Here is a 223,800-nt window from a genome sequence, read left to right as displayed (position 1 = left end):
CGTCGAAGTTCGCGTCGGTCACGTTCTTCAGGTCGGCCACAGCGGCCTCCTTCTCATGCAGGTGGGGTGTGGGAAAGCGGGTCAGACGGTCGCGGCCGCGTGCTCCGAGTCGGAGAGGGCCGCGAGGAAGCGCTCCGCGTCGAGGGCGGCGGAGCAGCCGGTACCGGCGGCCGTGATGGCCTGGCGGTAGGTGTGGTCCACGACGTCGCCGGCGCCGAAGACACCGGTGATGTTGGTACGGGTCGAGGGGGCGTCCACCTTCAGGTAGCCCTCCGCGTCCAGGTCCAGCTGGCCCTTGAAGAGCTCGGTGCGCGGGTCGTGGCCGACGGCGATGAAGAGGCCCGTGACGGGGAGCTCCGAGGTCTCACCGGTCTTGGTGTTGCGCAGGGTCAGACCGGAGAGCTTCTGCTCGCCGTGGATCTCGGCGACCTCGCTGTCCCAGGCGAACTTGATCTTCGGGTCGGCGAAAGCGCGCTCCTGCATCGCCTTGGAGGCCCGCAGGCTGTCGCGGCGGTGGACGATCGTGACGGACTTGGCGAAGCGCGAGAGGAAGGTCGCCTCCTCCATGGCCGTGTCACCGCCGCCGATGACGGCGATGTCCTGGTCCTTGAAGAAGAAGCCGTCGCAGGTGGCGCACCACGAGACGCCGCGGCCGGAGAGGGCGTCCTCGTTGGGCAGGCCGAGCTTGCGGTGCTGGGAGCCGGTGGTCACGATCACGGCCTTGGCGCGGTGCACGGTGCCGGCGGTGTCCGTCACGGTCTTGATCTCACCGGTCAGGTCGACGGCGACGACGTCGTCCGGGACCAGCTCGGCGCCGAAGCGCTCGGCCTGGGCCCGCATGTTGTCCATGAGGTCGGGGCCCATGATGCCGTCGCGGAACCCGGGGAAGTTCTCCACCTCGGTGGTGTTCATGAGCGCGCCACCGGCGGTGACGGCACCCTCGAAGACCAGGGGCTTGAGCGATGCGCGCGCCGTGTACAGGGCGGCGGTGTAGCCGGCCGGCCCAGAGCCGATGATGATCACGTTACGAACGTCGCTCACGGGTACTTTCCTCGTTTCTGCGGACTGCCTGCTGACAACCGGGGGCCGGTGGCCTCACCCCACCCAACGGATCCTATGGCGCGCGCATTCCCGGCCCGTCACCCGCGAGGTCGGGGCCGGTCAGCTCCGCGGGTAGGTACCGGACAGCAGAACCGTTCCGCGTCCCGTCGGATCGGCGCTCTCGCACGCGGCGTCGACCACGTAGGCGTCGGCCCGGGCGGCGTTCCCGTTGTGCGGGAGCACGACCAGGTACGCGTCGTGGCCTTCGAAGATCCCTCGTTCGGCGGCCAGCGGGGCCTCCGTGCGGCCGGTGCCGCCCTTCACGCAGGCGGGCACGGTGACGCCGGTGAGTCGCCCGTTCGCCGTCTGGGGGGACGCCTCGCTGCTGTAGGTGTCAGCGCCGGGCATCTCCGCGGGGGGTCGGGCGCTCTTGGCCGCGGCTTCCGGTCCGTCCCCGAGCAGGCGCTGGACGTCGCCACCCAGGCCGGCGGCCGTGAAGGCCTCGGCGCTGGTCGCCATGTCCGACGCCCGGGTGCTGCCCGCCTTGTCCGTGCCGTCCACCGTGAGTGTCTGGACGAGGAAGATGCTCACGGCGAAGGCGGCGGCCGCGCCCATGGCGGTGAGGACCCCCAGCCTGCGGCGGCTTCGGGCCCGGCCGGGTCCGGTGCCGCCCTGGGGACGGCCGGTGGGGCGGTCGGAACGCGGCGTCCTGGGCCGGACGGGCGATGTTTCACGTGAAACATCGCCCGTCCTCGTGGCAGGTGTCTCCGCGACGGGCCGCTCCGGTGCGGTGCCCTCGGGGGAGGTCGCGCTCAGCAGGGCCTCGGCCGCGAGGGCGGCGTCGATGCGCCCGGCGATGTCGGAGGGCATGCGCTGCGGGCCGGGGAGCGTGCCGAGGAGTCCGCGGATCTCGTCCAGCGACGCCCTCACGTCGGCACACAGGGGGCACTCGGCCAGATGGGTGCGCACCTCGGCGGTGCGCGCCGGGGAGAGGAGGCCTTCGGTGAGATCGGAGATCTCCGAGACATCCGGGTGCCGGATCGTGCCGGTCGTGGAAGTCACGCTCGCCCACCTCCGCCCTTCACCGCATCGGGGTCCCTGGATTCTGCTGCTGGTGGGACGGCTGTCCCCTGCGACCGGTTCCTTCCCCGGTCCACCTCGGTGTTATCCCCGGGATCCCCGCGCAGATGAGTGAGCATCGGGAGGAGTTTCGCCCGCCCCCGGGCGCACCGGCTCTTCACCGTACCCGTGGGCACGTCCAGGATCTTGGCGACCTCGGCGACGGGATAGCCCTGCATGTCGACGAGCACCAGGGCGGCCCGCTGCTCGGCCGGCAGGGTGCGCAGCGCCGCCAGCAGCTCGCGGTGGAGGTCCTGCCGCTCCGCGGGCGCCTCGGCGGACTCGTGGGGCTCCAGGAGCCGCTCGAAGTCCTCCGGGTCGTCGACGGCCGAGGTCCGGCGTGAGGCGGCCTTGCGGGCCCGGTCCAGGCAGGCGTTCACCGTGATGCGGTGCAGCCAGGTCGTGACGGCGGACTGGCCCCGGAAGGTGTGGGCGGCGCGGTAGGCCGACACGAGGGCGTCCTGGACCGCGTCCGCCGCCTCCTCCCGGTCGCCGAGGGTGCGCAGGGCCACGGCCCACAGCCGGTCGCGGTGGCGCCGGACGAGCTCACCGAACGCGTCGGGGTCGCCCGCGACGTGCCGTGCCAGGAGTTCCTGGTCGGTCATGCCCCCGGGTGCGTCAGCGTCCAACGGTGAGCCCCTCCCCTGCTGTCCGGTCAGCCGGTGAATTTCACGTTCGTGATGCCCTGCTTGTATCCGGCGCGGCTGAACTCGTCCCGGCCGGACTTGGGCATCTCGGTGAGCCACAGGACCACGTAGCGGGTCTTCACGGGCTTCTTGGCCGTGAGGACCAGATTGTTGCTCTGTGTGGTTCCCGAGGCGATCCGCTTCATGTCGGTCACCTTGGTGGACGAGTCCATCGAGTCGGCGGCGTAGATCGCTGCCGTGGTGTGGTCGCCCGAGTCGCGCAGGCTTATCGCGGCGGCGCTGACCTCGTGCTCGGAGCCGAGGTCGAACACGAGGCCCACGCCGTCCTTGATGATCAGCTTCGGGCCCTCGTCGAAGCTCTTCGAGCGCCAGTAGGTGGAGGAGTCGCCGTCGTGGGCCTGCGGGACGCCGTCGAGGTTCTGCGGGAGGCCGTCCGGGTAGTACTCGGCCGCGTCCTTGATCGACAGCACCACAGGGGTCTTCTTCTTCGGCGGCGGGGCCTCGTTGCCCTCGGAGGTCTGCGACTGGTTGGTGTCGCTGCCCGAGTCGCGCAGCAGGGTGTCGGCCAGCTGCCAGCTGCCCAGCCCCAGGGCGGCGATCAGCAGGGCGGCCACGCCCCACTTCAGGGCCCGGCCGGTACGGCTCTGCAGGGGCGCCGGGAGCGGCGGTGCCACCAGCGTCGGCGGGGACGCGGCGCCGGGGATCGCGCTGGGGCGCCCGTACGTGCCCTGCTGGTAGGTGGTGTGCTGGTACTCGGCGGGGGCCGGGAAGACCGGCTCCGGCGGTCGGATCCGCGGCATCGCGGAGACGGCCTTGGCGAGTTCCTCGGGCGTCGTGCAGGGCGGCTCCTGGCGCGACGCGGTGGCCCCGTCGTTGGCGAGGGCGCGCATCGCGATCTCGGAGAGGCCGCGGTGGACGCCCGCGCGGACCTGGTCCGGCGGGAGCAGCCCGACGCCCTTGGGCAGGCCGGACAGGCCGTAGGCGTCGTTCTCGTACGGCCAGCGCCGGGTGAGGGCGGCGTACAGGAGCGCGCCGATCGCCTCCGTGTCGGAGCGCTGCGGGGTGTCGCTGGTGATGCCGCGCAGCGCGGCGTTCACGGCAAGGCCGCGGATGCGGTACTGGCCCGTGGAGGTGCGGAGTATGGCGCTGGGGGTCAGCCGCAGGTGTGCCAGTCCCTCGCGGTGCGCGGCGGCCATGGCCTGCGCGACCTGGTGGACGAGTTGGTAGGCCTCGTGCGCCTCCAGCGGGCCGGCCGCCAGCAGCGCGGTCAGCTCGGTCGCGTCCGGGAGCCACTCGTGGACCACGTAGACGAGGTCGTTCTCCTCGACGGCGTCGAGGACCTGGACGAAGCGGGGGTCGCCGAGCAGGGCGGCGGAGCGCGCGGCGGCGAGCACGGACCGCGCCCGCGGGTGGTCGGCGGGCAGCAGGTGGACGCCCACGGCGCGCCGGAGCTTCTCGTCCATCGCACGCCACGAGCTGAATCCGTCCAGACGGGTGACGCACTCCTCGAGGCGGTAGCGTCTGGCGAGCTTGTGGCCGCTGTGCAGGTCGGGAGCGGAGGACCGGCCGCGGTCGGCCTCCGGGTCGGTCGTGGACGTGTTCGTCGGCCTGGATTCCTGGGTCTGTGCCGCCCCGTCGGCCGTGGCTTTCCCCGCCTTGGCGGTCAGCGGCTCGTCACCGCTGTTGTCGGCCACGTCGACGGCAGCCGTGCTACGTTCCGCCACCGTCGTTCCTGCCTCCCCATCCGTTGCGCGCTGTCGGCCAGTCTGCAAAGCCATGCCAATTGTGCCCACAGTCCGCCGCTGTGCACGACACGCGGAAACTGCGGATGGTTGTGCGGGTCAGCGTCCCAGTCGCCCCCGGACCATCCCGACCATCGCGTTGAGTTCCTCGATCCGCATGCGCTTGGCAGCGGTGAAGAAGACGCCCATGAGGACGAGTCCGCCGGCCACCAGGGCGGCGAGGGACGCGAGCGCTCCGCTGCCCAGCAGGGCCATGACGGCGTAGGCGGTGCCGCCGCCGAGGACGGCCGCCGGGACGCACGCACCGGCGAGCCGGGCGTACGTGCGCACCACGTGGGCGCCGTCGAGGTCGCCGCCGAGGCGGGTGCGCAGCCGCCGCCACGCGACGCCCACACCGGCCGCGTAGGCCAGGCCGTAGGCGGCGCCCATGCCGACGACGGCCCAGCGGGCCGGCAGCACGAAGAAGGCGAGGGCCGAGGCCGCCGCGTTGACCGAGGCGACGATGACCGTGTTGTAGAAGGGGGTTCGGGTGTCCTCGTAGGCGTAGAAGCCGCGGAGCACGACGTACTGCACGGAGTACGGGATGAGCCCGAGGCCGAACGCCATCAGGATGAAACCGATGTTGCGGGCGCCGCTGCCGGAGCCGGCGTAGAGCAGGGTCGCCATCGGGACGCCGAGCGCGAGGAACGCGAAGGCGCAGGGCACGATGGCGACGGCCGAGGTGCGCAGGCCGTACGAGATGTCGTCGCGGACCGCGGCCGCGTCGCCGTCGTGCGCGGAGCGGGAGATGCGCGGCAGCACGGCCGTCATGACGGAGACGGTGATGATGGCCTGCGGCATCTGCCACAGGTTCAGGGCGTAGTTGTACGCGGTGATGCCGGTGCCGGAATAGCCCTGCTTGTCGGCGACGGAACCCGCCCACGTGGCGAGCTGGGTGACGACGACGAGGCCGATCTGGTTGGCGAGGACGAAGAAGAAGGTCCACTTGGCCAGGCCGACGGCCTTGCCCAGGCCGTGGCCCCGCCAGTCGAAGCGCAGCCGCGGCTTGAAGCCCGCGTCGCGCAGGTACGGGACCATCGCCAGGGCCTGGACCGTCAGGCCCAGCAGGGTGCCGATGCCCAGCAGTCGCACGCCCTCGGGGGTGACCGTGGCGGCGCTGACGTGGGTGCTGGTGAAACCGCCGAAGGCCCAGATGAAGGCGCCGAACGTGGCGATCACGACGATGTTGTTGAGGACCGGGGTCCACATCATCGCGCCGAACCGGCCGCGGGCGTTGAGGATCTGACCCATGACCACGTGCACGCCCATGAAGAACATGGTCGGCAGGCAGTAGCGGGCGAAGGCCACCGCGACGTCCCGCTGCTGCGGGTCCGAGGCGATCTTCGGGGACATCATGGTGATGAAGAGCGGGGCCGCCAGCACGCAGACGGTGGTGACACCGGCCAGCAGCACCACGACCAGGGTCAGCAGCCGGTTGGCGTACGCCTCGCCGCCGTCGTCGTCGTTCTTCATCGCGCGGACGAGCTGCGGGATGAACACGGCGTTGAGCGCGCCGCCGCCGACCAGGATGTAGATCATCGTCGGCAGCGTGTTGGCGATCTGGTACGTGTCGTTGAACGTGCCGACGCCGATCGCGGTGGCCATCACGAGCGTGCGCATGAAGCCGGTGATGCGGGAGACGATCGTGCCGGCCGCCATCAGCGCGCTGGACTTGAGCAGGCTCGCCGCGCGGCCGGCCGGCTTGTTCGGCGCGGGGGCGGCCACCGGGGCCTCCTCGACCGGGGCCTGCGGCTGCGGTGCGGCCTGCTGGTCGCGGTACAGGTGCGCGAAGGCGTCCGGCTCGGCCGCCTCGTCGGAGGCGCTGGTCACGAGCGCGTCCACGCCCACGAACTCGGTGGTCGTGGCGTGGTCCCCGTACGGCAGGTGGCGGGAGGGGCCGTCGGGCTCGGGCGGGGGCGTCTGGGCCCACACCCGCGGGTCGGGGGAGTACGGGGACGCGGCCGGCCGGTCGTACAGGGGGCCGGGCTCCTGGAAGGTGCCGGGCGGCGGCGGGGGGTGCGCGGCGCGGTCGTACAGGGCCTCGGTCACCGGGTCCTGGGCCGCGAGGTCATGGGAACGGTACGGGTCCTGCTCGTACGCCTCCTGGACGTACGGGTCCTGGGCAGGGGAGGCGGGCGGCGGGACCTGCCCCGGTACCGGGGCGCCCTCGCCGCCTTCTCTGGAAGGCGCGGTACCGCTCGCTCCCTGCGCGCGGTCACCGTCGTACGGCGCGTTCATCGAAACCCCACCTCATCGTCCCCAGGCCCGGCCGGCCACGGTGTCGCTCAACGGTCCACTGTCTCACCCGGGCCGGAGGAGCTGTCGCTTTCTCCTCCGGTGTCCGGCGTCGGGTCACTCGGCTGCGTGCTCTCCTCGGCGGCCCGGGCTGCGACCCTCTTGCGGCTCGCGTACATCTTCACCCCGGCCAGGACCAGCAGGAGCACGCCGGCCGCGATGACGAGCAGCACGGTCGAGGTGATCTCGGTGGCCTGGACGGTGAACCTGCGCTCCTGGCCGTAGGGGACGCCGTCCTTGGTGTAGAGCTGCGCGGTGACCTCGACGGGACCGCTCGCGGTGGCGTTGGCGGTGAACTTGACGGACTGGCTGTGGCCGCCCTGGACGTCGATCTGCTGCTCGGCCTCGCCGTCGTCGCCGAACATCAGGCGGGTCGGGTTCGCCGACTTCAGGCGCAGCACCAGGCCGTGGACGTCCTGCACGAGGCCGTTCTGCACGGTCACGGGGATCGTGGCGCTGCGGCCCGAGAGGTGCGCCTTCGACTTGGGGATCAGCTTGACCTGTTCGGTCAGCCCCTCGAGGTACTCCCGTACCCCGTCCCGGTAGGCCTCGGCCTCCTCGGGGTGGCCGCGCCAGGACGTGGACATCATGCGGTTGAAGGTGTTGCCGAAGGGGATCTCGACCCGGTCGGGATGGGAGAGGATCACCTTGAAGTGGTCGAGCATGGTCTGCGTGGTGCGGATCGTCTCGAAGGCCGGCTGCGGCAGCTCCGTCCGGCGCAGCGAGACCGGGTACTGCCCGGCGCCCGGGACGAGCGTGGTGGCGCCCGGGTCGGGCTTGGCCCTGGCGGCGGCCTCCAGGTCGACCGGCTGGGTCCAGCGACCGGACTGGAGGGCCTGCAGCGCGTCGGCCATCGTCTGTGCCTGGCTGGTCGTGGGCATCCGCTGCGGGGTGACCACGATGCTGCGCGGGGCGTCGGTGTCCTGGAGGTTCAGCGCGAGGCTCTGCGCCAGGAACCGCTGGACGGCGAGGGTGGCGTTCTCGGCGGACAGCATGTCGCCCTGGAAGGCCTTGGAGAGCCGGGCGTCGGCGACCACGGCCGTGGTGCCGGCGCCGATCGGCCGGGGCGCCGACGGCGTGTGGGCCAGGTTCCCGGTCTCCTGGAAGCTGTCGCTGCGGGCGAGGACGTTGTGGGCGCCCGCCGAGGTGGCGACGTTGACGATCGCCGGGTCGACGGCGCCCTCCACCGGCCAGGAGAAGTCGGTGGACGGTTCGACGTGCAGCACGGTCTCGACGACCTGGCGGGCCTTCTCGGTGGCCGGTCGCAGGTGGGCGAGGGAGCCGGAGACGTTCTTGCCCTGGTGCGCCAGGGAGGCGAGGTCGGGGTCCGCGAACGGCAGGGCCACGACCTTCTTGCCCTGCACGGCCCGCTCCAGGTCGGCCAGCCAGCGCTTGGCGACGGCCTGGTTGCGACCCGGCACGATCTGCCCGTCCGGCGTCCTGACCATGTACGCGTTGGCCATCGCGGCCACGCTGGCCAGCAGGTCCGGGTCCATCAGCCAGGTGACGGGCAGCTCCCGGCCGAGGGAGACCATCTGCTCCAGGCGCCCGCCGGGGCGGAGCTCGGCGGCCAGGTCGTCGTTCTCGAAGACGGGGGTCTGCAGCTCGTCGGAGCCGGTCTGGGCCGTCAGGTGCGTGGTGGAGATCAGCGGCCAGACGTAGCTGAGCTGGGTGCGCTTGGCGGCGGCGTCCGGCTGCCACGGCAGGAAGGTCCGCTGGATCCCGAGGACCTGCTCGTACCCCCGGTTCTCGGTCTCCCCGGAGAGCGAGACCCCGAGCTGGTAGACCCCGTCCTCGTCCAGCCCGAGCTTGCTCACGGGGATCTTTATCGTGAAGGGCTGGGAGACCTCGGGGGCCAGCGCGGAGACCTTCACCGAGGCGCCCGGCACCTCGGCGGGCTCGCTGCCGGGACGGAACCCGCTGCGCCCGGCGGCGTCGTCGACCGCGCCGCGGTCGGTGATCTGCGGTCCGACCCGCAGGCCGACGTGGGCGTCGGTGACGGTGTCCTTGCCACGGTTGGTGACCGTGCCGGTGAGCGTCAGGGTGTCGCCCTTGAGCGGTGCGCTGGGCGTCAAGGAGTCCAGGGAGACGTCCACGCTGGACGGCCCGGCCGCCGTGGGCGCCGCCTGCGCGGAGCCCGCGGGAACGTAGATGAGGCCGGCCAGGACCGGAGTACCGGCGAGCATGACGACGGCCCGCCGCAGCCATCGGCGGGCAGGGGCGGGGGTGTCCCCGTGGATGTCTGCCGCCTCGGCCACGCGCTCGCCCGTCCTCGTCGTGTCAGTGGTCGTCGGTTGTGCGTCCACGCATGGTAACGAGGGCCGCTGTGCCGGAGTGCCGCGGACTGCTCCACACGGTCCGCCGGGGCGGACCGGTGCCTCGGGGCGGGCCGTGGTCGCGGGGCGGGCCCGGGCCGCGGGAAACCCGGCGGCCGGGGGCGGGCGGGCCACGTACCCTTTTCTGTTGTGCCGAACGCCAACGAAGACAATCCCAGCGCCCTGAACCAGGTGCAGCACCGTGCCGTGAGCGAGCTCCTGCGCGTGGCTCCGGTAGCCGACGACCTCGCGCGCCGCTTCCAGGCGGCGGGCTTCCGCCTCGCCCTGGTCGGCGGCTCCGTGCGCGACGCCCTGCTGGGCCGGCTCGGCAACGACCTGGACTTCACCACGGACGCCCGTCCCGCGGACGTACTGAAGATCGTCCGACCGTGGGCGGACACCACGTGGGACGTCGGCATCGCGTTCGGCACCGTGGGCGCGCAGAAGGCCGGCTACCAGATCGAGGTCACGACCTACCGGTCCGAGGCCTACGACCGGACCTCCCGCAAGCCCGAGGTCTCCTACGGCGACTCGATCGAAGCCGACCTCGTCCGGCGCGACTTCACCGTCAACGCCATGGCCGTGGCGCTGCCGGAGAACGAGTTCATCGACCCGCACGGCGGACTCCAGGACCTCGCGGCCCGCGTCCTGCGGACCCCCGGCACCCCCGAGGACTCCTTCTCCGACGACCCGCTGCGGATGCTCCGGGCCGCCCGCTTCGCGGCCCAGCTCGACTTCGAGGTGGCCCCCGAGGTCCTCGCCGCGATGAAGGCGATGGCCGACCGCATCGAGATCGTCTCGGCCGAGCGCGTCCAGGGCGAGATCAACAAGCTGCTGCTCTCCTCCCGCCCCCGCACGGGCCTGGGCCTGCTCGTGGACACCGGCCTGGCCGACCACGTGCTGCCCGAGCTCCCGGCCCTGCGGCTGGAGAGTGACGAGCACCACCGGCACAAGGACGTCTACGAGCACTCCCTCACGGTGCTGGAGCAGGCGATCGACCTGGAGGAGGACGGCCCGGACCTCGTGCTCCGGCTGGCGGCCCTCCTGCACGACATCGGCAAGCCCCGTACCCGCCGCTTCGAGAAGGACGGCCGGGTCTCCTTCCACCACCACGAGGTGGTGGGCGCCAAGATGTCGAAGAAGCGGCTGACGGCGCTGAAGTACTCCAACGAGATCATCAAGGACGTCTCGCGCCTGGTGGAGCTCCACCTCCGCTTCCACGGGTACGGCTCCGGGGAGTGGACCGATTCCGCGGTGCGCCGTTACGTGCGCGACGCCGGCCCGCTGCTGGAGCGGCTCCACAAGCTGACCCGCTCCGACTGCACCACCCGCAACAAGCGCAAGGCCAACGCGCTCTCCCGGACCTATGACGGCCTGGAGGCGCGGATCTCCGAGCTGAAGGAGCAGGAGGAGCTGGACGCGATCCGGCCCGACCTGGACGGCAACGAGATCATGGACGTGCTCAGCGTGGGGCCCGGTCCGGTGATCGGCCAGGCCTACACGTTCCTGTTGGAGCTGCGCCTGGAGAACGGTCCGATGGAGCGCGACGCGGCCGTCGCCGCACTCAAGGAGTGGTGGGCCGCCCAGAACTGACCGGGCCCGGCCGTCGATGTTTCACGTGAAACGTCGACGGCCGGAGCGCGGCGGTCACGCCCGAGGGCCGATGTTTCACGTGAAACATCGGCTCTTGCGCATCAGGAAGAGCGCCACACCCGCGTAGATCGCGGACACGGCGAGGAGCAGCAGCACCGACCGCCCGTCCGGCGGGAGCATCAGCGCCGAGACCGCGGCGGCGCCGACGAAGGCCACGTTGAAGAGCACGTCGTACACGGAGAAGACCCGGCCGCGGTAGGCGTCGTCCACCCGGAACTGCACCTCGGTGTCCGTGGAGATCTTCGCCCCCTGCGTCACCACGCCCAGCAGGAACGCGGCGACCAGCATGGGCCCGGGGGCGAACGGCAGCCCCAGCGCCGGGACCAGCAGGGCGGCCGACCCCGCCAGTACGGTGATCCAGCCCAGGGTGCCGAGCCGGCTGACGGCCCACGGGGTGACGACGGCGGCCGCGAAGAAGCCCCCGCCCGAGACGCCGACCGCCACCCCCAGCAGGGCCAGCCCCTCGGACTCCGTGTCCGACCAGGCGTACCGGCACAGCATCAGCAGCGTCACCGTGAGGGCGCCGTAGGCGAACCGCATGAGGGTCATCGCGGTCAGGGCCCGGGCCGCCTCTCGGCGCTGCGCCAGGTGCCGGAGGCCCGCAGCCATCCCCCGGGCGGTGAGCACCACGGCCTCGCCCAGCGACGGGTGGCGGTGGTCGGGGTCCCGGTCGGGGCCGAGCAGCCCGACGGGCAGCCGCAGCGAGGCCAGGCCCGCCCCGAGGTAGAGCACCGCGCCCAGCAGGACCACCACGGCGTTGGAGTCCGACGCCAGCAGCCGTACCGCGAAGGCCAGGCCACCGCCCGCGACCGCGGCCAGGGTCCCGGCGGTCGGCGAGAGGGCGTTGGCCATCACGAGCCGCTCCGCGTCCACGACCCGGGGCAGGGAGGCCGAGAGGCCGGCCAGTACGAACCGGTTCACGGCCGTCACCGACAGCGCGGAGACGTAGAACAGCCAGTCGGGTACCTCGGCCAGGACCAGGACGGCGGTCCCGCAGGCCAGTACGGCGCGCAGCAGGTTGCCGTAGAGGAAGACCTGGCGCCTCCGCCAGCGGTCGAGCAGGACTCCGGTGAACGGCCCGATCACCGAGTAGGGGAGCAGCAGGACCGCCATGGCGGAGGCGATGGCCCCGGGCGAGGTCTGCTTCTCCGGTGAGAAGACCACGTAGGTGGCGAGCGCCACCTGGTACACGCCGTCGGCGGCTTGGGAGAGCAGCCGTACGGCGAGCAGGCGGCGGAAGTCCCTCAGGCGCAGGAGTACGCGCAGATCACGTACGGCAGGCATGAGGGCAAGGGTCACATACGCGGAGGGTCCTCGGGCATATTGCCCGAGGACCCTCCGCGGAAGAACAGGTGACGAGGGCTCGCGGCCCGCTTCCCGCTCCTGGGTGGTTCCGGCGCGTGCTTAGCGCTCGACCTCGCCCTTGATGAACTTCTCGACGTTGGCCAGGGCCTCGTCGTCGAAGTACTGGACCGGCGGGGACTTCATGAAGTACGAGGACGCGGAGAGGATCGGGCCACCGATGCCCCGGTCCTTGGCGATCTTCGCGGCGCGCAGGGCGTCGATGATGACACCGGCGGAGTTCGGGGAGTCCCAGACCTCGAGCTTGTACTCGAGGTTCAGCGGAACGTCACCGAAGGCACGGCCCTCGAGGCGGACGTACGCCCACTTGCGGTCGTCGAGCCACGCGACGTAGTCGGACGGGCCGATGTGGACGTTCTTGTCGCCCAGCTCGCGGTCGGGGATCTGCGAGGTGACGGCCTGGGTCTTCGAGATCTTCTTCGACTCGAGGCGGTCGCGCTCGAGCATGTTCTTGAAGTCCATGTTGCCGCCGACGTTGAGCTGCATGGTGCGCTCGAGGCGGACGCCGCGGTCCTCGAACAGCTTGGCCATCACGCGGTGCGTGATGGTCGCGCCGACCTGGGACTTGATGTCGTCACCGACGATCGGCACGCCGGCCTCGGTGAACTTGTCCGCCCACTCCTTGGTGCCGGCGATGAAGACCGGGAGGGCGTTGACGAAGGCGACCTTGGCGTCGATGGCGCACTGGGCGTAGAACTTCGCCGCGTCCTCGGAGCCGACGGGCAGGTAGCAGACCAGGACGTCGACCTGGCGGTCCTTGAGGACCTGGACCACGTCGACCGGGGCCTCGGCGGACTCCTCGATGGTCTCGCGGTAGTACTTGCCCAGGCCGTCGAAGGTGTGGCCGCGCTGCACGGTCACGCCCTTGCTCGGGACGTCGCAGATCTTGATGGTGTTGTTCTCGCTGGCGCCGATGGCGTCGGACAGGTCGAGACCGACCTTCTTCGCGTCCACGTCGAACGCGGCGACGAACTCGACGTCACGGACGTGGTAGTCGCCGAACTGCACGTGCATCAGGCCGGGGACCTTGGTCGCCGGGTCGGCGTCCTTGTAGTACTCCACGCCCTGGACCAGCGAGGCGGCGCAGTTGCCCACGCCGACGATGGCTACGCGAACCGAACCCATTCCGGTTGCTCCCTGTTTGTTCTCGGATGAGGCCTGCGCGGAGCAGGGCCTCACTTTGCAGTGTCGTCGGACGGTCCGGGGCGCCTCTGGTCCCGGCCCGCCCGCTCGCTCTCGATGAGCTCGTTCAGCCAGCGCACTTCGCGCTCGACGGACTCCATCCCGTGCCGCTGCAGCTCGAGGGTGTAGTCGTCGAGCCGCTCACGCGTCCTGGCCAGAGAGGCGCGCATCTTCTCCAAGCGCTCCTCGAGCCGGCTCCGGCGGCCTTCGAGCACCCGCATGCGAACATCGCGTTCGGTCTGACCGAAGAACGCGAAGCGGGCGGCGAAGGACTCGTCCTCCCAGGTGTCGGGGCCGGTGTGGGAGAGCAGCTCCTCGAAGTGCTCCTTACCTGCCGCCGTCAACCGGTAGACGATCTTGGCGCGGCGCCCTGCGAGTGATGCGGCGAGAGCGTCTTCCGGGGCGTTCCCCGGTTCTTCGATCAACCAGCCGTTGGCGACCAGCGTCTTGAGGCAGGGATAGAGCGTTCCGTAACTGAACGCCCGGAAGACCCCCAGCGAGGTGTTGAGCCGCTTGCGGAGCTCGTACCCGTGCATGGGGGATTCACGAAGCAGACCGAGGACGGCGAACTCAAGGATGCCGGAGCGTCTGCTCACCCGCCGAACCTCCTCCGCCCCTGGTTCCGTATGTCGTGCCGATGTATCGACTCGATACATCCAGACGATAGATCCGAGTGATCCGGTCGGCAAGCGGGGACATAGTGACCGGCGTCACATCACCAATTCGTGGGAGGCAAGTTGCCTGATTTGGGGTGAACTTCGGTACTGCGAGGGTTTTGGCCGTGCGTAGTCTGTGCGGTGACTCCGGTGGAACCGGAATTCACCTGCCGCTTCCAGGCGCACTCGCCTGTCCGAGGAGTAGTCGTTCGATGAGCGAGCACCGTCGCAAACCCCCGCATTCCCAGGGCGGTGGCCCTTCCGGCGGCCACCGAGGGGTCCCGCAGGGCCCCGGGGGCCAGCCGGGCCAGCAGTACGGACAGCCGCAGTACGGCCAGCAGCGCCCCGCGTACGGACAGCCCCAGGGCGGGCAGCAGTACGGTCGGCAGGGCGCGCCGGGCCGGCCCGGGGGCCAGTACGGCCAGCAGCCGCCCGGCCCCCCGCCGCGGCAGCAGCCCCCGCAGGGACGCACCCCGTACGGGCAGGAGTCGCGCAGCGAGGAGCAGCCGGTCTACGGCGGCCGCGCCGAGGCCCGACGGGCCGCGCAGCGCGGAAGCGGAAGCCGTCGCAGGGGTGCCGAGCCGGCCGGTGGACGCGGCGGGCGCGGTGGCCGGGGCGTACCCGACAAGCGCTTCATCAACTACCCCCGCTCCGACAAGGACGGGTGGAAGCGCTTCGTCCCCTCGTGGAAGCTGGTCGGCGGAACGGCACTGGGCTGCTTCGCGGTGCTGACGGCGGCCACCGGCATAGCGCTGGCGTTCGTCGACACCCCAAACCCGAACGACATGGCGACGGCCCAGAACAACGTCTACCTGTGGTCCGACGGCTCGCAGATGGCAGCGGTCGGCGGTGAACGCAACCGGCAGATCCTCCAGTACGGCGACATCCCCAAGGCCATGAGGGACGCCGTGATCGCGGCGGAGAACGAGTCCTTCGAGACGGACCACGGCGTCGCCCCGATGGGTATCGCGCGGGCCGCGTGGAACATGGCGAAGGGCGGCTCGGTCCAGGGCGGCTCGACCATCACCCAGCAGTACGTCAAGAACACGTTCCTGGACTCCGACCAGACCATGACCCGCAAGCTCAACGAGCTCCTGATCTCGGTTAAGCTCGGGTGGACGGGTGACAAGCAAGACGTCATGGCCGGGTACCTGAACACGGCCTACTTCGGGCGCGGCGCATACGGCATCCAGGCGGCGGCCCAGGCGTACTTCAAGAAGGACGCGAGCAAGCTCGACCCCTCCGACTGCGCCTTCCTGGCGCAGATCCTCAAGGGCCCGAACCTCTACAACCCCGACGGCGGCATCGGCTCGATGGCCAGCCCCGAGGCGAACACGAAGCGGGCCAAGCTCCGCTGGGAATGGGTGCTGAACCGCGAGGTCGAGGTCAAGCGGATGTCGCAGGAGGAGCGGGCCAAGTACACGACGTTCCCCAAACTCCAGCCGCTCTCGGCTTCCCAGTCCTTGACTGGCCAGACCGGCTACCTGGTGGAGATCGCCAAGCAGTACGTGCTCAAGAAGGGGCATATCGAGCAGCGCGACCTCGACATGGGCGGCTACCGGATCTACACGACCTTCGACAAGAGGAAGGTCGACGCCCTGGCCAAGGCGGTCGACAAGACCCGCAAGGAGTTCCTGGACGAGAAGGAGCGCCCGGAGACGGACAGGTACGTCCAGTTCGGTGGCGCTTCGGTGGAGCCGAAGACCGGGAAGATCGCCGCCATATACGGCGGCGCCGGCATGGACAAGAACCACTTCACCAACAACGCCAACACCTCCGGTGTCCCGGTCGGCTCGACCTGGAAGCCGTTCGTGCTGGCCGCGGCGATGGAGTACGGCACCAAGAACTCCGATGGCCGGGGCATCTCGCCGATGAGCAAGTACAACGGCAATGACCTGCTCGCCATCCGGAACCGTGACGGCGATCCCGTGATGGGCAACAACGGTCGCCCGTTCCGCCAGAAGAACGAGAGCCCGACCGCCTACGGCTACGTCACCCTCGACGTGGCCATGCAGAAGTCCATCAACACGCCGTTCGTGCAGCTCGGCTTCGACGTCGGCCACAGCAAGATCCGCGATGTCGCCGAGTCCACGGGGATCCTCCCGGACTCGATGAACCCGAACAACGACGCCTCGTTCATGCTCGGCACCTCGACGCCCAGCGCCATCCGCATGGCCGACTCGTACGCCACCTTCGCCGCCTCCGGTACGCACCGGGAGCCCTACTCGGTGACCAAGGTCGAGAAGACGAAGGACGGCGCGCGCACCGAACTGGAGGGCTTCGACGAGCTCGAGTCCAAGCGCGCCATGGACAACTCCATCGCCGACAACATCACCAAGGTGCTGGAGCACGTGGTGCAGAAGGGCACCGGTACCAAGGTCCTCAAGCTCGGCCGGCCGGCGGCCGGCAAGACCGGTACCACCGACAAGAACAAGTCCGCGTGGTTCGTCGGCTACACCCCGCAGCTCTCCACGGCCGTGACGCTGTTCCGCACCGACCCGACGAGCGAGAGCAAGGAGCTGCTGTCGATGAACGGCACCGGCGGCATCTCCTCGATCCACGGTGGTGACATCCCGGCCGAGATCTGGACCGAGTACATGAAGGCGGCTCTGGCCGACCAGCCGAAGCTGGACTTCCCCGACCCCGAGGACATCGGCGTCGAGGCCGACAGCGACGGTGCCCCCACCGCCAGCCCGAGCATCTCCACCAGCCCCTCGGCCTCGCCCAGCGACGAGGTGTCCGAGTCGCCCTCGCCCACGCCGTCGAAGACGCGCAAGCCGCGCCCGTCCTGCGGCCCGCTGGACTGGGACTGCCCCGGCAAGTCCGACGGCGGCAAGTCCGATGGAGGGAAGTCCGACGGAGGCACGGACGCCGGAACGGACGCCGGTACGGATGCCGGCGCGGACGGCGGCTCGACGGCCGACCCGAGCCCGACACCCACCAGGAGCGGCAGACCCGGCCGCTCGAACGGTGGCGGAGGCCTCTTCGGCTAGCCCGCCCCGTCCCCACCGCACCACCGAGCCCCGAGGGCCGTCGCACGCGCTGCGACGGCCCTCGGGCGTTGGAAGCCACACGGCTGAGCGGGCCCCAACGATTCCTTGAGCGCTGGCGCCGCTGATCCTCCATGGGGCACAGGCCGCGGGTCGTCGCACAAGCCGTCCTGGCCCAGCGCGGTGCAGTCGCCAGGTGCGGACCGTCACGAGCGATCCGCAGCCGACCGGACACCTCCATGAGCGAGTGGTCTTGGCACACTCCAGCACGATCCCCGATCGCTGGGCCAGCACCTGTGCGGTTGCGAGACGAGGCAGCCAGCGCTCGGCCACCGCCAGCTGGGCGTCAGCGACCGACAACAGTGGAACCTTTGATACGGGCGATGCATGGCGAATCAACGACGAATCTCCGGCTCGGGCACTTGGCGGTTAACCGTGCCGTTGTCGATGTAGATCCGGAGCGTAGGGGCCGACAGGCTCTCCTGTCCGAAGCGGAATGTTCAACCTCTATTTGTTGTGTCTTTGTGGCCCGGCGTAACTAATCGTTGATCTTGCTTTATAATCAAACCCTGCTCGGCGTTGATCATTTCTAATGGTCGGGCTGTTCAGAGTTCACAGTATCCGTAACTGCGGATTCGGGCGTGACTAAAAAATTAAGGGGGGCCGTGAAGGGCTTCAAGAGGTTGGCGGCTATAGGGGTCAGCGTGATCGCGGTATTCGCGTCGACTCCCGCCATGGCCTACGATTTCTGGTCCGCGACGGACGAGACTCAGGCTTGGAGTAGGGGAACAAATTACCAAGTTGCTGTCCGCGACAACAGCGCGGATGGCGATGAGGCCTACGCTGAGTGGTACAAGCGGACGGACCCGTGGCATCACGAAACTCGGAACACCACTGGGGGTGGGACGACTAAGTACAGCCCGATGCAAACATGGCCGATTGACAAGATGCGGGCCTGCGACGAGGAGGACTTTATTCCAGATCCCTGTGCCTCGTGGGTGTCGAGGCCTGCTGGTAGTTGAGTAATGTGGGGCGGACGCCTTCGGGTGTTACGCCCCGCATTATTTTTATGTCGTTCATGGTGTGCCCCTTGGGAAGTCATATGTATTTCGATTGGAGCGTCGTGGACTGGGAGGCGGAATCCGCAGTGAGAGAGACGTGCGGCGCTGGAGGGGACTCGTCATGAGTGCAGTCCATGTTCTTCGAATGTTGAACCTGAAGCATGAGCACCCCGGGCGGGCGCTATTTCAGGATGTGAATCTAAGCCTCAAGTCGGGGGAGTCGGTAGCCATCATGGGGGCGAGCGGGTCGGGTAAATCGACTTTGCTTTCCTGTGCGTTGGGGTTGATCAGGCCGCTTAGAGGGTGCGTGGAAGTGGCGGGCATAGATTTGGCAAGGTTGAAAGGCGCCAGTTTGGCTGCACATCGAGCCAATCATATCGGCATGGTGTTTCAGTCCGGTGAGCTATTGTCGGAATTGTCACCCGTCGACAATGTTGCTCTGCCAGCGCTATTGGCTGGCGATTCCCGCGCTGATGCTTATGCGAGGGCGCGCGATCTGTTGGGGCGCTTTGGTGTTCCAGACTCAGAGACTAGTGCGGAACTGTCGGGCGGAGAGCGTCAGCGTACTGCTGTCGCCCGGTCTATGATCAACTCGCCAAGCCTAATCCTGGCGGACGAACCCACCGGGGCACTTGACGAATCCGCCCGAGAAGTGGTGACGGATGCACTGTTCGCTCTGCCCGGTCAGCAGGGCTGTGGCTTGCTTGTCGTTACGCACGACCCGCTTGTAGCACAGCGCGCAGATCGAATGCTCGTTCTGAACGAAGGAGTACTGCGGGATGCGGACGTCGTCTCGACTGTACCGTGGGAGCAGAGCGAGGCATGAGTCGCGGGACCATATCCACAGCACGTTTGCTCAGGCTGGGAGCCGCAGCCGCTCAGCGCAGTGAAGCCCGGCAACTGCGGTTTGCCGCAGTCTTTCTGGCTACGCTCATTCTCGCTCTGTCGCTCATCGCATTGGTCGCAGCTCAGGCCACGTACGAGGGGCAACGCCAGCGAGGGCTTGATCGGAGTCCGGTCTTCATCGATGGCGTCGGGGCTGGCAAGCCCAGCAAGGTTCTCTATGCCGAAGTTGGGGACGTTCTTCCGGGGGTCCGGCCTTACACAGTTGTCTTCCTTACTCCACTGGTTTCTGATGCCCCACTGCCTCCAGGTCTTGCAGCCTGGCCTTCGCCGGGACAGGCGGCGTTGTCCCCCGCACTGCTGTCGCAAGCTTCCAACCTTGACGTAAGACGTCGCTACGGCACTGTTGTGAGAACGCTCGGTGAAGAGGGGCTTCAATCCCCGGACGAACTGTTCGCATACGTTGTGCCGCTGAAGCCGTTGAAGGAAAATATAACGGCTAGACCCATCATCGGCTTCGGCCCCATGGCTGGGCCTGTCTATAGGTTCAGCGGGCAGACCGACTACGACAAACCGTTGTGGTTGTTTATTGGGATGGTCACCTGCCTCGTGGTTGCACCGGCAGCCGTGCTGGCGATCGTCGCCGTTCGGACTGGCTCGCATCGCAGGGACCGACGAGTTGGCCTTATCGCAGCCCTGGGAGGCACTCCCCGTCAGAGGGCTCTGATCACGCTCGGTGAGGCAGTAGTACCCGTCGCCGCTGGTTCTCTCACTGCCGCTGGCATTGCCGGCACCGCGTCTCTAACGGACGTGGTAGTCCCGTGGACCGGACACGTCTTGGTGGCATCCGACCTACGCCTACGGTGGTGGGCATGGGTGATAGCGATTCTGGCTGCTGTGGCCAGCATTGTGGTTGCTCTGCTTATCACGAATAAGGCCCGGCTGGCCGATGGTGCGCAACATCGTGGGACAGGTCTCCAGGACACTTCTCACGGGGTCAGTCGCTGGGCAATGGCATTCCCGCTGATGTTGCTGCTCGCTACTCGTGGTCCCGACGTTTTTGAGCCAGGCACGTCGATGTTTGTGCTGATGAATTGGTCAGGTGTCATTGGCTGTGTGGCAACCTTGCCTGCTGCCGTCGCGATGTCCATGAGGGGCATAGGGCGAACGCTAGCTAAAAGCGGTCGTCGCCATGGTGCGCCCAGCATCCTAGTGGCTGGGTGCCGCCTAGCATTTCACCCTGGCCCCGTTGCCCGTATGACGAGTGGTGTAGCTGTGGCCATTGTTGTGGTATTGCAGGTGGCTGCCTGGCAGGGGCAAGTAGGAGGTCCGGCCAGGGCCGCAGAACAAACCGCTCACCGCATCGGCTCGTCCATGTTGCTCGTTGCTCCGCGCGGAGCTGACGCCGACACCACCGCTAGGTTCTTCGAAAGCTTGCCTCCAACGATGGTCCATTTGGTGGCCGAACTATCACCAGAGAGGCAGAGCGTAACGCTCTCGGGCGATTGTGTCAGCCTTGCAGTGGTGCATATTGAATGCTCAAAAGTCAAAGTGCTCGTGACTGAGCGCCCTGGTGATCCTCGTATGCAGGCAGTTGTCGGCTTGAATCGCCTGTATGTCGAGACCGTCGAGTCGCTTGCATTCACGGAAAATGGGATGGTCACGCATCTGCTGGTCTCAGGGGACGGATCCGACTTGCCCGAATCGGAAATAGCGCGTCTGGCTTATCGGGAATTCTCGCTGGGTGCGGACGTTGGAGTAGTGGGTGCGTCTTGGCTGGGAGGCGCCATGGTTAATCAGCTCCAGGGAGAATGGTTGACACTGTTCGGTACGCTTGGTGTCGGCACCCTCGGCGTAGCCGTGCTGCTCTCAGGGCTAGCTGAATTCCTCCGTCTAGGCCGCTCCATTGCCCCCTTGGCGGTCCTCGCCGGAAACCGATCAATATATTGGCTCGTAAGCGTCTTTGCCTTGTTCCTTCCGATCTTGATAGCTGGTATCGCCGGTAGTGTGGTCGGCCTCTGGGTCGCCCTGCCCCAAACCAAGGGGGGCCAAGGACTCATCTCCGATCAGACTGTCCTCGCCTGTGGCACAGCGGCCCTAACCGTCGCTCTAGTGGGATGGATTTGGGGGGCCATCACGGCAGTTAAACAGGCGGATGCTTGGAGGTCGCGTGACGAATAGAGCGTCACACGCATTCGTCGTGGTCGATCGCCTGGCTGGGCCACTCATGTAGACCTGAAGGAAGGCTGTCCATCTCGGCGAGCAACACTCGCTCGAAGCTGGGTACAACGTCGATCCTGCGGTGCGAATCACCTCACAACTAGCAGTAGTTCGAGGGCCGTCGGCATCAGGAGTTTGCGACGGCCCTCCGTGTCCATGGATCGGTACGGCAGGATGACCCCCATGACGAAGGTGCACGGGGACAGCCCCGTACCGCCCACCCAGCAGGACGAGGTCGCCGCGGCCGGCAGCGAGCTGATCGGCGGGCCCCTCGGCCGCCGCGCCCTGCTCGGCGGGCACTGGCTGACCCCGGTCCGCGTTCTCGTCATCGTCGCGCTGGGCATGTTCGCGCTCGGCATGGCCCAGAAGGTGCCCTGCTACGACTGGGCCTGGTTCCGCGGAGCCACCTCGCAGTACACGCACGCCTGCTACTCGGACATCCCGCACCTGTACCGGGTCCGCGGCTTCGCCGACGGGCTCACCCCGTACGTCGACCGGCTGCCCGGCGACATGGAGTACCTGGAGTACCCGGTACTGACCGGCCTCTTCATGGAGGCGGCCTCCTGGCTGACGCCGACCGGCGGCGCGATGGAGCACCGCCAGCAGGTCTACTGGATGGTCAACGCGGGCATGCTCATGGTCTGCGCCGCCGTGCTCGTGGTCTGCGTGGCCCGCACGCACCGGCGCCGGCCCTGGGACGCGCTGCTGGTGGCCCTGGCACCGGCCCTCGCGCTCACCGCCACCGTCAACTGGGACCTGCTGGCCGTGGCCCTGACCGCGGCCGCGATGCTGATGTGGTCGCGCGGCCGGGCGCTCGCCTTCGGTGTCCTGCTGGGCCTGGCCACCGCCGCCAAGCTCTACCCGGTGCTGCTGCTCGGGCCGCTGCTGGTGCTGTGCTGGCGGGCCGCGAAGTGGCGCACGTACGGGCTGGCGGTGTCGGGCGCGGTCGGCTCCTGGCTCCTGGTGAACGTGCCGGTCATGCTGTTCGCGCCGGAGGGCTGGAAGAAGTTCTACACCTTCAGCCAGGAGCGGCCCATCGACTTCGGCTCGCTCTGGCTGCTCGTCTCCCAGCGCACCGGGAACCCCCTGGACGCCGCCAACACGTACGCGGTCCTGCTCATGCTCGGCCTCTGCGGCGGCCTCGCGGTGCTGGCGCTGACCGCCCCGCGCCGGCCCCGCTTCGCCCAGCTGGCCTTCCTCGTCGTCGCGGCCTTCGTCCTCACCAACAAGGTGTACTCACCGCAGTACGTGCTGTGGCTCGTCCCGCTCGCTGCCCTGGCCCGGCCGCGCTGGCGCGACTTCCTGATCTGGCAGGCCGGCGAGGTCCTCTACTTCCTGGGCATCTGGTTCTACCTGGCCTACTCGACCAACGGGGACAAGCACCAGGGCCTGCCCCTGGAGGGCTACCAGCTCGCGATCGCCGCCCACCTGCTGGCGACGCTGTACCTGTGCGCCGTCGTGGTGCGCGACATCCTGCGGCCCGATCGGGACGTCGTCCGCCGGGACGGCTCGGACGACCCCTCGGGCGGGGTGCTCGACGGGGCGCCGGACGTGTTCGTGCTCGGAGACGCCGCGAGGGCACCGCAGTACGCGGCGCCCTCGGCGGGTCAGCGGGTGGACTGGGGGTCCTGACCCCCGCGCCGGGGGTCAGGACCCCCGGCCCGCCGTGCGTCAGCGGTCGACCATGCGGTCGAACTGCGTCGTGGTGTGCCGCAGGTGGGCCACCAGCTCGTCGCCGACCTTCGGTTCGTCGGCGTCGGACGGCACGAAGAGGATCGAGACCTGCATGTGCGGGGGCTCGGCGAACCAGCGCTGCTTGCCCGCCCAGACGAACGGAGAAAGGTTCCGGTTGACGGTGGCCAGGCCGGCCCGCGCCACGCCCTTGGCCCGCGGCATCACACCGTGCAGCGCCTTCGGCGCCTCCAGGCCCACGCCGTGCGAGGTGCCGCCGGCGACCACGACCAGCCAGCCGTCCGAGGCGGCCTTCTGCTGGCGGTAGCCGAAGCGGTCGCCCTTGCTGACGCGCGTGACGTCCAGGACCGCGCCGCGGTACTCCGTCGCGTCGTGGTCGCCCAGCCACAACCGCGTACCGATCCGGGCGCGGAAGCGGGTCTGCGGGAACTGCTGCTGGAGCCGGGCCTGCTCCTCGGCCCGCAGGTGGCTGACGAACATCGTGTGCAGCGGCAGCCGGGCCGCGCGCAGCCGGTCCATCCAGGCGATGACCTCCTCGACGGCGTCGGAGCCGTCGGGGCGGTCGAGCGGCAGGTGGATCGCGAAGCCCTCGAGGCGGATGTCGTCGACGGCCCCCGCCAGCAGGCCGAGCTCGTCCTCGGCGATGCCGTGCCGCTTCATCGAGCTCATGACCTCGATGACCACGCGGACGCCGACCAGGGCGCGGACGCCGTCCACGGAGGAGACCGAGCGGATCACACGGTCCGGCAGCGGGACCGGCTCCTCGCCCCGGCGGTACGGGGTGAGGACCAGCAGGTCGCCGCTGAACATGTCCTTGATGCGGGCGGCCTCGTACGTCGTGCCGACCGCCAGCACGTCGGCGCCGAGCCGGGTCGCCTCGTCGGCGAGCCGATCGTGGCCGAAGCCGTATCCGTTGCCCTTGCAGACCGGGATCAGACCGGGGAACTGGTCCAGCACCTGCTTGTGGTGCGCACGCCAGCGCGCGGTGTCGACGTAGAGCGTGAGCGCCATCGCCCGTCCGGAGCCTTTCTCGAAAGTGGGGGGTCTCGCCTGGATTCCCGGCGGCCGCGTCAGCGGTCCGCCGGACCGATCGTCAGCGGCGGGACATGTAGATGTCGAGAGCCTTGTGCAGCAGCTTGTTGAGCGGGAAGTCCCACTCGCCGACGTACTCCACGGCCTCGCCGCCGGTGCCGACCTTGAACTGGATCAGGCCGAACAGGTGGTCCGTCTCGTCGAGCGAGTCGCTGATGCCGCGCAGGTCGTAGACGCTCGCGCCGAGCGCGTACGCGTCCCGCAGCATGCGCCACTGCATCGCGTTCGACGGGCGGACCTCGCGCTTGTGGTTCGCGGAGGCGCCGTAGGAGTACCAGACATGCTGGCCCACCGTCAGCATCGTGGCGGCGGCCAGGGCTTCGCCCTCGTGCTTGGCGAGGTACAGGCGCATCCGGTTCGGGTCCTCGGAGTTGAGGGCCGTCCACTGGCGCTGGAAGTAACTGAGCGGGCGCGGGCGGAACTTGTCGCGCTCGGCGGTGATCTCGTACAGGCGCTGCCACTCGGCCAGGTCCTCGTATCCGCCCTGGACGACCTCGACGCCGGCCTTCTCGGCCTTCTTGATGTTGCGGCGCCACAGCTGGTTGAAGCCCTTGAGGACGTCGTCCAGCGAGCGGTTGGCGAGCGGCACCTGGAAGACGTAGCGCGGCTGGACGTCGCCGAACCCGGCACCGCCGTCCTCGCCCTGCTGCCATCCCATGCGGCGCAGCTTGTCGGAGACCTCGAAGGCGCGCGGCTCGATGAAGGTGGCCTCGACGTCGCGCAGGCGCTTGACCTCGGGGTCCTGGATGCCGGCCTTGATCGCGTTCGCGTTCCAACGGCGGATGACGACCGGCGGGCCCATCTTCACCGTGAAGGCGCCCTGCTGCTTGAGGTGGGCCAGCATCGGCTGGAGCCAGTCCTCGAGGTTGGGGGCGTACCAGTTGATGACCGGGCCCTCGGGCAGGTACGCGAGGTACCGCTTCACCTTGGGCAGCTGGCGGTACAGGACCAGGGCCGCGCCGACGAGCTCGCCGGACTTGTCGAACCAGCCGAGGTTCTCGGACCGCCACTCGTTCTTGACGTCGGCCCACGCCGGGACCTGGCAGTGGCTCGCCGAGGGCAGGCTCTGGATGTAAGCCAGATGCTGCTCTCGGCTGATGGTCCTCAGGGACAGGCTCATGCGGGGCGTCTCCTCCGGCGGCTTCGCTGGGTATGCCGCGAAGCCTACTGCGACAAGGGCGCCACCCTTCTGGGGGACGGCCCGGCCGTCGTGCCCGGACCGCCCCTCCACGTGCGCAGGTGTCCGTCGCGGGGGAGGCGTCCCTCAGCTCACCACGCCGCCGAACAGGCCGCCGTGGGCCATGCCGAGATAGAACCCGATGCCGGACGCGCCAAGGCCGATGATCAGTGCGAAGCGCTCGCGTGTCGTCTCCGAGATGAACTGGCCGTAGGCCCCCGTGAGGATCCCGATGAGGCCGGTCCACGAGGTCAGCAGGTGCAGGTTGTAGAACCACGCGGTGATGAACGACACGGCGCCGAGGATCAGCGTGACCGCCATCAGGGTGTCCTGGAGCGGGTGCGGCTTGCCGTCGGTGGAGAGGAGGGAGATCTCGGACTGGGGTCGGATTGCCTGTGCCATGAGGGGCACCTCCCGGCGCTGGAGTGTGGTGCCGCGGGTCCGCCGCCCGGCTCCCCGGCGGGCTCGCGCCCGTCCGGCGGGCATAGCACCGCGCACACCCGTTGTGTACAGATTGTGGCCCCTCCTCGCCGGATTTCAACCGGAAGGAGGTGAGCAGGTACTCTGTACGGTCTGCGCGGTCTCTGCTCTCTGGAGATCCGTGCGGCACGCATCACGACCCTCCTGCCACGGAACGACCGTGGCCGCTGAGTCCAAAGGAGGTGGGTTCCACATGCGTCACTACGAGGTGATGGTCATCCTCGACCCCGATCTTGAGGAGCGCGCTGTCGCCCCCCTGATCGAGAACTTCCTCTCCGTCGTCCGTGAGGGCAACGGCAAGGTCGAAAAGGTCGACACCTGGGGCCGTCGTCGTCTCGCTTACGAGATCAAGAAGAAGCCCGAGGGCATCTACTCGGTCATCGACCTGCAGGCCGAGCCTGCGGTCGTCAAGGAGCTCGACCGCCAGATGAACCTGAACGAGTCGGTCCTCCGGACCAAGGTCCTCCGCCCCGAGACCCACTGAGCTTCCGCTCAGAGGTAATCGGGTTCGAGTAGCACAAGCAGCCAGCAGCAATCCCCGCCGAGAGGTTCATCCATGGCAGGCGAGACCGTCATCACGGTAGTCGGCAACCTTGTCGACGACCCCGAGCTGCGCTTCACCCCGTCCGGGGCGGCAGTCGCGAAGTTCCGTGTCGCGTCCACCCCCCGCACCTTCGATCGCCAGACCAATGAGTGGAAGGACGGCGAGAGCCTGTTCCTGACCTGCTCGGTGTGGCGCCAGGCGGCGGAGAACGTCGCCGAGTCGCTCCAGCGAGGCATGCGTGTCGTCGTGCAGGGCCGGCTGAAGCAGCGGTCGTACGACGACCGCGACGGTGTCAAGCGCACGGTCTTCGAGCTCGAGGTCGACGAGGTCGGCCCGAGCCTGCGCAACGCCACGGCCAAGGTCACCAAGACCACCGGTCGCGGCGGCCAGGGTGGTTACGGCGGCGGTGGCGGCGGCCAGCAGGGCGGCGGCGGTGGCGGTTGGGGCGGAGCCCCCAGCGGTGGCCAGCAGGGCGGCGGAGCTCCCTCCGACGACCCGTGGGCTTCCAGCGCACCGTCCGGCGGCCAGCAGGGCGGCGGCGGTGGCGGCTGGGGCGGCAGCTCCGGCGGCAACGGCGGCGGCTACTCGGACGAGCCTCCCTTCTAGGGCAGCTCGTACCCAAACTTCTTGATCACACAGGAGAAACACCATGGCGAAGCCGCCTGTGCGCAAGCCTAAGAAGAAGGTCTGCGCGTTCTGCAAGGACAAGACCGCGTACGTGGACTACAAGGACACGAACATGCTGCGGAAGTTCATTTCCGACCGCGGCAAGATCCGTGCCCGTCGCGTGACCGGCAACTGCACGCAGCACCAGCGTGACGTCGCCACGGCCGTCAAGAACAGCCGTGAGATGGCGCTGCTGCCCTACACGTCCACCGCGCGCTAAGGAAGGGGTGACCGAATCATGAAGATCATCCTGACCCACGAGGTGTCCGGCCTCGGTGCCGCTGGCGACGTCGTCGACGTCAAGGACGGCTACGCTCGCAACTACCTGGTTCCGCGTGGTTTCGCGATCCGCTGGACCAAGGGTGGCGAGAAGGACGTGGCGCAGATCCGCCGCGCCCGCAAGATCCACGAGATCGCGACCATCGAGCAGGCCAACGAGGTCAAGGCTGCGCTCGAGGGTCTGAAGGTTCGCCTGGCCGTCCGTTCGGGCGACGCCGGCCGTCTCTTCGGCTCCGTGACCCAGGCCGACGTCGCCACGGCGATCGAGGCTGCGGGTGGCCCGAAGACCGACAAGCGTCGTGTCGAGCTGGGTGCCCCGATCAAGACCCTCGGCTCGCACCAGGTCTCCGTGCGTCTGCACGCTGACGTGGTCGCGAAGCTGGGCGTCGAGGTCGTCGCCGCCTGAGTGCTGCGCTGAAGGGCCGCACCCCCCGGGGTGCGGCCCTTCGTCGTTCCTGGGTCCCGTCCCGGGCCGGCTTCCGTTTCACGTGAAACATTGCGCCGCGTGCGGCGCCGGTGGGGACGGCGGTGGTGCCGGTGGCGGCGGTCGACGTTTCACGTGAAACATCGACCGCGGCTCAGCGGGTGGCGCCGGTGACCAGCCAGCGGCCGGAGCGGGCCCGCAGCTGGAGGGTGACCATCCTGATCAGCATCATCAGCGTCATGGCCCACCAGAGCGTGGTGAGCCCGCCGCCGATCACGGGGACCAGCAGGGCGAAGGGGGCGAAGACCGCCAGCGTCACCAGCATGGCCCCGGCCAGGTAGGGGCCGTCGCCCGCACCCATCAGCACGCCGTCCAGCACGAACACGATGCCGGAGACCGGCTGCGAGAGGGCCATCACCAGGAGCGCGGGCAGCAGCGCCGCCTCGACGCTCGGATCGCTCGTGAAGAGCGGGACGAACAGGGGCCGGGTCACGATCACCAGGAGACCGAGGACCAGGCCGGAGACGACGCCCCACCGGACCATCCGGCGACAGACGGCCCCGGCCCCCTCCGCGTCGTCCGCCCCGAGGTAGCGGCCGATGATCGCCTGTCCGGCGATGGCGATGGCGTCCAGGGCGAAGGCGAGCAGGCTCCACAGCGACAGCAGGATCTGGTGGGCCGCGATCTCGGCGTCCCCGAGGCGGGCCGCGACCATGGTGGCGATCATCAGGATCGCGCGCAGCGACAGGGTCCGCACCAGCAGCGGGGCGCCGGCCTGGGCGCAGGCCCGGATGCCGGCCGCGTCGGGGCGCAGCGAGGCGCCGTGCCGGCGGGCTCCGCGGACGACCACGACGAGGTACGCGCCGGCCATCGCGCACTGGGCGATCACCGTGCCCCAGGCGGATCCGGCGATGCCGAGCCCGGCGCCGTAGACGAGGCCGAGGTTGAGGGCGGCGTTGGCGGCGAACCCGCCGATGGCGACGTACAGCGGGGTGCGGGTGTCCTGGAGACCGCGCAGTACGCCGGTGGCGGCCAGGACGACGAGCATGGCGGGGATGCCGAGCGCGGAGACGCGCAGGTACGTGACGGCGTACGGGGTCGCGGTGTCCGAGGCGCCGAACAGCGAGACCAGCCCCGGGGCGGTCGTCAGGAAGACGGCGATGACGGCGGCGCCGAGGAGCAGGGCGAGCCAGATGCCGTCCATGCCCTGGCGGATCGCGGCCTGGAGGTCGCCCGCGCCGACGCGGCGGGCGACCGCCGCGGTGGTGGCGTAGGCGAGGAAGACGAAGACGCTCACCGCGGTCGTCAGGAGAGCGGCGGCGACACCGAGCCCGGCGAGCTGCGGGGTGCCGAGGTGGCCCACGATGGCGCTGTCGGCCAGGACGAAGAGCGGCTCGGCGACGAGGGCGCCGAACGCGGGCACGGCCAGGGCGAGGATCTCGCGGTCGTGGCGTCCGGGGGCGTCCTTCGACGGCGCGGGGGCTTGTGTCATGTGCTCAATCTAATCTTCCACAGGTAATGGACGCAAAGGCATTGAGACTCTTACTTTCGAGGGGATCGGGAGCCTGTTCGTGCACTGTTCGCGGCGATCTTGAAACCCTCGTCCAAGTTTTTGTCCCCCACAGGGTCTGGATGGGGAAAATGCAGGTCAAGTGGTGTGAGCTAGCCCTGTGCGTGAGTTTGTCCACAGTGCCGTCCCCCGGTCCGTACACAGGTTCCGCGGAGTTACCCACAGACTTCGGGCACTCATCCACACAGCCTGTGGATAACCAGATTGGCTGACGGTGCCCGCAGGCCTACCGTTGACCGTCGTCCCGTCTTCCCCGGCAGCCGCCGGAGCCGCCGCAGTGCGCGATTCGGGCACGTGAAATGTCAGAGCCGTGGCGTACAAAGAGTGGCACGGGTAGGTCCGCACGGCGGACGGGAGGAGACGGCCCGGTGAGCATCCCCGAGCCCATGGAGGACCCCTGGGCCGTCGACGGCAGCCCCAGCGACCGCCTTCCGGTCTCCCGACCGCGTCGCGGTGAGGGCGGACCCGGTCGGCGCGGCGAGGAGCAGCCCGAGCGCGGCCGCGAGGGCGGTGCCTGGGACGACGGCGGTGGCGGCTTCGAACGCGTCCCGCCGCAGGACCTGGACGCCGAGCAGTCGGTGCTGGGCGGCATGCTGCTGTCCAAGGACGCCATCGCGGACGTCGTCGAGATCCTCAAGGGACCCGACTTCTACCGGCCCTCCCACGAGACGATCTACCAGGCGATCCTCGACCTCTACGCCAAGGGCGAGCCGGCCGACCCGATCACGGTCGGCGCCGAGCTGACCAAGCGCGGCGAGATCACCAAGATCGGCGGCGCGGCCTACCTGCACACCCTCGTGCAGTCCGTGCCCACCGCCGCCAACGCCGAGTACTACGCGGAGATCGTCCACGAGCGGGCCGTGCTGCGCCGCCTGGTCTCGGCCGGCACCAAGATCACGCAGATGGGGTACGCCGCCGACGGCGACGTCGACGAGATCGTCAACAAGGCCCAGGCCGAGATCTACGCCGTCACCGAGCAGCGGACCTCCGAGGACTACCTGCCGCTGGGCGACATCATGGAGGGCGCGCTCGACGAGATCGAGGCGATCGGCTCCCGCAGCGGTCAGATGTCCGGTGTCCCCACGGGCTTCACCGACCTCGACTCCCTCACCAACGGCCTGCACCCCGGTCAGATGATCGTCATCGCGGCCCGTCCCGCCATGGGTAAGTCGACGCTCGCGCTGGACTTCGCCCGGGCCGCGTCCATCAAGAACAACCTGCCCAGCGTCATCTTCTCCCTCGAGATGGGGCGCAACGAGATCGCGATGCGCCTGCTGTCCGCAGAGGCCCGGGTGGCCCTGCACCACATGCGCTCCGGCACGATGACGGACGACGACTGGACCCGGCTGGCCCGCCGCATGCCGGACGTCTCCGCGGCGCCGCTCTACATCGACGACTCCCCGAACCTGTCGATGATGGAGATCCGCGCGAAGTGCCGCCGCCTCAAGCAGCGCCAGGACCTCTCGCTCGTCGTGATCGACTACCTCCAGCTGATGCAGTCCGGCGGCGCGCGGCGCCCCGAGAGCCGTCAGCAGGAGGTCTCGGACATGTCCCGTAACCTCAAGCTCCTGGCCAAGGAGCTCGAGGTCCCGGTGATCGCGCTCTCCCAGCTGAACCGAGGCCCCGAGCAGCGTACGGACAAGAAGCCGATGGTCAGCGACCTGCGTGAGTCCGGCTCCATCGAGCAGGACGCCGACATGGTCATCCTGCTGCACCGTGAGGACGCGTACGAGAAGGAGTCGCCGCGCGCGGGCGAGGCGGACCTGATCGTCGCCAAGCACCGTAACGGCCCCACGGCCACGATCACCGTCGCCTTCCAGGGCCACTACTCCCGCTTCGTGGACATGGCCAACACCTGAGCCTGCTCAGCGCCTCGTCTCGTACCTGGTCACGACCACGCCGCCGGGAAACGTCCGCGTCTCCAGCAGGTTCAGGTTCACCCAGCTGTCCGGCGCGGTGAAGAACGGCGTGCCGCCGCCCACCAGGACCGGATGGGCGGCGATCACGTACTCGTCGATCAGCCCGGCGCGCATGGCCGCCCCGGCGAGCGTTGCGCCGCCGATGTTCATCGGGCCGCCGTCCTCGGCCTTGAGCCGGGTGATCTCGGCGATCGCGTCGCCGGTGACCAGGCGGGTGTTCCAGTCGACCTCGTCGATCGTCGAGGAGAACACCACCTTCGGCGTGTCCCGCCAGTTCCGCGCGAACTCGATCTCCGCCGGGGTCGCGTCGGGCCGCTGGTCGCCGGTCGGCCAGTAGGAGCTCATCGTCTCCCACAGCTTGCGCCCGTACAGCGACAGGCCGCTCGCCCGCTCCTGGTCGAGCCACCACCGGAACAACTCGTCGCTCGGCGGTCCGCTCCAGCCGATGTCGTCGCCGGCCGCGGCGATGTAGCCGTCCAGGGTCAGGTTCATGCCGTAGACCAGTTTCCGCATGGCCCAGCCTTCCGTCCGTGGGTGTGCGGCGTGTGTATACCAGCGCTCACGAGCGGCGAGACCCCACAGGGCCGACCGGCGGCGCCCGGTCGGGGCGGTCACTCCGCGGGGGACTCCTTTAGGGAGTCCGCGTACAGGGACAGGGCGACGCCGACCACGACGTACACGATGTTCGCGTACAGCTCGTAGCCGTCCGGGGCGAGGTGGCGCAGGAAGCCGAACAGGCGGAAGCCGTCGAACCACTCGTGGACCAGGCCGCTGATGCCGCCCGCGACGAGGACGAAGCCGAGGAAACCGAGGATCTTCTTCATGGCTCCGACGCTAGGGACCGCCCCGTCGGCCCGGTATCGGGCGCCGGGCGCGGCCGTGTCGACCGAAGTCGCGCATCCGCGCCGCCGCTGTCGTCCCGAAGTATCGATCGCGGTCCCGAAGGGCGCGGTCGCGCCGCGGACCGGCCGCGCCGCGCCGCCCGGACCGTAGATTGCGGACATGAGCCGCCCCACCGCCCGCGACCGCCTGGCCGACCTCGGATGCTTCCTGTTCGCGGCGACGTTCTCCGTCGCCACCTCGGACGTCGTGGTCGCGGGCCGCGACCTGTCCGACGCGACGGTGTTCTACGAGCAACTGGTCGGCGGACTCGCCTGCGCGGCGCTGTTCCTCCGGCGCCGGTGGTCCGTGCAGCTGGCGCTGGTGCTGCTGGTCGCCGGCAAGCTCTCGCACTTCGTCACCGGACCCACCCTCGTGGCCCTGTTCACCGTCGCCGCCCACCGGTCGCCGCGCACCACGCGGTGGGTCGCGGCGGCCGCCGCCGTCCCGCTGGCGGTGTTCGTCGTCCAGCGCCCCGACCCCGACCTGCCCGCCACCACTTCGGGCATCGTCTACTTCGCACTCGTGGCGGCCGCCTTCGGCTGGGGTCTGTTCGTCCGCTCCCGGCGCCGCCTGGTCGAGGAGCTCCGCGACCGCGCCGTACGGGCCGAGGCGGAGGCCCAGCGCGCCGCGCGCGAGGACATCGCCCGCGAGATGCACGACGTCCTCGCCCACCGGCTGTCGCTGCTCAGCGTCCACGCGGGCGCGTTGGAGTACCACCCCGACGCCCCGCCGGACGAGGTGCGGCGGGCCGCGGGGGTGATCCGGGACAGCGCGCACCAGGCCCTGGAGGACCTGCGGGAGATCATCGGGGTGCTGCGCGCCCCGGTACCGGCGGACGGCGCCGACCGTCCCCAGCCCACCCTCGCCGACCTGCCACGGCTGGCCGCCGAGTCCCGGGGCACGGGTACGCCCGTCACGCTCGACCAGGCCGTCGCCGAACCGGCCGCCCTGCCCGCCCCGACCGGTCGCACCGCCTACCGGATCGTCCAGGAAGGGCTCACCAACGCGCGCAAACACGCGCCGGAGCAGCCGGTGGCCGTGACCGTCAGCGGCGGGCCGGGCGAGGGGCTGGCCGTCGAGGTGCGCAACCCGCTGCCCGCCGCCGACCGCGACCGCTCCATCCCCGGGGCCGGGCACGGCCTGGTCGGCCTGGCGGAGCGGGTCCGGCTCGCGGGTGGAGGGCTGGAACACGGCCCCACCGGGGCGGAGTTCCGGCTCCGCGCCTGGCTACCGTGGAGCGGGCCGCGCCGACCGGCGGAGCCCGACCCGACCCCGTGAGGAACCCCCGGTGAACGAGCCCGCGACCGTCCGCGTCCTCCTCGTCGACGACGACGCGCTGGTCCGCTCGGGTCTGCGCCTGATGCTCGGCGGAGCCCCCGACATCGAGGTCGTGGGTGAGGCCGCCGACGGCGCGGAGGTGGCCGACCGGGTCGCCGAACTCGCCCCCGACGTGGTGCTCATGGACATCCGCATGCCGGGGGTGGACGGGCTGACCGCCACCGAGGCGCTGCGCGCCGCGCCCCACCCGCCCGAGGTCATCGTGCTGACCACCTTCAACACCGACGAGCACGTACTGCGCGCCCTGCGCGCGGGCGCGGCCGGCTTCCTGCTCAAGCACACCCCGCCGCCGCGGATCGTCGCGGCGGTCCGGGCCGTGGCGGCGGGCGAGCCGGTGCTCTCCCCCGACGTCACGCGCCAGCTGATCGCCCAGGTCGCCGGCGGTACGCCGGCCGGGCGGACCGCGCGGGCCCGTGAGCGGCTGACGGCCCTCGGGCCGCGCGAGCGGGAGGTGGCCGTCGCGGTGGGGGAAGGCAAGGCGAACGCGGAGATCGCCGCCGAGCTGTACATGAGCGTCCCCACCGTCAAGACCAACGTCTCGCGCATCATGGCGAAGCTGGGCCTGACCAACCGGGTCCAGATCGCGCTGCTGGTCAACGACGCGGGCGAGTTCTGACCCGGCGCGGGCGCCGGCGCCCGAGGCCGTCCGGAGCCACCGGGCGACATGCGTGCCGGCCCGCGCCGCCCGGGGTGCGAAGCTGCCGCCATGACTTCCGCACCCGAAGAACTGCTCCCGGGGACCCGCCGGGCCCTGCTGCACCGCATCGCCGCCGCCCAGAGCGAGGGCCGCTCCCCCTCCCTCGTCGCCGCCGTGGTGCGCGGCGGGCACACCGTCTGGGACGGCGCCCGCTCCAGCGTGGACGGCCACGCCCCTGACGGGAACGTGCAGTACCGGATCGGTTCGATCAGCAAGACCTTCACGGCGGTGCTCGTCATGCGGCTGCGCGACGAGGGCCTGCTGGACCTGAACGACCCGCTGGAGAAGCACCTGCCCGGGACCGGTGCCGGTGAGGTGTCGATCGCCCAACTGCTGTGCCACGCGGGCGGGCTGGCCGCCGAGACGCCCGGTGAGTGGTGGGAGCGCTCGCCCGGCGGTCTGCGGCCGGCGCTGTCCGACGTCCTCGGCGCGGAGCCCTTCAGGCACGCTCCGGGCCGCCGCCACCACTACTCCAACCCCGGCTACACGCTGCTGGGCGCCCTCGTCGAGGCCCTGCGCGGCCGGCCCTGGGCGGAGGTGCTGCGGGACGAGGTCCTCGAGCCGCTGGGCCTGCACCGCACCAGCGCCCTGCCGCAGGCGCCGCACGCGGGCGGCTGGGCCGTGCACCCGTGGGCCGACGCGATGCTGCCGGAGCCTTTGGAGGACCTGGGGCTGATGGCCCCGGCGGGCGCGCTGTGGTCGACCACGGCGGACCTGGCGCGGTTCGCGGCCTTCCTGCTGGCCGGCGACGACCGGGTGCTGCGCGCGGAGACGGTGCGCGAGATGCGCGCGCCCGCCTCGCCGCCCGAGCCGGGCATGGCCGACGGCGGGTACGGGCTCGGGCTGCAGCTCACGAAGGTGGCGGACCGGGCACTGGCCGGGCACAGCGGCTCGTTGCCCGGGTTCGTGGCGGGGCTGTGGTTCAGCAAGGCGGACGACGTGGCGGCCGTGGTGCTGGCCAACTGCACCTCCGGCGTCCCCGCCGCGACGGTCGCGGCGGACCTCGTACGGATCGTCGCCGAGGCCGAGCCGCGCATCCCGGAGCCGTGGCGGCCGATGCCGTCGGTCGACCCGGCGCTGCTGGAGCTGACCGGCCCCTGGTACTGGGGCACGGCCCCGCACCTGCTGCGGCTCACCCGGGACGGCGGCCTGGAACTGGGCCCCGTCGGCGCCATGGGCCGGTCCTCGCGGCTGCGGGCGGAGCGGGACGGCACCTGGACCGGGCTGAACGGCTACTACGCCGGCGAGACCCTGCGCCCCGTACGGCGGTCCGACGGCACCCTGAGCCACCTGGACCTGGCGTCGTTCGTGTTCACCAGGACGCCGTACGACCCGACCGCGCCCATCCCCGGCGGGCTCGACCCCCGCGGCTGGCGGGGTTCCGACCAGGGCCTGTGAGGCCCCGGCCGGTGTGACGCCGCTTCCTAGGCGGTCAGTTCGCGTTCGAGCGGGGTCCGGAACCGCGGGGTGATCCGGGCCTCGCCGAGCCACGCGGAGAGCCGGGCCGCCTCGTCCTCGACGAGCCGGCCCGTCTCCGTCCCGTGGTCGGCGAACAGCCGCCAGACGACCTCGCCGTCGCCCCGGTGGGCCCAACCCCCGACGATCTCGCCGTTCCACCACACCGTGGGCCCGACGTTGCCCGCGCGGTCGAAGAGCGCCGGCCGGTGGTCCGGGTCGAGGTGGAACCCGCGGTCGGCCCAGCCCATCGCGCTGGGGTCGAGGCCGGGCAGCAGCGCCACCCACGGCTCGGGTTCCGGAACCGGCTCGGTGTCGCCGGGGGAGACCAGCGCGGTGCTCCCGTCGTCGAGCAGCACCTCGTCCGGCCCCGCGGCCGCGAGGGCCTTGCGGGTTTCGGTCAGCGTCCAGCCGGTCCACCACTTCAGGTCGGCCTCGGTGGCCGGGCCGTACGCGCGCAGCCAGCGGCGGGCGAGTTCGGCCCGGGCCTCGGGCGGGGGGAGCTGCGGCCAGGGATCGGTGTGGATCCAGCGGAACTGGCTGGAGGTCCAGCTGCCCCGGGGCCGGTCGCGCCGGATCCGGCCGTCGGCGGCCAGCTGGCGGATGACCCGGGTGGCCACACCCTGGACGGTCTCCCACTTCTGGCCCGGGAACACGGTGATCTTGTGGCGGAGCTGCGGGACGGCTGCGGAGAGCTGGGTGCCGGTCGAGGGGCCGCGCTCGTCGAGGGCGGCGAGGGTCGCGGTCTCCGCCTCGGCCAGCCAGGCCGCGTCCAGCCCCTGACCGTCCTCCTCCAGGTGCTTGAGGAGCGTGGTGCGCTCCTTGGCGGCGATCGCCCGGGCCGCCCCGGAGTCCACGTACGGCGCCATCTCCCGGGAGACGGCGAACAGGGTGCGGCGCATGCTCAGGAACCTGACCACCGCGTGCTCGTCGTAGAACTCCGCCTCCATCGACGCCACGTCGAGGCCCGCGGTCCGGGCGCGGGCGGAGAGGTAGACCGTCGCCGCGTCGGTCGCGTGCAGGGCGACCACGGCGTCCGCGGCTTCGGCGGCGGTGCGCGCGTGCGCCGAGGGGGCCAGCCGGTGCCGCAGCGCCAGCCGGTTGCGTCGGTCGGCCGTGGTGAGGGTGGGACGGCTCTTGGTCATGTCCCGGATCGTAGGCTCAGCCGGCGGCCACCGTCAGCGGTGCGAACCGGCGCGTCCAGTCGCCCGGCAGGTCGGGGATGCCGCGGGTCATCACGGTGTTCGAGAAGACGACGTCCAGGCCGCGACCGGTGAGCCAGGTCCGCAACTCCTCGTGGCGGACGTCGACATCGGTGCGCAGCGGCCGGTCGCTACGGGCGGCGAGTGCGGTGACCAGTGCCTTGGCCGTCGCGGTGTCCCGGGCGATGAGCGGGCCGACGACATGGGTGTGCATGTTGGGCCAGGCCGCGGCGTAACCGATGAGTCGGCCGTCCGGGTCGTGGGCGACCAGCAGGTGGTCGGCGAAGGCGGGCAGGCGGGCGATCATGTGCGTCCGGGCGGTGCCGAACACCTCGTGGTCCAGTTCGAGGACGGCCCGCAGGTCGTCGGCCACGGCGGGCCGTACGCCTTCGGTGCTGTCGTCCCCGACGGGCCGGAACGTGCCCACCAGCATCTCCGCCCGTCCCGGCGCCGTGAAACCGAGCTCTTCGTAGAGCGGGCGGCCGTTCGGGGTGGCGTGCAGCGTGAGCGGGACCGGGTGCAGCTCCTCGCAGACGAACGTCATCAGCCGGCGGCCCAGCCCCTGGCGGGCGTAGCGCCGGGCGACCAGCACCATGCCGATCGCGGCCAGCTCCGGGGCTTCGGCGGAGTCCCCGTACCGGGTGACCACGCAGGCGGCGGCCAGTCCCCGGCCGTCGGGGGCGTCGATGCCGTACCCCGTGCCCGCGGCCAGCAGCAGCCCCCACTTGTGTTCTTCGCGGGGCCAGTCCCGGTCTTGGGAGAGGTCGGCGCAGCGCGCGAGGTCCTCCACGGTCAGCGGGCGGATCGTCAGCGTGGAGAGGGGTGAGGTCGGCACGCGCGACAGCTTGGCCGAGGTCCCGACCCCCGTCCAGCGGATTTCGGCGATCGGGGGCCGGGACACCGGAACGCCGATGTTTCACGTGAAACGTCCGCTCCGGGAGGGACGTGATCCGGTCAGGCGCGGCGATGTTTCACGTGAAACACGGTGTTTCACGTGAAACCGAGCGTCTAGCCTCGACTGTCATGACCGCCCTCCACCTCTTCGATCTCGACGGAACCCTGATGCACGGCTCCGCCGCGCCCGTCGAGATCTCCCGTCAGCTCGGCCTGTCCGCCGAGACCACGGCACTGGAGCGGGAGTTCAGCGAGCGGCGGATCGGACCGCCCGAGTTCGCGATGCGGCTGCACGCGCTGTGGTCCGAGCTCACCCCCGCCCATGTCCGGGCGGCCTTCGACGGAGCTCCGTGGCTGGTGGGGATCAAGGAGGTCTGGCAGGAGATCCGCGAGCGGGGCGACTACTGCGCCGTCATCTCCCTCTCCCCGTCGTTCTTCGTGGAGCTGCTCCTGGAATGGGGCGCGCACGCGGCCCACGGTTCGGTGTTCCCCGCCGTTCCCTTCACCCGACCCGTGGACGTCAGCGGCATCCTGACCCCCGCCGGCAAGGTGGAGGTCGCCGACCGGCTCTGTGCCCGATTCGGGGTGAGCCGCGGCGACTGCGTGGCCTACGGGGACTCGGTGACGGATGAGGCGCTTTTCGCCGCCGTGCCGGTCTCGGTCGCGGTCAACGCCCGGCCCTTTCTGGCCGCCTCGGCCACGCACGTCTACGAGGGACGGGACCTCCGGGAGGCGTACGGGCTGACCCGGCCGACCCTGCCGCAGAACGCCGGATCCTAGCCAGAAAGCCCGTGCGAAACGCGGAGTTTCCGTGTTTTGCCCCAGCTGCGGTACAGGGCCTGCCATGCTGCGAAAGCCCGGAACCGCGGATTCGACCCCCAGGCGCGCGCAGACCACCGAGATGCTCTAAGCGAGGCACCGCATGGACGCACCGCCCACCAGACCCGCCAGGGGCATGACCCAGATACGTTTGGTGGGCCGCCCCACGCCGAGCCCCGCCCCCGCCCCACCGGCCTTCCCCGCCCCGCGTGCGGAGCCGGACCCGGCCGGCGGGCTCTTCCCGGTCGACGGCGCCGAGCCCTCGGCCGACGCGGTCGTCATCCGCCGCACGCTGGCGGAGATCGCCCCGATCGCCGACAACGTCACCTCGTACTTCTACGCCCTGGTCTTCACCGGCCACCCCGAACTCCGAGAGCTGTTCCCGGCCGCCATGGACGTCCAGCGCGACCGGCTCCTGAAGGCCCTGCTGACCGCCGCCGAGCACATCGACGACCCGCAGGTGCTCACCCCGTACCTGCGCCGCCTGGGCAGCGGCCACCGCAAGTACGGCACCCTGCCCCAGCACTACCCGGCCGTCGGCGAGGCCCTCATCGGGGCGCTCTCCCGGTACGCGGCCGACACCTGGGGGCCCGAGGCCGAGGCCGCGTGGGTGCGGGCGTACACCACGATCTCGCAGGTCATGATCGACGCGGCCGCGGAGGACCAGCAGGTCCGGCCCGCCTGGTGGCACGCCGAGGTCGTCTCCCACGACCTGCGCACCCCGGACATCGCCGTCGTCACGGTCCGCCCCGACCAGCCGTACCCGTTCCTGGCCGGGCAGTACACCAGCCTGGAGACCCCCTGGTGGCCCCGGGTCTGGCGGCACTACTCCTTCGCCTCCGCCCCGCGCTCCGACGGGCTGCTGTCCTTCCACGTGAAGGCCGTGCCCGCGGGCTGGGTCTCCACCGCCCTCGTCCGGCACGCCCGCCCGGGGGACGTCCTGCGCCTGGGCCCGCCGGCCGGCTCGATGGTCGTCGACCACAGCACGGACAACGGCATGCTGTGCCTGGGCGGCGGCACGGGCATCGCCCCGATCAAGGCCATGATCGAAGACGTCGCCGAGCACGGCGAGCGGCGCCCGGTCGAGGTGTTCTACGGGGCGCGCAGGGACGGCGACCTGTACGACATCGACACCCTGCTCGGACTCCAGCAGTCGCACCCGTGGCTCTCGGTCCGCCCGGTGGTCTCCGACGGGCTCACCGGCCAGCTGCCGGACGCCGTCGGCGAACACGGGCCGTGGAGCTCGTACGACGCGTTCATCTCGGGGCCGCCCGCCATGATCCGCAGCGGGGTCGCGGCGCTGAAACGGATCGGCATCCCGGGGGAGCGGATCCGGCACGACGCCGTGGAGGAGCTGGTGGCCGCGGGCTGAGCCGGGCGGGCCCGGTCCGCCCAGCCCGGCCGACCGCAGGCCGTGGAGACCACGGGGCCGCGGCGACCGCGCCGGCCGCGCGGGCCGGCCGGCCGGTCAGCCCAGGTCGGGCGCGTGCATCGCGCGCAGGCCCTCGATGTTCCCGTCCAGGTAGTGCCGCAGGGACAGCGGTACGAGATGGACCGCAGCGATCCCGACCCGGCTGAAGGGCACCCGGACGATCTCGTACTCCCCCTGCGGCTCGTCGACCTCGGGGCCGTGCCGCTGGCGCGGGTCCATGGACTCGAGGCGGCAGACGAAGAAGTGCTGCACCTTCACCCCGGTCACCCCGCCCTCGGCGATGTGTTCCACGGTGTCGACGAAGCAGGGCACCACGTCGGTGATCTTCGCGCCGAGCTCCTCGTGCACCTCGCGGTGCAGGGCGTCGACGACGGTCGCGTCATCGGGCTCCACTCCCCCGCCGGGGGTGAGCCAGTAGGGATCGACTCCGGGCTTCGTGCGCTTGATGAGGATCAGGTCGTCACCGTCGAGCAGGATGGCGCGGGCGGTGCGTTTGACCACGGGACGTTCGGTCATGGGAAGAGAGTGGCCCGGTACCGGGCGTCTGAAACGCCCCGCCGGGCGATCCGGGCCGGGCCGGCGCCCCGCACCGGTCCCGCGGACCCCACCGGTCCGGCGGGCCCGCACCGTCGCAGGCCCTCACCAGTCGGCCGCGGCCGCCAGCAGCAGCTGATGGGCGCGGGCCAGGTGCGGCAACCCCAAGGTCCCGGTCCGGACGACGAGGAAGTACGTCCGCAGCGGGGGCACCGGGGGATCCAGCAGGGCCACCACCCGGTCGCCGGCGAGGGCCTCCTCGCACAGGTAGCGCGGCAGCACCGCGAGCCCCGCCCCCGCGGCGGCGCACTCCAGGACCGCGCGCAGGTCCGGTACCACCATGGTGGCCGGCCCGTCCGGCAGCGTGTCGAACACCGCGGCCCAGTACCGGGAGACCAGCGGCAGCGACTCGTGCACGTCCACCAGCGGCAGGCCCGCCAGTGCGGCCGGGCCCTTGTCGCGCACGGCGACCGGGTCGACGGCGCAGGCCCGGGAGGGGGCGGCCACCAGGACGTGTTCCTCGTCCCACAGCGCGGTCGCGCTGAACAGGCCGCCGCGCGGCCGGGCCGTGGTCACGGCCAGGTCGTGGTGTCCGGCGGCCAGCCCGTCCAGTGCGTCCTGCGTCCCGGCCGGCAGGGAGACCCGTACGGCCGGGGCCGCGCCCGACCCGGCACCGGCCGGCGGCACGAGGGCCGGCAGCACGCGCATCGAGAGGAACTCCGGCGGTCCGGCCAGGTGCAAGGAACGCAGCCCCGGCCCGGAGTCCGCGCCGCTCCCGGTGATCTCCAGCAGGGCGTCCAGGTGCGGGGCGGCCCGGTGCGCGAGCTCGTCCCCCACCGCGGTCGGTGTCACGCCGCGGGCCCGGCGCAGGAACAACGGCCGGCCCAACTGCCGTTCGAGCGTGCGGATCTGGGACGTCACGGCGGGTTGGGAGAGGCCCAGCAGGGCGGCGGCCCTGGTGAACGACCCGGCCCGGTGCACCGCGACGAAGGTGCGCAGCAGGACCAGATCCATGGCTGCCCCTCTCCGGTGGCCTCGCCCCCAGCGGACTCCCCACTATAAATATGTCGATAGGTCTCTGTCGCTACGGTGATTGGACTCTGACACAGAGTCAACTAGCCTTGTCCGCGTGGTTCTTCGCGCGGAGACCGAGGCGGAGCGCGGGGACCAGGGACGCTCCGAGCCATGAGGGGGGAGGCTCGGAGCGTCCGCCCGCATCCGAAGGCACCGCGGGGACGGGCGCCGGGTGCCCCGGACCTCAGGCTCCGGAGGCCGCGGCGTCCAGGGCCCTCAGCACGTCGGCCACCAGGTCCACGGTGTCCTCCACGCCCGCGGAGAAGCGGACGAAGCCCTCGGGCACCGCGTCGCCGCCCCACCGCCCGCGCCGCTCGGCGGTCGACCGTACGCCGCCGAAGCTCGTGGCGTCCTCGACCAGCCGCAGCGCGGTCAGGAACCGCTCGGCGAACGCCCGGTCCGGGAGCGTGAACGACACCACCCCGCCGAACCCGCTCATCTGCCGGGCCGCGACCTTGTGGGAGGGGTCGGACGGCAGTCCCGGGTAACGCAGCCCGGCCACCTCGGACCGGTCGGCCAGGGCTTCGGCCACGGCCAGCGCGTTGGTCCACTGGCGCTGGTTGCGCAGCTGGATCGTGGCCAACGAGCGGTGCGCCAGCCAGGCCTCCATGGGGCCGGGGATGGCACCCACGACCTTGCGCCACCTGCGCACCCGCTCCGCGAGCCCGGCGTCGCGGCAGGCGACGTAGCCGAGCAGCAGGTCGCCGTGGCCGGTCAGCCCCTTGGTGCCGCTGGCCACCGAGAAGTCGGCACCCAACTCCAGCGGGCGCTGGCCGAGCGGGGTGGCGAGGGTGTTGTCCACCGCGACCAGGGCTCCCGCCGCGTGCCCCGCCTCGACGAGCCGGCGTACGTCGCACACGTCGAGCCCCGGGTTCGAGGGGGTCTCCAGCCACAGCAGGCGGGCGCCGTCGACCAGCGCGGCCTGGGCGTCGTCGGCCGTCGGTGCGGTGCGCACCCGCACGCCGTAGTCCTCCAGCTGGGCCCGCACCAGCGGCAGCACCTGGTAGCCGTCGGACGGCAGGACGACCAGGTCGCCGGCCCGTACCTGGGACAGGACGACGGCCGAGATCGCCGCCATGCCGGAGGCGAACACGACGGTGTGCACACCGTCCGGGCCCGGGGCCTCCAGCTCGCCGATGGCCCGCTCCAGCAGCGTCCACGTGGGATTGGTGTCGCGGCCGTACGTATAGGGGCCCTCGACGTCGCCCGGCAGGTGGAAGTGCGCCGCGAACGCCGGGCCGGGCAGGACCGGCTCGTTCTTGACCGGGTCGGGCAGTCCGGCCCGTACCGCGCGCGTGCCGTCGCCGTACGCCGCCGCGTCCGCGTCCGCGTCCGTACCGCTCCGCGCGCCCCGCTCGGGGTCGCCGCTCATGCCGCCGTCCTTTCCAGTGCGGCCCGGATCTCCGCGAGGAGACCGGGGCCCGCCGCCTCGACCATCTCCAGGCACTCCTCGAAGCCGTCCCGTCCCCCGTAGTACGGGTCCGGTACGTCCGGGCCGTCGGCGGCCGGGTCGTACGAGCGCAGCAGCCGCACCTTCGCGGCGGCCTCCGCGCCCGGTGCCAGCCGGCGCAGGTCGCGCGCGTGCCCGGCGTCCAGGGCCAGGACCAGGTCGAGCCGGTCGAACCAGGACGCGCGGAACCGGCGCGCCCGGTGGTCCAGTTCGTATCCGGCGGCCGCCAGCACGTCGAGCGTTCGGGGATCGGCCCCGTCGCCCTCGTGCCAGCCGCCGGTGCCGGCGCTGCTGACCTCGACCACGCCGTCGAGTCCGGCCGCGCGGACCCGGGCGCGGAAGACCGCCTCGGCCATCGGCGAGCGGCAGATGTTCCCCGTACAGACGAAGCACACGCGGTACATGGGGCCGCCGCTCAGTCGTTGTCGGGCAGGGCCAGGTTCACGGCCCAGGACACGACACTGATGATCAGGCCGCCGACGACGGCCGTCCAGAAGCCCTCCACGTGGAAGCTGAGGTCGAGCTTGTCGCAGAGCCACGAGGTGAGCAGCAGCATGAGGGCGTTGACGACCAGGGTGAACAGCCCCAGCGTCAGGACGAACAGCGGGAAGGACAGCAGCTTCACCACCGGCTTGACGATGATGTTCACCAGACCGAACACCAAGGCGACCAGAATGAGGGTCAGGGCCTTGCGGCCCGTGCTGTCACCGGTCAGCGTGATGTCGGCGACCAGCCAGATGGCCACGGCCAGGGCCGCCGCGTTGGCGAGCGTCTTGACTAGGAAATTCGTCATGGGTCTGATCGTGGCAGAGATGATCCGTGGCGGATATAAGCAGTAGAGCGGATCCGGGAAACGGTAGGGGAACAGGGACGATGAAGGCTTTCCGGCTGGACGAGCTCGAAGCGGAACGGGCCGCCAACGAGGGGGCGTACTTGCAGTTCCTGCGCGAGCGGAACATGTCGGTGGGGCTGTACGCGCTCGACGCCGGGCAGACCGACCCGCAGCAGCCGCACGGCCAGGACGAGGTGTACTTCGTGGTCAGCGGCCGTGGCGCGATCACCGTGGGGGAGGAGACGACGGCCGTCGCGCGCGGCAGCGTCGTGTACGTACCGGCAGGGGTGCCGCACAAGTTCCACCACATCTCGGAGGACCTGCGGGTGATGGTGGTCTTCTCTCCCCCTGAGAGCTGAGGCCGCCGCCGGGGTCCGACCCCTAGGGGGCGGATCAGGGGAGTCCAAGGGCTTTCCCCGCCTCCGTTCTTCCTTTCCGCCTCCTAGCATCGAAGGCAGGAAGCGACAAGACAGGAAGAGGTTGAGGAAATGGACGGCATCCGGGAGATATTCGCAGGCATGCCCTGGTGGGTTAAGTGGGTGGCGGTCCCGCTGCTCGCACTCATGGTCTTCGGCGGGGTCATCACGGCCTTCCTGGGCGCCCTCATCTCCTTCGTCTTCAAGGCCCTGCTGTTCGTCGCCCTGGTGGGCGGTCTGATCTTCGTGGTCCGCAAGTTCACCGGCGCGGGTACGAAGTCGTCCCACGGCGACTGGTAGAGCGGCACGGGTCCGGTCGAGGCGGGTGAAAGGCGCGCGAGGGGCGCACGAGCGGCGCTCACCCCGTGCGGCGGTTAGCCCGCATGAGGGAAGAAGGAGCGCTCGACCACCCGTGTCCCAGGAATCGGTGGATACAGTGGCAATCTATGCCGTCCCTGGGACCGCGTGGCCGGTATCACCGCTCTGACCAGGGTTTTCCAGGACCACGCCACCGCGTGGAGGCCCCCAGGAGTGCGGCCGCTGCGGGGGCGGCCCCCGCAGGCGGGCCCCCACCGCCCGCCGCCACGCCTGGGGGTGAGTCTTGTCTTCGGTGCACAACACCGTCGTTCCGACGCTGATCGGCTCGGTGCAGAGGGCGCTGAGACTGCTGGAGGCCGCGGGGTCCCACAGTGACGGCGCTCCGGCGAAGCAGCTGGCGCGCGAAGCCGGCCTGCCGCTCCCCACGGCCTACCACCTGCTGCGCACCCTGACCCACGAGGGCTACCTCCGCCGGGAGGGCGGGGTGTTCGTCCTGGGTGCCGCGGCGGGACGCCTGGCCGGTGGGGGGTTGCAGCAGAAACGTCGCAGCATGATCCTCGACTCCCTCGCGCACTTCCGGGACGTGGTCGGGGCGCCCATCTATTTCGCGGTGTTCCGCGAGGGCGAGATCGAGGTCGTGGGCGTGTCCGACAGCCCGGCGCTCCCCGCCGTCGAGGAATGGGCCGACTTCCGTGCGACCGGCCACGCGCACGCCATCGGCCAGTGCCTGCTCGGCCAGCTCGACGCCGAGACCCGGCGCGCGTACTACGCGAGCCACCCCGTCGAGGCCGTCACGCCGTATACGGTGCGTGACCAACGCGCCCTCGAACAACGGATCGCTTCCATGGGGCGAATGGAACCCGCGATCGAGCGTCAGGAGTACGCGCTGGGCACGGTCTGCGCCGCGATCCCCATCACCGCAGGTGACGCGGCTGCGACCATGGCGATTTCACTCCCCTTGCACCAACAGGACCGGTTGCTCTATGTGGTTGATCGGCTACGGAGTGAAGTAGGCGCGCTGTTGAGCTCGCTCTCGTTCTCTATCAGTATCTGAAAACTCACTCCTTGTGATCTGCAAGCGGGTGCACCACCCTTGTCAAGGGGGTCCTGGGGGGTCATTCCTGGCCACTTCCACAACAGCGGGGTAGGCAATGCGCGAGTCGGTACAGGCAGAGGTCATGATGAGCTTCCTCGTTTCCGAGGAGCTCTCGTTCCGGATCCCGGTGGAGCTCCGGTACGACGCACGCGATCCGTACGCGGTCCGTCTGACCTTCCACCTCCCCGGAGACGCGCCCGTGACCTGGGCGTTCGGCCGGGAGCTCCTGCTCGACGGGATCAACAAGCCGTGCGGCGACGGCGATGTGCACATCGCGCCCACCGACCCGGACGAGCTGTCCGACGTCCACATCCGGCTCCAGGTCGGTGCTGACCGCGCCCTGTTCCGGGCGAGCGCCGCTCCCCTGGTGGCGTTCCTCGACCGGACCGACCGGCTGGTGCCGCTCGGTCAGGAGCGCAACCTCGGCGACTTCGAGGAGAACCTCGACGAGGCCCTCGGCCGGATCCTCGCCGAGGCGCAGACCCAGCAGAACCAGCGGAACGCGGGCTGACCCGAGCCCCGCCGCCGCGCGGCCCGCGGAGAACTCCGAGCCTCCGTGCGCCCGCGCCGCTCGTCCCGCGGACGCGCCCGCCGGCCCTGACGGCCGGCCGCCGCCCGCTAGCGCTTGCGCCGGCGTCCCCGCCCGCCGCGCCCCGGCCTCCCGGCCGGCGCGGCGGCCGGGGATCCCGGCCGGTCGGCGGAGACCACCAGCGCGGCCAGTGCCGTGGTCACCGGCACCGAGGCGACCAGTCCGATCGAGCCGACCAGGGTGCGGACGATCTCCTCGGCGACCAGTTCGCTGTTGGCCACCGCTCCCATGCTGCTCTGCGCCACCGAGAACAGCAGGAGCAGCGGGAGGGCCGCACCCGCGTACGCCAGCACGAGGGTGTTGACCACCGAGGCGATGTGGTCCCGGCCGATCCGGATGGCGGCCCGGTACAGCGCCCGCGGCCCCATCCGCGGGTCGGCCTGGTGCAGTTCCCACACGGCCGAGGTCTGGGTGACCGTCACGTCGTCGAGCACGCCCAGGGATCCGATGAGCACGCCGGCCAGCAGTAGGCCGCTCATGTCGATGTCCGGGTACAGGCCGTGGATCAGGCCGGTGTTGTCGTCCGTGTTGCCGCTCAGGAACGCCCAGTCGATGAACACCGAGCCGAGCAGCCCGATCAGCAGCAGCGAGACCAGCGTGCCGAGCACCGCCACGGAGGTGCGGGCGGTCAGCCCGTGGCACATGTACAACGCGATCAGCATGATCGCGCTCGCCCCGACCACCGCGACGACCAGCGGGTTCGAACCCTGCAGGATGGCGGGCAGGATGAACAGCGTCAGCACGCCGAAGCTCACCACCAGCGCGACGAGGGCGGTGACGCCCCGCATCCGCCCGACCAGCACCACGGCCGCCGCGAAGATGCCCGCCAACAGGGCGAGCGGCAGCTTCCGGTTCACGTCGACCACCGAGTACTGCAGGTCGCGGGGGGCGTCCGGGGCGTACGCGACGACGACCTCCTGACCGTCCTCCAACTGGCGCGGTGCGCCGGGCTGGACGACCTCCACGAACTTCCGGCCCTTGTCGGGGCCGGTCCGCACCTCCACCGTCGCCTTCGCGCACTGCCCCGTCCGCGACCGCGCCGCACCGCTGCCCGGCCGGCCGGCGGTGTCCCCGCCCACCGGGACCTGGGCGGCGTTGACCTCCTTGCAGTCCACCCGCTGGAACGCGACCACCCGGCCCTGCTGCGTCTGCCGGTCGAAGCCGACGCCGGTGCGCTCGTGGGCGGGGGTGCCGCCCGGCCACAGGACGACCAGCCCGGCGACCACCGCCACGGCGAACGGGATCAGCACGGCGGCGATCACCTTGCGCAGGTGCAGCGAGCCCGGGGCGGCCGGGCCGTGCCCGTGTGCATGCCCGTGCCCGTGCCCGTGCGCATGCTCGTGGTCGCGCCCGGACGCCTGCCCGTGACCGTCGTCCCCATGGGTGCGGCCGGGGCCGGGGACGTACCCGTGGCCGCCGTGGGGGGCGGCACGGTCGTGCTCTGCGGGGTGCTGGGGCGAGGTCGTCACCGGCAGATCATCGCAAGAGATGGAGGGGGCCCACTGTTCAGCGCGCCACGGATGACGCTAGCGTGGGGGCACCTTTGCACAACGCGGGAGCTCGGAGCACCGGGCTGAGAGGGCGCTGATCACCGTACGCGCGTCGATGTGGACGCACGACACGTACGGGAGGAGGCTGCGCCGACCGCCGAACCTGTTACCGGGTAATGCCGGCGTAGGGAGATAGGTCTCATGACCATTCAGGATGCACGCACGCCTGCCACCAGCCAGGACGGCGGGAGCGAGCGCCAGCCGGGCTGGCACAAGGGTTACGTCGCGGGCTCCCGCCCCGACCTCCGTGTGCCCGTCCGCCAGGTCCACCTCACCAACGGCAAGGACGTCACGCTCTACGACACGTCCGGTCCGTACACCGACCCCACCATCGACACCGACGTCCGCCGCGGCCTGGCCCCGCTCCGCGAGAACTGGATCATCGGCCGCGGCGACACCGAGGAGTACGCGGGCCGCCCCGTGCGCCCCGAGGACGACGGCATCAAGCACACCTCGCCGCGCGGTGGCCTCAAGAACCTCGACGCCGTCTTCCCCGGCCGCCCGCGGCTGCCGCGCCGCGGGCGTGACGGCCAGGCCGTCACGCAGCTCGCGTACGCCCGCCGCGGCGAGATCACCCCGGAGATGGAGTACGTCGCGATCCGCGAGAACGTCTCCCCCGAGGTGGTGCGCGAGGAGATCGCCGCGGGCCGCGCGGTACTCCCGGCGAACGTCAACCACCCGGAGATCGAGCCGATGATCATCGGCAAGAAGTTCCTGGTGAAGGTGAACGCCAACATCGGCAACTCCGCCGTCACCTCCTCCATCGAGGAGGAGGTGGAGAAGATGACGTGGGCTACCCGCTGGGGCGCCGACACCGTCATGGACCTCTCCACCGGCCGCAACATCCACACCACCCGCGAGTGGGTGCTGCGCAACTCCCCCGTCCCGATCGGCACGGTGCCCCTGTACCAGGCCCTGGAGAAGGTCGACGGCAGGGCCGAGGACCTGACCTGGGAGATCTACAAGGACACCGTCATCGAGCAGGCCGAGCAGGGCGTCGACTACATGACGGTGCACGCCGGCGTGCTGCTCCGGTACGTGCCGCTCACCGCCCGCCGCAAGACCGGCATCGTCTCGCGCGGCGGCTCGATCATGGCGGCCTGGTGCCTGGCGCACCACGAGGAGAACTTCCTCTACACGAACTTCGAGGAGCTCTGCGAGATCCTCGCCGCGTACGACGTCACGTACTCGCTGGGCGACGGCCTGCGGCCGGGCTCCATCGCGGACGCCAACGACGACGCGCAGTTCGCCGAGCTGCGGACCCTGGGCGAGCTGAACACCATCGCCAAGCGGCACAACGTGCAGACCATGATCGAGGGCCCGGGCCACGTCCCGATGCACAAGATCAAGGAGAACATCGACCTCCAGCAGGAGATCTGCGAGGAGGCGCCGTTCTACACGCTCGGCCCGCTGACCACGGACGTCGCCCCGGCGTACGACCACATCACCTCGGGCATCGGCGCCGCCATGATCGCCTGGTGGGGCACGGCGATGCTCTGCTACGTGACGCCCAAGGAGCACCTGGGCCTGCCCAACCGCGACGACGTCAAGACCGGCGTCATCACGTACAAGATCGCGGCGCACGCGGCGGACCTGGCCAAGGGCCACCCGGGGGCGCAGGAGTGGGACGACGCGCTGTCGGACGCGCGCTTCGAGTTCCGCTGGGAGGACCAGTTCAACCTGGCCCTGGACCCCGACACGGCGCGCGAGTTCCACGACGAGACGCTGCCCGCCGAGCCGGCCAAGACCGCGCACTTCTGCTCCATGTGCGGTCCGAAGTTCTGCTCGATGAAGATCAGCAGAAGCATCACTGAGCAGTTCGGCGGCGACGAGCCTGCCGCGTCGGATGACGAGATCGCCGACGGCATGCTCAAGAAGTCGGCGGAGTTCGCCGCCTCCGGTGGCCGGATCTATCTGCCGCTGGCCGACTGACCCCGTACCGGGAACAACGGGAGGGGCCCGCGACCCGTGGGGGGAGTTGCGGGTCCCTCCCGTTCCCCCATTCGCCGAAGTTCGGCTTCAGCGAATGGGGGAGATCCGGTCGTAGGACTTATTCGGCGGAGCTAGTCCATACCGGCGTGAGGAGTTCCACGTCGAACTTCGCCCGACCGGTCTTGCCGCCGGGCTTTGCGATGACCGTGGTCAGGGTCTTCTTGACGAGCGCCCGCTTCTGGGTGAGCGTGCGGGACTCCCACGCCGTGGCCACGTCGTCCGTCGCCTCCTCGGCAGCGGCCTTCAGGGCCAGGTGCTTGGCCTGCTCCGCTCGCAGCTCCTTGACCCGGACGTCCAGGCCCGGGAGGTTGCGGTAGAAGATGTCGTCCTCGACCTCGCCGGCCTGCCAGCGGCGCTCCAGTTCGCGGCGGCGCTTCAGGGCTTGCTCCAGTTCATCAGCGCGGCCCCACTCCGGTATGTCCTTCGCGGCTGCGGCGGCCTGGCGTTCCAGCTTGGCGATGACCAGCTTTTCGATGTGCTTGTCGGTCTCGTCTCCGCGCTTGTACGTCTTGTTGCAGCCGCCGTCCACATTCTTCTTGCACATGTAAGCGTGCTTGTAGGTGAGCCAGCCGTTCGCCTTGATGCCGATCATCTTGTTGTTGCAGATCGAGCCGTTGTCCAGCGTGGCACCGCAACGCAGGATTCCTGTGAGCAGGTACTTGTGGACCGTACCTCCGGTGGGAATTCCACTTCCCCGGCCGCGCTCCTTGATGGTGGCCTTCACCGCATACCACTGCTTCGGGGTGATGACGGCTTCCCATTCGCCCACAACCGGCTGGTCATCGCCGTCCCGGACGAGCTCGCCCTTGATCTCCCGGTAGCCGCAGAGGCGGGCGCTTGTGAGCACCTGCTTCACGGTGTTGTACTGGAACGCGTTGCCCCGGGCTGTGATGAACCCGGCTTCCTTCCACCGCGCGGTGATCTCCCCGACCGACGCACCGCTGATGACGTCGTGGACGGCGGTCCGGATGGCGTCGGCTTCCGGCGGGCGCAGGGTCATCTTGTCGTCGTCCCAGCCGAATGGGCGCCAGGCGGACACGGACTCGCCACGCATGGCACGGCTGCGGTGGCTCTGCTTGGCGCGGCGCTGCTTCTTCCGGGTCTCGGCCAGGGACATCGCCACGCCCACGAGCCCCTTGATCTCGAAGCCCTCCGCGTACAGGTCCTGGACGCCGTTGGAGTCGTGATAGACGCGTCCCTCGTGGGAGGTGAACGCCTTCAGGTAGCGCTCCCAGTCGGCAGGACGCCGGTACAAGCGGTCGTCGTTCGCCGCCATCACGCCGTGGATCGGGTAGCCCTCCGGAGTCTGCCCGGCGCGCAGGTCGTTGAGCAGTTGCTCGAAGTCGTCGCGTACGACGTCCTCGCGGCTCGCGCTCCTGTCGTTGTCCGTGTAGCGGTACACGAGCAACCAGCCGAACGAGCGGGCGGCGGTGTCCATCTCGCGGTGCTGGTCCTCGATGCCGTGCGCGTCCTTCTTGCGGCCGTCGAAGGAGATACGGGCGTAGGCCGCCATGCACTTGAGGGTGGGGTCCGCGGCGAGCTTGGCCCGTACCTCCGCAGGTGTCGGCAGGCCGTCCGGCACTCCCCGGTGCTGGCCGACGATCGTTTCCCGGTCGCTCAACTCTGCTCCCCCTGAGTGGTTCCGATGCGGTGGGAGCAGGGCAGCCTATCCAATTTGTGACTGCTCTGATGGTGTTTTGCTTGATGAACATCTCCCAGGACATCCGCCGCGAGCACGGCGGTGACCTGAAGTCCGACGAGATCGAGGCGGGCATGGCGGAGAAGTCCGCCGAGTTCGCGGCCTCGGGCAACCGGGTCTACCTGCCGTTGGCCGACTGACCCGCCCGGGGCCCGCACCCGCGCACGGACCGGCCCGCGACCTCATGGGGGGAGTCGCGGGCCGGTCCGTGGGGCGGTCGGGTCAGGCGACCGTGGTGTACTTCCCGCCCAGCCCCCGCCGCGCGAAGTCCAGGTTCGCGGAGACCCGTTCGCGCTGTTCGGCGGGCAGTCGGCCCTCGCCCAGCAGGCGCTCGCAGCACTCCAGCGACTCCCGGTACTCGCCGGTCCAGTAGGCGGCGATGGCGAGTTCGTCGAGGGCCCGCCACTCGTGCCAGCCGTACTCGACGAACAGCACGTCGTCCGGGTACGGGATCCGGGCGGCCTCCTTGGCGAACACGTACGCCAGCGGCCAGCGCTTGGCGACGCGGCACAGGGCGGCGAGGTCGCCCATCGCCTCGGCCCGGCAGGGGCGGCTCTCGTGGGCGCGCAGGTAGCGGTCGATCAGCTCCGGCATCGGCCGGCCGAGGCCCGCGGCGGCCCGGGCGGCGTACACCTGGGCGAGGTACGTCTCCTCGTAGAAGCCGATCATCTGCGCGCGGCGGTCGTACGCGGCCATGGACTTCTCCGGCTCGCCCGCGTCGCGCCAGCTCTGCCCCAGGTAGAACATGTAGCGCGCGTTGTCCGGTTCCTTGACCAGGCCCTCCTCCAGGACGGCGGCGTCGCGCAGGTACTTGGCGCGCTGGCCGTTCTCCCGGAGCCGGGCGCCGCCGCCGATGCTGAGGATGTTGATGCCCTCCAGGACGGCGCGGCTGTACTGGGGGGTGCCGCAGTCGATGTACTCGTGGAGCACGCCGACGTACCGCCACGGCAGCCGGGTGGCCACCAGCGCCGGCCGGTAGTGGATGAGCGGCCCGTCGTGCAGGGCGATCTGGTACGCGTCCAGGGAGAGGTCCGGCATCCGGAAGTCCGGCCGGATCTCCATGGCGTCGTCGGCGTCGATGAACAGCAGGTAGTCCGCGGTGTCGCGGGCGAGCTCGACGGCCTCGGTGCGGCTGCCGTCGAAGCCCTTCCAAGGACGCTCGTACAGGGTCCCGGGCAGGTCGTGGAAGTAGTCGCGGACGACGTCCTGGGTGCCGTCCGTCGAGCCCGTGTCCACGATGACCCAGGTGTCGATCAGGGGGCGCACGGACTCGAGGCACTTGACGATGGTGGGCGCCTCGTCCTTGACGATCATGTTCAGACAGACAGTTGGTTTCACGGTCCCCGTCCCCGTCCGCAGTAGTGGGCGTGCGTTCCGGAGTCGTCCCGGCGGGCGTTCCGGCGGTCGGTGACTCTAGGGAGCCGGGGTGTGCGGCCGGGGGTGGCGCGCCGAGCGGCGCCCGAAATTCGCCGTCCGACGGGTCGGATTCGCGGTCGGCAATGTTCGGGGGACGGCCCGGCGGGACCGTGGACGCGGGGCGGCGGGTGGCCGGAAAGGGTCGGTCGAGGGGCGTGGAGCCCGTGAGGCCACGCTCGCGGTGGAGCAACTCGGGTGCCCCGATTGGCGGGCACCGGGTAGGCCGATGTGTTGATAACCGACCGCCTTCAGAGAGGCGTTGCACACGCGATTCATGATCATCGGGGGAAGCTCGACCCCGCGACCGGGGCGCCGATGGCCCCGGTCCGACGTACCTTCCCAAAGGAGCGCTCTATGAGTCGTGAGCACCGGACCAAGGCCCCCCTCGGCCCCCTGCCCCGGAGCAGGGCCTGGCTGGCGGGCGGTGCCCTGGCCTCGCTCTCCCTCGTGCTGGCCGGCGTCGTCACCCCCGTCGTCGCGACCGCGGCGCAGCAGGCCCGGTCGGAGGTGACCGCGGCCCGTCCGGCCGGCGGCGGTGGCGGCGACGACTGCAAGGAGAAGGAGAACCCGCGCGAGCACGAGGAGGGTCCGCGCCACCACGAGGGCAAGCCGCTGCACGCGCAGCTGCTGGACGAGTACCTCGGCGGCGGTGACGGCGACGACCACGGCGGTGGCGGGGGCAAGGACGACCACGACAAGTGCAAGGGCGCGACCGGCCCGACCGGTCCCACCGGCCCGACGGGTCCGACGGGCCCCGCCGGGGGCGGCGGCACCGGTGCGACCGGCCCGGCCGGTGCCACGGGTGCGACCGGTGCCACGGGCGCCACGGGTGCGACCGGCGTGGGCGCCACCGGTGCCACGGGTCCGACGGGCCCGGCCGGCAGCGGCGGTACCGGTACGACGGGTCCGACCGGTCCGGCGGGTGCGACCGGTGCGACGGGTGCCCCGGGCGCCACCGGTGCGACGGGTGCCACGGGCCCCGGCGGCGAGGGCTCGGTGGGCCCGACGGGTGCGACCGGCCCGACGGGTCCGACCGGTCCGACGGGTGAGACCGGTGCGACGGGTGCGACCGGCCCCGGCGGCGAGGGCTCGGTGGGTCCGACCGGTGCCACGGGTGCGACGGGTGAGACGGGTCCGACCGGCCCGACCGGCCCGACGGGTCCGACCGGCGCCACGGGTGCCACGGGCGAGGGTGCGACGGGCGCCACCGGTGACACCGGCGCCACGGGCGCCACGGGTCCGACGGGCCCCGGCGGCGAGGGCTCGGTGGGTCCGACCGGTGCGACGGGTGCGACGGGTGACACGGGTCCGACCGGCCCGACCGGCCCGACCGGCCCGACGGGTCCGACCGGCGCCACGGGCGACACCGGTGCGACGGGTGCGACGGGTGACACCGGCGCGACCGGTGCTACGGGTGTGACGGGTGCCACCGGCGACACGGGCCCGACCGGCCCGACGGGTCCGACCGGTCCGACGGGCGCGACCGGCGTGACGGGTGCGACGGGTGACACCGGCGCGACGGGTGCCACCGGAGCCACGGGTGCGACCGGGGCCACCGGAGCGACCGGCGTCACGGGTGCGACCGGTGCCACGGGTGCGACCGGCGCGACCGGCGCGCAGGGCGCCACGGGTGCGACGGGCGGCTGCACGGGCGTCTCCGTGTACAAGCCCAGCGCCTCGCAGGAGGTCAAGGGTGTCATCGTCGACGGCAACGCGTGGGCCGGTATCCGCAGTCTGACGCCGGCTCCGCCGTCGAACTTCGAGTGGAACAACCTGTCCGACAACACCGGCTACCCCGCCGGGGCGTGCGGCATCGCGATCAGCGACCACAACAACAACGCCCACGTCGAGGTCGTGGCTCCCGACCCGGACACGGGCCTCACCACGGTCTTCGAGACCGAGTGCACGGTGAACTCGGGCAACCCGCCGACCCTGACGTGCAACCAGGGCTGGACCAAGGTCAACGACCTGGTCGACAACCCGCCGCTGCAGCGTCGGGCCGCTCCCAAGCTCCCGGCGGCCAAGAAGCCGGCAGCGGTCAAGGCCCAGCCGGCCAAGAAGCAGATGCGGAAGGTGGTGGCCAAGCCGGTCGCCCACCACGCCACCAAGCCCAACAAGTTCCGTCCCGCGCAGCACAAGGGCTGACCGAGCAGTAGCAACGCGGTGAACCGGCAGGACAGCCGGCAGGACCCGCGGTAGCAGCACCACCCACGCGGCCCGGGCCGCCCCCGGACATCAGTCCGGGAGGCGGTCCGGGCTGCCGACGTCGGGGCTCGTGAAGTCCGGGCTCGTGTAGCCGGGCCGCCGCACCGGATCGTCCGCGGCCGGCCCCGGACTGGTGAAGTCCGGCCGCGTGTACCCCAGATGGGGGATCCGGCCGCCGCCCGTGGGCCGCCGCGGAGTGCTCGCGGCCGGGTCGGCGCCGGGATCGGCGAGCGCCTCGCGCAGGAAGGGCAGGATGCCCCGCTCCAGCAGCGCGTTGCGCCAGGCCTCGCGGGCGCGCGAGACCTCCGCGGGTATCGCCTCCGGGTCCTCGGCCACCACCTCGGTCGCGCTGTTGCGCACGGCCGTGACCAGGAGTCCGACCGCGGCGAAGAGGATCGCGACCACGGTCAGCCCGCCGAACAGCCAGCCGGCCGTGAGCATGGTGTCCGCGAACGCCGGTGCCGGGTCGAGCAGTTTGAGGACGTAGCCGACCAGGAGGAAGATCAGCATGGCGGTGACGGCCAGGACCGGGGCGAGGACGAGCACCACCGCGCTCGCGCCCGCGCCGCCCGTGTCGTCGTCCGCCGCCGCCGGATCCCGCGCCCCGGCCGGCTCGCGCAGTTCCTCGCGGACCTTCACGTAGTGGTCGTACTCCGGTGCCGCGGCCGTCGTCAGGATGACGCTGGCGTTGAGCGCCATCGTGCGCAGTTGCTCCGCGTTGAGCCGCTCGCCGACCGCGGCCAGGTCCGGTCGCTCGTGCGCGGTGCGCAAGGCCTCGTCGAGGAGGCGCAGGAACTCCGGGCGGTCCTCGGTCAGCAGGTTGCCAGCGCTGGTCATGTGCGTCCCCCGATGCTCCGTGGGCGCCGGTATGCCCGCGTAGACCGGGCGTCCGGCGGAAACGGAGGAGAGCCTGCTACGGACAGTGCGATGGTAGAGCGCCCGTGCCGTGCCGTGACAGGGGCTTTGGTGAAATACCCCGGACGGTGAACGCTCAGTCGCTCAACGGAAGTTGTACGACCAGGAGCTTTCCGGCCATGGTCACCCCGCCGTCCATGGCGATGGCGAGTCCGTCGGCGTACACGTGCGGGCCCTCGATGACCGGGCGGCTCTCCTCGTCGCCGTCCTCGGAGCCGACCTCGCCCAGCAGGTACGGGATCGGGCTGTGGCCGTGCACGAGGCGGCCGCCGCCGTAGGTGCCGAGCAGTTCGCGCACCGCGCCCGGGCCCGCCTCCTCGTCGCGGAAGCTGAAGCGCTTGGTGAACTTGCGGAAGAGGTCCCAGCACTCGTCGGCGTCGTTGCGGTTGATGACCTCTTTGACGGTGTCGTTGACCTCCTCGACGGAGTTGCCGAAGTCGAGGTAGGCGGTGGTGTCCGAGTGGACCAGGAGGTGGCCGTCGACGACGGCGGCCGAGTCCAGCCGGGACATCCACTGGAGGTGGACGTCCTCCAGACGTTCCATGTCGACGCGCTGGCCGCCGTTCAGCAGCCAGGCGGCCTGGAAGGTGGCGGTGCCGGCGCCGGAGCTGACGGGGGTGTCGCCGAAGCGCTTGGCGCCGAGGAGCAGCAGCTCGTGGTTGCCCATCAGCGCCTTGCAGTAGCCGCCGGCCGCGGCGGCCTCGGCGGACAGCCGCATGACGAGATCGATCACGCCGATGCCGTCGGGGCCGCGGTCGGTGAAGTCGCCGAGGAACCAGAGGCGGGAGTTGCCGGCGGCCCAGCTGCCCTCGGCGTCGATGAGGCCCTGCGCGCGCAGCTCGGCGACGAGCTCGTCCAGGTAGCCGTGGACGTCGCCGACGACCCAGAGCGGGCCCTGGCCGGGCTTGGGCTCCTCCGGGACGTACTGGAGCTGGACGGTGTCGCCGGGGCCGCCCGCGGCGGCCTGCCGGCCGATGACCGGCAGGTCGCGCCGGGTCGGCGTGTAGCCCTCGGCGTCCTCGGTGCCGTACGGCGGGGCAGCGGGGGTGGCCTCGGCGCCGTACGGTGCGGCGGGCGCGGTGCCGGGCTCGTAGCCGGCGCGTGCGGCGCCCTCGTACGGGGGGACGGCGCCGGACTCGTACGCGGCGGCCGGCGCCGTGCCGTACCCGGTGCCGCCCTCGTACCCGGCGGGGGTGCCGGGGGCGGGGGCGGGGGCGGAGCCGTACGGGCCGTACTCGACCGCGGGAACGCGGAAATCCCGGAGCGTCTCCGTCCGCATCGCGGGTCCCTGACCGGCCCCCTGAGTCATCGACCCCTCCACCACCTCGCGCTGCCGTGCACCCGCGGACCCTCCTGACGGAGGGTCCGTGATGTCGTGCGCCCATCATAGGAATGCGGCTCGCGCTGTGTGACGCACCAGGGGTGGTGAATCCTGGACGAACACGGCCGGTCTGGCAGTTTCTCCCGGTTTGGGGGGTCTGAACGGGTGGTCTTCTCGCGACGGGGCCCGTCGTCAGTCCTTGGCCGGCGAGCGCGGCGGGCTGATCGTGGTACGCGGCTTCCGGCGCTGCGACGAGGTCCTGATGATGAGTTCGGTCGGTATCACCTGCTCGACCGGCCGTCCGTCGTCGACTCCTTCGATGGCGTCGATGAGGAGCTGGACGACCGCGGTGCCGATGCGCCGGGGCTTGAGCGAGAGGGTCGTGATCGGCGGCTCGGTGTTCGCGTAGACGGTCGACTCGCTGCAGCAGACCAGCAGCAGGTCGTCCGGGACGCGCAGCCCGTAGCGGCGGGCGGCGGCGAGCAGGTCGGTGCCGTTGGGGTCGAAGAGCCCGTACACCGCGTCCGGCCGGTCGGGCCGGGCGAGCAGCCGGTCGGCGGCGACCGCGCCCGCGCACGGGTCGTGGGCGGGGTAGGACTCGTACACCGGGTCCTGGCCGACGCGCGCGCACCAGTTCAGGTAGGCGGTGGTCGAGAGCCGGGTGTACGTGTCCGTGGTCGTGCCGGTCAGGAGCCCGATGCGGCGCGCGCCGGCGGCGGCGAGGTGGTCGAGCAGGTCGAGTACGGCGGCCTCGTGGTCGTTGTCGACCCAGGCGGTGACCGGGAGCGAGCCCGCCGGCCGGCCGTCGGAGACCACCGGCAGGCCCTGACGGACCAGCTCGGTGACGACCGGGTCGTGGTCGGAGGGGTCGATCACCACGGTCCCGTCGAGGGCGACGTTCGACCACACGTCGTGGCGCGAGGTCGCCGGGAGGATGACGAGGGCGTACCCGCGGGCGAGCGCGGCGGAGGTGGCGGCCCGCGCCATCTCCGCGAAGTACGCGAATTCGGTGAAGGTGAAAGGTTCATCCCCGTACGTGGTCACGGTCAGGCCGATGAGGCCCGATTTGCCCGTACGGAGCGTTCGGGCCGCGGCGGAGGGGCGATAGCCCAGCCGGTCTGCGACCTCGCGGACGTGGCGGCGGGTGGCGTCCGGCAGCCGGCCCTTGCCATTGAGCGCGTCCGAGACAGTTGTGATCGAGACGCCGGCCGCGGCGGCCACGTCCCTGATGCCTGCCCGTCCTTGCCGGGCGGCCCGCCGGGGGGTCTCCGTCCGGCTCACCTGATGCTTCCCTGCTGCTGTCATGGCGAGCCGATAGTAGGGCTCGGGTGCCTGGCTGGTCCGGATGCATATGCAGTCGTTGACAGGCACGTTTCTGCAAGGTTCGCCACCCCCAATGACCTTGGAAATAAAGGAAGTTATGGGGAGTGGGGCGGTGCTGGCACCTGTCGGCCGGTACGGGCATGCCAAAGTGCGGATGTTTCGAAGTGGTCTCAACTCACCTTCACGAGGGATGCGCGCCACGGCGCAAGCCACCGGCGCACGCATATATGCATGCGCTCCCCTCATTCCTTCTGCCAGCCATTCTCCGTACGGCGGAATCCTCATAAGGTGAGCAGTATTGAGTTGTACGGGAAGGTCGAGGAGGACCTGCGGTGAGCGAGAAGAGCCCGAAGCTGCGCGCCGAGCTGGACGGCATCCCCACGTACAAGCCGGGGAAGCCGGCGGCGGCCGGGGGGCCCGTGGCGTACAAGCTGTCCTCCAACGAGAACCCGTATCCGCCGCTCCCGGGCGTGCTGGAGAGCGCGGTCGCGGCGGCGGGGAGCTTCAACCGGTACCCCGACATGGCCTGCACCGGACTGGTCACGGAGCTGGCGCAGCGCTTCGGCGTGCCCGTCGAGCACGTGGCCACCGGCACCGGCTCGGTGGGTGTCGCGCAGTCGCTGATCCAGTCGACGGCGGGCCCGGGCGACGAGGTCATGTACGCGTGGCGATCTTTTGAGGCTTATCCGATCATCACGCGGATCTCGGGTGCGACCCCCGTGCAGGTCCCGCTCACGCCGGGCGACGTGCACGACCTGGACGCCATGGCCGACGCGATCACCGAGCGCACCCGGCTGATCTTCGTCTGCAACCCGAACAACCCGACCGGCACCGTCGTGCGCCGGGCCGAGCTGGAGCGGTTCCTGGACCGGGTTCCGGCGGACTGCCTGGTGGTGCTCGACGAGGCGTACCGCGAGTTCATCCGGGACGCGGAGGTGCCGGACGGCATCGAGCTCTACCGTGAGCGGCCGAACGTCGCGGTGCTGCGCACGTTCTCCAAGGCGTACGGGCTGGCCGGCCTGCGCGTCGGCTTCGCGGTCGCGCACGAGCCGGTGGCGGCCGCGCTGCGCAAGACCGCGGTGCCGTTCGGCGTGAGCCAGCTGGCGCAGGACGCGGCCGTGGCCTCGCTGCGGGCCGAGGACGAGCTGCTGGGCCGGGTCGGGTCGCTGGTGGGCGAGCGCAAGCGGGTCTACGAGACGCTGGTCGGCCAAGGCTGGACGGTGCCCGAGACCCAGGCGAACTTCGTGTGGATGCGGCTGGGCGAGGCCACCGCGCGGTTCGCGGCGGCCTGCGAGCAGGCCGGTGTGGTGGTCCGGCCGTTCGCGGGCGAGGGCCTGCGGGTCACGATCGGCGAGCCGGAGGCGAACGACCTCTTCCTGCACGCGGCGGAGGCGTTCCGCAAGGAGCTGTAGGAGTCGCGGTCGCGGGAGGCGGTGGTGTTACGCCGCTTCCACGCGGACGGGGTCGCCGTCGCGGACGGTGGCCAGGAGGCGGGGGTCGCCGTCGAACGAGCCGAGCACGTTGCACGGGCTCGCCAGGCGGCTCTCGCCCCCGCGCGAGATCGGGGTCGCGCCGTAGGGGAGGGCGAGGGCGTTGCCCTCGGTCCAGAAGGCGACGGTGCCGGGGTCGACCACCTGCTCGGCGTCGTGCTCGAGGGCGACCGAGACGCCGGTGTCGAAGTAGACCTCCTCGCCCCACGTGTTCGCGGACGCGTGGATCGGGAGTGCCGCGGCGAGGGCCTGGGTGGTCGGGGTGTCGTCGAGCGTGGCCGTGAGCTGGCCGGCGGGCCAGGAGATTCGAATCTGCATGGGCAAATTCAACAAGATGTTGAATTCCTTGGCTAGAGGTGTACCCCCCGGATGAAACCGCCGGAAGCCTGTGCGACATAATGCTTGTGAATGTGAACGCGTTCACAAGCGTGCGTGTTTCCTCCCGGTCCGGCCGGGTTCACGTGCGCTCGCTGCCGCCCACGGCGACGTAAGGAGAGACGACGTGGACCTGGCTTTGGCGCCGGAGACTCTGGCGCGATGGCAGTTCGGCATCACCACCGTCTACCACTTCCTCTTCGTCCCCCTGACGATCTCGCTCGCCGCGCTCACCGCCGGCCTGCAGACCGCCTGGGTGCGGACCGAGAAGGAGAAGTACCTCAGGGCCACCAAGTTCTGGGGCAAGCTCTTCCTGATCAACATCGCGATGGGTGTCGTCACCGGCATCGTCCAGGAGTTCCAGTTCGGCATGAACTGGTCCGACTACTCGCGGTTCGTCGGCGACGTCTTCGGTGCCCCGCTCGCCTTCGAGGCCCTGATCGCGTTCTTCTTCGAATCCACCTTCATCGGGCTGTGGATCTTCGGTTGGGACAAGCTCCCCAAGAAGATCCACCTGGCCTGCATATGGATGGTCTCGATCGGCACCGTCCTGTCCGCCTACTTCATCCTGGCGGCCAACTCCTGGATGCAGCACCCGGTCGGCTACCGGATCAACAAGGCCACGGGCCGCGCCGAGCTGACCGACTTCTGGGCGGTGCTCAGCCAGAACACCACGCTCACCCAGGTCTTCCACACGCTGTCCGCGGCCTTCCTCACCGGCGGCGCGTTCATGGTCGGCATCGCCGCCTACCACCTGGCCCGCAGGAAGCACGTCCCGGTGATGCGCACCTCGCTGCGGCTGGGCCTGGTCACCGTCGTGATCGCCGGCCTGCTCACCGCGCTCAGCGGCGACTTCCTCGGCAAGGTCATGTTCAAGCAGCAGCCGATGAAGATGGCCGCGGCCGAGGCGCTGTGGGACGGCGAGGCGCCGGCGCCGTTCTCCGTCTTCGCGTACGGGGACGTGGACAAGGGCCACAACAAGGTCGCCGTCGAGATCCCGGGCCTGCTGTCCTTCCTCGCCAACGACGACTTCGACTCCTTCGTCCCCGGCATCAACGACGTCAACAAGTCCGAGCAGGAGAAGTTCGGGCCCGGCGACTACCGGCCCAACATCCCGGTCGCGTACTGGGGCTTCCGCTGGATGATCGGCTTCGGCATGGCCTCCCTCGCCCTGGGCGCGGCGGGGCTGTGGCTGACGCGCCGGAAGTTCATGCTGCCGGTGGCCCTGCGGACCGGTGAGGACGAGGTGCCGCACCTGGTGCTCTTCAGGCGGCCGCTCGGCGCCCGGCTCACGAAGTGGTACTGGCTGGCCGCCGTCTGGATGCTCGGCTTCCCGCTGATCGCCAACTCCTGGGGCTGGATCTTCACCGAGATGGGCCGGCAGCCGTGGGTGGTCTACGGCGTCCTGCGCACCCGGGACGCGGTCTCCCCCGGCGTCTCCCAGGGCGAGGTGATCACCTCGATGGCCGTCTTCACCCTGCTGTACGCCGTCCTCGCGGTCATCGAGGTCAGGCTGCTCGTGAAGTACGTCAAGGCCGGCCCGCCGGAGCTGACCGAGTCCGATCTGAACCCGCCCACCAAGATCGGCGGCGACGCCGATGCCGACCGGCCGATGGCCTTCTCGTACTGAGGCCGAGGGGATCGCGCTATGGAACTCCACGACGTCTGGTTCGTACTCATCGCCGTCCTGTGGACCGGCTACTTCTTCCTGGAGGGCTTCGACTTCGGAGTCGGCGTCCTGACCAAGCTGCTGGCCCGGGACCGGGCCGAGAAGCGGGTGCTGATCAACACCATCGGCCCGGTCTGGGACGGCAACGAGGTGTGGCTGCTCACCGCCGGCGGCGCCACCTTCGCCGCCTTCCCCGACTGGTACGCCACCCTCTTCTCCGGCTTCTACCTGCCGCTGCTGGTCATCCTGGTCTGCCTCATAGTCCGCGGCGTCGCCTTCGAGTACCGCGCCAAGCGGCCCGAGGAGAACTGGCAGACCAACTGGGAGCACGCGATCTTCTGGACCTCGCTGATCCCGGCCTTCCTGTGGGGCGTGGCCTTCGGGAACATCGTGCGCGGAGTGAAGATCGACGCCACCAAGGAGTACGTCGGCACCCTCGGGGACCTGCTGAACGCCTACTCGATCCTCGGCGGCCTGGTCACGCTCACCCTGTTCACCTTCCACGGCGCTGTCTTCACCTCGCTGAAGACGGTGGGCGACATCCGGGAGCGCTCGCGCACGCTGGCGCTGCGGCTGGGAGCCGTCACTGCGGTGCTCGCGCCGGCCTTCCTGATCTGGACCCAGGTCTCGAAGGGGGACGCCAAGAGCCTGGCCGCCCTCATCGTGGCCGTGCTCGCCCTGGTCGGCGCCCTCGCCGCCCTCGCGGCGGGCCGGGAGGGCTGGTCGTTCGCGCTGTCCGGGATCACCATCGCCGCCGCGGTGGCGATGCTCTTCCTGACGCTCTTCCCGAACGTCATGCCGTCCTCGCTGAACGACGCGTGGAGCCTCACGGTCACCAACGCCTCGTCGAGCCCGTACACGCTGAAGATCATGACCTGGTGCGCGGCGGTGGCCACGCCCGTGGTGCTGCTCTACCAGGGCTGGACCTACTGGGTCTTCCGCAAGCGGATCGGTACGCAGCACATCGCCGAGCCCGCCCACTGAGTCGAGCGGGGGGATGTTTCACGTGAAACATCCCCCCGGCTCCCTCGGGTTCCATCCGGCCCTTCCTGCCGAGAGGGATGTTTCACGTGAAACCGATCGACTCGCGCCTGCTCCGCCATGCCCGGTCCACGCGGCGGTTCCTCGCGGCGGTGGTGGCCCTCGGTCTCGCCGGGGCGGGACTGGTCGTCGGTCAGGCGATGCTGATCGCCGAGATCGTGACGGGCGCCTTCCGTCACGGGCTGGACGTGCCGGCCCTCCGGACGCCGCTGGTGCTGCTCGCGGCGGTGGCCGTGGGGCGGGCGCTGGTGTCGTGGCTGACCGAGCTCGCCGCGCACCGGGCGAGTGCTGCCGTGAAGTCGGAGCTGCGCGCGCGGCTGCTGGCCCGGGCCACGGAACGGGGACCGGCCTGGCTCAGTGGCCGGCGCACCGGATCGCTGGTGGCACTGGCCACTCGGGGCGTGGACGCCCTCGACGACTACTTCGCGCGCTACCTGCCCCAGCTGGGGCTCGCGGTGGTGGTGCCGGTGGCGGTGCTCGCCCGGATCGTCACCGAGGACTGGGTGTCGGCGGCCATCATCGTGGTGACCCTGCCGCTGATCCCGGTCTTCATGGTGCTGATCGGCTGGGCCACGCAGGCCCGGATGGACCGTCAGTGGCGGCTGCTGTCCCGGCTGTCGGGCCACTTCCTGGACGTGGTGGCGGGCCTGCCGACGCTGAAGGTGTTCGGCCGGGCCAAGGCGCAGGCCGAGTCGATCCGCAAGATCACCGACGAGTACCGGCGGGCGACCCTGCGGACCCTGCGGATCGCCTTCCTGTCCTCGTTCGCGCTGGAGCTGCTGGCGACGCTGTCGGTGGCTCTGGTGGCCGTCACGATCGGCATGCGGCTGGTCCACGGTGACCTGGACCTCTACACGGGTCTGGTCATCCTGATCCTCGCCCCGGAGGCGTACCTGCCGCTGCGTCAGGTCGGCGCCCAGTACCACGCGGCCGCCGAGGGACTGGCGGCGGCCGAGGAGATCTTCGAGGTGCTGGAGGCCGGGGCGGCGTCCTCCGCGGGTGCGGCGCCGGTCCCGGACGGGGCGGAGCTGCGGGTCGAGGGCGTCTCGGTCCGGTACCCGGGGCGGGACGAGGACGCGCTGGCGCCGCTGTCGCTGACGGTCGGCCTGGGCGAGACGGTGGCCCTCACGGGGCCGAGCGGTGCGGGCAAGTCCACGCTGCTGAACGTGCTGCTGGGGTTCGTACGGCCGACCGGCGGCCGGGTCCGGATCGGCGGCGCCGATCTCACGGAGCTCTCGCCCGAGCAGTGGCGGTCGCGGATCGCGTGGGTGCCGCAGCGGCCGTACCTGTTCGCGGGGACGATCGCGTCGAACGTGAGGCTGGCACGGCCGGACGCGCCGTCCGCCGCGGTGGAGGCGGCGCTGCGGGACGCCGGGGCCTGGGAGTTCGTGGCCGCGCTGCCGGACGGGGCGGAGACGGTGCTCGGCGAGGGCGGCCTGGGGCTGTCCGCCGGGCAGCGGCAGCGGCTCGCGCTGGCCCGGGCGTTCCTGGCCGACCGGCCGGTGCTGCTGCTGGACGAGCCGACGGCCGCGCTGGACGGGGAGACGGAGGCGGGGGTCGTCGAGGCGGTCCGCCGTCTCGCTGCGGGGCGCACCGTGCTGCTGGTCGTGCACCGGCCGGCCCTGCTCGCCGTCGCCGACCGCGTCGTGCGCGTCGGCGGTGCGGGTGGTCCGGTAGCGGGTGCGGGTGCGGGTGCGGGGGCTGGTTCGGTAGCGGGTGCGGGTCTGGCTGCGGGTGCTGGTTCGGGTTCCCCTGCGGGCGCGGGCTTGGGCGCGGGCGAGGGCGAGGGTTTGGGCGCGGGTGCCGGTTCGGGTTCGGGTGACGGCGCGGGTGCCGGTTCGGGCTCGGGTTCGGGCGCGGGTGCCGGCGAAGTCCCGGTCAGCGGCTCCGCCGCGGGCGACGTGCTCGCGCGGGTCCGGACGGAGTCCCGGGCACGCTGGGGGCGGTTCGGGGCGGCGCTCGGGCTCGGGAGTCTGGCCACCGGCTCGGCGGTCGGGCTCATGGCCGTGTCCGGGTGGCTGATCTCGAGGGCCTCGGAGCAGCCCCCCGTGCTCTACCTGATGGTCGCGGTCACCGCCACGCGCGCCTTCGGCATCGGCCGGGCCGTCTTCCGCTACGCGGAGCGGCTGGTCTCCCACGACGCCGTCCTGCGCATGCTCGCCGACCTGCGCGTCTGCGTGTACCGCCGGCTGGAGCGCATCGCGCCCGCCGGACTGCGCGCCACCCGCCGCGGCGACCTGCTCTCCCGGCTGGTGGCCGACGTGGACGCCCTCCAGGACTACTGGCTGCGCTGGCTGCTCCCGCTGGGCACAGCGGTGCTCGTCGGCGCCGCGTCCGTCGGCTTCACCGCGTGGCTGCTGCCCGCGGCCGGCGCCGTGCTGGCCGCCGGGCTGCTGCTCGCCGGAGTCGGCGTGCCCCTGGTCGGCGGCGCGCTCGCCCGTCGGGCGGAGCGCCGGCTGGCCCCCGCCCGGGGCGAACTCGCCACCCAGGTGGCCGACCTCCTCGCCGGCACCGCCGAGCTCACCGTCGCCGGCGCCCTGGAGGAGCGGAAGGCGGGCGTGCGCGGTGCCGACGCGGCACTGACCGGCATCGCCCGGCGGGGCGCCGCCGCCACCGGCCTGGGGGCGGGCCTGTCCGCCCTCGTGTGCGGGCTGACCGTGGTCTGCGCGGCCCTCGTCGGCGTCGGCGCGGTCCGTGCCGGGAGCCTGTCCGGTGTGGCCCTCGCGGTCGTGGTGCTCACTCCGCTGGCCGCCTTCGAGGCGGTCGCCGGGCTGCCCCTCGCCGTGCAGTACCGGCAGCGGGTGGGGCGCAGTGCGGAGCGGGTGTTCGAGGTGCTCGACGCCCCCGCGCCGGTGCGTACGGACTCCCCCGTCCCGCCGCCGGCCTCGCCCTTCCCGGTCCGCCTCACCGGCCTGACCGCCCGCCACCCCGGGCAGGAGGCCGACGCCCTGCGCGGTGTCGACCTCGTCCTCGAACGCGGCCGCCGCGTCGCCGTCGTCGGTGCCTCGGGAGCCGGCAAGACCACCCTCGCCCAGGTCCTGCTCCGCTTCGTGGACGCCGGCGCGGGCGCGTACACCCTCGGCGGCACGGACGTGCGGGACCTCGACGACGACGCGGTGCGGCGGTTCGTGGGCCTGTGCGCCCAGGACGCCCACATCTTCGACAGTTCCGTGCGCGAGAACCTCCGGCTGGCCAGGACTGGCGCCACCGACGCCGAACTGCGCGCGGCCCTGGCCGCCGGCCGGCTCCCCCTCGACCTCGACACCCTCGTCGGTGAGCACGGCGAGCGGATCTCCGGTGGTCAGCGACAGCGGCTCGCGCTCGCCCGGGCGCTGCTCGCCGACTTCCCCGTACTCGTCCTCGACGAGCCGGCCGAACACCTCGACCTCGCCACGGCGGACGCCCTGACGGCCGACCTGCTGGCCGCGACCGAGGGCCGTACGACGGTGCTGATCACCCACCGGCTGGCCGGCCTCGACGCCGTCGACGAGGTGCTCGTCCTCGACGGCGGGCGGATCGTGCAGCGCGGACCGTACGGGGCGCTCGCCGCGGCGGCCGGTCCGCTGCGCCGGATGCTGGAGCGCGAGCGCCGGACCGAGGCCTTGCTGGCCGGCAGCGGGGCGGAAGCGCCTGCACTGGTCTAGTCGAGGTGCGGGAGGCCTGCCCTGTGCTGGTCGAGGCGCGAGCGTGCCTGCCCTGGTCCAGTCGACTTTCCCCGGCAAAGCGGACTAACTACTCTCAAGGTCATGTCAGTGCAGGAGCCACAGGAGTCCCCCGATCCGCTCGAGGCCGCAGCGCAGGCGACGCGGGGTCTCCAGGGCCTGTCGACCGAGCTCACCGCGCGGGTGCCGCAGCTGCTGGAGGCCATGCGCTCGGTCGGGACCGGACTCGAACTGCACTCCACGCTCGACCGGATCTGCGAGACCGCGGCCGAGCTGGCCGGCGCCCGGTACGCGGCCATCGGGGTGGTGGACGTCGAGGGCCCGGGCCTGTCGGACTTCGTCACGTACGGCATCGACGAGGAGCGCGCCCGACTCATCGGCCACCGGCCCGACGGCCGGCGCGGCCTGCTCGGCGCCCTGATCACGCACCCGGAGCCGGTCCGACTGGCGGACCTGACCACCGACCCGCGCTCGGCCGGGTTCCCGCCCCACCACCCGCCGATGCGCACCTTCCTCGGCGTCCCCATCCGGGTCCAGGGCGAGATCTTCGGCAACCTCTACCTGGCCGAGAAGCACGGCGGCGAGCAGTTCAACGACTACGACCTGCACATGGTCCGGGTGCTGGCCACCGAGGCCGGGATCGCCATCGGCAACGCGCGCCTCTACGAGGCCGCGACCCAGCGCGAGCGGTGGATCGACGGGTCGGTGGCGGTCACCACGGCCCTGCTGTCGGGCGGCGACGCCGACGACGCCCTGGCCGTGGTCGCCGAGCAGGCCCGCCACCTGGCCGATTCGGCGGCCGGGATCGTGATGCTGCCCGCCGAGGAGGGCGGGATGGAGATCGTCGCGGTCTCCTCCGAGCGGCCCTCCTCGGCGTTGGGCGTGCTCGTCCCGGACGAGAGCGCGGTGGTGCGCGCCCTGCTGGAGGGCGAGCCGGTGCTGGTCGAGGACGCGGCCAGCGACCCCCGCATGATCACCAAGCTGGCCAGTGGGTACGGGCCCTGCATGATGCTGCCGCTGCAGAGCGGCGGCCGCGTGCTCGGTGCCCTGGTCACCCCGCGGGCCCGCGGCCGGCGGCCCTTCACGGAGGCGGAGCGCACGCTGGCCACGCAGTTCGCCTCGCAGGCGGCGCTGGCGCTGATGATGGCCGAGGCGCAGCGGGACCGGGAGCGGCTGGCGGTCCTCGAGGACCGCGACCGGATCGCGCGGGACCTGCACGACCTCGTGATCCAGCGGCTGTTCGCCACCGGGATGATGCTGGAGGGCGCCCAGCGCCGGTCGGTCGTCCCGGAGGTGCAGGAGGGGGTCGGCAAGGCCGTCGACGAGCTGGACGTGACGATCCAGGAGATCCGCACCGCGATCTTCGCGCTCCAGCAGGGGCCGGCCGAGGCCCCCTCGGGGCTGCGGACCCGCGTGTTGCGGGAGATCAACATGGCGGCCGTACCGCTCGGGTTCAAGCCCTCGCACCGCTTCCTCGGCGCGGTCGACGCGGTGGTCGGCGAGCTGGTCGGCAAGAACCTCGTCGCGGCGCTGCGCGAGGCGCTGTCGAACGCCTTCCGGCACGCCGGGGCGGGGCGGATCGAGGTCGTGGTGGACGCTGCGGCCAGGCTGGCGGACGGGCGGCCGGCGGTCCGCCTGGAGGTGGCCGACGACGGGGTGGGGATCCCGGAGGGCGGGCGCCGCAGCGGGCTGCGCAACCTGCGCCGGCGGGCCGAGTCGCTGGGCGGGAGCAGCTGGTACGGGCCGGGCATCGGGGCGGACGGCGGGGGGACGCGGGTGGTGTGGGAGGTGCCGGTTTAGGGAGGGGGCGGCTGGTGTGTGGGTGCCGGTTCTGGTGTGTGGGTGCCGGTTTACCGGAGGGTTCTGCGGGTGGGCATCTCGTGGGGCGGAGCGGCTGCTGCCCCACCGGTGTCGGGGTGGGCTCGCTTCGGGGGCGGGTCCCGTGGTGTGTGGGTCCCCTCGCTTCGGGGGCGGGTCCCGTGGTGTGTGGGTCCCCTCGCCTCTTGACCCGTCATGGCCTGCAGGCCCTGCGGCAGGCCCACCCCTGGGGCTTCGGGGCCTTCGGCCCTGGCCTTCGGCCACCCCAGGCCCGGGCCTGCCTCCGGACCAGCCTGCCATGACGCCTCAAGAGGCTCCCCCACACACCACGGGACCCACCGGCACTGCCAAGGATCCGGTGGCCGGGATCGGGGTCCCGAAGAGGGGCCGCCCGGGGTCAGGCTCCCTTGGCCCGGGCGACGATCCGCTCGATGACGACCGCCACGCCGTCCTCCTCGTTGGCCAGGGTCTGCCCGGAGGCGGCCTCGACGACGTCGGGGTGCGCGTTGCCCATGGCGTACGAGGTGCCGGCCCAGCTGAGCATCTCGATGTCGTTCGGCATGTCCCCGAAGGCCACGACCTCCTCGGGGCGGATCCCGCGCTCGGCGCAGCACAGTGCGAGGGTGCTCGCCTTGGAGACGCCCAGGCCGCTGACCTCCAGCAGGGCGGTCGGGCTGGAGCGCGTGATGGAGGCGTGCTGTCCGGCGGCGCCGCGGGCCACGGCGAGGAAGTCGTCGGGGGCCAGCTCGGTGTGGTGGGCGAGCAGCTTGAGCACCGGGGCCTCGCTGTGGTCGGTGCGCAGGAGCTTCTCGGCGGTGGCCACGGTGGCGCCCGGGTCGAGGAAGAAGGGCGGGTAGTGCGGCTCGTAGTGGATGCCGGTGGCCAGTTCCACGGCGAACGAGGTGCCGGGGGCGGCGGCGCGCAGGGCGTGCACCACGTCCAGGGCGGTCGGGCGGGGCAGTTCCCGTACCTCGATGATCCTTCCGCCGGCGTGCAGGTCCACGACGGCGGCACCGTTCGCGCAGATGGCCAGGCCGTGGCCGTGGACGTGGGCGCTGACGACGTCCATCCAGCGGGCCGGCCGGCCGGTGACGAAGAAGACCTCGATGCCGGCCGCCTCGGCGGCGGCGAGGGCGGCGATCGTGCGCTCGGAGACGGACTTGTCGTCGCGGAGCAGGGTGCCGTCGAGGTCGGTGGCGATCAGCCGGGGGGCCGTGGGGTGCTGGGGGGCTGCGGTCACGGTCCCATCTTCGCCCATGGCGGTGGGTGGCCGGGCGGGCGGCCCGGGATCGGCGGCTGCCGACCGCGCGGGCGGGGGGACGGAGGCCGGCCCCCCGGCCGCGCGGGGTGCGGTCAGGCGTCGAGCTGGGCCAGGGCCTCGGTGGCGATCCGCTCGAAGACCTGCTGGTCGGCGGCGAAGGGGGTGTCCGCGATCGGCCAGTGGATCACGAGCTCGGTGAAGCCGAGGTCCCGCTGCCGGCCGGCGAAGTCGACGAACGCGTCCACCGACTCCAGCGGGCGGGAGCGGTCCGGGGTGAACCCGGTCAGCAGGATCCGGTCGAGCTCCCGGGGGTCCCGGCCGACGTCGGCGCAGGCCTTCTCCAGCTTCTCCGCCTGGCCGCGCAGGGCCTCGTCCGACTGCTCGGGGGTGCCGTCCTCGAACAGCTTCGGGTCCCCGGTGGTCACCCAGGCCTGGCCGTGGCGGGCGGCGAGCCGCAGTCCGCGCGGGCCGGTCGCGGCCACGGCGAAGGGCAGTCGCGGGCGCTGTACGCAGCCGGGGACGTTGCGGGCCTCCACGGCGGAGTAGTGCGTGCCCTCGTGGCTGACCGCACCCTCGGTGAGCAGCCGGTCGAGCAGGGGCAGGAACTCGCCGAAGCGGTCGGCGCGCTCGCGCGGGGTCCAGGGCTCCTGGCCGAGGGCGGTGGCGTCGAACCCGTTGCCGCCGGCGCCGATGCCGAGGGTGACCCGGCCGCCGGAGACGTCGTCGAGGGAGATGAGCTCCTTGGCGAGGGTCACCGGGTGGCGGAAGTTGGGCGAGGTCACCAGGGTGCCCAGGCGGAGCCGGGAGGTGGCGGCCGCGGCGGCCGTCAGGGTCGGGATCGCGCCGAACCACGGTCCGTCCCGGAACGGCACGCGCCAGGAGAGGTGGTCGTAGGTGTAGGCGGCGTGGAAGCCGAGGGCCTCGGCGTGCTGCCACTTTTCGCGGCCACCCGCGTGCCAGCGCTGGACGGGAAGGATCACGGTACTCAAACGCATGCCTTCGAGCGTACGTGGTCGGTGGCTCGATCCTTTCGGTTGCCGCGGCGCCCGGGGCCGTACCGCCGGGCCGGACGTCCGGTGCCGGACGTCTACCGGACGGCTACGGGAAGCGCAGGAACTGCGGCGGTACCGCGTCCACCAGCCACACCCCGTTGGCGCTGATCCGGAAGACGTGCCCGGCCGCCCGCATGGCCCCGGCGTCGACGCTCAGCACCACCGGGCGGCCCCGGCGGGCGCCCACGCGCGTCGCGGTCTCGCGGTCCGCGGAGAGGTGCACGTGGTGGCGGGCCATGGGCCGCAGGCCCTCCGTACGGATCGCGGTCAGCACCGCGGGCACCGTGCCGTGGTAGAGGTACGCCGGCGGCTCGGCCTCCGGAAGGCCGAGGTCCACCGCGACCGTGTGGCCCTGGTTGGCGCGGATGCGGGTGCCCTCGACGGCGAAGCGCTGCTTGTCGTTGGCGGCGACGACGTGGTCGAGCTCGGCCCGGCTGACGGGGAAGCCGTGCGCGGCGGCGGCCGCCAGGAGGTCCTCGATCTCCACCCAGCCCTGCGGGTCGAGCACCAGTCCGATGCGTTCCGGCTGGTGGCGCAGGTGTTTCGAGACGTATTTCGAGACCTTGACCGTGCGGCGTTCGTCCATGGGCCCAGCGTGCCGGGCCGAAGGGCCTCTCGGCACGTCCTTTTCGCCGGTCCCCTCCGTGGGGACCCCCCTCTAGTCGACTTCCAAGATACGAAATATATTTTCCGTTGCCGCTCGGCTCCGTCGACCCTCTCCGGTCCTGACGGCGCGTCCCCGGTTGCGCCGAGGACGCGCCTCGGCATCCCGCACTCCGATCCACCGTGATCCGCCGCGTCCCGACGCGGTCCCGCCGCCCGAAGGGGGAACACCCATGTCCGCAACCGCTCCGCTGCCACGTCGGATCGCCGCCGAGTTCACGGGGACCGCCGCCCTGGTGGCGGTCGTGATCGGCTCCGGCATCCAGGCCTCCGCCCTCAGCCGCGACACCGCGGTGGCCCTGCTGGCCAACTCGCTCGCCTCGGCGATCGGCCTGGGCCTGCTCATCACCCTGCTGGGGCCACTGTCGGGGGCCCATCTCAACCCCGTGGTCACGCTCGTCGCCTGGTGGGACGGGCGCTCCCGCAGCGCCGGGATCGGCTGGCGGGAGGGGCTGGCGTACGTGGTCGCGCAGACGGCCGGCGCGATCTCCGGCGCGGTGGTGGCGGAGGCCATGTTCGGCCGGGAGCCCGGCGTGTTCGCGACCCAGGTGCGGGCGGGCGGTCACCTGCTGGTCGGCGAGGTCGTGGCCACGGCCGGGCTGGTGCTGGTGATCCAGGGGCTCGGACGCATCGGTCGCGCCCGGCTGGTGCCGGCGGCGGTGGCCGCGTACATCGCCGCGGCGATCTGGTTCACGTCCTCCGGCTCGTTCGCCAACCCGGCGGGCACGGTGGGCCGGGCGTTCAGCGACTCCTTCGCCGGGATCGCGCCCGTCTCGCTGCCGGGGTTCGTCGCGGCGCAGCTGGCCGGCGGCGTGCTCGGGATCGTGCTGTCCGTGGTGCTGTACGGGCGGACCCGGGCCCGGGAGGCGCAGGTCACGCCCATCAACACCCCGTTCCGCGCTGTGAGTTGACGTCGGCCCTGGTGGTCTTCGGTCGTTCTCCACAGCGAGGGAGTGCTTTTCCACAGCCTATTTGGCGGTAATTGTCGTCGAATGCTCAAGCAATCACGGCATCCCCTGTGGGTAAACCTGTGAGTTTGTCATTCACCCGTACGGGTGGTCGTCGCGTCCCCCTCGGGGGCCCGGACGGCCCGTGACGCCAGCTCGTTCATCGTCCGGGCCTGTAGCTCCCGCTCGGTCGCGGCCCGGACGAACGCCGCCACGTGACCCGGCCCCACCAGTTCCTGCACCGCCCGTACCGTCGCCCCCGGCAGCGCCACCGGCACCGGTCCGGCCGGCACCACCGCCGTCCCGGCGGCCGTCAGGTGCTGCTGGAGGTGCCGGGTGGCCTGCAGCCGCATCGCCCGGGCCAGTTCCGCGTCCACGGTCTGCTGGGCCAGCGGCCGCAGTCGCCGGACCAGCGCCGCCGCCTCGGCCGCGTCCGCGTCGGTGGGCGGGGTCGAGCCGAGGTAGCGGGCGAAGACGTGCTCGGTGGTGAACTCCAGGAACCGGGCGGCGATCGACTCCACCTGCGCCCGCAGCTCCCGCAGGTGCCCGGTGATGGCGTCCAGCGGTACCCCGGCCGCGTACAGCTCGGCCGCCACCGCCAGCTCCTGCGGGCTGGGGACGAGGAACTCGTCCTCGCGCCCCGGCAACCGCTCGAGCACCCCGAGCTCCACGGCCTCGTCCACCGCCCGCTCGTCGGGCCGCCCGCCGAACCGCGCGTTCAGCTCCGCGCGCGAGATCCGGGCGGCCTCCTCGTCCGTCCAGGGGCCGTGCACCTCGGCGACCAGGCCGAGGACGCCGCCCAGCCCGCGCCCCGCGTCCCAGGCCTCCAGCAGCTCCTTGATGGAGGCCAGGGTGTAGCCGCGGTCGAGCAGGTCGGCGATCTGCCGCAGCCGGGCCAGGTGCGTGTCGCGGTACACGTTGGAGCGCCCGCGCCGCTCCGGCTTCGGCAGCAGACCGCGGTCCTGGTACGCCCGGATCGTGCGCACCGTCGCGCCGCTGTGGTGGGCCAGATCCTCGATCCGGTACTCGGCCACCGCCTGCTCGGACACAACGCACTCCCTACGACATCGCCGCCCGGCCGGCCGCGCCGGCCTCGTCCGCCGCGGTCCGGGCGGCCGGTGGGGCCGCCAGGTACTCGACCGCTGCGCGCGGCGAGCCCTCCTGCGAGGGATGGTACGACCGGCGGATTGAGGCGGGTATGGCCGTGCCGCGCTCGGTGCGCGCGGCCGGCCGTTCCGGCCGGGGCCGGCGCCCGGCCGCGCCCGGCCGACCGGCCCCGGCCCGGCTCACAGCCTCGGCTCCCAGCGGGCGAGGGCGCGCAGGGCCCGGGGCGTGAACCGGGACATCCACAGCGCGCCGCGGGACTCGGGCGTCACCGGCACCACGGCCCGGTTCTTCACGACGGCCTCCAGGATCGCGTCGGCGACCTTCTCCGGAGGGAAGTTGCGCAGCCCGTACAGGCGCTGGGACTTCTGCTGGCGGCGCTTCTCCTCCGCGGCGTCGACGCCGGCGAACCGCGCGGTGGCGGTGATGTTCGTGTTGACGATGCCGGGGCATATCGCGGACACGCCGATGGACTTCGAGGCGAGCTCGGCCCGCAGGCATTCGCTGAGCATCAGCACCGCCGCCTTCGACGTGCTGTACGCGGGCAGCGTCTTCGAGGGCAGGTAGGCGGCGGCCGAGGCGGTGTTGACGATGTGTCCGCCCTGGCCGCGTTCGGCCATCTGCCTGCCGAAGATCCGGCAGCCGTGGATGACGCCCCACAGGTTGACGTCGAGGACCTTCTTCCAGTCCGCGGACGTGGTGTCGAGGAAGGAGCCCGACAGCCCGATGCCCGCGTTGTTCACGAGCACGTCCACGATCCCGTACTCGGCGGCGACCTTGGCGGCGAGCTTCTCCATCGCCGGCTCGTCGCTGACGTCCACGGCCTCGGCCCAGGCCTGCGGGGCACCGACCAGCCGGGCCAGCTCGGCGGTGCGCGCCGCGCCGTCGGCGTCCCGGTCCACGGCCACCACGCGCGCCCCGGCCTCGGCGAACGCGAAGGCCGTGGCCCGTCCGATGCCGCTGGCCGCGCCGGTCACCAGGACGAGCCGGCCGCCGAACCGGTCGGCGTACCGCCCGGCGCCGGCCGGCGCGGGCGCGGTGGCCGGCCCGCGGTCCTCCTGGGCGGCGGCGAACTCGCCGATCCACGCGGCCAGCTGGTCCGGGCGGGTGCGCGGGATCCAGTGCTTGGCCGGGAGCGTGCGGCGCAGCAGGCTCGGTGCCCACAGCTCCAGGTCGTCGTACAGCCGCTCCGACAGGAAGGCGTCCCCGGTCGGGGTGATCAGCTGGACCGGGGCGTGCGCGTACGCGTCGGCGCGGGGGCGGCGCAGCCGCGCCCGGACGTTGTCCCGGTACAGCCACGCGCCGTGCGCGGCGTCGGACGGGAGCGAGGCGGTCGGGTAGCCGTCGGCCGGCACCTTCTCCATGCGCTGGAGGACCTTCGGCCACCGCTTGCCGAGCGGACCGCGCCAGGCGAGCTCCGGCAGCACGGGGGTGTGGAGCATGTAGACGTACCAGGACTTGGCGCCCTGACCGAGCAGCTGGGCGGCCCGGCGCGGGGTGGGACGGGACATCCGCTTCTTGATCCAGTGCCCGAAGTGGTCCAGGGAGGGGCCGGACATCGAGGTGAAGGAGGCGATCCGGCCCTCGGTCCGCTTGACGGTGGCGAACTCCCAGGCCTGTACGGAGCCCCAGTCGTGCCCCACCAGGTGCACCGGCCGGTCCGGGCTGACCGCGTCGACGACGGCGAGGAAGTCGTCCGTCAGCTTCTCCAGCGTGAACCCGCCGCGCAGCGGCACCGGTGCGCTGGAGCGGCCGTGCCCGCGCACGTCGTACAGCACCACGTGGTAGCGGTCGGCCAGCCGCCCGGCGACCTCCGACCACACCTCCTTGCTGTCCGGGTACCCGTGGACCAGCACCACCGTGGGCCGTGCGGCGTCGCCGAGCTCCGCGACGCACAGCTCGACCCCGCCGGTGTGCACCCGGCGCTCGCGCGCGCCCTTGAGAACCGTCATGCTCACGCCGCCTTCTCCTCTGCCCAGCGCCGCACGTGCGGCAGGTCGTCGTCCAGCCAGAACGCACTCTCCTCGGGGTCCCTGGAGTCGGTGACGACCAGGAGCTCCTCGAACTTCGCGCCGGTGCCCCGGAAGCCCAGGTGCGGCTCGACCGCCCACAGCCCGGGCCGGGGCGGGTGGTCGGAGAACCGGTACGGGCTCCACAGCGGCGACCAGCCCTCGCGGTGCCCGTGCAGCGCGTCCGAGGCGAGCCCCCTGAGGGACCGGGTGCCGAACCCGAACGCGGTCGGGGCCCAGCGGCGCTCCTTGACCCGGTCCACCTTGTGCGCGATCACGCCGAAGGGGTAGGCCCGGTGCCGGTTCGCGTACCCCTGCTTCACCATGAGCCGGTCGACGTCCTCGTAGATCGCGCGCAGCGGCCGGCGCTCGCGCACCTCGGCGAGGATCAGCTCGCGGTGTGCCCGCAGGTCGTCCATGAGGCGGTCCTGCACGGGGTTGAGGCCGAGCGAGCCCGAGTAGCCGATGTCCGCGGTGTGGCCCTTGTAGACCGGGGCCATGTCGAGGATGAAGGGCATCCCCGGCTCCAGCCGCCGGTCGGTCGGGAAGAACTGCAGGGGGATCCTGAAGCCGGTGAACGCCGTGCGGTCGCCGAACCAGGCGAAGGGCAGGTGGAACCAGTCGGTGACCCCGCGGGCCCGCAGCCACGCGCGCTGCATGCGCGCGGCCTCCCGCTCCGTGACGCCCGGCTTCAGCTGTGCCGCCACCGCCTCGGCGCACTCGTACGCGAGCCGCTGGACTTCCCTGAACCCGCGAAGATCGTCCCCTGCCATGCCAGCCCCGTCCCGGTAGCCGTAACGTGCCCGAAAGTTGACATTGATGAATGTGACAATGCCTGGAGATCACGTCAAGGCCCCCGCACGGACCTGTGGAAAACCTTTCGGTGGGGGCGCCTGCGCGTTCGGGGTAGCCCTTACGTCCCGGATGACCGCGTTCGGTGTACGACCCAAGGTTGAGACGGGGACCGCGCTCCAGAGTGACGACGGCGACATCGCCCCGCCACTACCTTCGAAACCGTGACTGTCATCGCGACCGAAAGCCTGAGCAAGCGGTACACCGGAGTGACCGCCCTTGACCGGCTCTCCCTGGACATCGGCCCCGGCGTAACCGGCCTGGTCGGTGCGAACGGGGCCGGCAAGTCCACGCTGATCAAGATTCTCCTCGGCCTCTCCCCGGCCACCGAGGGCCGTGCCGCCGTGCTCGGACTGGACGTCGCCACTCAGGGCGGCGCCATCCGTGAACGCGTCGGATACATGCCCGAGCACGACTGCCTGCCGCCCGACGTCTCGGCCACCGAGTTCGTCGTGCACATGGCGCGCATGTCCGGGCTCCCCCCGACCGCAGCGCGCGAGCGCACCGCGGACACCCTGCGCCACGTCGGGCTGTACGAGGAGCGCTACCGCCCCATCGGCGGCTACTCCACCGGCATGAAGCAGCGCGTCAAGCTCGCCCAGGCGCTGGTCCACGACCCGAAGCTGGTGCTCCTCGACGAGCCCACCAACGGCCTGGACCCGGTCGGCCGCGACGAGATGCTGGGCCTGATCCGCCGGGTCTACACCGACTTCGGCATCTCGGTCCTGGTCACCTCGCACCTCCTCGGCGAACTGGAGCGCACCTGCGACCACGTCGTGGTCGTCGACGGCGGCCGCCTGCTGCGCTCCAGCTCCACCAGCGACTTCACGCAGACCACCACCACCCTCGCCGTCGAGGTCACCGACTCCGACGCGCACCCCGACGGCACCCGCGCCCTGCGCGAGGCCCTGGCCGCCGCCGGCGCCACCCTCCACGAGGGCGAGGAGCAGGGCCTGCCGGGCGCCGGCCACATCCTCCTCGTCGAGGCCACCGGCGACGCGACGTACGACCTGGTCCGCGACACCGTCGCCGGCCTGGGCCTGGGCCTGGTCCGCATGGAGCAGCGCCGCCACCAGATCGCCGAGGTCTTCCAGCAGCAGCCCCAGCAGTACCCCCAGCAGCAGCCCCCGCAGCACCCGGGCTTCGCCCAGCCGCAGCAGGGCTTCGTCCAGAAGGGAGCCGGGAGCCATGGCGCCTGAGACCGCCACCCAGATCCACAACATCGGCTACCGCTCCTACGAGGGAGCCCGCCTCGGCCGCGCGTACGCCCGCCGCTCGCTCTACGCGCAGTCGCTGCGCGGGGCGTACGGGCTGGGCCGCTCGGCCAAGTCCAAGGTGCTGCCGATGCTGCTGTTCGGCATCATGTGCGTCCCCGCGGCCATCATCGTCGCGGTCGCCATCGCGGTTCCGGGATCGACCGACCTGCCGATCAAGTACCCGAACTACGCCATGCTCCTGCAGATGGTCATCGGCCTCTACCTGGCCTCGCAGGCGCCCCAGACGGTCTCCCGGGACCTGCGCTTCCGGACCGTGCCGCTGTATTTCTCGCGGCCCATCGAGCGGGTCGACTACGTCCTGGCCAAGTACGGGGCGATGGCGTCGGCGCTGTTCATCCTCACGGCGGCGCCGCTGCTGATCATGTACATCGGCTCCCTGCTGGCCAAATTCGACTTCGCGACCCAGACCAAGGGGTTCGCACAGGGACTGGTCTCGGTGCTGCTGCTCTCCCTCCTCTTCGCGGGCATCGGCCTGGTGATGGCCGCCCTGACGCCCCGCCGCGGGTTCGGCGTCGCCGCCGTCATCGCGGTGCTGGTCATCCCCTTCGGCGCGGTCTCGACCGTGCAGGTCATCGCCAACGAGACCGGCGCCAACGGCGCGATCGAGTGGCTCGGTCTGTTCTCCCCGATGACCCTGGTCAGCGGCTTCCAGTCGGCCTTCCTGGGCGCCAAGTCGACCTTCCCGGGCGAGGTGGTCCCCTCCACGGGCGTCGGCTTCGTCTACCTGCTCGCCGCACTCGCCGTGATCGCCGGCTCCTACGGCGTCCTGATGGCCCGCTACCGGAAGGCCGGACTGTGACCACCATCGACATCGACCACGCCTCGCGCTGGTTCGGCAACGTCGTGGCCGTCAACGACGTCACGATGAGCATCGGCCCCGGCGTGACCGGCCTGCTCGGCCCCAACGGCGCCGGCAAGTCCACCCTGATCAACATGATGGGCGGTTTCCTGGCGCCCTCCACCGGCACGGTCACCCTCGACGGCACCCCGATCTGGGGCAACGAGCAGGTCTACAAGCACATCGGCGTCGTGCCCGAGCGCGAGGCGATGTACGACTTCCTGACCGGCCGCGAGTTCGTCGTCGCCAACGCCGAGCTGCACGGGCTCGACGAGCGCGCCGCGCAGCGGGCCCTGGCCACCGTCGAGATGGAGTACGCCCAGGACCGCAAGATCGGTACGTACTCCAAGGGCATGCGCCAGCGCGTCAAGATGGCCTCCGCCCTGGTCCACGACCCGTCGGTGCTGCTGCTCGACGAGCCGTTCAACGGCATGGACCCGCGCCAGCGCATGCAGCTGATGGAGCTGCTGCGGCGGATGGGCGCCGAGGGCCGCACCGTCCTGTTCTCCTCCCACATCCTGGAGGAGGTCGAGCAGCTCGCCTCGCACATCGAGGTGATCGTGGCCGGCCGGCACGCGGCCTCCGGCGACTTCCGACGGATCCGCCGCCTCATGACCGACCGCCCGCACCGCTACCTGGTGCGCTCGTCGGACGACCGCGCGCTCGCCGCCGCCCTGATCGCCGACCCCTCCACGGCCGGCATCGAGGTCGACCACAAGGAGGGCGCGCTGCGCATCCAGGCCGTCGACTTCGGCCGGTTCACCGCGCTGCTGCCGCAGGTGGCGCGTGCGCACGGCATCCGACTGCTGACGGTCTCGCCCTCCGACGAGTCCCTCGAGTCGGTCTTCTCCTACCTCGTAGCGGCCTGAAGGAGCTGGCACCGATGTACAACCCCACCGTCGCCCGGCTCACCTACCGGGCCCTGCTCGGCCGCCGCCGCGCACTGATCCTCTTCGCGCTGCCGGCCCTGCTGGTCGTCCTCGCGGTCGCCGTCCGGCTGCTCAACGGGGCCGACGACGCCACCGCCTCCGGCCTGCTCGGCGGCTTCGCCCTGGCCACGATGGTCCCGCTGATCGGCGTCATCGCCGGCACCGGCGCCATCGGCCCCGAGATCGACGACGGCTCGATCGTCTACCTGCTCGCCAAGCCGGTGAAGCGCCCGACGATCATCGTCACCAAGCTGTTCGTCGCCGTCGCCGTCACGATGGTCTTCTCCGCCGTCCCCACCCTGATCGCCGGCTACATCCTGAACGGCAACGGGCAGCAGATCGCGGTCGCCTACACCATCGCCGCCCTGGTCGCCTCGATCGCGTACAGCGCGCTGTTCCTGCTGTTCGGCACCGTCAGCCGGCACGCGGTGGTGTTCGGCCTGGTCTACGCCCTCGTCTGGGAGTCCCTCTTCGGGTCGCTGGTGGACGGGGCCAAGACCCTGAGCGTCCAGCAGTGGTCGCTGGCCCTGGCCGAGAAGGTCACCGGGCCCGGCGTGGTGGACTCCGCCGTCGGCCTGCCCACGGCGACCGTCCTGCTGGCCGCGGTCACGGTCGTCGCCACCTGGTACGCCGGCCAGAAGCTGCGCCGGCTGACCCTCGCCGGCGAGGAGTGAGACGCCGGAACCGATGAGGAGGGGCCCGCCGGTGCGGCGGGCCCCTCTTCGCGTCGCGGTGGGCCCCGGTGGGGAGGGGGCGTCGGGCGGCGGACAGGATCCGGAGTGATGATCGGATCATGACGCTCGACTCCGGACCCGAACCGTCCCGGCCCGTGCGGTCGTGGATCCGGTCCTCGCCCGGCACGCACGTGTGGCTGGTGATCATCGCGGTCACCAGCCTCGTCGTGGTGATCGTCCCCGACCGGACCGAGCACCTGCTGCTCCACCGCAACAGCAGCAACATCCACGAGCTGGTCCAGCACCCGGTCCGCTCGCTGGTGGCCAGTGCCTTCTGGATCGAGAGCCCGGCGTCCCTGCTGCTCTACGCGGCCCTCTTCGAGGTCTTCCACGCCCCGGTGGAGCGCTGGCTGGGCACCGTGCGCTGGTTCGTCGTCGTGGCCACGGCGCACGTCGTGGCGACCCTGGCGAGCCAGAACGCCGTCCTCATGGCGATCCGGGACCACCGCGCCCCGCGCAGCATGGTGCACGTCGTCGACATCGGCGTGAGCTACGGACTCGCCGCCGCCGTCGGCGTCCTGACGTACCGCCTGCCGGGCCCCTGGCGCTGGCTCTACCTGGCGGGCGCGGTCGCGTTCTTCGGCGTCCCGCTCGCCACCGGCGCCACCTTCACCGACCTCGGCCATGCCATCGCCCTGGCCATCGGCCTGCTGTCCTGGCCGCTCACCCGACACCCCGAGCACCCGCACCCGGACCGCAACTGACCCGCGTCCGTGCGTGTGTTCGAGGAAATTCGATGGTGCCCGGACGGGGCGGGGGGCACAGTGGAGGCGCGGAGAGTTCCACCGGTCCGGGGCGGCCGCTTCGAGCGCGCCTCGCGGCGCGGGCCGTCCCGGACCGTTCTCCCGGCAGGTGCTCAGGCCGCGCCGAGCAGTCGTTCCAGGACCACCGCGATGCCGTCCGCCTCGTTCGAGGTGGTCACCTCGTCGGCCACGGCCTTCAGTTCCCGATGGGCGTTGGCCATGGCCACCCCGTGCGCGGCCCAGCCGAACATCGGGATGTCGTTCGGCATGTCGCCGAACGCGATGGCCTCGTGCTTCTTCACGCCGAGGCGCCGCGCGGCCAGCGACAGCCCGGTGGCCTTGCTGAGCCCCAGCGGGAGGATCTCCACCACGCCCGGACCCGCCATGACCACGTCGACCAGTGCGCCGACGGCCTGCCGGGCCACGGTCGCCAGGGCGTCGTCGTCGAGGTCCGGGTGCTGGATGTAGAGCTTGGTGAGCGGGGCCGCCCACACCTCCGCCGTGTCCTTCAGGAACACGTACGGCAGCGGCCCCTCCTGCACCTGGTAGCCGGGGCCGACCAGCACCTCGCCGTCCAGGCCGTCGCGGCTGGCGGCCACGAACACCGGACCGAGCTCCGCCTCGATCTTGTTGAGCGCGAGCCCGGCGAGCTGCCGGTCCAGCGTCACCGAGGTGAGCAGCCGGTGCGCGCCGGCGTCGTACAGCTGCGCGCCCTGGCCGCACACCGCGAGACCCCTGTAATCGAGGTCGTCGAGGATGTGGCGGGTCCAGGGCACCGCACGGCCGGTGACCACGATGTGCGCCGCGCCCGCCGCGGTGGCCGCGGCGAGCGCTTCGCGCGTCCGCTCGGAGATCGATTCGTCGGCCCGCAGCAGCGTGCCGTCGAGGTCGGTCGCGATCAGCCGGTACGGGAAGCTCACTTGGAGACCGGCTCCAGGAACTCACGGCCGCCGAGGTAGGGGCGCAGCACCTCGGGCACCCGCACCGAGCCGTCGGCCTGCTGGTGGTTCTCCAGCAGCGCGACGATCGTGCGCGGGACGGCGCACAGGGTGCCGTTGAGGGTGGCCAGCGGCTGCACCTTCTTGCCGTCGCGCATGCGCACCGACAGGCGGCGGGCCTGGAAGCCGTCGCAGTTGGAGGCGGAGGTCAGCTCGCGGTACTTGCCCTGGGTCGGGATCCACGCCTCGCAGTCGAACTTGCGGGAGGCGGAGGAGCCGAGGTCGCCGGTGGCGACGTCGATGACCTGGAAGGGCAGCTCGAGGGAGTTGAGCCACTGCTTCTCCCAGGCGAGCAGGCGGGCGTGCTCGGCCTCGGCGTCCTCCGGCGCGACGTACGAGAACATCTCGACCTTGTCGAACTGGTGGACGCGGAAGATGCCGCGGGTGTCCTTGCCGTACGTGCCGGCCTCGCGGCGGAAGCACGGGGAGAAGCCGGCGTAGCGCAGCGGCAGCTTCTCGGCCTCGATGATCTCGTCCATGTGGTACGCGGCGAGCGGGACCTCGGAGGTGCCGACCAGGTAGTAGTCGTCCTTCTCCAGGTGGTACACGTTCTCCGCGGCCTGGCCGAGGAAGCCGGTGCCCTCCATGGCGCGCGGGCGGACCAGCGCGGGGGTCAGCATCGGGATGAAGCCGGCCTCGGTGGCCTGCGCGATCGCCGCGTTGACCAGGGCCAGCTCGAGCAGTGCGCCGACGCCGGTGAGGTAGTAGAAGCGCGAGCCGGAGACCTTGGCGCCGCGCTCGACGTCGATGGCGCCGAGGAGCTCGCCGAGCTCCAGGTGGTCCTTGGGCTCGAAGCCCTCGGCCGCGAAGTCGCGGACGGTGCCGTGGGTCTCGAGGACGGTGAAGTCCTCCTCGCCGCCGACCGGCACGTCCGAGTGGACGATGTTGCCGAGCTGGAGCAGCAGCTGCTTCGCGGCCTCGTCGGCCTCGTTCTGCTCCGCCTCGGCGGCCTTGACGTCGGCCTTCAGCTGCTCGGCGCGCTTGAGGAGCTCCGCGCGCTCCTCCGGGGAGGCCTTGGGGATCAGCTTGCCGAGAGACTTCTGCTCGTTGCGCAGGTCGTCGAAGCGGACACCGGACGACCGGCGGCGCTCGTCGGCGGAGAGGAGCCTGTCGACGAGTTCGACGTCCTCTCCACGGGCGCGCTGCGAGGCGCGGACACGGTCAGGGTCTTCACGGAGCAGCCGGAGGTCAATCACCCCTCCAGGCTACCGGCCTGGGCTTCCTCGCCTCACACCGATATCACGCTGCGTGTCGCTATGTCCTGATTGCCGTAAATGCAAAACTGATCGATGGTGGCCGGAACCGGTTCGCCGCCCGGAAGTCGATAAAGAGGTGTCTTTCCCCGAAAGGGGCGCATCGGGGCGTTCCGTGGGCGGCGCGGGGGCGGCCGGAGGCCGTGTGGGAGGCGGCCGGCGGCGTCCTGGTTGTCCACAGGGATGTGCGGCAGGGGTTCGTTATCCACAGGCCGGATCGATCGGCTGTGGACATGAATGGCGCTCCTTGTGCATCGCTTCGCGCGCCGAAGGAATCCTGGTTCAAACCCCCACCACACACTCATTCGGGTGGGAAATGCTCGCTCCAAAGAGTTGATCAATGGTGTGCGGGTGACGTCGTTCATCTCCAGGGGGGTGGGACGCCACCTGGTCGACCGGGGAGATTTGTCGACCTTGCCCACCCCGCGTGTCGACTTGTCCCCAGGTAGAGAACCGCGCCTGTGGATAACTCTGTGGACAACCTTGTGGACAGCTCTGTGGGCGGGACGGCCGGCCGGGGCCCGCTCCGTCCCGCCTCGCTACGCGATCTACGCCCGCCCGTCCAGGCAGCGAGTCAGCCAGTCCGACGCCGCGGTGAAGTCACCGTCCGACGTCCCCGGCCGGGGCGCCCGCACCTCGGCCGCGGAGACCCCCGCGCGCGGGTACGAGCCGAGGAACCGCACGTTCGGGCAGACCCGCTTCAGACCCATGAGCGCCTCGCCCACGCGCCGGTCGGAGATGTGGCCCTCGGCGTCCACGGCGAAGCAGTAGTTGCCGATGCCCTCGCCCGTCGGCCGGGACTGGATCAGCATGAGGTTCACCCCGCGGACTGCGAACTCCTGCAGCAGCTCGAGCAGCGCGCCCGGGTGGTCGTCGCCGAGCCAGATCACGACCGAGGTCTTGTCCGCCCCGGTGGGCGCCGCCGGCCGGGCCGGCCGGCCCACCAGCACGAACCGGGTCTCGGCGTTCTCCGCGTCGTGGATCTCGGTGACCAGCGGCACCAGCCCGTACGTGGCCGCCGCGAACTCGCCGGCGAAGGCGGCGTCGTACCGGCCCTCCTGGACCAGCCGCGCGCCGTCCGCGTTCGAGGCCGCCGACTCCCAGACCGCGTCGGGCAGGTTCGCCCGCAGCCAGTTGCGCACCTGGGGCTGGGCCACCGGGTGCCCGGTCACCGTCTTGATCTCCGACATCTTCGTGCCCGGCCGCACCAGCAGCGCGAACGCGATCCGCAGCCGGACCTCGCGGTAGATCATCAGCGGCTCGCCCGAGGCCAGCTCGTCGAGCGTGGCGGTCACCCCGCCCTCCACCGAGTTCTCGATCGGCACCAGGGCCGCCGCGGCCTCGCCGTTGCGCACCGCGTCGAGTGCGGCGGGCACCGACACCATGGGGACGAGCTCGCGGGTGGCGGCTTCCGGGAGCGTGCGCAGGGCGGCCTCCGTGAAGGTGCCCTCGGGACCGAGATAGGTGTAGCGGGTGGCCGACATGCGATCAGCCTAGTGCGCCGGAGGGTCCGGCCGCCGTGCCGTTCACACAACGAGAAGCGATCACGCTTCCAACAGGTGCTGGCCGACGTACTCCCCGGCGCGCGGGCCGGGCGGCACCGCGTACAGCCCGCTCGCCTCGTGCCGGACGAACGCCGAGAGCGCGTCCCCGCGGTCGAGCTTGCGCTGGACCGGCACGAAGCCCCGCAGCGGGTCCGCCTGCCAGCAGACGAACAACAGGCCCGCGTCCGGCGTCCCGTCCGGGCCGATCCCGTCGTGGTACGAGAACGGCCGGCGCAGCATCGCCGCCCCGCCGTTCTGCTCCGGGGCCGAGATCCGGGCGTGCGCGTTCGCGGGGATGACCGGCTTGCCGTCCGCCCCGAGCGCGTTCAGGTCCATCTCGGTGGTCTCGGAGCCGCCCGTCAGCGGGGCGCCGTCGGACTTCCGCCGCCCGATCACCTGCTCCTGCTTGCCGGGAGCGAGCCTGTCCCAGTCGTCGAGCAGCATCCGGATGCGACGCACGACGGCGTACGAGCCGCCGCCCATCCACGCGTGTTCGGTCGGGCCCGGCCCGGTGCCGGGGACGAACACCCGGCGGTCGAAGTCGGGCTCGGAGGGCTTGGGGTTGCCTGTGCCGTCGATCTGGCCCATCAGGTTGCGCGCCGTCATCGGCTTGCCCGTCGCGCCGGGCGAGCGGTTGAAGCCGTTCATCTGCCAGCGGACCGCGGCCGCGTCCCCGGCGTCCTTCTGGAGGGTGCGCAGCGCGTGGAAGGCGACGAGCCCGTCGTTCGCGCCGATCTGCACCCACAGGTCGCCGTTGCTGCGCCGGGGGTCGAGGGCGTCTGCGGAGAAGTCAGGCAGCGGGTCCAGGGCCGTGGGGCGGCGGGCGGCCAGCCCCGTGCGGTCGAAGAAGGTCCGGCCGAAGCCGAAGGTGACCGTCAGGGAGCAGGGCCCGGCGTCCAGGGCGATCCCGGTGTCCCCGGAGCCCGCCGGCTCCCCGGCCATCAGCCGCCGTGCGGTCTCCGACCAGCGGCGCAGCAGGGCGGCGGCCTCCTTGCGGCCGGCGCCCGGCTTCAGGTCGAAGGCGACCAGGTGCCCCTTGGCCTGCATCGGGGAGGTGATCCCGGCCTGGTGCTCGCCGTGGAAGGCCGCCTCGGTGGCACCCAACGACGCCAGCGCTCCGGCGGCGGGCCCGCCCGCGGGGTCCTCGCCCCCGGACAGTGCCTGACCCGCCAGCGCGCCGCCGGCCGCGCCCACCACCAGCCCCGCCGCGCCCGCGGCGCCGACGGTGCCCAGCAGCCGTCGCCGGGAGATCTCGATGTCGGTCATGCTCTCGGTCACGCTGGTCAGCCGATCTTCACGTTCTTCTGCACGGTCACTTGGTCGATGTCGGAGGTGCGCACGGTCAGGTCGATGCGCCACTGGCCGGCGAGCGGGAGCTGGACCCCGGACGCCGTCCAGTGTCCGCTGGCGGCGTGGTCGGGCACGAGCGGGAGCGGCCCGATGTCCTTGGCGGGCAGGGTGAAGGCCACCTTCACCTCGGGGGCGTCCAGCGCGCGGCCGTTGGGCCGCTCCAGCCACAGGTGCAGGGTGTTGACCCCGGTCCGGCCCGGGTCCAGGGACAGGCGGGCGGTGCCCCGGCCGTCCTCGCCGCCGGTGTCGAAGGGCAGCGAGAACTTGATGGGGCGGTTGGGCACGGCCGTGGCGCCGGTGCCGCCGGCGGCGGCCTCCAGCTCGGCGGCCCGGCCCGGCTCGGTGCTGGTCAGGATGGTGGTCACGGCCAGCAGGACGACCGCCACCGCGGTCTCCGCCAGGACCGAGCGGCGCAGTCCGGCGCGGTGCGGGTCCGCGTCCCGGCGCTTCTTCTCGCGGGCGGTCGCCAGGACGGCCCGCTGGCGGGCGAGCTGGGCGGCCCGCTCGGGGTCGGCGGGCACCGTCACCGGCTCGGGCTCCGGCGCGGTGTGCTCGGGCAGGTCCGCGGACGTTTCACGTGAAACATCGTCCGCGTCCGCTGCGTCCGCCGTGTCCGCCGGTCCCTCCGCCAGCCGGCCGGTCCACCGCCGGGAGATCGAGGCGATGCCCACCAGCAGCGCCACCAGGCCGACCTTCACGATCAGCAGCTGCCCGTACGACGTTCCGGTCAGGGCCGACCAGCTGCCGAGCTGCCGCCAGGACTGGTACACGCCGGTGGTGGCCAGCACCAGCACGCTGACGAAGGCCACCCGGGAGAACCGCCGTACCGCGGCCCGCTCGAGGTCCGGCACCCGGTACAGGGCCACGACCAGCGTCACGAGCCCGCCCAGCCAGGCGGCCACGGCCAGCAGGTGGGCGATGTCGACGGGCATCGCGATCCCGGGCTGGATCCCGGTGGAGGCGTGCTCGGCCAGCGCCCAGGTGGCCGCGATGCCGCCCGCGACCACGGCGCCGCCGACCGAGAGACCGAAGGTGAGGTCGCTCGTCTCCTTGGCGTGCTGCTCCGCCTCCGGCCCGTCGGGCGCCACCGGTGCGGCGGCCTGCCGGCGTGCGAAGACCCCGAAGAGGACGGCGAGGAACAGCGCTGCCGCGCCCAGCAGCAGCAGCCGCGAGACCAGCGAGGCGCCGGTCTTGGTCTCCAGGACGGCCTTCAGCCCGGCCAGGTCGAAGGCGTCGGCGAACTCGCCCGAGCCCGTGTACGGGTTCCGCAGCGCCAGCATCGCCAGTGTGGCCGCCGTGAGGGTCAGCCAGCCGGTCAGCACGACCCGCTGCACCGGACGCAGCCCGGCCCCGCGCCGCCAGCACAGCAGCACGAACGCCGATCCGCCCACGAGCAGCACGAAGCCCGCGTAGGCGGCGTACCGGGCGATGCCGTAGGCCACGCCCACGGGCCCGCCGCCGGCCTCCTGCTCGGGCAGTGCCACCGAGGTCGTGGACGGTGCGCCGATGGAAAAGGTGAAGGCGCCCGCGACGGGGTGGCTGTCGGCGGAGACCGCCTGCCAGGCCACGGTGTACGTGCCGTTCGGCAGCCCGGAGTGGAGCACGACGCCGTGCTTGATGACGGATCCGTCGCACAGGTTGCGCAGTTCGCCGGTGTCGGCGCGCCTCCCGCTGGGGTCCATGACGCGGATCGAGTCCTCGCCCAGGGCCACCTCCTCGGAGAAGGTGAGGGTGACCTGGGCGGGGGCCGTGGCGACCACCGCCCCGTCCTTCGGGTCGCTGCCGGTCAGCGCGGCGTGCGCCGTCGCCGGGCCGGCGGTGGCGAACAGCGAGCCCAGCAGCGCCACTGCGACGAGCAGCAGCCGGAGCAGCACGGGCCGCCGGAGCCGGCGGAGCTGCCCGAGCCGGTGGAGCTGCCGGGCGGGAACGGGGGCGGTGGCCGTCATGGCGTGGGTTCCTCAGTCCGTCAGTGGTGCGAGGAGGCGGCGGAGTTGTAGGTCCGTTCCTTCACGTCCAGCTCGACCTTGACCGGGTCGGCCTTCTCGAAGTGCAGTTCGACGGTGACCTTGTCGCCGACCTTCGGCTTGCTCTTCAGACCCATGAACATGATGTGGCTGCCGCCGCGCTCCAGCCGGAGCACGCCGTTCGCCGGCACGTCCAGGGACGTGACCTGCTGCATCTTCTGGTTCTTGGTCTCGTGGATCGTGATGTCCCCGGAGAGGGCGCTGGTGACCGAGGTCAGCTTGTCGGCGCTGCCCGAGCCGTTCTTGACGACCAGGAACCCGCCCGCCATGTCGGCGGTGACCGGCTCCGGCATGAACGCGTCGCTCACCGACAGGGCCGGCTTGCCGTCCTTCGCGGTGTCCGACGCGTCGGAGGAGCAGGCGGATATCGCGAACGAGGCGGTCAGCGCGGTGGCGGCGAGGAGAGCGGTACGGAGGGTGGTGCGGCGGTTCACGGGTTCTCCCCCTTGATGAGCTTCGGCAGGTCCTTGGTGTAGTCGTCGGCGGTGGTGTCCTCGCCGTACAGGACGTAGCCCTCGTCGGTCTTGGGGGAGAAGGCGATGACCTGGGCGCCGTGCATCGAGACGATGCTGCCGTCCTTCTCCTTCTTCGGCGGGTCGATGCCGATGCCCATCGAGCGGGCGCCGGCCTGGATCGCCTTGAAGTCGCCGGTCAGGCCGATGAAGCCCGGGTCCTGCGCCTTGAGCCACTTACCCAGCGAGTCGGGGGTGTCCCGCTCGGGGTCCGTGGTGACGAAGACGACCTGGACGGTGTCCTGGTCGGCCTTCGGGAGCGCCTTCTTCGCGATGGCGATGTTGCTCATCGTCAGCGGGCAGACGTCGGGACAGTTGGTGTAGCCGAAGTAGATGAGCGTCGGCTTGCCCTTGGTCCGCGCGCGCAGGTCGAACGACTGGCCGTGGGTGTCCGTCAGGACCAGGTCCGGCTTCTCGAACGGCCGGTCGAGGACGGTGGCGGCCTTCGTCTTCGTCGGCGCGTTCACCTCCGCGACCGGGTTCTTCTCGGTGCCGCCGCCGCAGGCGGACAGCGTGAGTGCGGCCGCCATCGCGAGAGCGGCGGCCGTCACACGTGTGGTGCGCATGGGAGTTTCCCTGGGATCGGGGTGCCCCGGGGGCGGGGCGTCTTGGACGTACGGACGGGCGTACGCGGGGCCGGGGCGGCCGGGCGCACGCCAGGCGTACCGGATCAGCTGGTGCGGCGGCGGGCCAGCACGCCGAAGGCCACGCCGACGACGCCGACGAGGATGCCGGCGATGCCGAGGGCGCGGGCCGTGGTGTCGGAGGCGGACGCGGCCTCGGTGTGCTCGTCCTCGCCCGACTCGTCGTGGGCGTCGGCACCCTTCGCGTCGTCCTTGCCGCCGGTGGTGCCGCCGTGGTGGCCCTCGCCAGTGCCGGTGGCCAGCTTCAGGACGGGGGCGGGGTTCTGCGGCTCGGCCGCGCCTTCCTTGGCCTCCTCGATCCAGCGGACGACCTCGTTGTTGTCGTACGTCTGGACGGCCTTGAAGACGAGCTGGTCGGCGTCCTCGGGCAGCTGGCCCACGGAGAGCGGGAACTGCTGGAAGCGGCCGGCGTTGATCTTGCCGCCGGTCCAGGTGACCTTGGTGACCGCCTCGTTGATCTGCTTGCCGTGGAGGGTCAGCGGCTTGGCGAGCTTGCTCTTGGTGACCTGGACCTGCCAGCCCGGGACGTCCTGCGGCATGACCGAGGCGAGCGGGTGGTCGGCGGGGAAGGTGACCTCGAGCTTGACGGTCGAGGCGTTGTCGCGCTCGTTCGGCACCTTGAAGTTGATGGTGGCGTACGAGCCCTTCTCCGCGGTCCCGGGCTGCACGCTGACGTGCGCGAAGGCGGGGCCGGACAGGAGCAGGACGGAGCCGGCGGCGAGGGCGGCGACGACGGAGGCGCGAGAGGTCTTCATGAAAGGAATCTCCACAGGCAGGGAACGGTGGCCCCGCGCGGACACGCGGGTACGCCGCGGCACCGCCGCTTCCGTGGGGTTCCCCGGGTGCGGGTGCCGCGTCAGGCTGCGAGGGCGTACGCCGCCGGCGGCCCGCGCCTGATCACCGCGTGCAGGAGTGCCTCCGGTACGCCGGCCGGCGCATCGGAGCGGTCCGCGGCCGGGATCCGCCGCGCGGACCCGGGCGCGCCGGGCAGTCCGCGGCGCAGTGCGCGTACGAGGGCCAGCGCGTCCCGCAGGGACCGCACCGGGCCGCACTCGGCGGACAGCCGCACCAGTCGGAACAGGGCCTCGTCGCCGCGCCCGAGCAGCCAGCCCGCGGCGAGCGCGGCCAGCAGGTGCCCGAGGAGCATGGGCAGCGTGAACAGTCCGGCGGACGGCACGGCGGCCGCGCCCTCCGTCATCCGCCCGGCGTCCCACAAGTGCCCGGCGCCCATGACGTGACCGGCGTGCACGTGCACCTGTCCGGCGGCCGACGCCGGGTCGATCCCGGCCGTGTACAGCACCTGCCGTGCCTGGGCCGCACTGAGCGGGACGGTGTTGCCGCCGCAGATCAGCCGGGCCGCGAGGGCGGCGAGGTCGGTGTCGGTGCCGGTCGCCGGCCGCGCTGCGGCGGTGTGCTGGCCGAGGCCGAAGAGGCCGTGCAGGACGAGCTGGCCGCCGGCCAGGGCGCCCGCGATCGCCGGCAGCGACCGGCGCCGCCCGGCGAGCGGCGCCGCGCACGCGAACACCGCCAGGAAGCCCGCGCACAGCGCCCACCAGGGCACCGTCGCGCAGGAGGCCAGCACGTGTCCCACCGCGGACAGCACGACGCAGACCGCGGTGAACACCGCGGCCCGGATGAGCCGCAGACCGGCTCCGGCGCGCATCGGGCGGGGGGTAGGCATGGCCGGGCCATCATCGCACTGCGCCCCGGGCCTGCCTACGGCAGGGGCGTGCCCGGTCCGTCGCACATGCGCACGTTCGTGCCCGTACCTCCGGGCCGTTCGTCCTTTTACCTCGCGACCGGGGGTGTGCGCATCGGCCAAATGAGCGTTCTCGGACCCTCGAGGGGCTTACCTCTGAGTGAGGGGGGCAATACGTAACGGTATGTCGAGCCGCGGCCAGGAGGCAGGAGCATGAGCATCTGGTGGTCCCTCCATCTGCGGCGTGAGGCCGCGAGCGTGCCGCTCGCCCGGCGCCTGCTGCTGGGGACGATGGAGACCGCGGGGGTGGATCCGGATGTCTCGTACGACCTGTCCGTGGCCCTCACCGAAGCCTGTGCCAACGCCGTGGAGCACGGCGGGGGCCGGGGCGCCCACGGGATCTCCGAGGCCTACCGGGTCACCGCGTACCTGGACGGGGACACCTGCCGGATCGAGGTGACCGACTCCGGCCCGGGCTTCCCCGCCCACCTGGGACGCAGAACCGGTGACCGGGTCGGGGCCGCCGGCGCCGTCGGGCCGGCCGGGCCCGCGGAGACCGCCGAGCACGGTCGGGGCCTCGGGTTGATCGAGGAGCTCGCCGACCACGTCCGGTTCCGCAACCGGCCGGGCTGCGGCGCGGTGGTCAGCTTCGACAAGATCCTCAAGTGGCGCGAGGGCGCACTGCTGAAGGTCTCCTGAGGGGCCGGTCCCCCGGGGAGTCCGGACGTTTCACGTGAAACGCCGGTGGGCGGGGACCAAGAGGTCCCCGCCCACCGGCGTCTGCACGGTCCGGGCCGCGGATCAGCCCTTCAGGCGGGCCATCCACGCCTCGACCTCGTCGGACCGGCGCGGCAGGCCGGCCGACAGGTTCCGGTTGCCGTCCTCGGTGACGAGGATGTCGTCCTCGATCCGGACGCCGATGCCGCGGTACTCCTCCGGCACGGTCAGGTCGTCGGCCTGGAAGTACAGGCCCGGCTCCACGGTCAGGCACATGCCCGGCTCCAGGGTGCCGTCGACGTAGGCCTCGGTACGGGCGGCGGCGCAGTCGTGCACGTCCATGCCGAGCATGTGGCCGGTGCCGTGCAGGGTCCAGCGGCGCTGCAGGCCCAGCTCCAGGACGCGCTCGACCGGGCCCTCCAGCAGGCCCCACTCGACGAGCTTCTCGGCCAGCACGTGCTGCGAGGCGTCGTGGAAGTCGCGGAACTTGGCGCCCGGCTTCACGGCCGCGATGCCGGCCTCCTGGGACTCGTACACGGCGTCGTAGATCTTGCGCTGGATGTCGGTGTACGTGCCGTTGATCGGCAGCGTGCGGGTGACGTCCGCGGTGTAGAGCGAGTGCGTCTCCACGCCGGCGTCGAGCAGCAGCAGGTCGCCGGAGCGGACCGCGCCGTCGTTGCGGACCCAGTGCAGGGTGCAGGCGTGGGCGCCGGCCGCGCAGATGGAGCCGTAGCCGACGTCGTTGCCCTCGACGCGGGCGCGCAGGAAGAAGGTGCCCTCGATGTAGCGCTCGCTGGTGGCCTCGGCCTTGTCGAGGACCTTCACCACGTCCTCGAAGCCGCGGACGGTGGAGTCGACGGCCTTCTGCAGCTCGCCGATCTCGAACTCGTCCTTCACGGCACGCGCCTCGGACAGGTAGACCCGCAGCTCCTCGTCGCGCTCGGCGGTGACCTTGTCGGTCAGCGCCTCCTCGATGACGGAGTCGTGGCCGCGGACGTTGCGCACCGGGCCGGTGGCTTCCTTCAGGGCGTCGGCGACGGTGCGCACGTCCTTCACCGGGATGCCCAGCAGCTGCTCGGCCTCGGTGAGGGAGTGGCGGCGGCCGACCCACAGCTCGCCCTGGCCGGAGAGCCAGAACTCGCCGTTCTCGCGGTCGGAGCGGGGCAGCAGGTACAGCGTGGCGGTGTGGCCCGTCTCGCCGGCGGGCTCCAGGACCAGGACGCCGTTCTCGGTCTGGTCGCCGGTGAGGTACGCGTACTCGGTCGACGCGCGGAAGGGGTACTCGGTGTCGTTCGACCGGGTCTTCAGGCGGCCGGCGGCGATCACCAGGCGGTCGCCCGGGAAGCGCTGGGAGAGGGCCTCGCGGCGCGCGGCGGTGTGCCCGGCCTGCGCGATCGGCTCCAGGCCGTGCAGCTCGGTGTCCGCCCAGCCGGTGCGCATGCTCTCGGCGAGCTCGTCGGAGACGCCCGGGTACAGACCGTTCTTCCGCTGCTTGATCTTCTTCGGCTGCTCTTCTTCCGGGGTCTCCGGGGTGAGCTCGTCAGCCACGTCTTCTCCTCAGCTGCTACGACACGGACCGGGTGCGGACCTCGTCCATCGTATGTGCGAGAGGAAGACGACCGGCAAGGCTGTGACAAACCAGTCAAATCTGGACACGGGTCGACCCCGGGCGCGGGGGCGCCCGGGGTCGGGTCCGGAGCGGCGCACGGGTGCGGCGCGGGGTGGGGCGCGGTCGGGTCGGCGTGGGTGCGGGCACCCGGCCGGGGGCGGGCCTCAGTCGAAGCAGGCGGCGAGCAGCACGATGTCCTCGGCCGAGTCCGCCTCGTCCGCCCCGTCCGGCAGCACGGTCCGCAGCACGTGGTCGCAGATGCCGGCCGGGTCGTCCCGGACGGCCCGCGGCACGCTCGCGGCCGCCGCGTGCAGCCGGGCGAAGGCCCGGTCCATGGAGTCGCCGGTGCGCTGCAGCAGTCCGTCGGTGTAGAGAAGCACCGTTTCTCCGGGGCCCGGCTCCAGCTCGACGCTGGGCGCCTCCCAGCACGAGAGCATCCCCAGCGGCGCGGAGAGGGAGGTCTCGATGAACTCGGTCCGGCGGTCCCCGATCAGCAGGGGCGGTGTGTGCCCGGCCCCGGCCAGCACGATCTTGCGGCGGGCGGGCTCGCAGTAGGCGAAGAGCGCGGTGGCCGAGCGGGCCGGCTCGGTCAGCCGCAGCAGCAGCTCCAGGTCGGACAGGACGGCGACCGGGTCCTCGCCCTCCATCACCGCGTACGCGCGCAGCGAGGCCCGCAGCCGGCCCATCGCCGCGACCGCACTGGGCCCGGAGCCGGTGACCGAGCCGACGGCCAGGCCCAGGGCGCCCTCGGGCAGCGGCAGTGCGTCGTACCAGTCGCCGCCGCCGCGCGGTCCGGTGCGGTGCCGGGCGGCCAGCCGCACGCCGGAGACCCTGGGCAGCCGGCTGGGCAGCAGCTCCTCCGCGATGGTGCGCAGGCGGGTCCGGGAGCGCTCGACCTCCAGCAGCCGGGCCGTGTGCTCGGCGGCGTGGCGGACGTAGAGGCCGACGAGGTGGCGCTGGCGCTCGACGGGCTCGGCGTGCTCGTCGTAGAGCCAGACGACGGCGCCGAGGCGGCCCGCGGTCTCGGTGGCGAGGGGGAGGGCGTAGCTGGCGGCGTAGCCCAGCCGGGCGGCCACCTCGCGGTACCGGGGGTCGACGGGCGGGGCGTATCCGCCCTGCCCCGCGGCCGGTTCGGAGTCGGGGAGCTGCTCGGCGCCGCCCTGGGCGTCGGGCAGCCCGTCGAGGATGCGCCCGTACGAGGTGGCGCTGCGCGGCACCGTCTCGATGTGCCCGAGGTCGGCGTGGCCCAGGCCCAGGCCGATGGTGGTGGTGGGGCCCTGCCCGTCGGCGGGTTCGAGGACGACGAGGCCGCGGCGGGCGCCGACCAGGGCGGCGCCGGCGCGCAGCAGCTCCTGGAGGGCGGCGTCGAGGTCACCGGTGCGCGTGAGGCGTTCGGTGAGCTCGTGCAGCGTGGTGAGGTCCGAAACCCAGCCGGCGAGGCGGTCCTGGATGACCGTGCCGGGGGCGGCCGCGGGGGGTGTGGCGGGGGCGGGGCGGGCGGACGCGGGCGCGACAGTGTGCGGGGCGGCCGGAACGGCAGGATCGATTCCAGCCACTTTCGGTGGATGCGGGGCGCTCATGGCAGCCGCCTTTCCACCTGGTGCGATTCGCCATAAAACATCGCGACCCCCAGATCAATCTGCGCCGCCATCAATGGGTCCACATCTACACGCAGATGTGGACGGATGTCCAGCATTGCCCAGGTGGGAATCCTGGTGTCCGAGGGGCGACAACTCACTGTCGGGTCAAGGCTCAAACTTGGCCGAAAAATACCCGGAGGGGACGTCTTTTGCGGTCGACTGAACTGGGTCAGCAGAGCGTCATATCGTGCGTGACGGGTACGTAAACGGTGATGGCCCAGGGCAGTTGACGAGTCCCTGGAACCAGACGGCGCGAGTCGCGCGTCGGCCACACCGGGCGTTGTACGGACCCCGTAAGCCAGCAGGAAAACTGCACGAACCGCGTAATCCTCATCAAGCGGACAAGTGGCACGAAACGTGTACGTGTGGTGAAACACCGGATACATGGTGTGATGTGGCCCTCGGCGTTCAACGGAAAGGAACGAGCGCTCATGCGCGAGATCCTCGGAAGGCGTCTCCAGCGACTCCGGCTCGTTCGGCGCGGCGGACCGTCCGTCCTCCTCGACGCGGCGCTCACCTGCGCCACCGCGTGGCAGTGGCCCGTGCTCCCGGGCGTGGGCCTGGCCCCCGGCGGCCCGGCCGCCCGCGGCGTACGGTGCGCCTGCCCCGACCCCGACTGCGTGGTGCCCGGCGCCCACCCCCTCGACCCCGGCCTGCTCGCGGCCACCACCGACGCGCGGATGGTGCGCTGGTGGTGGACCAACCGCCCGGCCGCTCCGCTGCTCCTCGCGACCGGCGGCCGCGCGCCGTGCGCGGTCAGCCTGCCGCTGGGCGCCGGCGCCGGGGCCCTGACCCGGCTCGACCGCATGGGCATGCGCCTGGGCCCGGTGGTCGCCACCCCCACCCGGATGGCGCTGCTCGTCGCCCCGTACTCGATGGAACGGCTCGGTGAGCTGCTCTACGTCAAGGACCGGGTCCCGAGCTCGCTGCGCTTCCACGGCGAGGGCGGCTACCTGCCGCTGCCGCCGACCACGGCCGGGAACGGCCCGGTGCGGTGGGAGCGGGCGCCGCTGGCCGGCTCGGCGCGACCCTGGCTGCCGGACGTCGAGGCGGTGGTCGACGCGCTGGTGGAGGCCAGCACCTCGGCCCCCGGCGGCGGCAGCCGACTGGCGTACTGACACGGCCCGCAGCCGCTCACTCGAACGGGTGTGAGCGGGGGCCAGTTCCAAGGGAATCGGGCGCGCGGCCGTCCGGCGGCGCGCCCCGCGTCGCTATGTTCGCCGGATGAACCTCCGCCTGGTCGGCATCAGCGCCGGCGTGCTGGTCGCCCTGGCCCTCCCGCTCGCCGCGGCGACGGCCGGACCGCTGTCGGACGGCGGCGGCGGACTGCTCACCTCGCTCGGGCTGCGGGGCCCCGCCGGGGGCGGTGACGCGGAGCGGACCGGGGGCGCCGGGCACCCCGCGGGCCGGGGCGGGTCGGCGCGCGACGCGGACGGCCGCGCACCCGGGCATCCGGGCGGTGCCCCCGCCGGTCGGGGCGACGGTGCCCCGCGTCGGGCGGCGGAGCCCGGACCGGACGGAGTGCCCGTCGCGAGGACCCGGTGCGGTCCCGAGCTGTCCTCCCCCGAGGGGGTGGAGGGGCAGACGTGCGTCCTGGCCGACTCCGGCGACACGTGGGGGCGAACGTACTACCGCAACGCCACCGGACGTCCGCTGGACGCGGTGCTCACGCTCATGGCCCCCGGCGGACGGACCGTGCAGATCCGCTGTGCGGTGGCGGCAGGGGACGAACCGGGGATCTGCGAGACCCCGCGGGAGGTCTCCGCGGGCGGGTCCGACGCGTACTCGGCCGTAGCGGAATTCGCGGTACCGGAGGAGGATGGTCCGCTTCTTCTGCGGGCCGGAAGCAACTCCGGAGCGGCGCCGGAGGGTTAAATGAAAGGCCCGGTCGCTGGCGACGGGGGATGCACCAGCGACCGGGCTACAAGAACCGTAACAAGAGATCGCTCGTTCGCAAATTCGATCTCGGATATTCGGACAGTCGATTTGCCTCCGATTAGCGGGAGTTGTGACCCGAGTCACCAAACCGGGCGGTCGGGAACACCACCCCCGCCGACGACCTCCGCGCCGTCCGGGTCAGCTCAGGGTGACCTGGCGGTTCGTCAGGCCGCCGCGCGCCCGGCGCTCTTCCGCCGTGAGCGGCTCGTCCGAGGCCAGGGCCTGCGCGAGCCGCTCCGCGAACTGCGCCGCGGGCTTCTCGACGTCGGCCGCGGTGGTCCCGGTGGGCAGGTCCCAGACCGGCACCATGAGGCCGTGGGCACGGAAGGAGCCGACCAGGCGGGTGCCCTCGCCGAGCGAGGTCTCGCCCGCCGCGTGCAGCCTGGCCAATGCGTCGAGGAGCTTCTCCTCGGCGTGCGGCATGACCCAGCGCAGGTGGTTCTTCTCGGGGGTCTCGCACCAGTACGCGGCGTCGACGCCGGTGAGCTTCACGGTCGGGATGGCCGCCGCGTTGGCCCGCTCGAGGGAGGCGGCGATCTCCGGGGAGGCGGTCTGGGAGGCCTCGGATTCCGGAATCCAGAATTCGAATCCGGTATGCACAACCGGCTCGAAAACGCCGTCCTGGTCCAGGAGATCCTGAAGTCGGGGGCCGTCCTGGGGGACTCGTCGCGGGGCGACCGGAGTTCCCGGTTCCGCCACGAGGGCGCGCTCCAGGGTGTCCGCGAGATCGCGGCCGAGGTCGCCCGAAGACGTGTCGTTCTGCAAACCGAGCAGCACCGAGCCGTCCTCGCGGCGCAGCGCCGGCCACGCCATCGGCAGGACGGTCGCGAGCGTCACGGCGGGTACGCCGTCGGGGAGTCCGCCCTTGAGGGGGAGCTCCACCGTGGCGGCCGGGACCAGTTCGCGCAGCGCGACCCAGTCGCACTCGGCGGGCAGGCCCTCGAACGGGCGACGGACCAGCTCGGTCACGGCGTGCGCGGCGGCACGGCCGTGACAGGCCTTGTAGCGGCGGCCGGAGCCGCAGGGGCACGGCTCGCGGGCGCCCACCACCGGGATCTCCCCATCCGTGAGCTGCGGCTTTCCGCCCTTGGGCTGGGACCCCCCGGTCTGGGGACGCTTCTTGGCCATCGTGGGTGTCTCCCGGTTGTGGCAGTCGTGCTGAGGCTCTGTCGGCGCGAGCCTAGCCGTTCGTACCGGGAACCCGGCGCGGGCGAGGACCGGAACGCGAAATTCGGCGTTCGGGTGTCGCCCGCCTCCGGCGGGGGCGTGTCACGGTCCGTCAGCGCCGGCGCGCGGGCGGCGCCTGCCATCGGTCCGGCGCCAACGGGCAGGACTCCAGCCCGTCGAAGGCGGTGATGGCCGTGACGGCCGTGACGAACCCGAGAGGGGGCGCGGTGACGCGCGTAGCGAGATCGTCATGAGGGTGCCCGGCGTCGATCGTCACCCACACCGTGACCTCGCCGGCCGCTCCGTCGCGCACGCCCCAGTCCTGGGCGAGCGCGCCGATGATGTTCAGCCCGCGGCCGCCCCGCGCGGTGACCGAGGGCGTCGAGGGGACCGGCCGGGTCGGCCCGCCCCCGTCCGTCACCTCGACGGTCAGACCGCCGAACGCGTCGACCCGCCAGGCCGCGCGCACGTCTCCGTCGCCCACGTCGTTCGAGCCCAGCGGCCTGCCGTGTCGGCAGGCGTTGCTGAGCAGCTCGGAAAGGATCAGAACCGCATCGTCGACGACCGATTCCGACACCCCGCTCAGACGCAGCTGCTCGCGCATCCGGTGTCTTGCCGTCCCCACGCCCGCCGGGCCATGGGGTACGGCCATGCTCGACGACGTGGGCACTTCCTGTGCCACCACCAGCGCCACCCCCGCAACCTCCTTAGCCCCACGCCAAGGTCTGGATGCCCCAATGGCCTGGACCGGAAACCGGGCGATCGGGGCCCCCTGACGCATTCATGACCATCGAATGCGGAGCGGATGCGCCGGAGCACGCCCTGTCACGGGTGGGGAGGGGGCAACTGGTGTGATTAGCGACCGAGTTGGGACAGAACCTGTCGGGGTCGGTTGGTAATGATGGCTTCCACACCCAGATCCGCGCAGAGCTGAACATCTTCGGGCTCGTTCACGGTCCACACGTGGACCCGGTGTCCCTGGGCCTGGAGCTTCTTGACGAACCCGGGGTGGTTGCGGACGATCCGCATCCCCGGACCGGCGATCCGCACCCCGGCCGGCAGCCGCCCGTCGCGCATCCGCGGCGAGATGAACTGCATCAGGTAGACGGTCGGGATCGTCGGCGCCGCCGCCCGCACCCGGTGCAGCGAGCGGGCCGAGAAGCTCATGATCCGCACCGGCGAGGGGCCGTCGGCCGGCGGGGCGTCCAGCCCGAAGCGCTTGAGCAGCAGGAGCAGCCGCTCCTCCACCTGTCCGGCCCAGCGCGTGGGGTGCTTCGTCTCGATGGCCAGGTCGACCGGCCGCCCGGCGTCCGAGACCAGCTCCAGCAGCCGCTCCAGGGTGAGCACCGAGGTGCGCTCCGGGTCGGGCTCCCCCGTGCCGTCCGCGTCCCAGTCGGGCGACTCGTCGCGGTCCTTCCACGATCCGAAGTCGAGCGCCGCCAGTTCGGCCAGCTCCAGCGCGGACACCGCTCCGCGCCCGTTCGACGTACGGTTGACCCGCCGGTCGTGGACCAGGACGAGGTGGCCGTCGGCGGTCAGCCGCACATCGCACTCCAGCGCGTCGGCGCCGTGCTCGATGGCCTTGCGGTAGGCGGCCAGCGTGTGCTCGGGGGCCTCCTCGGAAGCGCCGCGGTGGGCGACGACCTGGATGGGCCGGAGTGCGGTCTGCTGCGGTGCGTGGGTCACGGCGTCATGGTGCCACCCGGCAGGGGTGCGGTGCCGCCCCGCGCATGGACGGCGGGTGTCCGGGGGCCGTCGGCGAGGTGCCGGTGGACGCCTGGAGATGCGCCGGAAATGTCGGAGATAAAGGATGGCGGCGGGACGCACAGCTCCGGCTTACAGTGCTCTGACAGTGCCTGGGAAAAGCTGTTCCCCGGGATCGTGCGAGCCCGATCGCCGTCGCGGCAGCCGTCGCGGCGCCCCGACCGTACCTGCCTGACCGTGTGTGACGAGGAGAGAGCCGTGAGCACCGAGAACGAGGGCACCGCGTCCCCGACGCCCCAGAATGCCCCGTCCGCGCCCCCCGCGCCGGTGGACCCTCCCGCCTCCGGCCCCGCTCCCGAGGCCCCCACGCAGCAGCTGCCCCCGACCCCGGAGTCCTCGACCCAGCAGCTGCCCCCGACCCCCGAGCACCCGACCCGGCAGCTGCCCCCGGCCCCGGCCGGGCAGCCCGCGGACGCGACCGTGCCGCCCGTACCGCCGACCGGCCCGCAGCCCGCCGCGGCCGGTTCCCCGTACGCCCACCAGGGCGCCCAGGGCGGCGGCGACTGGCCCCCCGCCCCGCCGGCCGTGCCCGGGTACACGGGCGGCGCCGGCGGCGGCGACGTCTGGGGCGCGCCGCACGCGGCGCCGGCCCCCAAGGGCAAGGGCCGCGGCGGCCTGGTCGCCGCCGTGCTGGCCGCGGCCCTGATCGCCGGCGGCGTCGGCGGCACGCTCGGTTACCTGCTCGCCGGGGGCAGCGGCTCCGCCACCGGCTCGACCACCGTCAGCGCCAGCGAGGTGCCCCAGGCGCTCCGGCGCGCCCCCAACTCGGTCGCGGGCCTGGCGGCCCACGCCCTGCCGAGCGTCGTCACCATCGAGGCGCAGGGCGGCGACGGCGAGGGCGGCACCGGCACCGGGTTCGTCTACGACCAGCAGGGCCACATCCTGACCAATAACCACGTGGTCGCCTCCGCGGCCGACGGCGGCAAGCTCTCGGCGACGTTCTCGAACGGCCGGAAGTACGAGGCCGAGGTCATCGGCCGGGCCCAGGGCTACGACGTGGCCGTCCTGAAGCTGAAGAACCCGCCCTCCGGGCTGGTCCCGCTGCCGCTGGGCGACTCGGACAAGGTGGCGGTCGGCGACCCGACCATCGCCATCGGCGCCCCGTTCGGCCTGTCCAACACCGTGACCACCGGCATCGTCAGCGCCAAGAACCGCCCGGTGGCCTCCGGCGACGGCAGCGGCGGCAAGAACTCGTACATGAGCGCCCTGCAGACGGACGCCTCGATCAACCCCGGCAACTCCGGCGGCCCGCTGCTCGACGGCCGCGGCGCGGTCATCGGCATCAACTCCGCCATCCAGTCGGCGGGCAACGGAGGCCTCGGCGCGTCGCAGTCCGGCTCGATCGGCCTCGGCTTCGCCATCCCGATCAACCAGGCGAGGAACGTCGCCGAGCAGCTGATCAAGACGGGCCGGCCGGTCTACCCGATCATCGGCGTGTCCGTGGACCTCCAGGCCCGCGGCGAGGGCGCGAAGATCTCGTCCCAGGGCGTCGGGGGCGGCGACCCGGTCACCCCCGGCGGCCCGGCGGCCAAGGCGGGTCTGAAGCCGGGCGACGTGATCACCCAGCTCGGCGGCAAGCCGATCGACAGCGGCCCGACCCTGATCAGTGAGATCTGGACCTACCGGCCCGGCGACACCGTCAAGGTCACCTACCTCCGCGACGGCAAGCCGCACACCGCGGACCTGACCCTCGGCTCGCACGAGGGCGACCGGTAGGTCGTGGCGCACGACCCGGCCTGAACCGACGGGGCCGTAGGCGGGATTCCGTCTACGGCCCCTTGAAACGTCTGCTTATGCTTCAGACGTGTTCGACTCGCGGCACATCAGGACCTTTCACGCGGTGGTGACGGCGGGTTCCTACTCCGCGGCCGCACGCGAGCTCGGCTACACCCAGCCCGCGGTCACCCAGCAGATGAAGGCGCTCGAACGGGCCGTCGGCACGCCCCTGTTCACCCGGGTGGGCCGTACGATGCGGCTCACCGAGGCCGGCCGCTCCATGGCCCGCCACAGCGAGGCCATCCTGGGCAGCCTCGACGCCGCCCAGCAGCAGATGAAGGCCTACACCCGGCTGCGCACCGGGCGGGTCCGCCTGTGCGGCTTCCCCAGCGCCAACGCCACCCTCGTGCCCGAGGCCCTCAGCGCCCTGGCCCGGGAGCACCCCGGCATCACCGTCGAGCTGCTGGAGGGCGAACCGCCCGACTCCCTCCAGCGGCTGCGGCGCGGCGACTGCGACATCACCCTCGCCTTCACCTACCCCGGCCTGCACGAGGAGGTCCCGGAGGAGGTCGCCGAGGTGCGGCTGATGGAGGACCAGCTGACCGTGCTGCTGCCGCACGGCCACGCGCTCGCCCGGCGGCGGGCCGTGCACCTGGCCGACCTGGCGGAGGAGCGGTGGATAGCCGGCTGCCCGCGGTGCCGGGCCAATCTGCTGCACGAGTGCGCCGAGCTGGGCTTCGTGCCCGACATCGTGTTCGCGACCGACGACAACCTGGTCGTGCAGAGCCTGGTCGGACAGGGCCTGGGGGTGGCGATGATGCCCGCGCTCGTACTGCCCTCGCTGTCGCTCAGCCGGGTCTGCGGGCGGGTGCTGGCCCCGGCCGCCCGCCGGCACATCTCGGCGTACGTCCACCGCGACCACCTGCGCATCCCGGCGACGGCCGCGGTCCTCGACGAACTGCGCGGGGTGTCCGCCAACCGGGTCGGCTGCTGAGGGTACGGCGGCTCCGCGCGGCGCCCGCACGGGAGAGGCGTCCCCCAACCCATAAGCCGGGCTTGGGATTTCAGGTCAGAACTGTCGTTGGACGTGATGGACGGGCTGCCGGACGCTGCCTGTATGACCCCCAGCACGGCATCCCCGGCCCCCTCCCGGCCCGCGGCCCGCGTCACCGCGCGGATGGCCGCCCTCGTCAGCGAGATCCGCGCCGTCGTCGACCGCGGACTGGCCCCCGACCTGACCGCGTACCTCGTCGGTGAGCGGCTCTCACCGCACCTGGGCGCACCCGACCTCCTCACGGCGGAGCAGCGGGTGGGCGACCCGGAGCGTTACCGGCAGCACGTCCTGCACGCCGAGCCCGACGGGAGCTTCTCCGTCGTCGCCCTGGTCTGGCTGCCCGGCCAGCAGACGGCCATCCACGACCACGTCTCGTGGTGCGTGGCCGGGGTCCACCAGGGCGAGGAGAGCGAGCGCCGTTACCGGCTCGCCCCCGGGGCCGGCGGCGCGGCACGGCTGGTGCCGACCGAGGACGTGGTCAACGGTCCCGGCGACGTGTGCGGGTTCGCCCCGCCCGGTGACATCCACCGGGTGCGCAACTCCTGTTCGTCGACGGCGATATCCCTGCACGTCTACGGCGCGGACGTGGTCCGCCTGGGCAGCAGCGTCCGCCGCGTCTACACCCTGCCGGCCGACTGATGGCGCTGCTGAACCGGCCGGGCGCGCAGACCGCCCCGGCGGAGGGTCCCCGACGCGGGCTTCCTCGCCGGGTCGTTCCCCGGCTCGCCGTTCGCGGTGGCGCCGTTGGCGGTGGCGCCGTTCGCCGTGGCGCGCGGAGCTGGCCGGGGCTGGTGACGGCCGTCGGCGGTGCCGGGCTCGCCTGGGGCGTGCACGCGGTCGTGCCCGCCGTGCCGATGCTCACCGCCTCCGTGGTGCTGGGCATCGCGGCCGCGCACCTGCCGCGCGTACGGGGCTTCGTGCGCGGCACCGGCCGCGCGGGCCTGTCGCTCGCCGGCCGCCGCCTGATGCGGATCGGCATCGTGCTGCTCGGTCTCGGCCTCGGGCTCGACCAGGTGCTCCGGCTGGGCTGGGCCACCGTGGCGATGGTCTTCGCGGTGGTCGCGGCGACCTTCTTCGGCACGCTGTGGCTGGGGCGCCGGCTCGGCCTGCGGGGCGACCAGCCGCTCCTGATCGCCACCGGCTACTCCATCTGCGGGGCCTCGGCCATCGGCGCGGTGAGCGAGGTGTCCGGCAGTGACGAGGAGGACGTGGCCGCCTCCGTGGCGCTCGTGACCCTGTGCGGCACCCTCGCGATCGCGGTGCTGCCGCTGCTCCAGGGGCCGCTCGGCCTGGCCGACCCGGCCTTCGGGCGCTGGGTCGGGGCGAGCGTCCACGACGTGGGCCAGGTGGTGGCCACCGCGCAGACCGCAGGCCCGGCCGCCCTGGGCGACGCCGTGCTGGTCAAGCTGATGCGGGTGGCACTGCTGGCGCCGCTGGTGGCCGCCGTGGCCTTCGCGGTACGGGAACGGCGGAACGGGGTGCGGACCGCCTCGGGGCGCCGGCCGGCGCCGGTGCCGCTGTTCGTGGCCGGTTTCCTGGTGGCCGCCGCGCTGCGCACCACGGGCGTGCTGCCGCCGTTCGTACTGGAGGGCGCGCACCGGACCCAGGAGGGGCTGCTCGCGGCCGCGTTGTTCGGCCTGGGCAGCGCGGTGCACCTGCCGACCCTGGCGCGCACGGGCGGCCGCGCGGCCCTGCTCGGCCTGGGGGCCTGGGCGGTGGTCGCGGGGGTCTCGTACGCGGGCGTGCTGCTCACCGCATGACCGTGCGGGGCGGCAGCCGCCCGTACCCGCGACAGGTGGGATCCGGCCGTTTCCCTGGCCGGATCCCACAGAACGGGATGACGCGCACCTGACAATCGCGTAGAGGGCGTGGCAGTCTGCCCACGGCAACGCCGATCCGCACCGCTCTGCACCCCCACCCTGCCCGGCCCCACCGGCGCCGGGCACGGCAGAAGGAGTCATGCGTGAGAAGCCATCGCACTGCCGCATCCGTCCTGCTCGCCGCCGGCGCCCTGCTCGCGGGCGCCCTCTCGGCCGGCCAGGCCGGCGCCGTCCCCGCGCCCACGCCCACGTCCTTCCGGCAGCAGCCCACCGCGGCGGGCTTCTGGACCCCCGAGCGGATGCGCGCGGCCACCCCGCTCGACCTGGTCGCGGCGCCCGGCACCCGCCTCAGGGCGGGCACCTCCGCGGCCGCGCCCGTCACCGTCGCCCCGACCGCCGTCTCGCGGACCGCCACCTCGCCGACGGCCTTCCCGCAGGCGGGCGGCCCCTGGACGGGCGGCGGCGCGGTCGTGAAGACCTCCGGGCGGATCTTCTTCACCTTCCAGGGGCGCACCGCGTCCTGCTCGGGCGACTCGGTCACCAGCCAGAACGGCAGCACGGTGATCACCGCCGGGCACTGCGTGAAGTACCAGGGCGCCTGGCACACCAACTGGATCTTCGTCCCGGCCTACGACAACGGCAGCGCGCCCTACGGTCAGTGGTCGGCCACCGCGACCTTCGCCACCGACCAGTGGGCCGCCAGCGAGGACATCAACTACGACGTCGGCCTCGCGGTCGTCGCGCCGCTGAACGGGCAGAAGCTCGGCTCGGTCGTCGGCGCGCAGGGCCTGCAGTTCAACGGCGGCTACAACAAGCCGATGTACTCCTTCGGCTTCCCGGCCGCGTCCCCGTACGACGGCACCAAGCTGATCTACTGCTCGGGCAACAGCAGCAAGGACTTCCTGTTCTCCAAGGACCACGGGCTGGGCTGCAACATGACCGGCGGCTCCAGCGGCGGTCCCTGGTTCACGTCCTTCAACGAGTCCGCCGGCACCGGCCTCCAGGTCTCGGTGAACAGCTTCGGCTACTCCTTCCTGCCGAACCGCATGTTCGGCCCGTACTTCGGCCCCGAGGCCCTGGCCGCGTACAACAGGGCGCAGACCTCCTGACCCCCACGACCGTCCCCGAAACCCGTTAGGCTGTAGCCCGCTCCGCCGCACGGCGGCGCAGGGTGGGTTGCCCGAGCGGCCTAAGGGAACGGTCTTGAAAACCGTCGTGGCGCGAGTCACCGTGGGTTCAAATCCCACACCCACCGCCACAGGTCAACGAAGTGCCTGATCAGAAGGGGTGCCCCATGCGTGGGGCGCCCCTTCTGCGTTCACCGTGTCTCACCCTGGCTCGCCCGTATCCCTCTGTTGACCAGTGCGTATGGGCCATCTGTGGGCCAGGACCCGGGCCTGTTACCCGCCGCTCAGCCCCTTCTCGATCAGCTCGTTCGCCCGCGCCTGCTGCCCCCGCAGGATCTTGGCGTAGAAGCGGAACAGCACGGTGAGGCTGTGGCCTGCGCGCCGGGCGACCTCGACCGGGTCCACCCCCGCGTTGATCCACAGGGATACGCCCGCGTGCCGGAGGGAGTACGGGACGTCGGCGAGCGGGGTCTTGGTCTCCTCGGCCGACAAGGCCTTGACCCGTGCCGCGTCCCACAGCGCGCAGTATTCGGTCGAGCTGACCCGGCCACCGCGGGCGGCCCGGAACAGCCGGCCGTCCTCGGCGACTCCGTACGTCTGCTTGTGCGTTCGGAGCATGGCGGTGAGGACCGGCGGGATGGGCACCGAGCGTGTCGCCGTGCGGGCCCGGCGCTTCAGCCCGCGCTCCTCGTACGACTGTCCGTCGTCAGTCCACCCGGACCCGACCTCGGGGCGGCTGCCGGCGAGCACCAGCTCGCCCCAGCCGGATTCGGGCAAGGTGCAGTCCGCCGCGCGCAGGGCCGCGATCTCCGAAGGCCGCATGGCCGCGTAGTACAGGCAGCCGAAGAACGTTGCCAGGTGCTCGCCGCGGCTGCCGAGTTGGCGGACAGCATCGATGAGCGCGGCGGTCTGCTCGGGGTTCGGGACGTACCGGAAGTCGACCTCGTCGTCCTTCTCCGGGGCAGTCCAGTCCACCCGGACCAGCGGGTTGGCGGTGAGCACACCGCGCTCCACCGCGTACCGCAGGACGTTGCTCAACACCATGCGCTTCCGGCTGACCGTGTTGTCAGCGGCCGGCTTGCCGTCGAGCTTGGTGGACAGGGCGTCCAGGGCCGCGCGCATCCGTTCGGACCGGCTGACCTCGGTCATCTTGACTGTGTTCGCCGCGATCCAGGACAGCGTCGCGGCGACGTCCGCAGGAGGCTCCTCGACCTCGTGCCGGGGCCGCAGCACACCGTCCTGGTCGTGCTCCAGCCGGAACGCCCAACCGTACAAAGCCGTACGGAGCACGGGCGCCTTCGGAGCACCCCGCGAGGAGCTGAAGAACGCGGGCGCGACTGTGGCGAGCGTTTCGGCGATGCTTGCGCGGTGCTTGGCCGCCGCCTTCGGCCACTTCATCAGGACGTAGGCGGTGCAGTGCTCGTGCCAGGTGGGCGTCGTCAGCGCGTCGAGCTCGGAGGCGGGCAGCCCGGTCGCCTCGTCGAACTGCTCCCGGTTGCGCAGCGCGGCCAGCAGCTCGGACTTACGCCCTTCCGCCTGCGGCTTGAGCTTGAAGCTGCGGGAGTGTGGGCGCTCCCCAACCCGCCACCGCAGCTCGAACGGCTTAGGCCTGCCCTTGCGCTGCCTGATGGACCAGATGTCTACGTCGTACGTGAGCATGTCTCTCCAGCATGAGGAGGGGCCCGCCCGTGGACGAGCCCCCTCGGGACGGCAGGGTCAGGCGGCTTCCTCGCACCCGGACAGCCAGGTGTCCAGGTCGGTGCGCCGGCAGCGGAGCTGGCCGTTGGGGAGCTTGATCAGGCGCGGGCCCTTGCCCCGGGCGCGCATCCGGTAGAAGGCGGCACGGCTCATGCCGAGCTCGTCGAGCACCTCGGGCAGCTTGAGCATCTGCGGGCGGGCCATGGATGTCTCCTTCAAGCGTGTGAGGGCTGGTTCAGCAGCAGGGGTGGGTGGTGGTGCCGGGCGCCGTGGCGGGGTCCAGCGGCTCGTTGCAGACCGCGCACATGCGGTGCTGGCCGGAGACGGCCTGCTTTTCAGCGTCCGCAGCGTCCGTAGCGTCCGGTGACCTCTGTTCGGGCAGATCAGATGCGGTGCGACCTTCGGACGCTGCGTCGAAGGCAGCGTCCGGTCCGGCGTCCGCAGCGTCCGGGAAGAGCGCTTGCGGACGCTGGGGGGACCCCTGGCGGACACTGAAGCCTTGGCCAGCGTCCGGTGAAGTCCGCAGGTCAGGAACGGGTTCGGACGCTGCGGGCGTTGCGGACGCTGGGATCCCGGCATCTCTGCTGTCCGCGACGGCCGTGAGCGTGTACAGGCGCTGCCGGTGCCGGTCCGGGGTGCGCTTGGTGTCGTCGAAGGTGATGCCGACCGAGCGCAGGATCGGCGCGAGCCGCTTGAGCCGTCCGCCGGCGCGGGTGGCGTCCTTGGGCCACTTCGGGTGGACCGTGTCCGGGTGGGGCAAGTGCTCCAGGAGCATCCCCGCGGTTCCGGACCAGGAGCCGTTGGTTTCGACGAGCGAGACCACCGCGCTGCCGAACGGATCCCCTTCCAGGGCGTCGGCCGCGACGTCGGCGGAGGTCGTCGTGTACGACGCCAGGGTGCCCCAGCCCTTGATCTTGTCCACCGCGGCGAGCACCCGGGCGAAGTCCGCCATGCGGGGCATCCGCTCCAGCCGGACGTTGGGTAGCTCGCGCAGCACTTCCGACAGCAGGTCGCACAGCGCGGCCAGGATGGCCGGCCGGGCTTCCCGGAAGGCGTCGTCGAGCTCTTCCTCCGTGCGCCGCCGATCCTCGTCGATGAGCTGGAGATCCAGCACGAGCAGCCGCTCGGCGAGGTCACCCGCGAGGGCGCCGGCGTCGATGGTCGTCATCGCCAGGACCCGGCGGAAGGTGAGCACCACGACGTCGTCGTCGGTGTAGAGGGCCCGATCGACGATGCCGTCGCCGGTGACAGCCTTGCAGAGCGTGTCGGACAACCAGGGCGGAATGATGCTGATGTTGTCCAGGCACAAAGCCCAGGAGTTGAAGGCCTGCGTCGCCCACGCCTTCACGTCCCGGGGCTGGGAGCGCTTGGCCGCTGGGGACGGGTCGACCAGGTTGACGATGGTCTGCGCGGCCTTCGACTTGCCGGTCCCCTGCTCGCCCTTGAAGGTCAGGACCGGGTGGGGGATGTGCGGGATCCAGGCGGCGACGAGCCACGCCACCAGCTGGTGGAAGGACTCGTCGTCCATGTTCACGAGGCCTCGGAGGAGCGCCAGCCCCTCGGCGGCCCGTGCCGCCGCGGGTTCCGGCATGACGGCCATCGCGCCGGACCGGCGGAAGAGCACCGGCGACCGGTCCCGGAGCGACCAGCCTTCCGGGGTGACGACCGCGCACCGGCCGTCCGCGGTGCCGAGGTCGACGACGACCTGGTGGGCGTCGCCGGCGACCCGCATCATCACCGGCACCGGGTCGTCGGCCGCGGCCATGCCCTCCAGCACGGTCATGGCGTCGGCGAGGGCGGACTGGGACGCCACCGCACCGTCATTGAGCTCGGTGAACAGCCTGGCCATCTGCGACCGGAGCCCGGCCTTGCCGCGGAGCGGCATGGCGATGTACGGGCCGTGCTTCCGCACGCCGTACGGACGGCCGTCCTCGGAGGTCACCAGGTCGTAGCGCTCACGGGCGAGCGCGACGAGCTGGGCGGCCTGGGAGGGCCCCTTGCCTTCTGGAGCGCTCACCGGGTGCTCCGTCCGGCACGGGCCTTGGCGCTGTCGATGGTGCGGGAGGCTCCGCGCTCCGGGTGGCCCTTGGCGCACGCCGCGGTGAGCAGCGCGGTGGTGATGGTCTCCGAGTCCTGGTGTCCCTCGAAGGCGCGGCAGGCAGCCCAGAACAACCGGTTGTTGAGCTGCCCCTCGGGGGAGTCCAGGACGAACTGCACGAGGGCGCGGCCTGCGTCGGCTTCGTGGGTCTTGCCGGGGCGGGGTACGAGCCGAGGGGCCGCCGGACTTTCCTCGGCCGTCAGCAGGGCGAGTAGAGCCGCCGGGACGGGGCGGATGCCGGTACCCGAACCCCCGGCGGGCTCGTACGTGCCCTTGGGGGTCCAGGAGCCGGGCCCGACGAGGTACCCGCCCGCCCCTCGGATGTCGATGCCTGCCCCGATCCGACTCGCAGAGTTCGGCACGACGGCGCCGGCCGGGGTCGAGTAGTAGCGGTGAAGCCCGCCGCTGGGCGTCAGCACCGTGATCGTGTCGGCCAGGGCGAACGAGTGCCGGGTGGCCAGGTCCTCAAGGGCGGCGACGCCGTCGACGCCGTTCTTCCGATCGAGGTCCACCCCCACGACCCACACGTTCGGGGTGCCGCAGGCGACGCCGTACCCGGTAGCCCGGGGCGCCGACTTGAAGAGCTGATGCACCCGGGCGGGGTCGGTGCTGGCGTCATGGACGCCGTGCCCCGGCAGCCCGCACTCGCCCCGGCACAGCTCACCAGGGTGGGGGCTGCGGAGCGCCGGCAGCTTGTTGGGCGCCAGCGGGAAGACGGGCAATCCGTGGTCGGCAGCGGCCAGCGCGGCGCGCAGTGCCTTGGACCAGAACATGGACAAGGGCATGCTTGAGAGACCTCCGGTCTCTGACAGGGGATGGAGGACCAGGGCGGGCCGCAGTCTTTGTCGAGAGGGCGGCCCGCCCTAGCCGTAGCTAGTCGTTGATGTGGTGGGAGAGCTCTTGTCTCCGAATCGATCAGCGTGATCCAGACGATCTCTTTCGCTTCGGAAGACGCGGCACCCCTCGGATCTGTTACACCCGGTCTGTCAGCACGGGCATATCGGGGCGAAACGGCGAGGAATTGCGCTGATTGCGCAGGATCACGCGCACACGCGCGTAAGCGGCGTCGGAATCAGTCGGACCGGCCGGTGAGCACCGTGCGGAGTGCCGACCAGAGGCCGGTGTCGATTCCCCAGCGCGGGTCGATGACGGTGAGCTGGACTCCGGTGGTGGCGAGGTGCTTCATGGCCTCGTCGCCGATGCCGTGCCATTCGGCACGCAGCTCGCGAGGGCTCAGACGACGGCCGAACCAGGTGTAGGGGCGGCCGCCCCATTCGGTGACGGTCTCGCCGTCGAGGCGGCCGATGGCGTGGCGGGGGCCGTGGGCGCAGACGATCAGGCCGCGGTCCTTCAGGGACAGGAGCCGGTCGAGGGCGGGGTGGGTAGCGGAGATGACGCCCTCGATGCCGGCGCGCTGGCGGTAGGGGCGGCCGTCGAAGGCGCGGCCGGAGTCGCCGGGCTGGGAGGAGCTGGTGACGTAACCGGCCCTGCACAGGGCGATCAGGGTCGGCACCAGCGGGATGGTCTCCTCGTCGACCGCGGGGCCGAAGTAGCCGGGCCGGGCGGGGAGGCGGCCGTCGATCCAGCCGGCCATGGCGGTTCCGAGGTCGCCGATGGTGGCAGCGGTGGTCCAGGGGCGGGGCAAGGTCATCGGATGTCGTCCTTCGCACAGTCGGGGCAGGTGCCGAGCGAGGTGGGGATGACGTACGGGCGCAGGACGCGGCAGCCCGGGCAGGTGCGGCGGGCGCGCATCATCGCGGCGTGGGCCCGCCACAGCCCCGGAGTCATGGGCCGCTTGGGCTGGGCACGGGCCGGGTCGTAGAGCAGGGCGAAGCGGCGGCCGCGGCGCCAACGGATCTCGGCGACCGGGTCGGTGCCGCCGGGGCGCAGGCCAGCCGCGCTTAGCTGGCGCTTCGTCATGAGTCCGGCCGGGGCCTGCTGGTAGCGGTAGATCGGCACGGTCGCATCGTCGGCGACGGTGTTCATCGGCCGTCGCGGCGTGCGGTGGCCGCGGCGGCGCGGACCAGGGCGAGGACCTGCTCGCGGGTGCGGGCCGGGTGGTCGTTCCACGCCTCGTAGGAGCCGGCCTCGGTTCCCAGGGTGTTCTGCAGGTAGCCGGACGCGGCGCGCAGGGTGTGGACGTCACCGTAGCCGAGGCGGTGCAGGGCCCACTGGGCGCCGAGGATGCACCGGCCGCCGTCCCGGCCGCGCTGGGTGTCCTGGGCCCAGCCGAACGTGGCGATGACCAGGGCGACCAGTTCGAGGTTCTCGGCGGCGGTGATGGCGCGGCCGCCGCCGTGCCAGGCGCGCAGCAACGGGAGGGACAGCGCCCAGTTGGGCAGGCGACGCAGGATCGGGGCCGGCGGCCGCAGCTGCGGGGCCGCGTGCGGGCAGGGGCCAGCGGGAAGTTCGGCCAGGGCCTCGGCGACGAGCTCCTGGGTGGTCTTGGTGACCAGGGGATGGGCGGTGGTCCGCGTACGGGCGGAGAGGTAGCGCTCGATCTCAGCGACCAGTACCTCGGCGGCGGGCGCGAGCTCCAGGTCGAGGGGGCGGCTTGCGGGGGCGGTCACGGTCGTGCTCATCTGGTCGTACCTCCGGTCTGCTCTTCGGGCGGCTCGGGTGGGGAGGGCGCTCCCGGGCTTCCAGGCGTGGGGAGCGCCCTCGTTCTGCGTTCTGTGGCGGCGGTCAGAACCAGCGGTTGCCGAGGGCCTGCTTGGAGCGCTTGGTCGCGCCGGAGCGCGCGTCGGCCTCGCTGGCCAGGGCCTCCAGGTAGGCGATCTCCTTGGCGGTGAGCTTGCGGCCGTGCTCCTTGCCCTTGGGCAGCGGGCCGCCGACCTGCGGGACTGGGGCGCCCAGGAAACGGAGGCCGGCGGGCGGGGCCTGGTGGACGGGGCCGTACTCGAAGAGCAGGCGCTCGATGGAGACCGTGCCGCCGAACATCCAGTTGCCCAAGAGGACGTGGCGCCCCGTGCAGGTGTGGTCGGTGTAGGCCTCGTCGTCCTCGTACGGGGCGAGGTTCGTGGCCATCTGCAGCACCGTGTAGACGGTGCGTCCCTTGGCCATCCAGTGGTCGAGGTCCTTGAAGTCGGCCTTCGTCCGGTGCCAGATCTTGGTGCCGTTGATCAGCTCGGGCATGAGGGTGGTGGCTCCCTGGTGGGTCGGGGTGCGCCCTGGGCTGTCCAGGCGTGAGGGCGCCCCTGCGGGTGGGCGGGCTCAGGCGCGAGCGAGGCGGCCGAGGGCGTCGTTCAGCGGGCCGAAGGCCTTGCCGTGCTGGAGGGCGTAGGCGGCGCGCAGCGCGTCGACCGCGGCGCGGATCGCGTCGGTCGGCCAGCGGTTGGCGAAGGCCTTCGCGGCCGCCTCGCCGACAGCGGGGTCACCCGCGATGAAGTGGTGCTCGACGGTGTTCTGGTAGTCGGCGACGATCGCGCCGAGGTACTCGACCGAGTACGTGGCCATGACGAACCTCCCGTGCGGTCTGGGTGGGTTTGCGGGGTGGTTCACAGGGCGGTCGACCCCTGGTCGGTGCCTGGTTTGTCCTGGTCCGGGGAGTGGTCCTCAGAAGGTCGGGCGCGGTCGGCAGGCCGCCCCGACTCCCCCGGCGACTAGGGTGCAGACTGGTGAATATCGGACACCGGCTGGCGGTCGACCGGCCTCACGACCAGGCGTTCTGCCCTACTTGAGGGCGTCGCGGAGCTGGTCGGCGGTGTAGCCGTTGGCGTTGGTGCGGCCTTCGACGGCACCGAGCTTGCGGGTGGTCCCGGCGCCGGCCTCGCGCAGCGCGGTCTGGAGCTGGGTGGTGGTCAGCTCGCTGTACGCGGCGGGGAAGCGGGCGGCGAGGTGCGCGAGGAGCGTCTCGGTGCGGGCCCGGTCGATGCCCGCCTCGCTCAGTGCGGTCAGGCAGTCGGTCAGCAGGGTGCGGGCCTGGTCGGCGGCTTCGTCCTTCTTGCCGTGGTCGATAGCGTCGCCGGTGAGCGTTCCGGCGTCCTGGCGGAGCTTGCGGCCCTTCAGGCAGATGTCCTTGAAGGCGGGCAGGTCGATGACGTCGGCCTTGACGGTGATGTGGCCGGCCTCGTCGCCGAGCTCCAGGACAACCACGCCCCGGGAGTCCTCGCCGAGCAGGTGCGGGGCGGCGCCCATGGCGACCGGGTCCTCGCCGAGGACCATCTTCGCCGAGTTGACGCCCTTGACTCGAAAGGCGGCGCGCTTGGCGCACACGTCGCGCAGCTTGGTGGGCACGCTGTCGGAGCTGGGCCGCTGGGTGATGAACACGCCCATGCCGAGCACGAAGCGGGTGACGCGCACGTAGCGCGCGAAGGAGTCGACGAGGATGTCGCGGGCATTCTTGGTCTTGGTCCGTCCGCCCTCGCCGGCGCCGTCGTCCTCGATGGCGACCTGGACCAGGGCGGCGCCGTCGAGGAGCTCCTGGAGCTCGTCGACGATCAGAAGCACCGGGCCCATTCCGTCGGCGGCGAGTTCCGGGGTGACCTTGCCTTCGGGGACCTTCTCCGGGTCCGTCTCATAGAGGCGGTCCAGGTCGCTGCCCCGGTCCTGCATCTCGGTGATGGTCGTGTCCATCACCCGAAGGACCTTGCGGATGATGTCCGGCGAGGCGCCGGCGATCCACTGGTGCGCCACGTGCTTGAGCGGCGCCCAGTCCGGGCCGGTCTTGCCAGTGATGACGATGATCCGCACGGTCGGGTCCAGCGCGCCTGCAGCCGCAATGAGCCGAGCGAGGTAGGACTTCCCGTAGCCCATCAGGCCGCCGATCATGATGGACGACCAGATCAGGTCCAGGGCGTGGCGCTTGCCGCGGGCGTCCGGACCGAGCGGGATCCCCTGCTTCCAGAAGCCCCAGCGCTCGGCGGCGACGAGCTCACTGGTGGTCTTGCCGGTGCCGTAGGGGTTGTCGGCGTCGGCCACCCACAGCACCAGGCGGCCGTCATGGCCCTCGGTCGAGGTGTCGGGCCGCAGCTCGATCCGCGACTTCTTGATGCGCATCGCCGACGCGAGCTCCTCCAGGCGGCCGACCGCGTTGGAGGCCGGCATGCCGCGCGGCAGCTCGATCGTGGCCGTCCACCCCGGTCCGGACGGTGCGATCGCCCCGACCAGGTGCGTCTGGTCGCGCTGGGCCTCGGTGATGATTCCGGCTTTGACCAGTGCGGTCACGAGGTCCGACTCCCCCTGCACCCGAGCGCTCTCGGGCTTGACCAGGGAGACCCGGCCCAGCGACGAGAGGGTGTCCGGCACGAACGGCTCTGCCGGAACCGCCACCGGTCGGCCGTCGGATTCGGTGCCGACGACGACCGGCGTAGCCACCGACAGCCCGACGGCCACCGGGACCCCCGTGGCCTGCTCGGGGATGAACGCGGGCGCACCCGGCCCGGGCTGGGCCTGGGCTTCCTCGTCGCGGGAGAGGAACCACCAGGCGAGCGGGGCGGCCCCGAGCGAGGCCAGCGCCAGGACCGGCGCGGTCGCCACCGCGTTGACGTACGCGTACGCCCCGCCGACCGTGACCGCGACCCTGCCGGCCTTCTTCGACCAGCGGGCCTTGCTCAGGGCCTTGCCCGTCACCTTGAGGTCGTCCGCGTCCAGCTCCTTGACGACCTGGAGCTGTGTCTCGGCGGTCGCCAGGTCCAGCGCGAGCCGGGTGGCGTCCTCGCCCTCGGCGTGACGGACCTGGATCCGCAGGGCCTTGATCCGGGTCGCGAGCTGGGCCTGTTCCTGGTGCTGGCCAACCCGTCGCTTGTGCTCGATCTCCCGGGCCAGGTCCTCGTCCGTGACGTCGCTCGCGGCGTACCAGGCAGCGACCCGGGACAAGACCCGTCCTTTCTGCTCGGCCAACGCCTTGCCCGCGTTCGCCGCGTACGTCTTCACGGCCGCCGTCATCTGCTCGCGGCGGCCGACCTCCTCGGCATCGAGGATCTCGGCATCGGGGATGCCGTCGCTGCCAGCCGGGGGTTCGGGGTGAAGTTCGATCGCCATGTGCCTTCCTCCGGTGCATGAAGTGCTACGGGAGCCACGCCTCGCCCTCGTGCGGCATCTCGCACGAGAGCGAGGCGTGTCACTGCTGGTCGTGGCGGGGGTTGAGCGAGCTACAGGCTGCCGAGGACGGAGCCGACGGCGGTCACGGCAGCGTCGCCGAGGTTCATCACCAGGGGGCCCAGGACCGAGCCACCGAGGGTGATCCCCAGGGCCGCGCACAGGAAGGCCCAGCCCTTGGAGACCTTGTTGTGCTTGATCCCGAAGAACAGGACGATCCCGAGCACGAGCGTGACGACCACGCCGGTGCCGATGGCCGCCCCGGTCCCGGCCTGGGTGCGGACCTGGGTGGTGGTGCCGAGCTGGGTGGAGGTCTGCTCGAGCGGGGCGCCGACCCCGGCGCTGTTGGCCAGGGTGACCACGGCACCGTGGTGGGCGGCGTCGGCGTGGTAGGAGACGGAGTCGAGACCGCGGACAGCCACGGTGCGGCCGGAGGGCAGGCTGACCGGGGCACCGGCGGCGCGGTCAACGGCGGCCTCCACGATCGCGGTGGCCTGTTCGGGGGTGTCGGCGGCGGCGAGCGGGGCGGCGGACAGGATCGCAGCGGCGGCGGCACCGGAGACGGCGAGGGTGCGGATGATGCGGGCCATGGCAGAGCTCTCCTTCAAGTTCGTGCGGCAGGGTGGTGGATGGTGCGGCGCGGCGGTCAGCTCGCGTCGGTGCGGCGCTGCTCGCGGCTCATCTGGGCGCGGGCGCCCTGGCCGTACTTGACGGTGCCGGGGACCCGGCGGGGAGGGGTCCCACCGTTGTTCTTCCGGCCGTCCTCGCCGGGCTCCTTCAGGCCCTTGGCGGACCGTCCGTTATCGGTGCCCTTTTGGGATTCGTCCTGCACTTCTTCGTCTTTCAGCGGCCCGTTGGAGGCCACCCGTACGGCCCGGCGGGCGGCCCGTCGTTCGGCGATGATTTCGGCCGTCGAGCCGGGCTCGGTGCCGTGGATCTCGTCCCAAGCCCGGCGGTAGGTCTTCTCGCTCGGCACGACCTCGCCGAGCGCTGCGGCGAGGTAGACCGCGCGCTCCCACACGGTCTTGTCGGCTGTCTCCCGATCGGCGGCGATCTGCTTGACGCGCTTCTCCTCGGCCTTGGCCGCGCGCTGCTCGGTCCAGCGCTGGGCGAGGGTCTTGCGGCCCTCGCGCTTGGCGATGCGGCCGTTCTCGTGCAGGTCCCAGATCGCCGGGCCCAGGAACGAGCAGAGTGCGCCGCCGATGCCGGTCACCAGCCCGTAGCGCTCGGCGCCGTGGCCGTACGAGATGGCGGCCGCGATGCTCGCCTGGAGAAGGGCTCCCAGGCGGTAGTGCCAGGACGGGCGGTCGTCGTCGATCGCGGCCTCGGCGCCCTTCAGCAGGGCCCAGGCCACACCCTCAAGGACCAGAGGCGCGGCGATCAGGACCGGGATCCTCGGGTCCCAGAACGCCAGCATCTGAAGCGGCAAGGAGACGATGACGCAGATGATCGCGATCAGCTTCGCTGCTCGGCGCCACTCGTCGGCCGACTGCTCAGCCTTCGCCTTGCGAGCGTCCTCCTCGCGGCGGGACTCCTCGCGGCGCCGGCGCTTGTCGGCCGCCTCCGCGAGCGACTCCTCGATGTCCGCCTGAGCCTTGGCCTCGGCCTTCGCGTCCGCCAGGGCCGCCCGACGACGGTCGGACTCGTTCTTGATGCGCTGAGCCTCAGCCTCGGCCTGCACCTTCTCTGCGCGGGCTAGGCCCTCGGAGTAGGTCTCGGTCGTGGCCGGGTCGGGGTGCAGCTCGGTCACCGTCATCGGGCACCCCCGACGGTGCCCGCGGCACGCAGCATGGTCGCGTACGTGGCGGCGTCCTTCGCGTCCCGGAGGCCGAGGAGCATCCGGTCCCGGTCGCCGAGGGCGAGCCAGGCGTCGAACTCCTCAACCGTCCACGTCGTGGGGTCGCCGTGCGAGGCGCGGAACGCCTCCAGCCCGGCGCTCACGCGGCGGCCCCGAGCGGGGTCGGCTCCTCGTCGAGCATCGCGAGGATGACGGTGTTCGCCAGCGCCTCGTCCTCGGCGGCCGGCGCGCTCGGCAGCAGGCCCGAGGCCTCGAAGTCGGCGAAGTCCGTGACCCGCTCCCGGCGCGTACCCCGCATGTGGGCCAGAGTCGCGGTCCGGGCCAACTCGGTGATCCAGGCGAAGGCGTAGTTGTCGGTCACGCGACACTCGGTCAGCCGCCTCGCGACCAGCACCCACGTGTCCTGGGCGATGTCCTCGGCCGCCGGCCACCTCGCCCCGAGGCGGGCGCGCAGGTGCCGGACGAGCCGGGCGTTGTAGATGACGTACAGCAGGGACAGCCGGTCCCGGTCCACCGGGGTACCGTCGATGTCGAGCATGGTCGTGCTCCTCTCACAGGCGGTCGGCCTTGCTCAGTGGCCTCGGTGTTCGCCCACCGGGGCCACACCCGTATCCGGGTGCAGTTATGGGGGTCACAGCCGCTTCAGACATGGCTGTGCCCTCACGCTTCGTGAGTTGCCCTCACTCGGCGTTGCCGTCTGGGATGACATTCCCAGGATTGCGAGAGAGTGTCAACGGTGAACGCGCTCGCAATCCCGGGAAAATGGTGTTCGGTGACTCAGTCCCGGGACTGTGGTTCACTGGCGGGAGCGTCAAGACGGAGGAGAGCGCCGGACATGCCGCCCAAGTGGAGAGACCTCGCCGACGACATCGCCGCGAAGATCAACAGCGGCGAGTACGTTCCCGGCGACCGCCTGCCCAAGATTGAAGACCTGGTCCGAGACGGGCGAGGCTCCAAGACGACGGTGCACGCGGCGTACAAGGCTCTGGAGGCCGAGGGCCTGGTCGCGTCTTCTCGTGGCCACGGCACCGTCGTGCGAGCTCAGGTCTCCCTGTCCACTGGCGCCGAGCGCGAGGAGCGCAGCAAACTCACTGGCTCCTCTTGGCGTGCCGGAGAACGCTCCGACTCCCACATGGCCGGCATCATCGCTGCACCGGACGACGTCGCCGAGGCCCTGGGCATCGACGCTGGCGAACCCGTGCTCCGGCGGTCCCGCGTGTACCGCGACGAGCACACCAGCGCCGTCATCTCGCACTCGACCTCATGGATCCCGGCCGCCTTCGCCGAGGAGCTGCCGGAGCTGGTGATGGGCAAGAGGCTGAGCGGCGGCACCTCGATCGATGTGATTACTCGCCACACCGGCCGCCCGGTCGCGCAGCGGTTTAGCTCCATGTGGGCCCAGATCACGACCCCTGCTGACGCCGGACTGCTCGAAATCCCCGCGGACACTCGCGCCGCCGTAATCGTCATGACGGTGCGCATCGTCGACGCGAGCGGGGCGACGATCGAGTACGGCGTCGACCTCGGTGGCCCCGGCTCGCGGTGGGCCAAGGAAGAGTCCATCGGATGACCGCGTCCCACCTCGACGACGCCCTCGTTCACGCTGCTGAGGACCGCCTGGAAGCTCTCCGGGCAGCCCGGCGTCTCGGCACCCTGGCACCCCACGAGGAGGCTGAGGTCACCCGCATCATGCGGACCCTCGCAGGACGTCCCGGCCCGGCCAGGCTGGTCCTGATGGCTGGATTGCCGGGCTCGGGCAAGACCACGCTCGCCCGCGAGTTGGAAGCCCGCGGCTTCCTGCGCCTTTGCCCCGACGAGCGCGTCTGGCGCGCGCACGGACACTACGGCCGGGACTTCCCCCGCGGCGAGTACAAGGTCAGGGAGCGCCCGATCATGCAAGAGCTCGCGACCGAGCTGCGCACCGCGCTCGCCGCTGGCCGCGACGTGGTCATGGACCACGGCTTCTGGACCGCCGACGAGCGCCAGGAGTGGCGCGAGCTCGGCGAGCAGGCCGGCGCCGCCGTGTCGCTGGTGTACTTGCCCGCCACCCACGACGAGCTGTGGGAGCGCATTGAGGGGCGCAACCAGCAGACGTACAACGACCCGAACGCCATGTTCTTCACAGAGAACGACCTGCGCCGCCACGCTGGCCGCTTCGAGGCCCCCATGGATTGTGAGCCTCATCTTGTCTATGACGGCCAACTGGCGGCCCTGCTCACGCTGCTGGCGAAGAGGGATAGCCGGGCGCCAGAAGGTCAAGACCCCTCAGCGCTCAGCTGCGCTGACGCGTTCGCTGCGGACGCGTAGTTCCCTGACTGGTTTCTTCCAACGTCAGCAGCAGCGCTCGACGCATCATGCGGTCAAGGTCGGCAGCCACGGCGGTGAGGTCACGGGTCTCAGTTCCGCCAAGCAGTCTTAGGGGTCCGGCAGGGGGTTGGTCGCCGTGGACCTCCGCGTTGCGCCACTTGTAGACCGCCTGCATTAGTGCCTTGATGTTCCTCTTACTTGGGGCGCCGAGTGTGCGATCACCGGCGAGCCTATCGGCAGCGCCTGCGGCAAGAAGGACGCCCTTCCTGCCGTTTGGGTCCCTGCGTCGAGGACGGGTGATGAACAGTGCTTCGGCAGCAGTGATCAGGTTAAGCAGCCGATCTTCGACCAAGCCTCGCGAGCCAGCAAGGACTACCTGGCGCGCCGCAGTACAGAGAGGCCTGTCGGCTGTTACGCGCGGATGAGTTATGTGCTGAAACACTGCCCGAACCTGATGCAGCATCTCTTGGCCGGCCAACACGCTGGGACGCGACGGATCGGTGGGTCCGATAGGTATGAGGGCTGCTGAGAGGCCCTGCCCAAGGGAATCACTGCGGAGTCCGTAACTGGTGGTGGCTGACCCGCCGCAGATCAATCGGATCGAGGCAAGCACCATGGGTGCGCTGGCACCGAAGATCGGCAGTTGCGGCGCAGCCTGCGGCGGTGAGGTGTCGTCATCGCCCGTCCGAAGGGCATGGGTATGTTCAGTGGTCAGAGCCCACTGGTTGAACCGGGAGATCTGGAGAGCCGCTGTGGTGAGGTACTGGTCGATTGGGATCGCCGCACGCTGCGCGGCACGGCAGACCTCGGAGTCAGTCATCTTGCGGAGCGTGACTCCTGGCGCAACCTCCTGACCGTCAACGCTCTGATCTCCATCGAAGCCAAGCAGGGGGACGAAATCGGTGAAGGTGACGGTTTCTGCGACAAGGTCCGCCTCGACCCGCTCGTAGGCCGCGTCGAAAGCTTCTGCGTCGAATGTCCAGGTGCCGCTGGTGAACACAACCTCCTGCACCAGCGAGACGACTAGGCCGGAGAGCTCGCGGCGCTGAGAGCTGAAGACGGTTCCGACCAAGGTGTCGACACGGGACGCCAAGACTGGATGGGCCTGGATCATGGCACGCAGTTGTCGCATCTCATCGAACGTCTCGATCTCGCGCCACAACCGGGACGGCACGATCCATTGTTTGATGGATTGGACGGTGAATAGCTCCTGACTCGCACGACGCCAGGTTTTCATGTCCACACCTTCGATGATCTGGGGTGGGAACCCGTCCCCCGCGAGCTCTCTCATGATCCTTGTCGTGAGTGCCAAGCAGTGGTTGTACAGCTCGGGGAAGTCTCTCTTCACAAGGCACCCTTTCGACGACTGCTGGATCTCCGGCTAGCTGGGCCCGAGAAGTGAACTGACCAGAGTGCGTGACGCTGCGCCAGATGTGCAAGGGGAATGCGTGATCTGGCCGTGGGTAGATCGTCGCGTCATACACAGGACGCCTTCGGCGGCGCGCCCCCACCGCTCCTGCGAGAGATGTTTGGACCACGCCATCTGCAGCTCCGGCCGCGGTGAGCAGTGCAGGGAGCGTGGCGATCAACCGATCAGTGAGCGAAGGCCAGGGATGCTCGAGCCTGCGGCTACGAGTCCGGCAAGGACGCATGCCGCGGGCGATGCGTCGGTGGCCACCGTAAGGCCGCCAACAATGAAGCCGAGGACGACTGCCACCAGCAGTACGACAGCTGTGTGCAGGGGAAGGAAAGCCGGCCCATGGTTCGAGTCCTCTGCGCCGGGCGTGTTGGCTGACTGAGTCTGATGTGTCGTCATGTCGCCACTGTGAGGTCTTGACGGTGGTGGGCCGAGCCGACTGAACGACCTGGGCGGTTCCTGATCGCGACCGCAAGCCTCGGCAGGGCTGCCGAACGCTACCGCACAAGTCCATGCGTTCGGTGGTGTTCGGTGGTTTTCGGTGTCGTTCTGTCGTCGTGGCCGTAGGCTCCCAGCCGTGTCGAGGGCATTCGGGAGGGCTTGGGGCATGGAGGAGGGGGTGGCTGCGAGTGAAGCGCGGTCGTATCGAGAAGGCCTGGCTGCTCAGGCGTCAGGTCTGAAGCGGCTTCGGGCGGAGCGGGGCAACAAGTCCTATGCTGCGATTGAAAGGCGCGCTAGTGAGATCTACGGCGCACAGGCGTCACTGCCGCCCTCTACGCAAAGTGCGGCATTTAACGGGAAATATGTAGGGCTCGATAAGTTAATTTGGCTCGTGCGAACCCTAATGTCCTGGGATGAGTATGGGAGCCCTTGCCAGCCGCCCGATTACAGGGATGAGTCACTCGCGTCGTGGCGTGCGCGCTGGACTGACATCGCTACTCTAAGGCCGTCTTCGGCGAAGTCCATTGAATCGACGCCTTCCGGCGACCAGGATAGGCCACAAGCTGGGCGTCACGAGAATCAAGGGCCGAGTGCGCCTAAGTTGCCACCAGAGCTCTTGATGGCTAGAAGTAAAAGCGTGCAGCCGTATTCGGCTGGCACGAAATGGAACTTCAGCTACCGCCAGAACGGTTATGAATTCACGGAGGAACTGGTCTTCTACGCGGAACCTGACGGGTCGACGATCACGGACGATTACCTCCCTGAGGAGGTCAACGCTCAGGCACTTTGGAAGATGTGGGTTATGGGCTGCGCGGACTCTTCCCATAAGCGATGGCCCGATTTGTTTCGCCCAGGCGAGGTTCATATCGCGTGGTATGTCACCCGGCCTGAGATTATCGGAGTTTTCGAGGGTGCCCCTCATGCTCGTGATTTGATTAATTTTCCTGGCGTGCTGGAAGGTGTGTCGCCTGATCGGGTGGAATCGAACCATTTCTTGTCCTACTATACGCATCCGGTGAACGCTGAAACGGGCGAACCTCTGAACTGGCTCCGTTTGCCTGTTCTGGACCTTAGTTGGAATAGTCGGCGTGCCAATAAGGGCGGATTCATCCAGGAAGCTACAGGCTGGAAGCCATCGCCCTTGCAGCCCACTGTTGATGTGCGGCAACTGGGGGCTGCGGCTGGTCTCTACGTACCCCCCACCGAGGGCTGATCTGATGCAGTTTGCGCTTGGGTGTGACTGGATGAACTGTGTGGCATCGCGTTCCCCATCTAGAGGTGCCATGGGCCATCTGTGGGCCAGGCATCGGCTTCCCAGGCTTGGAACGGACTCCGTCGCAGGTCAGGCATGATGGGGCGCTCCGACCGGGGCGCTCTTGAAAACCGTCGTGGCGCGAGTCACCGTGGGTTCAAATCCCACACCCACCGCCACAGGTCATCGAAGTGCCTGATCAGAAGGGGTGCCCAACGTGTGGGCGCCCCTTCTGCGTTCACCGCGGGTCGGTGGCCGTCTCCCCGGCCGGGTCCCCGGCTCCGGTGCTCCTGCGCTCCCGGCTCCGTCGGACGGCGCCCACGAAGATCTTCAGGGCCAGGCCGAGGACGATCAGGTCGGCGAGCATCTGCACCGTGACCACGAGCCGCGCCGCGTCGGACTTCGCCGTGATGTCGCCGAATCCGACCGTGGAGAACACGGTGACGGTGAAGTACAGGCTGTCGGTGTGGGAGAGGTGTCCCCCGAAACTCGCCGACGACTGGGCGGCCAGCGTGACGTAGGTGGCCGCGAACAGCAGCAGGAAGAACGGGGTGCTGATGGACAGCGCCTCGGCGGCCCGCAGCCCCGGGTGGGAAGCGCGGAGGATCGAGCGCAGCTGGAGGGCGACCAGGGCGACGAACACCGCCAGGCCGACGAAGAGGACGATCACGCAGGAGGACGCGGCGAAGTGGTCCAGCGGCATCAGGAAGTACGCGGCCCCGAGCGCGGTGATCGAGCCGATCACGCGCAGCGTGCTCCAGATGATCTGGCGGGACGAGGGGGGCTCGCCCTGGTCCCGGGGCGCCTCCCCGGCGTCGTGTCGTGTCCGCATGGTCCGTCCTCCCGGCGGGGATCAACCGCTCAACTGTGGCACTCCCCGGGCCGTCGGGTGGCCGAAGCGCGGCGGCAAGTCGAGTCGTGGAAAAGGCTTCTGACCTAACGTGGGGCGCGCCCGTCTGAGGGGCGCCCGGCGATCGGGGTGTCCCCTTTCGTACGCCGACCCCCGGGAGTTCGCAGTGATGTCCGTGTCCGACCTCGTCCGAGAGTTCCACGAGGCCTGCGGCCTCGAAGCGCGGGACCGGCCGGCGGAGGTCTCCGCGAAGCTGGCCCGGCACCGGCAGGACCTGATCGAGGAGGAGGTCGGGGAACTGGCGGAGGCCGCCGCGGAGGGCGGGCTCGTGGAGTTCGCGCACGAGCTGGCGGACGTCGTGTACGTGGCCTTCGGCACCGCCCTCGTCCACGGCATCGACCTGGAGGCGGTGCTCGCCGAGGTCCACCGGGCCAACATGTCCAAGCTCGGGCCCGACGGGCGGCCGACGCTGCGCGCCGACGGCAAGGTCCTCAAGGGGGACCGCTACCGGGCGCCGGACGTGGCCGCCGTGCTGCGGGCGCAGGGGTGGGAGCCCCGGCCCGCGGCGGAGTAGCGCGGGACGCGGTACGCGACCCCGGTGGGGCCCGGCGCGCGACCCCGGTGGGTCCCGGTGCGGGGCCCGGAAGGCGCCTCGGCGCCGGGGCGGTCGCCTCTCGCACTGGTCCGGGCGGGTGGTGTTTGTCGGAAGATCGGGGCGGCGGGGGTCGGCTTTCGGCTTGCGGACACATCATGACGAATGTATGCAGATCCGCCCGTCCGACTTGAGGACTCGAGGAGCCCGTCATGACCAGCAGCCGCGCCCTTCCGTCATTCTGGACCGCCCTGTTCGCCGCCCTCGCCGCGTTCTTCGGCGCCTTCCGCCGCCGGGGTGCCGCGGCCGGGGCGTCCGAGGCCGCGGCTCCGGTCGCCCGTACGGCCGCGCCGGTCGCCCGTACGTCGGCGGCGACGGCCCGTACGTCGGCGGCGACCGCCAGTACGGCCGTGCCGGGCGGTGCGGTCCGGGTGCCGCGGCAGTGGCGGCGGTCCGGTTCCGGCGCGCTGCCCCCCACCCTCAAGCAGCGGATCCGTGCCGAGGCGCACGGTTCGTCGCCCGCCCCGCGCCGGGCCGCGTCGGGACCGTCGTTCCTGACCCCGGGCGGGTCGTGGCCCGCGCACGCGTACGACCTGACCGCCTAGCGGAGCGCCGGGGCTCCTCGGTTCCGACTGCCGTTCAGAGCCCCGCACGTGCGCTTCCGCCGGAACCGCACGGCCCGGGTGAACGGGTCTGCGTACACCGCCGTTCAGCGGTCGAACGGCAACGTGGCGATCGACTTCCACCCCGGTGGCTCTGACGCCACGACCCCTGAGCACCTGCGGGACCGGACTGGCTGGGGTCCGGTCCCGCAGGCACGTCCCGGTCCTGCGGCCCCCTACTCCTTGACAGCCCCACCGTATCTGACGGACAGTCAGAAACTGACTGGTACGCCGTAGGTACGTCCGGGAGGCCGCCCGCCGTGCACCTCGCCCCGACCGAGCAGCAGCTGACCCTGCGCGCCGAACTGCGCGCGTACTTCCGCGCCCTGATGCCGGACGGCCCGCCGCCGCCCGACGACCCGGACGCCCCGGAGCGCCAGCGCGCGCTCCTGCGCCGCATCGGCGCCGACGGCCTGCTCGGCCTCGGCTGGCCCGTGGAGTACGGCGGCCAGGGTCGCGGTCCCGACGAGCAGTTCGTGTTCTTCGACGAGGCCTACCGCGCCGGCGCACCGGTCTCCATGGTCACGCTCAACACCGTCGGCCCGACCCTCATGAAGTACGGCACCGAGGAGCAGAAGGCCTCCTTCCTCCCCCGCATCCTGCGCGGCGAGCTCGTCTTCGCCATCGGCTACAGCGAGCCCGGGGCCGGCACCGACCTCGCCGCCCTGCGCACGCGCGCGGTCCGGGAGGGCGACGCGTGGCTGATCGACGGGCAGAAGGTCTTCACCTCGAACGCCCAGAACGCGGACTGGATCTGGCTGGCCTGCCGCACCGACCCCGACGCCCCCAAGCACAAGGGCATATCCATCGTCCTCGTCCCGACCGACGCCCCCGGGTTCTCCTGGACGCCGATCGGGACCGTCGGCGGCCTCACCACCACGGCGACGTACTACGACGGCATCCGCGTGCCGGCCGGGAACCTCGTCGGTGCCGAGAACCAGGGCTGGGGCCTGATCACCAACCAGCTCAACCACGAGCGGGTCGCCCTCGCCGCCATCGGCATGCAGGCCGAGGACTTCTACGCCGCCGCCCTCGCGCACGCCCGCACCTGCGACGCGGTCACCGGTGAGCGCCCCGCCGACCGGCCCTGGGTGCGGGCCCGGCTGGCGGAGGCGCACGCGCGGCTGGCCGCGGTCCGGCTGCTCAACTGGCGCCTGGTGCAGGACGTCGGGGCCGGCACCCTCGCGCCGGGTGACGCGAGCGGGGTGAAGTTCCTGGGCACGGAGTCCACCGTCGAGGTGTACCGGATGTGCCAGGAGGTCGTCGGGGAGGCCGCGCTGATCCGGGCCGGGTCGCCCGGGGCGGTCGGCGACGGCGAGTTGGAGCGGATGAACCGGGCCGCCCAGATCAACACCTTCGGCGGCGGGGTGAGCGAGGTCCAGCGCGAGATCGTCGCCATGATGCGGCTCGGCATGAAAGGGAGGAAGCGGTGAGCGCCGGCGAGGTGAGGGGCCAGGAGGGGCACGCGGGGAGGGACCGGGAGCAGCCCCGGGAGGACCGGGAGCAGCTCCGGGCAGTGTTGGAGCAGCCCCGGGAAGACCCGGAGCAGGACCTGTACCCCCTGCTCAGGGAGTTCGAGGGCCGCCCGGCCGCCACCGCGGGTCGGGGCAAGGACCCCGTGAACCCCACCATGATCCGCCACTGGTGCGAGGCGATGGGCGACGCGAACCCCGCCTACACCGGCCCCGCCGCGATTGCCCCGCCCACCATGCTCCAGGCCTGGACGATGGGCGGGCTGTCGGGCCACGGCGACCGCTCCGCCGCCTACGAGGAGTTGTTCGACCTGCTGGACGGCGCCGGCTTCCGTTCCGTGGTGGCCACCGACAGCGAGCAGGAGTACCTGCACCCGCTGCGCCCGGGGGACGAGGTCACCTTCGACGCCGTCATCGAGTCCGTCTCGCCGCGCAAGACCACCAGGCTCGGCACCGGCCACTTCGTGACCACCCGCATGGACGTCCGCGCGGGCGGGCGGCTGGCCGGCACCCACCGCTTCCGGATCCTCAAGTACGCCCCCGCCGCCCGACCGGCGCCGCCCCGGCCCGCGGAGCCCGCGCCCCGCCGCCCCCGCCCCGTCGTCAACCGTGACAACCAGGGTTTCTGGGACGGGGTGCGCGAGCACCGGCTGCTGATCCAGCGCTGCACCGGCTGCGACACGCTCCGCTTCCCCTGGCTCCCCGGCTGCAACGCCTGCGGCTCACCCGACTGGGACACGGTCGAGGCCGAGGGCGCCGGCACGGTGTTCTCGTACGTGGTGATGCACCATCCGCCGTTCCCGGCCTTCGACCCGCCGTACGCCGTCGCCCTCGTCGAACTCGCCGAAGGCGTCCGGATGATCACCAACATCACCGGGGTCCCGTACGACAAGGTGCGCATCGGGATGCCCGTCCGGCTGGAGTTCCTGCGCGTCGACGAGGAGCTCGAACTGCCCGTCTTCCGAGGGAGCGAGGGCTGATGGACTTCACCCCCACCGAGGAACAGGGCGCCGCCGCCGGGCTCGCCGCGCAGATCTTCGGCGACCTCGCCACCCACGACCGGCTGGCGGCCGCCGGCACCGGCACCGACGCCGAGCTGTGGAAGGCCCTGTGCGCCGCCGGACTGCCCGGCGCCGTAGAGGAGGTCGGGCTGCTCGGTCTCGTCCTGCTGCTCGAGGAGCAGGGCCGCACCACCGCCCAGGTGCCGCTCGCCGCCACCGCCGTGTACGGGATCCTCGCCCTGGCCCGGCACGGCAGCGCCGACCAGCGCGCCCGGCTGCTGCCCGCCCTGCGGGCCGGTACGGCCGTGGCGACCGGCGCGTTCCCGGCCCGCGGGGGCGCCGTGCGCAGCCCGGGCGGCCGGCTCACGGGCGTGCTGCCCGCCGTGCCCTGGCTGCGCGACGCCACCCACGTCCTGGTGCCCGACGCGGACCGTGCGCTCTGGCTCGTACGGACGGCCGACGCGGAGGTGGCTCCGGTGGAGACGACCGCGCCCTGGGCGGCCGGGCGCCTGCTGCTGGACGACACCCCGGCCGAGCGCGTGGGGTCCGACGCGGCGGGTCCGGCGGCGTACGCGGACGTGCTCGCCCTCGCCCGGACCGCGTTCGCGGGACTGCAGGCGGGGGTCTGCGCCGGGTCGCTGGCGCGGGCGGTGGAGTACACCTGCGCCCGCGAGCAGTTCGGCCGCCCGCTCTCCATGAACCAGGGCGTCCAGCTGAAGGCCGCGGACGCGTACATGGACACGGAGGCGATCCGGGTCACCGCGTACGAGGCGGCCTGGCGCACGGACGAGGGCCTGCCGGCCGCCGAGCACGCCCTCACCGCCGCCTGGTGGGCCTCCGAGGCGGGCAAACGGGTGGTGCACACCGGCCAACACCTGCACGGCGGCACGGGCGCCGACCTCGACCACCCCGTGCACCGGCACTTCCTGTGGGGCCGACAGCTGGACGCCCACCTGGGCTGCGGTCCCGAGCTCCTGGCCGAACTGGGCGGGCTGCTGGCGACCGACGGGGACCACGAGGAGGAACACGCATGAACGTCGGCGACACCCTGCCGCCGCTGGAGATCCCGGTGACCCGCACGCTGATCGTGGCGGGCGCGATCGCCTCCCGCGACTACCAGGACGTGCACCACGACGCGGAGCTGGCCCGGGAGAAGGGCTCCCCGGACGTCTTCATGAACATCCTGACCACCAACGGCCTGGTCGGCCGCTACGTCACCGACCACCTCGGCCCCCGCGCCGTCCTGCGCAAGGTCGCGATCAGGCTCGGCGCCCCCAACTACCCGGGCGACACGATGACCCTGACCGGGACCGTCACCGCCGTCCGGGAGGCGGAGGTCGAGATCCGCGTCGTGGGTGCCAACGGCCTCGGCCACCACGTGACCGGCACCGTCACCGCGGAGCTCCCGGCCGCGTACGACCCGGTGGACGGCACCGTCACCGCGGAGGTGCCGGCATGAGCGCGCGCACCCGCGACTCCCTCGGCGGCCGGGCCGCCATCGCCGGCATCGGCGCCACCGAGTTCTCCAAGGACTCGGGCCGCTCCGAGCTGAAACTGGCCGTCGAGGCCGTCCGCGCGGCCCTCGACGACGCCGGGCTGACCGCCGCCGACGTCGACGGCATGGTCACGTTCACCATGGACACCAGCCCCGAGATCACCGTCGCCCAGGCGGCCGGCATGGGAGAGCTGTCCTTCTTCTCCCGCATCCACTACGGCGGCGGCGCGGCCTGCGCCACCGTCCAGCAGGCCGCCCTCGCCGTCGCGACCGGCGTCGCCGAGGTGGTGGTCTGCTACCGCGCCTTCAACGAGCGCTCCGGGCGCCGCTTCGGGTCCGGCGTCCAGCACCGCGAGGCCTCCGCGGAGGGGGCGGCGCTCGGCTGGTCCCTGCCGTGGGGGCTGCTCACCCCGGCCTCGTGGGTGGCCATGGCCGCGCAGCGCTACCTCCACACGTACGGGCTCACCCCCGAGGCCTTCGGCCACGTCGCCGTCACCGGCCGGCGGTACGCGGCCACCAATCCGGCGGCCTGGTTCCACGGCAAGCCCATCACCCTCGCCGACCACGCCGCCTCGCGCTGGATCGTGGAACCGCTGCGGCTGCTGGACTGCTGCCAGGAGACCGACGGCGGCCAGGCGCTGGTGGTCACCTCGGTCGAGCGGGCCCGGGACCTGCGCCGGCCCCCCGCCGTGATCAGCGCGGCGGCGCAGGGCGCGGGCCGCATGCAGGAGGGGATGACGAGCTTCTACCGCGACGGCCTGGCCGGCCTGCCCGAGATGGACGTGGTCGCGCGCCAGCTGTGGCGGACCAGCGGGTCGGGCCCGGCCGACATCGACGTGGCGATCCTCTACGACCACTTCACGCCATTCGTGCTGATGCAGCTGGAGGCGTTCGGCTTCTGCGGTCCGGGCGAGGCGGCGGCGTACGTGGCCGCGGACGCCCTCCCCCTCAACACCCACGGCGGCCAGCTCGGGGAGGCGTACCTGCACGGCATGAACGGCATCGCCGAAGCGGTCCGCCAGCTGCGCGGCACCGCCGTGAACCAGGTCCCCGGAGCGGCCCGGACCCTGGTCACCGCGGGTACCGGCGTGCCCACGTCCGGCCTGGTCCTCGCCGCGGACGACTAGCCGAAGGCAGAGGGTTTCCCCCACCTCCTCCGACTTCAGGAGGTGGGGGAAACCCCCTTCCTACAACCTGAGACGGACCCCGCTTCGGCACTTCGGGCCGATCCCCCGGGGCACCCCCCGCTCCTAGCGTGTAGCCATGACCACCCTCGTCTGCCCGACCGCCTCGAATGCCTCGTACCCGTCGTTCTCGTCATACGTACGGACCAGGGGCTCGGTCCTCATGCGGACCGCGCGCTCGCTCACCGCGAACCCCTGTGACGCCGAGGACCTGCTGCAGACCGCGCTCGCCAAGACGTACCTGGCCTGGGACCGCATCGAGGACCACCGCGCCCTCGACGGCTACGTCCGCCGGGCGCTGGTCAACACCCGCACCTCGCAGTGGCGCAAGCGGAAGGTCGACGAGTTCGCCTGCGACGAGCTGCCCGAGCCCGAGGCCTTCCCCGCCGCCGACCCCGCCGAGGCGCAGGCCCTGCGCGACGCGATGTGGCGGGCGGTGACCCGACTGCCGGACCGGCAGCGGGCGATGGTCGTGCTGCGCTACTACGAAGACCTCAGCGAGGCGCAGACCGCCGAGCTGCTCGGGGTCTCCGTCGGCACGGTCAAGAGCGCGGTCTCGCGGGCGCTGGGCAAGCTGCGCGAGGACCCGGAACTCGTACCCGTCCGCTGACCCGCCCCTGTGGTGCGCGCACGTTTCACGTGAAACATGCGGCCGCGGAGCTACCGTGGGTAGCACCTGGCTCGAATCCGTGCAGGTCAGGCGCCTTTCCCCCGATGTGTGCACCGTTTCCGGCCGCCCTTTGTACTCCCGGGTAGTGACATACCGCGTGGTACGTAGCGAGAATCGCCGGACGACACCAACCCTCGGGAGGTTTCCGGTGTACAGCACCATGCAGGATGTCCCTCTGCTCGTCTCGCGCATCCTGGAGCATGGCCGCAAGGTCCACGCCACGTCGACCGTCACCACCTGGACAGGTGAGGCGGAGCCGCACCGCAGGACCTTCGCCGAGGTCGGCGACCGGGCCGCACAGCTCGCCCACGCGCTGCGCGACGAGCTCGGCGTCCGCCCCGACGACCGCGTCGCCACGCTCATGTGGAACAACGCGGAGCACGTGGAGGCGTACTTCGCGATCCCGAGCATGGGCTCGATCCTGCACACGCTCAACCTGCGCCTGCCCGTCGAGCAGCTGGTCTTCATCGTCAACCACGCCGCCGACCGGGTCGTCATCGCCAACGGCTCCCTGCTGCCGCTGCTCGCCCCCCTGCTGCCGCACCTGCCGACGGTCGAGCACGTGGTCGTCTCGGGCCCCGGTGACCGCTCCGCCCTCGACGGGCTGGACGTACGGGTCCACGACTACGAGGAGCTGCTGGCCGGCCGTGCCACCGGCTACGCCTGGCCCGAGCTGGACGAACGCCAGGCCGCGGCCATGTGCTACACCTCCGGCACCACCGGCGACCCCAAGGGCGTCGTCTACTCCCACCGCTCGATCTACCTGCACTCGATGCAGGTCAACATGACCGAGTCGATGGGCCTGACCGACGCGGACACCACCCTCGTCGTGGTTCCGCAGTTCCACGTGAACGCCTGGGGCCTGCCGCACGCCACCTTCATGACCGGCATCAACATGCTGATGCCCGACCGCTTCCTGCAGCCCGGCCCGCTCGCCGAGATGATCGTGGCCGAGCGCCCGACGCACGCCGCGGCCGTCCCCACCATCTGGCAGGGCCTGCTCGCCGAGCTCGCCGCCCGCCCCCGTGACATCTCCTGCATGAAGAACGTGACCATCGGCGGCTCGGCCTGTCCCCCCTCCCTCATGGAGGCGTACGACAAGCTCGGCGTCCGGGTCTGCCACGCCTGGGGCATGACGGAGACCTCCCCGCTCGGCACGATGGCCCACCCGCCGCACGGTCTCAGCGGCGAGGAGGAGTGGCCGTACCGGATCACGCAGGGCCGCTTCCCGGCCGGCGTCGAGGGGCGGCTGATAGGTCCCGGCGGCGACGAACTGCCCTGGGACGGCGAGTCCGCGGGCGAGCTGGAGGTGCGCGGCACCTGGATCGCGGGCGCCTACTACGGCGGCGCCGACGGCGAGCCGCTGCGCCCCGAGGACAAGTTCAGTGCGGACGGCTGGCTGAAGACCGGCGACGTGGGCGTGATCAGCGCCGACGGCTTCCTGACGCTGACCGACCGGGCCAAGGACGTCATCAAGTCGGGCGGCGAGTGGATCTCCAGCGTCGAGCTGGAGAACGCCCTGATGGCCCACCCCGAGGTCGCCGAGGCGGCCGTGGTGGCCGTCCCCGACGACAAGTGGGGCGAGCGGCCGCTGGCCACCGTCGTCCTCAAGGAGGGCGCGACGGCGGACTACGCGGCGCTGCGCGAGTTCCTCGGGCTGTCGGTGGCCAAGTGGCAGCTGCCCGAGCGCTGGGCCCTGGTCCCCGCCGTGCCCAAGACCAGCGTCGGCAAGTTCGACAAGAAGGTGATCCGCAGGCAGTACGCGGACGGCGAGCTGGAGGTCACGAAGCTGGCCTGAGCCGGTGGGCCGCGCCGGGGCCGGCTCCACGGCCCCGGCGCGGGCCGGCTCCACGGCCCCGGCCCCGGCCGCAGCCCTTGGCCCTACGGTCCCGGCTTCACGGCCCCGGCGTGAGCCAGGTCCGCAGCAGCCGGCTCACCGCCGGCATCGCCACGTAGGTCATGAGGGTGCTGAACACGGCGGCGAACACCGCCGTGCGCAGCACGACGTGCAGGTCCACCAGGACCGGGCCGAGCAGCGCGTTGCCGGCCAGCGAGATGGGGAAGATGGCCAGCCCGGAGCTGATCGCCATCTTCCAGCGCGGCGGCGCGGGCCGGGTGGTGCCCGGCTTGGCGAACCAGGTCTCCATGCCGGTCAGTTCGCGCCGGGCTATCTCCGTGTGGTGGTGGCCCCGGCAGTTCGCGAACCACTGTGCCCGCTCCGGCGAGACCTGCCAGCGCTCGAACGCCGCGTGGTCGGCGAACCGGTGCACGAGGAACCAGGGCGAGCCCTCGGCGGCGGGCCGGAACAGCCCGTAGCCCAGGTGTCCGTCGAAGCGGGCGGCGGTCTCCAGGATCCCGCGCGCCCACTCCTCGAACGGCGCTTCCCAGCCCGGCTCCACCTGCCGCGCGATCAGCAGCGTCACCTCGCCGTCGTCGGCGGGCACGGTGGTGGGCCGCTCCTGCTCCGGGCCCGTACCCGCCGGGCGCCGGTCCGTCGTGTCCCGCTCCTCTGTTCTGCGCATGGCAGCCAGAGTGGCTAATTGGTGCCGATCTTCGCCAGCAGGTCCACGATGCGGCCCTGCACCTCGGTGGTCGTCGAGCGTTCCGCGAGGAACAGGACGGTCTCGCCCGAGGCGAGCCGCGCCAGCTCCTCCTCGGCCTTGTCGATGCCGGTGGAGGTGTAGACGACCAGCGGGGTGCGGTTGAGCTGCCCGTTCGCGCGCAGCCAGTCCACGATGCCGGCGCGCCGGCGGCGCACCTGCACGAGGTCCATGACCACCAGGTTCGGCCGCATCTGCGTGGCCAGCTGCACCGCGTCCGAGTCGCCGCCCGCCCGCGCCACCTGCATCCCGCGCCGCTCCAGGGCGGCGGTCAGGGCGCCGGCGATGGCCTCGTGCTCCTCGATGAGGAGGACCCGCGGCGGGTGCTGCTCGCTGTCGCGGGGCGCGAGCGCCTTGAGCAGCACGGCCGGGTCCGCGCCGTACGCCGCCTCGCGCGTGGCCGTCCCGAGGCCGGCGGTCACCAGGACCGGCACCTCGGCGGCCACCGCGGCCTGGCGCAGAGACTGCAGGGCGGTCCGGGTGATCGGCCCGGTCAGCGGGTCGACGAACAGCGCGGCCGGGAAGGCGGCGATCTGCGCGTCCACCTCCTCGCGGGAGTGCACGATCACCGGCCGGTAGCCGCGCTCGCTCAGCGCCTGCTGGGTCTGCACGTCGGGCGCGGGCCACACGAGCAGCCGGCGCGGGTTGTCCAGGGGCTCGGGCGGCAGCTCGTCGTCGACCGGCTGCGGGACGGGCCGGTTGACGATCTCGACCGCTCCGCCGGGGCCGTCGAGCGGCTCGGGGCCCTCGGCGGCGTCGTCCGCGGGTGCTCCTATGGCGAAGGCGCGGCCGGCTTCGGGCTGTTCGGCCAGCCGGCGCCGGCGGCCGGAGCCGCTCTCCGCCGCGCCGGACGCGGGCTCCCCGGCCTGCGGGGTGCCCGGCTGCTGCGCGAGGGCCTCCTGCTGGGCGGAGGTCAGCGCCACGCCCTGGCCCAGGGTCCGGACGCTGATCGGCCCGGCCGGGTTGTCCTGCGGCTGGCGGGCGGCTGGCAGGGGTACGGGGCCGGCCGGGTCCGCGTCCTCGGGAGCGGTACGGGCGCCCGGCACGGGCCAGGCCGGGGTGGCCGGCAACGCGCGCCGGCGGCCGCCGGAGGCGGGCAGCGGATGCGGCTGCGGCGGCGTGTGCTCGTCCTCGGCGAGGGCGGTGCCGTGGGTCTCCGGGTCCGGAGTGCCGAGGGCGCGGCGGCCGCGCCGGCCGGATCCGGATCCGGCGGCGGCGGGCACGGGCACGGGCATCGCCATCAGGCCGGCGGGTTCGGCACCGGGCGCACCCGGGTCGGCGTTCCCGACCGCGGTGCCCGCGGCGGGCGTACCGGCACCGGCGCCGTCCGGGCCCTGCGCACCGGGGGCGTCGTGGTCGGCCGCGCCCCGCGGCCGCGCGGGGGCGAGGCCGGCGGGGGCCTGCGGGGCGTCGACACCGCCGGGCCCCGCGCCGGTCGGCCCGGACGGTACGGGGACCCCGGCGCCGCCGGTGTCACCCGGGGCCGGGACGGGGCCGCCCGGCGGCACGGGAGCCCCGGGCAGCGCGAAACCCGCACCACCGGCGGCCGGTACGGGACCTCCCACGACGGGCGGCACCGTGGGCATCGGCGGAACCGGGGGTACCGGCACCGGCGCACCGGGCACGGGCACCGGTCCGCCGGCCGGAGGCACGGGCGCACCGGACATGGCGATCGGCCCACCCGACGGCGGCACGGCCCCACCGGGCATGGCCACGGGTCCGCCGGGCATGGCTACGGGTCCGCCGGGCAAGGGCACCGGAGCACCCGGCAGCGGCACGGGCCCGGTCACGCCGCCCGGCCCGGCATCGGCGCCCGGCGCGGGCAGCGCCCGCCGACGCCCGCGCGGAGCGTCCTCGGGCTCGGGCTGCCCCTCGGCGGGGGACAGTGCGAGGGCCCGTCGTCGGCCGCCTCCCGCCGGCGGAACCGGAACAGGAACAGGAACAGGAACCGGAACAGGAACCGGAACAGGAACAGGAACCGGTCCCGCGGTCGGCAGCGCCAGCAGCTGCGGGGCCTCGGGCTCGTCGCCCGGCCGTCCGCGCCGGCGCCCGGTCGCGAGTCCGGCCGGATTCACCGGGGACTGCGCCAACTCCGCGGGCCCGGACTGGGCGGCGGGCACCGCCGGCACCGCGGGCACCCGCGGCGCGGCCGGTCCGTCCGGCATCCCGACAGCCACCGGCCCGCCGGGTACGGCGGGTTCGGCGGCGGGGGCGCGCCGGCGCCCGGACGGCAGCGCGAGGGCGCCCCAGTTCGGCTCGGGGGCCGCGGCCTCGTCCTCCAGGAAGGCGTCCACACCACGTCGGGCCCGACGCCCGCGCGGGGCCGCGTCACCCGCCGCGGCCTGCGGTCCGGACCCGGAAGCGGAACCGGCCGCGGAGTCCCCGGCGGGCTCGGGGTCCGGCTCGGGACCGGGCTCCGGCTCGGGCTCGGGCTCCGGGTCGGGCTCGGGCAGGGTCACCATGCCGGCCCCGGCGCCCAGCGGCACCTCCAGCACGTACGCGCCGCCCGGCGCCCCCGGCACCTCGACGGTCTGCAGCACGCCCCCGTGCGCGGTGACGATGCCCCGCACGATCGGCTCGTGGACCGGGTCGCCGCCCTCGTACGGGCCGCGCACCTCGATCCGTACGACGTCACCGCGCTGGGCGGCGGCCACGACCACGGTGGAGTCCAGGTAGCCGCCGGCGGCCACCGGGGCCTTGCCGGTGGCGTCCACGCCGGCCACGTCGGCGATGAGGTGGGCGAGGGCCGTCGCCAGCCGCGCCGGGTCGACCTCGGCCTCGATCGTCGGGGCGTGCACCGCGAACTGGGCCCGGCCGGGACCGATCAGCTCGACCGCGCCGTCGACACCGGCCGAGACGACCCCGTCGAGCAGCACCTTCTCCTTGGCGAGCCTTTCGGTGCCGGCGTCGAGCCGCTGGTAGCCCAGCACGTTGTCGACGAGCTTGGTCATCCGGGAGTAGCCGGCCGCCAGGTGGTGCAGCAGCTGGTTGGCCTCCGGCCACAGCTGTCCCGCGTCGTCCGCCGCCAGGGTGCCGAGCTCCTCGCGCAGCTCCTCCAGCGGGCCGCGCAGCGAGTCCCCGAGGACGGCCAGCAGTTGGGCGTGCCGCGCGGCGAGGGCGTCGTACGGGCGGCGGTCGGTGAAGGTCATCACGGCGCCGACGAGCTGGTCGCCGTCCCGGACCGGCGAGGTCGTCAGGTCGACGGGCACGGGCAGCCCGGCCTTGTTCCACAGCACCTGTCCGCGCACCCGGTGCTTGCGCCCGGAGCGCAGGGTGTCGGCGAGCGGGGACTCCTCGTACGGGAACGGCGAGCCGTCGGCGCGCGAGTGGACGGCCAGTGAGTGCAGTTCGCGGTTGCCGAGCTCGGTGGCCCGGTAGCCGAGGATCTGGGCGGCCGCCGGGTTGACCAGGACGACGCGGCCGTCGGTGTCCGTGCCGACGACGCCCTCGGCCGCCGCGCGCAGGATCATCTCGGTCTGGCGCTGCGAACGGGCCAGCTCCGCCTCGGTGTCCACGGTGCCCGAAAGGTCCCGTACGACCAGCATGAGCAGTTCGTCGCCGGTGTAGCGGTGCTGGTCGGCGTACGCGTCGCGGCCGTCCTCCAGGCTGGCGCTGGTGACGCCGACCGGGAACTCGGTTCCGTCCGTACGGCGCGCGGTCATCCGCTTGGGTTCGGTACGGCTCGGCTCCGCGTCGCCGGGGCGGCGCATGGAGCCGGGGATGAGCTGGGGGTCGAACTCCGGCAGCAGGGACAGCAGACCGCGGCCGACCAGCCCGGTGCCGGGGGACTCGAAGACGCCGAGCGCGATGGAGTTGGCGTTGACGACGGTGCCGTTCGCGTTGACGAGCAGCAGCGCGTCCGGAAGGGCGTCGAGTATGGCTGCGAGGCGAGCAGCGCCTCGGGATGGCCTGCTGCTCACGTGGACGCTTCCTCCCTGACTACTGGCATGGCTCGGGAGGAGTCTAAGGGCTTCACCCCGGCCGGCGGCGGTGGATGAGGGGGAGCTCTCACCGGATCGGGGGCCGGTGGGGACGCCGTGCCTGGTCAGGCGCGGGAACGGGGCGCTGCGCTCGGAAGCACAGGTTCCAAATCTACCCACCGGCTGATCTCGCAGCCGTTCTTCCGGTTGAAGTGGGCGTCGACGTGCCGGCCGCGCCAGGTGCCGGAGACGTCGGCGGTGGCCCGGCCGCCGTCGACCATCGTGCACATCTGGCGCTTGGAGACCGGCGCGAACGGGTCCTTGCCGTCGGCCGCGAGCCGGTCGAGCCGGTCGCACGCGCGTGCCGCCTGCGGGTGGGTCCCGCCCGCCGGACGGCACTCCAGCGTGTACGAGCCCTGGTACGAGCTCCCCGTCTCCGCCACCGTCACCGTGAGCCGGTCGGGTTCGTCCGCGGGCTCGGGCTCGGGGTCGGGGTCCAGCAGTCCGAGCGAGGGCAGCGGCGGCAGCGGTCCGGCGGCGAGCCCGGGCGCCGCGGCGAGCGCCGGTGCGGCGAGGGCCGGGGCCGCCAGGGGTGCGGCGACGAGGGCGGAGCTGACGGCGGCGAGGGCGAGGCGGCGCAGCATGGCGTCTCCCGGAGGCAGGCGGTCGTACGTCTCCCCAACGAGCCGGCGCGACCGACGTTGCGCGCGGCGGGCTCCACCCACTCCGGTGGGCGCGCCGGGTCCGCCCGCCGGAGGGACGCTCGAGCTCCTCCGGCCCCCGCCCGCTAAGGCTTTGCCCTGCACGGCCCGCTCCTTGTACCGTGGGGGTGGATTGGTGACCAGGCAGTGAGCTGTGTCATCATCTGCACGCACCCCCGTACGCGAGGGTGAGCTGGAGGCGTCGCCTAGTCCGGTCTATGGCGCCGCACTGCTAATGCGGTTTGGGTCTTAAAGCCCATCGAGGGTTCAAATCCCTCCGCCTCCGCACTGCACTGAGGCCCCGGTCCCCACAGGACCGGGGCCTCAGTCGTTCGCGCGGTGCCTGTGAGGGCGGGCGAGGTCCTGCGACCGGATCGCGCGCCCCCTCGACGACCGGCCCGCGGGCCGACGTACGGAAACCTGCCGGGCCGCACGCGTCACCGCGGTGCCCTGTCGCCCACCCTCCGGGCGCTCACTCTCCGGAGCCGCCCGCCCGGGCGCCCTGCCCGTGCCGTCTTCGCGCCTTGAACGCCCCCGTGCGCCCCGCGCCGCGCGGGCGCCAACCACCCAATCTGCGACGTTTTCGCAGGTCAGGGGCGGTTTGGTTAACGGATTTCGCGTCCCGGCGAGGTCCATGTATTGTTGTTCTCGCAAGGCCAACGGGGCGAAAAACCCCGGGAAGCCCAAGCACTCGTAGCTTAACGGATAGAGCATCTGACTACGGATCAGAAGGTTGCAGGTTCGAATCCTGCCGAGTGCACAGCCAGAAGGCCCCGGACGAAAGTCCGGGGCCTTCTTCGTCGTGCGGCCCGGTGCACTCCTCCGATCGGGTGGTGGTCAGGCGGCGGGGCGGTGGACGCGGGGGAGGCCGGTGACCGAGAGGACGAGCGAGTAGAGGCTCGTCGTCGCCGTGATGAAGAGGCGGTTGTTCCTGGGGCCGCCGAAGGCGATGTTCGAGACCGGCTCGGGGACGCGGAGGCGGCCGATCAGGGTGCCGTCGGGGTCGTAGCAGTGGACGCCGTCCTCCATCGCGGCCACCCACAGGCGCCCCTCGTCGTCGAAGCGGATGTTGTCGAAGCGGGCCCGGCCGTCGGCGGGGGCCTCGGCGAAGACCTTGCCGTCGGAGAGCGTGCCGCCGGGGCGGACCTCGAAGACCCGGATCTGGTTCAGCCGGGTGTCCGACACGTAGAGGCGGGACTCGTCCGGGGAGAACACCAGCCCGTTCGGTCCGGCGAACCCGTCGGCCACCAGACGGACTTCGCCGGTGGCCGGGTCTGCCCGGTAGACGTGGCACCCGTCGATCTCCGCCGGCGCCCGGTGGCCCTCGTAGTCGCTCGTGATGCCGAAGTCGGGGTCCGAGAACCAGACGGACCCGTCCGAGCGCACCACCGCGTCGTTGGGGCTGTTGAGGCGGCGGCCCTCGAAGCGGTCCGCGACGACCGTGCGGGAGCCGTCGGGTTCGGTGCGGGTGACGCGCCGCCCGCCCTGCTCGCAGGTGATCAGCCGGCCCTCGCGGTCGAGGGTGTTGCCGTTGCTGTGGCCGGCCGGGGAGCGGAAGGTGCCGATCGTGCCGGTGGCCTCGTCCCAGCGCAGGATCCGGTCGTTCGGGATGTCGCTCCAGATCAGCTGCCGCCAGGCGGGCAGGTACAGCGGCCCCTCGGCCCAGCGGCAGTCGTCGTGCAGCCGCTCCAGCCGCATGTCCCCGTTGGCGCACCGTCCGGTGCGGAAGCGGTCGTCCAGGATCTCGTACAGGGAAAGGTCGGCAATACCAGACATCATCCTGCTCCTGTGAGGAGTTCTGAATCTCGTTCGGTTCAGTAGGGAGATTGCAGGATGGGATACGGTCTTGGCAAGGGATCGCCGGAGGAGAGACAGAGGGGACGGAGTGCCGTGGACGAGATCGACCGGGAACTGATCGCGCTGCTCCAGCGCGACGCGACCCAGGCCTACGCGGCCCTCGGCAAGGCGGTCGGCCTGTCGGCGGGCGCCGCGCACGAGCGGGTCCGCAAGCTGCGCGACCGCGGGGTGATCCGCCGTACGACGGTGGACGTGGACCCGGCGGCGCTCGGCCAGGGGGTGCTCGCCTTCGTGATGGTCGAGTCCTCCGCGTGGATGGGGGATTCGGCGGAGGCCTTCGCGGCCATCCCCGAGATCCAGGAGGCGCACGTCATCGCGGGAGCGGCCTCGGTGCTGGTCAAGGTGCGCACGCGCACCACCGAACAGCTCCAGGACGTGCTGCGGCGGCTGTACGCGATCGAGGGCGTCAGCGGCACGCAGGCCACGGTCTCGCTGGAGACGTTCTTCGAGCGGCCGCTCCAGCCGTGAGGGGACCGTCCCCGGTGTCCCGCTCTACGCGTCGACCGGCAGCGGTCCCGCCAGCGCCCTGAGGGCGGACTCCGACGGGGAGGCCGGCTCGGTCGTGTACGTGATCAGCAGTTGGTCCGGGTCGTCCGGCAGCCGCAGGGTCTCGTACGCGAGCGTGACCTCGCCGACCGCCGGGTGGCGCAGCGTCCAGCTGCCGTGCGTGCTGTCGCACACCTCGTGCTCGGCCCACAGGGCCCGGAACCGCGGGCTCTGCGCCGACAGCTCGGCGACCAGGTCGTCGTACCCGGGGTCGTCCGGGTGCCGGCCGCGCTCCAGGCGGAAGAACGAGGTCAGGCAGGCGGCCTTGGCCTCCGGGTCGGCGAACCGGTCCCGCCACTGCGGGTGCGTGAACAGCAGCCAGAGCTTGTTGCGCCGCTCCGCGGGCAGCGCGTCGAGGTCCGTGAACAGCGCCGCGTAGAGCGGGTTCCACGCGAGGATGTCGGTACGCCGCCCCAGGACGCAGGCCGGGGTGCCGGGCATCGACTCCAGCAGGCGCCGCAGCCCGGGCCGCACCGTCTGCGGGGCGGCCGGTCCGCCGGAGCCGGCGGGCCGGGCGGGTGCGCCGCGCACGAGGCGGTGCAGATGGGCGCGCTCGGGCCCGTCGAGCCGGAGCGCGGCCGACACGGCGGCCACCACCTCGTCCGATACGTTGTCGGCGCGGCCCTGCTCCAGGCGCACGTAGTAGTCGGTGCTCACCCCCGCCAGCCGGGCGAGCTCCTCGCGGCGCAGGCCGGGTACGCGCCGGCGGCCGCCGAACCTGGGCAGTCCGGCCTCCTCGGGGCTCAGCCGGGCCCGCCGGGACCGCAGGAAGGCTCCGAGTTCGGCTTTCCGATCCATCCCTCGATCGTAGGAGACAGTTCGGCCGTGTGGTGCTGCACCGGACTCCGCTGGCGGCCCGCCGGGCCCGCCCTGACCTGGTACGCGGTCGGGTCCGAGCAGACCGACGGGACGCGACGGACCCGCGAGAGCCCGCTGGCGTACGGCCGGCCGCTCGCCTTCGCGGCCCGCGGCGCCCGCCGCTGCGTGGGAGTCCGCCGGGCCGGGCGGTGGACGCCCTGCCCGGGCGGGCGGGAGGTGCCGGCCCGCGCGGGCCGGGACCAGTGCCCCGAGTGCGCCCGGCTGGACCGCTCCTTCTCGGTGGCCGCCGACACCAACGCGGCCGACCCCCGCCCGTACCGGGTCTACCTGGCCTGGTTCGGGCCCGGCCTGACCAAGGTCGGGATCACCGCCGAGGAGCGCGGCCCGGCCCGGCTGCTGGAACAGGGCGCGGTCGCCCACAGCTGGCTCGGGCGCGGTCCGCTCATGGCGGCCCGGCGCACCGAGGAGGTGCTGCGCGCCGCCCTCGGGGTGCCGGACCGGATCCCGTACGCGCGCAAGCGGGCGGTACGGGCCGTCCTGCCGCCGGTCGCGGAGCGGCGGGCGGAGCTCGCCGGGCTGCACGCCCGGGCCCTCGGGGTGCCCGGGTGGACCGAGACGCTGGAACCCCTGCCCTGCGTGGTGGCCGACCACGCGGAGGTCTTCGGGCTCGCCGGGCTCCCGCGCCCGACGGGGGTGGTGGCGGAGCTGGTGGACGGCGGGACGGTGGCCGGGCGGCTGGTGGCGGCCGCCGGGCCCGACCTGCACCTCGCGGACGGGCTGGTGGTGGACACCCGGCTGCTGTGCGGATGGGTGCTCACCGCTCCCGGGGAGACCGCGGGCACCTCCGTGCCGATTGCCCCCGTCGGTCCGGACCCGGCGGCGGGGCAGGAGCAGCCGGGGTTGTTCTGAAGTCAGTCGAGCCCGAAGAGCCGGGCCGCGTTGTCGTGGCAGACCGCGCGCAGCCAGGGGTCGCCGAGGCCGAGTCGTTCCAGGGCCGCGAGCTGGTGCTCGTACGGGTACGGGATGTTCGGGAAGTCGGTACCGAGCAGGACGCGGTCGCCGAGGTCCGCCAGCCGGGCCAGTGCCCCGGGCGGGAAGTCGCCGCCCAGCCGGTCGGCGAAGTCGGTGAAGGCCATCGTGGTGTCCAGGCGCACCGCCGGGTGCGTCTCGGCGAGCGCGAGGAACTCCTCGTACTCGGGCAGGCCCATGTGCGCGACGACCAGGGGCAGCCGCGGATGCCGGGCGAGCAGGCGGGCGACCGGCTCCGGGCCGGTGTGCTTGCCGGGGGCGGGCCCCGAGCCGCAGTGGACCACGATCGGCGTGCCCGCTTCGGCGAGCAGCCCCCACACCGGGTCCAGCAGCGGGTCGTTCGGGTCGTACCCGCCGACCTGGACGTGGGCCTTGAAGACGCGGGCGCCGGCCTCCAGGGCCCGGCGGACGTACCGGTCGGCCCCCTCCTCCGGGAAGAAGGTCGCGGTGTGCAGGCAGTCGGGGGTGCGGGCGGCGAAGTCCGCGGCCCAGGAGTTCAGCCAGGCGGCCATGGCCGGCTTGTGCGGGTAGACCATCGAGGTGAAGGCCCGTACTCCGAACCGCCGCAGCAGCGCGACGCGTTCGGCCTCCTCGTGGCGGTAGGCGATGGGCCACTCGACACCGGTCAGCGGGCCGACCGCGTCGAAGTAGTCCCAGACCTTGGCGAGCACGCGCTCGGGCATGAAGTGGGTGTGCACGTCGATCGGCCCCGGGATCCCGAGCCGGTCGCACAGGCGCCGCACGGCCGCGGCGGTGGCGGCGGTCGCGACCGGGTCCGTGCCCGCTGCCACCGCCGTGCCGGGAGCCCCCTCGGGCCCCTCAGGCTCCGCGCACAAAGCCGTGGCTCCGCTCGACCCGGCCGACGTGGAGCGTGTAGCTCTCGTACCAGTCGGTGCGGCCCCTCTTCTGGGCCTCCTGGTGCTCCATGTTGGTGCGCCAGACCCGCAGCGACTCCTCGTCGCGGAAGTACGCGACCGTGATGCTGAGGCCGCCGGGGGTGTGCGCGTTCTCGTGGCCGAGGTAGCCGGGGATGTCCTTGACCAGCTCGTTCATACGGACCGACGTCTCCCCGTAGCCGTCGGGGTTCTCGGTGCGCACGGACGTGAACACGGTCATCAGATAGGGCGGTTCGAAGGCCGGAAGAGGCTGGATGCTCATGTCGAACACGATCGGCGGGCGGCGCGCCCGGTGTCCACACCCGAGGGCGAAGGGATCCAAGATTTGACCTTGGAACCGGTCCGTCCGCGCAAGGCCCGGCCCGTTTTCTCAGGAGATTCACAGACAAGGGCAAGAGGGCTCTCAGCGGCCCCGACCAGCCTGACGGCATGACGGCGACGACCCACTCCACGCACCGCTCCCCGTCCGCCTCCGCGACCCGGGACGGCAAGCTCGTCCGCCCCGACGGCGGCCCCTGCCGGGTGCTCGTCGTGGACGACGAGGCGGCGCTGTCCGAGCTGCTCTCGATGGCCCTGCGCTACGAGGGCTGCGACGTGCGCACCGCCGCGGACGGCGCGGGCGCGCTCAGGGAGGCCCGCACGTTCAAGCCCGACGTGGTGGTCCTCGACATCATGCTGCCCGACATGGACGGGCTCACCGTGCTGGGCCGGCTGCGCCGCGACCTGCCGCACGTCCCCGTGCTCTTCCTGACCGCCAAGGACGCCGTCGAGGACCGGATCGCCGGGCTCACCGCCGGCGGCGACGACTACGTCACCAAGCCCTTCAGCCTGGAGGAGGTGGTCGCCCGGCTGCGCGGACTGGTCCGTCGGTCCGGCGCCGCCGCGGCCGCCCGCAGCGAGTCCGTGCTGGTGGTCGGCGACCTCACGCTCGACGAGGACAGCCACGAGGTCACCCGGGGCGGCGACGAGATCCACCTCACCGCGACCGAGTTCGAGCTGCTGCGCTACCTGATGCGCAACCCGCGCCGGGTGCTCAGCAAGGCGCAGATCCTGGACCGGGTGTGGTCCTACGACTTCGGCGGCCAGGCCAACGTCGTCGAGCTGTACATCTCCTACCTGCGGCGCAAGCTGGAGACCGGGCGCACGCCCATGATCCACACCCGGCGCGGGGCCGGCTACCTGATCAAGCCGGGGGAGTAGTGCCGCGCCGGCCCTGGTCGCTGCGCACCCGACTGGTGGTCTCGGCCGTCGCGCTGATCGCCGTCGTGGGCGCCGTCATCGGCACGGTCACCGCGCTCGCCCTGCGCCAGTACCTCAACGGCCAGCTCGACGAGCAGCTGGGCACCGCCGTGGGCATGTCGATGCACGACCGCGAGTTTGGCCGCGCCCCGCTGCGGTTCGTCTCCGCGCCCGGCAGCCCGCTGGGCGCGGTGGGCGTCCGGCTGGATGCGAACGGCCGGGTCACCGACGGGGGCCGGAGCGTGTCCCGCGGTCCCACTCCCGGAGACAACACCGCGCTCACCGCCGCGCAGACCGAGGCGCTGCGCGGGGCCGCAGACCTGCGCGGAGCCGCCGAGTTCGACGGCGGACTCCTGCCGAGCGGCAGCGGCGGGGCCCCGCCGAGCGGCCGCGCCACCACCGTGAGCCTGCCGGGCCTGGGCGACTACCGCGTGCTGACCGCGCGCGACGGGAGCTTCGTACTGGGCTTCCCGCTGTCGGAGGTGCAGTCCACCGTCAACACGCTGATCGTGGTGGAGGTCTGCGTCACCGCCGCCGGCCTGATCGCCGCCGGCCTGGCGGGGCAGGCCCTGGTCGGCGTCGCCCTGCGTCCGCTGCGCCGGGTGGCCGCCACCGCGACCCGGGTCTCCGAACTCCCCCTGCACAGCGGTGAGGTGGCCCTGCACGAGCGCGTCCCGCAGGCGGAGGCCGATCCGCGCACCGAGGTGGGCCAGGTCGGTGCGGCCCTCAACCGCATGCTGGGGCACGTCGGTTCGGCCCTCGCCGCCCGCCAGGAGAGCGAGACGCGGGTACGGCAGTTCGTCGCCGACGCCTCGCACGAGCTGCGCACCCCACTCGCCTCCATCCGCGGGTACGCCGAGCTCACCCGGCGCGGCCACGAGGACATCGGCCCGGACACCCGGCACGCCCTGGGCCGGATCGAGTCCGAGGCCACCCGCATGACCGGGCTGGTCGAGGACCTCCTCCTGCTCGCCCGCCTCGATGCGGGCCGGCCGCTGGAGCGCGAGAGCACCGACCTGGTCCCGCTGGTGGTGGACGCGGTCAGCGACGCCCGCGCGGCCGGCCCCGGACACCGGTGGCGGCTGGAGCTGCCCGACGAGCCCGCGCTCGTCGTCGCCGACGCACCACGCATCCAGCAGGTGCTGGTCAACCTGCTCGGCAACGCGCGCCACCACACGCCGCCCAACACCACGGTCACGGCCCGTGTTTCACGTGAAACGTCCGGCGACACGCAGGGCGCGAACGGTGTTTCACGTGAAACGTCCGCGGTGCGCATCCGGATCGAGGACGACGGCCCCGGGATCCCGGCCGCCCTGCTCCCCCACGTCTTCGAGCGGTTCGCGCGCGGCGACGCCTCGCGCTCGCGCCAGGCCGGGTCGACCGGACTGGGCCTGGCCATCGTGCAGGCCGTGGTCTCGGCGCACGGCGGCCGGGTCGGCGTGCACAGCGAGCCCGGGCGCACCTGCTTCGAGGTCACCCTGCCCGCGGCCGACCCGTACGAGCGGCACGGCACGGCGTACGCGGCCGGGGCCACGGCGTAGGCACCGCCGACGCGGCCGGGGCCACGGCGTAGGGGCGGGGCGGGACTCACAGCCCCGCCACAGGCTCGGCACACGGCCGTGACAGCCCCGCCCGGGAAGTTCGGACCATGCGAACCGAATCGGCGGCCGCGACCGACCGCCTCTCCCCCGGCACCCTCCCGGCCCGTCGGCACCTGCCGGCCCGGAGCCAGGCCCCGGCCCCCGTCCTCGACGTGGTCGTCCCGGTCTACAACGAGGAGCAGGACCTGGCGCCCTGCGTCCGCCGGCTCCACGACCACCTCGCCCGCACGTTCCCGTACCCGTTCCGCATCACGATCGCGGACAACGCCAGCACCGACCGCACCCCGGACATCGCCGGCGAGCTGGCGGACACCGTCCCCGGCGTCCGCGTCCACCGGCTGGAGCAGAAGGGCCGCGGCCGGGCGCTGCGGACCGTCTGGTCCCGGTCCGAGGCGCCCGTCCTGGCCTACATGGACGTGGACCTGTCCACCGATCTGAACGCCCTGCTGCCCCTGGTGGCCCCGCTCATCTCCGGCCACTCCGACCTCGCCATCGGTACCCGGCTGGCCCGCAGCTCGCGCGTGGTCCGCGGGCCCAAGAGGGAGTTCATCTCCCGGGCCTACAACCTGATCCTGCGCTCGTCCCTCGCGGCCCGCTTCAGCGACGCCCAGTGCGGTTTCAAGGCGATCCGGCGCGAGGTGGCCGAACGGCTGCTGCCGCTGGTCGAGGACACCGGCTGGTTCTTCGACACCGAGATGCTCGTCCTCGCCGAGCGTGCCGGACTGCGCATCCACGAGGTGCCGGTGGACTGGGTCGACGACCCCGACTCCACCGTCCACATCGTCCGGACGGCCACCGACGACCTCAAGGGCGTCTGGCGGGTGGGCCGGGCGCTGGCGGTCGGCGCGCTGCCGCTGGACCGGCTCGCCCGCCCGTTCGGCGACGACCCGCGCGACCGCGGGCTGGCGGGCGTACCGCGGGGGCTCGCCCGCCAGCTCGTCGGCTTCTGCGTGGTCGGCGCCCTCAGCACCCTGCTCTACCTCCTGCTGTACTCCGCCTTCCGGGCCGGGACCGGTCCGCAGGCCGCCAACGCCGCGGCGCTGCTGCTCTCCGCCGTCGCCAACACGGCGGCCAACCGCCGCCTCACCTTCGGGGTGCGCGGCCGCGAACGGGCCGTGCGCCACCAGGCCCAGGGGCTCGTGGTCTTCGGCATCGGCCTGGCCCTCACCAGCGGCTCGCTGGCCGCCCTGAACGCGGCCACGGCCACTCCGTCCCACGGCACCGAGCTGGCCGTGCTGATCACCGCCAATCTCGCCGCCACCGTCCTGCGCTTCCTGCTCTTCCGCGCCTGGGTCTTCCCGGAACGGCGCACCACCACCGACCTCGAGGACGTCACCCGATGACCGCCACCACCGCGACACCCGACAGCCCCTTGGGGGCGGTGCCGGCCCGACCGGCCGCCGTACGGGCCGGCTCCGCCGCCGCCCGCTGGGAGCGCCCCGCGCTGGCCGTGCTGCTGCTGGCCACCGCGGCCCTCTACCTGTGGGACCTCAGCTCCTCCGGGTACGCCAACTCCTTCTACTCCGCGGCCGTCCAGGCCGGCAGCGAGAGCTGGAAGGCCTTCTTCTTCGGTTCCTCCGACGCGGCGAACTCCATCACCGTCGACAAGCCCCCGGCCGCGCTGTGGCCGATGGCCCTGTCCGTGCGGCTCTTCGGCCTGGGCTCCTGGCAGATCCTGGCTCCCGAGGCGCTGATGGGCGTCGGCACCGCGGCCGTGCTCCACGCGAGCGTCCGGCGGCAGTTCGGCGCCGTGGCCGGCCTGATCGCGGGAGCCGTCTTCGCGCTCACCCCGGTGGCCGCGCTGATGTTCCGCTTCAACAACCCGGACGCACTGCTCACCCTGCTGCTGACGGTGGCCGTGTACTGCGTGCTGCGGGCGCTGGAGGGCGCGCACACCCGCTGGCTGGTGGCGGCGGGCGCGGCAGTGGGCCTGGCCTTCCTCACCAAGACGCTGCAGGCCTTCGTGATCCTGCCGCCGCTGGCCGTCCTGTACGCGGTCTGCGCTCCGACACGGCTGCGCCGCCGGCTCGGCCAGCTCGCCCTCGCCGGCCTGGCCCTGGTGGTCTCCGGCGGCTGGTGGGTGGCGGTCGTCGAGCTGTGGCCCGCCTCGTCCCGCCCGTACATCGGCGGCTCGCAGAACAACTCCTTCCTGGAGCTGACCTTCGGCTACAACGGCCTGGGCCGGATCAACGGCAACGAGACCGGCAGCGTCGGCGGCCGCGGCCCGGGCGGCGCGGGCGGCGGGATGTGGGGCGAGACCGGCATCGACCGGCTCTTCTCCGACGGCGTCGGCGGCCAGGTCGCCTGGCTGCTGCCGGCGGCGCTGGTGCTGCTGGTGGCCGGGCTCGTGCTCACCTGGCGCGCGGGCCGCGCCACCGACCGGCTCGAGTCCATGGCCCGGGCGGCCTTCCTCGCCTGGGGCGGGTGCCTGCTGATCACCGCGCTGGTGTTCAGCTTCATGCAGGGCATCTTCCACGAGTACTACACGGTGGCCCTCGCCCCGTACATCGCGGCCCTCGTCGGGATGGGCGCGCGCGTGCTGTGGGAGGAGCGCGGGGCGCTGCCGGCACGGGCGGCGCTGGCCGGGACGCTGCTGCTGACCGCCGTGTGGTCGTACGTACTCCTCGGCCGCGCCGCGGACTACCTGCCGTGGCTGCGCTGGACGGTGCTCGTGGGCGGCGTGCTCGCCGCGGCCGGCCTGCTGCTGCGCCGCACCGCGCTGGCCGCGGCCGGGCTCGGACTGGCCGTGGCGCTGGCCGGGCCGCTGGCGTATTGCCTGACGACCGTCTCCAGCGGGCACACCGGGTCGATCCCGACGGCGGGCCCCGCGGTGGCCGGCGGCCGGGGCTTCCCCGGCGGTGGCGGCCGGACGGGCGTGCCCCCCGGCGCGGGCACCGGCGGCGACCAGCGCGGGGCGTTCCCGGGCGGGGCGTTCCCGGGCGGGGCCTTCCCGGGCGGTCCGGGCCAGGGCCAGGCTCCCGGTGGTACGGGCGGCCTGCCCAACCCGGGTCAGGGCGGCAACCAGGGCTTCCCGCCCGGCATGCCGGGCACGGGCACCGGAACCGGCGAGCGCGCGTGGGGCGGCGGCCGCGGCGGTGGGATGGGCGGGCTCCTCGGCGGCACCCGCGTCAGCGCGGCGGTCGAAGCGGCACTGACCAAGGAAGCGGCCACGTACACCTGGGTCGCCGCCGCCATCGGCTCCCAGAACGCCGCCAGTTACCAGCTGGCCACCGAGAAGCCGGTGATGGCCGTCGGCGGCTTCAACGGCAGCGACCCCTCGCCGACCCTCGCCCAGTTCAAGGAGTACGTCGCCCGGGGCAGGATCCATTACTTCATCGCCTCGGACGGGCTCGGGGGCGAGTCCCGCGACGGCCGGGCCGACCGGGGCAACCAGCCCGGGCAGGGCGCTCAGAGCAGTCAGGGCGGCGTGCCGGGGCCGGGCGGTCAGGGCGGCGCCAACCAGGGCGGCGGCCCCGGCGGCGGCACCAGCAGCGCCATCTCCTCCTGGGTGACGGCCCACTTCACGCAGGTCACGATCGACGGGTCGACCTTCTACGACCTGACGGCCCCGAAGGCCTGACCCGAAAGGCACGTCTACGCATGGGGCACCCTCTAGCATCAAGACGGGCGGACCGGGCATTCCGGGCCCTGCCTGCCGGATACGGAGGGTGCCTCATGGGGACCGCGGCCGACCGCACCAGCGTCTGGCTGGCGTCCAAGCCAGCCGCCCCGACCAGGCGGCGCAGCGAGCTGCCCGCCGGACTGGACCGCGAGCGGATCACGACGGCCGCCGTCCGGCTGCTCGACACGGAGGGCGTGGCCGGCTTTTCGATGCGGCGCCTGGCCGGCCGGCTGGGCGTCACCGCCATGTCCCTCTACTGGTACGTCGACACCAAGGACGACCTGTTGGAACTCGCCCTGGACGCGGCCCTCGGCGAGCTCCCGCTGCCCCCGGAGAACGCCGGCCACTGGTCCGACCGGCTGCGGGCGCTGGCCTGCGGCCACCGCCGGCTGCTGGCCGCCCACCCGTGGCTGCCGGCGCTGTCGGCCGAGTACCCCAACATCGGTCCGCACGCACGGGCCTTCGACACCGCCCTCATGCGGGTGCTGGCGGCCACCGGCCTGGCCGCACCCGCGCGGACCGGGGCGCACCTGGCGGTCTCCCGGTTCCTGCACGGCTGCGGCACGGCCCGTCAGGCCCCCGAGGGGGACTTCCACTTCGCCCTCGACGTTCTGGTGGCGGGCATCGAGGCGCACGCGGCGCCCACGGTGCCCTGACACCGGGAACGGGAGGGGAGGATCACGCGGCCTCGGACCCGTCGGCCGGGGCGTGGGCCGCCGGCTTGGACTTCAGCGGCACCTCCTTGATGAACACGCAGAGCAGCAGGCCGACCAGGGCGGCGGGGGCCGCGTACATGAAGACGTCGGCGACGCCGTGCCCGTACGCGCTCTCGATGATCGTCCGGAACGGCGCGGGCAGCTTGTCCAGGTCGGGGATCCCGCCGCCGCCCGTGCCGCCGTGGCCGAGGGCCGCGGCCTTGGGGCCGAGCTCGGTCAGGCCGTCCTTGACGTAGTGCGTGACCCGGTTGGCCATCACGGCGCCCAGCGCGGAGACGCCCACGGCGCCGCCGAGCGAGCGGAAGAACGTGACGACCGAGCTGGCCGCGCCGAGGTCCTCGGGCGCCACCTGGTTCTGGGTGGCCAGCACGAGGTTCTGCATCATCATGCCGAGGCCGAGCCCCATCAGGGCCATGTAGACGGCGATCCGGCCGTACGGGGTGTCGTACCGCATGGTGCTCAGCAGGCCCATGCCGGCCGTCAGCAGCACGCCGCCGGAGATCAGCCACGCCTTCCAGCGACCGGTCTTGGTGATGACCTGGCCGGAGACGGTGGAGGAGACGAACAGGCCGCCGATCATGGGGATGGTCAGGACGCCGGACATGGTCGGCGACTCACCGCGGGCCAGCTGGAAGAACTGGCTGAAGAACACCGTGCCCGCGAACATCGCGACGCCCACGAAGAGCGAGGCGGCCGAGGCCAGGGAGATGGTCGGGTTGCGGAACAGTCGCAGCGGGATGATCGGCTCGCTGGCGCGGGACTCCACCAGCAGGAAGACGGCGCCGAGCGCGACCGCGCCGCCGGTCATGGCGGCGGTCTGCCAGGACAGCCAGTCGAACGAGCCGCCCGCCTGGGTCACCCAGATCAGCAGCAGCGAGACGGCGGCGGAGATGAAGAACGCGCCGGCCCAGTCGACCTTCGCCTCGCGCCGCACGACGGGCAGCTGGAGCGTCTTCTGGAGCACGACGAGGGCGATCACGGCGAAGGGCACGCCGACGTAGAAGCACCAGCGCCAGCCCAGCCAGTCGGTGTCGGTGATGACGCCGCCCAGCAGCGGGCCGCCGACCGTCGCCACCGCGAACACGGCACCCAGGTAGCCGCTGTAGCGGCCGCGCTCCCGCGGGGAGATCATCGCGGCCATCACGATCTGGGCCAGGGCGGACAGGCCGCCGACGCCGATGCCCTGCACCACGCGGCAGGCGATGAGCATGCCGGTGTTCTGCGACAGCCCGGCGACGACCGAGCCCAGGACGTAGATCACCAGGGATATCTGGACCAGCAGCTTCTTGCTGAAGAGGTCGGAGAGCTTGCCCCACAGGGGGGTGGCGGCCGTCATCGACAGGAGGGCCGCGGTGACCACCCAGGTGTACGAGGACTGGGTGCCGCCGAGGTCGCTGATGATCTCCGGGAGGGCGTTGGAGACGATCGTCGAGGACAGGATCGCCACGAACATGCCGAGCATGAGCCCGGACAGCGCCTTCATGATCTGCGCGTGGGTCATCGCGGGGGCGGTGGTGTCGGACCGGCCTCCCTGCACGTCCGGGGGCGTGGTCGTCGCCATGTGTTGTTCTCCGTTCCGGGTGTTCGGGCGTTCGGGGGTTCAGAAGCTCGACCGCAGGCGGGCCAGCAGGGTGTTCAGTACGTCGACCTCGGCGTCGGACCAGTCGGCCAGGGCCTTCTCGAGCGCGGCCGAGGCGCGCGCCGAGAGGTCGGTCAGCAGCTCCCGGCCGACCGGGGTGAGGCGGAGGATCCGGCAGCGTCCGTCGCCGGGGTCGGGCAGCCGGTCGAGCCACCCGTGGGAGGCCGCGTGGGCCACGTGGCGGCTGGTCACCGACAAGTCGACACCGAGGACGTCGGACAGGCGGCTCATCCGCATCTCGCCGTGCCGGTCGAGCACGGTCAGGACGGCGGCGGAGCCGGGCGGGCAGTCGTGGGGGAGGGTGCGGGCGAGGCCGCGCTTGACCGCGCCGACGGCCGACAGCTGCCGGGCGAGCTCCTCGTAGCGGAGCTTGGTGGCCATGGCGAGTCCCCCCATCTTGTTGCTTGCGGCAACCATAGAAGCGATTGGTTGCTACAGGCAAATGAAATGGGGTGGGGATCCGGTAAAGGGATGGGAAAGGTTGACCGGGGCGGGGCTTGGGGGCGGGCGGGGCGGTTCGCTAGGGTCCTTGCCCATGTCACACAACGCTCAGGGCCCCGACAGCAACTACGACCCGTCGGGCAGCACGCAGATGTTCCGCGCGTTCGTCGACGAGGAGCCGCAGCGCCCCGTCGCGGCCGCGACCCAGTCCGGCCCGCGGGTGGGCCTGATCCTCGGCGTGATCGCCGTCGTCGCGGTGCTCGCCGGGGTGGCCTGGCTCGCGCTCTCCTGACCCGCGGATCCCCTTCGCGGCGGGCTCCGCGCCCGCTCACTTCCAGGTCGCGGTGACCTCCTGGGTCTCGATGTGCATGCCCAGGGGGACCCGCCAGGCCTCCACGCACACCAGGTAGGTGTGCCGCTTCAGGGTTCCCGCGGAGATCGGTGCGGGCAGCGGCTGCGCCGAGGTGATGGTCGCCCAGTCGATGCCGAGCGCGCCGATGACGTGGGTGGCGAAGGTGACCGTGCCGGAGCGGGCCGGCCTGCCGCCGGTGTTGCGGAAACCGATGGTCACGTGTTCGCACCAGCGGTCGTCGGTGTCGGAGCGGTGGGGCGTCCCGAGGGTGAGGTGGGCGGGGGTGGTTCCGCCTGGGTCGCCAGTGCCGCCCGTGCCCCCGATGCCGCCTGTGGTGCCGGTACCGCCCATGCTGCCTGTGCCGCCCGTGCCGCCTGTGGTGCTCGACCCGGTTGTGCCGCCGGCTCCTCCGGTGTCGCCGGCGGTGCCGCCGGATCCGCCCGAGCTTCCGGTGGTGCCGCCGGATGCGGTCGAGCCGCCCGTGCCGCCCGGCCCTCCCGACGTTCCGGAGCCGCCCGAGCCCGTCGAGCCGCCCGTGCTGCTCCCGCCGGTGCTGGTGCCGGTGCTGCCCGAGGTTCCGGACGTGCCGGTGCCGCCCGCGCCCGAGTCGCCGGTGCCGCCTGACGTCGACGTGCCGCCGGCGGTGCCGCCGGCGGTGCCGCCGGTCGTCGTGCCGGTCGTCGTGGCGCCCGCGGTGCCGTCGGCGGAGCCCGTGGTGCCGGCCGACGTGGGGGCGGGGGAGGTGGTGGCCGAGACGGCCGCCGTGGCGGTGTTCCGACCCGGGAGCGGCTGGTACTCCACGCCGCCCTCCGGTGCTGCCGGGGTCACCCGCTCCGTGGCGCCGGCCACGGCCACGTAGCCCGGTCGGGCGTCGGATCCGCAGCCGGCGAGGACGGTGCACAGGAGGGCCGTCGGGAGGGCGAGGGCGGCGGTGCGGAGGCCGTGGCGTCCGGGGTTCGGCATCCCGCCAGTTTTACTGACGTGCCGTCAATTGTGAACCCCGCGGGAGGCTTGCCGGGGTTCCGGGGTGCCTCCCCGCCCCTCCCCGCGTGCTGAACGTCGGTGGGGGGACGGGGCCCCGCCGGGTGGGGCGGGGCGCCGGGTGGGGTGGTCAGTCCGAGATGAGGCCCTGGCGGAGTTGGGCCAGGGTGCGGGTCAGGAGGCGGGAGACGTGCATCTGCGAGATGCCGACCTCCTCGCCGATCTGGGACTGGGTCATGTTGGCGAAGAAGCGCAACATGATGATCTGGCGCTCGCGGGGCGGGAGTTTGGCCAGGAGCGGCTTCAGGGACTCGCGGTACTCGACGCCCTCCAGGGCCGCGTCCTCGTACCCCAGGCGGTCGGCCAGGGAGCCCTCGCCGCCGTCGTCCTCGGGCGAGGGCGAGTCGAGCGAGGAGGCGGTGTACGCGTTGCCCACGGCGAGGCCGTCGACGACCTCCTCCTCCGACACCCCGAGCACCGCGGCCAGTTCGGTGACCGTCGGCGAGCGGTCCAGCTTCTGGGCCAGCTCGTCGCTGGCCTTGGTCAGTGCCAGCCGCAGCTCCTGCAGGCGGCGCGGGACGCGGACCGACCACGAGGTGTCGCGGAAGAACCGCTTGATCTCGCCCACGACGGTCGGCATCGCGAACGTCGGGAACTCGACGCCCCGTTCGCAGTCGAACCGGTCGATGGCCTTGATCAGCCCGATCGTGCCGACCTGGACGATGTCCTCCATCGGCTCGTTGCGGCTGCGGAAGCGGGCCGCCGCGTACCGGACGAGCGGCAGGTTCAGCTCGATCAGGGTGTCCCGGACGTACGCCTTCTCGGGGCTGTCCGCGTCGAGGGCGGCCAGCCTCGTGAACAGGGAGCGGGAGAGGGTGCGGGTGTCGATGGCTTCCGAGCGGTCGAGCACTGCAGGAGCCTCGCTCTTCACAAGCGTAAGCACCTTGGAGCTGCCCTGTTCTGCGGACATGCCACCCCCTTGAGGTCGCGGACGGTCGCGGTCGGCGCGCCCGTCGAGGAACGCAGCCTCCACCTGAATACCGGAGGCGGGGCCGCGGCAAACGCCGTTCACGCAGAATGTCACATGTCGGCAACGCGCTGTAGCGCCAAGTCGACATATCTGCCCAGCAACAAGGGGGTATGGCCCGGTTCTGTCGGGAAACGCGTGAGTGGATCTCCACCCGTTCGAGTTACGCCTCGATACGGTTTGCGGATCTCAGTCGAGCGAAGCTCCGGGCGAGCAGCCGGGACACGTGCATCTGCGATACGCCCAGCTCGGCGCTGATCTGGCTCTGGGTCAGGTTGTTGTAGTAGCGCAGCAGCAGGATGCGCTGCTCGCGCTCCGGCAGTTGGACGAGCAGGTGCCGGACGAGGTCGCGGTGCTCCACGCCGACCAGGGCGGGGTCCTCGTACCCGAGGCGGTCGAGCAGTCCGGGCAGCCCGTCGCCCTCCTGGGCGGCCTCCAGCGAGGTCGCGTGGTACGAGCGGCCGGCCTCGATGCAGGACAGCACCTCCTCCTCGCTGATCCGCAGCCGCTCGGCGATCTCGGGGGTGGTCGGGGTGCGTCCGTGGGCCGTGGTGAGGTCCTCGGTGGCCGCGTTGACCTGGACCCACAGCTCGTGCAGCCGGCGCGGTACGTGGACGGTGCGGACGTTGTCGCGGAAGTACCGCTTGATCTCGCCCACCACGGTCGGCATCGCGAAGGTCGGGAACTGCACCCCGCGGTCCGGGTCGAACCGGTCGATCGCGTTGATCAGCCCGATCGTGCCGACCTGGACCACGTCCTCCATGGGCTCGTTGCGGCTGCGGAAGCGGGCCGCCGCGTACCGGACGAGGGGGAGGTTCGCCTCGATCAGGGCGCCGCGCACCCGGTGGTGCTCGGAGGTGCCGGGGGTGAGCCGCTTCAGCTCGCCGAAGAGCACCTGGGTGAGGGCCCGGGTGTCCGCCCCCCGGCTCTGCGTGCGCTCCGGAGGCGGGGGCTCGTCCTGCTGGGGTGGCACCTGGGGCTCCTGCTGGGGCGGCACCTGAGGCGCAGTACTGGCCGACACGGTCACGCCACCCCTTCATTGTCCACTCAACGATCAAAAGCGGTCATAGCATCACAAGAGATGCGCACTGTGTGCAAGCACCGTATATCGCCGTGTTGAGGGCAAGTTGGACAGTGTGGGCGTTCGGACCGGGGTGCCGGAACGCATCCGGCCCCCCACCCGTCGGATGGGGGGCCGGATGTCCGGCGAACCGCTTCGGCGTACGGGGTCAGCGCACCAGTTCTGTCATGAACTCACCGATTCCGCGGGCGGCGTCCGAGATCCCCTGGAACCCGATCTGGACGATGTCCGCGGCCTTGGTCGGCTGCGTGATAATCGTGTACAGGACAAAAATGAGCAGGGCCCCCGAAATGACCTTCTTCGTGTCCACGGTCGAATCGGCCTCCCCTGCCGCGCCCTGCGAAGTCGCGTGAGTCTATCGGGTCCGGCGTATGCCCTGACCAGACCTTTAGGGACCAATGACCCGGGGATCCGGGTCCTTCGACGCTGCACCCGCGGGGGTGACGGGAGCAGGATGGTTGATGAGCCCACCGGTTCTGGCAGGAAACCGGTGGGTGTGGGACAGGGCCTCACTGCGGGGTCCGGGCCGCACGCTTCCCCCCTGACTGCGGCCCGGACTTGCAGGTTCCGTCCTTGTCGGGGGAAGCGGCTCGTCCCCCCGATGCCGCTTCCCCCGCCCTTCGCGCGACGACGAGGCCCCGACCCCTGCGGTCGGGGCCTCGTCGTGCGTACGGCGCCCTGGTCGACCGCCGCGCGGCGTGCGGGGCCGCGTGCGGAGGCCGTGGAGGGCGCGTGGAGGGTGCGGGAGGGGTGCGGGGGTGTCGGGGGAGGTGCGGCGCCTATCCGACGGCGCCCAGCAGCCCAAGGACCGGTTCGGCGGGCGCCAGTACCTGCGCGGCCCCGTCCATGACCTGCATCGCCTGGTTGAGCTGGTTCAGCTCGTTCAGGTGCCCGCCGATCTCCTGGACCGAGGGCTGCGCGGCCGCCGGCATGTCGGGGGTCGCGGCCGCGGTCGGCAGGTCCGGCAGGAGGGGCAGCGGCGCGGCGGAGGCGGCGGGGGCGGCGAGGCCGGCGGCCGCACCGGCGAGGGCGACGGCGGCGAGCAGGCGCTGGGTCTTGGTCATGCCGTGTCAACGCGGGCGCCCCGGCAACGGAAACGCACGAGAGCCCCGATTCGTCCGAACCGGGGCTCTCGTTTCCAGAGCGGTGGTGGAGGGATTTGAACCCCCGATGGGTTGCCCCATACTCGCTTTCGAGGCGAGCTCCTTCGGCCACTCGGACACACCACCGAGAGAGATCCTAGCCCACGGTGGGGAGTGGTTTGCAAATCCGCCCCGAGTTGCCCTCCTCACGGCGCTCCCGTGGACCTCCGGGCGGCCTTCCGCGGCGGCCCTCGGAGGGCCGTCAGCGGTCGCGGAAGAAGGCCGTCAGCTGGGCCGAGCACTCGTCCCCGAGCACTCCGGCGATCACCTCGGGCCGGTGGTTGAGCCGCCGGTCGCGGACGAGGTCCCACAGCGAGCCGGCCGCGCCCGCCTTCTCGTCCACCGCCCCGTAGACCACGCGCGCCACCCGTGACTGGACAATCGCCCCGGCGCACATCACGCACGGCTCCAGGGTCACCACGAGGGTGCATCCGGGCAGCCGCCACTCGCCGAGCTCCGCGGCCCCCCGCCGGAGCGCCAGGACCTCGGCGTGCGCGGTCGGGTCGGCCGTCGCCTCGCGCTCGTTGTGCCCCGTCGCCAGGACGGAGCCGTCGGGCGCGAGGAGGACGGCGCCGACCGGCACGTCGCCGGCCCGCGCCGCCGCCACGGCCTCGGCCATCGCCCGGCGCATCGCGCCGTGCCAGGGGTCGCGGACCGGATCGGCGGGCGCCGTTCCGGCCCGCGGCGGACCGGGCCGTTCCTCGGTGCTCACTAGCGGACGGTCTCCAGTACCTCGGAGGCGCCCAGCGCGTCCGCGATCTCGGCGAGGGCGTCCTCGGCCAGGGAGAGCAGCTCCTTCTGGGACATGCCGAGGTCGGCGAGGATGTGCAGGTCCCCGATCGGCCCGGGCGGGACGGCCTCCTCGGAGGTCTCCGCGTCGTCGTCCCCGTCCTCGTCCGGCCCGGCGGCGGCCGCGGGCTCGCCGTCCTCCGTGCCGTCGAGGTCGGTGAAGTCGTCGAGGTCGTCGTCGGAACCCGGGTCGCGGCCGAGCAGTTCGTCGGTCAGCAGGATCTCCCCGTACGAACTCCGGGCCGCGGCAGCCGCGTCCGACACGTAGATGCGGGGGTCGTCCTCGCCGTCGAGGCGGACGAGGGCGAACCAGGAGTCCTCCTGCTCGATGAAGACGAGGACGGTCTCCTCGTCGTCGGCCGAGGCTTCACGGGCCAGTTCAGTCAGATCGGACAGCGTCTCGACGTCGTCGAGATCCGTGTCGCTCGCTTCCCACCCGTCTTCGGTGCGCGCGAGCAGTGCGGCGAAGTACACCGTGACTCTCCCACTGGTCATAGGCGTGCCGGTTGGGGGTCCCCCCGGCCGGAGGTCGGGCGAGGTGGAACGGTCGTCATGCCGTTCCGTGCCCCGCCCAATCGGCATCGTGGCAGAAACGGCGGCGTTGCGAGAGGTCTTCCGCGCTTGCGTCGCGTGGCGCCGCGCCGCCCTTCGGCCGGGTCAGGGCAGGTGGGGCGAGGTCCGGGGCCCCGGCGAGCGGCTCCGAACACCGTGCGAAATCCTTTCCGCGGCCCGCATCGGGGGGATCGGTCGGGCGGATCGGCGCGGCGGAACGGAGGGGCGGATCCCCGGCGGATCGCGGGGCGGATCCGGCCGGCCCGGCGCGCGGCACGGGCGCGCCGTGCGGTCCCCCGTGCCGGGGGCGGTCGCCGTCGCCGGGTCCTGGACGCGCAGGTCGGGGCCTAGAACCAGCGGAACGTACGCATCCGCATCTGCTGGCGCATCCGGGCCGCGCGGGCCCGCCGCGGCTGGACGCGGTCGCGCAGCTCGCGGGCCTCGTGGAGCTCGCGGAGGAACTGGGCGCGCCGCTGTCTGCGCTGCGCCGCCGTCTCCTCGGGACCCGCGTCCGTCCGGTCCGTCGTTTCCCTCTGCTTCTGGTCGTGCATCGGCACCACCCCGGGCTGGTTGCGTCGTCCTCCGTCGCGTCGCGACGGAGACCCCCCGCTCCCACCTTCCCCCGGACAGGCACTTTGACGCCAGTGCCGGACAGCACTCGGCAGGGCCCGGCCCGGTTACTGTTGGGTCCATGCGGATCCACGTCGTCGACCACCCGCTGGTGGCGCACAAACTCACCACGCTGCGCGACAAGCGCACCGACTCCCCGACCTTCCGGCGGCTCGCCGACGAACTGGTCACCCTCCTCGCGTACGAGGCCACGCGGGACGTGCGCACCGAGCAGGCCGACATCGAGACCCCGGTCGCCCCGACCACGGGCGTGAAGATGTCGTACCCGCGTCCGCTGGTCGTCCCGATCCTGCGGGCGGGCCTGGGCATGCTCGACGGCATGGTGCGGCTGCTGCCGACCGCCGAGGTCGGCTTCATGGGCATGGTCCGCAACGAGGAGACCCTGGAGGCCTCCACGTACGCGACCCGGATGCCCGAGGACCTCTCCGGCCGCCAGGTGTACGTGGTGGACCCGATGCTGGCCACCGGCGGCACGCTCGTCGCGGCGATCCAGGAGCTGATCAAGCGCGGGGCGGACGACGTCACGGCCGTCGTGCTGCTGGCCGCTCCGGAGGGCATCGAGGTCATGGAGCGCGACCTGGCCGGCCAGCCGGTGACGGTCGTGACGGCGTCGATCGACGAGCGCCTCAACGAGCACGGCTACATCGTGCCGGGCCTGGGCGACGCCGGCGACCGCATGTACGGCGCGGCCGAGTAGCGCCTCAGCACCTGGAGGAGGGCGCGGGAGCGGGGTGGGCCAGTGCGGCCAGCACCTTGTCCGCGTCCTCCTTCTTGCTGAGCTCCTTGAAGGCCGTGCCCAGGATCAGGTCGACGTCCGCGGTCGCGCGGGTGTCGGTCTGCTGCGTGGCACCCGTCAGCTGGGCGCCGAGCACGGAGTAGGCGGCCTTGTCGGTCTTGGGCGAGCCGAGCAGTATCCCGGTGCCGGCCACCTTCTTGTCGAAGGTGGCGGGGGCGTTGCCGACCTTGCCGACCTTGAAGCCGCGTTTGCGGAGCTCGTCGCCGACCGCCTTGGCCAGACCGCTGCGCGGGGTGGCGTTGTAGACGTTGACCGTGATCTGGGCCGGTTCGGGCAGCGCGACGGCCGGTGCCGCGGAGGCGGCCGCCGTACGGGCCCGGGTCGTGCCGGTGCAGTCCTTGCCGTGGCCCGCGGCGGTCTTCTTGTCGTCGCCCCGGAACACGTCGATGAGCTGCAGGGTCCCGTATCCGAGCAGGCCGAGGGCCAGGATCGAACCGAGGATTGCGAGCACGATCCGGCGGCGCCGGGGGCGGCGCATGCGGGGGTAAGCGGTACCCGTGACGCGGTACTTTCCGCCCATGCCAGGGGGAGTGAGCATGCTCATGGGCGCAGCGTAGTGCGACCTGGTGACGATGCCTACTAAATGATCTATGAATAGCCCACGGGAGACCCGAAAGGCGCAACCCGCGCCTTTCGGGCGGCGGGGCTCAGCCCAGTTCGAGCACGCGGGCGTGCAGCACCTGGCGCTGCTGGAGGGCCGCGCGCACCGCGCGGTGCAGCCCGTCCTCCAGGTAGAGATCGCCCTGCCACTTCACGACGTGCGCGAAGAGGTCGCCGTAGAACGTCGAGTCCTCGGCGAGGAGCGTCTCGAGGTCCAGCTGGCCCTTGGTGGTGACGAGCTGGTCGAGGCGGACCGGGCGCGGCGCGACGTCCGCCCACTGCCGGGTGCTTTCCCGGCCGTGGTCGGGGTACGGCCGCCCGTTTCCGATGCGCTTGAAGATCACACGGAAAGCCTACCGGGCCGGTGCCCACGGGCGCAGCCTCGGGACGGCGGTGCGAAAGTGGCAAATGCCGCCAATTAGGGAGTGATCTATGTCGGACAGCACCCTGGAAAGCACCCCCTCGGGCGGTGCGGGCCCGGCCGCGGAGATCGCCGCCGGTTACGCGTTCGACGGGCCCGCGCTCGACCTGGGCGCCCTGCTCTGGGGCGGTGCCTGCCTCCCGGAGCACCGGATCCGCATCCCGCTCGCGATGCTCAACCGGCACGGTCTGGTCGCGGGCGCGACCGGCACCGGCAAGACCAAGACCCTCCAGCTGATCGCCGAGCAGCTGTCCGCCCAGGGCGTACCGGTCTTCCTCGCCGACATCAAGGGCGACGTCTCGGGCGTTTCGGCGCCGGGCGCCCCGAACGACCGGATCACGGCCCGGGCCGCCGAGGTGGGCCAGGAGTGGCGGCCGGCGGGGTGCCCCGCCGAGTTCTACGCGCTGGGCGGCCTCGGGTCCGGCATCCCGGTCAGGGCGAGCGTGACCAGCTTCGGCCCGGTGCTGCTGTCGAAGGTCCTCCAGCTGAACCGGACGCAGGAGCAGTCCCTCGGGCTGATCTTCCACTACGCCGACGCCAAGGGCCTGGAGCTGGTCGACCTCAAGGACCTGCGGGCCGTGGTCGCCTTCCTCGTCTCCGACCGGGGGAAGGCGGAGCTCAAGGGCATCGGCGGCCTCTCGACGGTGACCGCCGGCGTCATCCTGCGGGCCCTGACCGCCTTCGAGCAGCAGGGGGCGGCCGAGTTCTTCGGGGAGCCCGAGTTCGACACCGGCGAGCTGCTGCGGACCGCGCCCGACGGGCGGGGCCTGGTCTCCGTACTGGAGCTGCCGGCCGTGCAGGACCGGCCGCAGCTGTTCTCCACCTTCCTGATGTGGCTGCTGGCGGACCTGTTCCACGACCTGCCGGAGGTCGGCGACGTCGACCGGCCGAAGCTGGTCTTCTTCTTCGACGAGGCGCACCTGCTCTTCGACGGCGCGTCCAAGGCGTTCCTGCAGGCGATCACCCAGACGGTGCGGCTGATCCGCTCCAAGGGCGTCGGGATCTTCTTCGTCACCCAGACCCCGAAGGACGTCCCCGGGGACGTCCTCGCGCAGCTCGGCAACCGGGTGCAGCACGCGCTGCGCGCCTTCACCCCCGACGACGCCAAGGCGCTCAAGGCGACCGTGCGGACCTTCCCCGTCTCCGCGTACGACCTGGAGGAGGTGCTCACCGGGCTCGGCACCGGCGAGGCCGTGGTCACGGTGCTGAGCGAGAAGGGCGCCCCGACACCGGTGGCGGCCACCCGGCTGGGCGCGCCGCGGTCCCTGATGGGGCCCGTCGACCCCGCGGACCTGGACCGGGCGGTCAAGGCTTCGCCGCTGTACGCGCGGTACGCCGAGGCCGTGGACCGCGAGTCGGCGTACGAGAAGATCAGCGCCGAGCAGGCGGCGGCCGAGGCGGCCGCCCTGGCGGCGGCGCAGGCCGCGGAGGCGGAGAAGCAGGCGGCGCGCGCCGGGAAAGAGGCGGCGCGCGCCGGGAAACGGGCGGGGCCGGCCGGGCGGCGCGCGCCCGAGGAGCCGCCGTCGGTGGTCGAGCAGGTGGTGGGCAGCGGCCTCTTCACGTCGCTGGCCCGGTCGGTCGGGACGCAGTTGGGCCGGGAGATCTCCCGCTCGATCTTCGGGACGGCCCGCCGGCGGCGGTGACGGGGCCGGGGCCAAGGGGGGTGCCCGGCCCTGATCCGCCGGACGCCCCCTACTCGGGCTCGGTGAGGTTCCGGCGCAGCGCGGCCCCGTAGACCTGGTCGGCGTCCAGGTGCCGCAGCTCCTCCGAGATCAGCTCCGCCGTGGAACGGATCTTCAGGGCGACCTTGCGGTCGGGCTGGCCCGGTACCCCGAGGACGGCCAGGGCGCCCTGGGGCCGGTCCACCGAGATCTCGCCGGCCTCGGTCCGCAGCCGTACCCGCGTGATCACCGGCCCCTCCGTGACCACCCGCTCCACCGGCACCTTCAGCCGCGCCGACAGCCAGCGGGCCAGCAGCTCGGCGCTCGGGTTCTCCGCCTCGCTCTCCACCGCGGCCCCGGTCACCGGCTGCCGCTGCTGGTCCAGCGCGGCCGCCAGGAGCGAGCGCCACAGCGTGAGCCGGGTCCAGGCCAGGTCGGTGTCGCCGGGCGCGTACGAGGTGGCCCGGTCCTCCAGCGCGCCGAGCTGGTCGGGGTTGGCGTACGCGTCGGTGATCCGCCGCTGGGCCAGCACGCCCAGGGGGTCGCGGCCCACGTCGGCGGGGGCGTCCGCGGGCCACCAGGCCACCACGGGGGCGTCCGGCAGCAGCAGCGGCAGGACGACGGAGCCGGTGTGCCGGGTGAGCTCGCCGTGCAGCCGCAGCAGCACGATCTCGCCGCTCCCGGCGTCCGAGCCGACGCGCAGCTCGGCGTCGAGCCGGGTCTGGCGCTGCAGGTGGTGGGCCCGGGCCGTGCGCTTGATGACGGCGATGATCCGGCAGGGGTGTTCGTGGGAGGCCTCGGAGGCCGCCCGAACCGCGTCGTACGCGTTCTCCTCGTCCGTGACGATGAGGAGGGTGAGGACCATGCCCAGGGTCGGGCTCCCGATGGCACGGCGCGCCTCGAGCAGCGCGGCGTTGACCTTGCTGGAGGTGGTGTCGGTGAGTTCGGTCTTCATGGTCGCGAGTCTCGCAGCCCTTCCGTGGTCAGGAGGTGCGCTTGGTGGTCTTGGCGGCGGCCGGGGCGGGCCTGGCCGGCTGGGCGGCCTTGGCGGCCCCGTACCCGGTGGCGGCCCGCCCGGTGCGGGGCGCGGAGGTCCGGGCGGCGGCGCTCGTCGCGCCGTCGTCCCGGGCCGCGGTGGCCGCCTTCGCCGTCTTCGCCGTCGTCTTGACCGGCGGCCGGCCCGCCGCGTCGCCCGGGGCCCCGGCCTCGGCCGCCGCCCGGGCGGGCCGCGCCGTCTCGGCCGGCTGGGCGGTCTTGGCGGCTCCGTACCCGGTGGCGGCCCGGCCGGTGCGGGGCGCGGAGGTCTGCCCGGCCGTGACGGCCGCGCCGGACTTCGCCGCCCGCGCGGCGGCGGCCGTACCGGCCTTCGCGGCCTTGGCCGCCGCCTTCATCTCCTGCTTGTGGAGCCGTACCTGGGCCAGTGACTCGGGGCCGGTGATGTCGGCCGCCGAGCGGTAGCATCCGTCCTCGCCGTACGACCCCGCGGCCTCCCGCCACCCGCTCGGCCGCACCCCGTACTGCTTGCCGAGCAGGGCGAGGAAGATCTTCGCCTTCTGTTCGCCGAAGCCGGGCAGCTCCCTGAGCCGGGCCAGCAGCTCGGTGCCGCTGCCGGCGCTCTCCCAGAGGGCGGCGGCGTCGCCGTCGTAGTGCTCCACCAGGAACTGGCACAACTGCTGGATCCGCTGCGCCATCGAGCCGGGGTAGCGGTGCACGGCGGGCTTCTCCGACAGGAGCGCGGCGAAGGACTCCGGGTCGTACGCGGCGATCGCGTGCGCGTCGAGGTCGTCCGCGCCCATCCGGGTGGCGATGGTGTACGGGCCCGAGAACGCCCACTCCATCGGCACCTGCTGGTCCAGCAGCATGCCGGTCAGGGCGGCCAGCGGGCTGCGGCCGAGCAGGGCGTCGGCCTCGGGCTGCTGGGCCAGGTGGATCTGGATGTCCATGTCTCCATGGTCGGCGCTTCCGCGTTCCGCCGCGCGGGCGCGACTCCGGATGGCTAGCGTGATGGACCGGGACGAATTGCCGCATTCGGTGATCGCGATCGAACGAGACGGAGCCAGATCAATGACTGATTTCCCGGAAGGCGCGCCGTGCTGGGCGGACGCCATGTTCGCCGACCTGGAGGGTGCCAAGAGCTTCTACGGGGACGTCCTCGGCTGGACGTTCGGCGAGAGCGCGAGCGAGTACGGCAACTACACGCAGGCCTATTCGGACGGCAAGGCCGTCGCGGCGATCGTCCCGCCCATGCCCGGCTCCGAGGGCCACTCGGCGTGGTGCCTCTACCTCTCCTCGCGCGACGTGAACGCGACCGCGGAGAAGGTCAAGGCGGCCGGCGGCACGCTCCTGATGGAGCCGATGCAGGTCGGTTCGTTCGGCTCGATGATGCTCGCCACGGAGCCGGGCGGGGCGGTCTTCGGCGCGTGGCAGAGCGGTGACCACAAGGGCTTCGAGAAGACGGGCGAGCCGGGCTCCTTCGCCTGGGCCGAGTTCTTCAGCCGCGAGCCCGCCAGGACCGACGACTTCCTGCGCGCCGTCTTCCCGTACCACGCGAAGAAGATCGACGACCCGGGGATGGACTACAAGGTGTTCGACCTCGGCGGCGAGATGCCGGTGCTGGGGCGGATGCAGATGGGCGACGACTTCCCGCCGCAGGTCCCGTCGTACGTGTGCGTCTACTTCGCGGTGGACGACTGCGACGCGGCGGTCAAGCGGGCCACGGACCGCGGGGCGACGCTCCAGTTCGGCCCGATGGGCAGCCCCTTCGGGCGCTTCGCGGCCCTGACCGACCCGCAGGGCGCGAACTTCTCGGTGATCGACATGACGACCACCGAGGGCGAGATGCCGAACATGTCGGACGCGTAGCGGGGCCGCACGGGCGGGCCCGCGGCCGGGGTCAGCCCGCGGTCGGGGTCAGGAGCGCGTCGGCGACCGCCGTGCGGGCGTACAGCACCGAGCGGCCGCTGCGGTGGGCGGTGACCAGGCCGGCGTCGCGCAACGCCGTCAGGTGCTGCGAGACGCCGGCCGTCGACAGGCCCGAGACGCGGGCGAGTTCGGTGGTCGAGGCCGGGGTGTCCAGCTCGGTCAGGAGCAGGGTCCGGGAACGGCCGAGGACCGCCGCCATCGCTTCGGCGGCACCGGTCGGGCGCGGTTCCCACAGGTTCCCGGTCCCGCGCGCCGGATAGGCCAGCTGGGGCGGCTCCCCCGCGCTGGTCCGGGTCAGCACCCGCGGCCAGGCGAAGACCGACGGCACGAGCAGCAGCCCGGCGCCGGCCTCGTCGCGGGTCAGCGCGCACGCCCGGCGCAGCAGGCTCAGCGTGCCGTCGTCCCAGCGCACCGTCTCGTGCAGCTCGTTGAGCACGTGTGCGGAACCGTGCTCGGCCACCTGCCGGGCCCGGTGGAAGACGTCGGCCTCCAGCAGCTTGCGGATCCGGGCCCAGTACGGGGCGAGCGCCAGCTCCCAGTACGTCTCCACCTCGGCCGCGACCTTCTCCAGCGCCGCGGCCGGGTCCTCGGCCAGCAGCCGCAGGCGGGGGCTCGTGCCGGAGCCGGTGCCGGTGGTGCGTTGGGTGCCGGTGTCCCGTCCGGTGCTGCGTGCCAGCGTGTCGAGGTCCCGCCGGACCTGTTCGGGCGTGCTCGCGCGCACCGCGTCGAGCTCCGCCCCCAGGGTGGGGAAGGGCGTGGCCGGGGAGGGGTTGAGGAAGTCGACGAGGTAGCCGTGGGCCGGCACCAGCTCCGCCAGCCAGCCGCGGTCGAGTCCGGCGGCGGCCAGCCGGGGGCGCACCTGGGCGACCCAGCGGCCGTGCAGGGGGGACGCGGCGGTGTCGCGCAGCAGGCGGTAGCCGGTCACCACCTCCCACATGGGAGAGACCGCGAACCGGGTCTGCGCCAGGTCCGCCGCGGAGAAGCTGAGTCCGGTGTCCATGAGCCGTGCCGCCCTCCCAACCCTGTTGGATTCGGCCAGAGCTTAATCAATTCCGGGCCGCCGGGGTCGCCCCGCAGGCTCCTCCCATGCCCACCAAGTCCGCTGCCTCCGCGCTGCTCCCCGCCTCCTTCCGGGGCCTGCCGCCCACCGTCTGGACGGTCTTCTCCGGCACGATCGTCAACCGCGTCGGGTACCTCGTCACCCCGTTCCTCGTCTTCTTCCTGGCCGCCCGCGGGGTGACCGGGACCAGCACCTCGTACGTGCTCGGGGCGCTGGGCGCCGGCAACCTGCTCGGGCCCGCCCTCGGCGGCGTGCTCGCCGACCGCCTCGGGCGCCGCCCGACCATGCTGCTCGGGCTGGTCGGCGCGGCGGCCGCGCAGGGCGCCCTGTTCCTCGCACCCGGGGTGCCGGCGATGGCCGCGGCCGCGCTGCTGGTCAGCGCCTGCGGCGCGCTCGTCGCGCCGGCCGCGTTCGCGCTCATGGCCGACACCGTCGAGCCGGCGCACCGGCAGCAGGCGTACGCACTGCTCGGCTGGGGCGTGAACATCGGCACGGCCGTGGCCGGGGTGCTCGGCGGGTTCCTGGCCGCCCGGGGCTACTGGCTCCTGTTCGCCGTCGACGCCGCGAGCATGCTGCTGTACGCGGCGGTCGTCGCGACCCGCCTGCCGGAGCCGCCGCGCGCCGCGGCCCCCGCCCCGGGCGGGACCGAGGGGGCCGGCGTCGGCTACGGCATCGTGCTGCGCGACCGGCTGGCCCTCGCGCTGCTGCCGCTGCTCGGCGTGCAGCTCTTCGTCTACTCCCTCACCGAGGTCGCGCTGCCGCTGGCCGTCCACGACAGCGGTCTGTCCCCGGCGGTCTACGGGGCCCTGGCGGCCGTCAACGCGGTCCTGGTCGTCGTCCTGCAGCCGTTCGCCACCGCCCGGCTGGCCCGGCTGCCGCAGCTGCCGGTGCACTGCGCGGGCAGCGTGCTCGTCGCGGTCGGCGTGGCGCTGACCGGGGTGGCCGACGGCGTCGCGGGGTACACCGCGTCGGTGGTGGTCTGGTCGGTGGGCGAGGTGGTCGTGGCGGGCATCGGTGCCGCGGTGATCGCGAACCTGGCGCCGGCGCACGCCCGCGGCCGCTACCAGGGGGCGTTCAGCTGGACGTGGGGCGTGGCCCGCTTCGGCGCCCTCACCCTCGGCGTCACCGTGTACACCGGCCTGGGCCCCGCGGTCCTGTGGTGGGGCGCCCTGGCCGCCGGCACCGCCTGCGCCGCCGCCACCCTGGCCCTGGCTCCCCGCACCCGCCCCCGCCTCACCCACGCCTTGGCGGCATGAGCCCCGAGCAGGGACGAGGGGGGCCGTGTCAGACCTTCTTGACGACGACGGTGTCCGGGAGGAGCTTTTCCAGATCGTCGGTGTCCGAGGTGAAGACGGTGACCTGTCCCTTCTGCTGTCGGGCAATGACGGCGAGCACGGCGTCGATCGCGTACTCGTGGCCGTGCAGCGTGGCGTCGGCCAGCAGTCGGCGGGCCTGGCGGGCTTCGTCCTTGCCGATGTCGGCGACCTTGAGCCGGGACAGCACCCAGTCCCAGCGCTGCTCGGTGGTTCTGCCGTCGTACGCCTCGACCAGCGTCATGGGTGAGGTCACCACCTCGGCCTCACCCCCGGCCGCGAGTTCGAGCCAGGCGATCATCTTCCGATCGCCGCGCACGGCCAGGGACAGGGCCTCGCAGTCGAGTACGAAGACGCGCGGTGGCCGCCGCTCGCGCTCACCGGCGCGCTTCTTCACGCGGCCTCTCCGGCATCGTGCCCTTCGGCGGTGCGGCGGCGCGCGTGCTCGGCGTCGAGATCACCCAGTCCCGCGAGGGCTGCCGCGCGCTCGTCCTCGGTGACCGGCCCGTGTTCCTCCTGCAGCCAGTCGACCAGCTCCAGCAGCCGGTCCCGATCGCGCTTGAATCGCAGCGCTTCGGCCACGTACGCCGAAAGCCCCCGCTCGGCCGCCTCGGCGCGGATCTCGGCGAGGAGATCTTCAGGGATCGTCACCGTGACTTTTTTCGTCGCCATACAAGAGACCATACTCCAGGTGTGAACGCCCTTACCGGGATTCGCCGAACCAGTCGGGCGTGCCGCAACCGGTCGGGCCGCACCACGTCGTCGTCCTCACCGTCAACCGGATCGCGGAGCCGCTCGCCTCGCTGACGGTCGCGCTGATCACCGGCACGTCCGGTCCGCAGGTCACTCTTGTTCCGATCGGTCCTGACGCCGGACTGACGAGGTACGACGAGTCGTACGTGGAGTGTGCTGACCTCCACACGGTCGCGAAGTCGCGGTTGCGGGGGAAGCTGGGGCTGCTCGCGCCGGGTGAACTGCACCGTGTGGAGGACTCGGTCCGGCTGATTCTCGGGCTGCAGCGCTGACCCGGTGCGCGGACTGAACTACGAGGGCATGACGCCGTGGATGCGGGACAGCGTGAAGACTCGTTCGGCGTCCCGCAGGTGGCACCACCCTTCGAGGTAGGGCGGGTCGAGTTCGAGGCGGCTCAGGGTACGGACGGTGCGGCTGCCCGAGGCTGCGACGTACTCGACCGTGATGGCGGTGCCGGCGTCGATGGCGTGGCCGAGCTGGCGCACGTCGGCGTAGGTCAGCTGCTCGGCGTACCCGGAGACGATCTCCTCGGTATCCGTTCCGAAGGGGACTCCGGTGCCGAAGGGATCGGGCTCGGGGGCGGTTGGCGGGACGTTCAGCAGGCGGGCTGCCAAAGCGTGTGCGTCGACGACCGCCGACACCTCTGCCGCCCGGTGCGCCGCACGTTCCCTGCCGGTCTTCGCAGAGGCCTTCCGTGGAATGGGAACAGCGGCGGCCCGCTGGGGCGGGACCTTCTCGATGCGTACGGTTCCGTCGGCGGCCTCGGCGACGGGCGCGTAGCCCTCGCTCCGTAGCGCGGCCAGGGTCCGGTCGGGCGCGGCGGCGCTGACGAGCACCGTCGGCGCGAGCTGCCGCAGCCCGAGTGAGGTGAGTCCTCGGTGGGCGGCGAGCTCGGCCAGGAGCGCCGGCTCGCCGCCGTGGATGACGCAGGCGGCGGGGGCGACGCGTACCCGGCCGTGACGGCGTGCCGCATCGGCGATGAGGTAGGACAGCGGCTGTGGCAGGGGCCCCGCCGCGATGGCGGCCAGCTCGGCCGAGATCTCGTCCGGAGTGCGGCCGGCGTCCAGGGCCCGGCGGATGCTGTCGGCGCTGAACCGCCACACCGAGGCCGCCCCACTGGTCTCACGGGCCGCGGTCGCATCCAGGAGCTCGACGAGGGATGCCGCGGGCGTGCCGCTGACGACGGCCGTGAGGTCGCCGCCGAGCAGGGCCGTGCCGGTGGCCTCGGGCAGCAGCCGTCGGCACTCGGCGGCCAGTTCCTCAGCGTCGCCGGCCAGCAGAGCCGCGCCGAGGGGAGAGAGGGAGCCCCGGGCGATGACGCCCAGCAGCTCGGCCTCGCGGATCGTGGTGGCGAACGGTGTCTCGTCCTGGAATGACGGGTGGGCGAGCGGACGGTGCCATGCCACGAGGGGGCCCAGATCCGTGGCGACCCGCGTGCCCCGTCCCTCCGGGAGCCGTGCCGCCGCGGCGAGGAGCCCACCGCGCGCCTGCAGGCAGCCGTCGCAGCGAGGTGTTCCGGCGAGGGCGGGGAGCACCTTGTCGTCCTCGCCGCGGGTCTCGGACGGGGTGCGCGGCAGCAGCCACCATGCCTGGAGAAGCACGGCGAACCGGGCCGCGGGTTCCTGCGCCGCCCAGGCGTCGTACTCCTTGGTGGGTGCGACGCGGGTGCCGTCCGTGGCCAGGAGCCCGACCGAGTGCGCGGTCTCCAGAGCGATGCGCACCACGGCGTCAACGGCATGTGCGGTCTTGCCGATTCGGCCCAGTTCGCGCGCGCCGACCCCACCGGACTTCAGCCGGGACGGTGGAGCCGCCGAGCAGACCGACAGGACCGAGGAGGCGTCGGCCGCGAAGGTCGTGGCTGCCGCTGCTGCCTCCCGCGTCACCTCCACAGCGGTGACGGACACCAGCTCCGCGGTGGGCGGTACGGGTTGGAACGGGGCATGCCAGTCGGGCCCGCGCAACGCCACCGCCACCTCGGCGGGCATGCGGTCCCTCCCGTAGCCGTGGTGATCACGGACGAGGAAGCCCCGGTCCAGGGCCCATCGCGCGCCCGGCCGGGAATCGGCCTCGGGAGCCCCGAACACGATGAACTCCGTCTGCGGCGACACCGACTCCGCTCGTCGCTGAAGCAGCTCCCGGGCGGCAGAAGGAGCCTTCGCGATCACGGAGGCCACGCGCTCCGGATCGCCGTGGTGTTCCAGGACGGCGGCCGCGCGCTGCTGCCTGGTGCCGACCGGTTTGATACCCAGCGCCACGAGCATGCCGCGCAGTTCCTCGGAGGTGACGCCTTCCAGCAGCTTCTCCAGCGGAGCGTCCAGCCCCAGGGGGGCGTCCCAGGCGTGCCGCAACGGGGCGGCCATGTGGAGATCCCCGTCACCGTCCGGCCAGACCAGCGCGTGATCGGCCAGGGTCTCCAGTACGACGTCGAGTTCCCGGGCGGCAGCGGGCGCCGTCGCTCCCAGGGTCTTCGCCAGGGCGCCGCGCGACACCACCCCCAGGGCGGCCAGTGTTTCGGCCACCTGCAGGCACGGCAGCGGGAGCCGCGGCAGAGCGAGCGCCACCGACCCCGGCCGTTGAAGGCGTTCCGCCACTTCCTCCATCGAGCGGGGCTCCGGAGCGGCCACAGCGTCCTTCCGCGCCGCGATGACGCGTGCCAGCCGCGCGCCGTCGAGACCGGCGAGCCAGGCGGTCAGTGTGGATCGGGACGTCATGACAGCACCTCGCCCGGCCGGGAACGTACACGAGGGCCGGATCCGGCCCGCACCGGGACCAAGGATTGCGCATCCCCTCGGTCCGTAGGTGCCGTACGGACGGGTTCACCCGGGGGTGAGCCACTGCCGGGCAGATTCCCGACGCCATCGACATGTCACCCGAGACATGAAGAATGTGGGGGATGAGCGAGACCGCAAGTGAGCCAGGGCGTGCCGTCGGCGCGATCAGGCGCACACCTGCTGAACCCTTGGGAGTACGAGGGATAGGTCATCGAGTCCGCGATGCGTGGAAATGTCCGGTTGTGAGGCAAGTGAATGAGACTGGAACTGAGGCCACGGAACGACGAAGGTCCCGACCGCTTGCGGTCGGGACCTTCGTTTGCCCTGGTGGGCAGAGGCGGAGGATACGAGATTCGAACTCGTGAGGGGTTGCCCCCAACACGCTTTCCAAACGTTCGTACGCCCGTCCAGCGGAAGCCGCACCCATCCTGACCTGCGGCGGAGCTACGAGCGTGGCCCCTGTCCGGACGGGACGGGGGCGAATGAGACCAGAACTGAGACCGGGCAGCCTGGGTCCGACGGGATCCACCTTTGTGGGACGGCCGGCCAGCCTACGCTTGTCCTCAGGTATGGGCCCGCGGATTGCTTCGTGGAGGAGCCGATCATGAGTGCTGCCCCGAACCTTCCGCTGCCGCCCCGTCGGCCTGAAGATCCGCATCCGCTGCGGACGATTCGGGAGATCCGGGAGTCCTTGCCCGAGCGGCAGCTCGGGCACTTCGACGCCGAACTCGCCGACACGGACATCGACGCTCTTCCGGAGATGCTTCACCGCTGGGCCACCTTCGGCAGTGACGGATTTCTTGATCGGCTTGAGGCGGTCCCGTTCGAGGGCCTGGAGTTCGGGCAGCGTTCCTACGACGACGCGGCGAGTGGCGAGTGATCTACCTGCTCGACACCAACCTGGTCTCCGAGATCACCACCCGGCCGAAGCCGGCTCCGGCGGTTGTGGCCTGGGCCCGTTCGGTCCCGTCCACCGGCCCCTACCTGAGTGTCATCACGATCGCGGAGATCGAGGCGGGCATCGCGGAGACACCGGACCTCGTACGGCGTGCCGCTTTCGAGCGGGCGCTCGAAAGCATCCGCGATGACTACAGCGACCGGATCGCGGCCATCGGAGAACGGGAGGCCCTCGCCTACCTCTCGCTTCATCGGAAGCTGAAGAGCGCCGGAACCAGCATTGATCCGCCTGATGCGCTGATCGCCGCCAGCGCCCTGGCGAACGGCTGGACTCTGGTGAGCCGGAACGTCAAGCACCTGGCCCGGACTGGCGCGCTCTTGCTCAACCCGTGGGAGGACGAGGGCTGACCTGCGGGCGGCTGTGTGAGCCCCCGCGGGTCGGCTTCGCGGAAGATCTGCGCCAGGGCGCGGGGTGCCGTGGAAGACCTGGCTGGTGTGCCGCGAGCGGTGGTGCGCCGCCACGGGGCGGACGCCCGGCTGCAGGCCGATGAGCGGACGGCCCGCGGTACGACGAAGGGCCCGACCGTTGAACGGTCGGGCCCTTCGTTTCGCCTTGTCAGGCGACTGCGGAGGATACGAGATTCGAACTCGTGAGGGGTTGCCCCCAACACGCTTTCCAAGCGTGCGCCCTAGGCCTCTAGGCGAATCCTCCGCCGCAAACAATACAAGACGTTGAGGGGTGCTCGCGAACGTGATCGCTCCGGAGGTCGGGAGGCTCGATCCCCGGGCGTTTCATCCGCTACTCTGGGGCCAGCCCCTCACGTGGCGCTATCTCACCCAACTCCCCCAGGGCCGGAAGGCAGCAAGGGTAAGTGGGCTCTGGCGGGTGCGTGGGGGGCGCTTGCGTTCCCGGGCGGCCCACGACGCGGGGCCGGCGCTCGTGTGCCGGGGGGCGTACGGGCGTCGAGGGGCGTCGGCGGGAGCCGGTTGTCGGCGGGCCCGGATAACCTCGTAAACGTGTCGTCCCTTGCGCTGTACCGCCGCTATCGCCCCGAGTCGTTCGCCGAGGTCATCGGGCAGGAGCATGTCACTGCACCCCTGATGCAGGCCCTGCGGAACAACCGGGTGAACCACGCGTACCTGTTCAGCGGTCCGCGCGGCTGCGGAAAGACGACCAGTGCGCGCATCCTGGCCCGCTGCCTGAACTGTGAGCAAGGTCCCACCCCCACCCCCTGCGGGGAGTGCCAGTCCTGCCGCGACCTGGCGCGCAACGGACCGGGCTCGATCGACGTGATCGAGATCGACGCGGCCTCCCACGGTGGCGTGGACGACGCCCGTGACCTGCGCGAGAAGGCCTTCTTCGGCCCCGCCGCCAGCCGCTACAAGATCTACATCATCGACGAGGCCCACATGGTCACGTCGGCCGGCTTCAACGCGCTGCTGAAGGTCGTCGAGGAGCCGCCGGAGCACCTCAAGTTCATCTTCGCCACGACGGAGCCGGAGAAGGTCATCGGGACCATCCGGTCCCGCACCCACCACTACCCGTTCCGGCTCGTGCCGCCCGGCACCTTGCGCGAGTACCTGGGCGAGGTCTGCGGCCGCGAGGGCATCCCCGTCGAGGACGGCGTGCTGCCGCTCGTGGTGCGCGCCGGCGCCGGATCCGTGCGTGACTCCATGTCCGTCATGGACCAGCTCCTCGCGGGCGCGGCCGAGGACGGTGTGACGTACGCCATGGCCACCTCCCTCCTCGGCTACACGGACGGCTCCCTGCTCGACGCCGTGGTGGACGCGTTCGCCGCCGGCGACGGCGCGGCCGCCTTCGAGGTGGTCGACCGGGTGATCGAGGGCGGGAACGACCCCCGCCGCTTCGTCGCCGACCTGCTGGAGCGGCTGCGCGACCTGGTGATCCTGGCCGCCGTGCCGGACGCGGGCGAGAAGGGGCTCATCGACGCCCCCGCCGACGTCGTGGAGCGCATGCAGGCCCAGGCGTCGGTGTTCGGCGCCGCCGAGCTCAGCAGGGCGGCGGACCTCGTCAACGCCGGGCTGACCGAGATGCGCGGCGCCACCTCGCCCCGCCTGCAGCTGGAGCTGATCTGCGCGCGCGTGCTGCTGCCCGCCGCCTACGACGACGAGCGCTCCGTGCAGGCCCGCCTCGACCGCCTCGAGCGCGGCGGCGCCGCCGCCGCGGCGTTCGCGGCTCCCGGTGCCGCGCCCGCGATGGCGTACGTGCCCGGGCCCGAGGCCCACGTCATGGCCCCGCTCCCGCCCGGCGGCGGGGCGGCCGCGGCCCGTGCGGCAGTGCGCGGCGCCCCCGCGACGCCCGCCCCCGCGACGCCCGCCCCCGCGACCCAGGTCCCCGCGGCCGCAGCTCCCGTCGCGCCCGAGCCCGTACCCGCCGCCCCGGCGCCCGAGCCCGCCGCCGCCCAGGCCGCGCCGGGCGCCTGGCCCGGTGCCGCCCAGCCCGGGTCCGGCCCGGTCGCGCAGCCCCCCGCCCCAGAGGCCGCCGCGGCCCAGGCCCCCGCCGGCGCCTGGCCGACCGCGCAGAGCGCCCCGGCCCAGCCCGCTCCCGGCGCCTGGCCCGGCGCGGCCCAGCCGGGCTCCGGCGCGCCCGCGCGCGGGGCCTGGCCCAGCGCCGCCCAGCCCGGTACGGGCGCCCCCGTGCAGCCCGCCCCGCCCACGCCGGCGCAGGCCGCCCCGGCCGCCGCCGCGCAGCCCGCGGCCGCCGCGCCGTCCGCCGCCATGGTCCAGGGCGCCGGCCAGGTGCAGGCCATGTGGCCGGGCGTCCTGGAGGCCGTCAAGAACCGCCGCCGCTTCACGTGGATCCTGCTGAGCCAGAACGCGCAGGTCGTCGGCTTCGACGGCAGCACCCTCCAGCTCGGCTTCCCCAACCCCGGAGCCCGGGACAACTTCTCCAGCAGCGGCAGCGAGGACGTCCTCAAGGCGGTCCTGGCCGAGCAGTTCCAGGTCAACTGGAAGATCGACGCCGTCGTCGGCGGCGTCCCGGCCGCCCCCGCCGGACCGTCGTACGGCGCCCCGGCCCCGCAGCGCGCGTACGCGCCGCCGACCGCCGCGGCCCCCGCCCAGCAGCCGGCCGCCCCGGCCGCGCCCCAGGTCCCGCAGGCCCCGCCCGGCCCGCAGGGCGCCGCGCACCCGCAGCCGGCCGCCCCCGTCCCGGTCGCACCCGAGGACGACGTACCGGAGGAGGACGACCCGGACCTGGTGGAGAGCGCGCTCACGGGCCACGAGCTGATCGTGCGCGAGCTCGGCGCCACGGTGGTGGAGGAATACACGAACGAGTAGCGGCCCGGCCTTGGGTGCCCGCACAAAGATCGCGGGGCCGGGCGGGCTAGGCTGCCTCCCGTGAAGGTCCTCGTCATCGGCGGCGGCGCCCGCGAACACGCCCTGTGCCGCTCTCTGTCCCTCGATCCCGACGTCACCGCGCTGCACTGCGCCCCCGGCAACGCCGGAATCGCGGAAGTGGCGGAGCTGCACCCCGTCGACGCGCTCGACGGTGCCGACGTGGCCCGCCTCGCCGCGGAGCTCGGCGTCGACCTGGTCGTGGTCGGCCCCGAGGCGCCGCTGGTCGCCGGGGTCGCCGACGCCGTGCGCGCGGCGGGCGTCGCGGTCTTCGGCCCGTCCGCCGAGGCCGCCCAGCTGGAGGGCTCGAAGGCCTTCGCCAAGGACGTCATGGCCGGCGCCGGCGTGCCGACGGCCCGCAGCTACGTCTGCACCACCCCCGAGGAGGTCGACGAGGCCCTCGACGCCTTCGGCGCCCCCTACGTCGTCAAGGACGACGGCCTGGCCGCCGGCAAGGGCGTGGTCGTCACCTCCGACCTGGCCGCCGCCCGCGCGCACGCGCTGGCCTGCGAGCGGGTCGTCATCGAGGAGTACCTCGACGGCCCCGAGGTCTCGCTGTTCGCGATCACCGACGGCACCACCGTCCTGCCGCTCCAGCCCGCCCAGGACTTCAAGCGCGCCCTCGACGGCGACGAGGGCCCGAACACCGGCGGCATGGGCGCGTACTCGCCGCTGCCCTGGGCCGACCCGAAGCTGGTCGACGAGGTCATGGAGACCGTCCTCCAGCCGACCGTCGACGAGCTGCGCCGCCGCGGCACGCCGTTCTCCGGCCTGCTCTACGCCGGTCTGGCGATCACCAGCCGCGGCGTGCGGGTCATCGAGTTCAACGCCCGCTTCGGCGACCCCGAGACCCAGGTCGTGCTGGCCCGGCTGAAGACGCCGCTGGCGGGCGTCCTGATGAACGCGGCCCGGGGCACGCTCGACGCCGAGGCGCCGCTCAACTGGCGCTCCGACGCGGCCGTCACGGTCGTCATCGCCTCCCACAACTACCCGGACACGCCCCGCACGGGCGACCCGATCGAGGGCCTGCCGGAGGTCGCCGCCGAGGACGCCCCGCACGCGTACGTCCTCCACGCCGGCACCCGCTCCGAGGGCGGACAGGTCCTCAGCGCGGGCGGCCGCGTGCTGTCCGTGACTGCGACCGGTTCCGACCTGGCGCAGGCCCGTGATCGGGCGTATAAGGCCGTCGGCCGGATCCGCCTCGACGGCTCCCAGCACCGCACGGACATCGCGCTGAAGGCGGCCGAAGGCCGCTGACCCCGCCGCGGGGACACGCAGGGCCCGGAGCGCGCACGGCGCGCCCGGGCCCTTGGTGTTCGACCGCCGGTTCGACTGCATCCGGCCGCCGTCGAACGCACCCAGCTTTACCCAAAGCCATTCCATCGGGTGAGCAATCGCCTATCCGGCTGACGGACACCCGAGCCCCAACTAGGGTGCCGCGCAAGGATTCCGGCACTTGGCCCACCGGCATTGCGATGTCGGTGGCGGGTGCCACGCTGGGGGAGTGAGCAAAGCCGCCGCAGGGCAGAAGCCGCAGGGCAGAGGGGGTGACGTCCGGCCGTGTCCGGAACCGCAATGGGTATCGAAGTGGGCGCGCTGACCGCGCGGGCCCGGGCCGCCGCCGTGCTGCGCCTGCGCAGCCGGGCGCTGGCCGTCGCGCTGCTGCCCGCCGCCGTCGCGGTGGTGCTGGTGGCCGCCCGCCAGACCGGCAGACTGGCCGGGGACACCTGGTCCGCCGTGACGCTCGTCGTGGGCGCCGTGGCGGGGCTGGTGCTGCTGCTCGCCGGGGTGTTCGCGGCCGTGGTGCTGTGCGCCGGCCCCGCGACGACGCCGACCGTCCCGGTCTCCGAGGCGGCCGCGCCCGACCTGTACCGCCTCGTGCGCGACCTGGCCGAGCGGCTGGAGGTCCCGCCCCCCTCGGCGATAGCGCTGACCCCCGACTGCGACAGCTGGCTGGAGGACCGTACGCACGCCACGCAGCGGCGCGGCGCGGCCGGCGACCCCGCCCCGCGCACGCAGGAGGCGGGCTTCGCCGCCGCGCCGGTCCTGGTGATCGGCTCGCCCTTCCTGTGGTGGATGCGGGTGGCGGAGCTGCGCGCCGTCCTCGCGCCCGTCGTGGCGGGCACCGGCCCCTCGGCCGACCCGGACATAGCCGGGGCCCGGCGGTTCATCCGCGGGCTCGACGCGGCCGTGGACGTGGGCCGGCGGCCCGGCCTCGGATGGGTTGCCCGGCTCGGCCGGCTGCTGCTCGGGCTGTGCCGCGCGGACGCCACCGAGATGGAGCGCGGGGTGGCCGCGGCCGCCTCCGAGCGCGCCCAGACCGTGGACTACGGGCTGCGCATCGTCGCCCAGGAGCAGGTGGGCCTCGCCTACGCGGGCTGGGACCGGCTGCTGACCCGGGTGGCGCTGCCCGCCTGGCGGATGGGCCGCTGGCCCTCCCGGTTGGACGCGGGCGTGGTCTCCGCCCTCACCGAACTGTCCCGGCGCGACCGGCTCGCCGAGGGCTTCGCCTCCCGGCTGGGCGAGCGGCCGGCCTGCGACCTGCTGGAGGAGCCCGGCGTGGTGGACGAGGCCGCCTCGCTGCTGGCCGCGCGGCTCTTCCACGGCGGACCGGCCGAGCCCGGCCCCGACTGGTCGCCGGTGGACTGGACGGCGTACCCGGAGGAGGTCGTCGACCGCAAGTGGCGTACCGAGGCCGCCCGCCTGCACCGCGCCCTGGACGCCCTCGCCCTCCCGGCCGGGTACGAACCCGCCCTCGCACCGCCCGCCCCCGCCCCGGCCCCGGCCGAGCCGGACGCGCCGGACGTTCCCCACGTACCGAACGGGCCCGACGCCCGCGCCACGCAGGACGCCCCCACCCCCGCGGACCCGACCGCCCCCGCGCCCGCCGCACCGGCGCCCGACGCCCTGCACGGCCCCACCCTGGAGCGGGTGTTCCTCTCCCTCGCCGCCGGCCAGGCCGAGGACCTGGCCGCCCGGCTCAGCGCCGACGCCGCCCGCGACGAGCGGCCGGCCACCAGCCCCGGCCGCCGCGGCGGCTCCGACGCGCTGCCCCTCTTCCCGCTCCAGCCGCCCCGCTCCGGTCGGGACCTGCTGGCCGACCACGTCACCGCCATGGTGTGCTGCGCGGCCGTCGACACCGCCGGGGCCGCCCCCGGCCTCGACTGGCTCGACGGCCCCGCCCTCCTCCTCGGAGGGGCCCGCCGCACCGACCTGACCCCGCGGGTGCTGTCCCTCGTCGAGGACGGCGATCCGGACCCGCTGCGCTCCTGGCTCGCCGAGCTCGGGGTCCGCCCCGAGAAGCCCGTGCGCCTGGTCTGAAAACGCCCCCTTTCCCCCGGTCCGACCGGACCGGTATGTTCCGCTCACGTCAATCCGCGACAAACGGTGACGGAGTGCGTGCGTAATGTGATGTGCTGGGACCAGTCGCGGACCACCCGCGGCAGACCGGCGGACGGCACACACGCACACGGCGCGCGGGACCGACCCCGCGCGCGTCCGGGGGGCGAGGGAGGGGAGCAGCGCATGGGCGAGGCGGACCAGACCGAGGACCGGATCCGGGACGGCGGCGGGTCCGCGCGGGCCGACGGCCCGGCGGGCCCCGGGACGCCGCCCCCGATCCGGCGGTGGGAGTCGGGCGCCCTCGCGCACGCGGTCACGGACCCCTTCGGGCAGGGCCCGCTCCCCTGGTTCCGCGGCAGCGAGGTCTACTTCGACGACACCGGCCAGGTCGTCCCCTGGTACGTCGACCCCGCGGCGGCCCCCGGCCAGGTCCCGGCCCCCCGCGCGGGCGCCGGCGGCCCGCGCAGCGCCGACGACGTGCACCGCCAGATCAAGGGCTTCGCCTCCACGGGAGCGGTCGCCCCGGGCGAGGCCATCGACTTCCACATCACCGTCGACCCGCCCCAGCAGTTCTCCGTCGACGTCTACCGGATCGGCCACTACGGAGGCGACGGCGCCGCGAAGATCACCACCAGCCCGAGGCTGTCCGGCATCGTCCAGCCCGCCCCGCTCACCGCCGACCGCACCGTCTCCTGCCACCACTGGTGGCTCTCGTGGCGCCTCCAGGTCCCCTCGTACTGGAACCTCGGCGCGTACGTCGCCGTGCTGACCACCGCCGACGGCTACCGCTCCCACATCCCCTTCACGGTCCGCGACGACCACCCGGCCGACCTGCTCCTGCTGCTCCCCGACATCACGTGGCAGGCGTACAACCTGTACCCCGAGGACGGCCACACCGGCGCCAGCCTCTACCACGCCTGGGACGAGCAGGGCCGGCTCCTCGGCGAGCAGGACGCCGCCATCACCGTCTCCTTCGACCGTCCGTACGCGGGCGCCGGCCTGCCCCTGCACGTCGGCCACGCCTACGACTTCATCCGCTGGGCCGAGCGGTACGGCTACGACCTCGCCTACGCCGACACGCGCGACCTGCACGCCGGCCGCGTGGACCCCACCCGCTACCGGGGCCTGGTCTTCCCCGGCCACGACGAGTACTGGTCCGTCCCGATGCGGCGCACCGCCGAGGCGGCCCGCGCGCACGGCACGTCCCTGGTCTTCCTCTCGGCGAACACCATGTACTGGCAGGTGGAGCTCTCCCCGTCCCCGTCCGGCGTCCCGGACCGGCTGCTGACGTGCCGAAAACGCCGGGGCCCGGGCAGACCCGCGCTCTGGCGCGAGGTGGACCGGCCCGAACAGCAGCTGCTGGGCATCCAGTACGCCGGCCGGGTCCCGGAGCCGGCCCCGCTGGTGGTCCGCAACGCCTCGCACTGGCTGTGGGACGCCACCGGCGCCGACGAGGGCGACGAACTCGCCGGCCTGGTCGCCGGCGAGGCCGACCGGTACTTCCCGCGCACCCAACTCCCCGAGCACGAGGGCCGCATCCTCCTCGCCCACTCCCCCTACCAGGACGGCGACGGGGCCCTGCGGCACCAGGAGACCTCCCTGTACCGGGCGCCGAGCGGCGCCCTGGTCTTCGCCTCCGGCACCTTCGCGTGGTCGCCCGCCCTCGACCGGCCCGGCCACGTCGACGAGCGGATCCAGCGGGCCACGGCCAACCTCCTCGACCGGATCTGCAAGCGCGACTGAGGCGCGCGACGCGGGACGCGGGCCGACCCCGGGAACGGAGCACGCCCCTCCGTGCGCGAGAATCGGTGTGCCCTCATACAGAACCACAGGGAGACACCGTGTCCGGATTCGTCGAAAAGCCCGAGCCGGTTCAGGTCCCGGGCCTGGTCCACCTCCACACCGGCAAGGTCCGCGAGCTCTACCGCAACGAGGCGGGCGACCTGGTGATGGTGGCCAGCGACCGCATGTCCGCGTACGACTGGGTGCTCCCGACCGAGATCCCGGACAAGGGGCGGGTCCTCACCCAGCTCTCCCTGTGGTGGTTCGAGCAGCTCGCGGACATCGTTCCGAACCACGTCATCTCCACCGAGCTGCCCGAGGGCGCCCCCGCCGACTGGGCCGGCCGCACCCTGGTCTGCCAGTCGCTGAACATGGTCCCGGTCGAGTGCGTGGCCCGCGGCTACCTCACCGGCTCGGGCCTGGCCGAGTACCGGCAGACCCGCACGGTCTGCGGACTCGCCCTGCCCGAGGGCCTCGTGGACGGCTCCGAGCTGCCCGCCCCGATCTTCACCCCGGCCACCAAGGCCGCGGTCGGCGAGCACGACGAGAACGTCTCGTACGAGGAGGTGGCCCGCCAGGTCGGCGCCGAGACCGCCGCCCTGCTGCGCCAGACCACGCTCGCCGTCTACGGCCGGGCCCGGGACATCGCGCGCGAGCGCGGGATCATCCTGGCGGACACCAAGTTCGAGTTCGGCTTCGCCGCCGACAGCGGGACCCTGGTCGCCGCCGACGAGGTCCTCACTCCGGACTCCTCCCGCTTCTGGCCGGCCGACCAGTGGCAGCCGGGCCGCGCGCAGCCCTCGTACGACAAGCAGTTCGTCCGTGACTGGCTGACCGGCGAGTCCGGCTGGGACCGCACGAGCGAGGAGCCGCCGCCGGCCCTGCCGCAGCACGTGGTCGACGCCACCCGCGCCAAGTACGTCGAGGCGTACGAGCTGCTCACCGGCAGCCCCTGGAACTTCTGACCCGGACGACCCGGACGGCGGATCGCCCGACCGCCCGACCGCCCGGCCACCCGGACCGCGCCCGGCCCCGCCCCCGCACCTTCGCGGGGGCGGGGCCGACGCACGTCCGACGGGTACCCCGAACACGAAGAAGGCCCCGGTCGTGATGACCGGGGCCTTCCCTCTGAGCGGACGACGAGATTCGAACTCGCGACCCTCACCTTGGCAAGGTGATGCTCTACCAACTGAGCCACGTCCGCATGCGCCGTAGCGCGAGACCTACTATACCCAACCTTTGAGGCGGGCGAGACGCACGGCCGCGTGCCGGTTCTCCGCACCCAGCTTCGCGGCCGCCGACGACAGGTAGTTGCGCACGGTCCCGGGCGACAGCGCGGCCCGCTCGGCGATCTCCGCGACCGGCGCGCCGTCCGCCGCGAGTTCGAGCAGCTCGGCCTCGCGGGCGGTCAGCGGCGAGTCGCCCGTGCTGATCGCGTCGGCCGCCAACTCCGGGTCCACGTACCGCCCTCCGGCGTGCACGGTCCTGATGATCTCGGCGAGGCGCTGCGCCGAGACGGTCTTCGGGACGAAGCCCCGCACCCCGGCCGCCAGGGCCCGCTTCAGGTAGCCGGGCCGCCCGTGACTGGTCACGATCATGGTTCGGCAGTCCGGGAGTTCGGCCCGCAGGGATGTGGCGACGCTCACACCGTCCGCCCCCGGCATCTGGAGGTCGAGCACGGCCACGTCCGGCCGGTGGGCCCGGGCCATCGCCAGCGCCTCCGGCCCCGAGGCGGCCTCCGCGACCACCAGCAGGTCGTCCTCCAGGCCCAGCAACGCCGCCAGCGCGCCCCGGATCAGGTGTTCGTCGTCGGCCAGCAGGACCCGTACGGCCGCCCCGCCCGTGCCCCCGCTCATGCCGCTCCCCCGCTCACGCCCGTACCCGTACCGCGCCTCACGCCCAGGTCCCTTCTCCAGTCGCCGCCACCGTCGCCGCCCCCGCCCCCGCCGGCACGGTCGCCGTCAGCCGGAACCGGCCGCCCGCCACCGGCCCGGCCTCCAGCGTGCCGCCCAGCACCGCCAGTCGCTCCCGCAGCCCCGCGAGGCCCGACCCGGGTGCGCCCGAAGGCGCCTGCGGCGCCCCGTCGTTCTCGATCTCCAGCACCGCGGGCGCCGCTCCGGCACCGCCGGCGAGGTGGATCAGGCACTCGCGCGCGTCCCCGTGACGCAGCACGTTCGTCGTCGCCTCCCGCACCACCCAGCCCAGCGCGGACTGCACCGCGGCCGGCAGTGCGCCGCCGGCCGAGCCGTCCACCCGGCAGTCGATCCCGGCGGCCGCCAGCACCCCGCGGGCGCCCTCCAGTTCCACCGCCAGGTCCACGCCCCGGTAGCCGCGTACCACTTCCCGCACCTCCCGCTGCGACTCGCGCGCGATCCGCTGCACCTCCACCATCTGGTCCACGGCCTCCGGGCGTTCGCGCCGGGCCAGCTGGACGGCGAGCTCGCTCTTGAGCGCGATCACCGCGAGGTTGCGGCCCAGTACGTCGTGCAGGTCGCGCCCGAAGCGCAGCCGCTCCTCGGCGACCGCCAGCCGGGCGCGCAGCTCCCGCGAGCGGTCCAGTTCCCAGACGATCCGCAGCAGCCAGGCGGAGAACCCCGAGGTGATGGCGAAGAACCCGGCCACGGCCAGCGCCGCGACGCCGTACCCGAGGGCCTCCCAGCCCGACCGTCCGAAGGCCAGCACCGCGACCACCGTCCCGGCGGCGGCCCCGAGGGTGGCGTACACCGTGTCCCGGACGCGGCGCAGGCACAGCACCAGCCCGAGGACGCCGAAACCCACCGGGCCGAGCACCAGCGTGGGCAGCGCCCGGTCGTCCCCGGCCAGCCCCGCGGCCGCCAGGCCCAGGGCGCCGAGCGCGGTCGCGGCGGTCAGCGCGGCGAGGGCCGTCGCCCCGCGCACCGGCCGCTCGCGCCGCCCGCCCACCCATGCCAGGGCGCGGCTCGACACCACGCCCATCAGCACCGCGTGGCCGCAGATCAGCAGCTCCAGCAGGAGCACGGCCGGGCCGGAGGAACGCGTCCCGACCGCCGCGCCCGCGACGGTCAACACCTCCGTCACGGCGAAGAACACGTACGAGCCCCGTGTGTAGAGCTCCACCTTCGACGCGCTGCCGCGTCCCTGCCACCACCCCGTCAGCCTGGACATGCCGGCCGCCCCTTCCCCGATCCCCTCAGCGCCGCGGCTCCCAGCGGAACCAGCGCCGCACCGCGTCCCCCGTGATGATCGCCCAGGCGAGCGTGAGGACCGCGGCCTGCACCAGGTTCCCGGCCCCGGCGGTGCCGAGCCAGCCCGCGCGGACGAACTCCATGGCCCCGGTGAACGGCAGCAGGTCGCAGACGTCCCCGACCGCGTCCGGCAGCACCTCGCGCGGCATCAGCATCCCGGAGCCGAGCACGGCGGCCAGGAACAGCGGCAGGGTGCTGAGTCCGGCGGTCTCCACGGTCCGGGTGACGGCCGAGGTCAGCGCGGCCAGCCCGGCCGACAGCGCGGCGACGGCCAGGATCCCGAGGAGCAGCAGGTCCGGCCGCCGCGGCGCGGGTACGTCGAGCAGGGCCGTGCCCCCGACGGAGAGGACCGCGCACTGGGCGAGGGCGATGACGGCGGCGGGCAGGGCCGCGCCGACCAGGATCTCGGTGTCCGTGGGCTCGCCGGTGCGCAGCTGCTTGAGGACCAGTTCCTCGCGGCGTGCGGTGTAGGTGGCGGTCAGGCCCATGTAGAGGACCAGCACCAGGATCAGGCCGGTGCCGCCGACGAGGGTGGCCGCCCCGGCGCCCATCGGCAGGTCCGCGGCGTCCATGCCGGTGACCGTCGAACGCAGCAGGAACAGCATCGCGGCGGGCATGAGCAGGGCGAGGGTGAGGCTGTTGCGGTTGCGGCCGAGCAGCGTGAGCTCGGCCCGGCCGAGCGCGGCCAGGCGCGCCCCGCCGGGGGCCGTCCGGCGGGGCCGGCGGCCTTCGGTGGTGGTGGGGTGGCTCATCGGACACCTTCCGGGGTGCGGTCGGCGATCTCCAGGAACGCCTCTTCCAGGGACGGGGAGCGGGCGTCGAGCCGGTCCAGCGCCGTGCCGGAGTCGGCCGCCCAGCGCAGGAGTTCGCCGAGGGTCTCCTGCAGCGTGGTGGTGCGGATCTCCACCCGCGGGCCGTCGGCCGCCGCCCGCAGCGCGAGCGGCAGCCGCGCCGCGGGCACGTCCGCGGGCAGCCGGAACCGGATCCGGGCCGGCCGGGAGGCGGTCACCTCGCCCGGGGTGCCGGCGAGGACGAGCTCGCCGGCGTGCAGGATCGCGAGCCGGTCCGCGAGCTGTTCGGCCTCCTCGAGGTAGTGGGTGGTGAGCAGCACGGTGGTGCCGTCGTCGCGCAGTTCCCGGACGAGGTCCCACGTGTCGCGGCGGCCCTCGGGGTCCATGCCGGAGGTGGGTTCGTCGAGGAAGAGCACCTCGGGGCGGCCGAGCAGGGCGAGCGCGAGGTCGAGCCTTCGCCGTTCGCCTCCGGAAAGCTGCTTCACGCGGACGGCGGCCCGGTGGGCGAGTCCGACCCGTTCGACGACCTCCGTGCGCCGGCCGGCGCCGGTCGGCCCGCGGGCGCCGGTGGTGCAGCCGGCCCACATGCGTACGGTCTCGGCGACGGTGAGGTCGGCGGGGAAGCCGCCCTCCTGGAGCATGACGCCGGTGCGCGGGCGGACCTCCGCGCGGTGGGCGTACGGGTCGAGGCCGAGGACGCGGACGGTGCCGCCGCCGGGCCGGGCCAGGCCTTCGAGGAGTTCGACGGTGGAGGTCTTGCCGGCCCCGTTGGTGCCGAGCAGGGCGAAGACCTCGCCGCGGGCGACGGAGAAGGAGACGCCGCGGACGGCGTCGAAGCCGCCCGCGTAGGTGCGGCGCAGGGCGTCGGCGGTGATGACGTGGTCGGTGCCGGGGCGTTCGGACGTGGTGGAGGTCATGCCTCCAGGTTTCCGGCGCCCCGGTGCGGCGGGCAGTGCGTGATGTCACCGGCCTTCCTGACATTTGTCAGGGTCGGCGGAAACGCGCGCCGCGCGGCGGGGAATCCCGTACGGGAAAACGCAGAAGGCCCGGTCGATGACCGGGCCTTCTTCCTGAGCGGACGACGAGATTCGAACTCGCGACCCTCACCTTGGCAAGGTGATGCTCTACCAACTGAGCCACGTCCGCATGCCTCCGACCACCAGCTTGAAAAAACTGGAGCCGCCGGGCGGTGCGAGCACCACTCTACCCGATCCACCGAAGTGGTTGGTAAAGAGATGCAGAGCGGGTGACAGGAATCGCACACTGCGCCTTCCCCCTGGAAGGGGGATGTTCTGCTACTGAACTACACCCGCACGACCTTGTGGGCTTCTGACCTGCGGTCTCGGCCCCTTCGGCGTGATCCACACACTAGCCGATCGCGAGGGGGGTTTGGCAAATCGCGGTGGTCGGGGCGGTGGCCCCGCGGTGCCGCGGTGCCGGGCGGCACCGCGGCGGCGGGGTCGGGACGTGGCCCCGGTGGGCCCCCGGCGGTCGCCGGCGGGCTCAGTGGGCCTCGGTGTAGGCCTCGTACACCTTCTTCGGGATCCGGCCGCGCGGCGGTACGTCGAGCTGGTTGGACCGGGCCCAGGCGCGGACCACGGCCGGGTCGGGTGCCAGGGCGGTGTGCTTGAAGGTCTTGCCGGAGCGCGCCTGGCGGCGGCCGGCCGCCACGTAAGGGGCGAGGCCCTCGCGCAGTTCCTTTGCGTTGGCAAGATTGAGGTCGATCTCGTAGGACTTACCGTCAAGGCCGAAGACAACCGTTTCCGCCGCTTCTCCGCCATCGAGGTCGTCGGAGATCGTGACTACTACGCGCTGCGCCACGGATATCGGTCCCTTCGTGCGGCACCCGCCGTACTCACGCCGCTGTGACGTGCGGTGATGCCGACTGTATGGATGTTTCGGAACAATGCTGGTTTGTCGCTGAATCCCTGAGGATTCCTTTGTACCGCGATTCCCAATGCATTGTGAAGCCCAGTTAATTCTGCTGGCGTGTCCCACCGCAATCCTGTACGGGAGGTTTTCCGGGCGATTTTGTGAAGTGTTGGTGCGGGCGAAACGTGCCACCCGGGCGGCCCTGTGGATATCTACCCGCGTAGAAATTTCGGGCGGGTACGCTGAAGGAACCGCCGCACCAACCATCCATCGGGAGTGCCCGTGGCACGCGTCGTAGTCGACGTCATGCTCAAGCCGGAGATCCTCGACCCCCAGGGCCAGGCGGTGCAGCGTGCACTGCCGCGCCTGGGCTTCAAGGGGATCGCCGACGTCCGCCAGGGGAAGCGCTTCGAGCTCGAGGTGGAGGGCCCTGTCGACCAGGCCGCCCTCGACCGCATCCACGAGATGGCCGAAACGTTCCTCGCCAACACCGTCATCGAAGACTTCACCGTGAAGGTCGAGGACTGACGGTGACCACTCGCATCGGAGTCGTCACGTTCCCCGGAACGCTCGACGACCGTGACTCGCTCCGTGCCGTCCGCCTCGCGGGCGCCGAGCCGGTCTCGCTCTGGCACCGCGACAAGGACCTGCACCAGGTCGACGCGGTCGTCCTCGCGGGCGGCTTCTCCTACGGCGACTACCTGCGCGCGGGAGCCATCTCCCGCTTCTCGCCGGTCATGGAGACGATCATCGAGCAGGCGAAGGCGGGCATGCCCGTCCTCGGCATCTGCAACGGCTTCCAGGTCCTCACCGAGGCCCACCTGCTGCCGGGCGCGATGCTGCGCAACAACCACCTGCACTTCATCTGCCGCGACCAGAAGCTCCGCGTCGAGAACGCCGGGACCGCCTGGACCGGCGACTACGAGCAGGACGAGGAGATCTCGATCCCGCTCAAGAACATGGACGGCCGCTACGTCGCCGACCAGCGCACCCTGGACGAACTGGAGGGCGAGGGCCGCGTGGCCTTCCGCTACCTCGACTTCAACCCGAACGGGTCGCTGAACGACATCGCCGGCATCACCAACGCGGCGGGCAACGTCGTCGGTCTGATGCCGCACCCCGAGCACGCGGTCGAGCCGCTGGTCGGAACGGGTCGCACCGACGGCCTGCCGTTCTTCACCTCGGTCCTGAAGAAGCTGGTAAGCGCATGAGCCTCGACACCGTCAAGAACGCGACCGAGACCCCCGACGCCTCCCAGCCGTGGCAGGAGCTCGGCCTCAAGGAGGACGAGTACGCCCGGATCCGCGAGATCCTGGGCCGTCGCCCCACCGGTGCCGAGCTCGCCATGTACTCGGTCATGTGGTCGGAGCACTGCTCGTACAAGAGCAGCAAGGTCCACCTGAAGCAGTTCGGCGAGAAGGCCCCCGAGAACGACGCCATGCTCGTCGGCATCGGCGAGAACGCCGGCGTCGTCGACGTGGGCCAGGGTTACGCGGTCACCTTCAAGGTCGAGTCGCACAACCACCCCTCGTACATCGAGCCCTACCAGGGCGCGGCCACCGGCGTCGGCGGCATCGTCCGCGACATCCTCGCCATGGGTGCCCGCCCGGTCGCCGTCGTCGACCCGCTGCGCTTCGGCGCGGCCGACCACCCCGACACCAAGCGCGTCCTGCCGGGCGTCGTCGCGGGCATCGGCGGCTACGGCAACTGCCTGGGCCTGCCCAACATCGGCGGCGAGGTCGTCTTCGACGCCTGCTACCAGGGCAACCCGCTGGTCAACGCCGGCTGCATCGGCGTCATGAAGCACGAGGACATCCACCTCGCCAAGGCCTCCGGCCCCGGCAACAAGGTCATCCTCTACGGCGCCCGCACCGGCGGCGACGGCATCGGCGGCGTCTCGGTCCTCGCGTCCGAGACCTTCGACGACACCAAGCCCACCAAGCGCCCCGCCGTCCAGGTCGGCGACCCCTTCCAGGAGAAGCTCCTCATCGAGTGCACCCTGGAGATCTTCAAGGAGAAGCTGGTCGCGGGCATCCAGGACCTCGGCGGCGCCGGCCTGTCCTGCGCCACCTCCGAGCTGGCCTCGGCCGGTTCCGGCGGCATGCGCGTCGAGCTCGACACCGTCCCGCTGCGCGACGCGACGCTCTCGCCCGAGGAGATCCTCATGAGCGAGTCGCAGGAGCGCATGTGCGCGATCGTCGAGCCGCAGCACGTCGACCGCTTCATGGAGATCTGCGAGAAGTGGGACGTCATCGCCACCGTCATCGGTGAGGTGACCGACGGCGAGCGCCTGGAGATCTTCTGGCACGGCGAGCAGATCGTGGACGTGCCCCCGGGCACCGTCGCCCACGAGGGCCCGGTCTACCACCGCCCGTACGCCCGTCCGGACTGGCAGGACGCCCTCCAGGCCGACGACGCGAACAAGCTGCCCCGCCCGCAGAGCTCCGCCGAGCTCCGCGAGCAGGTCCTCGCCCTGATCTCGTCGCCGAACCAGGCCTCGAAGTCCTGGGTCACCGACCAGTACGACCGCTTCGTGCAGGGCAACACCGTCCTCGCGCAGCCCGAGGACGCCGGCATGGTCCGCATCGACGAGGAGACCAACCTCGGCGTGGCCATGGCGACCGACGGCAACGGCCGGTACGCCAAGCTCGACCCGTACACCGGCGCGCAGCTGGCCCTCGCGGAGGCGTACCGCAACGTCGCCGCCACGGGTGCCAAGCCGCTGGCCATCTCGGACTGCCTGAACTTCGGCTCCCCCGAGGACCCGGGCGTCATGTGGCAGTTCGCCGAGGCCACGCGCGGTCTCGCGGACGGCTGCCTGGAGCTGGGCACGCCCGTCACCGGCGGCAACGTGTCCCTGTACAACCAGACCGGCGAGACGGCGATCCACCCCACCCCCGTGGTGGCGGTCCTCGGTGTCATCGACGACGTCACCCGGCGCACGCCGATGGCGTTCAAGGAGGAGGGCCAGCTGCTGTACCTCCTCGGCGACACCCGCGAGGAGCTCGGCGGCTCGGCCTGGTCCCAGGTCGTCCACGACCACCTCGGCGGCCTGCCGCCCCAGGTGGACCTGGGCCGCGAGAAGCTCCTCGCCGAGATCTTGATCTCGGCCTCGCGCGACGGCATGATCGACGCCGCGCACGACCTCTCCGACGGCGGCGTCGTCCAGGCGCTGACCGAGTCCTGCCTGCGCGGCGGCAACGGCGCGCGCGTGGTGGTCCCGGAGGGTCTGGACGCCTTCACCTTCCTCTTCTCCGAGTCCGCGGGCCGCGCCATCGTGGCCGTCCCGCGCAGCGAGGAGCTCCGCTTCACCGACATGTGCGGCGCCCGGGGCCTCCCGGCCACCCGCATCGGTGTCGTGGACGGCGAGGAGATCGAGGTCCAGGGCGAGTTCAGCATCCCGCTGGCCGAGCTCCGCGAGGCCCACGAGGCGACCATCCCGGCCCTCCTGGCCTGACCGGCACGCACCGGACGCCCCTGGCCGGGCCGGATCCCGTACTCCCGTACGGTGTCCGGCCCGGCCAGTACGCTCGGCCGTATGCCGACTCCTCGCAAGCCCCGGGCCCGCAGCTACGACCCCGCGAAGACCAGGGCGGCGGTGCGTGCCCAGTACGCGCACGTCGCCGCGGCCGTGGGGGAGTTGACCGAGGAGCAGCTCGCCCGGCCCGCCGGCCTCGGCGCGTGGACGGTGCGCGACCTGGCGGCGCACATCGCCTGGGCGGTGGGCTCGCTGTCGGCCGCGGCCGCCAGGCCGCCGGCCGCGACGGCGGAAGTCACCGTGCAGAGCTGGCCGTTCGCCACCGAGCCGATCCGCGACCGGATCGAGGACGCGCACCGCAACAAGGAGGCCGAACCGCTGGCCGCGCTGTACGCGCGCACCGGCGAGCGGTTCTCCGAGCTGCTGGACGTGCTGCCCGGCGACCGGCTGCTCGGGCTGTGGATCGGCGGCATGACGGTCGCCGACTTCGTCGTGACGCGGGCCGTCGAGCTCGTCGTCCACACCGACGACCTCAACCGGGCCCTGGGCGGCACGGTCCCGCTGGACCGGCAGGCCCTCGCCACCTGCGTACGGGTGCTCGCCGACGCCCTGGCCGCGAAGGCCCCGGGCGGTTCCGTCGAGGTCCGGGTCCCGCCCTTCGCGGTGGTGCAGTGCGTCGAGGGGCCCCGGCACACCCGCGGCACCCCGCCCAACGTCGTCGAGACCGATCCGCTCACGTGGATCCGGCTGGCCACCGGGCGGCTCGGCTGGGCCGAGGCGGTGGCCGGAGCCCGGGTCGGCGCCAGCGGCGAGCGGGCCGACCTGGACGCGTTCCTGCCGGTGATGAGCTGATCCGACAAGCGGGGGAACCGGTTCGGGACGAGCCCCGTCAGAGGGGCATGCGTACCCACCACGTGATCCTCGCGACCGCGGCCGCTGCCGCCACCCTCCTGCTGTCCGGCTGCGGCACCGCCACGTCCACGACGGAGTCGGACGCCAAGGGCAAGACGGTGGTCGACACCGCCGCCCGTCCCAAGTCCGCGCCGCTGGCGGGCACCCGCTGGAACGTCACCGGCCTGCTCGCGGGCAAGGCCGCCGCCTCGCTGCCGGCCGGCAGCGGCGGCAAGGCGTACCTCGTGATCGGCCAGGACGGCACGGCCCACGGCAACACCGGCTGCAACGACTTCCACACCACGGCCAAGACCACCGGCTCGACCGTCCAGTTCGGTCCGATCGCCGCCACCGGCGCCTCCTGCACCGGCCCGTACGCCGACCTGGACGCGGCCGTGACGGCCGTCCTGAGCGGCCCCGTCACCTACGGCGTCCAGGCCGGCACCCTGACCCTGACCGGCGCCGAGGGCAAGGGCCTGCGCGCCACCGCGGAGTGATCCCGGCGGGGCCCGCCATCCGTGCGTGCGCAGGCCCCGCCACGGGCGGGCTGGTCCCGTGCACAGGCCCCGCCGCAGACCGCCTAGTAGGGGAGGAGGCCCGCGTCGGTCTCCTCCCAGGCCGCCCGGAGCGCGGCCAGCCGGCCCGGCTCCAAGGCCGCCTTGTCGGCCTGCTCGCGGACGTCGCCGGCCAGGTCGAACAGCTGGTCCCGGCCGGCCTTGCCGCGGTAGTACTTCCAGTCGCCGCGGCGCAGCGCCCGTTCGCCCCGGACGCGCCAGAAGAGGTCCCGCTCCGCGAGTTCCTCGCCCCGCAGCAGGTAGCCGGCCAGGCTCGTGCCGTCCAGCGGGTACGCCGGGTGCGGGCGGGCGGCGGCCAGTTCCAGCAGGGTGGCGGTCCAGTCCGGGCTGAACACCGGCTCGTGGCTGACCTGGCCGCCCTCGATCCGCGCGGGCCAGCGCAGGATCGTGGGCACCCGGATGCCACCCTCCTGGAGGGAGGCCTTGTTGCCGGACAGCGGCCAGTTGTGGGAGAAGCGCTCGCCGCCGTTGTCGCTGGCGAAGAGGACCAGGGTGTCCCGCTCCCGGCCCGCGCGCCGCAGTGCGTCCAGCACCTCGCCGACGGACCGGTCGAGGTCCTCGACCATCTCCTTGTACTTCCCGATCGAGCCGCCGTCCTGGTGCCACAGCGCCCGGGCGTCGCCGGCCTTGATGCGGCGGACGATCTCGGCGCTCTCCGCCTCGTCGCCGTCGGCGATCCAGGGCCAGTGCGGGGTCGTGAAGTTCAGGTTCAGCAGCCAGGGCCGGTCGTGCTCGCGGGCGACGTACTCGCTCGCCCGCTCCGTCAGGATCCGTGTGTAGTAGCGCAGGTCCTTGTACGCCGCGTCGCCCTCGTACAGGTCGTACTCGCCGCCGAGCCCGAGCTTGGAGTAGTACTCCAGCGCGCCGCCGAAGTTGCCGAAGAACTCGTCCCAGCCCGACCTGGTGGGGCTGTAGTCGGGCAGGTAGCCGCAGTGCCACTTGCCGATCAGCGCGGTGGCGTAGCCGGCGCCGCGCAGCAGTGAGGCGAGCGTGGGGTGGGTGGGTTCCAGGCCGACGGAGCGGTCGGCGATGGGCTCGGCCAGACCGCCCTTCGTCCGGCCCGGGTACCGGCCGGTGTAGAGGCTGAAACGGGTCGGGGAGCAGGTCGCGGAGCCGGCGTAGGCGTCGGTGAAGCGCACGCCCTGGCGGGCGAGGCGGTCGAGGTTCGGGGTCGCGATGTGCGGGGAGCCGTACGCGGACAGGTCCGCCCAGCCGAGGTCGTCGCCCAGGACCACCAGGACGTTCGGGCGGCCGGAGCGGCGGTGGCGGGCGGCCCGGAAGGGGCGCTCGCCGGACCGCTCGTACGGGCCGTCCGCGGGGCCGGGAGCGGCGGTGGAACCGGGGGCTCCGGGGCCCCCGGCGGCCGTCGCCGGGGTGGTCGTCCCGAGGAGGGCGGCGGTCGCGGCGGTCGCCCCGAAGGCGCGGCGGGACAGGGGGGAGTCAGAGGAAGACACGAAAGCTCCAAGGCGTAGCGCGCCGCAGCCGGCTCCGGGCGGGCGCGGGACGGCGCACGGCACGACGGAGCGGGGCGGGCGGTGGGAAAGCCGGGAAACCCGAGAAAGGGATAAAGAGTTGTGGCTACGCGGAGCAGCGACAGATGGCGCTCGCGACACGGACCAGGTCGACGTGCCGGCGCTCGACGAGGGTGACGACCACGTCACCGAGAGGCTGCATGGGGCAGAGCCTCCGGTGGATCACTTGGATAAGTCAACAAGTGATCCGAATAGCGAGACGGAGGCGTTCCGTCACCCTCTGTGCTGTGAGATTTCCCGGCCCTCCCGAATTCGGACCAGTGGTCGACGTCGCCTAGACTCGAGGTGTGCCTCGTGGTGATGGACGACTCAACCACGACCTGCTCCCCGGCGAGAAGGGCCCCCAGGACGCTTGCGGCGTCTTCGGTGTCTGGGCTCCGGGTGAAGAGGTCGCCAAGCTCACCTACTTCGGACTGTATGCACTGCAGCACCGCGGACAAGAATCCGCGGGCATCGCTGTGAGCAACGGTTCCCAGATCCTCGTCTTCAAGGACATGGGCCTCGTGTCCCAGGTCTTCGACGAAACCTCCCTCGGCTCCCTCCAGGGCCACATCGCGGTCGGTCACGCCCGCTACTCCACCACCGGAGCCTCGGTGTGGGAGAACGCGCAGCCGACCTTCCGTGCGACCGCCCACGGCTCTATCGCCCTGGGTCACAACGGCAACCTGGTGAACACCGCCGAGCTCGCCGAGATGGTCGCCGACCTGCCCAAGCAGGACGGCCGCGCCACCCAGGTGGCGGCCACCAACGACACCGACCTCGTGACGGCCCTGCTGGCCGGCCAGGTCGATGCCGACGGCAAGCCGCTGACCATCGAGGAAGCCGCGGCCGCGGTCCTGCCCAAGGTCCGCGGTGCCTTCTCCCTCGTCTTCATGGACGAGGGCACCCTGTACTGCGCCCGTGACCCGCAGGGCATCCGCCCGCTGGTCCTGGGCCGCCTGGAGCGCGGCTGGGTCGTCGCCTCCGAGACCGCCGCGCTCGACATCTGCGGCGCCAGCTTCGTCCGCGAGGTCGAGCCGGGTGAGATCGTCGCCATCGACGAGAACGGTCTGCGCACCTCGCGATTCGCGGAAGCGAAGCCCAAGGGCTGCGTTTTCGAGTACGTGTACCTGGCCCGCCCGGACACGGACATCGCCGGTCGGAACGTGTACCTCTCGCGCGTCGAGATGGGCCGCCGCCTGGCCAAGGAAGCGCCGGTCGACGCCGACCTGGTGATAGCGACGCCGGAATCGGGCACCCCCGCCGCCGTCGGCTACGCCGAGGCGAGCGGCATCCCGTACGGCTCCGGCCTGGTGAAGAACGCCTACGTCGGCCGGACCTTCATCCAGCCGTCCCAGACGATCCGCCAGCTCGGCATCCGTCTGAAGCTGAACCCCCTCAAGGAAGTCATCAAGGGCAAGCGCCTGGTGGTCGTCGACGACTCGATCGTCCGCGGCAACACCCAGCGGGCCCTGGTCAAGATGCTCCGCGAGGCCGGCGCCGCCGAGGTCCACATCCGGATCTCCTCCCCGCCGGTGAAGTGGCCGTGCTTCTTCGGCATCGACTTCGCCACCCGCGCGGAGCTGATCGCCAACGGCATGTCGGTCGACGAGATCGGCAAGTCCCTCGGAGCGGACTCCCTCGCGTACATCTCGCTCGACGCGATGGTCGAGGCGACCACCATCCAGAAGCCGAACCTCTGCCGTGCCTGCTTCGACGGCGAGTACCCCATGGAGCTGCCCGACCCGGAGCTCCTGGGCAAGCAGCTGCTGGAGACCGAGCTGGCGGGCGGTACCGACGCCGCCGACGCGCTCCGTCGCCCGTAACCCCCCCACGCAGTACGACACGAAAGTTCTCAACCCCATGTCTGAGACCACCGGTGCCAGCTACGCGTCCGCGGGCGTCGACATCGAGGCGGGTGACCGTGCCGTCGAGCTGATGAAGGAGTGGGTGAAGAAGACCCAGCGCCCCGAGGTCCTCGGCGGCCTCGGCGGCTTCGCCGGCCTCTTCGACGCCTCCGCCCTCAAGCGCTACGAGCGGCCGCTGCTCGCCTCCGCCACCGACGGCGTCGGCACCAAGGTCGACATCGCCCGGCAGATGGGCGTGTACGACACCATCGGCCACGACCTGGTCGCGATGGTCATGGACGACATCGTCGTCTGCGGCGCCGAGCCGCTCTTCATGACCGACTACATCTGCGTGGGCAAGGTCCACCCGGAGCGGGTCGCCGCCATCGTCAAGGGCATCGCCGAGGGCTGCGTCCTGGCCGGCTGCGCCCTGGTCGGCGGCGAGACCGCCGAGCACCCGGGCCTGCTCGGACCGGACGACTTCGACGTCGCCGGCGCCGGCACCGGCGTGGTCGAGTACGACCGTCTGCTCGGTGCGGATCGCATCCGTACGGGGGACGCCGTCATCGCCATGGCGTCGTCCGGTCTTCACTCGAACGGGTACTCGCTGGTCCGGCACGTGCTCTTCGACCGCGCCGGGCTGACCCTCGACCGGCAGGTCCCGGAGTTCGGCCGCACCCTCGGCGAGGAGCTCCTGGAGCCCACGAAGATCTACTCGCTGGACTGCCTGGCGCTCACCCGGACCACCGAGGTGCACGCGTTCTCGCACATCACCGGCGGCGGCCTCGCGGCGAACCTCGCCCGGGTCATCCCGGACCACCTGCACGCCACGGTCGACCGCACCACCTGGACCCCGGGTGCCGTGTTCGACCTGGTCGGCAAGGCCGGCCGGGTGGAGCAGCTGGAGCTGGAGCGCACCCTGAACATGGGCGTCGGCATGATGGCCGTGGTCCCGCAGGAGTCGGTCGAGGTCGCCCTGACCACGCTGGCCGACCGCGGCGTCGACGCCTGGGTGGCCGGCGAGATCACCGAGCGGGGCGAGCACACCGAGGGTGCCACCCTGACCGGGTCCTACGCGGGCTGAGAGACATCGGCTGTGCTGCCCCCGGGCAGCACAGAACCCGGTCCGGGGCGCAGCCCTGGACCGGGTTCTGTGTTTGCGACGTTGTGTCGTGCGAGTGCGGTGAGCTGGGAGATCAGCCGTCAAGCACCGCGACGCTGCGACGACGGACCGGACTCGTCGTCCTCGTCGTCGTCGTCGTTGTACAGCTCCGCGTAGCGGGCGTACGGGTCGTCGTCCTCGTCGTCGTCCTCGAACGGCTCGCCGTTAGGCGGCTGGTTCGAAACCGGCTCCGAAGTCGATGCGCCCAGCTCGTTGGCCAGACGCGACAGGTCAGTCCCGCCGCTGCTGTACTTCAGCTGGCGGGCGACCTTCGTCTGCTTGGCCTTTGCCCGGCCGCGCCCCATGGCTCGACCCCCTCGGTGACGGGGCTCGACGGCCCCAGAGTCTTGACACGCGTTCATGATTCGGAACGGGCTCTCCGTGGAGAGACCGGTCCGTAGGGCTTCAACGGTACCTGCTTCCGCGGCCATACGGTACGTCGCCCGCATGACGCGCGCCGGAGCAGTACCGGCGAGTCGCCCCGTACTCGCTGGTCAGCTGCGATTTTAGCCCCTAATCGCGGGGCGACCCGCCGAAGTGCAGTGAGTCATGTCTCGCTGCTCTCCGGCGGGCCGCACTTGCGCCCGGGAGCCGGGTCGTTACGCCGTGCGCGCGGCGCGGGCGTCGGCCATCCGCTGCTCGGCGATCCGGTCGGCCGCGGCGGCCGGCGGAATGCCGTCCGCCTTCGCGCGAGCAAAGATCTCCAGCGTGGTGTCGAAGATCTTCGTGGCCTTGACCTTGCAGCGGTCGAAGTCGAAGCCGTGCAGCTCGTCGGCCACCTGGATCACGCCACCGGCGTTGACCACGTAGTCCGGGGCGTAGAGGATCCCGCGGTCGGCGAGGTCCTTCTCGATGCCCGGGTGGGCCAGCTGGTTGTTCGCCGCACCGCAGACGATCTTCGCGGTGAGGACCGGGACGGAGTCGTCGTTCAGGGCGCCGCCGAGCGCGCAGGGGGCGTAGATGTCCAGGCCCTCGGTGCGGATCAGCGCGTCGGTGTCCGCCACGGCCGTGACCTGCGGGTGCTTGTCGAGGATGCGCTGCACCGACTCCTGGCGGACGTCGGTGATGACGACCTCGGCGCCGTCGGCCAGCAGGTGCTCGACCAGGTAGTGGCCGACCTTGCCGACGCCCACGATGCCGACCTTGCGGCCGCGCAGGGTCGGGTCGCCCCACGCGTGCTGGGCGCTGGCCCGCATGCCCTGGAAGACGCCGTAGGCGGTGAGCACGGAGGAGTCGCCGGCGCCGCCGTTCTCGGGGGAGCGGCCGGTGGCCCAGCGGGTGGTGCGGGACACGACGTCCATGTCCGCGACGTACGTGCCGACGTCGCAGGCGGTCACGTAGCGGCCGCCCAGGGAGTCCACGAACCGGCCGTACGCGAGGAGCAGGTCCTCGGTCTTGATGAGCTCGGGGTCACCGATGATGACGGCCTTGCCGCCACCGTGGTCGAGACCGGCGAGCGCGTTCTTGTACGACATGCCGCGCGAGAGGTTCAGCGCGTCGAGCACCGCCTCCTCGTCGGAGGCGTACGCGTGGAAACGCGTGCCGCCGAGGGCCGGGCCCAGGGCGGTGTTGTGGATGGCGATGACGGCTTTGAGGCCCGTGGCTCGGTCCTGGCACAGCACGACTTGCTCGTGGCCGCCCTGCTCCGTGCGGAACAGGGTGTGCAGGACGCCGTCGGTCATTTCGGTCACGGTGGTGACTCCCATAGAGATGCGGCGGGAAGCCCTCCTATGGGTGGGGAGGGCGTGTAGGAGCAGGGTAAGACCAAAGGGGCCACCCGAAGGGCCCAGTGCCCGAGATCACCCTCCGGCGGAGTACCGGGGCCGGTTCCCGGCCGTGCGCGGAGTACGCGGGCGCGCGGCCGGGGAGTACGAAGACGTGACCGAATCCTCCGACTCCCGGGCGCCCTCCGCGCGGTCGGCGCTGACCGTCCCGTACGCCTCCTACCTGCGCGTGTACGAGCCCCTCGGGGCCTTCCCGGAGCCCGAGCGCACGCACTGGTCGCAGTACGCGCGGCGCCCGGAGATCCCGTCGTACCAGGACGAACTGCGCCGTGCCCTGGCGGACTTGGTGCCGGTCCCGCCGGTGGGGGTGCCGGTGCACGAGAGCGCGGACGCGTTCGTGGCCGAGGTCGACGGGGTGCTGCTGGTGTGTCCCTGGCGGACCCGGCTGCGGGCGTGGCTGGCGCTGGCGGAGCTGGCCGGGGCCGGCCCGGGCGGTGCCGGGGGGCAGTTCCCGGCTCCCGTGCTGGACGTGGCGCTGCCGCCGGTGGTGCGGGGACAGGCGGCTGCGGACTACGAGCGCTGGCGGGAGCGGAACCCGGACGCCCGTCCGTGGATCCGGTCCGCGGTGTGGCAGGTGCCACTGCGCTGGTTCGTGCTTTTCACGGACGATGAGCGCGAGTACGTTCCGGGGGAGCGGCTGCGGTACCGGGCGCCGATGGTGCAGGGCCGCCGGCGGCTGGCCCGGGCGCTGCGGACGCTGCGCGGGGCCGAGGGCTTCGCGGCGCTGGCCGAGGCCCTGGTGGACGTGGGCCGCTGGCTCGAGGAGTTCCACCCGGGCTCGATGATCGAGCTCGACTACGGCGGTCTCGTGCACGGGTTGCCGGAGGAGCGGCTGGCCGGGGACCGGTCCGCCGCCGACCTGGCCGGCGGGCTGACGGCGCTGCGGGAGGGCGACGAGGCGGCCGCGCAGGAGGCGTACGAGCTGCTGGCCGCGCGCTGGCGGGCGGTCCGGGAGCGGCTGTTCGCCAACTGAGCGGTGGAGCTCGTAAAGGGGTCCTTACGGAACTCGGGAGGTCGGTCCGGGACCTACGTCCCGATCCGGGCCATTGGCCCAAGCGTGACGGACCGCACTAACTACACCCTTGCGCCGTTCCCCTACCCTCGTGCCAAAATAGGACAAGGAGTCCGGGGAGGGTTCCTTCCGCCCGAGAATGGGCGGAATGCTTGGTATTGCACACTATGGGGGGTGAGATGGCCCCCGATTGCGCTGTGACTGATCGTCACTGTCAGGTGACTGTCCGTTATGGGTGGGTCCATCGGCTTCCGTCGCGGATGAACACCTCAGAGGGCAATTCCATCGGTTTGGCCGACGTGGCTGGACAGATGGTGTAGTTGTAGTGCCGAGGACAAGCCGTTCGTCCTATAACCGACTCGGCCCGCGTATGTCCATTTCGGGCAACGCGGGCCAAGGTGCAGAATTTAGAGGAAAGAACCGAGATTGGTTCGGTTCTCCCGAGGAGGCCGCTCATGACCGCTCGCACCCCTGATGCCGAGCCGCTGCTGACCCCGGCTGAGGTCGCCACCATGTTCCGCGTGGACCCGAAGACGGTCACCCGCTGGGCCAAGGCTGGCAAGCTCACGTCCATCCGCACCCTGGGTGGGCACCGCCGCTACCGCGAGGCTGAGGTCCGCGCCCTGCTGGCGGGAATTCCGCAGCAGCGCAGCGAGGCCTGAGTTACCGCCCCAGTAACACAGCACCCCGTTTTGCCGGGACTTAATCGGGTCCCCCAACCCGATTGACCCACACAGCTCCATACGACGGGACCTGCCCCAACAGGTCCTCAGCCCCTGCTCGGCAGGTGCGAAGTCGTCCGATCGCGCTGGACTCCGCCGGGTCCAGCGCGATCTTTTTTGTGCCCCGCGCCGGCGGCCGGGGCGAGGTGCAATTGCACATACAAAATCGACGCGACGTAGGGGCGCCATAAGTGCCCTGGTTCCAAAAACTCATGCGGTGACACCTGTCACATCCGTTGCCCCTTGTCATTCCGGCATTGGCCCCGTAAGGGGACTCCTCGGTCGAGACCGGTCATGCGGACGGGGGACTTTTGCGCCGACCTTACGGAATTGTCCATTCCACTTTCGGGTGACGTCGAAACACGTGGGGCGCGAAGAGGCGCACGAAAACTTTCCGCGCGCCCCCGGGGACCCGCGCGGCCACCGTGGCCTCCGGCGCCCCCGACACGCCCGACGCGGCGGGCGTGACCCCTGGAGCCCCCCGGGCGGCCTCAGGGGACCCGGGAGCAGCGTCGGACGGGTGTGGTCGGCGCGGGGCGGCGGGCGCGGCGCGGGGACGGCGCGGGGGCGGAGCCGAGGTGACGCGGGGCCGGCCGCGAGGGAGGCGCGGGGGCGGTCGCGGGACGGGGTCAACGCGGGGCGGAGCTGGCCCTGGTCCGCGTCCCCGGAAAACGCCGAAGCCCGCATCCTGGGGATGCGGGCTTCGACCTGCTGCGATCCTGACGGGACTTGAACCCGCGACCTCCACCTTGACAGGGTGGCGAGCTAACCAACTGCTCCACAGGACCTTGGTTTGCGGCCGCTGGCGCGGCTGCGAATCAGACTGTACAGCAGGTGGGGGGGTGCGGTCGAACCGGATCAGGGAGCGGCCGCGTCCACGGCCTTGATGATGCGTTTGTCGGAGATCGGGTACGCCGTACCGAGGGCGTGGGCGAAGTAGCTGACCCGCAGTTCCTCGATCATCCAGCGGATCTCCCGCACCTCCGGCGGCACCGGTCGGCCCTTGGGGAGCTGCTCCAACAGCCAGGCGTACTCGTCCTGCATCTCGTGGACCTTCTCCATGCGGGTGGTGTCCCGCTGGACGCCCGTCGGCATCTGCTGGAGCCGCCGGTCCACCGCGACCAGGTAGCGCATCAGGTCGGGCAGTCGCTTCAGCCCGGTGAGGGTCACGAAGCCGGCCGGCACGAGGGCCGCCAGCTGCGTCCTGACGTCCTGGACGTTGGTGAGCAGGGCGAGGCTGTTGGTGGTCTTCAGGCGGCGCTCGCAGGCCTGCCAGGCGGCCAGGATCTGCTGCACCTGGGCGACCGTGCGTACGGTCGCGTCCACCAGGTCCGCCCGCACCCGGTCGTAGAGCTTCCGGAACGACTCCTCGTCCCAGGCCGGCCCCCCGTGGTCGGCGATCAGCTTGTCCGCCGCGGCGGTCGCGCAGTCGTCGAAGAGGGCCTGGATCGAGCCGTGCGGATTGGCCGACAGGGCGAGCTTCTGCTGGTTGGTGAGCTTGTCCGAGGCGAACTTCGCCGGGTTGACCGGGATGTTCAGCAGGATCAGCCGGCGCGTGCCGCGCCACATCGCCTCGTACTGCTCGGCCTCGGTGTCGAAGAGCCGTACGGAGACGCTGTCGCCGGCGTCCACCAGTGCCGGGTACGCCTTGACCGGCTGACCGGCCCGCCGGGTCTCGAAGACCCGCTCCAGCCGGCCGATCGTCCAGTCCTTCAGGCCCGTGCGTTCCACGGAGGGGCCGCCGGCCCGCTCCGCGGTGGCCGCGGCGGCCTGCGACAGCGCCTGCCGGGCCTTCGGCTTCAGCCGGAGCCGGAGGGCCTCCAGGTCCTTGTCCTCGGCGATCTTCCGGCGCCGCTCGTCGATGATCCGGAAGGTGATCTTCAGGTGCTCCGGGACCCGGGAGAGGTCGAAGTCCTCGGCCGTCACCGGGACGCCCACCATCCGCTGGAGCTCCCGCGCCAGGGTCGACGGCAGCGGCTCCTGCAGCGGAACGACGGAGTCGAGGAAGCGGGCCGCGTAGTTGGGCGCCGGGACGTAGTGCCGGCGGATCGGCTTGGGCAGCGACCGGATCAGCTCGGTGACGACCTCCTCGCGCAGGCCCGGGATCTGCCAGTCGAAGCCCTCATCGGTCACCTGGTTCAGCACCTGGAGCGGGATGTGGACGGTCACGCCGTCCGCGTCCGCGCCCGGTTCGAACTGGTAGGTCACCTTGAACTTCAGCCGGCCCTGCCGCCACGAGTCCGGGTAGTCGTCCTTCGTGACTCCGGCGGCCTTCTCGGTGATGAGCATCTCGCGCTCGAAATCGAGCAGTTCGGGCTGCTCGCGTCGCTTGTGCTTCCACCACGAGTCGAAATGGGCGCCGGAAACGACGTGTTCGGGGATGCGCCGGTCGTAGAAATCGAAGAGCGTCTCGTCGTCCACGAGAATGTCGCGGCGCCGCGCCCGGTGCTCCAACTCCTCGACCTCGGTGAGGAGTTTGCGGTTGTCGGCGAAGAATTTGTGGTGCGTGCGCCAGTCGCCCTCGACCAGTGCGTTGCGGATGAACAGCTCCCGCGAGGCCTCCGGGTCGATCCGCCCGTAGTTGATTTTGCGCTGCGCCACGATCGGCACGCCGTACAGCGTGACCTTCTCGTACGCCATGACGGCCGCCTGGTCCTTCTCCCAGTGCGGCTCGCTGTAGGTGCGCTTGATCAGGTGCTGGGCGAGCGGCTCGACCCATTCGGGCTCGATCTTCGCGTTGACCCGGGCCCACAGCCGGGAGGTCTCCACCAGCTCCGCGGACATCACGAGCTTCGGCTGCTTCTTGAACAGCGCCGAACCCGGGAAGACCGCGAACTTGGCGGAGCGGGCGCCCAGGTACTCGTTCTTGTCCGTGTCCTTGAGGCCGATGTGCGAGAGCAGGCCGGCCAGCAGCGAGACGTGCACGCTCTGCTCGGGCGCGTCCTCCTCGTTGAGGTGGATGCCCATCGACCTGGCGACCGTACGCAGCTGCGAGTAGATGTCCTGCCACTCGCGGATCCGCAGGAAGTTCAGGTACTCCTGCTTGCACATGCGGCGGAACGAGGACGAGCCGCGCTCCTTCTGCTGCTCGCGCACGTACCGCCACAGGTTCAGGTACGCCAGGAAGTCGGAGGTCTCGTCCTTGAACCGGGCGTGCTGCTGGTCGGCCTGGGTCTGCTTGTCCGAGGGCCGCTCGCGCGGGTCCTGGATCGACAGCGCGGCCGCGATGACCATGACCTCGCGCACGCAGCCGTTCCTGTCGGCCTCGACGACCATGCGGGCGAGCCGCGGGTCGACCGGCAGCTGGGACAGCTTGCGGCCGAGCGGGGTCAGCCGCTTCCTGTGGTCCTTCTCGGCGGGGTCCAGCGCGCCCAGCTCCTGGAGCAGCTGCACGCCGTCGCGGATGTTGCGGTGGTCCGGCGGGTCGATGAAGGGGAACTTCTCGATCTCGCCGAGCCCGGCCGCGGTCATCTGGAGGATGACGGAGGCCAGGTTGGTGCGCAGGATCTCGGCGTCGGTGAACTCCGGCCGGGTGAGGAAGTCGTCCTCGGAGTACAGCCGGATGCAGATGCCGTCGCTGGTGCGGCCGCAGCGGCCCTTGCGCTGGTTGGCGCTGGCCTGGCTGACCGGCTCGATCGGCAGCCGCTGCACCTTGGTGCGGTGGCTGTAGCGGGAGATGCGGGCGGTGCCCGGGTCGATCACGTACTTGATGCCCGGGACCGTCAGGGAGGTCTCGGCGACGTTCGTGGCGAGGACGACGCGGCGGCCGGTGTGCGGCTGGAAGACCCGGTGCTGTTCGGCGTGCGACAGGCGCGCGTAGAGGGGGAGCACCTCGGTGAAGCGGAGCTTGAGCTTGTTGAGCGCGTCCGCGGTGTCGCGGATCTCCCGCTCGCCGGAGAGGAAGACCAGGATGTCGCCCGGGCCCTCCTTCTGGAGCTCGTCGACGGCGTCGCAGATCGCGGTGATCTGGTCCCGGTCGGCGTCCTCGGAGTCCTCTTCCAGGAGGGGCCGGTAGCGCACCTCGACCGGGTACGTGCGGCCGCTGACCTCGACGATCGGGGCGTCGCCGAAGTGGCGGGAGAAGCGCTCGGGGTCGATGGTCGCGGAGGTGATCACGACCTTGAGGTCCGGCCGCTTCGGGAGGAGCTGGGCGAGGTAGCCGAGGAGGAAGTCGATGTTGAGGCTGCGTTCGTGGGCCTCGTCGATGATGATCGTGTCGTAGGCGCGCAGCTCGCGGTCCGTCTGGATCTCGGCGAGCAGGATGCCGTCCGTCATCAGCTTGACGTAGGTGGCCTCGGGGTCGACCTGGTCGGTGAACCGGACCTTCCAGCCGACCGTCTCGCCGATCTCGGTCTTCAGCTCCTCCGCGATCCGCTCCGCCACGGTGCGGGCGGCGATCCGGCGGGGCTGGGTGTGGCCGATCATGCCCCGGACGCCGCGGCCCAGCTCCATGCAGATCTTCGGGATCTGGGTGGTCTTGCCGGAACCGGTCTCACCGGCGACGATCACGACCTGGTGGTCGCGTATCGCCTCGGCGATCTCGTCCTTCTTCTGACTGACCGGAAGGTTCTCGGGGTACGTCACCGCCGGCCGGCGCGCGGCCCGGGCGGCCACCCGCTCGGCGGCCTTCCCGGCCTCGGCGGCGAGCTCGTCGAGCACCGCCTGGCGGGCGTCCGGCTGACGGATGCGGCGGGCTCCGTCGAGGCGGCGGCCGAGTCGGTGGGCGTCGCGGGGCGAGAGCTCTGCGAGCTGGGTCTGCAGGGCGGCGAAGGAAGTAGACATACCTGCTCGAGGATCTCACCGATGGGCTGTGGGTGGCGAACCCATTTCACGGGGCGGGCCGTACCATTTCGGGACGACTCCCCCATTGGATCTTCCGGAAGGCCTCGCATGCCGCGACTCCCGTGCCGCGGGCGGCGCATGCCTTCGCCCCTCGCGGTGATGGTCGGGCTGGTCCTGGCGGGCGTGGGGCTCCTGGTCGGTGCCGGTGTCCCGGCGGGGGCCGCCGCGTCGGTCGCCGCCGGCGTGGTCCCGGTGGCCGGCCCTCGGGTCGCCCTGCCGGCCGGGGCCCCCGCCGCGCAGGGCGGTCCCCTCGCTGCGTCGGGCCCTGCGGGGTGGGGGATCGTTTCGCAGGGGGACGGCGACGGCGGTGGGCGGCGGTGCGAGCCGGGGAGCGTGCCGGACGGCGGGACCGTCGGACGGTCCGTCGCGGGGGAACGCGGGCTCGCCGGTCCCGGCCGGGCCACCGGCCAGGAGCCGTGGCCGGCCCGGGGCGCCCGCGCCGTGGCGCCCGTACGGGGGACCGGGCGCGCCGCACCCGGCCCGGTGGAGCTCTCCGTGCTGCGGGTGTAGGAGCCGCGCCCCCTCCGCCGCGGAGGGGCCGCACCGCGCGCACGCGCACCTCCACACCCGTACCGAACAACCAGGAGCACCGCATGTCCGACTCCGCCCTCAAGCCCCTGCTCGTCTCCGCCGGCATCGCGGCCGCCGCCCTCGCCCTCGGCGTGGCGTCGTGGCAGGCCACCTCCGGCGGCGGTGACGGCGCCGCCGCGCCCGACCGGGGCGCCGTGTCCGCCACCGCCACCCCCGGCGGCGGGGGCGACGCCGGTGGCGACCACCTGCTCGCGCTCGCCCGGCGCGACCCGAAGGACCCGTTCGCGCAGGGCCGCGCCGACGCGCCGGTCGTGCTGATCGAGTACGCCGACTTCCGCTGCGGCTACTGCGGCAAGTTCGCCCGCGACACCGAGCCGGACCTCGTCAAGAAGTACGTCGACGACGGCACCCTGCGCATCGAATGGCGCAACTACCCGATCTTCGGCGCCGAGTCCGAGGCGGCCGCCAAGGCGGCCTGGGCGGCCGGCCGGCAGGGCCGCTTCTGGCAGTTCCACGCCGCCGCGTACGCGGAGGGCAGCAAGGAGAAGGGCTTCGGGGACGCCCGGCTGCGCGAGCTCGCGCGGCAGGCGGGGGTTCCCGACCCGGCCCGGTTCGAGAGCGACATGAAGAGCCCGGCCGCCCAGGAGGCCCTGCGGAAGGACCAGGACGAGGCCTACGGCCTCGGCGCGTCCTCGACCCCGTCGTTCCTCGTCGGCGCCACGCCCATCGCCGGCGCGCAGCCGGCCGACACCTTCCACCGGGCCATCGAGGCGGCCCGCGACCGGGCGCGGGCCGCGGCCGGACCGACGCCGGGCGGCACCGCGCGCGGGGCGGCGCAGTAATGGGCATCGGATACCTGGCCGCGTTCCTCGGCGGGCTGCTGGCGCTGCTCTCCCCGTGCAGCGCCCTGCTGCTGCCCGCGTTCTTCGCGTACTCGATCGACTCGGCCTCCCGGCTGCTCGCCCGGACCGGCATCTTCTACGCCGGTCTGGCGACCACCCTCGTGCCGCTCGGCGCGGCGGGCTCGTTCGCCGGGCGGTTCTTCCACGGCCACCGGGACCAGCTCGTGCTGGCCGGCGGCTGGCTGATCGTCGCGCTCGGGCTGGCGCAGGTCCTCGGGCTCGGCTTCGCCTCCCGGCGGATGGCGGAGCTGTCCGGGCGGATCCGGCCGACCACCGCGCTGTCCGTGTACGCCCTCGGCGCGGTCTACGGCCTGGCCGGCTTCTGCGCCGGACCGATCCTCGGCAGCGTCCTGACCGTCGCGGCGGTGAGCGGCAGCCCGGTCTACGGTGGTCTGCTGCTCGCCGTGTACGCGCTGGGGATGGCGGTGCCGCTGTTCCTGCTCGCGGCGCTGTGGGAGCGCTTCGAGCTGGGTCGCCGCCGGTGGCTGCGGGGGCGGGAGGTGCGCGTGGGGCGACTGCGGCTGCACACGACGTCGTTGCTGTCGGGCGCGTTCTTCGTCGCCCTGGGCGCGCTGTTCCTGGCGTACGACGGGGCGAGCGCGCTGCCGGGCCTGCTGGACGCGGACGACTCGTACGCGGTGGAGGCGCGGGTGCGGACGCTGGCCGACGCGGTGCCCGACTGGGCGCTGCTGGGCACGGTGGCCGTGGGCGCGCTGGCGCTGGGGGCCGTCCGCTGGCGCCGGACGCGTGCGGAAATCCGTGCGGCCGCTGAGCCGGAGGGGTGAAACACGAGGAAGGCCCCGTCCGATGGACGGGGCCTTCCGGTTGTGGCTGGGGCCGGGGTCGAACCGGCGACCTATCGCTTTTCAGGCGATCGCTCGTACCAACTGAGCTACCCAGCCACGAGACCGTTTCCGGTCTCAGCGATCCTGACGGGACTTGAACCCGCGACCTCCACCTTGACAGGGTGGCGAGCTAACCAACTGCTCCACAGGACCATGCTTGTACGAGATTACTCTCGCACAGGGTAATGCGTGCCCCCAACGGGATTCGAACCCGTGCTACCGCCTTGAAAGGGCGGCGTCCTGGGCCACTAGACGATGAGGGCTAAGGGCCCACCTGGGCGCTTCTCAGCGCGTCGGGGACGTGAGAAGCATATGGGACGCGGGGCGGGATCGCCAAAACGGTTTGCTCCCCGCCACTCCGGAAGCGGCCGCACGGGGGAGAATGACCGGGTGCTGGAGATGACGCGCGAGGAGTTCGAGGAGCTCGTGGCGGAGGCCCTGGACCGGATCCCGCCGGAGCTGACCCGGTTGATGGACAACGTCGCGGTCTTCGTCGAGGACGAGCCGCCGGCGGCGGACCCGGAGCTGCTCGGGCTGTACGAGGGGACTCCGCTGACCGACCGCGGCGAGTGGTACGCGGGGGTGCTGCCCGACCGCATCACGATCTACCGCAACCCCACGCTGCGGATCTGCGCGACGCGGGAGGACGTCGTCGAGGAGACCGAGATCACGGTGGTGCACGAGATCGCCCACCACTTCGGCATCGACGACGAGCGGCTGCACGCCCTGGGGTACGGGTGACCCGGCCGGTCCCGGGCGCGGAGGCGATCGACCCCGACGTCGACCTGCACGTACCGGCGCAGCGCGCCGAGCGGCAGGGGCCGGTGCTGGCCGCGGTGTCGGCGGGCGGGGTGCTCGGGGCGCTGGCGCGGTACGGGCTCGTACTGGCGTTCCCGGCCGGGCCCGGGGACTTCCCGTGGGCGACCTTCGCGATCAACGTCGTGGGGTGCGCGCTGATCGGGGTGCTGATGGTGCTGATCAGCGAGGGCGGGCGCCGTGCGCACCCGCTGGTGCGGCCGTTCCTCGGGGTCGGGGTGTTGGGCGGGTTCACCACCTTCTCGACGTACGCGGTGGACGTCTCGCGGCTGCTGGACCGCGGTGCGGCCGGCACGGCGCTGGCGTACGCGGCGGGGACGCTCGCGGGGGCGCTCGGGGCGGTGTGGCTGGCCGCCTCGGTCGCGCGGGCGCTGGTGGCCCGGCTGGCCGGTGCGCCGCAGGGGGAGGGCGGTCGGTGAACTGGCTGCTGGTGGCCCTCGGGGCCGCGGTCGGCGCCCCGTTGCGGTACCTGACGGACCGTTCGGTGCAGTCCCGGCACGACTCGGTGTTCCCGTGGGGGACGTTCACGGTCAACGCCGCGGGCTCCGTGGTGCTCGGGGTGCTGACCGGTGCCGTGCTGGCCGGCGACTCCGGGAGTGCCTCGCAGGCGCTGGTGGGGACCGGGCTGTGCGGGGCGCTCACGACGTACTCGACCTTCTCGTACGAGACCCTGCGCCTGGCCGAACGGGGCTGGCACTTCCTGGCGGTGGCGAACGTGGCGGGGTCGGTGCTGGTCGGGCTGGGCGCCGTGCACGTGGGGTCGGAGCTGGCGCAGCAGCTGCTGTAGCGGGCCCCGCGGCGGTGGTCCGGGGGTCGCGCGGCGGGACGGGCGTCGGGGCGGGCACGGGGGTTCGGGCGCTGACCGGGCGCTTGCCGGACACGGGTGCGCGCGGCCGGGCGCCGGGGGTCGGTCACGGTGGCCGTGTTCGTTCGGGCGGGTATGCGAGACCAGCGCATGTCACCGGACGCGTGTCCCTCGGGGGGTGACGGGAGTTGGGCACATTGACCCGTCTGCCCCCGCTGCCGGAGGTGCGCCGTGCGCCAGATGTCCGCTCCCGTCCGACTGGCCGTCGCCGCGCTCGCGGTGGCCGCGTCCGCGGGTTGCATGAGTGTGAGCGACGACGCAGGCCGGCCCGCGCCGTCGCCGTCGGCCGGGCAGCGCGGGGCCGCGGCGGAGCCGGACGGCGGTACGGGCCGCGGGCACGCCGGCCGGGGGCACGCCGGCGGCCGTGGCGCGGACGTGGCCGAGGCCGCGCAGGACGCCGGGCCGGGCGCGGCCGGCAAGCCCGGCGCGGGCGCCACCCCCACCCCGGGCGCCCCCGGCGCACGCCCCACCGTCGGCGCCACTCCCTCCGGCCCGGCCGCCCCGGGTCCGGGCACGGGCCCGCAGGAGCCGGAACCCGGCGGCGGCGACGCCGGGGGCGGGGCGGGCGGCGGTGACGGCGGGCCCACGCAGCCCCCGGAGACCCAGCCCCCCAGCCCGACCCCGGTGGACCCGCCCACCACGGAGCCCAGCTCGCCGCCGCCCTCGTCCGAGGCGCAGCCGCAGGCGGCCGCGGAGCACCCGGTGCCGCTGGCCGAGCCCTCGGCATCGCCGCAGGCGGGGCCCGTGTAGCGGTGTGACGGTGGTCTCTCGGGGGCTTTCTTCGGCCGATCGAGTTGCCAGGGCGGGGGTGAGGTGCGTATGGTTATAGATCGTTTGATCCCATTGCCCGGCGCCGAACCCGAAGAGCGCCGCGTGGCGCGTACTCTCCCTTGCCGTGGCTGACCGCATGAAGGCGGTCGAATTTGCGATTCACGGAGTTTGGGCGCGTGCCGAGACTCCGGAAGGTTTTCGCATTCGCATGTCCATTTCCAGTTCCGACCGCTCCGTCATGCCCGAGAACGACTCCGTCGAGGCTGTCGAGACCGTCGTGATCGACGAGACCATCGAGGCGCTTGAGGCCCAGGTCGCCGATGTGGCGATCGAGGACGCCGAGGCCGACGGTGGCTACGAGTCCGACGAGCTCGACTACGCCATGGACGACGAGTCCGACGTCGAGGACGAGGACGGCCAGGACGACGAGCCCGGCATCACCTTCGGCGACCTCGGTCTGCCCGAGGGCGTCGTGCGCAAGCTGGCCCAGAACGGCGTCACCACCCCGTTCCCGATCCAGGCCGCGACCATCCCGGACGCGCTGGCGGGCAAGGACATCCTCGGCCGCGGCCGCACCGGCTCCGGCAAGACCCTCTCCTTCGGTCTGCCGCTGCTGGCCACGCTGGCCGGCGGCCACACCGACAAGAAGAAGCCCCGCGGCGTCATCCTGACCCCGACCCGCGAGCTCGCGATGCAGGTCGCGGACGCCCTCCAGCCGTACGGCGACGTGCTCGGCCTGAAGATGAAGGTCGTCTGCGGCGGTACGTCCATGGGCAACCAGATCTACGCCCTCGAGCGCGGTGTCGACATCCTCGTCGCCACCCCGGGCCGACTGCGCGACATCATCAACCGCGGCGCCTGCTCCCTCGAGCAGGTCAAGATCGCGGTCCTCGACGAGGCCGACCAGATGGCGGACCTGGGCTTCCTGCCCGAGGTCACCGAGCTGCTCGACCAGGTTCCGGCCGGTGGCCAGCGCCTGCTCTTCTCCGCCACCCTGGAGAACGAGATCGACAGCCTGGTCAAGCGCTACCTGGTGAACCCGGTCACGCACGAGGTCGACCCCTCCGCCGGTGCCGTCACGACCATGACGCACCACGTCCTCGTCGTGAAGCCGAAGGACAAGGCCCCGGTCACCGCCGCCATCGCCGCCCGCAAGGGCCGCACCATCATCTTCGTCCGCACCCAGCTGGGCGCCGACCGCGTAGCCGAGCAGCTGCGCGAGTCCGGCGTGAAGGCGGACGCGCTGCACGGCGGCATGACCCAGGGCGCCCGTACCCGGACCCTGGCCGACTTCAAGGACGGTTACGTCAACGTCCTCGTCGCCACCGACGTCGCCGCCCGCGGCATCCACGTCGACGGCATCGACCTGGTCCTGAACGTGGACCCGGCCGGTGACCACAAGGACTACCTGCACCGCTCCGGCCGCACCGCGCGCGCCGGCCGCTCCGGCGTCGTGGTCTCCCTGGCCCTGCCGCACCAGCGCCGCCAGATCTTCCGTCTGATGGAGGACGCGGGCGTGGACGCCTCGCGCCACATCGTCGGCGGTGCCGGCGCCTTCGACCCCGAGGTCGCCGAGATCACCGGTGCCCGGTCCCTGACCGAGGTCCAGGCCGACTCCGCGAACAACTCCGCCAAGCAGGCCGAGCGCGAGGTCGCCGAGCTGACCCGCAAGCTGGAGCGCCTCACCAAGCGCGCCGGCGAGCTGCGCGAGGAGGCCGAGCGCCTGATCGCCCGCGCCGCCCGCGAGCGCGGCGAGGACCCGGAGGCCGCGGTGGCCGCGGTCGCCGAGGCGGCCGAGACCGAGCTGGCCGAGGCGGTCGCCGAGGCCGCCGCCGCCGAGGCCCGTGCGGAGCGCGCCCAGCGCGACGAGCGGGGCAACTTCGAGCGCCGCGACCGTCGTGACGACCGTGGTGGCGACCGTGGTGGCTTCCGCCGTGACGACCGCGGTGACCGCGGTGGCTTCGAGCGCCGTGACGACCGTGGCGGCTTCCGTCGCGACGACCGCGGTGACCGTCCGTCGGGCGGCTTCCGTCGTGACGACCGGGGTGACCGTCCGTCCGGTGGCTTCCGCCGTGACGACCGGGGTGGCGAGCGCGGTGGGTTCGAGCGTCGTGACGACCGCGGCGGCGACCGTGGTGGCTTCCGCCGTGACGACCGCGGTGACCGCGGTGGCTTCGAGCGCCGTGACGACCGTGGCGACCGCGGTGGCTTCCGCGGTGACCGTCCCGCCGGTGGCTTCCGTCGTGACGACCGTGGCGACCGTCCGTCCGGTGGCTTCCGCCGTGACGACCGTGGTGGCGAGCGCGGTGGGTTCGAGCGTCGTGACGACCGCGGCGGCGACCGCGGTGGCTTCCGCCGTGACGACCGCGGTGGCGAGCGCGGTGGCTTCGAGCGCCGCGACCACCGCGGCGGCTCCGACCGCCCGTTCAACCGCGAGCGCCGCGACGACCGTCCGGGCTACCGCGCCGGCGGCTCCGACCGCCCGTTCGGTCGCCGCGACGACCACCGTCCCTCCGGCTCCTCCGGTTCCTTCGGCGGCCGCCGTGACGACAAGCCCCGCTGGAAGCGGAACGGCTGACGGGCACTGCGCCTGACGCCCAGTAGAGCCTGAAGAACCAGGGCCCGTACGACACTTCGGTGTCGTACGGGCCCTGGTCGTTTGTGCAGGCGGAATCGGTTGTTGTGGCTGATGGGGCCACTGTTACGATCCGGCCAGCGGAGCCGTGCCGAGACCGGGGAACCGGTTCGGTCTCCGTGACCGGGACGCCCGACGCGCCCACCGGCCACCACCTGCTGCGCGCCGGCGCCGAGCCCGGCTCGGTGCTCCTCAACACCGGCACCAGCACCGCCAACCTCGCCGCGACCACCCGGACCGCCACCGGGTTCGCCGCGTACAAGACGCTTTCCTGATCCGGGGGGATCCAGACCGATGAACCACACGTACACCGACGCCGGACCCCACAGCGCGCGGCTGCGGCGCCTGGCCGCCGCCACCTCCGCCACCGCGGCCCTGGTCGCCGGCCTGCTGTCGGGAGCCACCGTCCCGGCGGGCGCCGCGGCGGCCGCCGCCGGCCCGGCGATCCCGTCCTGGCTGGTCCCGATCCGGGCCGAGAAGGAGGGCACCGGCCTGGTCAAGGGGTGCACGGCGGTCCTGCTGGGCCCGCTGCGGGCGGCCACCGCCGCCGACTGCTTCACCGGCCGCGGCGTGAAGGACTTCCTCACGACGTACAACCCGGACGGCGGCGGAGGGGGCTCCAACGGCCCCCGCTACCGCCTCGCAGCCCAGTACGACGCCGCCACCGGCCGCGCCGACTTCGCCGTGGCCCACGCCGGCCGCGCGCAGGTCCAGCGGCCCGTCCTGGCCGCCGCCGCCGACAACGCCCTGTACGCGGCGGGCGCCAGGGCGACCTTCCTCTCCTGGACCGCCGCGACGCCCACGGAGACCCGCACGCCGCACTCCGAGCAGGTCGTGGTGCGCTCGGCCGCCGACTGCGCCGTCCTGCTGGGCCGTCCGCTGCCCTCCGGTTCGCTGTGCACCGCCCCCGCGCCCGGCGCGCCGCTGGTGCCCCGGACCGAGCGCTGCGTCGGTGACGCGGGCGGCGCCCTCATGGCGGCCGGCAAGGTGATCGGCCTGTCGGCCACGGGGGCCACCGGGTGCGCCGCGCACAACGTCCGGCTCTACACGTCCGTGCGCGCGTACCGGCCCCAGCTCGTGGAGTGGTCGCGCGACATGGAGCCGAACGCGTCCTTCGACCGGACCGGCAGCGTGGTGGCGCGCGAGCGCGAGCCCGAGGCGTACCTCGACTTCTGCGCCGCCACGCCGCAGCTGACCCGGGACTGCACCGCGGGGGACCACACGGCCAACGCGGCCGACCACGACGTCGCGTACCCGCTGCTCACGGCCATGGGCGACGCGGACGGGGACGGCACTGGGGACCTGCTCGCCCGGCGGACCAACGGCGACCTGTACCGGTTCGACCGTCCGACGATCGCGGACCTGGACTCGGACCCCAAGGTGCTGCTGGGCCGGAACTTCGGCATCTACAACACCCTCCTCGCCGTCCGCGACCTCTCCGGCGACGGCATCGGCGACCTGCTCGGCCGCGACTCCGCGGGCGTGCTGTGGCTCCACCACGGCACGGCGGGCGGCAAGCTGTCGGTCCGCACCCGGGTCGGCTCGGGCTACCAGCAGTACACCGCCTTGGCCGGCCGGAGCGACTACGACGGTGACGGCCGCGCCGACCTGGTCGCGCGTGACCGCGCCGGCGTGCTGTGGCTGCACGCCGGCAACGGCGCCGGTGGCCTGCGCGCGCGGGTGAAGGTCGGCACGGGCTGGAACGCGTACAACAGCATCGTCGGCAGCGGTGACATGGACGCGGACGGCCGCCAGGACCTCGTCGTCCGGACCCCGGCCGGCGCGGCGTACGTCTACAACTCCGACGGAAAGGGCCACTTCACCCCGAAGCGCTGGGCCACCACCCAGTGGAAGCAGTACCTCCGCATCGGCTGACGGCCCTCCGGGGCGCCCCGGGCCACACGCCGCGGCCGGCCACCGTCGATAGTCGATCGGCTCTCCGGCGGTGTCCGGCTATGCTCAGGGGGGAGCACGCCGTGGGCCATTAGCTCAATTGGCAGAGCAGTGGACTTTTAATCCATTGGTTGTCGGTTCGAGTCCGACATGGCCTACTCGGACGGGCCCGCCTCGGCGGCGCCCCGAACCGCGTGCTCGGACGGCCCGACCGGATCACTCCGGTCGGGCCGTCGGCTTTTTCCGGGCGGGTGGCCCGTACGGGCTACAGGTGCTCCAGCAGGACCGAAACGTGGCTGTGCGCCGGGTCCTTGACCGCCGTCACCAGCGTGACGGGACCGCCCGAGACGAGCCCGCGGAGCTCCGCGAGGGCCGCGGCGGCCTCGGGGGCGGCGAGCTCGGCCGCGTACCGGTCGGCGAACTCCTCGTACGAGCCCCCGCCGGCGTGGTACCAGCGGCGCAGGTCGTTGGACGGGGTGAGGGCCTTGGGCCAGGAGTCCACCCGTGCGTCCGCCTTCGCGATGCCGCGCGGCCAGAGCCGGTCGACCAGGACGCGGGTGCCGTCGTCGGGGCCGGGCGGGTCGTAGATCCGGGCGACGCGGATCCCCTCGGTGCTGCTCATGGGGCCACCCTGGGGGATGCGGAGGCCGCCGGCCAGCCGGCGAGCAGCGTGTCGAGCGCGTCGATCATCCGGTTCCAGGAGGCGTCGAGGTCCCGCTCGGCCCGGAAGGCGGCGGCCGCCTCCAGTGCCGCGAAGCCGTGGAAGGTGCTGCGCAGCAGGCGCACGGCGTCGGTCCGGTCGGGCTCGTCGAGGTCGTACGAGCGCAGCAGCGCGTACGTGTACTCCACCAGCCGCAGGTGGCCGGGCGAGGCGGCGAGGGTCTCCGGCGGCAGCTCGAGCTGGGTGGCCGCGTAGCGGCCCGGGTGCCCGACGGCGTACGCGCGGTAGGCCTCGGCGAAGCCGGCCAGCGCCGCCTTGCCGGAGCGCCCGGCCAGGGCGGTGCCGAGCCGGTCGCTGAACTCGGCGGCGGAGCGCACCGCGAGCCGGCTGCGCAGGTCCCGGAGGTTGCTGACGTGCGAGTAGAGGCTGGCGTCCTTGACGCCGAAGCCGCGGGCGAGGGCGGAGAGGGTGACCGCGTCGAGGCCCACGGAGTCGGCCAGCTCGGCGGCCGCGGCCACCACCCGGTCGGCGGTCAGTCCCGCGCGGGCCATGTGCGGCTCCCTTCCGCGGCGGTGGGGCGTGCCGTCGTGCCGGGGGCGGTGCGTGTGGTCGTGCCGCTGGTCATGCGGCGCCTCCTGGAGGGGTGTCGGGGGACCCGGGCGGTCCCGTCGGGGCGATCTTCCTTGGTGTGGCCGGTTGTCGCCTTGGGTATTTAATCCGTTGCCTAGGGGCTCTAGGAATACGTACCGTCGTCGGCATGCGCACCCTGACCGAGAACGACATCCGCGGATCCTTCGTCAACTGCACCAAGGGAGAGGCCCAGCGCCTCCCGATGCCCCGGGACCTCGACGAACGCCCTTGGGCGCACCTGGACTTCCTCGGCTGGCGGGACCTGTCGGCCCCGGACCGCAGCTACCTCGTGGCGGACCTCGACGACGGCCGGCTCGTGGGCGTCGCCCTGCGCTTCCCCGCCGTCAAGCGCGGTTTCCTGCACCGCAGCATGTGCTCGGTGTGCCTGACGGTCCACCCGGGCTCGGGGGTGTCGCTGATGACCGCGCGCAAGTCCGGCAAGGAGGGGCGCGAGGGCAACTCCGTCGGGCTCTACATCTGCACCGACCTGGCGTGCTCGCTGTACGTGCGGGGCGAGAAGCTGCCCGAGCCGGGCGGGCGGTTCGAGGAGTCGCTGACCGTCGAGCAGCAGGTCGAGCGGACCCGCGGCAACCTCGCGGCCTTCCTCGGCAGGCTCTGACCGGATCCGGGCGGCTCCGGGGGATCCGGGCGGCTCCGGGCCGGCCTCGTGCCGGTTTCCGACCGGTTGCGCACCGCCTGCGCTGCAGCATGCTGCAGCGCAGGCTGCACGAAGCTGCAAGTGGAACGGCCGGTCCCGCCCCCGCGGGGGTGGGACGGTGAACAGGGGCGATCGCCACCCCCCCACACCTCCACCGACCGATCCACGGGAGATCCTCATGTCCGCATCCGAGCCCCAGAACCGCGCCCAGGGCTACGGCCCCGCGCTGGTCGCCGCCCTGCTGGCCCTCGGCCTCGGCGTGGGCACGACCGTCTTCGACGGTGCCGCGCGCACCGCGCTCTCCATCGGCCTGGGCCTCGCCGTCCTCGTCAGCGCCGGCCTGGTCGGGGCCTCCGTGCGCCGCGCCCGCGGCCAGTAGTGCTCGGCGTGCGGTGAGGGGCGCGGGCCGAGCGGGCCGCGCCCCTCACGGCCGTTCACGGCCCCGCTCAGAGCCGGCCCCGCTCAGAGCCAGCCGCGCTCGCGGGCCAGCAGGGCGGCCTGGAAGCGGTTCGTGGCGTCCAGCCGCTGCATGAGCGCGGCCACGTGCTTGCGGTACGTACGGACCGAGATCCCCAGGTCACGGGCGCCGCTCTCGTCCTTGTCGGCCGCGTACAGCGACTCCAGGATCTTCCGCTCGATGCCGCTGGGGAGCCAGCCCTCCGAGGCGCTGTCGCCGCCGCCGGTCGCCGGCAGTTCCTGCGCGGTGTCCCACATGCGCTCGAACAGCGAGACCAGCGCGGCCACCAGGCCCGGCTCGCGGGTGAGGATCGCGCCCCGCGCCGTGTGCGTCGGGTCGATCGGGGTGAGGGCCGCGCTCCGGTCACAGATGATCATGCGCTCCACGGGCTGGTGGGAGATGCGTATCTCCGCCCCCTTCTCCACCAGTTCCCGCAGGTACGCCAGCGTCGGCGGGTCGTCCAGGGCCCCCGCGCCCATGAGGGTCCGCATCCGGATGCCGCGCCGCAGCACGCGCAGGTCCATGGCGCGGGAGTTGGCGATGCCCTGGGCGGACAGGACCCCGGGCGGGTTGGTCGTCATCGACTCGGTGCGGGTGAAGAACGTCAGCTCGTCGATGGCCGCCCGTACTTCGTCCATCCCCTCCAGGTGCTGGATGGGGGAGCCGCCCCGGTCCGCGAGGACCGTCGCCGAGGCCGCGTCCCGGTCCGCGAGCAGGGAGTCCACGACGCCGCTGGCGGCCACCGCCGCCTCCAACTCGTCCCGCAGTCGCACCACTCGGCGCTCGACCAGCCGTTCCACCGCCTTGGCCGGCGGGACGGGGCGCAGTGCCCCGCCCGGCGTCTCGGTGGCCAGGCCCAGTTCGGCGATCCTGCGGCAGGCCGCGGCCGTCTCGGCGGTCCGCGGTTCCGGCCGGTCGGGCCGGCCGGGCTCGTCCGGGGCCGTTCCGGCGACCTCCGCCGGTGCCTTCGCCTCCTCCATCCGCGCCTGGCACAGCGCGAGTTGGGCCGGTCCGGCCTCCCCCGTACGCAGCAGCAGTCGGTAGAGCTCCTCGTCCTCCCGTGGGACTCCGAGGAACTCCAGGTTCGGTTGCGCCATTGCTTCCCCCGCCGGGCCACTCTTCTTTACTCGGTCTTGACCCCAAGAACTACCTCGTGTCACTCGGAGACGACAAGGCCGGACTGCCCGGTTCCGATCTTGGCCGCACCTCCGCCGCAGGTGGGGAGCCGTTCGCGGGGGGCTGCGGGAGGCGCTCGGGAACCGCCCGGGAACGGCTCGCGGTTCACCCGGGGCCGCGCAACATCCGGCACGGCGGTACGCAGCATGCTGCACGCGATCGGCCTCGATCCGGCCCTTGCCGGACGGCAGAGTTGTTCTCGCAAGGAGCGGTCGGAACCGCTCCACCAGAGTCCACGGGGGAGAACAGAAATGAACCGCACGTCCCTGCGCCTGACCGCCGCCGCCCTGCTCGCCGGCGCCGTCCTCGCCATCGGCGGCACGGGCACCGCCCAGGCCGCCACCGCGGACGAGCGCCCGGCCGGACAGCCGGTCGCGGTGACGCAGAGCGTGGCCACGGGCACCGGCGCCGTGGACGGCGTCACCCACGCGATCGAGTCCGCCGCGGACGCCGCCGCCGACGTCCTGCGCCGCGTCAAGGAGACCCACGAGTGGGGCTGAGGGTCCGCTGCTGAGCCGTCCCCGCCGATCACCCCAGGGGCCGGGCCCCTGACCGAGGCCCGCCCCGGGCCGTGCCCCTGACCACGGCGCGGCCCGCCCACCAGGAGACCAGCCACCATGACCCGCTACTCGGTACTCGTCCCGTTCGTGCCCCGCCGGCCCGAACAGCTGCTGCCCTACGCCGGGCTCGTCCAGTGGACGGGCGCCCACCGCCTCTGGCAGGGCCAGGGCATGCTCACCGAGCCCCACCAGGGCTTCGCCCACGCGGCGGGGGCCGGCTTCCGGATCCCGACGGGACTGGGCGTGACGCTGATGCCGATGCGCCACCCGTACGAGGCGGCCCTGCAGGCCAAGTCGCTGTCACTGGTGACCGGCGAGTCGGTGGTCGCGGGCTTCGGACCCGGGTCCCGCGAGATGCAGTGGGCGATGCGCGGCGAGCCGTACAAGAGCCCGCTGACCGCCGCCCGCGAGTACCTGACCGCGGTGCGGGCGGCCCTGACCGGGACGCCCGAGGTCATGGAGGGCGACTACTGGCACCATGCGGGCCGGCTGGCGCCGCTGCCCGGGCCCGGTGTCGAGATCGGCCTGGGCGTGCTGCGCCCCGGCATGGCGAAGGTGGCCGGCGAGCTGGCCGACGTGGCCATCACCTGGCTGACCCCGGCCCGCTACCTGAGCGAGCTGATCGTCCCCGCGCTCGCCGCGGGGGCCGAGAAGGCCGACCGGACCGCCCCCCGGGTGGCCGCGATCGTGCCGCTCGCCCTGGCCGCCGACGACCGGGACCCGGCCCGGCTGGCGCTCGCCTCCAACGGCGCGCACCTGCGCCTGGCGCACTACCGCGACATGCTGCGCAAGGGCGGAGTGCCGCTGCCGGACGGCGAGTTCGCCGACGGCGACGAGACCTCGCAGGCGCTGGCCCTGGTGAAGGGCGACGCGTTCCTGTACGGGACGGCCGACGAGCTGACGGAGAAGCTCGCCGGGTACGCCGCCGCCGGGGTCGACGAGATCGTCCTCAACGTCACCGGCGTGGCCTCGCTGTACGGACCGCAGGCCGCGTCCCAGGAGCTGAAGGAGCTGCTCGGCGCGCTCGGCCTCGCGTAGGCCCCCGATCCTCCCCCGCTCCTCCCCTGCTCCTCCCCCGTCCTCCCCACACGCTTCCGCGCACCCCTGAGGTAGTCATGTCCATGCCAACAATCGCGCTCCGCGCGATCGAGTGGGGGACCGGGCGTCCCCTGCCCGGACCTCACCGCGCCACCGCCCCCGCGACCCCCGCGACCGCCACCGTCGTCCTCGCCGACGCCGCCCACCTGCCCGGACTCCTCGACTCGCCCCTGACCGGACCGGGCAGCACCGTGCTCGTCCCCGGCCCCGAAGCGGGCGCCACCACCGACCGCAGCGGCGTCACCGTCGTCACCTACGAGGGCGAGCTGTCCGCCGAGGCCGACGCCGAGGCGGGCCTGCACCCCGACTTCTACCTCCAGACCCAGCCCTACGCCCGGGCCCGGGCCCTCGCGCCCCTCGGACCCGTCCTGGTCCGCGTCACCGGTCCCGACGACCTCGACGCGTTCCTCGGCGACGCCGACCGGGCCCGTGCGGAGGGCGTCTTCCCCGACCACATCACCCACCCCGCCGTGCAACTCGCGGACCACCGCGAGCTCGGCGCCCCCGTCGAGGGCGACGGTCCGGCCTTGCGGCTGTACGTCGGCTCCGACGGCACGGTCCACCTCAACCCGGGCGGCGCTCCGCTCGGCGGACTCGGCACCCCCCCTGCCGACCTGGACCGTGCCTGGCGGACCGTCGCCCTCGACCCCCGTATCACCGAACGCCCCTGGCTGGGGCGGTACCTGGCGGCGCTCGACGCCGTCCGGGCGGCCCGTGCCCGTGGCTTCGGCGGGATCCGGGTCTCCGGGTTCGGCGGCCGGCTGCCCGCGGCCGGCCCCGACGGGGCCGGGACCGACGCCGCCACCGACACCGGGGTGCGCGACGTACCCGACGTACGCACCGCAGCCGACGCCCACGACCCGCACCTGCCCCTCCTGCTGACCGCCGGGACCGCCCCGGCCGACGCCCCCCGGAGCCTGGTCCACGACCCGCGCACCGGCCGGGCCGTCGCCCTCGCCCCCGGCTCCGCCCGGGCGGCCGAAGCCCTGCTGGCCACGGGCGACCGGACCGCCGCCGCCGCGTGCGCCGACCCGGCAGCCGTGGCCGCCGTCGCCGACTACTTCGCCGCCGCCGGCCTGCCGCTCGACCCCGAACCCACGACCGATCGCACCACCTCCGAGAAGGAGCCCGCCCGATGAGTACCCTGCTCAGCCCCGCCCGCGCGGGCACCCCGGTCACCGGCCGGGCCGGCGAGGCGATCGCCGCCCTCGGCGACCGCGCCCGGATCTGCGACCTGTACGACGCCGACGGCAGCCCCGTCTACCACGACATCTGCGGCACCACCGGCCACGAGGTGCGCGAGATCCTCGACGCGGCGGCCCCCTTCGAGGGCCCGGTCCTCGACCTCGCCGCCGGCTCCGGACGGCTCACCTTCCCGCTGCTCGCCGCCGGCCGCACCGTCACCGCGCTCGAGCTCTCCGCCGACATGCTGGGCCTGCTCCGCGACCGGATCGCCCTCGCCCCCGCCGCGGTGCGCGAGCGCTGCGACACCGTCGAGGCCGACATGAGCGACTTCGACCTCGGCCGCCGCTACCCCCTCGTGCTCCTGGGCACCACCACCATCTCCCTGCTCGGCGAGGAGGACCGTCCCGGCCTCTACCGCTGCGTCCGCGAACACCTCGCGCCCGGCGGCCGGTTCCTGCTCACCACCGTCCACGTCGACCCCGCCGCCGACGGCACCGGCGAGTCGGAGATCCCCGTCACCGGGCTGAGCGGCCGCGGCTACGTCATGTACGAACAGTGGTCCCCGGGAGCCGAGACCCGCACCGTCACCGTGCTGCCCGCCGACACCTCCGGCGAGGGCCCCGTGACCGTCTGCACCACCACCATCGGCGTCCTGCCCGCCGACCGGCTCATCGCCGAACTCGAAGCGGCCGGCTTCGCCATCCGCTCCGTCACGCCCGTCGACAGCGGCGGCGGCCGCCACCACGACGTCCTGCTGGAAGCCGAGGCCCTCTGATGGACCGCACCGAGAACGCGGGCTACCAGGCCCTGTGGACCAGCCTGGTCCCGCCCTCCCAGCACGGCCGCGACGAACTGTGCGCCGTCGGCGCCGACGGCATGCGCATCCGCTTCCAGGACGGCCGCGAACTCCTCGACGGCGACAGCGGGTTGTGGAACGCCAACCTCGGCCACGGCAACACCGCCATCGCCGAGGCGGTCGCCAAGGCCCTCCACGAGGCCTCCTACCTCAGCATCTTCCGGTACGAGCACACGTACGCCCGCCGGGCCGCCGAGGCCCTCGTCGACCTGGCCGGCGCCGACCACTACGGCCGGGTGCTCTTCTCCACCTCCGGCGGCTCCGCCAACGACCTGGTCATGAAGACCGCCCGCCACTACCACGCCCTGCGCGGGGACCACGCCCGCAAGCTGGTCGTCGGACTGCGCGGCAGCTACCACGGCCTGACGTACGGCTCCTTCTCCCTGACCGGCGAGAACCTCGGCCAGACCCTGTACGGGGTCGACGGCCGCCTGGTCCGCCACGTGCACCCCAACGACCCCGCGGAGATCCGCGCACTGCTCGAGCGCCACGGCGAACTGGTCGCCGCGGTCGTCGTCGAACCGGTCCTCGGCAGCGGCGCGGTCCCCCTCGACGACACCTACGTCGACACGCTCCTGGCCCTGCGCGACGAGTACGGCTTCCTCCTCGTGGCCGACGAGGTCGCCACCGGCTTCGGCCGCACCGGCGACATGTTCGCCTCGCAGCGCTGGAGCGGCCGCCCCGACCTCCTGGTCACCTCCAAGGGCCTGACCAACGGCACCTGCGCCGCCTCCGCCGTGATCGTCGCCCGCTCGGTCGCCGACGCCTTCGAGGAGGCCGACGCGATGCTCACGCACGGCGAGACGCAGGCCGGCACCCCCGCCACCTGCGCCGCGATCCTGGCCACCATCGACGAGATGCGCCGCCTGGACGCGGTGGCCCGCGGCCGCCGGCTGGCCGAACGCCTCGAGGACGAGCTCACCCAGCTGGTCTCCGGGCACGCCCTGATCGGCGCCACCACCGGCGTCGGGCTGTTCCGCTCCATCCGTGTGGTCACCGCCACCGGCGAGCCGCTGCCCCAGACCGAGGTCATGGGCCTGGTGGGCCGGATCCGCGAGGCGGGCGCCATCGTCCACCCCGGGGTCCACGGCGTCCAGCTGCTGCCCGCGCTGACCTGCGGCGACGAGGACCTCGCCGAACTGCTGCGACGCGTCGTCGCCGGCATCGAGGCGCACGCCGCCGACCTGGCCGGGGCCGCGGACGACACCGCCCGCCCGGCCCCGGACACGGACGACGCACCCGCGCTGGCCGGGGCCCGCTGATGAACCTGCCCTGGTCCGGTCGGACCCGTCTGCTGCTCGGCCCCGAAGGGCTGGCCGACTGGCTCTCGTACGCACCCGTGGGGCGGGCCTCGGTGCTCGTCGACCCCGCCCTCACCGGCGCGCGGATCACCGGGCTCGTCGAGGACGAACTGGCCCGCGCCGGACACCTGGTGCGCCGCCTGGTCCCCGAGGGCCCCGGCGACGCCACCGAGATCCTGGACCTGGCCGCCCGTACCGCACGCTCCGAGCTGATCGTCGCGATCGGCGGCGGGACCTGCGTCGACCGCGCCAAGCTGGCCCTGCTCGCCGGGGACAGCCCGGCGGCCGCACAGGCCCTGACCACCCGCACCCGGTGCGGACTGCTCGCCCTGGACCAGGCGGTCCGGCGGGTGCGGCCCCTGCTGGCCGTGCCCACCACCGTCGGCCCCGGGTCCGAGCTCAGCCGGGTGGCCTGCATGCCGCACCGCCAGGGCAAGCGCCTGGTCTCCGCCGAGGCGCTGACCCCGGACGCCGCCCTGCTGGACCCGGCGGCGACCGAGACCCTGCCGGCGGAGCTGCTGGCCGAGGGCGTCCTGGAAGCCCTGTTCCGGACGGTCACCCCGTACGCGGGAGACCACAAGGAACTGCCCGTCGAGGACGCCTTCTGCGAGGCGGCCGCGGCCCAACTGGCCGGGCTCGGCCACCGGGTGGCGGAGCTCCGCGCGGCGGGGCGGCCCCTCGACGCCGGGCTGCGGCTGGACGTCGCGCGGCTCAGCGGCCTGACCCACGCCCCCTGGATGCGCCTGGGCCGCAGCCCCTTCACCACCGAGGGCTGGATCATCGCCAACGAGCTCTCCACGGCGCTGGGCATCCGCAAGATGACCGCCGTCGCGGCCCTCCTGCCGCACCTGTGGCGGGCCGTCCTCGACGGGGACGAGCGCTACGGCTCGGCCGAGCGGCTGCACCGCATCTGGCAGCGCATCCGCGAGGGCCTGCCGTACGGGCTGCCCGCCGACCCGGCCGACGGCATCGCCGCACTCGTCGACGCCTGGCGGATCGGACGCCACGTCGCCGCCGACCCGGCACGGCTGGCGGCCGTCGCCCGGCAGACCACCCGGGCCTGGGGAGCCGGCCTGCCGATGCTCGGCGGACTCCTGACCGCCGACGTCGAGGCGCTGCTCGTCCGGACCTGCGCCACCGGCACCGCCACCGGCACCACCAGCACCACCACGGCCACGGCGTCCGACGCCCCCGCCGCACCCCGCACCGGGCCGGCGGCGCAGCACGCCCCCGCCCGCCCCCTCACAGACTTCCGCGCCGCGTGACGGCGCGGATCGGAGCCTCCGGCAGCCGCCGCGGCCCCGGTTCCACCCCAACCTCCGAGAAGAAGGAGTTCGCGATGAGCGAGCAGTTCGAGAAGAACACCCCCGTCACCGCATCCGCCCCGGAGGAGGGCCTGGAGCTGGGTCTGCAGGAGCTGGAGGCCCTCGAGGCCCCGGGTTTCTGGACCGGCTTCTCCGCCGGCACGGCCATCAGCGGTGCGGCCATCGCCTCCGCCGCGATCGCCACCTGATCCGCGCCCGGGCCGTCCCCGCGCACCACCCCCGCACCACGTCCCGTACCACGTCCCGTACCACCCCGTCGTCCCACCCAAGGAGTTCGTGATGAGCGAGCAGAACGTCGCGCAGCAGGCCGAGACCTCGGTCGCCCCCGAGCAGGACCTGGAGCTGGGCCTGCAGGAGCTCGAGACCCTCGAGGCCCCGGGCTGGGTGACGATCGGCGGCTTCTCCGCCGGTGTCGCCTCCGCCGCCTCCGCGGCCGTCATCTCGGCCACGATCGTCACCTGATCCAGCCCCGCATCCCACCCCAAAACCCTTATCCCATAAAGGAGTTCGTGATGAGCGAGCAGAACGTCGCGCAGCAGGCCGAGACCTCGGTCGCCCCCGAGCAGGACCTGGAGCTGGGCCTGCAGGAGCTCGAG

General features: G+C 72.4%; 204 protein-coding genes, 13 tRNA genes, 1 other RNA gene, 3 pseudogenes and 1 riboswitch (1 of these 222 cut by a window edge). Of the genes and pseudogenes, 107 read left to right on the top strand and 114 right to left on the bottom strand.

All coding sequences use genetic code 11. The annotated features are described in order from the left end of the window. The 7 genes from trxA to ACIQCH_RS05165 all read right to left on the bottom strand — a co-directional run. Positions 1–40, bottom strand: the 5' end (the start) of a protein-coding gene (trxA, locus tag ACIQCH_RS05195) for a thioredoxin (protein WP_030193327.1). Its footprint begins 296 nt before the window's first position; the window shows 40 of its 336 coding nt (coding positions 1–40); it begins with the start codon at positions 38–40; the stop codon falls past the left edge of the window. A 41-nt stretch (positions 41–81) separates the two neighbouring features. Continuing rightward, entirely contained in the window at positions 82–1,041 is a 960-nt protein-coding gene (gene trxB, locus ACIQCH_RS05190) for a thioredoxin-disulfide reductase (protein WP_402578078.1), read from the bottom strand. Between the two features lie 120 nt (positions 1,042–1,161). Next, entirely contained in the window at positions 1,162–2,103 is a 942-nt protein-coding gene (locus ACIQCH_RS05185) for an anti-sigma factor family protein (protein WP_402578076.1), read from the bottom strand. Beyond that, positions 2,100–2,765 (bottom strand): RNA polymerase sigma factor SigM, encoded by a 666-nt coding sequence (gene sigM / locus ACIQCH_RS05180; protein ID WP_402578291.1) that lies wholly within the window; start codon positions 2,763–2,765, stop codon positions 2,100–2,102. Before sigM ends, ACIQCH_RS05185 begins: the two co-directional genes overlap by 4 nt. 50 nt (positions 2,766–2,815) lie before the next feature. Further along, a complete protein-coding gene (locus ACIQCH_RS05175; protein WP_402578074.1) occupies positions 2,816–4,531 on the bottom strand; it encodes a discoidin domain-containing protein in 1,716 nt (571 codons plus the stop codon). Positions 4,532–4,648: 117 nt separating this feature from the next. Then, positions 4,649–6,826 carry a murein biosynthesis integral membrane protein MurJ gene (gene murJ, locus ACIQCH_RS05170; protein WP_402578072.1) on the bottom strand — a complete coding sequence of 726 codons (2,178 nt, stop codon included), beginning with the start codon at positions 6,824–6,826 and terminating at the stop codon, positions 4,649–4,651. Positions 6,827–6,873: 47 nt separating this feature from the next. After that, the gene (locus tag ACIQCH_RS05165; protein WP_402578070.1) at positions 6,874–9,141 is read right to left on the bottom strand and encodes a DUF6049 family protein; all 2,268 of its coding nucleotides are present in this window, start codon (positions 9,139–9,141) and stop codon (positions 6,874–6,876) included. A gap of 207 nt (positions 9,142–9,348) precedes the next feature. Here ACIQCH_RS05165 and ACIQCH_RS05160 point away from each other — a divergent pair, with 207 nt between their 5' ends. Beyond that, positions 9,349–10,791 carry a CCA tRNA nucleotidyltransferase gene (locus ACIQCH_RS05160; protein WP_402578068.1) on the top strand — a complete coding sequence of 481 codons (1,443 nt, stop codon included), beginning with the start codon at positions 9,349–9,351 and terminating at the stop codon, positions 10,789–10,791. Positions 10,792–10,866: 75 nt separating this feature from the next. Here the strand turns inward: ACIQCH_RS05160 and ACIQCH_RS05155 are convergent, their stop codons facing one another. The 3 genes and pseudogenes from ACIQCH_RS05155 to ACIQCH_RS05145 form a co-directional block, all read right to left on the bottom strand. Next, positions 10,867–12,135 carry an MFS transporter gene (locus ACIQCH_RS05155; RefSeq protein ID WP_402578066.1) on the bottom strand — a complete coding sequence of 423 codons (1,269 nt, stop codon included), beginning with the start codon at positions 12,133–12,135 and terminating at the stop codon, positions 10,867–10,869. 120 nt (positions 12,136–12,255) lie between these two features. Continuing rightward, positions 12,256–13,338 (bottom strand): inositol-3-phosphate synthase, encoded by a 1,083-nt coding sequence (locus ACIQCH_RS05150; RefSeq protein ID WP_402578064.1) that lies wholly within the window; start codon positions 13,336–13,338, stop codon positions 12,256–12,258. 53 nt (positions 13,339–13,391) lie between these two features. Further along, a pseudogene (locus tag ACIQCH_RS05145) lies at positions 13,392–13,991 on the bottom strand (helix-turn-helix transcriptional regulator); the annotation flags it as partial. Positions 13,992–14,263: 272 nt separating this feature from the next. Here ACIQCH_RS05145 and ACIQCH_RS05140 point away from each other — a divergent pair. From ACIQCH_RS05140 to ACIQCH_RS05125, 4 genes are all read left to right on the top strand, one after another. Next, a complete protein-coding gene (locus ACIQCH_RS05140; RefSeq protein WP_402578062.1) occupies positions 14,264–17,044 on the top strand; it encodes a transglycosylase domain-containing protein in 2,781 nt (926 codons plus the stop codon). 1,179 nt (positions 17,045–18,223) lie between these two features. Continuing rightward, positions 18,224–18,928, top strand: coding sequence for an ABC transporter ATP-binding protein (locus ACIQCH_RS05135; protein WP_402578060.1), 705 nt, complete (start codon positions 18,224–18,226; stop codon positions 18,926–18,928). A gap of 1,292 nt (positions 18,929–20,220) precedes the next feature. Next, positions 20,221–21,126, top strand: coding sequence for a hypothetical protein (locus ACIQCH_RS05130; protein WP_402578058.1), 906 nt, complete (start codon positions 20,221–20,223; stop codon positions 21,124–21,126). A 222-nt stretch (positions 21,127–21,348) separates the two neighbouring features. Continuing rightward, positions 21,349–22,797: a glycosyltransferase family 87 protein gene (locus ACIQCH_RS05125; RefSeq protein WP_402578056.1), complete on the top strand. Its 1,449-nt coding sequence runs from the start codon at positions 21,349–21,351 to the stop codon at positions 22,795–22,797. A 39-nt stretch (positions 22,798–22,836) separates the two neighbouring features. On the opposite strand, the gene ACIQCH_RS05120 is transcribed toward ACIQCH_RS05125, so the two are convergent. The 3 genes from ACIQCH_RS05120 to ACIQCH_RS05110 all read right to left on the bottom strand — a co-directional run bounded on the left by ACIQCH_RS05120 (position 22,837) and on the right by ACIQCH_RS05110 (position 25,528). After that, positions 22,837–23,868 carry an alanine racemase gene (locus ACIQCH_RS05120; RefSeq protein WP_402578054.1) on the bottom strand — a complete coding sequence of 344 codons (1,032 nt, stop codon included), beginning with the start codon at positions 23,866–23,868 and terminating at the stop codon, positions 22,837–22,839. A gap of 82 nt (positions 23,869–23,950) precedes the next feature. Continuing rightward, positions 23,951–25,069, bottom strand: coding sequence for a lipid II:glycine glycyltransferase FemX (locus ACIQCH_RS05115; RefSeq protein WP_402578052.1), 1,119 nt, complete (start codon positions 25,067–25,069; stop codon positions 23,951–23,953). A gap of 144 nt (positions 25,070–25,213) precedes the next feature. Next, positions 25,214–25,528, bottom strand: a complete 315-nt coding sequence (locus ACIQCH_RS05110) for a hypothetical protein (RefSeq protein WP_402578050.1) — start codon at positions 25,526–25,528, stop codon at positions 25,214–25,216. Positions 25,529–25,799: 271 nt separating this feature from the next. Between ACIQCH_RS05110 and rpsF the strand changes: the two genes are divergently transcribed. From rpsF to rplI, 4 genes are all read left to right on the top strand, one after another. Further along, entirely contained in the window at positions 25,800–26,090 is a 291-nt protein-coding gene (rpsF, locus tag ACIQCH_RS05105; protein ID WP_003956532.1) for a 30S ribosomal protein S6, read from the top strand. A 72-nt stretch (positions 26,091–26,162) separates the two neighbouring features. Then, a complete protein-coding gene (locus tag ACIQCH_RS05100) occupies positions 26,163–26,756 on the top strand; it encodes a single-stranded DNA-binding protein (RefSeq protein ID WP_402578048.1) in 594 nt (197 codons plus the stop codon). A gap of 43 nt (positions 26,757–26,799) precedes the next feature. Next, positions 26,800–27,036 (top strand): 30S ribosomal protein S18, encoded by a 237-nt coding sequence (rpsR, locus tag ACIQCH_RS05095; RefSeq protein WP_005315025.1) that lies wholly within the window; start codon positions 26,800–26,802, stop codon positions 27,034–27,036. 18 nt (positions 27,037–27,054) lie between these two features. After that, complete coding sequence (gene rplI, locus ACIQCH_RS05090) at positions 27,055–27,501, top strand: 50S ribosomal protein L9 (protein WP_402578046.1); 447 nt, start codon at positions 27,055–27,057, stop codon at positions 27,499–27,501. A gap of 172 nt (positions 27,502–27,673) precedes the next feature. On the opposite strand, the gene ACIQCH_RS05085 is transcribed toward rplI, so the two are convergent. Next, a complete protein-coding gene (locus ACIQCH_RS05085) occupies positions 27,674–29,011 on the bottom strand; it encodes an MATE family efflux transporter (RefSeq protein WP_402578044.1) in 1,338 nt (445 codons plus the stop codon). Between the two features lie 446 nt (positions 29,012–29,457). Between ACIQCH_RS05085 and dnaB the strand changes: the two genes are divergently transcribed. Further along, positions 29,458–30,948, top strand: a complete 1,491-nt coding sequence (dnaB, locus tag ACIQCH_RS05080; RefSeq protein ID WP_402578042.1) for a replicative DNA helicase — start codon at positions 29,458–29,460, stop codon at positions 30,946–30,948. Positions 30,949–30,954: 6 nt separating this feature from the next. Here the strand turns inward: dnaB and ACIQCH_RS05075 are convergent, their stop codons facing one another. Together ACIQCH_RS05075 and ACIQCH_RS05070 are read right to left on the bottom strand one after the other, a co-directional pair. Then, entirely contained in the window at positions 30,955–31,521 is a 567-nt protein-coding gene (locus tag ACIQCH_RS05075) for a dihydrofolate reductase family protein (protein WP_402578040.1), read from the bottom strand. Between the two features lie 98 nt (positions 31,522–31,619). Beyond that, on the bottom strand, positions 31,620–31,832 hold the full coding sequence (locus tag ACIQCH_RS05070) for a hypothetical protein (protein ID WP_402578038.1): 213 nt from the start codon (positions 31,830–31,832) through the stop codon (positions 31,620–31,622). Positions 31,833–32,010: 178 nt separating this feature from the next. Between ACIQCH_RS05070 and ACIQCH_RS05065 the strand changes: the two genes are divergently transcribed. The 3 genes from ACIQCH_RS05065 (at position 32,011) to ACIQCH_RS05055 (ending at position 35,323) form a co-directional block, all read left to right on the top strand. Beyond that, the gene (locus ACIQCH_RS05065) at positions 32,011–33,168 is read left to right on the top strand and encodes a sensor histidine kinase (protein WP_402578036.1); all 1,158 of its coding nucleotides are present in this window, start codon (positions 32,011–32,013) and stop codon (positions 33,166–33,168) included. A gap of 82 nt (positions 33,169–33,250) precedes the next feature. Next, entirely contained in the window at positions 33,251–33,844 is a 594-nt protein-coding gene (locus ACIQCH_RS05060; protein ID WP_402578289.1) for a response regulator, read from the top strand. A gap of 90 nt (positions 33,845–33,934) precedes the next feature. Further along, complete coding sequence (locus ACIQCH_RS05055) at positions 33,935–35,323, top strand: serine hydrolase domain-containing protein (RefSeq protein WP_402578034.1); 1,389 nt, start codon at positions 33,935–33,937, stop codon at positions 35,321–35,323. Between the two features lie 26 nt (positions 35,324–35,349). Here ACIQCH_RS05055 and ACIQCH_RS05050 read toward each other — a convergent pair whose 3' ends face one another. Both ACIQCH_RS05050 and ACIQCH_RS05045 read right to left on the bottom strand, forming a co-directional pair. Then, the gene (locus ACIQCH_RS05050; protein WP_402578032.1) at positions 35,350–36,525 is read right to left on the bottom strand and encodes a winged helix DNA-binding domain-containing protein; all 1,176 of its coding nucleotides are present in this window, start codon (positions 36,523–36,525) and stop codon (positions 35,350–35,352) included. 16 nt (positions 36,526–36,541) lie between these two features. Beyond that, positions 36,542–37,417 carry a GNAT family N-acetyltransferase gene (locus tag ACIQCH_RS05045; RefSeq protein WP_402578030.1) on the bottom strand — a complete coding sequence of 292 codons (876 nt, stop codon included), beginning with the start codon at positions 37,415–37,417 and terminating at the stop codon, positions 36,542–36,544. Between the two features lie 188 nt (positions 37,418–37,605). Between ACIQCH_RS05045 and ACIQCH_RS05040 the strand changes: the two genes are divergently transcribed. After that, on the top strand, positions 37,606–38,256 hold the full coding sequence (locus tag ACIQCH_RS05040) for an HAD family hydrolase (RefSeq protein ID WP_402578028.1): 651 nt from the start codon (positions 37,606–37,608) through the stop codon (positions 38,254–38,256). 175 nt (positions 38,257–38,431) lie between these two features. Next, positions 38,432–39,667 (top strand): globin domain-containing protein, encoded by a 1,236-nt coding sequence (locus ACIQCH_RS05035; protein ID WP_402578026.1) that lies wholly within the window; start codon positions 38,432–38,434, stop codon positions 39,665–39,667. Between the two features lie 96 nt (positions 39,668–39,763). On the opposite strand, the gene ACIQCH_RS05030 is transcribed toward ACIQCH_RS05035, so the two are convergent. From ACIQCH_RS05030 to ACIQCH_RS05010, 5 genes are all read right to left on the bottom strand, one after another. Then, positions 39,764–40,243, bottom strand: a complete 480-nt coding sequence (locus tag ACIQCH_RS05030) for an NUDIX domain-containing protein (RefSeq protein ID WP_402578024.1) — start codon at positions 40,241–40,243, stop codon at positions 39,764–39,766. Positions 40,244–40,366: 123 nt separating this feature from the next. Then, positions 40,367–41,275, bottom strand: coding sequence for a LysR substrate-binding domain-containing protein (locus ACIQCH_RS05025; RefSeq protein WP_402578022.1), 909 nt, complete (start codon positions 41,273–41,275; stop codon positions 40,367–40,369). Positions 41,276–41,519: 244 nt separating this feature from the next. After that, entirely contained in the window at positions 41,520–42,707 is a 1,188-nt protein-coding gene (locus tag ACIQCH_RS05020) for a cystathionine gamma-lyase (RefSeq protein ID WP_402578020.1), read from the bottom strand. Then, positions 42,704–43,189, bottom strand: a complete 486-nt coding sequence (locus ACIQCH_RS05015; protein ID WP_402578018.1) for a low molecular weight protein-tyrosine-phosphatase — start codon at positions 43,187–43,189, stop codon at positions 42,704–42,706. Before ACIQCH_RS05015 ends, ACIQCH_RS05020 begins: the two co-directional genes overlap by 4 nt. 11 nt (positions 43,190–43,200) lie before the next feature. Continuing rightward, positions 43,201–43,578, bottom strand: a complete 378-nt coding sequence (locus ACIQCH_RS05010) for a phage holin family protein (RefSeq protein WP_402578016.1) — start codon at positions 43,576–43,578, stop codon at positions 43,201–43,203. A gap of 80 nt (positions 43,579–43,658) precedes the next feature. On the opposite strand from ACIQCH_RS05010, the gene ACIQCH_RS05005 reads away from it, so the two are divergent. The 4 genes from ACIQCH_RS05005 (at position 43,659) to ACIQCH_RS04990 (ending at position 45,958) form a co-directional block, all read left to right on the top strand. After that, the gene (locus tag ACIQCH_RS05005) at positions 43,659–43,976 is read left to right on the top strand and encodes a cupin domain-containing protein (protein WP_402578014.1); all 318 of its coding nucleotides are present in this window, start codon (positions 43,659–43,661) and stop codon (positions 43,974–43,976) included. A gap of 138 nt (positions 43,977–44,114) precedes the next feature. Beyond that, positions 44,115–44,333 carry a DUF5326 family protein gene (locus ACIQCH_RS05000; protein ID WP_402578287.1) on the top strand — a complete coding sequence of 73 codons (219 nt, stop codon included), beginning with the start codon at positions 44,115–44,117 and terminating at the stop codon, positions 44,331–44,333. A 301-nt stretch (positions 44,334–44,634) separates the two neighbouring features. Next, positions 44,635–45,405 (top strand): IclR family transcriptional regulator, encoded by a 771-nt coding sequence (locus ACIQCH_RS04995; RefSeq protein WP_402578012.1) that lies wholly within the window; start codon positions 44,635–44,637, stop codon positions 45,403–45,405. Between the two features lie 97 nt (positions 45,406–45,502). After that, positions 45,503–45,958: an SsgA family sporulation/cell division regulator gene (locus tag ACIQCH_RS04990; protein WP_402578010.1), complete on the top strand. Its 456-nt coding sequence runs from the start codon at positions 45,503–45,505 to the stop codon at positions 45,956–45,958. A gap of 107 nt (positions 45,959–46,065) precedes the next feature. Here the strand turns inward: ACIQCH_RS04990 and ACIQCH_RS04985 are convergent, their stop codons facing one another. Next, positions 46,066–47,505 carry a YibE/F family protein gene (locus ACIQCH_RS04985; protein ID WP_402578008.1) on the bottom strand — a complete coding sequence of 480 codons (1,440 nt, stop codon included), beginning with the start codon at positions 47,503–47,505 and terminating at the stop codon, positions 46,066–46,068. 73 nt (positions 47,506–47,578) lie between these two features. Beyond that, a riboswitch (TPP riboswitch) is annotated at positions 47,579–47,734 on the top strand. Here ACIQCH_RS04985 and thiC point away from each other — a divergent pair. Further along, complete coding sequence (gene thiC, locus ACIQCH_RS04980; RefSeq protein WP_402578006.1) at positions 47,728–49,518, top strand: phosphomethylpyrimidine synthase ThiC; 1,791 nt, start codon at positions 47,728–47,730, stop codon at positions 49,516–49,518. It overlaps the preceding riboswitch by 7 nt. Positions 49,519–49,636: 118 nt before the next feature. On the opposite strand, the gene ACIQCH_RS04975 is transcribed toward thiC, so the two are convergent. Continuing rightward, positions 49,637–51,199: a recombinase family protein gene (locus ACIQCH_RS04975; protein WP_402578004.1), complete on the bottom strand. Its 1,563-nt coding sequence runs from the start codon at positions 51,197–51,199 to the stop codon at positions 49,637–49,639. 83 nt (positions 51,200–51,282) lie between these two features. On the opposite strand from ACIQCH_RS04975, the gene ACIQCH_RS04970 reads away from it, so the two are divergent. Next, positions 51,283–51,417 (top strand): thiamine biosynthesis protein ThiC, encoded by a 135-nt coding sequence (locus ACIQCH_RS04970; RefSeq protein WP_402578305.1) that lies wholly within the window; start codon positions 51,283–51,285, stop codon positions 51,415–51,417. 82 nt (positions 51,418–51,499) lie between these two features. On the opposite strand, the gene ACIQCH_RS04965 is transcribed toward ACIQCH_RS04970, so the two are convergent. Then, a complete protein-coding gene (locus ACIQCH_RS04965) occupies positions 51,500–52,615 on the bottom strand; it encodes a glycosyltransferase (protein WP_402578002.1) in 1,116 nt (371 codons plus the stop codon). A gap of 432 nt (positions 52,616–53,047) precedes the next feature. Here ACIQCH_RS04965 and ACIQCH_RS04960 point away from each other — a divergent pair, with 432 nt between their 5' ends. Beyond that, entirely contained in the window at positions 53,048–54,838 is a 1,791-nt protein-coding gene (locus tag ACIQCH_RS04960) for a hypothetical protein (RefSeq protein WP_402578000.1), read from the top strand. 90 nt (positions 54,839–54,928) lie between these two features. Here ACIQCH_RS04960 and ACIQCH_RS04955 read toward each other — a convergent pair whose 3' ends face one another. The 3 genes from ACIQCH_RS04955 to ACIQCH_RS04945 form a co-directional block, all read right to left on the bottom strand. Beyond that, entirely contained in the window at positions 54,929–55,735 is an 807-nt protein-coding gene (locus ACIQCH_RS04955) for a hypothetical protein (RefSeq protein ID WP_402577998.1), read from the bottom strand. A 154-nt stretch (positions 55,736–55,889) separates the two neighbouring features. Further along, positions 55,890–57,137 (bottom strand): metallophosphoesterase, encoded by a 1,248-nt coding sequence (locus tag ACIQCH_RS04950; RefSeq protein WP_402577996.1) that lies wholly within the window; start codon positions 57,135–57,137, stop codon positions 55,890–55,892. Between the two features lie 189 nt (positions 57,138–57,326). Continuing rightward, complete coding sequence (locus ACIQCH_RS04945; protein WP_402577994.1) at positions 57,327–58,439, bottom strand: LacI family DNA-binding transcriptional regulator; 1,113 nt, start codon at positions 58,437–58,439, stop codon at positions 57,327–57,329. A gap of 350 nt (positions 58,440–58,789) precedes the next feature. Here ACIQCH_RS04945 and hisC point away from each other — a divergent pair, with 350 nt between their 5' ends. Beyond that, the gene (hisC, locus tag ACIQCH_RS04940) at positions 58,790–59,869 is read left to right on the top strand and encodes a histidinol-phosphate transaminase (RefSeq protein ID WP_402577992.1); all 1,080 of its coding nucleotides are present in this window, start codon (positions 58,790–58,792) and stop codon (positions 59,867–59,869) included. 27 nt (positions 59,870–59,896) lie between these two features. On the opposite strand, the gene ACIQCH_RS04935 is transcribed toward hisC, so the two are convergent. Next, positions 59,897–60,265: a cyclophilin-like fold protein gene (locus tag ACIQCH_RS04935; RefSeq protein WP_402577990.1), complete on the bottom strand. Its 369-nt coding sequence runs from the start codon at positions 60,263–60,265 to the stop codon at positions 59,897–59,899. Positions 60,266–60,449: 184 nt separating this feature from the next. Here ACIQCH_RS04935 and ACIQCH_RS04930 point away from each other — a divergent pair, with 184 nt between their 5' ends. The 4 genes from ACIQCH_RS04930 to ACIQCH_RS04915 all read left to right on the top strand — a co-directional run bounded on the left by ACIQCH_RS04930 (position 60,450) and on the right by ACIQCH_RS04915 (position 68,494). After that, positions 60,450–61,952 (top strand): cytochrome ubiquinol oxidase subunit I, encoded by a 1,503-nt coding sequence (locus ACIQCH_RS04930; protein WP_402577988.1) that lies wholly within the window; start codon positions 60,450–60,452, stop codon positions 61,950–61,952. 18 nt (positions 61,953–61,970) lie between these two features. Then, complete coding sequence (gene cydB, locus ACIQCH_RS04925) at positions 61,971–62,975, top strand: cytochrome d ubiquinol oxidase subunit II (protein WP_402577986.1); 1,005 nt, start codon at positions 61,971–61,973, stop codon at positions 62,973–62,975. Positions 62,976–63,052: 77 nt separating this feature from the next. Next, positions 63,053–66,676 (top strand): thiol reductant ABC exporter subunit CydD, encoded by a 3,624-nt coding sequence (gene cydD, locus ACIQCH_RS04920; RefSeq protein WP_402577984.1) that lies wholly within the window; start codon positions 63,053–63,055, stop codon positions 66,674–66,676. A gap of 102 nt (positions 66,677–66,778) precedes the next feature. After that, positions 66,779–68,494, top strand: a complete 1,716-nt coding sequence (locus tag ACIQCH_RS04915) for a GAF domain-containing sensor histidine kinase (protein ID WP_402577982.1) — start codon at positions 66,779–66,781, stop codon at positions 68,492–68,494. Between the two features lie 415 nt (positions 68,495–68,909). Here the strand turns inward: ACIQCH_RS04915 and ACIQCH_RS04910 are convergent, their stop codons facing one another. The 3 genes from ACIQCH_RS04910 to ACIQCH_RS04900 all read right to left on the bottom strand — a co-directional run bounded on the left by ACIQCH_RS04910 (position 68,910) and on the right by ACIQCH_RS04900 (position 71,411). Next, positions 68,910–69,770: a Cof-type HAD-IIB family hydrolase gene (locus ACIQCH_RS04910; RefSeq protein ID WP_402577980.1), complete on the bottom strand. Its 861-nt coding sequence runs from the start codon at positions 69,768–69,770 to the stop codon at positions 68,910–68,912. Positions 69,771–69,865: 95 nt separating this feature from the next. Further along, positions 69,866–70,768 (bottom strand): LLM class flavin-dependent oxidoreductase, encoded by a 903-nt coding sequence (locus ACIQCH_RS04905; RefSeq protein WP_402577978.1) that lies wholly within the window; start codon positions 70,766–70,768, stop codon positions 69,866–69,868. Positions 70,769–70,871: 103 nt separating this feature from the next. Next, the gene (locus ACIQCH_RS04900) at positions 70,872–71,411 is read right to left on the bottom strand and encodes an RNA 2'-phosphotransferase (RefSeq protein WP_402577976.1); all 540 of its coding nucleotides are present in this window, start codon (positions 71,409–71,411) and stop codon (positions 70,872–70,874) included. Between the two features lie 250 nt (positions 71,412–71,661). Here ACIQCH_RS04900 and ACIQCH_RS04895 point away from each other — a divergent pair, with 250 nt between their 5' ends. Further along, positions 71,662–72,399 (top strand): aquaporin, encoded by a 738-nt coding sequence (locus tag ACIQCH_RS04895; RefSeq protein ID WP_402577974.1) that lies wholly within the window; start codon positions 71,662–71,664, stop codon positions 72,397–72,399. Between the two features lie 128 nt (positions 72,400–72,527). On the opposite strand, the gene ACIQCH_RS04890 is transcribed toward ACIQCH_RS04895, so the two are convergent. From ACIQCH_RS04890 to ACIQCH_RS04880, 3 genes are all read right to left on the bottom strand, one after another. Next, positions 72,528–73,484 (bottom strand): MerR family transcriptional regulator, encoded by a 957-nt coding sequence (locus tag ACIQCH_RS04890; protein ID WP_402577972.1) that lies wholly within the window; start codon positions 73,482–73,484, stop codon positions 72,528–72,530. A gap of 237 nt (positions 73,485–73,721) precedes the next feature. Further along, a complete protein-coding gene (locus ACIQCH_RS04885; protein ID WP_402578285.1) occupies positions 73,722–75,491 on the bottom strand; it encodes an SDR family oxidoreductase in 1,770 nt (589 codons plus the stop codon). A 2-nt stretch (positions 75,492–75,493) separates the two neighbouring features. Next, entirely contained in the window at positions 75,494–76,321 is an 828-nt protein-coding gene (locus tag ACIQCH_RS04880) for a M24 family metallopeptidase (RefSeq protein ID WP_402577970.1), read from the bottom strand. A gap of 243 nt (positions 76,322–76,564) precedes the next feature. Between ACIQCH_RS04880 and ACIQCH_RS04875 the strand changes: the two genes are divergently transcribed. From ACIQCH_RS04875 to ACIQCH_RS04855, 5 genes are all read left to right on the top strand, one after another. Continuing rightward, on the top strand, positions 76,565–77,599 hold the full coding sequence (locus ACIQCH_RS04875; protein WP_402577968.1) for an ABC transporter ATP-binding protein: 1,035 nt from the start codon (positions 76,565–76,567) through the stop codon (positions 77,597–77,599). Then, complete coding sequence (locus tag ACIQCH_RS04870) at positions 77,589–78,476, top strand: ABC transporter permease (protein ID WP_402577966.1); 888 nt, start codon at positions 77,589–77,591, stop codon at positions 78,474–78,476. Before ACIQCH_RS04875 ends, ACIQCH_RS04870 begins: the two co-directional genes overlap by 11 nt. Further along, positions 78,473–79,384 (top strand): ABC transporter ATP-binding protein, encoded by a 912-nt coding sequence (locus ACIQCH_RS04865; RefSeq protein WP_402577964.1) that lies wholly within the window; start codon positions 78,473–78,475, stop codon positions 79,382–79,384. The genes ACIQCH_RS04870 and ACIQCH_RS04865 overlap by 4 nt, the downstream gene beginning before the upstream one ends. A gap of 14 nt (positions 79,385–79,398) precedes the next feature. Further along, positions 79,399–80,118: an ABC transporter permease gene (locus ACIQCH_RS04860; RefSeq protein ID WP_402577962.1), complete on the top strand. Its 720-nt coding sequence runs from the start codon at positions 79,399–79,401 to the stop codon at positions 80,116–80,118. 119 nt (positions 80,119–80,237) lie between these two features. Further along, on the top strand, positions 80,238–80,882 hold the full coding sequence (locus ACIQCH_RS04855) for a rhomboid-like protein (protein WP_402577961.1): 645 nt from the start codon (positions 80,238–80,240) through the stop codon (positions 80,880–80,882). A 152-nt stretch (positions 80,883–81,034) separates the two neighbouring features. Here the strand turns inward: ACIQCH_RS04855 and ACIQCH_RS04850 are convergent, their stop codons facing one another. The 9 genes from ACIQCH_RS04850 to ACIQCH_RS04810 all read right to left on the bottom strand — a co-directional run bounded on the left by ACIQCH_RS04850 (position 81,035) and on the right by ACIQCH_RS04810 (position 90,927). Further along, on the bottom strand, positions 81,035–81,841 hold the full coding sequence (locus ACIQCH_RS04850) for an HAD family hydrolase (protein ID WP_402577960.1): 807 nt from the start codon (positions 81,839–81,841) through the stop codon (positions 81,035–81,037). Beyond that, positions 81,838–83,115 carry a serine--tRNA ligase gene (gene serS, locus ACIQCH_RS04845; RefSeq protein WP_402577958.1) on the bottom strand — a complete coding sequence of 426 codons (1,278 nt, stop codon included), beginning with the start codon at positions 83,113–83,115 and terminating at the stop codon, positions 81,838–81,840. Before serS ends, ACIQCH_RS04850 begins: the two co-directional genes overlap by 4 nt. Positions 83,116–83,720: 605 nt before the next feature. Next, entirely contained in the window at positions 83,721–84,656 is a 936-nt protein-coding gene (pheA, locus tag ACIQCH_RS04840; RefSeq protein WP_402577956.1) for a prephenate dehydratase, read from the bottom strand. Between the two features lie 60 nt (positions 84,657–84,716). Then, complete coding sequence (gene efeB / locus ACIQCH_RS04835) at positions 84,717–85,982, bottom strand: iron uptake transporter deferrochelatase/peroxidase subunit (RefSeq protein ID WP_402578283.1); 1,266 nt, start codon at positions 85,980–85,982, stop codon at positions 84,717–84,719. A 17-nt stretch (positions 85,983–85,999) separates the two neighbouring features. After that, positions 86,000–88,012: a copper resistance CopC/CopD family protein gene (locus ACIQCH_RS04830; protein WP_402577954.1), complete on the bottom strand. Its 2,013-nt coding sequence runs from the start codon at positions 88,010–88,012 to the stop codon at positions 86,000–86,002. 20 nt (positions 88,013–88,032) lie between these two features. Next, positions 88,033–88,524: a copper chaperone PCu(A)C gene (locus tag ACIQCH_RS04825; RefSeq protein WP_402577952.1), complete on the bottom strand. Its 492-nt coding sequence runs from the start codon at positions 88,522–88,524 to the stop codon at positions 88,033–88,035. Beyond that, a complete protein-coding gene (locus tag ACIQCH_RS04820; RefSeq protein WP_402577950.1) occupies positions 88,521–89,168 on the bottom strand; it encodes an SCO family protein in 648 nt (215 codons plus the stop codon). The genes ACIQCH_RS04825 and ACIQCH_RS04820 overlap by 4 nt, the downstream gene beginning before the upstream one ends. 104 nt (positions 89,169–89,272) lie before the next feature. Continuing rightward, a complete protein-coding gene (locus tag ACIQCH_RS04815) occupies positions 89,273–90,001 on the bottom strand; it encodes a YcnI family protein (RefSeq protein WP_402577948.1) in 729 nt (242 codons plus the stop codon). 101 nt (positions 90,002–90,102) lie between these two features. Beyond that, entirely contained in the window at positions 90,103–90,927 is an 825-nt protein-coding gene (locus ACIQCH_RS04810) for a hypothetical protein (RefSeq protein ID WP_402577946.1), read from the bottom strand. A 231-nt stretch (positions 90,928–91,158) separates the two neighbouring features. On the opposite strand from ACIQCH_RS04810, the gene ACIQCH_RS04805 reads away from it, so the two are divergent. Next, entirely contained in the window at positions 91,159–91,644 is a 486-nt protein-coding gene (locus tag ACIQCH_RS04805) for an ATP-binding protein (protein WP_402577944.1), read from the top strand. A gap of 102 nt (positions 91,645–91,746) precedes the next feature. On the opposite strand, the gene ACIQCH_RS04800 is transcribed toward ACIQCH_RS04805, so the two are convergent. Together ACIQCH_RS04800 and ACIQCH_RS04795 are read right to left on the bottom strand one after the other, a co-directional pair. Continuing rightward, positions 91,747–93,210, bottom strand: a complete 1,464-nt coding sequence (locus ACIQCH_RS04800; RefSeq protein ID WP_402577942.1) for an aminopeptidase P family protein — start codon at positions 93,208–93,210, stop codon at positions 91,747–91,749. A 225-nt stretch (positions 93,211–93,435) separates the two neighbouring features. Further along, the gene (locus ACIQCH_RS04795; protein ID WP_402577940.1) at positions 93,436–94,851 is read right to left on the bottom strand and encodes a PP2C family protein-serine/threonine phosphatase; all 1,416 of its coding nucleotides are present in this window, start codon (positions 94,849–94,851) and stop codon (positions 93,436–93,438) included. Positions 94,852–95,342: 491 nt separating this feature from the next. On the opposite strand from ACIQCH_RS04795, the gene ACIQCH_RS04790 reads away from it, so the two are divergent. Both ACIQCH_RS04790 and ACIQCH_RS04785 read left to right on the top strand, forming a co-directional pair. After that, positions 95,343–96,029 (top strand): bifunctional DNA primase/polymerase, encoded by a 687-nt coding sequence (locus ACIQCH_RS04790; RefSeq protein ID WP_402577938.1) that lies wholly within the window; start codon positions 95,343–95,345, stop codon positions 96,027–96,029. Positions 96,030–96,135: 106 nt separating this feature from the next. Beyond that, on the top strand, positions 96,136–96,786 hold the full coding sequence (locus ACIQCH_RS04785) for a hypothetical protein (RefSeq protein WP_402577936.1): 651 nt from the start codon (positions 96,136–96,138) through the stop codon (positions 96,784–96,786). Positions 96,787–96,987: 201 nt separating this feature from the next. Here the strand turns inward: ACIQCH_RS04785 and ACIQCH_RS04780 are convergent, their stop codons facing one another. From ACIQCH_RS04780 to ACIQCH_RS04770, 3 genes are all read right to left on the bottom strand, one after another. Continuing rightward, positions 96,988–97,977, bottom strand: coding sequence for a DUF5926 family protein (locus ACIQCH_RS04780; protein ID WP_402577934.1), 990 nt, complete (start codon positions 97,975–97,977; stop codon positions 96,988–96,990). A 151-nt stretch (positions 97,978–98,128) separates the two neighbouring features. Then, entirely contained in the window at positions 98,129–98,797 is a 669-nt protein-coding gene (locus tag ACIQCH_RS04775; RefSeq protein WP_402577932.1) for an ATP-binding protein, read from the bottom strand. 74 nt (positions 98,798–98,871) lie between these two features. Continuing rightward, a complete protein-coding gene (locus tag ACIQCH_RS04770) occupies positions 98,872–99,702 on the bottom strand; it encodes a glycerophosphodiester phosphodiesterase (RefSeq protein ID WP_402577930.1) in 831 nt (276 codons plus the stop codon). A 276-nt stretch (positions 99,703–99,978) separates the two neighbouring features. Here ACIQCH_RS04770 and ACIQCH_RS04765 point away from each other — a divergent pair, with 276 nt between their 5' ends. The 6 genes from ACIQCH_RS04765 (at position 99,979) to ACIQCH_RS04740 (ending at position 105,628) form a co-directional block, all read left to right on the top strand. Further along, positions 99,979–101,496: a trypsin-like peptidase domain-containing protein gene (locus tag ACIQCH_RS04765; RefSeq protein ID WP_402577928.1), complete on the top strand. Its 1,518-nt coding sequence runs from the start codon at positions 99,979–99,981 to the stop codon at positions 101,494–101,496. 88 nt (positions 101,497–101,584) lie between these two features. Next, positions 101,585–102,490 carry a LysR substrate-binding domain-containing protein gene (locus tag ACIQCH_RS04760; RefSeq protein ID WP_402577926.1) on the top strand — a complete coding sequence of 302 codons (906 nt, stop codon included), beginning with the start codon at positions 101,585–101,587 and terminating at the stop codon, positions 102,488–102,490. Positions 102,491–102,613: 123 nt separating this feature from the next. Next, complete coding sequence (locus ACIQCH_RS04755) at positions 102,614–103,189, top strand: cysteine dioxygenase (protein WP_402577924.1); 576 nt, start codon at positions 102,614–102,616, stop codon at positions 103,187–103,189. Further along, the gene (locus ACIQCH_RS04750) at positions 103,189–104,310 is read left to right on the top strand and encodes a YeiH family protein (protein WP_402577922.1); all 1,122 of its coding nucleotides are present in this window, start codon (positions 103,189–103,191) and stop codon (positions 104,308–104,310) included. The genes ACIQCH_RS04755 and ACIQCH_RS04750 overlap by 1 nt, the downstream gene beginning before the upstream one ends. A gap of 203 nt (positions 104,311–104,513) precedes the next feature. Next, the gene (locus ACIQCH_RS04745) at positions 104,514–105,479 is read left to right on the top strand and encodes a trypsin-like serine peptidase (RefSeq protein WP_402577920.1); all 966 of its coding nucleotides are present in this window, start codon (positions 104,514–104,516) and stop codon (positions 105,477–105,479) included. A gap of 61 nt (positions 105,480–105,540) precedes the next feature. After that, positions 105,541–105,628 (top strand) — tRNA-Ser (locus tag ACIQCH_RS04740). Positions 105,629–105,770: 142 nt separating this feature from the next. Here the strand turns inward: ACIQCH_RS04740 and ACIQCH_RS04735 are convergent. The 14 genes from ACIQCH_RS04735 to ACIQCH_RS04670 all read right to left on the bottom strand — a co-directional run bounded on the left by ACIQCH_RS04735 (position 105,771) and on the right by ACIQCH_RS04670 (position 117,668). After that, complete coding sequence (locus ACIQCH_RS04735) at positions 105,771–107,156, bottom strand: tyrosine-type recombinase/integrase (RefSeq protein WP_402577918.1); 1,386 nt, start codon at positions 107,154–107,156, stop codon at positions 105,771–105,773. Between the two features lie 57 nt (positions 107,157–107,213). After that, positions 107,214–107,399: a helix-turn-helix transcriptional regulator gene (locus ACIQCH_RS04730; RefSeq protein WP_402577916.1), complete on the bottom strand. Its 186-nt coding sequence runs from the start codon at positions 107,397–107,399 to the stop codon at positions 107,214–107,216. A 31-nt stretch (positions 107,400–107,430) separates the two neighbouring features. Continuing rightward, entirely contained in the window at positions 107,431–109,212 is a 1,782-nt protein-coding gene (locus ACIQCH_RS04725; RefSeq protein WP_402577914.1) for an ATP-binding protein, read from the bottom strand. Continuing rightward, positions 109,209–110,078 (bottom strand): bifunctional DNA primase/polymerase, encoded by an 870-nt coding sequence (locus ACIQCH_RS04720; protein WP_402577912.1) that lies wholly within the window; start codon positions 110,076–110,078, stop codon positions 109,209–109,211. The genes ACIQCH_RS04725 and ACIQCH_RS04720 overlap by 4 nt, the downstream gene beginning before the upstream one ends. 287 nt (positions 110,079–110,365) lie before the next feature. Then, positions 110,366–110,944: a DUF6919 domain-containing protein gene (locus ACIQCH_RS04715; protein ID WP_402577910.1), complete on the bottom strand. Its 579-nt coding sequence runs from the start codon at positions 110,942–110,944 to the stop codon at positions 110,366–110,368. Further along, positions 110,941–111,252: an RRQRL motif-containing zinc-binding protein gene (locus tag ACIQCH_RS04710; protein WP_402577908.1), complete on the bottom strand. Its 312-nt coding sequence runs from the start codon at positions 111,250–111,252 to the stop codon at positions 110,941–110,943. Before ACIQCH_RS04710 ends, ACIQCH_RS04715 begins: the two co-directional genes overlap by 4 nt. Before the next feature lie 23 nt (positions 111,253–111,275). Continuing rightward, positions 111,276–111,875 (bottom strand): hypothetical protein, encoded by a 600-nt coding sequence (locus tag ACIQCH_RS04705; protein WP_402577906.1) that lies wholly within the window; start codon positions 111,873–111,875, stop codon positions 111,276–111,278. Positions 111,876–111,978: 103 nt separating this feature from the next. After that, complete coding sequence (locus ACIQCH_RS04700; protein ID WP_402577904.1) at positions 111,979–112,428, bottom strand: hypothetical protein; 450 nt, start codon at positions 112,426–112,428, stop codon at positions 111,979–111,981. A gap of 78 nt (positions 112,429–112,506) precedes the next feature. Beyond that, positions 112,507–112,749, bottom strand: a complete 243-nt coding sequence (locus ACIQCH_RS04695) for a hypothetical protein (protein WP_402577902.1) — start codon at positions 112,747–112,749, stop codon at positions 112,507–112,509. Positions 112,750–112,965: 216 nt separating this feature from the next. Then, positions 112,966–115,275: a hypothetical protein gene (locus ACIQCH_RS04690; RefSeq protein ID WP_402577900.1), complete on the bottom strand. Its 2,310-nt coding sequence runs from the start codon at positions 115,273–115,275 to the stop codon at positions 112,966–112,968. 110 nt (positions 115,276–115,385) lie between these two features. Next, positions 115,386–115,922, bottom strand: a complete 537-nt coding sequence (locus ACIQCH_RS04685) for a hypothetical protein (RefSeq protein ID WP_402577898.1) — start codon at positions 115,920–115,922, stop codon at positions 115,386–115,388. Positions 115,923–115,978: 56 nt separating this feature from the next. Then, positions 115,979–117,088, bottom strand: a complete 1,110-nt coding sequence (locus ACIQCH_RS04680; RefSeq protein WP_402577896.1) for a hypothetical protein — start codon at positions 117,086–117,088, stop codon at positions 115,979–115,981. Next, entirely contained in the window at positions 117,085–117,273 is a 189-nt protein-coding gene (locus tag ACIQCH_RS04675; RefSeq protein WP_402577894.1) for a hypothetical protein, read from the bottom strand. The genes ACIQCH_RS04680 and ACIQCH_RS04675 overlap by 4 nt, the downstream gene beginning before the upstream one ends. Next, a complete protein-coding gene (locus ACIQCH_RS04670) occupies positions 117,270–117,668 on the bottom strand; it encodes an RNA polymerase sigma factor (protein WP_402577892.1) in 399 nt (132 codons plus the stop codon). The genes ACIQCH_RS04675 and ACIQCH_RS04670 overlap by 4 nt, the downstream gene beginning before the upstream one ends. 297 nt (positions 117,669–117,965) lie before the next feature. Here ACIQCH_RS04670 and ACIQCH_RS04665 point away from each other — a divergent pair, with 297 nt between their 5' ends. Further along, a complete protein-coding gene (locus tag ACIQCH_RS04665) occupies positions 117,966–118,700 on the top strand; it encodes a GntR family transcriptional regulator (protein WP_402577890.1) in 735 nt (244 codons plus the stop codon). Next, entirely contained in the window at positions 118,697–119,437 is a 741-nt protein-coding gene (locus tag ACIQCH_RS04660; protein WP_402577888.1) for an AAA family ATPase, read from the top strand. Before ACIQCH_RS04665 ends, ACIQCH_RS04660 begins: the two co-directional genes overlap by 4 nt. Here ACIQCH_RS04660 and ACIQCH_RS04655 read toward each other — a convergent pair. Continuing rightward, positions 119,403–120,728 (bottom strand): hypothetical protein, encoded by a 1,326-nt coding sequence (locus tag ACIQCH_RS04655; RefSeq protein WP_402577886.1) that lies wholly within the window; start codon positions 120,726–120,728, stop codon positions 119,403–119,405. The two genes, ACIQCH_RS04660 and ACIQCH_RS04655, sit on opposite strands and share 35 nt — an antisense overlap. A gap of 1,204 nt (positions 120,729–121,932) precedes the next feature. Between ACIQCH_RS04655 and ACIQCH_RS04650 the strand changes: the two genes are divergently transcribed. After that, a complete protein-coding gene (locus ACIQCH_RS04650; RefSeq protein WP_402577884.1) occupies positions 121,933–122,508 on the top strand; it encodes a hypothetical protein in 576 nt (191 codons plus the stop codon). A gap of 277 nt (positions 122,509–122,785) precedes the next feature. Here the strand turns inward: ACIQCH_RS04650 and ACIQCH_RS04645 are convergent, their stop codons facing one another. Continuing rightward, positions 122,786–123,379: a potassium channel family protein gene (locus tag ACIQCH_RS04645; protein ID WP_402577882.1), complete on the bottom strand. Its 594-nt coding sequence runs from the start codon at positions 123,377–123,379 to the stop codon at positions 122,786–122,788. 187 nt (positions 123,380–123,566) lie between these two features. Between ACIQCH_RS04645 and ACIQCH_RS04640 the strand changes: the two genes are divergently transcribed. The 9 genes from ACIQCH_RS04640 to ACIQCH_RS04600 all read left to right on the top strand — a co-directional run bounded on the left by ACIQCH_RS04640 (position 123,567) and on the right by ACIQCH_RS04600 (position 132,271). Then, positions 123,567–123,971 carry a MazG nucleotide pyrophosphohydrolase domain-containing protein gene (locus tag ACIQCH_RS04640; protein WP_402577880.1) on the top strand — a complete coding sequence of 135 codons (405 nt, stop codon included), beginning with the start codon at positions 123,567–123,569 and terminating at the stop codon, positions 123,969–123,971. 230 nt (positions 123,972–124,201) lie between these two features. Continuing rightward, positions 124,202–124,594, top strand: coding sequence for a DUF6344 domain-containing protein (locus tag ACIQCH_RS04635; protein ID WP_402577878.1), 393 nt, complete (start codon positions 124,202–124,204; stop codon positions 124,592–124,594). A 317-nt stretch (positions 124,595–124,911) separates the two neighbouring features. After that, complete coding sequence (locus ACIQCH_RS04630) at positions 124,912–126,084, top strand: acyl-CoA dehydrogenase family protein (protein ID WP_402577876.1); 1,173 nt, start codon at positions 124,912–124,914, stop codon at positions 126,082–126,084. An 86-nt stretch (positions 126,085–126,170) separates the two neighbouring features. Then, positions 126,171–127,103 (top strand): bifunctional MaoC family dehydratase N-terminal/OB-fold nucleic acid binding domain-containing protein, encoded by a 933-nt coding sequence (locus ACIQCH_RS04625; RefSeq protein ID WP_402578281.1) that lies wholly within the window; start codon positions 126,171–126,173, stop codon positions 127,101–127,103. Beyond that, positions 127,103–128,158 (top strand): acyl-CoA dehydrogenase family protein, encoded by a 1,056-nt coding sequence (locus ACIQCH_RS04620; RefSeq protein ID WP_402577874.1) that lies wholly within the window; start codon positions 127,103–127,105, stop codon positions 128,156–128,158. Before ACIQCH_RS04625 ends, ACIQCH_RS04620 begins: the two co-directional genes overlap by 1 nt. Beyond that, positions 128,155–128,583 (top strand): MaoC family dehydratase, encoded by a 429-nt coding sequence (locus ACIQCH_RS04615; protein WP_402577872.1) that lies wholly within the window; start codon positions 128,155–128,157, stop codon positions 128,581–128,583. Before ACIQCH_RS04620 ends, ACIQCH_RS04615 begins: the two co-directional genes overlap by 4 nt. After that, a complete protein-coding gene (locus ACIQCH_RS04610) occupies positions 128,580–129,746 on the top strand; it encodes a lipid-transfer protein (protein WP_402577870.1) in 1,167 nt (388 codons plus the stop codon). Before ACIQCH_RS04615 ends, ACIQCH_RS04610 begins: the two co-directional genes overlap by 4 nt. A gap of 136 nt (positions 129,747–129,882) precedes the next feature. Further along, entirely contained in the window at positions 129,883–130,413 is a 531-nt protein-coding gene (locus ACIQCH_RS04605) for a SigE family RNA polymerase sigma factor (RefSeq protein ID WP_402577868.1), read from the top strand. Between the two features lie 208 nt (positions 130,414–130,621). Next, on the top strand, positions 130,622–132,271 hold the full coding sequence (locus ACIQCH_RS04600; RefSeq protein WP_402577866.1) for a long-chain fatty acid--CoA ligase: 1,650 nt from the start codon (positions 130,622–130,624) through the stop codon (positions 132,269–132,271). A 97-nt stretch (positions 132,272–132,368) separates the two neighbouring features. Here the strand turns inward: ACIQCH_RS04600 and ACIQCH_RS04595 are convergent, their stop codons facing one another. From ACIQCH_RS04595 to ACIQCH_RS04585, 3 genes are all read right to left on the bottom strand, one after another. Continuing rightward, on the bottom strand, positions 132,369–132,995 hold the full coding sequence (locus ACIQCH_RS04595; RefSeq protein WP_402577864.1) for an antibiotic biosynthesis monooxygenase: 627 nt from the start codon (positions 132,993–132,995) through the stop codon (positions 132,369–132,371). 14 nt (positions 132,996–133,009) lie between these two features. Continuing rightward, entirely contained in the window at positions 133,010–136,993 is a 3,984-nt protein-coding gene (locus ACIQCH_RS04590; RefSeq protein ID WP_402577862.1) for a PAS domain-containing protein, read from the bottom strand. Between the two features lie 125 nt (positions 136,994–137,118). Continuing rightward, entirely contained in the window at positions 137,119–137,637 is a 519-nt protein-coding gene (locus ACIQCH_RS04585; RefSeq protein WP_402577860.1) for an SSI family serine proteinase inhibitor, read from the bottom strand. A gap of 252 nt (positions 137,638–137,889) precedes the next feature. On the opposite strand from ACIQCH_RS04585, the gene ACIQCH_RS04580 reads away from it, so the two are divergent. After that, a tRNA-Ser gene (locus tag ACIQCH_RS04580) sits at positions 137,890–137,980 on the top strand. A 401-nt stretch (positions 137,981–138,381) separates the two neighbouring features. Beyond that, positions 138,382–138,454, top strand: a tRNA-Arg gene (locus ACIQCH_RS04575). A 77-nt stretch (positions 138,455–138,531) separates the two neighbouring features. On the opposite strand, the gene ACIQCH_RS04570 is transcribed toward ACIQCH_RS04575, so the two are convergent. Continuing rightward, positions 138,532–139,470 carry an SMP-30/gluconolactonase/LRE family protein gene (locus ACIQCH_RS04570; RefSeq protein ID WP_402577858.1) on the bottom strand — a complete coding sequence of 313 codons (939 nt, stop codon included), beginning with the start codon at positions 139,468–139,470 and terminating at the stop codon, positions 138,532–138,534. A 114-nt stretch (positions 139,471–139,584) separates the two neighbouring features. On the opposite strand from ACIQCH_RS04570, the gene ACIQCH_RS04565 reads away from it, so the two are divergent. Then, positions 139,585–140,019: an Lrp/AsnC family transcriptional regulator gene (locus ACIQCH_RS04565; protein ID WP_402577856.1), complete on the top strand. Its 435-nt coding sequence runs from the start codon at positions 139,585–139,587 to the stop codon at positions 140,017–140,019. 24 nt (positions 140,020–140,043) lie between these two features. On the opposite strand, the gene ACIQCH_RS04560 is transcribed toward ACIQCH_RS04565, so the two are convergent. Further along, a complete protein-coding gene (locus tag ACIQCH_RS04560) occupies positions 140,044–140,895 on the bottom strand; it encodes a helix-turn-helix transcriptional regulator (protein WP_402577854.1) in 852 nt (283 codons plus the stop codon). A gap of 27 nt (positions 140,896–140,922) precedes the next feature. On the opposite strand from ACIQCH_RS04560, the gene ACIQCH_RS04555 reads away from it, so the two are divergent. After that, positions 140,923–141,825 carry a DUF2797 domain-containing protein gene (locus ACIQCH_RS04555; protein ID WP_402577852.1) on the top strand — a complete coding sequence of 301 codons (903 nt, stop codon included), beginning with the start codon at positions 140,923–140,925 and terminating at the stop codon, positions 141,823–141,825. 2 nt (positions 141,826–141,827) lie between these two features. Here the strand turns inward: ACIQCH_RS04555 and ACIQCH_RS04550 are convergent, their stop codons facing one another. After that, positions 141,828–142,736: an amidohydrolase family protein gene (locus ACIQCH_RS04550; protein WP_402577850.1), complete on the bottom strand. Its 909-nt coding sequence runs from the start codon at positions 142,734–142,736 to the stop codon at positions 141,828–141,830. 28 nt (positions 142,737–142,764) lie between these two features. Next, complete coding sequence (locus ACIQCH_RS04545) at positions 142,765–143,103, bottom strand: antibiotic biosynthesis monooxygenase family protein (RefSeq protein WP_402577848.1); 339 nt, start codon at positions 143,101–143,103, stop codon at positions 142,765–142,767. A 167-nt stretch (positions 143,104–143,270) separates the two neighbouring features. Here ACIQCH_RS04545 and ACIQCH_RS04540 point away from each other — a divergent pair, with 167 nt between their 5' ends. The 5 genes from ACIQCH_RS04540 to ACIQCH_RS04520 all read left to right on the top strand — a co-directional run bounded on the left by ACIQCH_RS04540 (position 143,271) and on the right by ACIQCH_RS04520 (position 149,959). Further along, positions 143,271–144,041, top strand: coding sequence for a response regulator transcription factor (locus tag ACIQCH_RS04540; protein WP_402577846.1), 771 nt, complete (start codon positions 143,271–143,273; stop codon positions 144,039–144,041). Next, positions 144,041–145,621: an ATP-binding protein gene (locus ACIQCH_RS04535; protein ID WP_402577844.1), complete on the top strand. Its 1,581-nt coding sequence runs from the start codon at positions 144,041–144,043 to the stop codon at positions 145,619–145,621. Before ACIQCH_RS04540 ends, ACIQCH_RS04535 begins: the two co-directional genes overlap by 1 nt. Before the next feature lie 107 nt (positions 145,622–145,728). Further along, on the top strand, positions 145,729–147,024 hold the full coding sequence (locus ACIQCH_RS04530) for a glycosyltransferase (RefSeq protein ID WP_402577842.1): 1,296 nt from the start codon (positions 145,729–145,731) through the stop codon (positions 147,022–147,024). Then, positions 147,021–149,261 carry an ArnT family glycosyltransferase gene (locus ACIQCH_RS04525; RefSeq protein WP_402577840.1) on the top strand — a complete coding sequence of 747 codons (2,241 nt, stop codon included), beginning with the start codon at positions 147,021–147,023 and terminating at the stop codon, positions 149,259–149,261. Before ACIQCH_RS04530 ends, ACIQCH_RS04525 begins: the two co-directional genes overlap by 4 nt. 95 nt (positions 149,262–149,356) lie before the next feature. After that, complete coding sequence (locus ACIQCH_RS04520; protein ID WP_402577838.1) at positions 149,357–149,959, top strand: TetR/AcrR family transcriptional regulator; 603 nt, start codon at positions 149,357–149,359, stop codon at positions 149,957–149,959. Between the two features lie 22 nt (positions 149,960–149,981). Here ACIQCH_RS04520 and ACIQCH_RS04515 read toward each other — a convergent pair whose 3' ends face one another. Further along, complete coding sequence (locus tag ACIQCH_RS04515; protein WP_402577836.1) at positions 149,982–151,580, bottom strand: MDR family MFS transporter; 1,599 nt, start codon at positions 151,578–151,580, stop codon at positions 149,982–149,984. A gap of 39 nt (positions 151,581–151,619) precedes the next feature. Next, entirely contained in the window at positions 151,620–152,039 is a 420-nt protein-coding gene (locus ACIQCH_RS04510) for a MarR family winged helix-turn-helix transcriptional regulator (protein ID WP_402577834.1), read from the bottom strand. A 154-nt stretch (positions 152,040–152,193) separates the two neighbouring features. Between ACIQCH_RS04510 and ACIQCH_RS04505 the strand changes: the two genes are divergently transcribed. Further along, positions 152,194–152,391, top strand: a complete 198-nt coding sequence (locus tag ACIQCH_RS04505; protein ID WP_402577832.1) for a hypothetical protein — start codon at positions 152,194–152,196, stop codon at positions 152,389–152,391. A 36-nt stretch (positions 152,392–152,427) separates the two neighbouring features. Here ACIQCH_RS04505 and ACIQCH_RS04500 read toward each other — a convergent pair whose 3' ends face one another. The 9 genes from ACIQCH_RS04500 to ACIQCH_RS04460 form a co-directional block, all read right to left on the bottom strand. Then, on the bottom strand, positions 152,428–153,414 hold the full coding sequence (locus ACIQCH_RS04500; RefSeq protein ID WP_402577830.1) for a hypothetical protein: 987 nt from the start codon (positions 153,412–153,414) through the stop codon (positions 152,428–152,430). Between the two features lie 148 nt (positions 153,415–153,562). Next, complete coding sequence (locus ACIQCH_RS04495; RefSeq protein ID WP_402577828.1) at positions 153,563–154,402, bottom strand: RNA polymerase sigma factor SigF; 840 nt, start codon at positions 154,400–154,402, stop codon at positions 153,563–153,565. Between the two features lie 220 nt (positions 154,403–154,622). Continuing rightward, the gene (locus ACIQCH_RS04490) at positions 154,623–155,480 is read right to left on the bottom strand and encodes an RNA polymerase sigma factor SigF (RefSeq protein WP_402577826.1); all 858 of its coding nucleotides are present in this window, start codon (positions 155,478–155,480) and stop codon (positions 154,623–154,625) included. Positions 155,481–155,688: 208 nt separating this feature from the next. After that, on the bottom strand, positions 155,689–155,850 hold the full coding sequence (locus tag ACIQCH_RS04485) for a hypothetical protein (RefSeq protein ID WP_402577824.1): 162 nt from the start codon (positions 155,848–155,850) through the stop codon (positions 155,689–155,691). A 469-nt stretch (positions 155,851–156,319) separates the two neighbouring features. Continuing rightward, complete coding sequence (locus tag ACIQCH_RS04480) at positions 156,320–156,604, bottom strand: hypothetical protein (protein ID WP_402577822.1); 285 nt, start codon at positions 156,602–156,604, stop codon at positions 156,320–156,322. Positions 156,605–156,684: 80 nt separating this feature from the next. After that, positions 156,685–156,769 (bottom strand) — tRNA-Ser (locus ACIQCH_RS04475). A 115-nt stretch (positions 156,770–156,884) separates the two neighbouring features. Continuing rightward, positions 156,885–157,313 (bottom strand): tRNA adenosine(34) deaminase TadA, encoded by a 429-nt coding sequence (tadA, locus tag ACIQCH_RS04470; protein ID WP_402578279.1) that lies wholly within the window; start codon positions 157,311–157,313, stop codon positions 156,885–156,887. Between the two features lie 80 nt (positions 157,314–157,393). Next, positions 157,394–157,945, bottom strand: a complete 552-nt coding sequence (locus ACIQCH_RS04465; RefSeq protein ID WP_402577820.1) for a hypothetical protein — start codon at positions 157,943–157,945, stop codon at positions 157,394–157,396. Positions 157,946–158,370: 425 nt separating this feature from the next. Beyond that, positions 158,371–158,574 carry a hypothetical protein gene (locus tag ACIQCH_RS04460; protein WP_402577818.1) on the bottom strand — a complete coding sequence of 68 codons (204 nt, stop codon included), beginning with the start codon at positions 158,572–158,574 and terminating at the stop codon, positions 158,371–158,373. A 140-nt stretch (positions 158,575–158,714) separates the two neighbouring features. On the opposite strand from ACIQCH_RS04460, the gene upp reads away from it, so the two are divergent. Next, positions 158,715–159,350: a uracil phosphoribosyltransferase gene (gene upp / locus ACIQCH_RS04455; protein WP_030193540.1), complete on the top strand. Its 636-nt coding sequence runs from the start codon at positions 158,715–158,717 to the stop codon at positions 159,348–159,350. 4 nt (positions 159,351–159,354) lie between these two features. Here the strand turns inward: upp and ACIQCH_RS04450 are convergent, their stop codons facing one another. Beyond that, positions 159,355–159,993, bottom strand: a complete 639-nt coding sequence (locus ACIQCH_RS04450; protein WP_402577816.1) for a LytR C-terminal domain-containing protein — start codon at positions 159,991–159,993, stop codon at positions 159,355–159,357. Positions 159,994–160,096: 103 nt separating this feature from the next. Continuing rightward, a complete protein-coding gene (locus ACIQCH_RS04445; RefSeq protein WP_003955420.1) occupies positions 160,097–160,393 on the bottom strand; it encodes a type II toxin-antitoxin system VapB family antitoxin in 297 nt (98 codons plus the stop codon). An 88-nt stretch (positions 160,394–160,481) separates the two neighbouring features. Here ACIQCH_RS04445 and ACIQCH_RS04440 point away from each other — a divergent pair, with 88 nt between their 5' ends. Continuing rightward, positions 160,482–162,113: a helicase HerA-like domain-containing protein gene (locus ACIQCH_RS04440; RefSeq protein ID WP_402577813.1), complete on the top strand. Its 1,632-nt coding sequence runs from the start codon at positions 160,482–160,484 to the stop codon at positions 162,111–162,113. A 49-nt stretch (positions 162,114–162,162) separates the two neighbouring features. Here the strand turns inward: ACIQCH_RS04440 and opcA are convergent, their stop codons facing one another. After that, positions 162,163–163,086, bottom strand: a complete 924-nt coding sequence (gene opcA / locus ACIQCH_RS04435; protein WP_402577811.1) for a glucose-6-phosphate dehydrogenase assembly protein OpcA — start codon at positions 163,084–163,086, stop codon at positions 162,163–162,165. A 406-nt stretch (positions 163,087–163,492) separates the two neighbouring features. After that, positions 163,493–164,074: pseudogene (locus ACIQCH_RS04430) on the bottom strand (HhH-GPD-type base excision DNA repair protein); the annotation flags it as partial. A 121-nt stretch (positions 164,075–164,195) separates the two neighbouring features. Between ACIQCH_RS04430 and ACIQCH_RS04425 the strand changes: the two are divergent. Beyond that, complete coding sequence (locus tag ACIQCH_RS04425; protein ID WP_402577809.1) at positions 164,196–164,993, top strand: VOC family protein; 798 nt, start codon at positions 164,196–164,198, stop codon at positions 164,991–164,993. Between the two features lie 31 nt (positions 164,994–165,024). On the opposite strand, the gene ACIQCH_RS04420 is transcribed toward ACIQCH_RS04425, so the two are convergent. Next, on the bottom strand, positions 165,025–166,053 hold the full coding sequence (locus ACIQCH_RS04420) for a DUF5937 family protein (RefSeq protein WP_402577807.1): 1,029 nt from the start codon (positions 166,051–166,053) through the stop codon (positions 165,025–165,027). Between the two features lie 86 nt (positions 166,054–166,139). Here ACIQCH_RS04420 and ACIQCH_RS04415 point away from each other — a divergent pair, with 86 nt between their 5' ends. Further along, entirely contained in the window at positions 166,140–167,369 is a 1,230-nt protein-coding gene (locus ACIQCH_RS04415; RefSeq protein ID WP_402577805.1) for an MFS transporter, read from the top strand. A 28-nt stretch (positions 167,370–167,397) separates the two neighbouring features. On the opposite strand, the gene ACIQCH_RS04410 is transcribed toward ACIQCH_RS04415, so the two are convergent. Both ACIQCH_RS04410 and ACIQCH_RS04405 read right to left on the bottom strand, forming a co-directional pair. Further along, positions 167,398–167,823: a hypothetical protein gene (locus ACIQCH_RS04410; RefSeq protein ID WP_402577803.1), complete on the bottom strand. Its 426-nt coding sequence runs from the start codon at positions 167,821–167,823 to the stop codon at positions 167,398–167,400. Continuing rightward, positions 167,820–168,098, bottom strand: a complete 279-nt coding sequence (locus ACIQCH_RS04405; protein WP_402577801.1) for a CopG family transcriptional regulator — start codon at positions 168,096–168,098, stop codon at positions 167,820–167,822. Before ACIQCH_RS04405 ends, ACIQCH_RS04410 begins: the two co-directional genes overlap by 4 nt. A 59-nt stretch (positions 168,099–168,157) precedes the next feature. Here ACIQCH_RS04405 and ACIQCH_RS04400 point away from each other — a divergent pair, with 59 nt between their 5' ends. Beyond that, positions 168,158–168,451, top strand: coding sequence for a type II toxin-antitoxin system PemK/MazF family toxin (locus tag ACIQCH_RS04400; RefSeq protein WP_402577799.1), 294 nt, complete (start codon positions 168,158–168,160; stop codon positions 168,449–168,451). A gap of 18 nt (positions 168,452–168,469) precedes the next feature. Here the strand turns inward: ACIQCH_RS04400 and ACIQCH_RS04395 are convergent, their stop codons facing one another. After that, on the bottom strand, positions 168,470–170,890 hold the full coding sequence (locus ACIQCH_RS04395; protein WP_402577797.1) for a helicase-associated domain-containing protein: 2,421 nt from the start codon (positions 170,888–170,890) through the stop codon (positions 168,470–168,472). A 649-nt stretch (positions 170,891–171,539) separates the two neighbouring features. Here ACIQCH_RS04395 and ACIQCH_RS04390 point away from each other — a divergent pair. Together ACIQCH_RS04390 and ACIQCH_RS04385 are read left to right on the top strand one after the other, a co-directional pair. After that, positions 171,540–171,830: a hypothetical protein gene (locus tag ACIQCH_RS04390; RefSeq protein ID WP_402577795.1), complete on the top strand. Its 291-nt coding sequence runs from the start codon at positions 171,540–171,542 to the stop codon at positions 171,828–171,830. Continuing rightward, positions 171,827–172,255, top strand: a complete 429-nt coding sequence (locus ACIQCH_RS04385; protein ID WP_402577793.1) for a type II toxin-antitoxin system VapC family toxin — start codon at positions 171,827–171,829, stop codon at positions 172,253–172,255. Before ACIQCH_RS04390 ends, ACIQCH_RS04385 begins: the two co-directional genes overlap by 4 nt. Here the strand turns inward: ACIQCH_RS04385 and ACIQCH_RS04380 are convergent. Beyond that, positions 172,230–172,411, bottom strand: a pseudogene (locus ACIQCH_RS04380) (restriction endonuclease); the annotation flags it as partial. The gene ACIQCH_RS04385 and the pseudogene ACIQCH_RS04380 overlap by 26 nt on opposite strands. A 63-nt stretch (positions 172,412–172,474) precedes the next feature. Continuing rightward, positions 172,475–172,559: transfer RNA gene (locus tag ACIQCH_RS04375), tRNA-Ser, on the bottom strand. Between the two features lie 97 nt (positions 172,560–172,656). On the opposite strand from ACIQCH_RS04375, the gene ffs reads away from it, so the two are divergent. The 6 genes from ffs (at position 172,657) to ACIQCH_RS04345 (ending at position 181,293) form a co-directional block, all read left to right on the top strand. Further along, positions 172,657–172,755: signal recognition particle sRNA small type (ffs, locus tag ACIQCH_RS04370), an RNA gene on the top strand. A gap of 109 nt (positions 172,756–172,864) precedes the next feature. Continuing rightward, positions 172,865–175,147, top strand: coding sequence for a DNA polymerase III subunit gamma and tau (locus tag ACIQCH_RS04365; protein WP_402577791.1), 2,283 nt, complete (start codon positions 172,865–172,867; stop codon positions 175,145–175,147). Between the two features lie 60 nt (positions 175,148–175,207). Further along, positions 175,208–176,461, top strand: a complete 1,254-nt coding sequence (gene purD, locus ACIQCH_RS04360; RefSeq protein ID WP_402577789.1) for a phosphoribosylamine--glycine ligase — start codon at positions 175,208–175,210, stop codon at positions 176,459–176,461. A 318-nt stretch (positions 176,462–176,779) separates the two neighbouring features. Further along, positions 176,780–178,525 carry a hypothetical protein gene (locus ACIQCH_RS04355; protein ID WP_402577787.1) on the top strand — a complete coding sequence of 582 codons (1,746 nt, stop codon included), beginning with the start codon at positions 176,780–176,782 and terminating at the stop codon, positions 178,523–178,525. Positions 178,526–178,729: 204 nt separating this feature from the next. Next, positions 178,730–180,289, top strand: a complete 1,560-nt coding sequence (locus ACIQCH_RS04350) for a N,N-dimethylformamidase beta subunit family domain-containing protein (RefSeq protein ID WP_402577785.1) — start codon at positions 178,730–178,732, stop codon at positions 180,287–180,289. A gap of 98 nt (positions 180,290–180,387) precedes the next feature. Then, a complete protein-coding gene (locus ACIQCH_RS04345; RefSeq protein WP_402577783.1) occupies positions 180,388–181,293 on the top strand; it encodes a phosphoribosylaminoimidazolesuccinocarboxamide synthase in 906 nt (301 codons plus the stop codon). 166 nt (positions 181,294–181,459) lie between these two features. On the opposite strand, the gene ACIQCH_RS04340 is transcribed toward ACIQCH_RS04345, so the two are convergent. The 8 genes from ACIQCH_RS04340 to ACIQCH_RS04305 form a co-directional block, all read right to left on the bottom strand. After that, a tRNA-Gly gene (locus ACIQCH_RS04340) sits at positions 181,460–181,532 on the bottom strand. Between the two features lie 22 nt (positions 181,533–181,554). Beyond that, a complete protein-coding gene (locus ACIQCH_RS04335; RefSeq protein WP_402577781.1) occupies positions 181,555–182,184 on the bottom strand; it encodes a response regulator transcription factor in 630 nt (209 codons plus the stop codon). A gap of 37 nt (positions 182,185–182,221) precedes the next feature. Beyond that, complete coding sequence (locus tag ACIQCH_RS04330; protein WP_402577779.1) at positions 182,222–183,472, bottom strand: sensor histidine kinase; 1,251 nt, start codon at positions 183,470–183,472, stop codon at positions 182,222–182,224. A gap of 25 nt (positions 183,473–183,497) precedes the next feature. Continuing rightward, entirely contained in the window at positions 183,498–184,304 is an 807-nt protein-coding gene (locus ACIQCH_RS04325) for an ABC transporter permease (protein WP_402577777.1), read from the bottom strand. Continuing rightward, on the bottom strand, positions 184,301–185,260 hold the full coding sequence (locus tag ACIQCH_RS04320) for an ABC transporter ATP-binding protein (RefSeq protein WP_402577776.1): 960 nt from the start codon (positions 185,258–185,260) through the stop codon (positions 184,301–184,303). The genes ACIQCH_RS04325 and ACIQCH_RS04320 overlap by 4 nt, the downstream gene beginning before the upstream one ends. Before the next feature lie 156 nt (positions 185,261–185,416). Beyond that, a tRNA-Gly gene (locus ACIQCH_RS04315) sits at positions 185,417–185,489 on the bottom strand. Positions 185,490–185,584: 95 nt separating this feature from the next. Then, positions 185,585–185,656, bottom strand: a tRNA-Gly gene (locus ACIQCH_RS04310). A 190-nt stretch (positions 185,657–185,846) separates the two neighbouring features. After that, positions 185,847–186,164, bottom strand: a complete 318-nt coding sequence (locus ACIQCH_RS04305) for an Lsr2 family protein (RefSeq protein WP_402577775.1) — start codon at positions 186,162–186,164, stop codon at positions 185,847–185,849. 327 nt (positions 186,165–186,491) lie between these two features. On the opposite strand from ACIQCH_RS04305, the gene purS reads away from it, so the two are divergent. From purS to ACIQCH_RS04280, 5 genes are all read left to right on the top strand, one after another. Next, complete coding sequence (gene purS / locus ACIQCH_RS04300; RefSeq protein WP_037887251.1) at positions 186,492–186,743, top strand: phosphoribosylformylglycinamidine synthase subunit PurS; 252 nt, start codon at positions 186,492–186,494, stop codon at positions 186,741–186,743. Positions 186,744–186,745: 2 nt separating this feature from the next. After that, positions 186,746–187,426, top strand: a complete 681-nt coding sequence (gene purQ, locus ACIQCH_RS04295) for a phosphoribosylformylglycinamidine synthase subunit PurQ (protein ID WP_402577773.1) — start codon at positions 186,746–186,748, stop codon at positions 187,424–187,426. Then, positions 187,423–189,672, top strand: a complete 2,250-nt coding sequence (gene purL / locus ACIQCH_RS04290; RefSeq protein ID WP_402577771.1) for a phosphoribosylformylglycinamidine synthase subunit PurL — start codon at positions 187,423–187,425, stop codon at positions 189,670–189,672. Before purQ ends, purL begins: the two co-directional genes overlap by 4 nt. Positions 189,673–189,753: 81 nt before the next feature. Then, entirely contained in the window at positions 189,754–190,545 is a 792-nt protein-coding gene (locus ACIQCH_RS04285) for a sterol carrier family protein (protein ID WP_402577769.1), read from the top strand. A gap of 47 nt (positions 190,546–190,592) precedes the next feature. Further along, a complete protein-coding gene (locus tag ACIQCH_RS04280; protein WP_402577767.1) occupies positions 190,593–191,081 on the top strand; it encodes an META domain-containing protein in 489 nt (162 codons plus the stop codon). Between the two features lie 83 nt (positions 191,082–191,164). Here the strand turns inward: ACIQCH_RS04280 and ACIQCH_RS04275 are convergent, their stop codons facing one another. Further along, complete coding sequence (locus tag ACIQCH_RS04275) at positions 191,165–192,613, bottom strand: sulfatase (protein ID WP_402577765.1); 1,449 nt, start codon at positions 192,611–192,613, stop codon at positions 191,165–191,167. 124 nt (positions 192,614–192,737) lie between these two features. After that, positions 192,738–192,833 (bottom strand): putative leader peptide, encoded by a 96-nt coding sequence (locus ACIQCH_RS04270; protein WP_402577763.1) that lies wholly within the window; start codon positions 192,831–192,833, stop codon positions 192,738–192,740. Between the two features lie 145 nt (positions 192,834–192,978). Here ACIQCH_RS04270 and purF point away from each other — a divergent pair, with 145 nt between their 5' ends. Both purF and purM read left to right on the top strand, forming a co-directional pair. Further along, positions 192,979–194,496 (top strand): amidophosphoribosyltransferase, encoded by a 1,518-nt coding sequence (purF, locus tag ACIQCH_RS04265; RefSeq protein WP_030193627.1) that lies wholly within the window; start codon positions 192,979–192,981, stop codon positions 194,494–194,496. Between the two features lie 37 nt (positions 194,497–194,533). Continuing rightward, positions 194,534–195,601, top strand: coding sequence for a phosphoribosylformylglycinamidine cyclo-ligase (purM, locus tag ACIQCH_RS04260; RefSeq protein ID WP_402577760.1), 1,068 nt, complete (start codon positions 194,534–194,536; stop codon positions 195,599–195,601). Positions 195,602–195,720: 119 nt separating this feature from the next. Here purM and ACIQCH_RS04255 read toward each other — a convergent pair whose 3' ends face one another. Together ACIQCH_RS04255 and ACIQCH_RS04250 are read right to left on the bottom strand one after the other, a co-directional pair. Then, a complete protein-coding gene (locus tag ACIQCH_RS04255) occupies positions 195,721–195,984 on the bottom strand; it encodes a DUF3073 domain-containing protein (protein ID WP_402577758.1) in 264 nt (87 codons plus the stop codon). A gap of 294 nt (positions 195,985–196,278) precedes the next feature. Continuing rightward, positions 196,279–197,385, bottom strand: coding sequence for a Leu/Phe/Val dehydrogenase (locus ACIQCH_RS04250; RefSeq protein ID WP_402577756.1), 1,107 nt, complete (start codon positions 197,383–197,385; stop codon positions 196,279–196,281). A gap of 172 nt (positions 197,386–197,557) precedes the next feature. On the opposite strand from ACIQCH_RS04250, the gene ACIQCH_RS04245 reads away from it, so the two are divergent. Next, positions 197,558–198,436 (top strand): hypothetical protein, encoded by an 879-nt coding sequence (locus ACIQCH_RS04245; RefSeq protein WP_402577754.1) that lies wholly within the window; start codon positions 197,558–197,560, stop codon positions 198,434–198,436. Between the two features lie 494 nt (positions 198,437–198,930). Beyond that, complete coding sequence (gene bldC, locus ACIQCH_RS04240; RefSeq protein WP_003949541.1) at positions 198,931–199,137, top strand: developmental transcriptional regulator BldC; 207 nt, start codon at positions 198,931–198,933, stop codon at positions 199,135–199,137. Positions 199,138–199,911: 774 nt separating this feature from the next. Here bldC and ACIQCH_RS04235 read toward each other — a convergent pair. Both ACIQCH_RS04235 and hrpA read right to left on the bottom strand, forming a co-directional pair. Next, positions 199,912–199,985 (bottom strand) — tRNA-Asp (locus tag ACIQCH_RS04235). A 70-nt stretch (positions 199,986–200,055) separates the two neighbouring features. Further along, a complete protein-coding gene (hrpA, locus tag ACIQCH_RS04230) occupies positions 200,056–203,979 on the bottom strand; it encodes an ATP-dependent RNA helicase HrpA (protein ID WP_402577752.1) in 3,924 nt (1,307 codons plus the stop codon). A 138-nt stretch (positions 203,980–204,117) separates the two neighbouring features. On the opposite strand from hrpA, the gene ACIQCH_RS04225 reads away from it, so the two are divergent. The 3 genes from ACIQCH_RS04225 to ACIQCH_RS04215 all read left to right on the top strand — a co-directional run bounded on the left by ACIQCH_RS04225 (position 204,118) and on the right by ACIQCH_RS04215 (position 206,257). After that, a complete protein-coding gene (locus ACIQCH_RS04225; protein ID WP_402577750.1) occupies positions 204,118–204,549 on the top strand; it encodes a hypothetical protein in 432 nt (143 codons plus the stop codon). Positions 204,550–204,632: 83 nt separating this feature from the next. Beyond that, a complete protein-coding gene (locus tag ACIQCH_RS04220) occupies positions 204,633–205,412 on the top strand; it encodes a DsbA family protein (protein WP_402577748.1) in 780 nt (259 codons plus the stop codon). Next, entirely contained in the window at positions 205,412–206,257 is an 846-nt protein-coding gene (locus tag ACIQCH_RS04215) for a cytochrome c biogenesis CcdA family protein (RefSeq protein WP_402577746.1), read from the top strand. The genes ACIQCH_RS04220 and ACIQCH_RS04215 overlap by 1 nt, the downstream gene beginning before the upstream one ends. A gap of 43 nt (positions 206,258–206,300) precedes the next feature. Here ACIQCH_RS04215 and ACIQCH_RS04210 read toward each other — a convergent pair. The 3 genes from ACIQCH_RS04210 to ACIQCH_RS04200 all read right to left on the bottom strand — a co-directional run bounded on the left by ACIQCH_RS04210 (position 206,301) and on the right by ACIQCH_RS04200 (position 206,580). After that, positions 206,301–206,374 (bottom strand) — tRNA-Phe (locus ACIQCH_RS04210). A gap of 22 nt (positions 206,375–206,396) precedes the next feature. Next, positions 206,397–206,470: transfer RNA gene (locus tag ACIQCH_RS04205), tRNA-Asp, on the bottom strand. Between the two features lie 37 nt (positions 206,471–206,507). Then, a tRNA-Glu gene (locus ACIQCH_RS04200) sits at positions 206,508–206,580 on the bottom strand. Positions 206,581–206,707: 127 nt separating this feature from the next. Here ACIQCH_RS04200 and ACIQCH_RS04195 point away from each other — a divergent pair. The 8 genes from ACIQCH_RS04195 (at position 206,708) to ACIQCH_RS04160 (ending at position 213,455) form a co-directional block, all read left to right on the top strand. After that, positions 206,708–207,058 carry a metallopeptidase family protein gene (locus ACIQCH_RS04195; protein ID WP_402577744.1) on the top strand — a complete coding sequence of 117 codons (351 nt, stop codon included), beginning with the start codon at positions 206,708–206,710 and terminating at the stop codon, positions 207,056–207,058. Continuing rightward, positions 207,055–207,552, top strand: a complete 498-nt coding sequence (gene crcB, locus ACIQCH_RS04190; protein ID WP_402577742.1) for a fluoride efflux transporter CrcB — start codon at positions 207,055–207,057, stop codon at positions 207,550–207,552. The genes ACIQCH_RS04195 and crcB (ACIQCH_RS04190) overlap by 4 nt, the downstream gene beginning before the upstream one ends. Next, complete coding sequence (crcB, locus tag ACIQCH_RS04185) at positions 207,549–207,920, top strand: fluoride efflux transporter CrcB (protein ID WP_402577740.1); 372 nt, start codon at positions 207,549–207,551, stop codon at positions 207,918–207,920. Before crcB (ACIQCH_RS04190) ends, crcB (ACIQCH_RS04185) begins: the two co-directional genes overlap by 4 nt. 258 nt (positions 207,921–208,178) lie before the next feature. After that, positions 208,179–208,748 carry a hypothetical protein gene (locus ACIQCH_RS04180; RefSeq protein WP_402577738.1) on the top strand — a complete coding sequence of 190 codons (570 nt, stop codon included), beginning with the start codon at positions 208,179–208,181 and terminating at the stop codon, positions 208,746–208,748. A 229-nt stretch (positions 208,749–208,977) separates the two neighbouring features. Then, entirely contained in the window at positions 208,978–211,347 is a 2,370-nt protein-coding gene (locus ACIQCH_RS04175; protein ID WP_402577736.1) for a DEAD/DEAH box helicase, read from the top strand. A 176-nt stretch (positions 211,348–211,523) separates the two neighbouring features. After that, the gene (locus ACIQCH_RS04170; protein WP_402577734.1) at positions 211,524–211,679 is read left to right on the top strand and encodes a hypothetical protein; all 156 of its coding nucleotides are present in this window, start codon (positions 211,524–211,526) and stop codon (positions 211,677–211,679) included. A 19-nt stretch (positions 211,680–211,698) separates the two neighbouring features. Next, entirely contained in the window at positions 211,699–213,279 is a 1,581-nt protein-coding gene (locus tag ACIQCH_RS04165; protein WP_402577732.1) for an FG-GAP-like repeat-containing protein, read from the top strand. Positions 213,280–213,382: 103 nt separating this feature from the next. Continuing rightward, a tRNA-Lys gene (locus ACIQCH_RS04160) sits at positions 213,383–213,455 on the top strand. A gap of 107 nt (positions 213,456–213,562) precedes the next feature. Here ACIQCH_RS04160 and ACIQCH_RS04155 read toward each other — a convergent pair. Together ACIQCH_RS04155 and ACIQCH_RS04150 are read right to left on the bottom strand one after the other, a co-directional pair. After that, entirely contained in the window at positions 213,563–213,919 is a 357-nt protein-coding gene (locus ACIQCH_RS04155; protein WP_402577730.1) for a DUF488 domain-containing protein, read from the bottom strand. Continuing rightward, a complete protein-coding gene (locus ACIQCH_RS04150; RefSeq protein WP_402577728.1) occupies positions 213,916–214,509 on the bottom strand; it encodes a TetR/AcrR family transcriptional regulator in 594 nt (197 codons plus the stop codon). The genes ACIQCH_RS04155 and ACIQCH_RS04150 overlap by 4 nt, the downstream gene beginning before the upstream one ends. 206 nt (positions 214,510–214,715) lie before the next feature. Here ACIQCH_RS04150 and ACIQCH_RS04145 point away from each other — a divergent pair, with 206 nt between their 5' ends. Both ACIQCH_RS04145 and ACIQCH_RS04140 read left to right on the top strand, forming a co-directional pair. Beyond that, on the top strand, positions 214,716–215,207 hold the full coding sequence (locus tag ACIQCH_RS04145) for an FBP domain-containing protein (RefSeq protein WP_402577726.1): 492 nt from the start codon (positions 214,716–214,718) through the stop codon (positions 215,205–215,207). A gap of 217 nt (positions 215,208–215,424) precedes the next feature. Next, a complete protein-coding gene (locus ACIQCH_RS04140) occupies positions 215,425–215,625 on the top strand; it encodes a hypothetical protein (protein WP_402577724.1) in 201 nt (66 codons plus the stop codon). A gap of 83 nt (positions 215,626–215,708) precedes the next feature. On the opposite strand, the gene ACIQCH_RS04135 is transcribed toward ACIQCH_RS04140, so the two are convergent. After that, complete coding sequence (locus tag ACIQCH_RS04135) at positions 215,709–216,800, bottom strand: LuxR C-terminal-related transcriptional regulator (RefSeq protein WP_402577722.1); 1,092 nt, start codon at positions 216,798–216,800, stop codon at positions 215,709–215,711. A 330-nt stretch (positions 216,801–217,130) separates the two neighbouring features. Between ACIQCH_RS04135 and ACIQCH_RS04130 the strand changes: the two genes are divergently transcribed. The 8 genes from ACIQCH_RS04130 (at position 217,131) to ACIQCH_RS04095 (ending at position 223,666) form a co-directional block, all read left to right on the top strand. Continuing rightward, positions 217,131–217,379, top strand: coding sequence for a hypothetical protein (locus ACIQCH_RS04130; RefSeq protein WP_402577720.1), 249 nt, complete (start codon positions 217,131–217,133; stop codon positions 217,377–217,379). A 117-nt stretch (positions 217,380–217,496) separates the two neighbouring features. Continuing rightward, positions 217,497–218,477 carry an LLM class flavin-dependent oxidoreductase gene (locus ACIQCH_RS04125; RefSeq protein WP_402577718.1) on the top strand — a complete coding sequence of 327 codons (981 nt, stop codon included), beginning with the start codon at positions 217,497–217,499 and terminating at the stop codon, positions 218,475–218,477. Positions 218,478–218,554: 77 nt separating this feature from the next. Then, a complete protein-coding gene (gene mpaB / locus ACIQCH_RS04120; RefSeq protein ID WP_402577716.1) occupies positions 218,555–219,676 on the top strand; it encodes a daptide biosynthesis RiPP recognition protein in 1,122 nt (373 codons plus the stop codon). After that, a complete protein-coding gene (mpaM, locus tag ACIQCH_RS04115; RefSeq protein ID WP_402577714.1) occupies positions 219,673–220,497 on the top strand; it encodes a daptide-type RiPP biosynthesis methyltransferase in 825 nt (274 codons plus the stop codon). Before mpaB ends, mpaM begins: the two co-directional genes overlap by 4 nt. Then, a complete protein-coding gene (mpaD, locus tag ACIQCH_RS04110; protein WP_402577712.1) occupies positions 220,497–221,840 on the top strand; it encodes a daptide-type RiPP biosynthesis aminotransferase in 1,344 nt (447 codons plus the stop codon). Before mpaM ends, mpaD begins: the two co-directional genes overlap by 1 nt. Continuing rightward, a complete protein-coding gene (gene mpaC / locus ACIQCH_RS04105; protein WP_402577710.1) occupies positions 221,840–223,144 on the top strand; it encodes a daptide-type RiPP biosynthesis dehydogenase in 1,305 nt (434 codons plus the stop codon). The genes mpaD and mpaC overlap by 1 nt, the downstream gene beginning before the upstream one ends. A 74-nt stretch (positions 223,145–223,218) precedes the next feature. Continuing rightward, complete coding sequence (locus ACIQCH_RS04100; RefSeq protein ID WP_158939143.1) at positions 223,219–223,392, top strand: daptide-type RiPP; 174 nt, start codon at positions 223,219–223,221, stop codon at positions 223,390–223,392. A 91-nt stretch (positions 223,393–223,483) separates the two neighbouring features. Next, positions 223,484–223,666 (top strand): daptide-type RiPP, encoded by a 183-nt coding sequence (locus ACIQCH_RS04095; RefSeq protein WP_402577707.1) that lies wholly within the window; start codon positions 223,484–223,486, stop codon positions 223,664–223,666. Positions 223,667–223,800: the final 134 nt, after the last annotated feature.

The sequence above is a fragment of the Streptomyces sp. NPDC093225 genome (assembly GCF_044753805.1).
Taxonomy (GTDB): Bacteria; Actinomycetota; Actinomycetes; order Streptomycetales; family Streptomycetaceae; genus Streptomyces.
The sequence above is the reverse complement of the archived record's forward strand: the minus strand, read 5'-3'. Positions and strand labels throughout refer to the sequence as shown.

What these genes read in the sequence shown, in the direction of transcription:
- ACIQCH_RS05110 (WP_402578050.1), bottom strand. Translation starts at nt 25,528, where the DNA reads ATGGCACAGGCAATCCGACCCCAGTCCGAGATCTCCCTCCTCTCCACC.
- ACIQCH_RS04900 (WP_402577976.1), bottom strand. Translation starts at nt 71,411, where the DNA reads ATGGACGAACGCCGCACGGTCAAGGTCTCGAAATACGTCTCGAAACAC.
- ACIQCH_RS04480 (WP_402577822.1), bottom strand. Translation starts at nt 156,604, where the DNA reads ATGACCAAGACCCAGCGCCTGCTCGCCGCCGTCGCCCTCGCCGGTGCG.
- pheA (WP_402577956.1), bottom strand. Translation starts at nt 84,656, where the DNA reads ATGTCGGCCACCCGCTACACCTATCTCGGTCCCGAGGGCACCTTCACG.
- ACIQCH_RS04335 (WP_402577781.1), bottom strand. Translation starts at nt 182,184, where the DNA reads ATGAGCGGGGGCACGGGCGGGGCGGCCGTACGGGTCCTGCTGGCCGAC.
- ACIQCH_RS04830 (WP_402577954.1), bottom strand. Translation starts at nt 88,012, where the DNA reads ATGACGGCCACCGCCCCCGTTCCCGCCCGGCAGCTCCACCGGCTCGGG.
- ACIQCH_RS05010 (WP_402578016.1), bottom strand. Translation starts at nt 43,578, where the DNA reads ATGACGAATTTCCTAGTCAAGACGCTCGCCAACGCGGCGGCCCTGGCC.
- ACIQCH_RS04645 (WP_402577882.1), bottom strand. Translation starts at nt 123,379, where the DNA reads ATGCGGACACGACACGACGCCGGGGAGGCGCCCCGGGACCAGGGCGAG.
- rplI (WP_402578046.1), top strand. Translation starts at nt 27,055, where the DNA reads ATGAAGATCATCCTGACCCACGAGGTGTCCGGCCTCGGTGCCGCTGGC.
- ACIQCH_RS04220 (WP_402577748.1), top strand. Translation starts at nt 204,633, where the DNA reads ATGTCCGACTCCGCCCTCAAGCCCCTGCTCGTCTCCGCCGGCATCGCG.
- ACIQCH_RS04440 (WP_402577813.1), top strand. Translation starts at nt 160,482, where the DNA reads ATGTCGGACAGCACCCTGGAAAGCACCCCCTCGGGCGGTGCGGGCCCG.
- cydB (WP_402577986.1), top strand. Translation starts at nt 61,971, where the DNA reads ATGGAACTCCACGACGTCTGGTTCGTACTCATCGCCGTCCTGTGGACC.
- ACIQCH_RS04700 (WP_402577904.1), bottom strand. Translation starts at nt 112,428, where the DNA reads ATGCCCGAGCTGATCAACGGCACCAAGATCTGGCACCGGACGAAGGCC.
- ACIQCH_RS05005 (WP_402578014.1), top strand. Translation starts at nt 43,659, where the DNA reads ATGAAGGCTTTCCGGCTGGACGAGCTCGAAGCGGAACGGGCCGCCAAC.
- ACIQCH_RS04250 (WP_402577756.1), bottom strand. Translation starts at nt 197,385, where the DNA reads ATGGGAGTCACCACCGTGACCGAAATGACCGACGGCGTCCTGCACACC.
- ACIQCH_RS04595 (WP_402577864.1), bottom strand. Translation starts at nt 132,995, where the DNA reads ATGCGCAGAACAGAGGAGCGGGACACGACGGACCGGCGCCCGGCGGGT.
- opcA (WP_402577811.1), bottom strand. Translation starts at nt 163,086, where the DNA reads ATGAAGACCGAACTCACCGACACCACCTCCAGCAAGGTCAACGCCGCG.
- ACIQCH_RS04660 (WP_402577888.1), top strand. Translation starts at nt 118,697, where the DNA reads ATGACCGCGTCCCACCTCGACGACGCCCTCGTTCACGCTGCTGAGGAC.
- ACIQCH_RS04635 (WP_402577878.1), top strand. Translation starts at nt 124,202, where the DNA reads ATGACCAGCAGCCGCGCCCTTCCGTCATTCTGGACCGCCCTGTTCGCC.
- ACIQCH_RS04225 (WP_402577750.1), top strand. Translation starts at nt 204,118, where the DNA reads ATGCCTTCGCCCCTCGCGGTGATGGTCGGGCTGGTCCTGGCGGGCGTG.
- hrpA (WP_402577752.1), bottom strand. Translation starts at nt 203,979, where the DNA reads ATGTCTACTTCCTTCGCCGCCCTGCAGACCCAGCTCGCAGAGCTCTCG.
- ACIQCH_RS04525 (WP_402577840.1), top strand. Translation starts at nt 147,021, where the DNA reads ATGACCGCCACCACCGCGACACCCGACAGCCCCTTGGGGGCGGTGCCG.
- ACIQCH_RS05020 (WP_402578020.1), bottom strand. Translation starts at nt 42,707, where the DNA reads ATGAGCGGCGACCCCGAGCGGGGCGCGCGGAGCGGTACGGACGCGGAC.
- ACIQCH_RS04350 (WP_402577785.1), top strand. Translation starts at nt 178,730, where the DNA reads ATGGGCGAGGCGGACCAGACCGAGGACCGGATCCGGGACGGCGGCGGG.
- ACIQCH_RS04620 (WP_402577874.1), top strand. Translation starts at nt 127,103, where the DNA reads ATGGACTTCACCCCCACCGAGGAACAGGGCGCCGCCGCCGGGCTCGCC.
- ACIQCH_RS04395 (WP_402577797.1), bottom strand. Translation starts at nt 170,890, where the DNA reads ATGACGTCCCGATCCACACTGACCGCCTGGCTCGCCGGTCTCGACGGC.
- mpaM (WP_402577714.1), top strand. Translation starts at nt 219,673, where the DNA reads ATGAGTACCCTGCTCAGCCCCGCCCGCGCGGGCACCCCGGTCACCGGC.
- ACIQCH_RS04735 (WP_402577918.1), bottom strand. Translation starts at nt 107,156, where the DNA reads ATGCTCACGTACGACGTAGACATCTGGTCCATCAGGCAGCGCAAGGGC.
- cydD (WP_402577984.1), top strand. Translation starts at nt 63,053, where the DNA reads ATGTTTCACGTGAAACCGATCGACTCGCGCCTGCTCCGCCATGCCCGG.
- sigM (WP_402578291.1), bottom strand. Translation starts at nt 2,765, where the DNA reads ATGACCGACCAGGAACTCCTGGCACGGCACGTCGCGGGCGACCCCGAC.
- ACIQCH_RS04685 (WP_402577898.1), bottom strand. Translation starts at nt 115,922, where the DNA reads ATGGCCCGCATCATCCGCACCCTCGCCGTCTCCGGTGCCGCCGCCGCT.
- ACIQCH_RS04180 (WP_402577738.1), top strand. Translation starts at nt 208,179, where the DNA reads ATGTCCGCTCCCGTCCGACTGGCCGTCGCCGCGCTCGCGGTGGCCGCG.
- ACIQCH_RS04935 (WP_402577990.1), bottom strand. Translation starts at nt 60,265, where the DNA reads ATGCAGATTCGAATCTCCTGGCCCGCCGGCCAGCTCACGGCCACGCTC.
- ACIQCH_RS04510 (WP_402577834.1), bottom strand. Translation starts at nt 152,039, where the DNA reads ATGGCCACCAAGCTCCGCTACGAGGAGCTCGCCCGGCAGCTGTCGGCC.
- ACIQCH_RS04585 (WP_402577860.1), bottom strand. Translation starts at nt 137,637, where the DNA reads ATGCTGCGCCGCCTCGCCCTCGCCGCCGTCAGCTCCGCCCTCGTCGCC.
- ACIQCH_RS04885 (WP_402578285.1), bottom strand. Translation starts at nt 75,491, where the DNA reads ATGACGGTTCTCAAGGGCGCGCGCGAGCGCCGGGTGCACACCGGCGGG.
- ACIQCH_RS04140 (WP_402577724.1), top strand. Translation starts at nt 215,425, where the DNA reads ATGTCCGCATCCGAGCCCCAGAACCGCGCCCAGGGCTACGGCCCCGCG.
- murJ (WP_402578072.1), bottom strand. Translation starts at nt 6,826, where the DNA reads ATGAACGCGCCGTACGACGGTGACCGCGCGCAGGGAGCGAGCGGTACC.
- ACIQCH_RS04775 (WP_402577932.1), bottom strand. Translation starts at nt 98,797, where the DNA reads ATGCGTCAGGGGGCCCCGATCGCCCGGTTTCCGGTCCAGGCCATTGGG.
- ACIQCH_RS05120 (WP_402578054.1), bottom strand. Translation starts at nt 23,868, where the DNA reads ATGGCGCTCACGCTCTACGTCGACACCGCGCGCTGGCGTGCGCACCAC.
- ACIQCH_RS05125 (WP_402578056.1), top strand. Translation starts at nt 21,349, where the DNA reads ATGACGAAGGTGCACGGGGACAGCCCCGTACCGCCCACCCAGCAGGAC.
- ACIQCH_RS05150 (WP_402578064.1), bottom strand. Translation starts at nt 13,338, where the DNA reads ATGGGTTCGGTTCGCGTAGCCATCGTCGGCGTGGGCAACTGCGCCGCC.
- ACIQCH_RS04870 (WP_402577966.1), top strand. Translation starts at nt 77,589, where the DNA reads ATGGCGCCTGAGACCGCCACCCAGATCCACAACATCGGCTACCGCTCC.
- ACIQCH_RS04270 (WP_402577763.1), bottom strand. Translation starts at nt 192,833, where the DNA reads ATGCAGCCTCTCGGTGACGTGGTCGTCACCCTCGTCGAGCGCCGGCAC.
- ACIQCH_RS04135 (WP_402577722.1), bottom strand. Translation starts at nt 216,800, where the DNA reads ATGGCGCAACCGAACCTGGAGTTCCTCGGAGTCCCACGGGAGGACGAG.
- ACIQCH_RS05075 (WP_402578040.1), bottom strand. Translation starts at nt 31,521, where the DNA reads ATGCGGAAACTGGTCTACGGCATGAACCTGACCCTGGACGGCTACATC.
- ACIQCH_RS04730 (WP_402577916.1), bottom strand. Translation starts at nt 107,399, where the DNA reads ATGGCCCGCCCGCAGATGCTCAAGCTGCCCGAGGTGCTCGACGAGCTC.
- ACIQCH_RS05100 (WP_402578048.1), top strand. Translation starts at nt 26,163, where the DNA reads ATGGCAGGCGAGACCGTCATCACGGTAGTCGGCAACCTTGTCGACGAC.
- ACIQCH_RS04715 (WP_402577910.1), bottom strand. Translation starts at nt 110,944, where the DNA reads ATGACCTTGCCCCGCCCCTGGACCACCGCTGCCACCATCGGCGACCTC.
- ACIQCH_RS05015 (WP_402578018.1), bottom strand. Translation starts at nt 43,189, where the DNA reads ATGTACCGCGTGTGCTTCGTCTGTACGGGGAACATCTGCCGCTCGCCG.
- ACIQCH_RS04420 (WP_402577807.1), bottom strand. Translation starts at nt 166,053, where the DNA reads ATGGACACCGGACTCAGCTTCTCCGCGGCGGACCTGGCGCAGACCCGG.
- ACIQCH_RS05065 (WP_402578036.1), top strand. Translation starts at nt 32,011, where the DNA reads ATGAGCCGCCCCACCGCCCGCGACCGCCTGGCCGACCTCGGATGCTTC.
- rpsR (WP_005315025.1), top strand. Translation starts at nt 26,800, where the DNA reads ATGGCGAAGCCGCCTGTGCGCAAGCCTAAGAAGAAGGTCTGCGCGTTC.
- mpaB (WP_402577716.1), top strand. Translation starts at nt 218,555, where the DNA reads ATGTCCATGCCAACAATCGCGCTCCGCGCGATCGAGTGGGGGACCGGG.
- ACIQCH_RS04910 (WP_402577980.1), bottom strand. Translation starts at nt 69,770, where the DNA reads ATGGGCGAAGATGGGACCGTGACCGCAGCCCCCCAGCACCCCACGGCC.
- ACIQCH_RS04955 (WP_402577998.1), bottom strand. Translation starts at nt 55,735, where the DNA reads ATGACCAGCGCTGGCAACCTGCTGACCGAGGACCGCCCGGAGTTCCTG.
- mpaC (WP_402577710.1), top strand. Translation starts at nt 221,840, where the DNA reads ATGAACCTGCCCTGGTCCGGTCGGACCCGTCTGCTGCTCGGCCCCGAA.
- ACIQCH_RS04915 (WP_402577982.1), top strand. Translation starts at nt 66,779, where the DNA reads ATGTCAGTGCAGGAGCCACAGGAGTCCCCCGATCCGCTCGAGGCCGCA.
- ACIQCH_RS04175 (WP_402577736.1), top strand. Translation starts at nt 208,978, where the DNA reads ATGTCCATTTCCAGTTCCGACCGCTCCGTCATGCCCGAGAACGACTCC.
- ACIQCH_RS04450 (WP_402577816.1), bottom strand. Translation starts at nt 159,993, where the DNA reads ATGAGCATGCTCACTCCCCCTGGCATGGGCGGAAAGTACCGCGTCACG.
- ACIQCH_RS04795 (WP_402577940.1), bottom strand. Translation starts at nt 94,851, where the DNA reads ATGAGCGCCCCGCATCCACCGAAAGTGGCTGGAATCGATCCTGCCGTT.
- ACIQCH_RS04860 (WP_402577962.1), top strand. Translation starts at nt 79,399, where the DNA reads ATGTACAACCCCACCGTCGCCCGGCTCACCTACCGGGCCCTGCTCGGC.
- ACIQCH_RS05060 (WP_402578289.1), top strand. Translation starts at nt 33,251, where the DNA reads ATGCTCGGCGGAGCCCCCGACATCGAGGTCGTGGGTGAGGCCGCCGAC.
- ACIQCH_RS05115 (WP_402578052.1), bottom strand. Translation starts at nt 25,069, where the DNA reads ATGAGCCTGTCCCTGAGGACCATCAGCCGAGAGCAGCATCTGGCTTAC.
- ACIQCH_RS04460 (WP_402577818.1), bottom strand. Translation starts at nt 158,574, where the DNA reads ATGCACGACCAGAAGCAGAGGGAAACGACGGACCGGACGGACGCGGGT.
- ACIQCH_RS04905 (WP_402577978.1), bottom strand. Translation starts at nt 70,768, where the DNA reads ATGCGTTTGAGTACCGTGATCCTTCCCGTCCAGCGCTGGCACGCGGGT.
- ACIQCH_RS04145 (WP_402577726.1), top strand. Translation starts at nt 214,716, where the DNA reads ATGCGCACCCTGACCGAGAACGACATCCGCGGATCCTTCGTCAACTGC.
- thiC (WP_402578006.1), top strand. Translation starts at nt 47,728, where the DNA reads ATGACCATTCAGGATGCACGCACGCCTGCCACCAGCCAGGACGGCGGG.
- efeB (WP_402578283.1), bottom strand. Translation starts at nt 85,982, where the DNA reads ATGACCGACATCGAGATCTCCCGGCGACGGCTGCTGGGCACCGTCGGC.
- ACIQCH_RS04155 (WP_402577730.1), bottom strand. Translation starts at nt 213,919, where the DNA reads ATGAGCAGCACCGAGGGGATCCGCGTCGCCCGGATCTACGACCCGCCC.
- ACIQCH_RS05035 (WP_402578026.1), top strand. Translation starts at nt 38,432, where the DNA reads ATGACCCAGATACGTTTGGTGGGCCGCCCCACGCCGAGCCCCGCCCCC.
- ACIQCH_RS04100 (WP_158939143.1), top strand. Translation starts at nt 223,219, where the DNA reads ATGAGCGAGCAGTTCGAGAAGAACACCCCCGTCACCGCATCCGCCCCG.
- ACIQCH_RS04855 (WP_402577961.1), top strand. Translation starts at nt 80,238, where the DNA reads ATGACGCTCGACTCCGGACCCGAACCGTCCCGGCCCGTGCGGTCGTGG.
- ACIQCH_RS04810 (WP_402577946.1), bottom strand. Translation starts at nt 90,927, where the DNA reads ATGCCTACCCCCCGCCCGATGCGCGCCGGAGCCGGTCTGCGGCTCATC.
- ACIQCH_RS04255 (WP_402577758.1), bottom strand. Translation starts at nt 195,984, where the DNA reads ATGGGGCGCGGCCGGGCAAAGGCCAAGCAGACGAAGGTCGCCCGCCAG.
- ACIQCH_RS04780 (WP_402577934.1), bottom strand. Translation starts at nt 97,977, where the DNA reads ATGGCCAAGAAGCGTCCCCAGACCGGGGGGTCCCAGCCCAAGGGCGGA.
- ACIQCH_RS04990 (WP_402578010.1), top strand. Translation starts at nt 45,503, where the DNA reads ATGCGCGAGTCGGTACAGGCAGAGGTCATGATGAGCTTCCTCGTTTCC.
- ACIQCH_RS04500 (WP_402577830.1), bottom strand. Translation starts at nt 153,414, where the DNA reads ATGCCGAACCCCGGACGCCACGGCCTCCGCACCGCCGCCCTCGCCCTC.
- ACIQCH_RS04540 (WP_402577846.1), top strand. Translation starts at nt 143,271, where the DNA reads ATGACGGCGACGACCCACTCCACGCACCGCTCCCCGTCCGCCTCCGCG.
- ACIQCH_RS04665 (WP_402577890.1), top strand. Translation starts at nt 117,966, where the DNA reads ATGCCGCCCAAGTGGAGAGACCTCGCCGACGACATCGCCGCGAAGATC.
- purM (WP_402577760.1), top strand. Translation starts at nt 194,534, where the DNA reads ATGTCTGAGACCACCGGTGCCAGCTACGCGTCCGCGGGCGTCGACATC.
- ACIQCH_RS05085 (WP_402578044.1), bottom strand. Translation starts at nt 29,011, where the DNA reads ATGACACAAGCCCCCGCGCCGTCGAAGGACGCCCCCGGACGCCACGAC.
- ACIQCH_RS05070 (WP_402578038.1), bottom strand. Translation starts at nt 31,832, where the DNA reads ATGAAGAAGATCCTCGGTTTCCTCGGCTTCGTCCTCGTCGCGGGCGGC.
- ACIQCH_RS04605 (WP_402577868.1), top strand. Translation starts at nt 129,883, where the DNA reads ATGACCACCCTCGTCTGCCCGACCGCCTCGAATGCCTCGTACCCGTCG.
- ACIQCH_RS04095 (WP_402577707.1), top strand. Translation starts at nt 223,484, where the DNA reads ATGAGCGAGCAGAACGTCGCGCAGCAGGCCGAGACCTCGGTCGCCCCC.
- ACIQCH_RS04505 (WP_402577832.1), top strand. Translation starts at nt 152,194, where the DNA reads ATGTCACACAACGCTCAGGGCCCCGACAGCAACTACGACCCGTCGGGC.
- ACIQCH_RS05030 (WP_402578024.1), bottom strand. Translation starts at nt 40,243, where the DNA reads ATGACCGAACGTCCCGTGGTCAAACGCACCGCCCGCGCCATCCTGCTC.
- ACIQCH_RS04655 (WP_402577886.1), bottom strand. Translation starts at nt 120,728, where the DNA reads ATGAGAGAGCTCGCGGGGGACGGGTTCCCACCCCAGATCATCGAAGGT.
- ACIQCH_RS04280 (WP_402577767.1), top strand. Translation starts at nt 190,593, where the DNA reads ATGCGTACCCACCACGTGATCCTCGCGACCGCGGCCGCTGCCGCCACC.
- tadA (WP_402578279.1), bottom strand. Translation starts at nt 157,313, where the DNA reads ATGCGCCGGGCGATGGCCGAGGCCGTGGCGGCGGCGCGGGCCGGCGAC.
- ACIQCH_RS04610 (WP_402577870.1), top strand. Translation starts at nt 128,580, where the DNA reads ATGAGCGCGCGCACCCGCGACTCCCTCGGCGGCCGGGCCGCCATCGCC.
- ACIQCH_RS04325 (WP_402577777.1), bottom strand. Translation starts at nt 184,304, where the DNA reads ATGAGCCACCCCACCACCACCGAAGGCCGCCGGCCCCGCCGGACGGCC.
- ACIQCH_RS04815 (WP_402577948.1), bottom strand. Translation starts at nt 90,001, where the DNA reads ATGAAGACCTCTCGCGCCTCCGTCGTCGCCGCCCTCGCCGCCGGCTCC.
- ACIQCH_RS05055 (WP_402578034.1), top strand. Translation starts at nt 33,935, where the DNA reads ATGACTTCCGCACCCGAAGAACTGCTCCCGGGGACCCGCCGGGCCCTG.
- ACIQCH_RS04615 (WP_402577872.1), top strand. Translation starts at nt 128,155, where the DNA reads ATGAACGTCGGCGACACCCTGCCGCCGCTGGAGATCCCGGTGACCCGC.
- ACIQCH_RS04880 (WP_402577970.1), bottom strand. Translation starts at nt 76,321, where the DNA reads ATGGCAGGGGACGATCTTCGCGGGTTCAGGGAAGTCCAGCGGCTCGCG.
- ACIQCH_RS04690 (WP_402577900.1), bottom strand. Translation starts at nt 115,275, where the DNA reads ATGGCGATCGAACTTCACCCCGAACCCCCGGCTGGCAGCGACGGCATC.
- ACIQCH_RS04150 (WP_402577728.1), bottom strand. Translation starts at nt 214,509, where the DNA reads ATGGCCCGCGCGGGACTGACCGCCGACCGGGTGGTGGCCGCGGCCGCC.
- ACIQCH_RS04130 (WP_402577720.1), top strand. Translation starts at nt 217,131, where the DNA reads ATGAACCGCACGTCCCTGCGCCTGACCGCCGCCGCCCTGCTCGCCGGC.
- ACIQCH_RS05155 (WP_402578066.1), bottom strand. Translation starts at nt 12,135, where the DNA reads ATGCCTGCCGTACGTGATCTGCGCGTACTCCTGCGCCTGAGGGACTTC.
- ACIQCH_RS04125 (WP_402577718.1), top strand. Translation starts at nt 217,497, where the DNA reads ATGACCCGCTACTCGGTACTCGTCCCGTTCGTGCCCCGCCGGCCCGAA.
- ACIQCH_RS04165 (WP_402577732.1), top strand. Translation starts at nt 211,699, where the DNA reads ATGAACCACACGTACACCGACGCCGGACCCCACAGCGCGCGGCTGCGG.
- ACIQCH_RS04720 (WP_402577912.1), bottom strand. Translation starts at nt 110,078, where the DNA reads ATGCCCTTGTCCATGTTCTGGTCCAAGGCACTGCGCGCCGCGCTGGCC.
- rpsF (WP_003956532.1), top strand. Translation starts at nt 25,800, where the DNA reads ATGCGTCACTACGAGGTGATGGTCATCCTCGACCCCGATCTTGAGGAG.
- ACIQCH_RS05140 (WP_402578062.1), top strand. Translation starts at nt 14,264, where the DNA reads ATGAGCGAGCACCGTCGCAAACCCCCGCATTCCCAGGGCGGTGGCCCT.
- ACIQCH_RS04560 (WP_402577854.1), bottom strand. Translation starts at nt 140,895, where the DNA reads ATGGATCGGAAAGCCGAACTCGGAGCCTTCCTGCGGTCCCGGCGGGCC.
- ACIQCH_RS05040 (WP_402578028.1), top strand. Translation starts at nt 37,606, where the DNA reads ATGACCGCCCTCCACCTCTTCGATCTCGACGGAACCCTGATGCACGGC.
- purL (WP_402577771.1), top strand. Translation starts at nt 187,423, where the DNA reads ATGAGCCTCGACACCGTCAAGAACGCGACCGAGACCCCCGACGCCTCC.
- ACIQCH_RS04695 (WP_402577902.1), bottom strand. Translation starts at nt 112,749, where the DNA reads ATGGCCACGTACTCGGTCGAGTACCTCGGCGCGATCGTCGCCGACTAC.
- ACIQCH_RS04805 (WP_402577944.1), top strand. Translation starts at nt 91,159, where the DNA reads ATGAGCATCTGGTGGTCCCTCCATCTGCGGCGTGAGGCCGCGAGCGTG.
- ACIQCH_RS04945 (WP_402577994.1), bottom strand. Translation starts at nt 58,439, where the DNA reads ATGACAGCAGCAGGGAAGCATCAGGTGAGCCGGACGGAGACCCCCCGG.
- upp (WP_030193540.1), top strand. Translation starts at nt 158,715, where the DNA reads ATGCGGATCCACGTCGTCGACCACCCGCTGGTGGCGCACAAACTCACC.
- ACIQCH_RS04545 (WP_402577848.1), bottom strand. Translation starts at nt 143,103, where the DNA reads ATGAGCATCCAGCCTCTTCCGGCCTTCGAACCGCCCTATCTGATGACC.
- mpaD (WP_402577712.1), top strand. Translation starts at nt 220,497, where the DNA reads ATGGACCGCACCGAGAACGCGGGCTACCAGGCCCTGTGGACCAGCCTG.
- ACIQCH_RS04285 (WP_402577769.1), top strand. Translation starts at nt 189,754, where the DNA reads ATGCCGACTCCTCGCAAGCCCCGGGCCCGCAGCTACGACCCCGCGAAG.
- ACIQCH_RS04790 (WP_402577938.1), top strand. Translation starts at nt 95,343, where the DNA reads ATGCGCGAGATCCTCGGAAGGCGTCTCCAGCGACTCCGGCTCGTTCGG.
- ACIQCH_RS05135 (WP_402578060.1), top strand. Translation starts at nt 18,224, where the DNA reads ATGAGTGCAGTCCATGTTCTTCGAATGTTGAACCTGAAGCATGAGCAC.
- ACIQCH_RS04425 (WP_402577809.1), top strand. Translation starts at nt 164,196, where the DNA reads ATGACTGATTTCCCGGAAGGCGCGCCGTGCTGGGCGGACGCCATGTTC.
- ACIQCH_RS04415 (WP_402577805.1), top strand. Translation starts at nt 166,140, where the DNA reads ATGCCCACCAAGTCCGCTGCCTCCGCGCTGCTCCCCGCCTCCTTCCGG.
- ACIQCH_RS04530 (WP_402577842.1), top strand. Translation starts at nt 145,729, where the DNA reads ATGCGAACCGAATCGGCGGCCGCGACCGACCGCCTCTCCCCCGGCACC.
- ACIQCH_RS04215 (WP_402577746.1), top strand. Translation starts at nt 205,412, where the DNA reads ATGGGCATCGGATACCTGGCCGCGTTCCTCGGCGGGCTGCTGGCGCTG.
- ACIQCH_RS04820 (WP_402577950.1), bottom strand. Translation starts at nt 89,168, where the DNA reads ATGCGCACCACACGTGTGACGGCCGCCGCTCTCGCGATGGCGGCCGCA.
- ACIQCH_RS04680 (WP_402577896.1), bottom strand. Translation starts at nt 117,088, where the DNA reads ATGACGGTGACCGAGCTGCACCCCGACCCGGCCACGACCGAGACCTAC.
- ACIQCH_RS04755 (WP_402577924.1), top strand. Translation starts at nt 102,614, where the DNA reads ATGACCCCCAGCACGGCATCCCCGGCCCCCTCCCGGCCCGCGGCCCGC.
- ACIQCH_RS04495 (WP_402577828.1), bottom strand. Translation starts at nt 154,402, where the DNA reads ATGTCCGCAGAACAGGGCAGCTCCAAGGTGCTTACGCTTGTGAAGAGC.
- ACIQCH_RS04640 (WP_402577880.1), top strand. Translation starts at nt 123,567, where the DNA reads ATGTCCGTGTCCGACCTCGTCCGAGAGTTCCACGAGGCCTGCGGCCTC.
- ACIQCH_RS05050 (WP_402578032.1), bottom strand. Translation starts at nt 36,525, where the DNA reads ATGACCAAGAGCCGTCCCACCCTCACCACGGCCGACCGACGCAACCGG.
- bldC (WP_003949541.1), top strand. Translation starts at nt 198,931, where the DNA reads ATGACCGCTCGCACCCCTGATGCCGAGCCGCTGCTGACCCCGGCTGAG.
- ACIQCH_RS04960 (WP_402578000.1), top strand. Translation starts at nt 53,048, where the DNA reads ATGAGTCGTGAGCACCGGACCAAGGCCCCCCTCGGCCCCCTGCCCCGG.
- ACIQCH_RS04570 (WP_402577858.1), bottom strand. Translation starts at nt 139,470, where the DNA reads ATGTCTGGTATTGCCGACCTTTCCCTGTACGAGATCCTGGACGACCGC.
- ACIQCH_RS04330 (WP_402577779.1), bottom strand. Translation starts at nt 183,472, where the DNA reads ATGTCCAGGCTGACGGGGTGGTGGCAGGGACGCGGCAGCGCGTCGAAG.
- ACIQCH_RS04705 (WP_402577906.1), bottom strand. Translation starts at nt 111,875, where the DNA reads ATGAGCACGACCGTGACCGCCCCCGCAAGCCGCCCCCTCGACCTGGAG.
- ACIQCH_RS04895 (WP_402577974.1), top strand. Translation starts at nt 71,662, where the DNA reads ATGTCCGCAACCGCTCCGCTGCCACGTCGGATCGCCGCCGAGTTCACG.
- ACIQCH_RS04785 (WP_402577936.1), top strand. Translation starts at nt 96,136, where the DNA reads ATGAACCTCCGCCTGGTCGGCATCAGCGCCGGCGTGCTGGTCGCCCTG.
- ACIQCH_RS04515 (WP_402577836.1), bottom strand. Translation starts at nt 151,580, where the DNA reads ATGGCGACGACCACGCCCCCGGACGTGCAGGGAGGCCGGTCCGACACC.
- ACIQCH_RS04320 (WP_402577776.1), bottom strand. Translation starts at nt 185,260, where the DNA reads ATGACCTCCACCACGTCCGAACGCCCCGGCACCGACCACGTCATCACC.
- ACIQCH_RS04750 (WP_402577922.1), top strand. Translation starts at nt 103,189, where the DNA reads ATGGCGCTGCTGAACCGGCCGGGCGCGCAGACCGCCCCGGCGGAGGGT.
- ACIQCH_RS04970 (WP_402578305.1), top strand. Translation starts at nt 51,283, where the DNA reads ATGAACATCTCCCAGGACATCCGCCGCGAGCACGGCGGTGACCTGAAG.
- ACIQCH_RS04670 (WP_402577892.1), bottom strand. Translation starts at nt 117,668, where the DNA reads ATGCTCGACATCGACGGTACCCCGGTGGACCGGGACCGGCTGTCCCTG.
- ACIQCH_RS04520 (WP_402577838.1), top strand. Translation starts at nt 149,357, where the DNA reads ATGGGGACCGCGGCCGACCGCACCAGCGTCTGGCTGGCGTCCAAGCCA.
- ACIQCH_RS04405 (WP_402577801.1), bottom strand. Translation starts at nt 168,098, where the DNA reads ATGGCGACGAAAAAAGTCACGGTGACGATCCCTGAAGATCTCCTCGCC.
- ACIQCH_RS04355 (WP_402577787.1), top strand. Translation starts at nt 176,780, where the DNA reads ATGGGTATCGAAGTGGGCGCGCTGACCGCGCGGGCCCGGGCCGCCGCC.
- ACIQCH_RS05025 (WP_402578022.1), bottom strand. Translation starts at nt 41,275, where the DNA reads ATGGATCTGGTCCTGCTGCGCACCTTCGTCGCGGTGCACCGGGCCGGG.